Genomic DNA, 230,686 nt, shown 5'->3' with positions numbered 1-230,686 from the left:
AAGGTGCAGACGATTCTTCCAGTAAACAAGTAACAACACAGCGAAATAGTGATTACTGTACTACAGAGAGTACAAGTTTGGATAGCGAAACTGAAAATTATTTCTATGGAACTTGGAAAGTTGAAAAGCTTTTAGGATTTGCAAATTCATATAATGATGCTTCTGAATATCCAACAGGGCAGAAGTTTATCGGAGATGAACTCATCATCAAAAAAGACTTATTTTCATCAAAAGGAATTAAAGACTACAGTCAATATCAAACTGAACTAAGAAACCCATTATATGAAATTACAGCGACATGCAATAATAAAGATTCTTTTTATAGATCATTTAAAATAGATATTCCAGACTTAAATGAAAATGATGTGGTAAAAGCAATAGATGTAAGTAACCCTTCTACAAAAATGAGTATACCTGTAAGTTTAAGCTTTTTTGTTGTTAATAACGAGAGGCTTATCTTGATATCAGAGGCTACTATTTTTGAGCTTAAGAAGCTCTCGGATACAGTGGATTAAGGTTATGTATAGGTTCTGCGCTGCGCTGAGGAATCCTATAAAATTCTGAAAATGCAAGAAGGTCAGCCTAAAGGCTGACCTTCTTGTTATGTTACAACATGATTGATACTAAAGTGAGTACACTGGATATTTGTGAGTATAAGGCTGCCCGGAACAAAACAAAGTTGCTTCTTCATTTCTTCGTCTCGTTAAGCTTGTGTCATATGAAAATGCTTTGCTGACCAGTCTCGAACAATTATCTTTTTCTACCTCTGAACGAGGGCCTTGAAAGGACGAATATATCAACTTGTATGCAAGCAGATTTTTTACATCAGTGGTTTCAAGCACTTTAGGACCTCCATTAAAAGTCAGCGAAACAAGTGCATCAAACTGAGATTGTGACAAAGACATACCAGCAGGAAGTGTCAACCGATTTACTCTTCCTACAGCTTCTGCGGTATCATTGTTAAAAAATGTATTTGCCTGAGTCTGAGAAATTGGAGAAGTATAATTTAGTCCCAAAGAAGTTGATAGAGCATTAGCTTCTGCTTGGGTTAGAAGAGAATCATTTGGATTACCTGTTGTGTTTTTCTTATATGTTTTGCTCGATGTTATAAGATGTCCCCATCCAACTGTTGGATACCCCTTGGGGTCTCCATAGAATTTTAAAGAAAATCCCTCATGCGATTTAATAAGGGCTGCACCACTAGAACCTAAAGATGCCATAATGATCACTCCTTGAATTAGTTTTGGTAGAAGAACAATAGGGAGGAATCAAAGCCAGAGCACCATTCCCAAGTATTCTGCAATGCCGTATTGTCTTCACATTATATAAAGAGAAATGAGTCTCTTTATTTACAACCACGCTCCTAATTTTATTTCAATTCACTAATATCAAAAGTTTGTATAACCTCAATCATTTTGACATAGAGTTCCTGTTTTAAATCATCACGATAATCGGCGGGCACTTGCCGCAAGGAGGCTTTGATTTTTGGGGTGAAAGACTCCAGGATGTGCAATGTCGCCCCCGAATCCTTGTCTCATTGTGCTTGTACTAATAATTGAGAAAACATGCAATCACTTCTTTACATTTTTTTGTATTTCATTTTTCAGACTATTAATAGCTTCACTTAAATCAGATATTTTCTTTTCGAAACGGATTAGCAAATACAGGGTTATTCCAATAGGGAAGCCTAAATTAGCAACTAGTGTGGCAATATCAATCTCGGGCATGCTTATCATCCCTCCGTTAGTAACCGGCGCAATTTTTCTAAAGCTTTTAATCGGTGTTTGGAGATATTTTGTTGGGTGTAACCTAATTTTTTGGCTATTTCCTCGTCCTTAAGGTTGTGGACATAGGCTAGTGATAGAATCTCTTGTTGTCGGGATGAAAGGGTCTCATAAGCTTGAAAAAGTGCATAGTCTGTGATGTGATCTCTGAGATTTGCATGTATAACATCTGGATCATAAATAGTTAATAGGACAGATTCCATATTGTCATCGTTGTCTAGTGTTAGAGGAAACCGAGTGTCCTTCATTCTTCTTTTTTTGTCATAATTAATAGAGTTGTAATAAATAAGATTGGCCATGTACGAAATAAAACGGCGATTTAAACTATCATCCGGTTTCATTGTCTGCCCCTCCTTTTGAAGAGTTCCTTCCTACACTATAAAGAGAGATTAGATTCCTTTTTTACAACCATTTCCCAAATAATAAGAACAAATGTTCCTATATTTTATCACTCTAAATACTAGAGTCAATGTAAATTCCCTTTTGCGAACCACGGCAAAAAAATTTATCGTTCTGGTTGTAATCCATCTGTGTAATTTACCTTATATAGTGAGGGCATCTGTTTTGAGCCTATCTGCTAACTAGAGGAGTGAGATAGAAATGAAGAATGTACTATATGTACCGCTGGATGATCGGCCTGTGAATCTGGATGATGTGATTGTGCAGGGGAAGTCGGCGGGGATTCATGTGATCACACCGGATGTAACAGACCTTAAGAACCGCTTGGATTCGCAAAAGACAGCATCGGGCACAACCCTGCTGACCACAGGTTCACCGGCTTATGGAGACACAGCCAAGATCCGGCAATTTATTCGGGATCATGCGGCTTCAGTGGATGGCTTCATCCTGTCGGCGGACATGCTGGCCTATGGGGGGCTGATTGGCAGCCGCCGTCTGCGTACGGATGCAGGGGGTGCTTATCCCGCTTATGATGCAGCAATTACAGACTTGCTGGACGTCATCCGTGAAGTGAAGCAAGCCTGCCCGGACAAGCCGATGTATGTAATGGACACGATTATGAGGCTGGCGACCACCTCGTTTGCGGGAGGACTGGACCTCGCGGCTTATACGGAATCCCGTAATTTCATGCTTCAGCCGCGCAGAAGCTTCACGCAGTTCGACGATATTCTCAGCGGATATAACCTGTCCCCGACCGGGGACTATGGGAGTACGGCTACTTTTGATAAAGAGCAGTATTACAATACCAGAGCGCATAAGTTCAAGACGAACCGCTATATTCTGGAGGTGCTGGCGCAGGAAGGCTCTATTGATTTCCTTGCAGTCGGTGTGGATGACGCCAACACTCAGGGCGTACAGATTAACGAGATTCACTATATGGAAGCAGGCATTAATGAATGGCTGGGCGGGACCCAGGGTCAAAATCCGCACCGGGCCGTCATTCTCCCGGATGCAGACGGACTGGGGCAGTCCCTACTGGCGCGGATGGCGAATCAGCTCTACCGGAATGGGGCAACGACCAGATATACTGTTGAATATTTCGGACCGCATGGCTCTACCCTCACGAGTCCGTATGAATATATGGATGTGCACCAGAACATCCTGCGCCATCTGGATATTGTGAGGGGAGAGGCGGTAGGCGATGCCAGGGAGGTGGAGATTATCGCAATTACCGCTGCGGATCAGGCACTGGCTGCGGTTAACCGCATCGAAGATAACTATTCCCGCCTTATCCCGTCGGTAGTGATTGACTGTGTCGGCGCGGGTGCAGCAGCTGCAAGTATCACTGAGACTCTGCTGGGCAGCAGGCATACTGGCGCGCTATTAGGATATAGCGGCTGGAACACGCCGGGGAACAAAATCGGCCTCGCACTGGGCATGGCCCAGGCCCGGTATGTTTATGTCGTTACAGAGACCGATGCGGCTGCGCTGGATCTTGCGGTTAACGCTCACGGCTCACTGCTGTTCAAGCGCTTCCTGAAGGACTATTTCTACAAAAGACTGGCGATTGGTGAAATCCGGACGTACTCCAGAGCCCATTCGCTCTATGAGAATGTTGCAACATTTACAGATCAGAATATGTTGTTGTTCAACAGCCCGGAGGACTACGCTCATCTTCAGGCTCTGCTGAGAGAACGGATGCAGACACACACAGCCACGCTTGCCGGGACGGAGGCCTTCCTGATCGGGAGTGCTGAACCGGCGTGCAGTATCCGGCAGATTAACGGGGGGAACTGGGTCTTCTCGGAATATGCCAGCGCTGTCCTTCCGTACGATAACCCCGATTATCTGTGGGGCCGCGCCTTTGAAATTACTTTGAATCCTCATGTCACGTTAGAATCATAGGTGTTTCTGATCGGCAGCTCTCCGTGGATAGATTACGGGGGGCTGTTTACGCACCAATAGGAGGCCCGACACGTACAATAACCTATATTTCATGGCAAGGAGACGAAAGGGGGAAGCAGAATGGGGTATGGATACGCGGCTCCGGCAGATCCGGCATTTGAGAGCAGAATGCGGGGGGAGATTATTGCGGCAGCCCGGGCAATGAATGTTGGAGGGACAGATTTCTCGACCTTCGAGAATTCCCGTTGCAATCCGAGGTACTGGACCCGTACAGGAGGCGGTGGATTTGAGCTGAATTCAAATGTCACGCCTTCGGCGGCGATTAATGATATTTTTCTCAATGGACAGCTGTATGCCTTCGAATGTGCTATGGCGATGGTGATGATTCTCTATAAAGCGACCATCAACATGATCGGGGAGGCGGCCTTCAACCGTAATTTCACCGGCCTCTACCTGTGGGACTGGAACTATGACAGCAATCTGAAGCTGATTACCACGTTCAACAGGAATGAACTGCAGCCGGGCGATGTGGTCTATTTCAAGAATCCCGACCATGATCCGGCTAAGCCGGAATGGCAGGGGGAGAACGCGATTATGTTGTCCAGGGACAGTTACTACGGACACGGGCTCGGGATCAAGAATGCCACTCAGATGATAACCTCGCTCAACAGGGAGCGGGTGCCGGGCAGCCGGACCTCGGCTTATCTGGCGGATGAGGGGCTTCACCCGGACTTTGCCTATATTGCTTCTCTCGGCAACGCACGCCTGAGCCCGCCAGTCTCCGCCAAAGTGAATGCAAAAACCGCCATCTACTCTAGAATAGGTACGAAATCCTATATTATCCGCTAGCGCGGGGGAGGCTTAATCCTTGGCCGAACGGAATTTGAGCGGGTGCAGGCCGGTGGTTTTTTTGAAAACAGTACTGAAATAATGGGGATTCTCATAGCCGACCCGCTCCGAGATCTCCATGACCTTCAGGTCCGTGGTCAGCAGCAGCTCCTTCGCCTTGCCTATGCGGATCTGGGTGATATAGTCGGTAATGGTTCCGCCGGTCTCCTTCTTGAACAGCAGGCTGATGTAGTTAGGCGTCAGAAACACCTCCTCGGCAATCCTGGACACGGACAGCTCCGAGGCGTACCCCTCCTGAACGATGGTACGGATGCTGCTGACGATCCGGCTGTTCCTGGAGGTATTCTTGCCTGCCACATAAGCGCTTAAATCATGCAGGAGCGACAGCATATACGCCTTAAGGCCGGTGATGGTGGTCTGCTGATACAGCTTATCCATGATGCTAATCCGGTCGCTCAGCACCTGCCCGATATCCTCATCAATCTCATATAGAGCTCTGGCGGAGGTGAAAATCATCTCTGCGCAGAGGCTCTGCACATATTCAATTCTATGCTTGTGCCCGGCCAGCCCGCTAAAGAGCTGCTCCATCAGCCGGGTGACGGTGTCCGTATGTCCTGCCTTCAATTCATTCATCAGCCGGGCCTGGAGTTTATAGATAAAGGTGCTCTGCAGCTTCTCCGTGTCGGGCTGAATATCCTTGATGTAGAGGACGGAGGCAGGCCCGGTATAGAATTTGTACACCAGCGCGGCTAGCGCATCCTTATAGGAATCCTCAAGCTGGCCCGCCAGCGGACAAGCCCGCCCGATACCGACGGAGGCGTCCAGCCGCAGATACTTCTGAATGTTGGCGATAATCTGCCCGCAGGTCCCGGAGATGGAGTGGGACGGAGGCGTCTGCGGGGTGCAGAACACCAGGATGAACTCGTTCTCGCTAGCCACGAAGCTGATGGCACAGGGGTGGCTGTCCAGGCTCTCCTGAATGATATTCTGGATGGAAAAATAAAGCAGCTGCTTGTGCTCCTCCGAGTATTTATCCACCGCGCTCCGGTATTCATCCAGCTGGAGCACACATACGCTGAGAGGTGTCCCTTGCTGGAAGGGCAGGGAGAAATACTGTATCTTCTGCCAGATCTCCTTCTCCCTGCGGTAGAGGCCGGCGATCAGATTCTGGAGGAATTTCTCCCGCAGCAGCGGCATATTGTCTTGAAGCTGCTGCTTAAGCTGCTCCATATCCAGCTGCTGCCCGCGTTCCTCTGTCAGCTTCGCCACCGCCTGGCGGAAGACACTGCGGATCTCGGGCAGCTTGACAGGCTTCAGAATATATCCCTCTGCATTGACCTTTAGCGCCTCCCGGGCGTAGGAGAAGTCCTGGGCGCCGCTGATAATAATGATCCGGGCCCTGCAGCCTGCCTCCCGCAGCTTCTCCGCTACCTCCAGGCCTCCCATTAATGGCATCATAATGTCGGTGAACAGGATGTCCGGCTGGAGCCTCAGGCATAATTCGTAGGCTTCCAGCCCGTCCGAGGCTTCCCCGATAATCTCTATCCCGAACTCTTCCTGCCAATCGAACACATGGATCAGACTGCTGCGGATAAACGGCTCGTCATCCGCTACGATCATCGTTAACATCTTCATTCACCTCATTCCAAGTAGTGACCACCGGGAACCGGAGGACAGCCAGCAGACCGCAGCCGTCTTCGGTATTGTCGTAATAACGGATGCCGTAGGACTCTCCAAAAAACTGCCGGATCCGCATATGCACATTGCGGATGCCGTAAGACTGGTTGCCCGGCTGCGGGTCTGCCAGCAGCTGGTTCAGCCGTACAGGATCTGCGCCTATTCCATCGTCGAACACGGAGATGCTAAGCAGCTCCTGCGTCTGCTCCACCCGGATGCGGATCGTGCCTGTGCCCCGCCGCTGCTGAATCCCGTGAATCAGGGCATTCTCCACCAGCGGCTGGAGACTGAGCTTCACCACCAGACATTCCTCTGCCAGCGCCGGGTCCGTCTCCTCCAGCTCATAGTGGAGCCGGTCCTGGAAGCGGAACTGCTGAATCTGCAGATAGCTCTCGACCTGCCGCAGCTCATCGCGGAGCGGGATGATATTGCGGCCCTTGCTCAGGCTGTACCGGAAGAAATCCGAGAGCGAGGTGACCATGCTGCTGATCTCGGGAATATCGTGGTTAATGGCAATCCAGTTAATGGAGTCCAGGGTATTGTAGAGAAAATGCGGATTGATCTGGGCCTGGAGCATTTGCAGCTCTGCTTCCTTTTTACGCAGCTCGGTGACGTAGAGCTTGTCGATCAGCGCCTTAATCTGCTGGAGCAGCTTGTTGTAGCGGTTGAATAAATAGGAGAATTCGTCCTTGCGCCGGTAGCGGATGGGGATATTGAAGTTCCCGCTCTCGGCATGCGACATCGACTGGATGAACTTGCGGATGGGTGCGGAGATATTCTCGGACAGCAGCAGCGCCATCAGGAAGGAGACTAGCATGCAGATGACAATTACGGCGTACATCACCCGGCGGAAGGAGATCAGCTCCCCGTTAAGCTCGCGGACAGGCGAGAAGGACAGGATGGTCCAGCCGGTGTTCTCCAGGGTTTTGTATGAGACGAGCATCTCCTCACTGCCGATGGAGTGGCGGAAGGAATGCAGAGCGGACGGGTAATCTGGTGGGAGCGGGTTACCCGTGTTGTCAGTATGGTCTGTAGTCAAGCTAAGCTTGCTGTAATAATCCTGGGCAGCAATATTCTGGCCGATGAGTGACGGCTCGGGGCTGATCGCGATGGTTCCGGACTTGTCTGCGATATAGACCTTGCTGCCGGGCGTGGGCTTATAATGCTCCAGGAGCGTGCCGAATTCGGCCGCCGGGATATCCAGGGTGAGCAGTCCGACATAGGGCAGTTGTGCATGCCGGATACCGAACAGGCGCTTCGCGAATTTGAGGGTGAACCGGGAATCCAGCGAGCTAAGGCCGACCACGGCAAAATCTACTTTGGCCGGAATGCTTAAATACCAGGGCTTCAAGGTGATAAGATCAATATTGAATACACGGCGCGAGAAGTTATATTGGGTATATTCCGGCCGGTTCAGCATATAGAGCATAGGAACGAAGTTGCTGCCGGAGGTCCCGTTCGCGGGGAAATCCTCAAGGATTTTGCTAAGGGCGGCCAGTTCATTAATGATTCCGGTACTGTCTGTTGGCCGGTTGGAGGAGATGAGGTCCGCGAATTCAGAATTCAGGTACAGCGCAGTCATGGCTTGATTGGCGGCTTCGAACCGGCGGGCCAGATTATCCTGAACCAGATTGAAGTTATTCTCAATCGATGTATTCATATTCCGGGTAATGATCCCGGCGGATTTGTTATAGATGGTGACCGAGATGATCGTAGTCGGGAGAAGAACGAGGAAGAGGAAGTAGAGAATCAGGCGGCTGCGGATGCTGAAGTTATAGAGGAAGAGTGCCTTCGACAACGAATCGTAATATTTCTTCATCGGAGTTCTCCTTCCGGGGTAATAATTGGTATACATTGTAAAACGCGTGAAGTCAGGATGTCAACGCAGGAGGTGCGGTGTGAAAAGGTTACTGTTCTATTTTATTGCCGTCTTAGGCTGCGGGCTGGCTATTTACACTCTTGGTTATAACCGCCCGCTGCTGCCGGACCTCACCCCGGACGAGGATGCCGTACCAGCGGAGCAGACCACCAGGGTGAGGGTCGCCCTGTCTGACTGGACGGAGAATCTGGAAGTGAAGAATGCCATCAGCCATTACAATAAAACAAATTCCGATCAGATTGAGATTGTGCCCATGAACCTTGCAACAGACGCCTACGACGATACCTTGAATATGCTGATGACCTCCGGGCAGGGGCCGGATGTGTTCAATCTAGATAACGCCTGGCTGGCCACATATGTAAACAAGGGGTATCTCGCTAATCTGTCTGCGGAGCTGGATGCCGGATGGCTGCTCCGGTTCCCCGTATGGGCCAGAAAGTACGCGTCAGGCTCGTTGTTCAAGGGCGGAATCTACTTCATGCCCTCCAGAATTGATACCGTGCGCCTCATCTACAATAAGCAATTGTTCCGGACCGCCGGACTAGACCCGGAGCAGCCTCCCCTTACCTTCGCCGCACTGGAGCAGGCCGCCCTGCAGATCAGCCGGGCCGGAGCACCGGTGAACAAATACGGCTTCGCGTTGCCCGCCGGGGATAGCCGGGCCAGCCTCCAGGCTGGGCTGGAGCTATCGAATACCTACAGCGGTTATTATCTTTATGATTACCGGTCGGGCCGTTATGACCTGAGTGTGTATGCTCCCTGGCTGCAGATGGTGCGGGAGATGAAGCAGCAGGGCAGCCTCTATCCGGGAGAGACTCTGCTGAAGCTGAGCAGCGCGCTCCGGCAATTCGCAGACGGCAATATCGGCATGATGTATGTTACCAGCAAAGATTATGTCAAGCTACAGGAGTATATGCCTAAGGATGATTGGGGAGTAGCGCTCCCTCCGGCAGCGGACCTGTCACGGCGCGGGGCCGGGGCCCTGATGATGGTCCCCCACGCTCCGCTGGTAGTGAATAGTGCAGCGCAGAGCCGGGAGGCTGCGGTGAAGGTCTGGCGTTTTCTTCAATCGAAGGAGTTCCTGGGCATGCTGTACCAGCAGGCGCTCGCCCTCCCGGTGACAGACGGGATTATGGATCAGCCGGGCGCTTCACGCGGGCTGCGCCACTTCAGGGAATTCTATCCCACCGCAGCAGAATCGATCTACCCGCTCTCCCCCCAGATCATGGACCAATATGACCCGAATACGGTGTCGATGGAACCGCGTTATTCAGGTGACCGTCCAAGAATGCAGCTGTACCTGCGGATCATCGCGGGGGACATTCCGCTGGATCAGGCACTGGGCAGCGAGAGTGAGCGGCTGAATCAGATGCTGGATATTGCAGCTACCGGATATTCTTTTCGGCGTGAGGAGTATATCTATCCGCAGTTCGATCCCCGTTCCCCGTTATTGGGGGAGAGCCAGCAGAGCCGTTCAAGCAGCGGACGCGAATAGAATAGGCTTATATTCAGGGACCTTTCCCGGCCAGTGCGGCTCGCGGGAGGGCCCTTTTGTGTTGTCTCCTATTTATATGGGATGCCTGCCGGAATCTAGCTCTACTGCACACACCGTGCCGGAATCGCAGAATATTACTATATTGATCCATCTTTCTGCTGCTAGCTTCTATGTAGTCAAAAGATAGATTAAGCGAGGAAAGGACAATCTATCAGAACAATACAAATCTATCGTTAAAGGAGACTGGGAAATGACTCTACTATCCACAGGACCACTGGAAAACAATGCGGTTGGAGGAGTAAGACCCACTACACAGGTTACGGTCAGAATTGATAACCGCAGTAGTGTTGCAGCTTCTACAGTATCTTTACAAGGCTATTACATGCAGGGAGGCATGCGGGTACTGTATGTCAGTCAATCACTTAATGTAGCTGCCAATGGATCTATTACTAATACTTACTATGCGGATCTGGACGCTTTTGAATTTGTGTTTGACACTCCGGCTATTGTAGATGATCCGGTTCAGATTTCTGTATGGGGGAAAAGCAGCACCGGCCAGCTCGTCACCGCCCACCGGCTGGTCTCGGCTGAATTATTGGGCGATACCAGCGGAACGGGGGCGACTGGGGCTACTGGAGCGACCGGCGTGACCGGGGTGACAGGTCCGACCGGAGCCACTGGAGCAGGAGTGACCGGGGCGACGGGAGCCGGGGTGACTGGAGCGACCGGCGTGACCGGCGTGACAGGTCCGACAGGTGCGACGGGCGTAGGAGTGACTGGGGCGACGGGAGCTGGGGTGACTGGAGCGACCGGCGTGACAGGTCCGACAGGTGCGACGGGCGTAGGAGTGACTGGGGCGACGGGAGCTGGGGTGACTGGAGCGACAGGTGCGACAGGTGCGACCGGCGTGACGGGTCCGACAGGTGCGACGGGCGCAGGAGTGACCGGTGCGACCGGCGTGACAGGTGCGACAGGTGCGGGGGTGACCGGTGCGACCGGCGTGACGGGTCCGACAGGTGCGACGGGCGCAGGAGTGACCGGTGCGACCGGCGTGACAGGTCCGACCGGAGCAACGGGCGTAGGAGTGACTGGGGCGACGGGAGCTGGGGTGACTGGAGCGACAGGTGCGACAGGTGCAGGAGTGACCGGGGCGACCGGTGTGACAGGTCCGACAGGTGCGACGGGCGCAGGAGTGACCGGGGCGACCGGCGTGACAGGTCCGACAGGTGCGACAGGTGCGGGGGTGACCGGTGCGACCGGCGTGACAGGTCCGACCGGAGCAACGGGCGCGGGAGTGACCGGAGCGACCGGAGCAACGGGAGTGGGAGTGACTGGAGCGACTGGAGCAACGGGCGTAGGAGTGACCGGAGCGACAGGTGCGACGGGCGCAGGAGTGACCGGGGCAACGGGAGTGGGAGTGACTGGAGCGACTGGAGCAACGGGCGTAGGAGTGACCGGAGCGACCGGGGCGACCGGCGTGACGGGTCCGACAGGTGCGACGGGCGCAGGAGTGACCGGGGCGACTGGAGCAACAGGCGTGGGAGTGACTGGTGCGACTGGAGCGACCGGAGCAACGGGCGCGGGAGTGACCGGATCGACAGGTGCAACAGGCGTGGGAGTGACAGGAGCGACCGGAGCAACGGGAGTGACCGGTGCGACTGGTGCGACTGGTGCGACTGGTGCGACTGGTGCGACTGGTGCGACTGGAGCAACAGGGGCAACAGGTGAAACGGGAGCGACGGGGGTAACTGGTCCAACAGGAGTAGCGGTGGCAGGCGTGACCGGAGCGACCGGCCCGAACTTTGCGTCAGAAGGGTTTTCCGCCTTCCTGCCGACGTTCTCAGTCACGACCAGTACTCAGCTTACCGGCTGGACTGTGACTACGCCTTACTATGATAGTGCAACATTTAATGAGACTACGGGCAATTACACGATACCGGTATCCGGCAGATATTCGTTTGAGGCAACCATTAACTACAGCACTACGGCTGCCATCTCGGTTGCATTGGGAACGGGAATTGATCCGGCTTTTGTAGTGCGGAGAACATCCCCGACAGTAACGGATCTGGTAACCGGATTGTTCCCGCTGCTGAATGTAAATATTGCACTGGTGTTGTCCCTCCGAACTATACTGGGCAACGGCACGGTAACCTTGACGGGTGAGTTCGACTTAACAGCAGGTGATGTCATCGGCCTCTTTTATGCAGCAGATGGATTAACCGTGCCGTTAGATCTTGGAGGTGTCTCCTCGGGCATTGTGTGGTCTGTTCACAGACTGACCTAATCCCGGCAGGCAGATCCAGCGCATAAGCTTCAGTTAAAAGAGCGTTCCACAGCGGTCATCGTGGAGCGCCTTTTTGTATTTTATCGATGCCTCTGCAAAGCTTCCGGTACGGAAAATAATTGGATTTTCGCCACTAATGTACCTCATGCCAGAGCGAGGAGGGGGCGCGCCGTCCACCTTGCGCCAGAATTAGGACGAGAGCAGCGCTCTCTCCCCTCCCGTGTGACCGCCGTTTCGGCTTGGCTGGAAGCGAGGCCCTTCCAAACTCCGTAGGATTTTGAACTTTTATTATAGATGGCCTTATTTAGGATGGGGCCGCCTGCAGGTACACTTAAGTCAGGGAAGAGAGGGATCGCTGAAGGAATCAGGAGGCGGAAGGAATGATTACAGAGAAGAAGAGAAGTGTGGCGGGTACAGGCAGCAACAGCTTGCCGGCAGGCCGGAACACACAGAAGAGACACGGGCTCAAGCATCTGCTGAAGCATAAGGTGCTGCTGCTGATGCTGCTGCCGGGTGTAGTATTTTTGCTGATCAACAATTATCTGCCGATGTTCGGAATTGTAATCGCGTTCAAAAATATCAATTATGTGGATGGGATTCTAGGCAGTCCGTGGGTGGGGCTGGATAACTTCAAATTCCTGTTCGCCACCTCGGATGCCTGGATTATCACGCGCAATACGGTCCTCTACAACTTCGTGTTCATTGTGCTCAATCTGGTTTTTGCCGTATCCATTGCGGTGGCCCTGAATGAGCTGAGGAACAAGCTGGCCGCCAAATTCTATCAGAGCATCATGTTCTTCCCCTACTTTCTGTCGATGGTGGTGGTGAGTTATCTGGTGTTCGCTTTTCTGAATGTTGAATACGGTTTCATCAATAAAGGGGTCTTCGCCCTGTTCGGGCTGGATGAGCTGAACTGGTATTCGGAGCCGAAGTACTGGCCGTTCATTCTGCCGCTGATCAATCTCTGGAAAGGGGTGGGCTATGGCTGTGTCATCTACCTGGCGGCCATCATCGGCATTGACAACGAGTACTATGAAGCGGCCCTGATCGACGGTGCCAGCAAGTGGAAGCAGATTCTGCACATCACCATTCCGCTCATCCGGCCGGTCATTATTATTACAACGATTCTGGCGATCGGGGGCATCTTCCGCTCCGACTTCGGGCTGTTCTACCAGACCACACTGAACTCCGGGGCGCTGTACCCGACTACGCTGGTCATCGACACCTACGTCTATAACGCGCTGATTAACATGGGCAACCTCGGGATGTCCGCAGCGGCCGGATTATACCAATCGGTGGTCGGCTTCTTCCTGGTCCTCGGCTCGAACTGGATCGTGCGCAAGGTCGATAAGGATCAGGCGGTGTTCTAGATAAAAGTCTGGCGGCGCACGTACCCTGTAGAAGGAGTGGAAATCCGTGGCTAATAACGAAATATCCCGCTTCACTAACGTTCTCCTCCATATTATTTTTATTATCCTGTCCCTGGCCTGTCTGCTGCCGATTGTACTGGTCTTCATGATCTCTATTACCGATTACGATTATATCGTCCGCAATGGCTATCAGTTCATTCCGGAGAAGCTTAGCCTGGAGGCTTACGCCTATATATTCAAGGATTACAGTGTGGTGCTGCGGGCCTACGGCATCTCCTTCTTCGTCACGATCACCGGAACGCTGGCCAGTGTGTTCCTCTCTTCCCTGTATGCGTATCCGATCTCGCGGGCGGATTTCCGGTACCGGGGGGTGTTCGCTTTCCTGATCTTTTTCACCATGCTGTTCGGCGGCGGGCTGGTGCCTTGGTATATGGTCTACACCCAGGTGCTGGACCTCAAGAATTCGATCTGGGCGCTGGTCGTGCCGATGCTGCTATCCCCGTTCAATGTGCTGATTATGAAGACGTACTTCCAGATGAGCGTGCCGCCCGCGCTGATTGAAGCCTCTACGATTGACGGGGCGGGGGAGCTGCGGACATTCTTCAAGATTGTATTTCCGCTGTCCCTGCCGGTCTTCGCTACGATTGGGCTGTTCAATACGCTGCATTACTGGAACGACTGGTTCAACAGCATGATCTTCATCACCGATACAGACCTCTATTCCCTCCAATATCTGATGTACAAAATGATCTCCCAGGCCGATTACCTGAGCCGCAACGGGGCACTCATTCAAGGCTCGGCCACCGAGCTGGCCAAATTGCCGGGCGAGACGATCCGCATGGCGATGGCGCTGATCGGCATTGGGCCGATTGTGCTGGCCTATCCGTTTTTCCAGCGGTATTTCATCAAAGGACTGACGCTCGGCTCGATCAAAGGCTAACCTCGGAACCTACCGATTAGCATATATTCGTTCCATCAAGGGGAGGAAAAAAGTATGGCAGGTAAAAAAGTCACAGGTCTGCTGTTATCGCTTGTACTGATAGCCGGATTCACCCTGGCCGGATGTGCGGGGAACAATGGCAATACAGCTGCGCCTACAGAGAAAGCGGGAGAAAGCACCACAGCTCCGGCGGCAACGAAGGAAGCCACAGGAACGGAAGCGGGCGGAACGGAGGCGCCGGGTACGCTTGCACCGGTGGAGCTGTCCCTGTATCTGCCCGGCGGGCCGGATACGGATGTGGCATCCGTAGAGCAGGAGATCAACGCCTACTTGAAGGATAAAATCAACGCCACCCTCAAGATCAACCAGCTAAGCTGGGATAAGCCGGCCGACAAGGTTAACCTGATGATCCAGTCCGGCGAGGTGTTCGATATGGTCTATACCTGGAACTTCATGACCAATGCCGCGAAGGGGGCGTATCTGCCGCTGGAGGAGCTGCTGGACACCTATGCCAAGGAGACGAAGGCGCAGATCAATCCCGCTTACCTGCAGGCAGCTACCGTCAACGGACATTTGTATGCGGTTCCAACGGAGAAGGAGCTGGGGCAGTCGGTCGGGTTTGCTTTTGACAAGGCGATTGTGGATAAATACGGCTTCGATGTGAACAGCCTGCAGAAGCTGGAGGATATTGAACCTATGCTGAAGACGATTAAGGAGAAGGAGCCGGCCCTCTCTCCGCTGTTCATGAACCATACCGACAGTCTGCACTGGTTCACCGCGTATCCTGACAGCGAGGACTTAGACGGCAGCAATGATATCCCGACCCTGCTTGATTACAAGACCATGAAGGTGTTCAACGAATACGACACGCCGGCAATGACGGAGCGGCTGAAGCTGATCCGCAGCTGGTATGAAGCGGGCTATATTAACAAGAACGGAGCCACTGACAAGACCGAGCTGAAGGATGCGGTCAAAAGCGGCAAAGCCTGGTTCGTCTACGGCAATATGAATCCGACGTCCACCAATGACTGGACCCGGCTCGCCGAGAAGCCGATGATCATCAAGACGCTGCTGCCTGTTCAGGTCAGCACCAAGAGTCTGCAGGGCTCGATGCTCGCCATCTCCAGAACCTCGAAGAACCCCGAGCGGGCCATGATGTTCATGAACCTGCTTCACACCGATCCGGTGCTCTACAACCTGCTGACCTTCGGTATTGAAGGTAAGCACTACAAGAAGCTGGAGAACAACACCGTGGAGTTCATTGCAGACAGCGGCTATAACTCCGTATCCTCCTGGATGATCGGCAATGTGCTGCTGAACTACCTGAATAAGGATGAAGATCCGAAGCGCGTGCAGCTCTATACGGACTGGAATAAGAATTCGAATATTTCACCGGTCATCGGGTTTGTGTTCGATTCGACCAAGGTGCAGTCACAGATCGGTGCGCTGATCAACATCACGAAGCAGTATAAGAACACCCTGTTCTCCGGGGAAAAGGACCCTGAGCCGGTCCTGAAGGAGATGAACAGCAAGCTGAAGGCCGCAGGTCTGGACGCTGTGATTACGGAAATTCAAAGTCAGCTCGACGCTTTTCTGGCCGCCAAGTAAGCAGTAGAGGCCATAGCACGCCCGGTATCCGGCAGCAGCAGTCACGCGGCCGCCTGCGGCAGGTACCGGGTATTCTCTTTCGCAAATCCAGCCTTTGGGGAGCCCCTATCTGATCAAGAGAGGGTGTTACTATGCGAATTCAGAGAATCACAGGCAAATTGCTCATTGCAGCTCTGGTATGGATGTCCGCATCATTGCCCGGAGCACCGATCAGCTCCGCCGAAATGCCGCCTGCACAGGTGGTTGTAGAAGAACATGCAAATAACACTACAGTCACAGAGGATACCTACCAGCCGTCCCCGCTGCTCTGGCAGGTGGGCGAGCAGGATAACAGCTCGGCAGAATTTACAGTGTACCAGGATGTGTACAGTGAGAATATTACTCTCCCCGTCAATCCCCTGAACTGGAATACGATCTCCCGCGGCATGAAGCTGGACCGCAATGCGGCGATGGAGCTAAGCTTCAATCTTACGGACGTCCCCCCCTATGGTGTAGAGTTCAGCTTCAAGGTACTGGATGCAAGCACAGCTATTCCGCAGCTGGCCGTATTCACCAATGGCAGCTTCAGCGGGCTGATTCAGATTACCGGGCTGAATGACGGAGAGACCCCCCTTACGAACACATGGAAAGAAACCTATAGACTCTACATTCCCTCAGAACAGCTGAAGACCGGCAGCAATGAGCTGAAGCTGACTGTGGATCGCGGGCTATACGCTGATCCGCTGTCACCCGGATATGACGGTGACAAGTATCTGTGGTTTGAATGGGATTATCTCAGGCTGGATGCATTAACTGAGCCGGCCGCTGAGCCTATTCACGGACGGTATGTCCACCTGGGAAGCACGATTGCCGCCTCGACCTTCCGGTATGACGAGCATGCGATCCGCCATCTGGCCCCGATGGCCAAGTGGCTGGGCATTGCCTACAGCGGCAACTGGATGCGCACCTCCTTCTGGTCCGATACCAGTGCAGGCTGGGACCCGCAGGGCCGCAAGTACCTGGAGACGCTGAGAGACCTCAACCTTGCGCCCATGGTTAATATCATCGGCGGCAACTGGAAGACTAACAGCGAGCTGGCGGCAGGGACGATTAGCTCTGCGCTGAGGAGCTATTACAGCGGCTTTGTCAACAAATTCGGCGATCTGTATCAGTATGCCGAGACAGGCAACGAGCCGGGACTGTTCGGCTGGGCGCAGAAGGCGGTGCTGGCGCTTCATGAAATGATGGACGAGGAGAGGCAGACGAACAGCCAGCCGTACCTGAAAATTGTCGCCCCGGGCTGGGCATACTGGCCGTATAATGGAAGCCCTGACGGCTGGGAACGGGATGCTGCCCAGCGTGCGCCGATTGAAGCGCTGTCGGATGTGACCAACGGACACAGCTATGGCGGGACCGGCGTCCAGCCGTTGCCGGGCGGAAGCCTGTATGAGAATCTGCGGGTGTACAGTGATTCAGAGGAAGGCTTCGGCAAAGAGATGGCCATGAGCGAGACCGGCAGTAACGACAATCATTCCGACAATACGAAATACGGGACGTATGCTTACCGGTTCGCTTCTGCTTTTGACCGGGAACTGCGGGGGAATATCGGTTATGCCGACCATATTATGCAGCACGCTGCCTTCTTCAATGACGGGACGGAGTTTGGCCTGTTCGATTCCGCGATCAACTGGAACACACACCGCTATGAGGATACAGCAGTGGTACCGGCCAATATCAATGAATCCGGGGAGACCCGGCTGAAGACGTTCCGCAGACTGGCTGCTGCTTACGCTACACATGGAAGCCCACTGGGCTACGAGGTGCTGAATGCGGCTGAACTGACCGGAGTGAAGGCGTATTTCCGCGCAGTGGATACCTCGGCGCTGGGCACTTCAGCCATCGGGGCCGCTTCGGATAAAATTCTGCTGAACTTCGTGAACTTTGAGAAGACGCCGGTAACGATGCAGGTCCGGGTGGCCCTGCCGTCCAGCGGAGTATATACAGGGGAGCGGTTCGGACCAGGGGAGACGTACGCCGCCGCCTACTCCCGGGTGGAGCTTACGGCAGATCCCTACGTTACCCTTACAGTGACACTGGACGCGGGAGAGACGGTCCAGTATATCCTGGATGAGCAGGAGAACACGCTGCCTGCTGCTCCGGGCAATCCTGCGGCAACAGCCGTAAGCCATGAGCAGATCCGGCTGAGCTGGGCGGCTTCGACAGATAACGATGCTGTCGTCAGCTATAACGTCTACCGTGACGGCGGAGCGGCTCCGGTGATCAATATTCCAGGTAGGCTGACCTTCTGGAGTGACTATACCGTAGCGCCCCAGACCACTTACAGCTACGCAGTGCAGGCCGTAGATGACTCCGGCAATGTATCGCCTCTTAGCGCAGCCGTATCAGCGACTACACCGGTCATGCCCATTACACCGCATGCCGCAGGCGATCCGGCCAAGTTCGAGGCCGAAGCTACCGCCTTTGCCCTGCCGCTGAGAACCGGTAATAACAGCAGTGCCTCGGGCGGTAAGGTCGTGGAGCAGACGCATAGCGGAGGCTTAACGATCCAAGGCTTCCATTCCGTGAACGGAGGCAGCTATACTCTGACAATTGTATACGCTTCCAACGAGGAGTCTAAGAAAAACATCCTCGTGAACGGCGTGAAGCAGTCCACAGTAACCCTGCCTTCTACAGGAAGCTGGACCGCGAATCTGACGGCACGGCAATATGGGATTACCCTCCAGCCGGGCTATAACACGATCAGCTTCACCTCGGCCGGGAAAGGGGCAAATCTCGACTACTTCAAGCTGGAGGAAGGGCTGTATGTTCCCCTCTCCCACTGGTATCCGGCCGCACATGATCATCCTTACATTGACTATGCCGGATTCACGACTGCACCCAATGGCGTCTCCCATGTGACCTATGAAGAGGATGCCACAGCCGCCTTCAGCTTCAATGGCATCGGTGTCCGCTGGAGATCAGATATCAAGAGCGACATGGGCAGTGCGGATGTCTACGTCGATGGCGAGTATAAGGAGACTGTAGTCATTCCGCAGGCAGGGCTGGAGGGCGATCATAAAATTGTCTACGAGCTGACGGGTCTGGAATATGGGCTGCACCGGATAGAGATTGCAGGCAACGGCGGAAAGGTAATGGTCAGCGGGCTGGAGTATGAGAGCTATGAGTCTGCACTGCCTGTACCGGGACCGGATCTGACCGTGACGGATATCGGCTGGCATATTGTGAACAGCGACGGCAGCCCTTCCGCGCACAGCACACCGCAGCTGGGCGACTCCCTGATCTTCTGGGCCAAAGTGAAGAACATCGGCGTCCGCCCCACGCCGCTGAATGCTTCGACCGGACTCGGACAGATTACCGGCGGCGCCTTCTCTGTCAACGGCGGGGTGGTCTCGTGGACGGACACGAATACCAGTGTGATTCAGCCGGGCGAGGAGATTACACTGACGGCTAACGCCAGTGCACAGGGAACGCCCCGGTGGACGGTGCCGACCATCGGTGAGTTTACTGTCAGCTTTTTTGTGAATGATATCTGGCGGTATGCGGAGATGAATAAGGAGAATAACAAGCGGGCACGGGCGCTGGAGATTAGCCTGCCCTGACCGGATAACCAGCTGCCGAGAATATCCGCGCAGACAGTTTGTAGAATATTGAACTTATATTATAGCTGGCTGTATGTAGAGCAGCTTCGCGATCCGGTACACTGGACTCAGAATAGAACCTGCCGGGAGGAGCCTTAAATGATGCAGAAGCCGTTAAGCAAGGAAGAACAGGAGTGGGTAGAGGGTACGCTTGAAGCGATGAGCCTCCGTGAGCTGATCGGGCAGACGATGCAGGACCACGCGGGCAGACTGCCGTTCAAGGGAGATGATGAGGCAAGTCTCCGCAGGTATCTGGAGCAGTATCCGGTGGGCAGCTTCTTCATCGGCGGGGAGGTCATTCAGAAGGCTGCGGGCAAAGCGGAGGATTACCGGGACTGGGCGGGAATGCTGCAGGGCATCAGCAGGTTCCCGCTGCTGTTCTCCGGTGATCTGGAATTCGGGGCAGGCTCGGCCGTGAGGAGTCTCACGGCCTTCCCGCCGCTCCTCGCGCTTGCCGCCGCCGATGATGAAGCCCTGGCTTATGAATACGGCAAATATACCGCGCTGGAAGGCCGGGCGGCCGGGTTCACCTGGGCGCTGGCCCCGGGTACCGATCTGCTGCTGAACTGGATGAATCCCGTGATTACGACCCGTTGTCTCGGCGATGAGGCCGGACGGGCGGCACGCCTGGCTGCCGCTGTGATGCGTGGCATGCAGGAGCATGGCCTTGCGGCATGCGCTAAGCATTTTCCCGGTGACGGGGTCGATTACAGGGATCAGCATATCATTACTACGGTGAACAGCTTATCGGAAGAGGAGTGGTTCGCCACTTACGGGCAGGTGGCTCAGCGGATGATCGATCAGGGTGTGATGTCCTATATGACCGGACATATCGCCCTTCCCTGGATGGAAGACGGGGCAGGCGCCGGATCAAAGCCGGTTCCGGCAACCGTCTCGGAACGGATTACCACAGGATTGCTGCGGGAGCGGCTGGGTTTCGACGGAGTGGTGTTGTCAGATGCGCTCGATATGGGCGGGTTCTTATCCTGGGGAGACTACACGCAGCGTATCATAGACTGTTTCAATTGCGGTACGGATGTGCTGCTCTGGCCGGGCGTGCGGTATTTCGCGGTGATGGAGCAGGCGGTGGAGGACGGGCGCGTCAGCCGGGAACGGCTGAAGGCAAGTGTCCGGCGGATTCTGGAGCTGAAGGCACGGCTTGGCATGCATGCTGCCCGCGCCGGGGGAGAGGACGCTAGGGCGTTGCCGCTGCAGGACGACAAGCTGCTGCCCAGTCTGGACCGGCAGGTCAGACAGTTCAGCCGCGAGCTGGCCGGGCGCTGCATTACCCTGGTGCGCAACCGCACCGGCCAGCTGCCGCTGAATCCGCAGAAGGTCCGGCGGGTGCTGGTCATCATGCTGAATAAGGTGACGGAGGGACGCAGATATGAGCGGATGAATCTGTTCGTAGAGCAGCTTAAGGGCAGGGGGCTTGCGGTCGATATTCTGGATGAATTCGAGCCGCTGACGACGCTGCGGCAATGGGAGCTGTCCGGGGTACGCTGGGATGCTGCCTTCGCCCCTTACTTCCTTCCGCTGCACGGAATGATGAACACTGCCCGTCCGGTGGGCGAAGCAGCCAAAGCCATCTGGGCCATGCAGCATGCGGAGACAGTCCGGCCCATCGGTATTTCGTTCGCTACGCCGTATCTGCTGCAGGATATTCCTTTTTTAGATACTCTGGTGAATGCGTACTCTCTGCATGAAGATACGGTAGAGCTGACGGTTAAAGCGCTGTTCGGAGAGATTCCGTTCCAGGGAAGCTCTCCGGTAAAGGCAGAGATCCAAGAGGGCGATTACGGTTCAGGGAGGCTTCAGACGTTTTGACGATCAAGCGGGAGTTAGCGAACAGGCAGGCATTAGAGCAGAGGCTGGAGCGTATCTGGGAATACATGCGCTCCGAACGGCACCAGGGCAATTGGGCCATGGATATAGATCATTGGGACTGGGTGCCCGGTGTGGGTGTAATCTCATTGCTGGAATACGGTACAGTTGCTGGTAAGGGTGAGGTGATTGAATACCTGCTGCACTGGGTGGGCCAGAATAAGCAGCAGGCCGAGGGGGTTCGGGTCATTAATTCGCTGGCTCCTTATGCCGTGTTTCCTGAATTGTACCGGCTGACCGGGGACCCTTGGTATCTAAGCACGGCTCAGGAGATTGCCGGATGGATACGGGAGACTGCCCCCCGGACCCGGGAAGGGGCACTGGAGCATACGGTGACAGAGGCGGTGGAATTCCCGGAACAGGTATGGGCCGATACGGTGTATATGGCCGTGTTGTTCCTGGCCCGGCTTGCCGGGCTAACCGGAGACCGGGAGCTTGCCGCCGCCGCTGTGCAGCAGACGCTGCTGCACCTTCGGCTGCTCCAGGACCCGTCGACGGGGCTGCTGTTCCATGGCTGGAACAGCCGGGCAGGCAGCCATATGTCGGCAGCCCGCTGGGCCCGGGCCAATGCCTGGGTGGCACTTGCGGTCCCGGAGATTGTGGCCGGGACCGCAAGCCTGACTGTTATTCCGCAGGAGCTGTACAGCCGCTACCGCAGGCTTGCTTCTGCGCTGCGGCAGGCTCAGGGGGCCAGCGGCTTGTGGCATACGGTGCTCGATCAGCCGGATTATTACGAGGAGACCTCGGCCAGCGCCGGGATTGCCTGCGGCTTCCTGAAGGCGGTGAAGAGCGGACTGCTGGAGGAGGATTATCTGGAGAACGCGGAGGCGGCCCTTGCGGGGATTGTTCCACTTATCTGCGAAGACGGTGAGGTGCAGGGGGTTTCGGGTGGCACCCCGGTCATGCCGTCGATAGCTGCCTATAACGCCATCGGGAGATATCCGGCACTGTACGGGCAAGGGCTGGTGATGCAGCTGCTGACAGAGGCATTGGAGCTGGGGGGATGACCGTGAAGAGTAACGCAGAAGCTGCGGGTGGAGGGCCGGATCAGCGGCAACGCCTAATTCATAAGATGGCCGGACTGGAATCCCGCTATGATCCGGCGATCTGCATGCTGCGCTCCCCGTTCAGCAGCCCGGGTTATCATACGACGCTGAAGCAGGCGGAGTTCATCCACTCCACCAGAGACTCGCTCAGCTATGCGCTGGGACTGCTCGACACGGAGCTGACCGGTTACGAAGAGCGGGCCTTCGATATTATCCGGCAGGTAATCTCCTTGCAGGATACGGACCCGGCGCATGATACCTTCGGCATCTGGTCCTGGTTCTATGAGGAGCCGTTGGACCAGATGGCTCCGCCGGACTGGAATTGGGCGGACTTCTGCGGCAGCCGTCTGGTGCAGGCCCTTTCACGCCACGGCCACCGCTTCCCGGACGATCTGCGGGAGGCGGCCGTCTTGTCCATAGAGTGTGCCTGCGAAGCCATTATCCGGCGGAATGTCGGACCGGATTATACCAATATTGCAATTATTGGTGCGTTCGTGACCCGAATCGCCGGGGAGAAGCTGGGGCGTAAGGATTATGCCGACTATGGGCTGGAGCGGCTAAGAAGGCTATATGCTCATACACTGAAGCATGGGGCTTTTCAGGAGTACAACAGCCCGGTCTACACCTACATTGCCATTCTGGAGCTGTCGAAGCTTCAGTCCGAGACCTCGGACAGCAGGGTCAGGGCTTGGACCAGGGACCTGCTTGAGCTGACCTGGAGGACCGTGGCCAGGTATTATCATCCCGCCACGGCCCAGTGGTCCGGGCCGCATTCCCGCTGCTACGGGGTGCTGCTGGAGGACCAGAGCAAGGCGTTTCTGCAACTGGCAACAGGAGGAGCCGCGATGTTCTTCCCATGGGAGGAGTTGCCCTACGAAGAGGAATGGTATAAGAGCGGCATCCGTTGTCCCCCTGCCTATCTGGAGAGCTTCAAGGTTCCTGAGACGAAGGAGGTAAGGCAACGCTTGGAGGGGGAGGGAGAAAAAGAGGGAGAAGAAGGAAAAGAGGGAGGGGAAGGTCAGGAGCGTGAGGAAGGACGGAGGGGGGAGCAGGGTCAGGAACGGGAGCAGGTGCAGGTGCAGGGTCAGGTGCAGAAACTGGAGTCTAGTCAGGTGCAGGGGCAGGTGCAGAATCAGGGGCATGACGGCAAGTGGGCGGTCACTTATATGACTCCGCAGTGGAGCATGGGTTCCTTCACCCACAGTGACCTGTGGAACCAAAGACGGCCGCTGCTGATCTATGCAGATCATTACGGCCAACCGGCCTATATCCGGCTCCGGTGCCTGCATGACGGCTATGACTATTGCTCCGCACGCTTCCAATCGCTGCAGGAGGCAGGCCATGTGCTGTTCGGGATCGATTTCATAACGGATGGCGGGGATACCCATCCGAATCTGGACCGGACCGGCGGTGTGATTGCGTGCTCGGACCTTCGGCTGCGCCTGGAGGTTGGCGGCGCTCTGGAGGGAGTTACAGCCGGATTCACTGAGGAAGGTGCGGTAATCAGCATCGGAGGCACGGAGTTTAGCCTGACCACTTGGTTCGCAGCATTCAGCGGGCCGGCGGATGCAGGGAACCGCTTGGCATGGGAGATTCATAGGGCAGACGGCCGGATGAATATCGATATGATTCTCTACGCCGGTCCGCGCAGGATGATGGACTTCACCTCCATGCAGCAGGCCGCGCTGGTGTTCTCTCTGGCGGCTGGGGAGGAGGGGGAATTGAACTCTGCCCCGCTTCTTGAGCTGACGGATGAGGGCGGGCTGCGGGTTAGCAGCGGCGTAGAATACGAAGAGGAGGGAGCGCAGGGAACTGTAGGAAGGAAGGCAACGGGTGGTGGTGGGGCGAAAAGCGTAAAAAGCGTAAAAAGCGTAAAAAGCGTAAAAAGCATAAAAAGCGTAAAAAGCATGAAAGGCGGGTTCGTACTTAATCTGCGGCCCGCTCCGGGAGAGTAGCTGATATCACCGATCAAAGGCCAAATGTATTCAAAAAACCGATCACATTCGGCGCTGATTGGGCGCGTGGGCTGAATGTAATCGAAAAACCGACCACAATTGGATCGGGAGCGCCACGCAACATAAATGTAATCGAAAAACCGACCACAATTAGACTGGGAGCGCCACGCAACATAAATGTAATCGAAAAACCGACCACAATTAGACTGGGAGCGCCACGCAACCCAAATGTAATCGAAAAACCGACCACAATTGGATCGGGAGCGCCACGCAACATAAATGTAATCGAAAAACCGACCACAATTAGACTGGGAGCGCCACGCAACCCAAATGTAATCGAAAAACTGACCACAATTGGACTGGGAGCGCCGCGCAACACAAATGTAATCGAAAAACCGAACACAATGCGTAGGGCGGGCTGTCCATGATGAAAATGTGAGCAATAACAGTAATTCCTTGCAGAGGCGGAGCGGATAACGGACAAAGCGATGGTATTGCTGCTTTCCGCTCCGGCATCTCTACAGACTGTACGGTCGCCGCTTCGTCATAGGTCTGCGAACTTCATCTCAGGAAAGCGGGGGTCCGGCTGGTTCAACAACATCCCGCCTTCCTTTTTCAAATATTTATCAAAAAAGTCCAGTATATACGCATTCGTAATGGCCTCCGCTCTTTCAGGCGCAAGTTGTCCGGTGGCACCGAGTAATTGAAAGATCGGCGAAATAAACTGTGCATTCGTAAAGTTCAAATGCTCTGTATTGTCGATGTACAGCACTTGTCCTCCTGCTTCTAGCGCTTCGCGCATCCGTTGAAGCTCTAATTTTTTGGCTTGCGCCGTTTGATTCTCCCATTCTCTAGTAGAGCCCATCTGTTTAAGCTCTGCATCAGTATAGACCTTGTTCTCTATCACCCGCTGGAACGACTTGAAATTACTTTCCGAATTCATGAACATAAACGGCTTTTGCAGGCGGCCCCGGTCGTGCAGCCGATACAGTCCTCCATCCAGATCTATTCCAGCGGTAATGCGCGGATCATACGAAGCATCATATGCGGTAGCCCCGCCGATTGAATGGCCGAATATGCCTACATGGGCCAGATCCATTTTCCCTTTGAAACGGCTTGCGGTCTGCCCGGATTGGAGAAGCTCGAACTGATCTAATACAAATGACACATCCTCAGTGAAAACTGCGCCTAACTTGTCGCGGGTCTGGCTTTCGGTCCGGTAATCATTGTTGGACGAAAATAGCTTGTCGGTAGTGTTGGCCGCGATCCGTCCATCCGGAAATTCAGTAGCAAATGTATTATACGTATGGTCTATCGCAGCAACAATATATCCATGACTCGCAAGCTCTTCAGCCTGAGTGGTATGAAGGAAGCGGGAAGAGCCATTACCCGGATTCACAATAATTAACGGATACTGGTTACTTGCCGAAGCGATCTCTGCCCCCGGATAAGCGTGACTGGCCACAAACTTCAGATATTGAAAAGTAACCCCCGGAAGACCGTATTGCTCAGCCATGTAGCTTAAAATGCCTGGACTTGGGATCCAGGGAGCATAAGCACCGCGGGTACTGGCTTCCGCCGGATACCACACCTGAACCATCAGTTCCCTGCTCTGCCCTCCAGTACTGTCGAAAGTCTCTTTCCGGGCTGTATCTGCAAAATGAAAAGCTTGTGTACCCACCTTAAATTCCCCTGTCGGTGCAGGCAGCTTGAATACAGGGAAAATATACATAAGCCCCGCCGTTGCAACGAGCATCATCCCTATAGCGGTATTTGCTAAGCCCCGTAGAAAGCGTGGGATTCGGGGCAGTGCGTTCCTTTTAACATAACGATACACGGAAACAGCCAACGACATCATCGTTACGCAGTACAGCAGCAATAGCTGAATCCGGTAGCCTTCTGCCATCCAATGAATGAACATAAGGAGTGTAGCGATCCCGCTTGCGGTGAGTAAGGGCATGATCCGGCGGTCCTTATGCAGTAAGAATGTTAATACAAGCACAATAATATCCGCGAAAAAAAGCAACATTTCGAATGCTCTCATGTTCAATCTCCTTTTAACTAATGTTCATTTGGTTTCTTATCTGCTTACATAAAGACGGCGTTGCCCGCTAAAATATATCAATCCCCTGTATTTTGCGATAAACGACAAAGAAGCCACTGGTACGCCCAGCGGCTTGGTTGTATCGTATTCAGGTCCCCGATCAGGAACATATTTCAAGGAGCTGGCCCCGCGATACGGGGACAAGCTCCTGTGACATCCAGCGATTTTATTGCGGCAGCTCTACAAAATCATCTCTGAACCGCTCGTAATCGGCGGCCCGGCATTCCAGCTTCAGGCGTGTGCCCTGCTCCTCGTAGCTGACGGACTGCACATCGGCATGTTCGTTGAAATAGGAGACAATGCTGCCCCGGTCGAACGGGACCAGGATCTCACACTGAACATAGTCGGTGAAGATGCGGCTGCGGATCAGAGTGACCAGCTCGGCGGTCCCGCGGTTTTTCTTAGCAGACAGGGTTACAGAGTTCTCCTCCACCTGCGGGTAAGGCTCCTCCCTGAGATCAGCCTTGTTGTAGGCGTACAGGGTAGGGATTCCGTCAGCGCCCAGCGCCTTCAAGGTCTCATTCGTAACAGCCATATGCTGCTCATGCTGCGGATCAGCAATATCGACGACATGAATCAGCAGATCGGCTTCCGTTACCTCCTCCAGGGTCGAGCGGAACGCCTTCACCAGATGATGGGGCAGCTGGCTGACGAAGCCTACGGTGTCGGTTAGCAGGAAGGTTTTGTGATCGGGCAGCGCAATGCTGCGCACTGAGGTCTCAAGCGTCGCGAACAGCATATCCTTGGCGAGCACGCCTTTGCCCGAACCGGGATGATAGGTCTCGACCAGGGTGTTCATTAAGCTGGACTTGCCGGTGTTGGTGTAGCCGACCAGACAGACCACAGGCACCTCGTTCTTATGCCGCTGCTTACGCTGGATCTGGCGCCTTGCGACCTGCGTCTGCAGCTCTAACTGCAATACGGAGATCCGCTCTTCAATCCGTCTGCGGTCCAGCTCCAGCTTGGTTTCCCCGGCCCCTCTATTCTTCAGACCGGCCCCGCCGCCTTGTCTGCCAAGAGACTCACGCAGACCGCTCAGGCGGGGCAGCATATATTGCAGCTGTGCGACCTCTACCTGAAGCTGGGCTTCCTTGGTCTTCGCCCGCGAGGCGAAGATATTCAGAATCAGAATGGTCCGGTCAATGACCTGGCGGTCCAGTGATGACTCCAGATTGCGGATCTGGGAGGGAGACAGCTCATCATTGAAAATAACGACCGGTGCATCATGCTGCTCCATCAGCAGCGCCAGCTCCTGGATTTTGCCGGACCCGATGTAATGCGACGGGTTCACCCGGCTGGATTTCTGGCTAAGCTCAGCCACGACCTCAATCTCGCAGGCGGCTGCCAGATTACGCAGCTCCTCCATGGAATAAGCGAAGTTCGTGTCGTTCTGCAGCTGTACGCCGACGATAACGGCTTTCTGTTGTACGGGTTCCATATATAGATCAACCTCCATAGTGTAATTTGGGCATCAAAAAAGCACAGGCAGTCTGCCTGTGCTAACAGTAGGTGGAGGAACAACAGAATAAAGTCTGGTATAGCCCGCTGCGCGGGAGCAGCTATACGGCCATGCTTGCCATAGACACCATGAAGGTTTAAGCAACAGGGGCGAGGGCCCCGGCAACTTAAAAAGATATAAAGCTAATCCTCCCGGTAAACACAGATCCTGGCTGCCTATACAAGACAGAAGACATTCTTGCATAAAGGATACAAGGCTATCAGGCACAGTGTATCATTTACAGGTATCAGTGTACGGTTTGCGGATTAACAGGTGTATGCTATGGGTTACGTGTTATGGACAGACTTATCCTGAGTCCTCTGCACAAGGCAGAGCTTTCGCGCTATGGGAAAATAATTAGCCGCGCAAAGTGCGAATCCGGATATAGTCTATCACACGCAACCCTCCGTTCTAAAAAAGTTACATTGATTTTAGCACAGTCCTTGTCATCTGGCAACAACCCCCAGTAAGCGGGAGTGTGTGTGATTTGACATGTGCCATGGTCTGTCAACCGACCAGAAACTTCCATTTTCATCTGCATATCCTATGGAATACGGCTCTAATCGGAGGGTGATAACTATGCCTATATTAACAACCAATATGTTAACAAAGAACCCTACCCCGGGAGCAGGGCCCATCAGTCAGGCTGTGGTGAAGGTAGTGAACAATGGTGTAGCCCAGGGAACGGTCTATTTAACCGGGTTAAATAATGATGTAAGCCCCGCAACGCTGTTCGCGCAGGAGCTGTTTGAGTCGAACTATCGGGAAGTTATGACCAAAACGTATAATATTACGCAGAATTTTTTTCAATTCAACATTGCTTACTCCCAGGAGCAGATCCGGGTCCGGATCTATCTGGTGGACAGCGGCGGGCTCTGGATTCCCGTTTCCCTGCAGCCCATAGCGGTGAGCCGGATTACCTCTGAATTCCGTAACAATATTCCCGTAACCGGCAGCGACACCGCAGCCCTCAGCTTCCGCAGAAGCACCACGATCGCCGTTCCTGAGGCAGTGGCATCCGAGATCGTTCCAGACGGGCTGGAGATTCTGGCCTCCACCCCCATCCGCTATAAGGTGATAGCCGGGGGGACCGTTAACGGGGCTTTCGTGAATTACCCTACGCCGACTACAGCTATCCCTGTCACTGAAACAGCGTTGCTGGTGAACTATACCTGTACATCGGTCACAGGCGGACGGGTGCTGACTCAAGGCATCGGCTCCGGCATATCCGGGGCGTACCAGAATGTGGCGGCGAATCTGCTGAATCAGCGGCTCGCTTACGATCTTCAGCTATTGCCGGTCACGCTGGTGGTCAGCTCGCTTGCCGGTGAGGACAATGTGGCGGTTACCTTCAGAATGTCTGAGCAATGGTGAAGACCGCCGGGTGAACGCCCGTTACTTGCCACGCCGGCTGACTGGTAACAGACCAATGCCAGGCCTGTAGCAGATAAAAGATAGCCGGAACAGGGGGTATCCGCAGCAGCGGGTTATCCCACCCATTCCCGGCGCAGCGTGAACAGATCCTTCAGCGCGTCCGTGGACAGCTCGGTGATCCAGCCCTCGGAGCCGGAGATGACATCGTCGCTGAGTTGCTGCTTGCTCTCCAGCATCTCGTCAATCTTCTCCTCCAGCGTGCCGAGCGAGATGAACTTGTGCACCTGCACATCCCGGGTCTGGCCCATGCGGTAGGCACGGTCAGTGGCCTGATTCTCCACCGCCGGATTCCACCAGCGGTCGAAATGGAACACATGGTTGGCGGCCGTCAGGTTGAGGCCAACCCCGCCCGCTTTGAGCGAGAGGATGAATACATTCGGCTGATCGGACGGCTGCGCTCCGGCGGCTGCATCTGCAGCCGATTCGCCCGCAGGCAGCGCGGGAGCCTGGAACCGCTCAATCATGCGGTCGCGCATACTCTTCGGCGTGCTGCCGTTCAAGTACAGCACCGGTTCCTGAAGCTCCTGTTGAAGTACGGCCTGGAGCATCTTACCCATGCCTACATATTGGGTGAAGATCAGGCAACGCTCGTTCTCCTCGCGCAGCTCGCGGACCATGGCCAGCAGCCGTTCCAGCTTGGCGGAGCGTTCGATCAGGGAGGTGGTGTCCAGAGCACTGCCGTCTTCCGGCTCAGGCAGTGCCTCCTTGGTCAGCAGCATCGGATGGTCACAGAGCTGCTTCAGGCTGGTCAAGGCGGCGAGAATGGCCCCCTTGCGTTCGATGCCCTCCAGCTTCTGCATCCGTTCAAGCAGGCTGTTCACGTTCTGGTCGTAGAGAGCGGCCTGCTCGGCTGTCAGGTTGATATAGGTCTTCATCTCATTTTTATCCGGGAGATCAAGCTGGATCGCCGGGTCCTTCTTCTTGCGGCGCAGCATGAACGGCTTGACCAGCCGCTGCAAATCGGCGGTCCGCTCGGCATTGCGCTCTTTCTCGATGGCATTTGCGAACCGGTCCTGGAACCCCTTCGGGCTGCCCAGATAACCAGGTGTAATGAAATCGTAGATCGACCACAGCTCGGACAGCCTGTTCTCAATCGGCGTTCCGGTCAGGGCGATCCGGTGCAGGGCCGGGAAGCTGCGCACGGCGGCGGACTGCTTCGTTCCGGCATTCTTGATATTCTGTGCTTCATCCAGGCATACGGTTGCCCAGATGAACTGCTTCAGCAGCTCCTGGTCCAGTGCAGCGGTAGCGTAAGAGGTAAGCACGACATCCGCCTGCGAAGCCGCGCCGTAGAAGTATCCGGCATCCAGCCGTCTGCTTCCGTAATGCAGCATCACGTTCAGAGAAGGCGCAAAGCGCTGCAGCTCCTTCTGCCAGTTGCCCAGCACCGAGGTGGGGCAGATGATCAGCGAAGGCCAGCCGGCCGGCTCGGTCTGCCGCCGGGCTACGGGTGCGCCGGAAGCTGCGGCTTCTTCCTCCTGCTCCTTCAGATGGAGCAGGTAGGAGATCAGCTGCACCGTCTTGCCAAGCCCCATGTCATCGGCCAGGCAAGCGCCCAGCCCGAAGCGGCGGAGGAAGACCAGCCAGGCGAAGCCCTCATGCTGGTAGCTTCGCAGCTCGGCATGCAGACCGGCCGGCACCTCCGGCTTCGGCCACTGGCTGCGCTGGCCCAGCTGACCGATCAGCTTCACGAGATGCTCGTTCAGCTCGACCTCCAGCCGGACGCGGACCGCTTCCTCCTCGGCACGCTGTGCTTCCGCTTCCTCTAAATCGCCGTCTGCACCTTCGTTCAGCAGGTGCAGCTGCAGCACATCCTGGAAGGACAAGCCGCGCGACTTGTCCATCCCGGCCATGGCCCGCTGAATCTGCGCCAGCAGCGCAGGGTCCAGCGGAATCCACTTGCCGCGGAACTGGACGAGGCGTTCCCCGCGCGCTACGAGGTCGGCGAACTCCGCCTCGGACAGGTCGGCGTCGCCGATGGAGATGCGCCAGTCGAAATCGACGAGCGCATCCAGGCCGAACAGCGACTGCCCGCGGCTGCCCTCAGCCGTGCCGGAGCTGATCTTCGCGCGCAGGCGCGGCTTCCTGCGGCTGGCGGCTTCCCACCACGCCGGCAGCAGCACCTGCCAGCCGGCCTCCAGCAGGAGGCGGCTGTCGGCCGTGAGGAACCGCCACGCGACCTCGTCGCTTAGCGGCTCTGCCAGCACATCGGCGCCGCGCCCGATGTGCTCCGGAAGGCTGTCACGCAGCCGTGACAGCCACCCGCCCGCGCGCTCGTGGACATGTGCTGTCCACGCTGCGGGCCAAGTGCCATGCGGCTCGCCGTCCCCGGTGAGCCGCAGCGGCACAAGCGCGGACTCGTCGCGCTTGTCCTGGAGGAGCAGCTGGAGCCGCCAGTGCGGCAGCTCATCGTCAGGCTCAAGCAGCTGCAGCACCGGCCGGAACGGCGCGGTGTCTGCCTTCCAGCCGATGGACATCAGCCAGCTGTCCTCGTCCATACCGGCTGCGCTTCTCCCGCCTGCGCTGAACAGCAGCGGGAATTCACTGCGCAGATCACCGGCCTGCGCCTCGGTGCTGTAGTACCGCTGGAAGACCGCCGCCGAGAAGGCGGCCTGCAGCCCTTCGGCGAACCCGCTGCGCTCCTGAAGACGATGCAGCGCGGCCGCATCGTCCCAGTCTGCCTCGGCGGCTTCTGCCAGCACTTGCTCCGTCCAGGCCCAGCGGAGCTGGCCTTCACGGTAGGCTGCGAAGCTCGGGGCATATTGCCGGGCCTCCAGCATCCCGGCCAGCAGCGGGGCCAGCCGGGTCAGCAGCTGGGCATCGCCCTGCCAGCTCCAGCCGACGTGCCGGAGCAGCCGCAGGTCCGCAAAAAACGGCAAGACCTGCTCGGCAGGCAGCACCACCAGCTCGACCTCATCGGCCTTCGAGGTGCTAAGCTCCGTGCCGTAGAAGGATTCCTCATGCCAGGCGAACAGCATCTGCTTGAGCTGGACACCGGGCATATAATCATCGCGGTCATCCACGCCATAGATCAGCGCATCGCCATACTGGGTAAGGGCGAGCTGGACGGTAATATTACGCATCTTCATATTCATGGAATCAGTTTTCCTTTCCGCAGCTCCTCCTGCAGGGCGCGCAGGCGGCTGTGCCTATCCGTGAAGCCGTCCAGGAATACTTCCCAGCGTGCTTCGCGTTTCAGTTTTTTGTACAGCTTGGCGAGCCGCTTGAGCAGCTTCACGGCCGCTTTGTAGCTGTGCCGGTTCTTCTCCAGCACGAAGCGCTCCACCGCCTGATGGTAGAACGGCAGGAGCAGCTCCGGCGCATTCTTCTCGATCGGCTGCAGGTCGCTCACCCGGAAGTCGGCAGGCTGATGACCGGAGGCGATCTGCATATCCATCCATTCCTGCCATTTGCCGTAGGCGAGCAGCTGAGCTTCATAGATCTCGCGTGAGTGCGGCAGCATCCCCGACAGCGTCTCCCACATCAGCGGCTCTTCTTCGGGCAGGTGACGGACAGTCTCATCCCAGTAGCCCGCATAATCCAGCAGATTGTACATCCGGCTGTTCAGCAGCGGGCCGAGCGCAGCCAGCCACAGGGTCAGGCGTCTCCACTCGCCGACTTCGGCCAGCGGAGGCAGGAAGCTGATCAGCTCCTCCGGGTGCAGCCCGGGCCGTTCGGACGCGGCGTTCAGCTTCTCAATAGCGGCCGCATCCTCATGCAGCAGCGCATGCATCCGGCTCTCAGCCAGCAGCAGGGCATGGCGGGGAGCAGCGGCACTCAGGTTTTCTCCGGCCTTGTGCAGCTCCGCCAGCTCCTTGGTATACAGCTCCGGTCCGCTTAGATTCGGGGTAATCCAGTTGATCCACAGCAGGCTGTAACATGCTGAGAAATAAGGCTGTTCTCTGGCGCGGTCGCGCGTTTCGTTCAGCATCTCGGTCCGCAGATAGGCAATCGTATCGTAGACTCTCGGCCACTCCTCAGGGGCCTCCGCCAGCGGCAGACCTTGCTCCATCAGCTTTATGATATGTTTTTGCAGCTCGGAAATGGCAATAGAGGTATAGTAGCCCACGGAATAACCAAGGGACATGGGGTTCGCCGCGGGGGAATGCCCGCCGGGTCTGAGGATGCTCTCCAGCACACAGAGATGAGCATGGAGCTTGAACAGCTGGGCAGCAGCGGGAGGCAGCTTAGGCTGGCCCCCGGTGATGGCGGCAAGCGCCCGGTCCGCATACTGCGGGTTACGCACCGTATGAGCAAGCGGCTCCACCAGCAGCGCCATGTATTCCCGCCACTGCTGCACCGTAGCCTCAGGAATCAGGGCGGCCAGCTTCTTCAATTGTTCCCCGCGCCGTCCCGGAACAGCGGACGCCGCAGCGGAATGAATCTTGGGCTGGTTGACCAGCGCCTTGGCGTTCGCGATGGAATGCACAGGCTGCGCCTGCTCCTCAGCGTATCGCATCAGCACCGCCGCCATATGCTTGCACATCCCGGATACCGGGCAATCACAATGACTCTCCTGCAGATCGTCCAGGTCAATGGAGACCGCATAATCCTCCCGGCCTTCGACCAGCGCCATAATTCTGTGCGGCGTGATCATTCTATAGACTTGCACGCGCTGCTGCTTATAATATTGAAATCCCCGTTTCAGGGTCAGATCATCGAAAGAATGGGCAACCTCCGAGATGAGCTTATCCCACCCGGCAGCATCCATCATATAATTTGACTGCATCGCTATCGTTCTCCTGTAGCAGATTGGGTGAATCCGTCGTTCCATTATATCATTATTGTATAGCGTATCCCGCAAAAGTCTGAAATCCTGGCAGGTATGATATGCCCCATATTGAAATATTAGGAGAACATGCTAATCTGAAATCTAAACCTATGAGCAACCGCTGGAAGGATGAAACTTAAGCAATGCTGCGATTTAAATTGAAATACCTGCTGCAGAGCAGACAGAACCGTCTAATCCTGATGCTGACAGCCGGGGTATCTCTGCTGATTACTGTGATTGGTCTATTCTCCTATAAAGAGTACCGCAATGCACTGGACACCGAGCTGAATACACCGAATATTGAACTGCTGCAGATTAATGTAGATGTTACGAACCGGGCCTTCCGGGAATCCGACAACAAGGCGGTGGATCTGTCCTTCCATCCTGCTGTGCTGAGCTATATCGATGCGGCTAAGGCGGATAACCGCGGCAGAGCCGCAGCGGCGCAGGAATACCTCAAGGCGCTGGCGACAGAGCCGGATGTACACGCAATCAGTGTGGTCAAGTTCAAGGACCGGTCTGTGCTCTCCAGCCGCTACGGCTATGTTCCGTCCTGGGGGGAGGCGCCTGAGCATGAATGGGAGTCCTGGATCGGGGGAATGAAGGAGAAGCCGCTTTTGATCAAAAGAAGACTCAACACCGGAACCGGTTCCCGCCCCGGTGATACTGAGCTGTTATCACTCGCCCGGCCGGTCGTGGTGAACGGGGAAGTGGCCGGTGCCGTACTGATTGATCTGGATTACGATACACTGTTCTCCAAAATGTACACCCATCTCTCCAGCTACCAGCTCGTATATAACCTGGAGGGAGAGCTTATCTACCCCAAGCTGAATCTTCCGTTCCCGCTGGCGGAGCTGGGGAAGGTGCTGGAGGACATCGATGTCAGTCCCTTTGCCCATGTCACCATCGGAGGCCAGGCCTATATGGCGAATCAGACCTTCTCCAATGTGACCGGCTGGCGCCTGCTTTCGCTCGTACCCATGGAGCAGCTGCTCAAAAATGTGAAGATTGCCCGCAATATGATGCTGATGCTGTCACTAATCTCCATCGCCGTAGGTCTCGCTGCCATGTATTATTACAATTTTGCCGCCTTCCGGCCGCTCAAACGGATTAACAAGCTGCTGCTTCCTGAGCAGAAGGCATCCGGGCAGGGCGGGCTGTACGATCTGGAGCCGGTCATCGGCAAGCTGGTCGGTGACTTCCGCAGTAAATCGCTGGTGGCGGACTGGAGTCTCCCGGAGCTGCGCTCCAAATTCCTGCAGGACCTGATCACACGGAGTATCGGCACCCAGGAGACACATACGCGGTTTGAGCACTATTTTAACGGCTGGAAGGAAGGTCCGTTCGAGCTGCTGGTCTTATCCATAGACCGGCATACCCAGTGGTCTGCGGGCTTTAAGGAAGAGGATCAAATGCTGCTCAAATACGCGATGATTAACATGGCCTATGAAATCTGCGAAGCCTCCTGGCGGACCGTGGTCGCTGCACCGCAGCAGGACAGTCTCGTCATCCTGTTACAGGCGGCAGGCGGGGAAGAGCAGGAGCTGTACGCAGTTGCCCGGAAGCTGGCGTCTGCCATGCCCGAAGTGCTGAAGATTCCGGTGTCCGTTGGCATCGGTGAACAAGCGGGCTCCATTACCCGTATCGCCCAGTCCTACTCAGAGGCGCAGACTGCGCTCTCCTACCGGTTATATGAAGGGTATTCCCATGTACGGGTCTATTCCCGTGCAGAGAATAAATATGAAGAGAGCATCGGGGCTGCGGATGAGGTCTGGAAGCAGGAAATGCTGAACGCCCTTAGAGCATCCGATGCTGCCGCTGCACAGGATTGGGTCCGCAGAGGTATCGCCGAGACCCGCAAGCGGGGAATTCAGCCGCTTAAAGTATTCCGCTCGCTAAGTGACCTGCTGGAGGAGATTCTGCATATAGCTGCTGCCGGGGGATACCCGGTACCTGCGGAGCTGGCAGACTACACCTGGCATCAGGTGACGACAATGGAGCTTAATGAGATTGAGCAGATGCTGTGCAGCATAGCGGTTCAGCTATCGGAAGCCTTTGGGGCGCACCGGCAATCGAAGGAGTTCCTGCTGGTTCAGGATCTTATAGAGTATATGAAGGACAATCTGCAATTCAATATCGGGCTGTCTGATATCGCCTCCCATGTGAACATGGGAGTATCCTCGGTGAGCACCATCTTCAAGGAAGAGACCGGAACTACGGTATATGACTATCTGACCAATCTACGAATCGATAGAGCCTGTGAGCTGCTGCAGGACAGCAGTCTGAGAATTGCCGAAATTGCCCAGCGGGTGGGTTATCAGAATGAGAACAGCTTCATCCGGGTCTTCCGCAAGATTAAATCGACCACACCCGGCAAGTTCAGGGAGAGCAGCAAATCTTCCAAGGAGTATGCAGATCGGCCAAAACCGCACCATTCCGGCGTTTCTGAGGATTCGGAATAGGATTATACGATTGAAGAAACACCCCCGATTACGATAAAGTTCTATTTGAGAAAACTTTCACATCCTCCAAGGCAGGGTGCGGATACTCAAAGTAAACGGGGGTGAGGGGATGGGCGCAAGGCCAGGCATAGGCATTAAGCATCTGCGGGCTGCCCGATTACTTCTATATTAGAGAAGAGGGATGGATTTGAAACGATCAACTCAAATAGGGCTATGGACAGCAGCTGCAGCAGCTTTGGTCCTGTTGATTCTTAGAATCGGTAATCCTGCAGATGGCGGCTCGGGCCAGGAGACTGCCGGCACCGGTTATCCCGGACGGCCCATCACACTGCTTGTGCCATATGCCGCAGGAGGAGGAACGGACGCCACCGCGCGAGCGCTCGCCACCGCGGCAGAGAAGGTGCTGGGCCAGCCGGTAATTGTGGTTAACCGCACCGGCGGCGGGGGCTCCGTAGGACTGATGGAAGGCGCGAATGCGAAGGGAGACGGCTATACCGTTACTTTTTTGCCGGCCGAGCTGACGATTCTTCCGCATCTGGGGTTATTGCCGATTACCTATGAGAGATTCAAACCGATCGCTCAAACGAATTTTGATCCTTCCGCCATCACCGTAAGACAGGACGCGCCATGGCAGGACGTTAATGAATTTCTCGACTTTGCGAAAGCGCATCCAGAGGAACTGAAAATGGGAAACGCAGGCACGGGGAGCATTTGGCACTTGGCCGCCGTAACCCTGGAACGGGAGACCGGTGTGAAGTTCGCGCATATTCCCTTTGAAGGTGCAGGGCCGGCCGTCTCCGCCTTAATGGACGGATTCGTGGATGCGGTACCGGTCAGTCCCGCCGAGGTGAAGAAGTATGTGGATGAAGGCAAGCTGCGGATGCTGGCAGTCAATGCCGATAAGCGCTCAGAGGCGCTGCCGGATGTGCCAACCCTGGAAGAGCAGACCGGCATACACGTGAACTTCACGGGAACATGGAGAGGACTGGCTGTGCCGAAGGATACGCCGGATGCGATTGCGGAGGTATTAGCCGGGGCATTTATCAAAGGGACTGAAGACAGGGAATTCCGCGAATATATGAACTCGAACGGGCTGGGGCTGCTGGTGAAGGACGGCAAAGCCTTTGCGAAGCAGCTCAAGGAGAGCGATGATCTGTTCGCCGCCATGATTCCCGAGCTTGGACTAAGCCGCAAGTAGATAATACACACTCATCATGAGTAAGAAGGGTATGGTAATCATATGAAAATCAAAAAGACACTGGATCGGATCCCCGGCGGAATGATGCTAATTCCCCTATTTCTGGGAGCGATCATTCACACTGCTTTTCCGGATGCGGGCGAATATTTCGGAGGGTTCACCAAAGGTCTGATGACGGGCACCGTACCGATTCTGGCCGTGTGGTTCTTCTGTATGGGAGCCGCAATTGATGTCAGAGCTACCGGAACCGTACTGCGCAAATCGGGTACGCTGGTATTGACCAAGATTGCCGTAGCCTGGGTTGTTGCCATGATCGCCATCCAGTTCCTGCCCGAGGGCGGGGTGCAGACGGGCTTCTTCGCCGGACTGTCGGTCCTCGCTATCATCTCCGCTATGGATATGACCAACGGCGGCTTGTACGCCTCTATTATGCAGCAGTATGGGACCAAGGAAGAATCCGGTGCCTTCGTGCTGATGTCACTCGAATCCGGGCCGCTCGTAACCATGCTTATTCTGGGCAGCACCGGTGTGGCCGTGTTTGAACCGCATCTCTTCATCGGCGCTGTCCTGCCGTTCCTCGTCGGGTTCATTCTGGGTAACCTGGATCATGATCTGCGCGCTTACTTCGGCAAAGCTACCCAGACGCTCATTCCCTTCTTCGGCTTCGCCCTGGGCAGCTCGATCGACCTTGGCGTGATTGTGGACACCGGCCTGCTCGGCATTCTGCTTGGCGTTGTCGTTATCATTATTACCGGTATCCCGCTGATTCTGGCCGACAAGTTCATTGGCCGCGGTAACGGAACTGCCGGACTCGCTGCCTCCAGTACCGCCGGTGCTGCTGTCGCCAACCCTATGCTGGTAGCGAACATGAAGCCCGAATTCCTGCCGGCCGCCCAGTCTGCTACAGCGCTGGTAGCCGCATCTGTAATCGTTACGTCCATTCTCGTCCCGATCATCACCGCTTACTATTCCGACTACATGAAGAAAAAGAACCCTCCGGCAGCAGAGGGACCTATAGGTGCTAAAACTCAGAAGGCAGCAGGCTAAACAGCGGATAACAACGTGATTTCAACATATTAGAGTGAATTAATTCTATGTCAATTAGAACCCCCGGACAGCGTTAGGGCTGCTCCGGGGGCTTTTTTTGAATCATCTGAATGAAGAGTAGAACGAGAAATCCTGCAAGAAGTGCAGCAATACTGCCCCAAAGAAGCGCCAGATGCTGAAATCGTGTATGAAATGCAACAATGCCAGCTCTAACTTGCTCTAAACACCGAAATTCCTGCAAATGATGCAACAATGTGCCGTAGCCCATAAGATTCTTTAGAAGAATCCTGCAAAAAATGCAACAATGTGATCCATACATGCGGTCGGTGAGAGGAAATGCTCAGAATTGGCAAGTGATATGATACAGACAGCACCTTAACGGTGCGGATTGTCCAGAGAGTGACTGCGGAGGATGAATACAAGGTGAAGGTGGAGCAGTGGAACTTTGTTTTTGGGCAGGGGAAAATCAAGTCCGTGAAAAGGGTGCCGGATACGGCAAAATATCTGGACCGGTACACCCTTTTCCCGGGGGCTAACTTTGGCATATAGGTTCCTTACTCCGGGATGGCCCGGATCAGCTCCGTGTAAGAGAGGCCGGGGAATTTAAATGTAGCAACAGTGCCGTCGCTAAGCCTCTGATAACCGCTATACACCCCGTTGTCGTAGCTAAAAGAATCCTGAAACAGATCGGAAATATACGCTGGCTGCACACCGCCGAACGTAGTTGCCGGATAACCGGGGATATCTGCCTCCGAAGCCTCCCATATGGCTTTTGCCGTTGTGCCTGTAATCTCAACCACTGTGGTTATTTCTCCATTGCTGTAGGCATAGCGGGTGGCGTCCTTTGAGGCAAAGGAATAGCTATAGTATTGGGAGTGGTCACTTTGTACACTTGCACCGGGCTTGAAAGAGTAGCGAACCGGCAACGAAATGGCCGCCAGGCGGGCCTGCTTAAGATCTGCTGAATGGATGGCCTGGGTATCAGGAGTGAAATTCTTGGACTGAATGAAGATGATTTCCCTTATTTTTTCATAGTACACACTGTATCCAAATGCCTCACTGATAAACTTTGCGGGAACCATGAGTCGTCCGTTGTAATTATTGGCTTCACTATCCATTTGTAACGGTACGCCATTCTTATAGGCAATCGATTGTCTCTGAGTCATTTCAAATTGGTCATTGGAGGAATTCGTAATCGTTACTGTATGGCGGATACCATCCCAGGAATAGTGAAGCCCCAGGGAAGCAAGCGTGCGGATGGGAATCATCGTTCGGCCAGCCAGTATGAAGGGACTGCGATCAGCGGAGATAAAAGCACCATCGATGTTGACCTGTATAGGTCTTGTGGTTGACCGGGCCGGGCTGGAAGCAGGGGCTGCCAGAATAACGTTGGGAAGCATAAGCATGAACAGCATAATGCAACAGGCAGGAAGCCACCTTTTGAATGAAGACATTGACCAATCATTCCCTTCCAGTAATTAGTATATATTGATTATAACGTGAAATCCAAATTAGGATAAGTATGGGGGAAAGCATGAACAAAAAGGACTGGATTTTAGTAGCTTTAGTAGTTTCTCTATTCGGAAATGCTATGTTTTTTATGGAGTTTAAGCGTGTCAGTAGGAATGAAGAGTTGAGACATGAATTACTGAATGCTTATATTCAACGAGATCTAACTCAACTTGAGGCAACTATACAGTATCAACAAGATCATAATTGGGAAAATGAAACTCTTGTTACACAGAAACTAGATGATGCGATCGATTCGATTATCTTACACAGTGGAATGGAAAGCGATAAAGAGAAGGAAAATATTTTAATGAAATTGTACGATTATATAAATGCGTTTAAGGTGGGTGACGGTACTTTTGATGTTAGCCTAAATGATAAGCAACGTGCTGATTACATCCATTTAGCTCAAAGGCTGCGTACTAACGGATGGAATTACGGTGTTGGATATGATACAAGCTGGGATGCTTTTGCTTCAAAAGTAAACAAGCTCGTAGGAGAATCATAGAATTCATTACCCTGGCCCGAAAAAAAGCCCTCCAGATGCCGTTATGGCTGATAGAGGGCTTATCAGTAATCTTGTATTTATTTCTTCACCACAGGAATCCATACCTCGCAGATTGACTCCTCATGTGTGTCGTCCGTCCAGTAGTACTTCTCCAGACAAGGCCCTTCCACTTGCTCAAAGCCTGACGACGGGAACCATTCCGAATAGATCCGCCGCCACACATCCAGAATCGCAAGGCCTAACTCTGTGTCCCCGGAAAACGAATCACGGCTTTCGAATACAGCATACGTCTGGTCAAGCACAGTCAGGTGGTCAAGCTCCTCCGGGACGTCCTGTCCTTCCGGCAGTTCCGTTCCCATGAGATACCGTTTGGTCCCATCTTCACGGAAGTCGTAATAATAACCGAACAGCAGTGAACCTGCGGGTCTTCCGGCACATTCGTTAATCCGGTCATGCGTTCCATCGTTCCAGATTTTCTCAACGAACGCGGGTATTTCTGTGTAAGCATCCTTGTGAACGACAACCTCTTTTCCAATGACGAGGCAACCCTTCTCTTCAACCATCCGATAATTCATTTCAGTTTCCCCTTTGATCTGAATTTGAAAGGAGAGGCGGGAGAACGATTTGAGCTTCACGTTCTTTTTCTTCGCCATATTGGGGGTCACTCCATGCACCCGCTGAAACGCTCTTGTGAAGGCCTCCGGCGTCTCGTACCCATACTTCAGCGCAATGTCGATTACCTTCCCGTCCGTTCCAGCCAACTCTTCCGCCGCCAGTGTGAGCCTCCGGTTGCGAACATATTCGGTAACAGTGAATCCTGTCAAGGCATGGAACATCCGCTGAAAATGGTACTTCGAGGTCATCGCCGCTCCGGCAATATCCTCGACGCCGATGGCGTTTTGCAGATTCTGCTCTACGTAATCAATCGCCTGCTGGAGCAGCCGTATCGTCTCCATCTCCTCATCTCCCTTTCACTATTCATTGTAGAGAAGCGGGCAGGGAAGGGCCTGACCGGGAATGCTCTGAGTTGTCCGGACTTTTTATCATATACTCCATTCGATGCGATTCCTGAAATTCGAGGCTGTTATACAAATGTATGGCTTCATTCCCAACGACGCAGGATAGGGTAACGCTTGTATAGCCGCGCCGGTAGATCTCATTACATAAGTACTTCACGAAGGTTCGTCCGATTCCGCGTCCCTGAAGGTCAGAACGTACACTAACACTGCTAATTTCATTCCTGTGGATGTGGCTGTAAGCAACGACTTCCCCGTCAAGCTCATAGACCAGCCGCTCGTGCGCATTCGCTGCCCAGGCATTTCGTCTGCCTTCATTAGGCTCTGCAACCACAGAATCGGGGAAGCAGCCGACCCGCACCCGCATTTCATGAAAAGCAGTAGCATACAGCGAATGGGCGTCAACAAAATCCTCATCTCTATACAACCTTGCTGAAGCCGTCTCCTGAGGAAAAGCACTGCCGGTCCGCTCCATATAAATAAGTGAATAGTACGGAGCATAGCCAAGGCTGCGGGCAAACGCAAGGGAAGAGGACACACCGGACCGGACAGAAGTACTGACCTTTCGGGTTCCGCCTGCCTGTAATTGAGTTTCTGCCGCCTGGATCAAGGCCCTGCCAATGCCTTGCCGGCGATGCTGCGGGGCGACGAATACATTTAAATAAGACTGAGGGGCAGGCGCTTCCATTTGGACTAATGCAATAAGCGTCTCTTCCACATAAGCGGCAATAAACAGTTCCGGCTCCTCTTCCAGCACCTTCAGGAGGTCAGGACCCGTATCCGCGTCCAGGCTTAATAGTTTTGCGGCTGCGAGAGAATCCTGCTTACTTAGGCGTTCGCAGCGGATATCTGATAGCTTCATTGGGTTTTGTGTCCTCCCCTGACTTTAATTCAAGCAGTCAATAATAGCATTACTAGCTGCTATTTTTCCACTTTTTTCCGAACATTGATTGGAAACTGGCTAGGTAAGATACATTTTTCCAATTGTTTGTTGAAAAGTAGGGACTGTCGTAATCTTGCTCTCCTATTTCAATAGGCTGCATAAGCCGAAAAGAATCGTTTATACTGGCGGTAAGAGGTGATGGGGATGGACCCGCAATTGTTCGAGCATATCTATGAAACGGTGGTGCGGCGCGAGCCGACCTATGACGGGATTTACTATACGGCGGTGCTGACGACCCATATTGTCTGCCGTCCGTCCTGCCGGGCGAGAACGCCGAAGGCAGCGAATGTTGTATTCTATGGCTCCTTGCAGGAGGCTATTTCGTCAGGCTTCCGTCCCTGCAAAAGATGCCGCCCCGAGGAAGGCGGCACCCTCCGGCCGGATGCGGTCCTGGCAGCGCAGGCAGATGCCATTATGGACGGGCGGTTCGGCAGCAAGCTGACCCTGCAGTCGATGGCGGAAGAGCTGAAGGTCAGCCCGTTCCACCTGCAGCGCACCTATAAGCGGGTTACCGGCCTGTCACCTGCTGCCAGACTGGACACACTGCGCACAGAAGAAGCCTGCAGGCTGCTGACGCAGACTGCGGCGGGGATAGCTGAAGTAGGCGGGGCTGTGGGGTTCCGTACACCCTCTCATTTTGCCGCCTGGTTCGTGAAGAAGACAGGGCTGTCCCCTACAGAGTACCGCAGCAAGCATAACGAAGGAGGAAATCAACATGAATCCAAACCGGAATAACAGCCGGAGTACAGATACTATCACGATTTATTATCATACCCTGAATCCCGGAAACGGGGAGTGGACCCTGTGGGCCAGCGATAAAGGCCTGATCCGCGTATCCTTCCCGCAGGACGAAGGGCAATTACCCGCCTCCTGGTTGAAAATGTATGCGCCTGCCCATGAGCTCATAGAGGATGCCGGGAGATTTGAGCAGCTTGGGGTGATAACGCTGCTGGAGCGGTATTTTGCCGGAGAGCCGGTGGATTTCAGCAGTGTGGAGCTGGATCTGTGGGGCACTCCGTTTCAGCAGGAGGTATGGCGGGGGCTGCTGACCATCCCGCATGGCGAGACAGCCAGCTACAAGCAATTGGCTGAGCGGATCGGCAGACCGTTGGCGGTTCGCGCTGTCGGCGCGGCCAACGGGCAGAACCCGGTGCCGGTTATTGTACCCTGCCACCGGGTGATTGGCGCAAACGGTACCTTAACCGGCTTCCGGGGCGGACTCCAGATGAAGCAGGAGCTGTTACAGCTGGAGGGGATTCTGAATGTAAAGGCGGCTGGTCATGAACGATTTGCTTTTTAAGCTGCCGCTGCCGGAAGACTTCGACCTGGGGGCCTGTCTGGAGTACATGAACCGCTCGCCGCTGGAATGCTTATTCCGCACGGATGAAGCAGGCGTCAGCCGGATGTTCAGGATAGAGGGCGGCCCGCTCCTCGTGAGACTCAGTGTGTCTGAAGATCACAAGCTGAGTGTAATCCGGCTGCATGGGGCGATCCCTAGTGTGCTGGAGCAGGAAGTGCTGTCCCGCTACATTGTGGAATGGTTTGATCTGGACCGTGATCTTGCCCCGTTCTACAGTCTGGCGGCGGCGGACCCGCTGCTCGGACCCTTGGCAAGCGAGCACCGGGGGCTGCGGATCATCGGCATCCCGGATCTGTTCGAGGCGTTATGCTGGGCGATTCTGGGGCAGCAGGTGAATCTGGCTTTTGCCTACAGGCTGAAGCAGCGGCTGACCGCTGAATATGGGGAAGCGCTGGAATGGGAGGGGCAGACCTACTACCGTTTCCCTGGCCCGGAGGTGTTCACAGAGGTGCAGATCGAGGAGTTATGCGCCTTGCAGCTAACCCGCAGCAAAGCACAGACAGTGCTTACCGTAGCCTCGCTGATCACGAGCGGGGAGCTAAGCCGGGAGGAGCTGCTGGCGCTACCGTCCCCGGCCGCCGCCGAGCAGCGGCTGCTGCAGATCCGCGGGATCGGCCCGTGGACCTCGCAATATGTCCGCATGCGCTGCCTGCGCGATGCTTCCTCTTATCCGGTCGGCGATGTCGGCCTGCAGAACGTGATCAAGCATCTGACCGGCATGGACCGCAAGCCGACACCGGCGGAGCTGCTGGAGCTGGCCCGGCCGTGGCAAGGCTGGGAAGCATACGCCACCTTTTACTTGTGGCGGGCGTTATATTAGAACAAAGCACGGTCCCCTTAAGTATGGCGGGACCGTGCTTTGTTTGCGTTGTTGCGGCTGAGCTGCCCAATGCGGATGTGGTGGGAAAACCGACCACAATTGGACGGCGCGATGGCTACCGGGGCGAATGTAATCGAAAAACCGATTACATTCGGCCAGCGCACAGGCACATCGGCTTTGAGCATAGTATTTCCCCCAATGTGTGTTGCCCGCAATGCCCATCGGCCCAATGTTACCTCAGCCTCCCCAGCCTCACCGCCCCTTCATCATGAAGATCTGGAAGCAGACGCCGAACTTATCGGTCACCATGCCGTAAGCGGGACTGTAATAGGCCGGGGCCAGCTCGATATCGACGGTGCCACCTGCCTTCAGTGAGTTGAATAGCTGCTGTGCTTCAGCCTCGGTCTCCACCGTGAGACAGATGTTGATGCTGTTGCCCCGGCTGCGCGGCATACCCGGCTCATAATCGGCCACAAAAAACTTCGTCTCTCCCGCCAGCAGCACCGCATGGGCGATCTGCGCCTTTTCCTCCTCCGTCATCGGGGCGTCCGGGTTCTGTGGGCCTTCGCCCATCGTCTGCTTGAAGAGGACCACTGCGCCCAGCGCCTCCTGATAAAAGGCTATCGCCTCAGCGGCAGATCCGTCCACCAGAATATAAGGATTCATTTGCAGTTTCATGTCTTGTTCGCTCCTTGGAATATTTATTTGCCTGTACTAACCGGCTATGGTTATAGTGTAGACTATAATAGTGACAGGTCTTGTCATAGTTAAAATAATAGATGGAGTGAAACCTGTGTCGAAATCCAAAAGGCTGCTGGACCTGATGATGACCGTCAACCGCAAGCGCAAATTCACTGTCAGGGAGCTGGCTGACGAATTCCAAGTCTCTTCACGCACAATCCTTAGGGATTTGCAGGAGCTGGGGGAGCTGGGCGTACCGCTCTATTCCGAAGTGGGACCGCATGGTGGGTATCAGGTACTAAGCGAGAGAATCCTGCCGCCGATTGCGTTCACGGAGGAAGAGGCGGTGGCGATTTTTTTTGCCAGCCATGCCCTGCGCCATTATAAATATCTTCCCTTCAAGGAAGAATCCTTATCCGCCCTGCACAAGTTCTATAACTACATGTCTGGGGATGTCCGTGACCGGATTGATGAGATGAAGAACAGGATTGATTTTCTGACCCCGGCGCGGCAGGCGGAATTCCCTTATCTGTCTCAACTGCTGGAAGCGGCCACCGGGCAAAAAGTGCTGCTGATCGATTACCAGTCGAAGGGCCGCCGGCAGCAAAGGTGGATTCAGCCCGTCGGGATCTACGCCAGTAACGGCCTGTGGTATTGTCCGGCGCATTGCTTCCTGCGGGGCGGCATCCGGATCTTCCGCTGTGACCGGATCCAGTCTGCCGGGTATGATGAAGCGGGACCGGCCGCGCTTGATCTGCGTCATATCCACTTGGACAATACGGAGGAATACAGCAGCCCGCCGCAGCAGCAGGTGGAACCAAGCCTTATCCGGCTGTACATAGAGCTGGGCAGTGAGGGGGTTCAGGCCTGCGAAGGGGAGGTATGGTCCCCGGTGCTGCTGCATATGCGTGAAGATGGCACAGGCTGGCTGGGGGGCGAGATTCCGGGAAGCGATCTGGGCTTCTTCGCGCGGTTTGTGATTGGCCTGTGCAGCGAGGCAACGGTGCTGGAGCCGCCGGAGCTGGTGGCCGAGGTGAAGCGGACGCTTGCGGATATGCTGGAGAAGTATAGTTGATTTAAAAGCCCTGAAGATATTAGGCAGCTCCTGCACCCGCCACCAACCTCTCGTGAGAGATAAAAGTAGCTCATTGTATTTCCTGCAATAGAAAGCTTATATTTGGCCGTGAAATGATATTCTATTGTATTTCGTACATTGGAATATGGCATTGTGGGCGAAAAACAGCCTCTGTTCAACAATCAATTGTACCGAATACAATAGAATCTATTTCAAAGCTGTTTTGACAACAATCCGTTGTACAGAATGCAGTTACTGCTGTCCCATCGCCTAGAATAGTATCCGAATGACTGCGCAGGAATGAGGTTTAATCTGATGCTCTGCTAACCCAGCCACGCCCCCGCCAATCTGCGGATGCCCTCATCGATCAGGTCCTCAGCGATCCCGCCGAAGCCCAGGATGAATTCAGGCTGATCGTAGTCCGGCTTGCCCCACCAGGTGTAGGACATGGGGGTAACGCGAATGCCTTCAGCTTCCGCTATTGCGGCAAGCTCCTTGGCGCTGATGCTATTGCTGACTCTGTTGCTGACTCTGGAGCCAACTTCTGCTGCGGGCGGCTTAAAGGTCATCAGCAGATGGAATCCGGCATCCGTTCCGCTGAGCACTGCGGCATCGCCGAAATGCTGCCTGACTGATCGCAGCAGCAGGTCATGCTTGCGCTGATAGAGCAGGCGCATCCGGCGCAGGTGCTTTTCGAAATGCCCCCGCTCCATGAAATAGTGCAGCGCGATCTGATGAAGCCGGGAGGCCGAATGCTCCAGGTACAGCTCACTTCTCAGGCTGTGGTAGTCCGGCAGCAGCTCCTCCGGCAGAACCATGTAGTGAATACATAAGGCAGGAGTCACCGACTGGGCGAAGCTGCACATATAGATCACCGGGCTGCCCTCGGCCAGCCCTTGAAGCGCCGGAATCGGCCGCCCGTGATAGCGGAACTCCCCGTCATAATCATCCTCGATGATATAGCCGCCTGTGGACCGGGCCCACTCCAGCAATGCGAGGCGTTTGGTAATCGGCATGGTCATCCCCCGGGGAAACTGGTGGGACGGCGAGATGTACACAGCATCTGCCCCGCTGCTGTAGAGCTTGTCTGGCTGTAATCCATCCTCCTCCAGCGGAATCGGCAGGATACTGTATCCGCTGCGCCGGAATGCCGCCGGCAGCAGGTGGTACCCCGGATCTTCGATACCCAGTCCGTTAACCCTTCCCTTCAGCAGCAGACACAGCAAAGAACACAGCGTATATTGGTCGCCGCCGACTACAATCTGCTTCTCCGTGCAGCGCAGCCCGCGGAATTGCCGCAGATGGGCGGCGATGCTTGCGCGGAGGGCAGGCTCTCCTTGGGGGTCGCCGTACTGGAGCAGATCTGGATTCGCCAGCTGCTCCTGGTAGAGGCTGCGCCATATTTTGTGCGGGAACAGGGAGAAATCATTGCGCGACATATGGAAATCATACGTATAGTGCCGTGAATCACGGGGCGTGATTGGGCGGGGTGCCGGACGGAGCCGTTCCCCGGCAGGAGCAGGGCTGCCTTCCTGGTGAACGGGCAGGATGTAATAGCCGCTGCGCGGCTTGCTGGCGATGAAGCCCTCTGCCAGAAGCTGCTGGTAGGCCAGCTCCACCGGAGTGGCGCTGATTCCGCATAACCCCGCCAGGCGGCGGATAGAAGGCAGGCGCGTGCCGCTCTGGAGGGCGCCGCTCAGGATTGCTTTTGCCAGATAATCATAGAGCTGTATGTAGTAAGGGGTCTCGCTGTGTTCATTCAGATCCGGGACAAGCAGCATGCTTCACCTTCCATCTGTCCTTTGAAACCGGACGTTTCTGTATATTTTATAGTATACAGATTTATATTACGATAAGGGCAATTACGACAGTGGGAGTGGACAGAGATGAACAGTAATTCAAGGCTTTTAACAGGGGATAAGGTATATTTGCGCTCCCTGAACGGGGAAGACGCCGGGCTGTATTATGAGATGTTCCACGGCGCGGAAGTCCGCAGGCTGACCGGTACCAAGAATCATGTCACCAAAGAGCAGATTGAGCAGTATATCGCCCGTAAATCCGGGGATGACAGTACGGTGCTGCTGCTGATCGCGCTGAAGGAGAACGACGAGGTTATCGGCGACATCGCCATTCAGGATATCGATGGGGATAACCGGAATGCCAATCTGCGGATCGCCATCGGGGACGAGCGGCATCAGGGACAAGGATACGGGCGCGAAGCGCTGCTGCTTATGCTGGATTACGGCTTCGGCATTCTGAATCTGCACAGGATTGAGCTGGAGGTCTACAGTTATAATGCCCGTGCTGCACATGTCTATGAGTCCATCGGTTTTGTGCAGGAGGGGGTGCGGCGCCAGACGCTGTTCTATAACCATGAGTATCATGATGTGATTATGATGGGTATGCTGGAGAGTGAATACCGGGAGCGTTATTTGAAGTAGAACAGAAAGGTCAAATAAGGTCAAATCTTTAATAATGTTAAAATTTATTATAAAAAACGAGCCGAAACGCCGGATTTTCCCGGATTTTCGGCTTATACCGGTTTTGTTTTCTCCGGGGGTGCAGGCTATAATAAAGCCATAGGTCAGACAAAGTCAAAGACTGAGTAAGACCAAATTCAAAAAACAAAAGTCAAATGAGAGGAGAATGAAGGATGTTTGATTTGGTTCCTTTTGGTAAACGCAGAGATGATGCTTTTGGTGTGCTGGCGAAGTCGCTGAACGAAATGTTTAATGATGATTTCTTCGCACCGTTGACCAGTAACGCGCTGTCTTTCCGGACGGACATCTGTGAGCGTGAAGGAGCATATCTGATCGAGGCCGAGCTTCCGGGCTTCCGCAAAGAAGAAATCGACATTGATTATTCCAGCCCTTACTTGACGATCAAGGCCGTCCGCAAAGAAGAGAACAGCGAAGAGAATAAGGAGCATCAGATGGTACGCCGCGAACGGCGGTATGGGGAATATGTACGCCGGTTCTACGTCCAGGATATTGCAGAGGAAGACATCCGTGCTTCTCTGAAGGATGGTGTACTGAGCCTGGAGGTGCCGAAACGGCAGAAGTCGCAGGGCAAGCGGATTGAAATTCAAGATGGCGGAAACGATACTCCAGACCGGAAAGAGCTTCAGTAAGCGGAAGGGGAGCCTTAAGAAGCAGATGGACATTCAAGTCCGGCTGAAGCTGCCGCTTCCGCAGTAGCTCAGGGCTTAGCGGCTGTAGCCGCTGGCCAATCCGGTTCACTGGGCGGCAGCAGGATTCCACCGGACTTTTCATATAGCACTTCATAATTAGACGCATTGTAGTGGGGGTTCCGGCTATAATGCGTCTTTTCCCGGAGGAAGGCAGAAGGTTCCCATTACACGAAAGGAGGAGGTCCCGGTGGCGGCAAATTATTATGAGCGTCTTGGGGTAGATCAGAAGGCGTCGAAGCAGGAGATCAAGAAGGCCTATCAGAAGCTGGCCAAAAAATGGCATCCCGATGTCAACAAGGCCCCGGAGGCAGAGGCGAAATTCAAGGAAGCAGCCGAGGCATATGAGGTGCTGGGCGACGAAGAGAAGCGCAAAATCTATGATGAGGAGCTCCGCTATGGAGCCGCAGCAGGCTCGCGGGGTCAGCGCAGCTACGGATCAGCCTCCTCTGCGTCATGGGAATCGCCATTTGGCGCGGGCTGGAGCAGCGGAGCCGGCTCTGCCGGTGGTATACCCGAAGAGGATCTGTTCGGGATGTTCTTCGGCAGCCGGGGCGCGGCTGACCGCGCCGGCTTCTTCTCGGGCAGCAGTGGTGCCCGTCCAGGCGGAAGCCCGTGGGGGGATGAGTTCAGTACGATGCAGGCCCAGCTTGAGATTACGCTGGAGCAGGCCTGCAAAGGCGGTAATATCAGCGTTCAGGCGGCAGGCAAGGACCTGAATGTACAGATTCCCCCACGCTCGGCGGAAGGGACCATCATTCGGGTACCGGGCGGCGGAAGCGGAGCGGGCCAGGGCGGCGATCTGCTGATCTCGCTGCATCTCCTGCCGCATGAGATCTATGAGCCGGACGGCGGCGATCTGCTCGGCACGGTTGAGATCGCCCCTTGGCAGGCTGTGCTTGGCGGGGAAGCCAAGGTGGCGCTGCCGGACGGCAGCAGCGTGAAGCTGAAGATCCCTGCCGGGATAGCCAGCGGCGGAACGCTGCGCCTCTCCGGCAAGGGGCTGAGACGTCCGGACGGAACGAATGGTGACATCCTGTTCCGGATGGAGATGGTCATTCCGGCCGGAACGACCGAGGCAGAGAAGAAGCTGTACCGCCAGCTGGCGGAGTCCGGCAGCTTCCAGGCCGGGGCGAAACGGCGTACCACAGGCGGAGCGCAGCGGCGCAGCGCCGCAACGCGGTAAGGCAGATTCTGATTCAGTAAATAACAGCCGGGCATCCGGCTGATTAACATATACATTGTAGAAAGGCGATGATCCTAATGGATTTCAATAAACTTACCCAGAAGCTGCAAGAGGCCGTGGCGGAGGCACAGTCGCTGGCGGGTTCCAGCGGGCATCAGGAGATTGACAATCTTCATCTGCTGAAGGCACTGCTCCAGCAGCATGAGGGCCTGCTGCCCCGGCTGCTGCAGAAGATGAATGTTCCCGCAGCAGAGCTGCTTCAGGGAACAGAAGCGCTGCTCCAGCGCAAACCCACTGTAAGCGGGAGCGGAGCAGGCACCATGCGGCGCTATGCCTCGCCTGCGCTGATTGCTATGCTGGAGCAGGCGGAGCAGGAAGCGGCCAAGATGCAGGACGAATTCGTTGCGGTAGAGCATGCTGTTCTGGCTATGGTCTCGGATGCAAGCAGCGGGAACCGCGAGCTGCGCGGATTATTCACCAGCCGGGGCGTTACCCGGGAGAAGCTGCTCGGTGTGCTTGCGGAGATCCGCGGACACCAGCGGGTGACCAGCCGGGAGCCGGAGGCCACCTATGAGGTGCTGGAGAAGTACGGCCGCGATCTCGTAGCCGAGGTGCGGGCAGGTAAGATCGATCCGGTCATCGGGCGCGATGCCGAGATTCGCCGGGTGATCCGCATCCTCTCCCGCAAGACCAAGAATAACCCTGTTCTGATCGGGGAGCCGGGGGTCGGCAAGACAGCGATTGTGGAAGGGCTGGCCCACCGGATTGTCCGACGGGATGTGCCGGAGGGACTGAAGGACAAGACGATTTTCTCGCTGGATATGAGCGCGCTGATTGCCGGTGCGAAATACCGCGGGGAGTTCGAGGAGCGGCTGCAGGCGGTGCTGAAGGAGATCCGCGAGAGTGACGGGCGGATTATTCTGTTCATTGACGAGCTGCATACGATTGTAGGTGCCGGTAAGACGGAGGGGGCCATGGATGCGGGCAACATGCTGAAGCCGATGCTGGCCCGGGGCGAGCTGCACTGTATCGGGGCGACCACGCTGGATGAGTACCGCAAATATATCGAGAAGGACCCGGCGCTCGAACGCCGCTTCCAGCAGGTGCTGGTCAGTGAGCCGGATGTCGAGGATACCATTTCGATTCTGCGGGGATTGAAGGAACGCTTCGAGGTGCATCACGGGGTCAAAATCTACGACAGCGCCCTGGTCGCAGCCGGTGTGCTGTCCAACCGTTACATCACCGACCGCTTCCTGCCGGATAAGGCAATTGACCTGGTCGATGAAGCCTGCGCGATGATCCGCACGGAGATTGACTCTATGCCCGGCGAGATGGATGAGGTGACCCGCCGACTGATGCAGATGGAGATAGAGGAAGCGGCGCTCAAAAAAGAGACCGACGACGCCAGTGCGCGCCGGCTGGAGAACCTCCAACGGGAGCTGGCAGACCTCAAGGAGAAGCATCTGGGGATGACGGCCCGCTGGGAGAAGGAGAAATCGGCCATTCAGGGCATCCGTGACCTGAAGAAGCGGCTGGAGCAGGCCCGCAAGGATCTGGTCGATGCGCAGGAGATTTATGATCTCAACAAGTCGGCTGAATTAAGCTATGGCATTATTCCTGATCTGGAGCGGCAGCTTAAGGCCGCGGAGGAAGCGGCCCAGCAGGATCAGGAGACCCGGCTGCTGCGTGAAGCCGTGACGGAGGAGGAGATCGCCGATATTGTCTCACGCTGGACGGGTGTTCCCGTAAGCAGACTGGTGGAAGGCGAGCGGGATAAGCTGCTGCGGCTGGAGGATACGCTGCATGAGCGGGTACTCGGGCAGGATGAGGCGGTCCGGCTGGTATCGGACGCTGTTCTTCGGGCAAGGGCCGGCATCAAGGACCCGAACCGTCCGATCGGCTCGTTTCTGTTCCTCGGGCCGACCGGGGTCGGGAAGACGGAGCTGGCCAAAGCACTGGCGGTATCGCTATTCGACCGCGAGGACGGCATGATCCGTATCGATATGTCAGAGTATATGGAGAAGCATAGTGTCTCCCGTCTCGTGGGCGCTCCTCCCGGATATGTCGGCTATGAAGAAGGCGGCCAACTGACTGAAGCGGTGCGCCGCCAGCCGTATACAGTAGTCCTGCTGGATGAGGTGGAAAAGGCTCATCCGGATGTGTTTAACATTCTGCTGCAGCTGCTGGATGACGGGCGGCTGACCGATTCCCAGGGCCGGATGGTCGACTTCAAGAACACTATTGTCATCATGACCTCCAATATCGGCTCACCGCATCTGATTCAGGGCACCGATGACAACGGCGAGCTGACTGAAGCCGTGAAGGACAGGGTCATGAAGGAGCTGAGCGGACATTTCCGTCCAGAGTTCCTCAACCGGGTGGATGATATTGTAATGTTCAAGCCGCTGACACTGGGCGAGACCCAGAGAATTGTAGTTAAGCTGGTAGATGGACTGCGTCTGCGTCTCGCAGAGCGGAATATCGGTCTCATGCTGAGCGACCGGGCAGTGCGCTTCATTGCGGAGGAAGGCTTCGACTCGGTGTATGGCGCCCGGCCGCTGAAGCGGTTCATCCAGCGCAGCCTGGAGACCCGGGTAGCGCGTGCGCTGATCGCCGGAGAAGCGGAGGAAGGCTCAGTGATGACTGTCGATGAAGCGGACGGAGAGCTGACCGTTGCAATAGCGAAATCAGAGTCTGCGAAGACAGTAGGATCGATGTGAAATGTAATGGGCCCCGGCGTCACCTCCTAGTATAGTGTCAACGGACCGAAGAGACCTTATCCCCACGAGAACGCCACCTTTTGCAGCGTAACGGACTCAGTGGACCTTATCGTCTTTCTGCGAGACGTTTTGGAGCTGAATGGCAGGGGATAAGGTCTTTGCGGTCCGCTAATCGCCCAAGTGAGGACTTTCTTCCCGGATAAGAGCACCTCAGTCCGTTACGCTAAGCCAAATGCCCCCAAATAACAAAATAAGGTTCGTTAGAAAGCGAAAAAAGCATATCTTTGTAGATGATATAAATATGGACTGGAACTGCCGTTGGAAGCGGTGCGGGGCAACGCTAGTACGGGCCTTTGGCGCTTTTACAGGCCTCCCGGCTAGGTCTTTGGTATAGTCCAATCAGCATCTTACTGAGACTATGTGACGATTTTTTGTAAATATGTGGTTGAAATGTTGTCATGGCGGAGGGTGCCGGGTAATAGAAATGATTAGAACTTTCGAATATGGCGGGATTTGAAGCAGAAGCCAAGGAAACGGAGGGAAAGATCATGGCGGCACAGACGGTATCCGGTATCAGCCCGGTACAGGCCACTACAGCTTACGGCAGCACACAGAGTGATGTCAGTTCTCTGGAGAAGCAGCGCAACCGGCTGCTGATGGAGCTGGACAAGGTGAATGCGGCGCAGGGCGGAGAGATGCAGACTCCTTATCGCCGGGAGCAGCTACAGCGGCAAATACGGCAGCTGGAGGCCCATCTGGTGCAGAAAAGCGGGAGTACCGCTTCGGCTTCATTTGTACCGGCTCCCCCGCTTCAGGATCATACTCCGCCCTTGGGGATTGAGGGAAAGGGAGGCTTTAAGGGCATCGGTCTGACCGATCCCCGGACAGCGACGGTAGACGCAGAAGGTCATTTTGATGCGTTGATTTAGATAAGGGAGTAGTGAACCCAATCCTTCCCTTTGACCGCGTTCATGTTTTCAAAGAAGCTTTGAGCGCGTTTGTTATTAGTAGAAGTAATCCAAGTCATGTTGGCATAGCCATGATTCTGTGAGTACTGTTGACATGCCAGGAATAGTTGTGATTCCACTTCGGTATCTCTAAAGGCTTCTCTTACGAAGAGGTCGTTCATAACAATGATTTTATCTGCTTTCATAGTGCTGAATGTAAAGAATAGGGTAGCAAAGCCGACCAACTCTCCATTCTGCTCTGCCACGAACTGCACCCCCTGCTGCTGGTCAAAAAGGGTCTGGATTAAAGAGTTGATTTTATCGGCAGAAGGTTTAGGGTTCTGATAAAAACCAACGATGTATTCATACATCAGCTCGGTCAGACTGCTTACATCATTAGGCTCAGCGTTTCTGATTATCAATGGCATAGGTGTGCTCCTTTTTCGTGAATAATGAATAATAATACAACTATCAGTATAATAACTCAATATGTGATAGACATATCCGTACAAAAAAGGCCATCCATAAAGGATGACCTTATCCAAAATCTAAAGGATTCTCACTATATTGTTAGAAACTGCCGGATAGTGTTCGAATATTTGCAGATCATGAATGCCGGTCTTGCCTGATAGATTAGCTATTCCTAATAGATAACAAGCGGGCAGCGCCACGGTTAGGGTGGCGTTTGCCCGCTTGTTCATGTGCTATCCCCGGCCTGTATGAAGTTAAGAATCTCCGTCACAATATGAGAAATGGCATCCTCCCGCGGGAGAAGAATGCATTGACTGACTATTTCAATGTCCTCCTGAAATAGCTCAATGATCTGGAGCATGGCCTCGGGCTGTTTTTGACGGACACCGGTCAGAAGGTCTGCGAATTCGCTGTCTGTGATAGCTGCTGGAGCATTTTTTGCTTCCATTTATTAACCCCCTGTTGACTCATGTGCAGCTGTGCCGCGACCTCAGCCTCTGTCATTTCCTGCAGATAAATCTTCTGCAGAATCACCTTTCCTTTGGTTGGAAGTGTATTTAATAGCTGCTCTACGGACAACCGGTTAATCATCTCCTCCGTTTCATCCCGCTGAGCCGGGCGGATATCCATGAAGGTACATTCATGCCGGCGGGTTCGCTTGCTGCGGTATTGTAAGCGCCAGCCGATTCGATAGATTTCCTGCCGGTAACGCTGTATCATTTGCTGTTCCATGGCCGTTACGCCTCCTCTTCTATATATCTTTCTAATAATAGGGAAATATTAGGTTATATTTTACAACCAAAATACGAACTTATGTTCTGTTATTTTAGCATATTTATCTGCGCACCTATAGTGATTTATTTCCTGTGGCTTATCCGCAAAAAAAGAAGAAGCCCCGACAGGGAGCCTCTTTCTCTCTTCATATGACTAATTTTCCGCATTATTCGCTCCAAGGCACCAGCCGGGGATGCGGGTCAAGGATGGATTGATATTGCTCCTTCCAGCCGTACCGGGCGTCCGGGTCCAGCAGCATATAACGCAGATACTTCTCCAGCCGGAATTCCGGCTTCGACCAGCCGAGATGCTTCAGACGCAGGTTGCTTAACTGATGGGGCAGCTCGAAGATATTCTCCGGCAGCCGTCCGCAGTGCTGCGGCAGATCATTCCAGGCATAGGTGAAGTCTTCCCGGTAACGGAGCAGGAACGGGCGGTAGCTCTGGTGAGCCTGCCAGTACCTGTCCTCGCGGTAGCTGGCCTCATCCCAGAAGTCGTAGAGCCGGAAGCAGAATAAGTCGCAATCTGCTGTACGCAGCAGGGAATCAACCTCCTCTGGAAAACAGGACTCGAACAGCTCATCTCCGTCCAGATTAAGAATCCACTCGGGCCGGGTCCTAACCACCGCCTCCCACTGCTGCCTGCGCAGCTCTGATTCATTATGGAAGCGGGAGACAGGGTTCTGTATCAGGTGGAGCGGAATCCCCTCCAGAGCCTCGCGGCAGATATCGGCTGTATCATCTGTGCTTGCATCGTCGATTATGACGGCCTCATCGATATACTTGCGATGCTCCTGCAGCACCTGACGCAGGAACCTGGTGCCTTCATTCTTGACGATCATGGTGAGAGTCAGCTTGGGCCGGCGGGAAGCAGGAGCTGCCGGATAAATCTTTTCCGCTCCGGTTGCGTCAACAGGCGGAGGCTCTTTGGACAAGTGCTGCCGGGCTTCGGCTTCGGTCCACAGCACCTCCCACTGCGCTGCTGCCTCCGGCACTCTTTTGTCAGCGGGGGGCTGATCCGTCTCTGCGCAATCTGGCAGATCTTCAGCAGAGGTTACATTGCTGTCTTCAATGCTCGCTGCTTCGTGTGAGGCATCCGGCTCTGCTTCCGTGCCCGAGGTGTGCCGGATGAACTCCGCTACCAGATCCAGATCGCTGTCTCTGTAGAGGTGCAGCGCCGGGAAGTGGGTATCCACGAAGAGCGGAAGGCCGAGCGCCGCTGCACGGATGCAGAAATGACGGTCCTCTCCCCAGTAGGAGATGTTGTGCACCCGGTCGTAGCTGATTCCGGAGCTGAGGGCTGAGCTGCTGATCAGCGTGCAGGCGCCAAGTCCGCCAACCTCATAGATTCCGGGCTGCTGCATCTTCTGCAAAAAAGCAAAAAAGCGGTGCTGAATCTCCTCCGGCGTGAGCTGCTCTCCCGGATGAATCTCCCACTGGTTGTATTCGTCATGCATCCATACCTGCGGCTGCAGCATTGTATTCGGCTGCCACTGTGTCCAGAAAATCTCGGAGATAATATCCTTGCCTGTACCGATCAGGTGCAGCAGCGTCTCCGGGTGGAGAATGAGATCGGAATCAATCAGGAACAGGTAGTCATAGCCGAAGGCCTCGGCCCGCCGGATCATCAGATTCTTAAATCCGGCTACCTTCCAGATCAGATTGGAATGCCAGACATGCGTATGCTCATCACGGATATAGTCATCATGATAGCCGGAGGATTGCAGGAAGACAGATCTGCCGTTCCGGGCGAACTGCTGCAGCAGCTGGCTTGCGGCTGCATCCGGGTTATCATCAATCAGATAGAAATCAAGATCGATATCCTTCAGGTTCAGACGCAGCAGAGCGTTCAGGAATTGCTCCAGGATCGCCGGTTTTTGATGGATCGGGCTGCCTAGCAGCACCCGGGTTCTATTCGAGTTCATAGCAGGCCACTCCAGAATAAGGTCAACATGATAGAACATCCCCTTGGATTCGCAAATAGTTGATATAAATTATATGTATTCGATATTTTTAGAGAAGTACCGGACTTTCCCCATTTCCCTGAAATAATAACCTGCATGTATAGAGGAGAGCCGTATTGCCGTCTGCCCTGAGCTGTTGTACAATACCGCTAATATATATAATCCCCGGAAGAGGGCAGGCAGGAGTGAGAGGATGGACAAGCCAACGTTAAAAGTACAGCAATTGATCAATGTCCTCCTGGCGATGAATCCGCGTGCCGAGGTGTTCCTGCATACGGAGGGCGGAGAGCTTAGGCCGCTCGTGGACGAGGATATTGAGGAGATTTATGCGCCGCTGCATGCTGCCAAGACGGCAGTTTATATCGGTGCACCGGCAGACATTGCAACCCATGTAGAGGAGGAGGCGCCATGAAGCAGGCTCTAATCCGTCTGGAGCAGGGACCGGAGATTCAGCTGGAGCTGTTCGAACAGGAGGCGCCGGGAACCGTAGCCAATTTTGAAAAGCTTGCGAACAGCGGCTTTTACAACGGTCTGGCCTTTCAGCGTGTGGTTCGCGGCTTCGTCGCCCAAGGAGGCTGCCCGGAGCGCAACGGCAGAGGCGGCACAGATCCCATTCCCTGTGAGACGCAGGGGAATCCCCATAAGCATGTGCGCGGGGCGCTGTCTATGGCGCATTTTGGACCGGGTACGGGGTCCTGCCAATTTTTTATCTGTTATGATACGTTCGATTATCTGGATGGCTGGCATACGGTATTCGGCAGGGTCACAGAAGGCATGGAGCATGTCGATGCCCTGCGGCGCGGAGCGGTGATGCAGGAGGTCCGCGTCTGGTAGAGATCATGGTAAATTCATACATTGTAATTCCGAGTATTCCGATATATAATTGCTCAACAACGAGTAAGAATGCTCATAGACATGGAGGAAGAGACAATGCGTAAAGGGATAACTGGGGTTGCTATTCTACTATTATTAACACTGGTGATCAGTGCATGTTCCAATGGGAATAACGCTTCATCTACTAATGCCGCACAGACACCGGTTGCATCACAAGAGCCAGCCGCCGGCGAACCGAAGGATGGAGGCAGTCTGATTATAGGGGTCGCTTCCGATCCGGTAGTACTGAACCCGAACTATGCGGGCGACCGTGTCAGCCTAACCATTGACCAGGCGCTATATGCTCCGCTGTTCCAGGTGAACAACGGCAAGAAGACCTTCTACCTGGCAGACAGCCTGACACCTTCAAGCGATAATCTGACGTATACATTGAAGCTTAAGGATGGATTGACTTGGCATGATGGAGAGAAGCTGACGGCAGATGACGTTGTGTTCACCATCGACAGCATTCTTGATGAGAATCAGAACAGCTTCCTGCGTGCCAACTTCCTGATTGGCGACAAAGCGATTAAGGCTGTCAAGGTCGATGACCTGACTGTGGAGTTCAAGCTGCCGCAGGTCAGCCCGGCTTTTGAAGCCACGCTGGTACAGGTAACCCCGATTCCTAAGCATATTTTTGAGAATGAGACCAACATCGAGAAGAGCACCAAGAACGCTTCTCCGGTAGGCTCCGGTGCCTTCAAGTTCAAGGAATACAAGGCCGGCGAGTACCTGACGCTGGAGCGCTTCGACAACTACTTCGGCGGCAAGCCGCATCTGGATTCGGTCACTTACCGGATTGCCAAGGATACCAATGCTGCGAATCTGGCTCTGCAGAACGGCGAGATTAATGTGCAGTATCTGGACCCGAAGGATGTTCCTACGATTCAAGCGACGAATAATTTTGAGATTCTCCCGTATAGCGAAGGCCGCCTCGCTTATCTCATGTTCAATGCGAACAGCGATACCGGCGCCCTCGCCAAAAAAGAAGTCCGCCAAGCCCTGTCCCTGGCCCTTAGCCGCGACGAGCTGATCCAGACGGCGTACACATCCAGCGAATATGCTGATCCGGCAAAGTCCTTCCTGACACCGGATGCGCTGTACTTCACGAACGAGGTCCCTACCTTTGACAATGATGCTGCCAAGGCGAAGGAACTGCTGGCTTCTGCCGGTGAGAGCAACCTGAAGCTCCGGTATATCGTACAGAGCGGGAACAAGGCGCAGGAAGCCATCTCGCTGTATGTGCAGCAGAAGCTGAAGGCAATCGGCGTAGAGGTTGAATTGCAGAACATGGATTCCTCGGCCTGGGTGCAGAAATTCATTGATCTGAAGGCGACCGATTATGAGCTGGCGTTGACCGGCTATATCATGGGCTATGATCCGGATGCGTACCGTATCCTGTTCACTACGGGCAGCTCATCTAATTACTCGCATTATTCCAACAGTGAAGTTGACAAGCTGATGAATGACGGTGCAGGCGAAGCAGATCCGGCCAAGCGTGCAGAGATCTACAAGAAAGCACAGGAACTGGTAGCCGAAGATGCACCGATCTATCCGATCGCCTATACTAAGACTGTGGTAGCGGTATCGAAGAACTACGGCGGTATTGATGAAGCGGTACTGAAGCCTGTCGTCATCTTCGAAGACCTGTCCAAGATTTACAAGAAATAATCTGCCTCACAAAATAAGCAAGGCAAAAAAATAAGCTGGTTTTCCCAGCTTATTTTTGCCTGTTAAGAGCTGGGAGAAGCTGCGTATGAGACAACTCATCGTCCGAAGGTTGCTGCAAACATTGCCGATGCTGTTTTTCGTATCGGTGGTCTGTTTTACTATGATTAAGCTGGCTCCGGGAGATCCGGTGCTGTCATTTGTGACGCCCAATATGCATGCCGATGATATTGAGCGTATCCGCCATAATCTGGGGCTGGATAAGCCTGCTTATATCCAATATTTCATCTGGGTCAAAGAGATGGTCCAGGGTAATTTCGGCTATTCCCTGGTCAATCACCAGCCCGTGCTGGGCCAGATCCTGGAACGTCTGCCTGCGACAGCGGGACTAATGGGCAGCGCCATCGCGCTGGCGGTAATCCTGGCAATTCCGCTAGGCCTCGTGGCCGGTGCGAACCGCAACCGCTGGGTAGACAAGCTGATCAATTTTATCGCTTATATCGGCATCTCCATCCCCTTATTCTGGCTGGCGATCCTGCTGATGTATCTGTTCGCGATCAAGCTGCATCTGCTTCCAAGCATGGGGATGCGCACCATTGGTGTGGAATCGCCGCTTGATGTGCTGAAGCACGGGATATTACCTTGTACGGTGCTGGCCTTCAGTTTCCTGTCCGGGTATGTGCGCTATATCCGCTCCAGTACCATCGGACAGCTTAAGGAGGAGTATGTGCAGATCCAGTACGCTTTTGGCTCGAAGAAATCCACGATTCTGTTCCGCCATGTGCTGAAGCATGTCCTGCTGCCGGTCATCACTCTAATCGGTATGTCGATGGGAGATCTGGTGGCCGGGGCGATTGTTACGGAGACGGTGTTCTCCTGGCCGGGGATCGGCTCCCTGGGAATGACGGCGGTGAAGGGGATGGATTATCCTGTCATTATGGGGATTACTTTGTTCTCTTCCTTAATGCTGATCTTCGGTAATCTGGTGGCAGATATTCTCTACAGCTTTGTTGATCCAAGAATCAAACTGAAGGGGTGACCTCATGAATCGCAGTAAATGGAAAAACCTGCAGTCCGAGCTGTTTACGAACGGTCTGGGTGTCGCTGCTCTTGTCATATTGATGGTGTTTACACTGGGGGCGGTCTTTGCCTTCCTGTCCGGTCATGATCCGAATGCCATGGACGCCATGGCCCGCCTCACGAAGCCCGGCGCCGCGCATCTGTTCGGTACCGATGATTATGGCCGCGACTATTTGTCCAGAGCCTTATACGGGGGCCGGGTTTCACTGCTGGTCGGATTCGCCTCCATGATCGTAGCAACCTTTGTAGGCGTGCTGGTTGGGGTGATTAGCGGATATTTTGGCGGCTGGATCGATAATCTGCTAATGCGGATGCTGGATATTATCATGTCGATCCCGTCCTTCCTGATCCTGCTGCTGCTCAGCGTCTACCTGAAGCCGAGCATCGGCAATCTGATTATTATTATTGCTCTCTTGATGTGGATGAATGTGGCCCGTGTCGTCCGTGCGGAGACCCTGACAATCAAGGAACGGGAGTACGTGTTATATGCCAAGGCCTCGGGACAGAGTGCCTTCGGCATGATCTGGCGGCATATCCTCCCGGGACTGGTCCCGGTAATTATCGTAGGGGCGACGAATAATATTGCCTCGGCTATTATGATGGAATCGTCGCTGAGCTTCCTCGGCTTCGGGGTGCAGCCGCCGAATGCCACGTGGGGGAGTATGCTGAACAGCGCACAGGGGTATATTGCCCAGGCGCCTTATCTGGCGCTGTTCCCCGGGCTGATGATCCTGTTTACTGTGCTGAGCTTCAATGTGCTGGGAGATATTTTGCGGGTCGGCTTTGAACCCAAGCTGATCCGGAGATAGGAGAGTGGAACATCATGACTGAACGGCTGCTGACTGTTGAGGATTTACAGGTTTCTTTCGCTACCCGGGACGGAGAGAATCAGGCCGTCCGCGGCGTTAGCTTCCATATTGATGCGGGTGAGACCGTAGGCATTGTCGGGGAATCCGGCAGTGGTAAAAGTGTTACAGCCAAGGCGGTCATGTCCCTGATCACACCGCCGGGGCATATGACTGCCGGGAAGCTGGAATTCCGCGGCAAGAGCCTGAAGGGGCTTACGGAGAAGCAGTGGCGGTCCTTACGCGGTAACCGGATTGCAATGGTCTTCCAGGACCCGATGACCTCGCTGAATCCGGTCAAGCGCATCGGCCAGCAATTAACAGAGGTTATCCGCAGACACCGGGGACTGGATAAAGCGGCGGCCTATACCGAAGCGGCGGAGCTTCTCCGCCAGGTCGGCATCCGTGATCCGGAGCAGCGGCTGAAGCAATATCCGCATGAATTCAGCGGAGGGATGCGCCAGCGGGTGATGATCGCGATGGCGCTCTCCTGCCGCCCGGAGCTGCTGATTGCCGATGAGCCTACCACCGCACTGGATGCGACCATCCAGGCGCAGATCCTTGATCTCTTCAAAGAGCTGAAAGAACGGGGAGATACAGCAATTGCGCTTATAACCCATGATCTGGGAGTGGTAGCCCAGGTCTGCACGCGTGTCATTGTCATGTATGGCGGACTGGTTATGGAGGAGGGGACGGTGCAGGATATCTTCTACCGGCCTCAGCATCCGTATACACAGGGCTTGCTGCGTTCCATACCGAAGCGCGGGGGCGGTGAGCGTGAGCGGCTGATTCCGATCGAGGGCACACCGCCCGATCTGCTGAATCCCCCGCCCGGCTGCCCGTTCATGGACCGTTGTCCGCATGCCTTCGCCCGTTGCAGTGAACGTCCTCCGGTAGTCGAGTTTGCACCGGGGCACCGCTCGATGTGCTGGCTGACCGAAGGTACAGAAGAGAAGACGGCAGTTACAGCGGGGAGGGATTTCACTTGAGTGAGCGCAAGGTGCTTGTAGAGGTTAACAATCTGAAGAAGCATTTCCCGAAGGGCAAGGATCTGCGCGGACGGGATAAGGGTGTACTTAAGGCTGTGGACGGGGTCAGCTTCCAGATCCGCCAGGGCGAGACCTTCGGCCTGGTCGGTGAATCCGGAAGCGGCAAGTCCACGGTCGGGCGCTGTCTGCTCCGTCTGTACGATTATACGGACGGCGAGGTGTTCTACGACGGGCGTCCGCTAGGGAAGCTGGGCGAGAAAGGGCTGAAGCCCTTCCGCAGGCGGATTCAGTCCATCTTTCAGGACCCGTATTCCTCGCTTAATCCGAGCCTGAACGTACTGGAGCTGATCAGTGAGCCGATGCGGATTCACGGTCTCTATCCGGGCGAAGAGCGCAAGGAAGCGGTGGCAGAGCTGCTGGAGAAGGTGGGGCTGAAGCGGGAGCATCTGTACCGCTTCCCTCATGAATTCAGCGGCGGGCAACGCCAGCGGATCTCCATCGCCCGGGCGCTGTCAGTCCGGCCTGAGTTCGTCGTCTGCGATGAGCCCATCTCTGCGCTGGATGTCTCTGTTCAGGCCCAGGTCGTTAATGTGCTGGAGGATCTGCAAGCCGAGTTCGGGCTGACCTATTTGTTCATTGCCCATGATCTGTCGATGGTCCGCCATATTGCTGACCGGATCGGCGTGATGTATGGCGGCAGGCTGGTGGAGGTGGCTCCAAGCGATGAGCTGTATGATAATCCGCTCCACCCCTACACCAGAGCGCTGCTCTCCTCCATTCTGGAGACAGACCCGATGAAGGCCAGCCAGCGGATTCAGCTGGAGGCTTATCCGGCTACGCGCGGGACAGAGGAAGCCGCTGCACTGCGGGAAGTGAGTCCTGGACATTATGTGGCCGGAGAATATGCAGACTAATATTGTGAACGAATCTTAGGAGATATACATCTGCGAATCAAGGAGGAGATACAATGACAATGCCGACTAGCAAGGTCAAATTATCACAATGGGATGCGCTTCTGCTGGAATCGCTGCGCGCGCTGTCCGGATCTGACGAAGAGCTGCTGCGCAGAGTCAGTGAAGGGGATCTGCCAGCCGATGAGAGTAAATACGAGTTCGATTACGGGCAGTTGTCTGTCCTTGCAGAGGAACAGCCGGAGGGATTCCGGCAGGCCGTTCTGGAAGGCTACCAGATCAAATACAATACCATCCGCGGAATCCGCAGCTGGATAGAGGTTGCGCTGGGTATTGAAGCGAGGCTGGAGCTGGAAGAGGGGCAGGAAGCGGTGGAAGTGGAATTAACGGAGGCTGAGCGCGGCCGGCTGGAGGATGTATTGTCTTACGGCTGGGCGGTCACCGGCGTGCCTGCCGGAGACGGCAATACCGGAACGTACCGGATTGAGCCGATTCAGCGCTAGAATCAGATAAGGGATAGCCAAAGGCAGCCGCTCCAGGAATGGAGCGGCTGCTTACATTTTACATATTTAATTGGATTCTGCGCGTGCTTAGTACGCCTTCCAGTCCAGTAGGGTCGGTGCTGACCTTGCGGGCCACGAAGGCTTCGGCCCGCTCCGAGGTGCGCAGGCGCAGCGGCTTTGTCTCAAGCTGTACCAGCTCCCACATCACATCCGCAACAGAGTCTGCCGTCTGCGGCTCCACATTACGCTCCAGGAACGCTGCTCTGTAAGCATCCAGAATGGGCTTGTACTCGTCCTCCAGAACGCCGCCGGTGCTGGCGACATGCCCCATTACGGTTGAATTGAATTCCGTGGCGATTGCCCCTGGCTCAAGCAGGGTGATGTCGATGTTGAACTGCGGCTTGTAGTAGGTGGCCAGACTCTCCAGCAGCCCTTCCACTGCGAATTTGCTGGCGCAGTACACCTCGTTCATCGGTTGCCCGACCAGTCCGCCGACACTGGAGGTCGCTACAATATGGGCGTAGCCAGTCTTTTGCAGCAGCGGCAGTGCAGCCCGGATCGTATGCATGACCCCGTACACGTTGGTATTGAAGACCTCCTCAATCTCAGGGAACGGTGCCTGCCCAAGCGCTCTCAGGTAGCCGAAGCCGGCATTGCAGAATAATAGATCCAGCTTGCCTTGCTCCGCTTCTATCCGTTCTATAACCTGCCGAATACTCTCCGGCTGTGTTACCTCCAGCTCTACGAACTGCAGACCCTCTACATTCTGGTACAGCTCCTGTTCACGCTTCAGATGGCGTGTTCCGGCGTAGACCGTCCAGCCCTCATGGGCGAACTTCAGTGCAGTGGCAAGGCCAATGCCGGAGGATGCTCCGGTGATGCAGATTACTTTTGACATACTAGCTTTCGCCTCCATTAGTTTGAACTTCATTGATTTGGACCTATTGAAAAAGGTATAAATGTTCCAGTTTTGCCCACATTATAGCATATAGAAATAGAGCTACCTGAAAATCGACATAAAGTTCGCTGTTTCGCGGGAATTGGGCTGTGCAAAGTTGCTATAATTGTTTTCAGTACGGTACACTATAACTAAAATCTTAATCGCCTGCGAATGGAGAGGAACAAGGGAACAATGGAAGTATTCAAGCGTTATATCGCCAATTTAACAGTCCGGCGCTTCTTGATTCTGGGATTGATTGGACTGCTGCTGTACAGTATCAGGGATATGCTGAATCTGGTGCTGTTGACGTTCCTGATCGCTTACGTGATGAACAGCTTTCAGTTGCTGCTGAGCAAGCGGATCGGCAAGTTTGTGAAGGTGAACAGCAAGGTTATCATCATCATACTGTATGTGGCGCTGATCAGCATGATCGTCATGGCACTCGTCAAATATATGCCCAAGGTATTCTCGCAGATCAAGCAGTTAACCACCTTTCTCGGCACGCTGACCTCCGATGATATTCCGCAGAATGAAATTATGCAGTACTTGTTCCGAAAGGTCAAGGAGCTCAATTATCAGAGCTATTTGAATCAGGGGATCGAATATGTCTTCAAAATCAGCAACTGGGGAACCACCTTCGTCCTGTCCACGATTCTAAGCCTTGTGTTCATTCTGGAAAAGAACCGGATCGTCAACTTTACCTCCCGTTTGAGAGACAGCAAAATCTCCTGGTTCTATGTGGAGCTTGAGTATTTCGGCAGAAAGTTCATCTCCTCCTTCGGCAAGGTCATTGAAGCGCAGATTCTGATTGCGCTGTTCAATACTTTGTTTACCGTGGTCGGGCTGTGGGTGCTTGGTTTCTTTTTCGAGCCGTTCCCGTATCTGTTTGCCCTCTCTATTATGATCTTCATGCTCAGCCTGATTCCGGTCGTTGGCTTTGTCATTTCACTGATTCCGCTGTGCATTATCGGCTATAACACGGGCGGACTGGTGCTGACAATTAACATTCTGGTGATGATTGCCATTCTCCATGTCATTGAAGGCTACTTCCTGAACCCTAAGCTGATGTCCTCCAAAATGAACCTGCCGATGTTCTACACGCTCGTAGTGCTGTTGTTCTCCGAGCATTATATCGGGGTATGGGGACTGATTCTCGGGATTCCGATCTTCGTCTTTTTCCTGGATATCCTGGATATCAGCCGGGACAATAAGCCTTCACTGGAATGACGCAGCTAATTATATAATCCGTAGTACGCATAGGGCGATATTCAACCTGCACAAGGTTCGGGTATCGCCTATTTTCATAGTAAGCATTGGAGGAGACATAAGATGATCAGATATCCGGTATTAGAAGCAGAAGCCGTTATTGGTGTAACTGCACCCTCATCTGGAGTGGGGGAGGCGCTTCGTGAACTGCTTGAGCTGGCTGTAGAACGGCTGCAAAAAAGCGGGTACAGCGTAGTTTGCGGACCCACAGCGTGGACACAGGAGAAGGCCAAATCAGCCCCGGCTGCTGTACGTGCCGCTGAATTCAACAAGATGATGGCCGATGAGTCCATCGGACTCGTTGTGCCTCCCTGGGGCGGGGAGCTGCTGATCGAGATGCTGGAGCAGGTGGACTTCGGCAAGATGAAGTGTAAATGGATCCTCGGGTATTCCGATATCAGTGTGCTGCTGCTGGCTGTCACTCTGAAGACGGGGATGGCTACAGCCCATGGTACGAACTTCATCGACCTCCGTGGGGAACAGACGGACCCGGTAACTGCCATGTGGGAGAAGGTATTGTCTACGCCAAGCGGCGGTGCTGTAGTTCAGCAATCCTCACAGCAATATCAGCTGGAATGGGGAGGCGAGCCGTCGCCCTATGTGTTCAACCTTACAGAAGCGACTAGCTGGAAGACGGTGGGCAATCAAAAAGTGACGATGCAGGGCCGCCTGCTGGGTGGCTGCATTGACGTTATCCGGCATCTGATCGGCACCCCTTACGGAGATGTCCGGCACTTCCAGCAGCACTATATCAACAACGAACCGATTCTGTGGTACTTAGAGAACTGTGAGCTGTCCGTGACCGACCTGCGCCGCTCCCTGGTGCAGATGAAGCTGGCGGGCTGGTTCGAGCATTGCAGCGGCCTCCTGTTCGGCCGCAGCGCGGCTAACCGCCCTATGGACAACTATACCGTAGAGGATGTCTACCAGGAGCTGGCCGATGAGCTGGGCCTGCCGGTCGCATACGATATCGACTGCGGACATCTGCCGCCGCAGGTTACTTTGATCAATGGGGCCTATGCAGAGGTAGTGGTTGGGGCAGGTAAGGGAACGGTGACGCAGCACTTCCGGGAGTAGAGGAACTTAGTAATATGCTCCTACGAACTCTAATTTCCGCCTGTTCCCATACCATAATCAAACCTCTCATAAACAGGTATATTCGTCATATATAATGTGAATTTATGTCGAATTTAGTTGAAAAAAAGTGATGGGATTATTCAAGGAATGCTCTACGCATAGCTGGCATCCTGTATAATTTATGAATATACAGACAGCCATAGCTGCCGATTCCTGAGCAGTGAATCCCTCACGAAAGAGAGTAGTGACTATGAAATCCATCGCCTGGGTGACTGACAGCACCAGCACCATTGATTCTGAATTCGCTATGAATAACCATGTGTATATCGTTCCCCTCCGTCTAATCGTCAATAATGAATGTTATAGAGAAAATATAGATATTAACGCCGATCAGTTCTATGACAAAATGCGGCAGCAAGACAAGGTGGGCAGCTCCCAGCCGCCGATTGGCGAGTTCGTGGAATTATACGAGCGTCTGAAGGAAGAGTATGACGAGATTATTGCGATCCACTGTTCCTCCGAGCTTAGCGGGACCTTCAACACCTCGATGCAGGCGGCGGATATTGCTGGAGTGAACGTAATGGGTATCGATTCCAAAGTAGGTGCATACCCCATCCGTGAGATGCTGCTGCGCGGTATTCACTGGCAGCAGGCAGGCTGCTCTGCACAGGAGATCAAGTACAGAATTGATAATATAATTGAGGAAATGTCCTTCTATATCATCCCGGCCAGTCTGAGCCAGCTGCACCGCAGCGGACGGCTCTCCGGCTCTCAGTTCCTGCTGGGCCAGCTGATGCGGATTCATCTGCTTCTGCGGTTCGATGAGGGCAAAATTGTCGTCGTTGATAAAATCCGCACCTTCAAGAAGACGAAGCAAAAGCTGCTGGAGACCATCCAGGAGGAAATCGGCCGCTTCCAGGATGTATGTATTATGCACGCGAACAATAAAGAAGAGGCGCTGAGCCTGGAGTGGGCTATTAAGGCCATGTCCCCTTCGGTGCGTACAGAGATTATGCCCTTTATCCCGGTGGTAGGTGCTCATATGGGCGAGGGAACACTGGCGCTGTCTTGGATTAACCGTACGGCTCTGAATAGTATTGATGCTGAGGATGAAGTGCTGGAGTCTGTGCTCTAGAAAAGGAGCGGAACGATGTTCTTATATCATTATTATGATGCATCTGTAGGCCCGTTTGTCAGTCTATCCGATTTGCCGGGTGATCAGGCGAGGGCAGTGCTGGAGACGATTAAGCAGACCAAACCCAAGGCACAGAGCGCCCAAAGACACGATAAGTATGTGGAATATCGGCGGAACTGCGAGAGCATCATCCGGTCGGAATTTATACGTAAGGGCGGTCTGGTCCAGCGGTCCTCCCCGCATTATATGGTAGTTGAACACAGTCCGTGGCTAAGCACGTGGTTCGAGAATGGCGCATCGCTCAAGATTCCGATAGAGGATTTTGATGTGAACACGATTTCTTTTACCTATGGGGACTCCATGCCGACCTTCAGCCCGCTGATTAACGATGGCAAAGAGTACAGGCACACCCTGTATACCTATTCCGAGATCGTGAGCATCATTGACAGGTACGGATTACCGCAGAATTGGAACAATGACGGAAAATACGGTCCCGAGCGGTACGTCGAAGCGCATGTCTGGAGTGACGGGGCGGTTAGGCGGTACCTGAGCGAGCGGAGCTGGGCCCGATAATGTAGTATCGAAGTAACCAGAAAACGGCTGGATCAGGGAAACCTGACCAGCCGTTTTGTTATGGAATAGTATTATTATCAAGACTTCAATCTAAATGATAACAGAACTCAAATGAATAGTCTAGTAATTTATGGGCGAAATGCTAACATAAGGTTACCGGTAAAATAAAATGTGAGTGCGCACTGATACATGAAATGGAGTCTGCATATGAAGGGTTTAGACTTGAGCGAGGAGTTCTATTGGGAGATTGTGAGGCCGCTGATCGCCAGACGTTTCCCGCAGCTAATGGAGAAGCATGCTGCCGGATTGATAGGATATGGTTCGGATGTTCTGGGTTATGATGACGTTCTTTCCAGAGATCATGAATGGGGGGCGAGGTGCTACATTTGGCTGCTGGACCCGGATTACGATAAATATGCAGTAGGCCTTGACCAAGCATTCGATGAAGAGGTGCCAGCCTTGTTCAAAGGATATCCCTCCCGGTTTTCGGTAGATGAATCTCATGAGGTGCTTGTACCCTACAATGGGCGCAACAACCTTCATCATATTGCAATTACCAGCGTCTCCCGGCACATGCACATCCAGTTGGGACTGCTAACCCCATATCCATCCTTATACGAATGGTTAGTCATTCCCGAGCAGAAATTGCTGGAGTGGACAAGGGGACGAATGTTTACAGATCCCATTGGGGAAATGACAGAAGTGCGAAGAGGACTGGCTTATCTGCCCGATGAGATATGGCGGTACAAATTGAAATATGCCTGGAGTTCATTCCGGCAGCTGTATGTGGCAGGACTTGCTGACTTCCGGCGCGAACCGTTGTCGGCCAGGTTGCTTATCAACCGCATGGTGGAGCAGGCAGTTCAATTGATTTTTCTCTATAACAAAAGACTCCGGCCTGGAACCTACAAATGGATATCCAGGGAACTGGCGCAGATCAGCCCGGAGGTTAGCCGGCAGGCCAAGCAGCTTGAAGCCATCTTGCTGGAACCTTCGGTTACTAGGGCGGTTGGACAAATTGAAGAGATATTAACGGAATTAGTGAATCAACATAACGCGATGAAGCTGACGGATCATATTGAGCTTCAACCCTCCATTTTCTACGCAAGAGGCTTGCAATCCTATTCTTATATCAATTTGGAGGATGCTCTATTCGCTGCGCTGCCCAGAGAACTCCAGCAGCTTGAAATCCCGGGTGCGCTGGATCAGTTTATTACAAGTGATCACGTGTTGATCTGGGCGGATCATTATTCCAAATTCGGGCCAGTATACAGTGCCAAGTCTGAGATTGAGAGAACTGGGGTGGGGGATATGATTGTATAGTGAAGAATGCGCTTCGTGCAGGCAGCCTTTAGGCTATCAAGCTTATGCTTGATGGTCTTTTTTTAATCTTTCTCCTCCAATATTCCAATTTATACAATTTACTAGTATCAATATACATAGTAAATTTTCATAGTCCTATTGTAGAATCAAGAAGTTGTCGAATTATGGAGCGATATTCCATCCTTGGAACTCTGTAGGGCGATGGTTATTTATGAATTTTTTAGAGAAAGAAGGGGGAAGAAATTTTGTTATTCCAAGCAGCACGCCGTAAACTCAGTCTGGTGATGGTAATTGCCCTGCTAATAAGCAGCCTTACGCCACATCTGGTGTTCGGGGAATCCGCGCAATTGAAAGATATCGCAGGCTCTTATGCTCAGAAGGAGATTCAATCCTTAACAGAAGCAGGAATAATCTCAGGGTATGAAGATAATACCTTCAAACCGAATAAGGCTATGTCGCGCGCCGAACTGGCGAAAATTATAGTCCTGTCGTTAGGCTTGGAAGTAAGTGGTGATCAGGCCGCACCATTCAAAGACGTTGCCGCCACCAGCTGGTATCGCGGTTATGTGGGAGCGTTGGTGAAGGCAGGCATCACAGAGGGGACATCGGCGAGCACATTCAGTCCTAATTCGAGTGTAACCCGGGAAGAGCTGGTTGTATTTTTCATCCGGGCCTTTGAATTAGATGAAACAGCGAAGAAGCTTCCGCTTGGCAGCAAGCTGTCCGATATGTCAGAGGTGTCTGAATGGGCAAAAGCTCAAGTATCGCTGGCCTTCAACAATGGGTTCATCAACGGGGTTCAGGGCATTGACGGCACGCTGAAATTCAAACCTAAAGAGCGTGCAGAGCGCCAGGCTCTGGCCCGTCTCGCATATGAGTTCAAGACGAATAAGGCAGTATATGTTGAGAAGTCCAAGCAGCTTCTTGCTGAAGAGACTGATAAGGGTAAGACTCCAGTGGTAACTCCGGCTCCCACAGCGACACAAGCTATCCGTGATACGTCTGTGAGTGCTCCGGCAGCCCCGGGTCCAGGAACGCCAGCATCGGCAACACCTGTACCAGCAACACCGGCACCAGCGGAGCCGACTCCAGTACCCGCTACTCCGGAACCGGTAACCCCGGCACCGGCCAATGCTCTCCAGGTTGTAGTGAACGGCGAGAGTACAGATGCTATTTATGCTGAAGAGTCCACAGAAGTTATTTTCCGCTCGTCGATTCATGCGGCAGAGACCGTAGCTGCAAGTGTCTATCAGGTAGATGACAGCGGCAAAGTGATGTCACAGATTACCCTGCTGCACGATGATGGTCAAGAAGTTCATGGAGACAGCCTTGCGGCAGACGGACTCTATAGCGGCAAAGCAGTATTATCTGAAAGCACGGAGGGTTACATAAATCTCCAGGCCTTTGCTGGAGATGTGCCTAGCAGTGCAGTCCTTAAACTGTCTGTACTGAAGCATCTTACAGATGAACAGCTTGCACAAACAGAAATGATTGAAAATAATACACAGAGTAAGCTTGATCAACTGGCTGCTTCTACTGGTAATTTGCAAAAGGCCAAGGAAGAAACAGTGGCTTGGCTTCAAACCCAGGACGAAGTAGAGCATGCAGGAATATCGGGTGAAGGAGGAAGCATCTGGTATTTGCTGGACAACGGGATTCTGGGCGGAATCTCCTCGGCCCCTGAGAATACAAAAGGGTTAAGCAACACTGCAGAAGAGGCCGCTTCCAATAATACATTGACGGCGCTCACGCAGGATGTGGAACAAACCGTAGCTACCATAGGAAGCCAGCAGGTTGCTGTGGTCTCCCCGTTCTACGGCACACTTCCATCTTCGACGGTGTATGACGCCGTATATCAAAGCTTCGAGCAGTCGAATTACCCCTTCCTAGTGGAGAGGGTAAAGGACAGCGCAGCGGGCGTTAACTTCTTCAAAGGTCTTAATCAGTATGGTGTGGTGGTCTTAGATTCCCATGGGGATACGTACTATGATGAGATTGTGCTCCAGAAATTTCATGATAAATACGGTGTTGATTTCAAATATGCGGGACCGCAGGCCATATTCCTGACCGGAGAGAAGGCAACGGCAGAGAACAACAAGACCTATGAACTGGATCTGAAAAAGGGCAGACTGGCTATCATATCGGGCTATTATGCGATTACACCTTCCTTCATTACACGGTACAATGATATGCTTCCCGGCACCATCGTATATAACGGCAGCTGCCGCAGCGCATACAACGATTCCATGGCGGATGCGTTCATCAACAATGGGGCCAGCACTTATTATGGTTACACCGATTATGTAAAGCTTGCTTATGATCAGGTCATTGCTCCATCCGTATTCAACGCCTTGAACAATGAGAATATGACAACCGGACAAGCTTTTGAGGCAGCAGTAACTGCTCACGGAGCCAATGACGGGTTGGCAGCATTCGTCATGAAAGGCAGCAGCATTGGTACGAAGACCGAAGGGATCATCAACGGAACCTTTGAGAACGGAAAGTGGACCGGCTGGAATGGAAACGGAGATGTCCGGGTCATCTCAAAGCTGGGGCCGCTTAAGCCTACAGAGGGTAAATACATGGCGATTATCAGTACTGGCCTTGGGTTTGAAAACAATGACAAGGGAGGATATGACTACAATTCGAATAGTTATATCGAGCAGAGCTTCATGGTCCCGGCGGGAGCCACAACCTTGTCGTTCGATTACAATTTCATTTCTGAGGAGCCGAAGGAATATGTTGGAACCAAATATAACGATACATTCAGAGCAACAGTAACTTCCAGTGTATACATCAATCCGGCTTCCCTCGTGACCTCACACTTGAATGGCGGACCTACGGTGACATCCAGTGTCTACGGACAGGAATCTGTGATTGTCGGTAAGGAATCGATTAATGAATCCACAGAGTATTGGATTGATGCGAATAAAGTAGACGTTAATTTCTACGGCGGGGATGATACGGCCTACATGACGAATTGGAAGCATGTCCAGTTTGATGTGAGCCAATTCGCCGGCAAGGGCTCCATTGTCCTCAGGTTCCATGTATGGGATCAAGGTGACAGCATCTATGACACGGCAGTATTGATCGATAATGTAATGTTGAAATAACCGTAAACGGCTGGATCAGGGGAACCTGACCAGCCGTTTTTTAATGGAATGAGCATTCAGGATCACTACATAGCCTTGTGCAACCAAGAGTTGCAAAAGATATTTAGAATACTCAACTTACACTCGATTTCGATATCAGCTCCACTATGCTACTATCGGCTGTGTTAAGAGTGATAGTGGAGTGGAGGTGTCGTCACGTTGATAGATAATAATATAGCCGGGCAGAATATATTGAACTCAAAGGGAAGCACCTGGGGAAGACTTACTGTGTCTACAGTCCGAGCCGTTTTGCAGCAGAATGGTTATATCACCGCTATTCTAATTTGATTGTACCGATTCTTGAAGATATCACAGGCACATCCAGCCTTAAGGTCGAGTTCTGCTCTATGGGAGCGTGGGACATCGACCTAAGGACTAGGTTTCGGACCGGTAGGTTTTGCCGAGCTGGTGACCCAGACCAAAATAATGGCGGAAATTGTAGATGAGCGGACTCCATTTCAGAGGGTCGATATGATTGTCATTCAAGATAATATCCTGATGGGCATGTACATGAACAGCTTGTGCCTCAATAATTGCAAAACCAGGCGAATGATCAGGTATCCGAATATGTTGGATGCTTGCTTCAATTTGTAACGGACACTCCATAATTCGTGAAGGCTTAACTGTTTTGGACGCCACGGGTGTGAGTCCGCTGGCAGCATATTTATCCTTTTGATAGGAGTAGCCATGTTGTTGCTTGTAATCAGGGACTGGATTCTTGCCCGTATAGGGAGCAAGCTGCTCCACATTCTCCCACAGAGATGGGCCGGGGATGTTAATGACGCATTCGGGGAGCCGTTCCAGGTTCTCGATGGCTTTTCCCCCAAGACCAACCCCTAGTACTATACAGTCTCCCAAGGCCCAGGAGGATGAAATAGGACTGATATTTACAGTTTCATCCTCATTCAAGGTGTTCAGTAAGATGACAGGAGTTCCATAATATAAAATCTTGGGTTGTATCGTTTCAGTGTTCAGCATTTGCTTCATAGGGTCCATTGTATTTCTCCTCCACTTTTGTAGATCCTACTTCAGTGTATAATATAAATAATTCAATACTCATCGAAGTATGGAATGCAAAAAGGAGGGTTAGGATGCAGGCAAATCCGAATGTTGCTATAATCGCAGCTCTAGTGAGTGAAGCTTCCCGGGCGGCAATCTTAACCGTTTTACTGGATGGAAGATTCCATTCGGCGAGCGAGTTAGCCTATATGGCCAGAATCAAGCCTCAAACGGCAAGCTTTCATTTGGCAAAATTGATCGATGCTAACGTAGTCGCCGTTGAGAAACAAGGGAGGCATCGTTACTTTGCGATTCGGAACCTGGAGGTGGCGCGGGTGATGGAATCCTTATTGTCTATTGCTCCGCCTGTTACAGTTAAATCTTTACGGCAATCCTCACAGGACAAGGCGTTGCGTTATGCCAGAACATGTTATGATCATCTCGCCGGGAATGTGGGGGTGCAACTAACTCATGCATTGCTAAGCGGCGGTATTTTACTTGAAGAAGAGGACAGGTATACGGTGACGGAGCATGGTGAGAAGTTTTTTGCCGACTTTGGCGTTGATTTGAATGAAGCTGCAACGAAACGCCGTCTATTCTCCCATCAATGCCTGGATTGGAGCGAACGCCGCCATCACCTGGCCGGAGCCCTGGGAAATGCCCTTTTGGAGAGAGTCTTGGAGCTGGACTGGGTGCGGCGGCTGCCGGATACACGTGCGGTACAAGTCACCGATGAGGGGAAAGCGGGTTTTGAAAAGGTATTCTCGTTGGATTTGAATTAGCTGCAAGGAATGAAGCTACCACTCCATGAAATTCTCTTCAATCAGCGCAGCGAACGATTCGGCAATCACCTCATAATCTCCATTATCGTGGTCGATGAGCAGCACCCGGCCTTCAGGGTCAAGCAGGATCGGATTGCCAGAGCCGTCCATGGAGAAGACTGCACTTCGCGCGAGCAGCCCGCTCATAAGGGTATCCCTGTAATCCTCGCGGAAGGACAACGTTAACTCGGTCACACTCTCCCGCCCGATGGAGGAACCGTTGCTGAAGGCGTGTACGGATAGTCCGGCATAGGCGCCCCCAAAGCTTCGGATGAATTGAACATAATCCTGATCCAGCGACAGACCCAGTTGCTTCTCTGCCTCAGCAATCTGCTCCTCGGTTGCCGGTATGCCGAGCAGACTCTGATTCCCCTCTTTTGTCAAAAAAAGCTGCAACCGTTCCATTAGCGCATTATGCATTGTCATTCCCCCGCTTCTAAGAGTATCTATTAATCATAACAAGAGCGGGGCTTAGGTCAATAGCGCGCTTTGAATGATCTGAATATTTAGCTGTGAAGGCGTATGAGCCGCATATAAAAAAGCTGTCCCACGCGCAGTATGCCTGCTCGTAGGACAGCTTATTTAAATACGTTCAGCCACATTTAATTGTCGCTGTGCCCATTCACTCACCCAAACGAAGTTTCGACACTCTGCGCGACAATCTCCCTAAGCTCAGCCTTCTGTGCGTTGAACTGCTGCGGGGTGATGCTGCCGCTGGCGAGTCTGGCTTCGAGCTGCTGGGTCAGCTGCTTGACCTGCAGGTTAATGACCTGGGTCACGTTGCCGCCATTCTCTTCTGCGATGTTACGCAGGGACTTGCCGTCATACAAGGCGTCGTATAGCTCTTCGTCAGAGGTCGGGTTCAGGTTCAGGGCATCCAGCAGCTCATCGGTATCGGCCACATCAGAGGTGGACCATTTGGCTACAGGAAGGGTATGTAAAGCCGGCTTGCCCCAGGCCGTTCCTCCGAACGACATGGCTACGATCATTGTTCCTACAATCATTACACGCTTAATATTCATATGTTTTATATTCATGTGTATAATCCTCTTTTCGTGGTTGGTTATATCGTTCAAGGTTCATCATTTAAGGCAGCTAGTGAACTTCATCTAAATACAGTTTACCCAACAATACTGAAATGAAGCTTAAGTCTTCTTAAAGATAACCTAAACTTTGCTTGTCTCTGCCGGTTCCTTGCTCCGGCTTCTTCATCTGCGTTATTCTTGAAGGACATTACCCGAACTGAACAAGCGAGAGCGGAAGGATGGGCCGTCTATGAAAAAAATACTGGTAGTCGATGACGAACCGGCCATTGTGAGTGCGATAGCCTACGCGCTACGGCGTGAAGGCTATGAGGTCGATACTGCCGGTGACGGGGAGGAAGCGCTAAGCAAGGCGAATACCTTCCGTCCAAATGTGCTGGTGCTGGATGTAATGATGCCGAAGCTGAGCGGTTATGATGTCTGCCGCAAGCTGGAAGACCGGGATGATATTGGAATTATCCTGCTGACTGTCAAGAATGATATTGTCGATAAAATTGTCGGTCTGGAGCTGGGTGCAGACGATTATATGACCAAGCCCTTCGAGATCCGCGAGCTGCTGGCCCGGGTGAAGGCACTGCTGCGCCGGCTGGAGAAGAATACGGCTGAGGTCCGAAGTGAGCTGATCGAATACGGCCTCTTGCAGGTTCACCCGGACCGGCGTAGCGCCGAGCTTGGCGGGGAGCCGCTGGAGCTGACCCCGAAGGAATTCGATCTGCTGCATCTGCTGCTCTCGCACCCGCAGCGGGTGTATATGCGCGAGGAGCTGCTGGAGCAGGTCTGGGATATGGACTATGCCGGGGGAACGCGCACCGTAGATATTCATATCCAGCGGCTGCGCAAAAAGCTGGGCGAGCCCTACCAGAATATCCTGCAAACCGTCTACGGTGTAGGCTATAAGGCAGTGCCTGCGGGGAGCTACTCATGAGAATCAGCATTAAGCTGAAGTTCAGCCTGTTCCTGGCGGCGCTGCTGATTCTGGCCGTCGGCGTGCTGAGCTACTTCGTCCTGCGCGGCGTGGAGCGCAATGAGCAGGGCCAGACGGAGCGCAGTCTGGCCCAGCATGTCAACACGGTCAATCTGCGCGTGAAGCAGACGTATTATACAGGCGCGCGCCTTACGCCGCAGGTCTTCATGCACCAGCGCGGCAAGGCGCTGGCTGCCGAGCTGGCCGGATTCACCGGCCTGGAGGTGACCCTGTACGACAGCCAGGGACAGCAGGCGGGCACCTCGGCGCAAGGCGAGTCTGGGACGGGTCCGGGCAAGCCGGATCTCAGCACAGCGCTGGACTACGCGCTGAATAACAAGGTCGCCTACCAGAGTGAAGGCGACAAGCTGTTCTACCTGGCCCCGCTGCAGGGACCGGAGGGACAGATGGGCGTGGTGCAGCTGCAGTATTCCCTGGAGGGCGCCCGCAGCTTCCAGCAGACACTGCTCAATCTGTTCCTGACGACAGGCGGCGCCGTGCTGGTGTTCAGCTTCATCCTCGGGTATCTGTATTTCAACCGTGCGGCTGCCTCCATCGGGCGGCTGAAGAAGGCAGCGGAGGATATCCGCGGGGCCAACTATATCACGGCTCCGCCGGTGAGGCGCAAGGATGAGCTGGGGGAGCTGGCCGAGGGCATTTATTTCATGAGCCGGGAGATTGAGCGCAGCATTGCCGCCAAGGATGAAGAACGGCACAAGCTGCAGCTGGCTGTGGAGAAGCTTCAGGCGCTGGAGCAGCAGCAGAAGCAGTACATCGGGAACATCAGCCATGAATTCAAGACGCCGCTGACCTCGATTAAGGCGTATGTCGACCTGCTGAATATGTATGACGATGACCCCAAGCTGCTGCATGATGCCAAGCTGAGTATTGCCAAGGAAACGGAGCGGTTGTACGAGATGGTGGAGAAGGTGCTGCAATTGACGGCGCTGGAGAGGTATGATTTTGAATCCCAGGCAGAGCTGCTGGAGGTTGAGAGTACGCTGCGCGATATCTGCGGACGGATGAAAGGCAAAGCGGAGCGCTACGGCCTCACAGTCACGCTTGACGCCCAGCCTGCGCATATCTGGATTGACCGGGAGAGCTTCATGCATATCTTCATCAATCTGCTGGACAATGCAATCAAATATAATGTCCCTCAGGGGAGTATCCATCTGCACAGCGAGGTCAGGGATCAGCGGGTGTGGATTACTGTACGGGATTCCGGCATCGGCATTCCGGAGGCGTCGCGGGAGAAGATCTTCGAAGCGTTCTATACGGTCAATCGTGACCGTTCCAGAGCCTCGGGCGGCACAGGGCTTGGCCTCTCGCTGGTCCGTAATCTGGTGGAGAAGCAGGGCGGAACCATTATCTTGCTGGAAGGCTCAGGCGAAGGGGCGGCGTTTGAGTTGTCTTTTCCGCTGGTGACCTGAAGGGTTAATGTTTACAAGTTGGATATAGTTGAGATGCGGTTTGGAAATAAGCGTCCGGTATGCTGAAGAGGCAACATGAGCGATGAGCTGGAGGGAAGCCTGAATGAATCATATGAGCCATAGAGCCTGGGGCAAAATCTGGAGCATTCTGCTCTGCGGAGCTGTTCTGCTGTCGGTTACTGCCTGTAGTACTGAGAACACAGATACACGTGAGGTTGTAGAGAAGGCGGGCCGCAAAATTACAGTCCTCGACAATATCAGCGAACCGGTCTATACAAAGCTGAAGCTTGAGGGCATACAGAAGGTGGAGGGGGTGCGGGGGACGGATTTTGCCGGTGAGGATGTAATGGTAGTGACCAAGGAGAACCGCAGTCTCCCCTCGCAGGTGATTGAAGGACAGGAACGGTATCCGCTGAATCTCTATCTGCATACCCTGTCCACAGGTGAGGAAGCTCCGCTGCAGGTTGGAGAGCTGAATTATGGCGCGCCGCAAATCTCCCCGGACAAGACGCATGTCTTCTTCAAGGAGCTGTCCGAGATGACTGGGATCGGATACATTATGGACCTGGCTGGCGGCGCTCCGGTGAAGGTTAGCGAGACGGAGTTTCAGATCGAGGAAGGGAAATGGACGGATGACGCGCATGTGATTTTTCCCGATATGGAAGGCAATATTCTACGCTCAGATCTAACCGGCAAGCAGGAGACGATCTTGAAGACGGGCATTCCTTATGTGCATGAGGTAGTTCAGACCGGCAGCCGGATTCTCTATGTTACAGGTGAAGACAGCCAGCTAAGCGCCTATGACATAGTGACGAAGCAGACTAAGGTGCTGCTAAAGAATGTGATCTGGGCCGTTCCCTCTCCTGACGGAAGTATGCTGGCGATTGTTGAGCGTACCGGACGCGGAGAGATGACGTTGAAGCTCTGTGACAGCGAGGGCAATGAGCAGTCTAAGCTAGTTTCGGGGCAGCAGATCTTCGGCACCAGCTGGTCGCCGGACGGCAAGCTGCTGGCTTATGCAGTCACGGCGTCTGGTTCAACGGATGACCAGCAGGACCTGTTCATTACCGAGGTGGAGACCGGAGAGCAGACGCCTGTGCTGAATGATTTTCATCTGTCTGATCCTCTCCACTGGAGTCCATCCGGTAAGAAGCTGCTGGCCACAGCCACAGTGTTGAAGGATAATATCTATCAGTTTCTGACCTATGTGGTCAGCCTGTCGTAACGCTTTTATACGCCAAAAGCAAAAGGCTGCCCGGGATCAGCCGCATGACGGCTACCCGGACAGCCTTGCTTTTTAGATGATGAACAGCATGAAGCCGGAGAACTAATACACTAAGGCTGGAGGGTGATCGTGGTCTCCAGATTCTTCAGATAAGTCCGTTTGCCCAGATTCCCGCGTCCCGGCAGAATGTTGCCGTTACTGTCTTTCTTCTGCCCCGCAATGGTGAAGTCATCGCTCTTAACGGTCAGCGTATACGGCTTGATGGTAATGGTCTTAGGTGTGTTAGCAAAAGGAGGATACAGCTCATTCAGATAGTATTCTGTCTCCGGTTTGCTGTCGTAAAATCCGTATCTATTCGGGTCAATAGAATTGCCCTGGTCGTCTACAAGCTCATAGTACATCATGCTGGCATGAAATTCGCCGGACTGCTCTGCGGATTGCGGCACCTCACCCTGACTGTTCAGAACCAGACGGGTGGATACCGGAGTGACCTTTAATTGCTGGACAGTATAGCTGAAGGCACCCTCTGTTTTGGTGATGTTCGGGGTAACCGTGAGGGCGGTATCCATGATTTTTACAGGTGCAGTGAATGTGAAGGTCTCATTCATTTGCTTGACCTTAGCCTCCACCGTCAGGGTAAATTCATTCGGCAGATTCAAATCGCCCGACAGCTCGGCAAGATAAGCATGATCCTGATAAGGAATATCGCCGAAGGCTCCTGAAGTGAACTTAATCTGCTGCCCGTCAGCCAAGACGGCCGGTGGCTCAATCAACTGCCCTATAGTTCCGCCCGAGAAATCTAATCCGCCCTCATGCTCAAGCTGGAAGCTGAGCCGTGTGCCGTCATAGAGCAGATCGGTCAGCTTGAGTGTAACTCCGTTATGGGTTACGCTGAGACCCGGCTGTGACAACATCCCCTGACTTCTTGCAAGCTCAAGCGACTGCGGAGTGGTTCCCTGATAGAGAATGCCGATCCCCGGAATTTTCTTAAGCGTATCTGCCATTGCCGGTGACACGAAGCCTGCGCCCAGAATGCCTGCCCCTAGAACCCCGGCGATGGTGGCGGCGATAGCTGTTTTTTTGAAAATCCCCGGTCTGGCCTTCGATCCTCTTGATCTTGTTATGCTGCTCATTTCTTCCTCTCCAATCTTATTCATAATGATCGTGCTTAACTCCGCTCTTGGCTTAACGGATTCCCGAATATGTTGTTCAATAGCCTTCATCTCACGATGTCTTGTTCGCTCCCGATATTGATCCATGCTTCCTCGCTCCTTTTTGGGCGGCACGCTCCAGCAGTTTTTTGCGCAGCCGTTCGTATTTTTTGCGGATGGTTGTCGCCTTGATTCCCATAATTTCGCTGATCTCCTCGAAGGTGTACTGCTCTACGGCCTTCAGCAGCAGGATGTGGCGCTCCTCTGTGGTCAGACAGGCCATTAGCTCGGAGGTTACCGATTCACTTGACGGGATTTGCTCCTGCCGCTGCTGCTCCTTGTAATGCTCTACTAATCTAAGCCAACGGCTTTGTTTTTTCTTCAAATTGATTAAATGGTGGTAAGCCATTTTGTACAGCCAGGCTGAGAAGGAAGTGCTGCTGCCATAGCGGTGGAGGTTCGCATAGGCGCGGATGAAGATTTCCTGAACGGCATCTTCTGTTTCGGTATGGTCTTTGAGAATATAGAAGCAATAGGTATAAATCTGGCGTTGAAACCGTTTAATGATGATCTCATATGACTGCTTATCTCCAGCCTTCACAGCCTCTACAGCCTGCTCGATCATTAAGCTTCGTTCGTCCGCTTCCCCGGGGACGGTTAATTGCACTTACCTCACCTCCTTTGGTTGGATACCTATATAACAATCGGAATGCCGCGGATTGTGACACAATTTTATACATAAGGCAATTGCGGTTATTAGCCGGTTAGCCGGTCCACACTTGTTTTTATAATTCATACTTGACAGGTGTGTTTAAGGGGGTATATGATAACAGCAATCATTCACCGCTAATTAAATGAACAGTGAAAGAATCGTTGTCAACATCATACCTGAGATTTGAGCTGATTGGACCACCAAAGGCTCCCGCTACAGTTCCCGAACAGGGAATGGACCGGGGGCCTGTTTGCGTCCCGTGGATGAATAGCAGAGGAGAGAGGGCATGGAGGATAGACAGTGGGAGCAGCTGGAGCAGGCGGATCATCTGTTCCGTAAGCTGGTACGCAGGTTCGTTAAGGAGCGTGACCGCGTATACGTGGAGGGAGTAGCCTTGCCGGGAATGCTGATTCTGCACAAAATCATCCGTGACGGAGAGCAGCGTCTGGGCGATCTGGCGGAGCAGCTTGATTTCACCTCAGGCGCCATAACGGCGCTGAGTGACAAGCTGGAGGCGGGCGGATATACGGTACGCAGGCGTAAGGAGGATGACCGCCGGACTGTGCTGCTGGATATTACCGCCCGCGGCCGGGAGATGGCGGAGCGGAACGGAAACATCGGTGCCAGGTGTATTATGCTTCTGTTCGAGGGCTTTACGGAGGAAGAGCTGGAGCAGCAGAGCCGGTTCTATCAGCGGATGATCGGGAATCTGGAAGGGTTCTCGGAGACGCTGCTGGAGCTGGCCCGGCAGAATGCAGCCATACCCGTTCCCGCAGAGCCTGAACAGAAGCTGCGCGGAGGCACGAAGAGTAATTATCTCAGCTATTGAGAAATGAAGAGAATACCAACCCAATGATGAGGAGAGATAAGTATGGGACATTCCACAATATATCCGACAGGGGCAACCGTATATAACCCGGCTAAGGCATGGAGCGGCTACACGGTATTTCAGGCAGGCGATGAGGGCGTAGTGCTGATCGACATGAGCGGCAAGGAGGTACATCTATGGCAAGGACTGATCGGTTTCCCGGCCAAAATCCTTCCCGGCGGCTATGTCCTGGGCAGCACCGGCAGAAGAGATCCCAAATTCGGCATTCAGGATAATGTCGATCTGGTGCAGGTGGACTGGGACGGCAATGTGGTCTGGAGATACAACAGCTATGAGCAGATCGCGGACCCGGGGGCTGAGCCGCTGTGGTATGCCCGCCAGCACCATGATTACCAGCGGGAAGGCAATCCTGCCGGATACTATGCTCCCGGGCTTGAACCTTCGGTTAACAGCGGGAAAACGCTAATTCTGGCGCATAAAAATCTGCATAACCCTGAGATTTCCGACAAAGAGCTGCTGGATGACACGATTATTGAAGTGGACTGGGAAGGCAACATCCTCTGGGAATGGGCAGCCAGCGATCATTTCGCGGAGCTGGGATTCGATCAGGCGGCGCGCAATGTCCTGTTCCGCGACCCCAATACCCGCTCCTTCGGCGATCTGGGCGGCGGCGTAGGCGACTGGCTGCATATTAATTCTGCGTCTTATGTGGGGCCGAACCGGTTCTATGATCAAGGCGATGAGCGCTTCCACCCGGAGAACATTATCTGGGATGCCCGTGAGGCTAATATTATTGCGATCACCGACAAGCGCAGCGGGGCTATCGTCTGGCGTCTGGGCCCGGACTATTCCCTGCCCGAAGTGAAGCATATCGGCTGGATTATTGGCCAGCATCACGCCCACATCATTCCGAAGGGACTGCCGGGGGAAGGCAATCTGCTTGTATTCGATAACGGCGGCTGGGGCGGCTACGGTCTGCCGAATCCGGCATCGCCGTTCGGGCAGAAGAACGCGCTGCGTGATCACTCACGCGTACTGGAGATTAACCCGGTGACGCTGGAGATTGAGTGGCAGTATACTTCGGCGGAGGCCGGATTCTCCATTCCGACGGATTCCTATAAGTTCTACAGCCCGTATATCAGCTCGGCGCAGCGGCTTGCGAACGGCAATACGCTGATTACCGAAGGCTCCAATGGACGGCTGTTCGAGGTCACGGCAGCGCATGAGCTGGTCTGGGAGTATATCTCCCCGTACACAGACCGCCGCAATACGAATATGGTCTACCGTTCTTACCGGGTACCCTATGCCTGGGTGCCGCAGCTTACGAAGCCGCAGGAGAATGCGATTGAGCCGCTAGATGTGTCCAGCTTCAGGGTACCAGGGGCCGCTCCGAAGGGATCGGATTCGGTCGTGCAGGTAGCGACGACGTTGCCTTTTACAGAGGGGGCAGCCTGTGTAGCCACTACGGATGAAGGCGTCCGGCGGGCCAGGTAGAGACTCAGGCAGGCTTCAGAAATTCATAGACGAAGAGGTGTGTTCTTGTGACAAAATCATGGTACAGCTCAAGCCTTCTGCTCTTATCCTTATCGCTGGTACTGGTGCTCTCCGGCTGCAGCTCCAAGGGAGATGCGGCGGCCTCTGCGGGAGGGGTCAGCGGTACACCGGAGGCCCTGAAGATCAGGATTGCCGATATCAACACGAATCCGACCTTCCGGGTAGCCCTTAAGCAAGGCATCTTCGCAAGCCATGGTATTGATGCGGAGATTATCAACTTCGGGACACCGGCCGAGGGAGTGAATGCGCTGTTCATCAAGCAGGTGGATGTGGCCTTCGGTGCGGACTTCCCGGTGCTGAACGCCGTTGCCAAGGGCGAATATTCAATCATTGCTTCCGCTGGTCAGGCCACGGATCAGGCAGCGGCAGTATGGAAGCTGTACGTCAGAGACGATATTCAGTCTGCCGCGGACTTGAAGGGTAAGAATCTGAGCTTCCTGCGCGGGACGTTCCTGCCGTATCTGTGGGACGAATATCTGAAGGAGCGGGGCATCGCACTCAGCGGTGTGAAGCTTACAGGACAGGGTGCTTTCGACGAAGCCTTCATCGCCCTGAAGCAGGGGGATGTCGATGCCGCCTGGTTCAGCGGTTCAGCGCTGACCGATAAGCTGGCTGCGCTTAAGGGCGTGCATGAGCTGACCGATATGTCGAAGACTCCGGTGCGGCTGGGGATGGGAATCGTAGCCGCGGATGCTTTTGTAGAGGAGCATGGTGAAGGCATTGGAGCCTTCCTGGCAGCGGTGGATGAAGCCTCGGCGTACGTACAGGAGCATCCCGAGGAAGTAGCGGAGCTGATGTACAAGGAAGTGAAGCAGCCGAAGGAAGCAACGCTGAAGGATCTGCCGGCGAATCCGTGGAAGGTGGGCTTCACCCAGGCTGCATACGACAGCCTCGCCGGACAGAAGAAGTATATGGTGGATACAGGGATTATCACGCAGGATTTTGACCTTGGCAGCAAGCTGAAGCTGGAGCCGCTGAAGCAGGTGCTGCCGGATAAAGTGACCTACCCGGAATAAATGAAACCACATAAAGTGAACTATCCGAAATAAATGAAACCACAGGAGGTGCCCTATGTCATTATCTGCTAAACCAGCGGCAAGGCAGCATGCTATTCATATCGAGCAGCTGCGCAAGAGCTACAGTGAACCGGCAGCCGGAGATGTCCACTACATTATTAAGGATGTAGATCTGGTGATCAAGGGCGGAGAATTCTTCGTGCTGCTTGGCCCAAGCGGCTGCGGCAAATCCACGCTGCTGAATATGATCGCCGGGTTCGTCTCCAAGTCTGGCGGACATTTGCGGGTAGACAACATCGAGGTGGATAAGCCGGGCCGGGACCGGGCGGTGGTGTTCCAGCAGGCCGATTCGTCCCTGTTCCCCTGGCTGACGGTGCGGGAGAATGTAGAGTTCGGACTGCGGATGAAGAAGACGGCGAAGGCCGAACGCAGGCTTCTGTCTGACCGCTACATCGGGCTTGTCGGGCTGAACGGCCATGAGGACAAATTCCCGAAGGCGCTGTCGGGAGGAATGAAGCAGCGGGTACAGCTGGCCCGGGTGCTGGCGAATGATCCGGCGATCCTGCTGATGGATGAGCCGTTCGGCGCGCTGGATGCCATGACCCGGCGGACGATGCAGAAGGAGCTGGTGCAGATCTGGCGGGAGACGCATAAGACGGTGATCTTCGTGACCCATGATATTCAGGAAGCACTGCTGCTGGGGGAGCGCATCGGCATTATGTCGGTAGGGCCCTCCTCCAATATTACAGACATCTACGACAATACGCTGCCCTTCCCCCGGGATGTGGCTTCACCTGAATTCTATTCGCTGTATAGCCGGATTCAGAGCCATTTTGAAGAATAGGGAGGGAGGTGATACCTGATGGGATGGTTGGAAAAGAAATGGGTATCCGTATCCCTGCTGTGGCTTGCCGTACTGCTCCTCTGGCAGCTTGGCGCCTGGGTGTACGGTCCGGATATCATTCCCGGGCCCTGGGCCACGGTCCGGGGCGGGCGTGAGCTGGTGGAGGACGGGACGCTGGTGCAATATATCGGGGTCAGCTTGTACCGCGTGCTGATCGGCTGGGTGCTCGGCAGTCTGCTGGCTATTCCGGCAGGACTGATCACCGGCAAGGTGAATGTAGTCCGCCTGTTCGCTGAGCCGTTCCTGAACTTCATCCGCTTCATTCCGCCGATTGCCTTCATTACACTCTTCCTGGTCTGGTTCGGCATCGGGGAGCAGTCGAAGATCGCGCTGATTATGTACGCCACCTTCTTCATTGTGGTGCTGAATACCCTGACCGGGGTCATGTCGGTAGAAGAGGACAAGATCCGTTCCGCACGCAGCATGGGGGCCAGTGAGTGGCAGATTCTGCTGCATGTCATTGTGCCTTCGACGATTCCGTATATTTTCACCGGTGTGCGGCTGGCGATGGGCACCTCCTATATGGCGATTATCGGCGCGGAGATGATTGCCTCGAACGAAGGGGTGGGGTACCTAATCTGGAATTCACGGCTGTTCTTCCGTACCGACTGGATCTTCGTAGGGCTGATTAGCCTCGGATTCATGGGCTTCTTCACAGACCGGGCCTTCGGCTGGTTCGGCCGGAAGGTGCTCTACCGCTACGGTGTGGTCAGCGTGGGTGCGCACAGAAGATAAAGGAGCGGATCGGACGGTTAGAAGCAGCGGGATTCGTGGTATAATGGGGGAATCTGCAAGCAAGCAGGATGAACAGGAAGGAGCAGTGCCCCAAGTGGAAGTAACCGCACAGGAAGTAGCGGAGTGGATGGTGAAGGAAATCCAATTTACAGGAACCCTGTACCAGACCGCTGCGATTGAATATGTGAAGGCAAACTTCGGTGAACAGTTTGTATTCGTGAATGAGAACGGCAATGCTTCGTTATCCAAGGAAGTGAAAAAGGCGTTCCGCAAGCTGCATGGCGGCAGAATCGCCTGGGACCGCGACGGATTCTTGTGGGCCTGGACCTGAGGCTAAGCTCACAATAAGACCTGAACATAACAAAGGGAGCGTTGCTGATAACAGCGGCGCTCCCTTTTGTATGCAAGTAAGACGTACAATATTTATATCTGCAGCACTTAATAAGAGTTCTTCATTGTAGAGGCAACAAATCTTATACATACTCCAACATTCCCTTTTCCTTCAGAAGATCGACAATATCCTTCACCGACTGCGCTTTATCCTTGGGGCAGATCATAACGGCGTCCCCGGTATCGGCGATAATGAAGCTGTCAACGCCGATGGTGGTGATCAGCCGCCCGTTGCCATAAATGATGGAGTTGCGGGTGTCGATGCCGACATGGTTCGCTTTGATGATATTGCCTTCATCGTCAGGCGGGAAAATCGCACCGAGTGCGTCCCAGCTGCCGATGTCATTCCAGCCGAACTGCCCGGACAGGACCACTACCTCGTCGGAACGCTCGAGAATGCCGTAGTCAATGGAGATGTTCTGCAGCAGCGGATAGATCCGGTTAAGGGTCTCCTGCTCCTGATCTGTACCGAGTGCATCGCGGAGCGGCAGCATGGTATTGTACAGACGCGGCAGGTAGCGCTTGAAGTTATCGATAATGACTGAAGTTTTCCAGATGAAGATCCCGCTGTTCCACAGATAATTGCCGGAGGCCAGATACCCCTGTGCCTTCTTGAAATCCGGTTTCTCCACGAATTCGGCTACATCATATACATCAACCGGCTTGATTGCGATCGGCTCTTTGTCATAAGCGATGTAGCCGTAGCCGGTGGACGGGAAGGTCGGTTTGATCCCGATGGTGACGATGGCATTACTCTCCATCGCGACAGTACAGGCTTCATCCAGCGTAAGCCGGAACTGAGGCTCATCGGTAATATAGTGATCGGAAGGCAGTACAACCATCAAGGAATCCCCTTCACTCATCTGCTCAATGGAGAAAGCGGCGAACAGGATACTTGCTGAAGTATTCCGGGCCACCGGCTCGATCAGAATATTGCTTTTCTGCACACTGCTGTGCATAATGCTCTCCAGCAGCACCGCCTGAGTGCGGTTCGTTACAATAACGGTATTCTCCTGAGGGATGATGCCCTTGAAGCGTTCGATGGTATCGTTCAGCATAATGTCGTTGCCGCTGATGTTCAGCAGCTGCTTGGGGATTTCCTGTCTGGAGAGCGGCCAGAAGCGGGTGCCTCCCCCGCCTGCAAGTATGGTTGCGTATTTATCCATGATGAGTCACCAGATGGGCAATCGAGAAGGATATAATGCTCTCCGACCCCTGATTGAGGTTCAGCCCCGAGCTGTGAATCCCGTCGTAGCAAGCCCCGGTCTGGGGATCAATCAGGGAGAGCTGCAAGGAATTATTCCCTGTATACCAGGCGTAGCACAGGTCAGCCTGCTGCAGATAAGCAGGGTCTTTCAGCACAACGGCAGCTTCGTCGCAGGCCAGCAGCATTTCGCAGGCTTCAATCGGCTGCTCGTCATATAGAGCGGGAGTCCCGCCGCGCAGCAGCCAGCCGTGGCTGCCGATGGGCTTGTAATAGCCTTCCGGCGCGAAGGTCCGCGAGATCAGGAAATCGAGACTTTCCTTAGCCGTGATTCTCAGCGCCGGATTGCCGGATATCTTGTAGGCTTTGAGCAGCGCCCAGGGCAGCATGGAGTTGCCATACGTAAGGCTGTCTTCATACCAGTTCCAGCCTTCGCCCTTGGTGAGATTGTATTGGTCATTTAGCCGGACGGCAACAGATTCTATAAGTTCTGTGATGAAGGCTTCGGGCAGGAAAGCCCGTTCTTCTTCTGTGCTTGGTGTATGAGGATAAGGGAAGGAGTAGGTAAGCGCTCCGGGAGTCCCGGGCAAATAGCTGAGTCCGATCACGGCATACGCCAGAGCCCGGGGAGACCGCAGGCCTCCGATATGCGGCAGCGCCTGGTTGATCAGATAACGGCAGGTGTTCAGCAGATTGTCCGGTAGAATGGAGGAATAGGAGAGTACGAAGCCCAGCGCCCAGAGGGTGCGCCCCTGACAATCCTCAGAGCCGCGCTCCTCCAGGAAGGAACGGTTATAGTCCATGAAGTTCCTGAAGTTACCTTCTTCAGTCTGTGCATGGTGGACAAAAGAAAGGTACGTATGAATCAGGTCAAGGGAGGCGCTGTCCTGATTTTTTTTGTACATCAGAACGGCTGCAATTAGAGCCCGCGCATTGTCATCGGTAGTGTAGCCCTTGGTACGGTCGGGAATCCCGAATTTGGTATGCTGGAAAATCCCCGTATCATCGGTAATCCGGCGCATATAGTCCGGTTTGAACTGAAGCGCTGCGGATGTCTGCATCAAATCACACTCCGGCCAGCCGGGATGGAGAGGGCTATTTTATCCTGAAAGATGGCTGCATAGGTCTTCGCAACCTCACTCCACATCATCGTACTGCCAAGCTCCTGTGTACGTTGCTCCATATCCTTGACCTTGGCCGGATCATCCAGCAGCTCCAGAATACAGGCTTCCAGAGAAGCTGAGTTGCGGAATTCCGCCAGCAGCCCGCGGCCTTCAGCAAGCATCTCTTCGGCATAGCGGTAGGGGGTAGAGATTATTACTCGGCCGTAGCCGACACCGTAAGCAAGAGTGCCGCTGACTGCCTGATCCTTGCCCAGATAAGGAGTCATATAGATATCCGACATCACCAGCGACTGGATAACCTCTTCCTGGGTCAGCAGTTTGTCGACGAACAGTACATTATTGACCAGGCCCAGCTCGTGCACCAGTTCGGTCAGCTTTTGCCGGTAGACTTCACCTGTCTCCTGCTTAACGACCGGATGGGTCTTGCCCCAGATAATATAGAGCGCATCCGGATGCTGCTTCACTACTCCGCTCATCGCCTCAATTGCATATTCGATACCCTTGCCCGGACTGAGGAAACCGAAGGTAGAGAGGATTTTGCGGTCTCCGAATTTATATTGGATCTTCAGCTCTGCACGGGTAGCAGTCTGGACAAAAGGCACCCCGTGGTGAATGAAGGCGATGTTGGCGGCGTTGATATGATAGACAGAAATGAGATCATCTACAGTGGACTGGGCCATGGTGACCACCTTGACACTTCCCGCGGCGAGCCGGGTAATGATCTGATGCTGCTTGGGTGTAGGCTTGGTTAATACAGTATGGAAGATGACCACATAAGGGACTTGAAGCTCCTCCGTGAACTGCAGCAGATATTCGCCGCTCTCCCCGCCGTAGATGCCGAATTCATGCTGAATGACGAGCAGGTCGGTACCCGACTGATTGATTTCCCGGGCTGAATCTATATAATCAGATAGCTGATGCTGGTTGATTTCCCTCATGACCTGATCCGTATAACGGTAATTTCCGTTGTTGTTCATCGCTATGATCCGCGGTTTGTTGAAGCCCTCAAGCTTCGTGAACTCATCCAGCAGATCCTGGGTGAAGGTTGCAATTCCGCATTCTCTCGGCAGGCTGGTGGACAGGAATACGATGTTTTTATTACGGTTGCTGTGGTTCATGATAGAGCCTCCCTATTGATAATCGTAATTTGGGGACAAAAAAAGAAAATAAAGAGGACTTTATTTTCCGGAGATGAGTGGTATGAAATTTCGTTTCTGCAATTTATTTCCTGAACCGACTATAACATGACCATTTTATCTTGTCAATTTATTGACTCTCCTAAAATCTCCAGATATAGTAATGTAGGAGGTGTATGGATGCCAGTCATTCGCAGTAAATTAAGTGAGGTTATGGAAGAGCATGACCCCAAATTATCGATCCGCAAGCTTGCCAAAGACATTAACTACCATTTTGATTCCGTCCGGCGGATGTACAAGGATGAGATGGTGCAGTATCCCCGGGATCTGCTGTTAAAGCTCTGTACCTACTTCAATATTCAGCCTGGGGAATTGATCCGGATGGAATCAGATGAGAACGATTGGGCAATAGATAAGGCAAATGAATATGAGGAGGAAGGCAATGACAAGGAGCCCGGCAATGGCAGCAGCCTGTAGCGAACTGCTGGATACCTTTTACGCCAATCTCCGTACCGTACACGTGGAGAAGCTGGTCTTCTCCGGTGTAGGCGGGCGTGATGTATACAATATAACGGCCCCTTTCCCGCATGACGGGGAGGAGGTCATACTGGGAAGAGTTGAGGAGCGCGACAGTGAGTTCTCTCAAGTCTTCTTTTTTACATCCCGAGGGGACGGGGTGTGGGTTCCCAGGGCACATACGCATACCTATAACCTGCAGGACCCCTGTGTCACCCGGATTAAGGGCGAGCTGATTGTCGGCGGAGTTGAAGTCATTACGGCCGGGGATCATCCGCCGCAAATCGTCTCCTGGGTCACGCAGTTCTACCGGGGGTACCGGATCGATTCGATGCACCACTTCGCCTCCGGTCCGGAGATGATGAAGGATATCCGGCTGATAGAACTGCAGGATGGGAGAATCGGTGTGCTTACGAGGCCGCAGGGAGAGCGTGGCGGCAGAGGGCAGATCGGCTTCACGGTTATTGATTCACTGGAAGAGCTGAATGAACAGACGCTGGACGAGGCAGACATTCTGCAGCATCAGTTCGTGCCGGAAGAGTGGGGCGGAGCCAATGAAGCCCATCTGCTTAAGAATGGCCATGTGGGGGTACTTGGGCATATTGCCTGCTTTGACCCTCTAGGGAAAAAGCATTATTACGCTATGGTCTTCTCGCTCGATCCGGACACCTTCGAGACAACTCCGGTCAAAATCATTGCAGCCCGCAGCGATTTCCCGGTTGGTCCAGGCAAACGGCCTGATCTGCAGGATGTCATCTTCAGCGGCGGACTGCTACGCGGAGCGGCCGGGCGGGCGGTGTTGTCTGTAGGCGTCAGCGATGCGGAAGCTTACAGAATTGAGCTTCCTGATCCTTTTGCCGAATACGAAATGTGATCCTCACTGGTTTGACTAGATTCTATGGTCATGGTACACTTTGTTTGACAAGAATTTATGGTCAAAGAGAGCGGGAACCAAGCAATGAGTACATTTATTCAATTAATCAATCGTACATCGGGAACAAAGTCCAACCTGAATGCAGCAAGAAAGCAAGGCCGCATACCGGCTGTACTGTACGGCATTGGTAAAGATACTCTCAGTCTTGAAGTGAACGAGAAGGAACTGCTGGAGATGCTGAGAACGAATCCGCGGGCGATTCTGCAGGCGAAGCTGTCGGATGGAACGACCCTTCCGGTAGTGGTTCAGAACATTCAGAAGCAGTCGATGTCCGGTAAAGTGCTGCATGTCGATTTCCAGCATGTGAATATGAGCATCAGTATGGACAGCAAGGTTACGATTCATTTTGCAGGCGAAGCTGCGGGTGTCAAAGAAGGCGGCGTACTGCAGGTGGAAATATATGAAGTAGAAGTCCGCTGCATGCCGGGAGTTCTGCCGAAATCGATGGAAGTGGATATCAGCGGCCTGGCCATCGGCGACCAATTGCTGGTGTCTGATCTGATCTTCAAGGATGGAATTGAAGTGCTGACTGATCCGGGCACAGTCATGATTCAGATCAAGACGGTCCATGAAGAAGCACCAGAACCGGAAGTCACTCCGGCTTAAATACAGATTGACGAATAATAGCCCCTTCGGGCAGAACTACTCGGAATTCATGATGATATCATGACTCCGGTTACGTCTGCTGGAAGGGGCTTTTTGTTATTGTTTGGGTTGAAGCTTACATGTGGTAGGTAGCCGAAAAGGCAGCTTAACGTTCGCTTACACCGGCACTTCCCGGGTGCTTGATTCCATCGGGGAGCTGCACAGCGGACACGGCTTCGAGGTTAGGTGCTCCTCAGCTCCGCCCGCCTTCTTCCGGGTCCAGCCCGGGCAGGCTTTGCCGGTGCACTTCCAGACCGGGACAGTATGTGTTCGCACTGCGGCTGAACCCGGGGCGCTGCTGCGGGTTACAGGCATTCTGCCCGGGCTGCTGGCTCCGGCAACTGGAGCCGTTGCCTGCGGGCGTGCCGCCGAGCGGAAGGCCGCGAGCATGAAGCGCGAGACCTCTGCCTTCTTGCCCCGATGCCTGGCGGGTGAGCTGATGAACAGCTCCTCCTTGGCCCGGGTAACGGCCACATAAGCGAGCCGGCGCTCTTCTTCCAATGCGGCAATGCCCGCTTCGGCTGCGGCCCTTGCTGCGGCCGGGCTGATCACCTTGACCGAGGCCTTCACTGGCTTGCGGTCCTTCACGCGGTTCTCCTCCAGAGCGGAGCTATGCGGCAGAATGCCTTCGGAGGCTCCGATCAGGAAGACTACGGGGAACTCCAGCCCCTTGGATTTGTGGATGGTCATCAGCGCCACCCGGTTGCCTTGCTCCTTCAGCCCCGGCTGCCGGTTCTGCATATTGCGCTCTGTTACATTGTCGATGAATTCGAGGAACAGCGGAATCGTAGCGAACCGCTCCGCCGAGGCCTCCAGCTCATCGAGCATTTCCTTCAGCGTCTCCCGGTGCAGCGTTGCCTGATGGCGCTCACTGCCTTCGATGAAATAATCGTAGAATACTGTGCGGATCTGGCGGATCGCTTGTAGCGGTGTCAGCTCCCGCAGGCCGCGGATCAGGTCCAGCCGCTCGCGCAGCTTGACGCCCTTGAAATCCTCCATACCCGGCATGGACAGCAGATGAATCAGCGGGCCCTGCTTCGCCTGCACCGCCTCCATGCGCCGGATATGCTCCATTCCCTTGTCCCGGTTCAAGTAGAGTGTCGGCAGAATATTCTCCATGGCGGCGAAGTCGCGGCGGTTCACCGACAGGCGCAGGTGATCCAGCACCGGAGAGATCAGCCAATGCTCATAGAGCAGTTGGCCTTCTCCATAATCTATATAAGGAATATCGTGCAGCAGCAGCAGCTCCAGGACCGCCCGGTTGCTGCTTGTCGCGCGGTATAACAGGGCGAAATCACGGTATTCCCGGGTTCCGCTCTGAGTCTCACGCTCAATATGCTCTACAATCTGCGCAGCCTCGTCATCTGCCGTCAGCGGACGCAGATAACGGGGCGGAAGACCGTTACTGCGGGCGGCCTGCAGCGTCTTGGCGCGGCGCCGTGAATTATGGCGGATGATGCCGTTGCCCAGGCCGATGATCGCCGGACCGGACCGGTAGTTGATATCCAGCGTAATCACCTTGGCCTGCGGATAGAGCTTCTCGAACTCCAGGATGAATTCGCTGCGGGCCCCGTTGAAGGAATAGATCGTCTGGTCATCGTCGCCGACCACCATCAGATTATCCTGCGGAGCAGCAACCATCTTCACCAGCTCATACTGCAGCGCATTCGTATCCTGGAACTCATCGACCATCACATATTGATACTGCTGCTGCAGCTCACGCAGCAGCGCAGGCTGTTCACGGAGCATCTGGTAGGCGAGCAGCAGCACATCGTCGAAATCGATTTTGAAATGATCGGTCTTCCACTGCTCGTACAGAGCAAGGATAGCCTTCATCTCCTTCTCTGCTTCTGTAGTCTCCGGCAGCTGTGCAGGCAAGCCCATGTTCATCTTCCAGGCGGAGAGCAGACTGAGCAGATTCTCCGGCGGATAGGCATCCTTCGGCAGTCCCAGCTCACGCATAATCTGCTTCAGCAGAATATGCTGGCGGCGGGTCTCGCTGAAAATATCCTGCCGCAGCCCCTGCCGCCGCAGGAAATAAAGAAAGAACGAGTGGAACGTACGCGCCGTAAGGCGCGCGGCATCCCCCTCGTTCACCCCGGGCAGCAGGGCGATCCGCTCGCGCATCTCTGCAGCTGCCTTGCTGGAGAAGGTCAACAGCAGCAGACGTCCGGGAGCGATGCCGCGCACAGACAGCAAATACCCGGTTCTGCAAATCAGCACCGAGGTTTTGCCGGAGCCGGCTCCAGCCAGTGTCAGCAGCGGCCCGAGATGATGGCGCACCGCCGAGATCTGCGGCGGATTGAGCAGAATGCCGCCTGCCTCCAGCCGCCTGAAATAAGCCGCATCGCTGTCCCCCGGCTGAACCGTCTCCCGGCTCGTCCGGGCCGAGGCTACCTTCGCCTGGGGGATATTCTCACCGCTGGCTCCCAGCGGAATATTATGAAATAAGAGCTTGTTCATTATGTTCACCTTCGTTTGCTTCTGAATGCGTAATCAGTCATGCGGTTTTGGCCAGTATACACTATACCATTCTGCACTCTTTTCTGCACGAAGCTATCTCCCGGATGTATTCAGCTTGGCCAGAAAGGAATTCACCTTGCGCTCATACAGCCGCGGCTGATCCTCCTTGATCTCCTCCAGCAGGAAGGCCAGGCACTGCCGGATTCTTGGGGGCATGCGCACAGCGATCTCCGCGTAATCCCTGCGGAAAGTGTCGTCCTGGAGAATTCTTTGGTTCAGCACAATCGCCCAGTTACGGGCATGCTCCAGCATTTCCGGCAGCGATTCCAGCAGCTGGGTCAGATACATCTCCATCTGGACACTCTCTACAAAATGAACAAGGCTGAACATGACCTCTTCCTGCTCCGTATCATCGTCGAATACTTTGAAGATCTGGTGAATCACGGCATCCTCCGTATCACCGGCCAGACCCTCCAGTGCCTGATCGAACTGCTCGCATTCCAGCTCGGTGCGCAGCAGCCGGTTCTCATATAGCCGGGCAATCCCGGGGTATAGGTGGTTCATAGAGTAATTCCTCCCAGCAGAAAATAACGCCATTTATCATAAAGTCCACTTTTTGGCAGATAATACTAATATATTGGACAAAGGACTAGCTGATTGTAACAGATAGATGAATAAAAGTGAGGTATGGAGGGATATCATGTTTATTCCGGTGCTTATGGAATTAACCAATGCCGAACGGTTGATGCTCATTCTATATTTGGCCCTCAACCTGGGAGCCATCTCATTATGCTTCTTCCGGCGCTCGGGAACCGACCGCCGCTAGCGAGACAGCCTTCATTTGAAGGCTGTTTTGCTGTCCAGAAGATGCCGAAGTCCCGCCGCTACACCATTCTCCGTATTACTTGTAGTAATGAAGTCGGCGGTCTGCTTCAGCACGGGGGCGGCATTCTCCATGGCAATCTTGTACCCCGCCATCTCGAACATAGGCAGATCATTGTAGCTGTCGCCCATCACCGCTACTTGCTCCGCTGGAATCCCGTAATGAGCCGCTAGCATGCGTACACCGGCGCCTTTATTCGCTTCCTTATGATTGATCTCGATATTGTTGACATGCGATGCGGTAATAATGAGTCCGGGAATGGCGGCGAACCGCACAGAGGCTTCCTTCAGCAGCTCACGGTTCAGCGAGAAGACCAGGGTCTTATAGATCAGATTCTCTTCCTTGCTCCAGACGTCCTCCATCTTCTCCACGTAGGTCACCGCTGCCTGCTGGAACTGCTGGTCGACCATCGCCTGGAGCAGCCAGGCCAATTCCTCGGGAACCTCAGTATCCTTATGAGTAGCCAGCTTTTCCAGCTGTACCCGCTTGTCGAGCTCTACATATACGTTATCCTCAGTGTATACCTCGTAATACAATTCAGGGATTTCATTCATCCAGCGCAGTGCGGGGATAATATCCTCTTTATTCAGCGGAGTGCTTGCTGCTACGCTACGGTCAGCCAGCGTGATTACAGCGCCGTTAAGGCTCACCACAGGACACTCCAGATCAGCCAGCCGCAGCTGCCGCTCAGCGTCCATATAGGACCGGCCTGTAGCAATAATCACGATATGCCCCAGGCGCTGTGCTTGAAGAATAGCCTCTTTGTTCTCGTTGCTGATTTCACCCTCCGCATTGAGCAGTGTTCCGTCCATATCGAGTGCAATAAGCATGTGATTGTTCTCCTGTTCTAACTATATATTTTAATTTCCCCTTCAAGGGCGGGCGCGTAGGCTTTGCCTGTATTTTATCATGATTGACCGGAAGATTTGAAATGAAAGTCTTCATCAAGAGGATTTTCAGAAAAGAGTACTCACGTGGTACAATGTAAGGCAGACCTGTAACCTGACAGCCTGGTTCGTCTTCTGCATGTGCAAGGGACGATGGCCGGGATGCAAGCGGCATAGGGTCGCTATGTAAGGGGGAAAAGATACTGATGAAATCCAGAAATTTAGCTACGATCTCTCTGGCTATTATGGCCTGCGGCTTTCTATTCACGTTGTTTCTGCCGGAGAATTTGGCAGTTATTCTGCTGAGAGGCGGCTTCGAGGCAGGTCTGGTCGGAGGCATCGCCGACTGGTTTGCCGTGACGGCGCTGTTCCGCCATCCGCTGGGCCTGAGAATTCCGCATACCTCGCTGCTGCTGAAGAATCGGGATAAGCTGATCCAGTCCCTGATCTCTGCGATGGAGAATGAGCTGCTGAACAAGGAGAGCATTGAGAATAAGCTGCGCACATTCAATATAGTCTCGCTCGGAGCTACCGTGCTGACCCGGTTCTTCTCCAGAAAGAAAGCCCGGCAGGAAGTACTGGAGCAGCTCAAAGGCTTCGTGCTGCGGCTTCCGGTAGAGCAGGCCGTTCCGTATATTCAATCGGCAGCGGCAAGCTATCTGCGTGAAGCTAAGCTCGGAGCCGCAGCAGACACTATTGCCACCAGCCTGATGAATGAGGGTAAGGACATTGCAGCCCTTGATTTTGCGCTGGAGGGGATCTCTGCCTGGAGCGGACGCCCTGAGACGCGGGCCATGCTGGGTAAGATCGCCAGTGAGAAGCTGGCCGAGGTTAAGCTTGGCGGACTGAAGGGGATGGCTTTCCAGGCATTCGTCGGTTTCGTGGATGCCGATATGCTGGGGGAAATGCTCCAAGGTATGGTGCAGTCTACGATCCGTGACTTTAAGGAAGAGGATAGCCCCTACCGGGAGGAGGTCATCCGGGAGATCCGGGTGGCTCTGTTCCAGCTGCTGAGCGATGAAGAACGGATTGCCTCACTGAAGAATTGGGCGCTGAATGAGCTTCAAGGAGAAGCGGCCGCCACATTTGTGCTGCAGCAGCTGCAAGGGCTGCGCGGCAAGGCGGTTACCCTGCTGGAAGAGGACCGGAGCCGGGGCGGGCGCAGGCTGTTCTCGCTGTATGCCGCGCTGGTCCGGCGGGTAAGCCAGGAGAAGGAATGGATTCAGACATCGGAGGACCGGATTCGCGGTACGCTGATCTCCTTCGTGGAAGCTAATCATTACCGGATCGGGCAACTGGTCAAGGAGAACCTCGATCAGATGGACGATGCCGCGCTGGTGAATATGCTGGAGGAGAAGGTCGGCAAGGATCTGCAGTGGATTCGTGTCAATGGGGCCGTCTGCGGCTTTGTAGTCGGGCTGGTGCTTACCGTCATCCAACTGATCTGAGATTGTTATATCAGGAATTCATAAAGGCAGCAAGGCAGTCCCCGGACGTCCGTGATGACGGAGAGCGGGGGGATGCCTTGCTGCCTCTTTCATAGGCGGTCTATAGCTGGTTCTTGCCGTTGCTGATGGTGAAGACCTCCTGTACCGGCAGGACAAAGATTTTGCCGTCGCCGAAGGAGCCATGCTCACCAGTTCTAGCTGTACGCATAATAATGCTGATCACGTCATCCTTGTCTTCGTCCTGAATGACGATCATCAGCAGCTTCTTGGAGATTTGATTATAATGGTTGGTTCCAACCTGAATGCCCTTTTGCTTGCCGCGCCCGAGCAGATCCATTTTGCTGATGGAGGGGAAGCCGGCCAGCAGCAATTCGGCCATCACGTCATCCGCTTTCTCAGGTCTTACTATAGCTTTGATCATTAACATAACGATGCACCCTTTCTACAGCGAATAATAGGTTGTAGGGGGTTGCCAATATCTCGGTGGCTTAATGTACAGTGCAATTGTTTAATGGCAACGCTTACATGTGTAGTATATTATTAACTCTCAGCTGCATCCTGCGAGAAGGATCACAAAATCCGTATGACACATTGTCGCATCCTGACTGAGCTTACATGCTGGCAACGTCCGCCCTCCAGAAGAGCATTGCAAGGTAAAGTGTTATGCCTCTTCGTTAACCAAAGGAGCCCTGAAGAAGAAAGCCTCCTCTGGTTAACGTGATCCCGCCAGCTTCAGATAAATATTCTCCAGCAGCTCTGCGGTGTGCTGCCACTCATACATCTGCAGCGCATCGCTTCTTCCCTGCAGTCCGATCCTTGCGGCAAGGTCCGGATTGCGGCCGATCTGCAGCATGCGGCTGGCAAAAGCAGCAGGGTTCCTGTACTGCTTCACCAGATAGCCGTTACGGCCCGAAACAATAATCTCCCGGATTCCGCCGTTGCTGGAGGCAATCACCGGCAGCCCCGAGGCCATCGCCTCTACATTCACCAGCCCGAAGGCTTCATGCTGCTGGGAGGGGCAGATGAAGCAGTCGGCAGCCTGATACATACTGTGGATATCCTCATGGGGAATATTTCCGAGAAAAGACACTTGTACCCCCAGCCGCCGGGCAAGGGCTCTCAGCTGCCGGAGATACGGCGGCTTCCCTTTGCCAGCGATCAGCAGCCGGGCGGGCATATGCCGGTTCAGGCGGTGCATGGCCCGGAGCAGCACAGGCACTCCCTTGCGCGGAATGACCCGGCCAACGAACAGGACCGTGAAGCCGGGGCCAGGACCATGCAGCATGCGCAGACGCGCCTTCTCCTGCGCAGACGCAGGGGTGAAGCGTGACAGGTCTGCCCCCAGAGGAACCACGCGAAGCTTGCTGCGGATACCGGGGAATCTTCGGATAAGCCGCTGCTCCAGGGAACTGCTGTTGGCCGTTACGGCATCGGCCAGGGCGAGGCTGCGGGCAATGCCGCGCTCCTGCGGCACAAATGTGAGAGAGTGAAGGAATATCATCAGCGGAGTGCCGGGGTACTGCCGCTTCACAGCCGCCGCCAGCCGCGGCCGGTTATCGATCTGAATAAGGTCGAACGGTTCGACGGTTTCCAGGAACATGAGAACGGAGCTGCGGTACCTGGAAGGGGTGCCTGAGGGCAGCCGGATGAACTGGACCTGCTCGAGCTCATCCGTGTCAGGAAGACCGGCGGCTCTGCGGCTTAGGACGGTTACCTTATGTCTCTTGGCCAGCCTCCGCGCGATATTCCAGATGCAAATCTCTACAGAGCCGTCCCCGGGAACCGTGAACTGCTCCGGTGCAATCATGCAGATGTGCATTGTAGCTGCTCCTCCCGCTGCATAGTAGATAGGGTTCTTAACCTAACATATGCGTTCAGGTGTGCAGAAGACACAGAAGCAAGCAGGGAAAGACCGTCTGCGGCCTAGCCGCCCGTCTGTTTAAGAGTAACGGCAATGACTCCGGCAATCGTCTGCTCATACTCCAGGATCTTCAGCTTTCCCGCCGCGATCTGCTTGTACCCGGCGACCATAGAAGATAAGGATTGTCCGGCCAGAGCCGGATTCTGCTTGCGGATAGCCGCTTTGAAGTCGCTCCAGTCTGCTGTTAGCCGCTTGTTCAGGGCAGAGACTGCGCTTTTCTGCGATTTGATTAAGCCTTGTGGCCTGTCAATGCCGGACAGAGTCTTGCGGGCAGCAGCCATCCGGCGGGTACGGGTATCCTTGGCGGCCTTGAGCAGCGCTTCCTTGTCGCGGATCTCCTGGCGGGCTATCTGGACCAGCAGCTTCATGGCTTCTGACTGGGCCTTCAGGACGGAATTCAGCGTCTTGTCCTTCAACCCCTTGAGCAGGGAGATCCGCTTGTTCAGCGCACTGTATTGATCGAACAGCGGCTGATATCGCTGCTTGGCAGTGCTGACGGAGGCGCTCAGCTTGGTGATGGTAGATTGGTCCATATTCTTGATTGATTCCCGGACTGTAATCAGCGCCTCTGTATTCTGATCATGAAGCGTCCTGATCTGCACCTCCCGGCTGTCATATCCGGCAGACAGGACGGTTAACTCGGTGAACTGGCTCTTCATCCGGGCGCGTGCAGTGCTGTCCGCCTTAGCGGCAGTCAGGTCAAAGGAAGCCTGAACCGAAGAGGTAATCACTGTCGTTGCTGCCAAAGCCAGATCTGCCGGGAAGCTTAGGGCAATGGCAATCAAGAGAGACAGCAGCAGACAACTTGGCTTATACAGATTGTTCATTATACATTCCTCCGCTTGTCTTCATGTCCCGGAACACAAAGAAAGCACCCGCAGTAAAGGCCAACAGGCCTCTATTACGGGTGCTTCCGGCGTAATGAGTCACGAAGATAGTTTTGCTTTTAAATATAGGGATAACCGTATATTTTGTCAATGATTTCAATTTTAACTTTTAGAACTCAAGGGCTGGGCCTCCATTTCATTCTGTGACAGTCATAGCGTATACTGTGAAGGTAGAAATGGCAGATGAAGAACAGCAGAGGTTCTGCGGAAGCGAACGCCAGCCCGGGATGAAGGAGGTCTTATGTAATGGATAACTTGGCTAGTAATAACAGCATTCCCGATCAAGCCTTCGACTTATCTCCGGTGGGGATGGCAGTATTGTCTCCGGCAGGAGGCAGATGGATGAAGATTAACCCTGCTTTTTGCAATATGCTGGGCTGCACTGAGGCTGAGTTTCTCTCAGGGACTCTATTGGGGGCCGGCCGGGAATTGCACGAGCAGTTCTCCATTCAGCGAATCGTGACAGAGCTTGCACAGCAGCAAGGACAGCCTCTCCAGGTGGAGCAGCGGTTCTCCGGCCGTGACGGGCATCCGTTCTGGCTCTCCCTGACCTTCATTCCGGCGCAAGAGGAGCCGTCCGGCCAGACTGTTATTGTATATGCACAGGATGTAACAGACCGCAAAATTGCAGATCAGCTAACCGTAGACAGCCGTGATCTGTACAATTTATTCATAAAAGACGATCAGAGCATGATCTCCTTCTCCCTGCCGGACGGGACGATAACGTTCATATCGCCGTCCTCCTACTCCCAGATCGGGTATCATTCGGAGGAGATTATCGGCAGGAACCGCGCAGAATTCTATCACCTGGACGATGTTGAGGCTATTAACAGCTCCGGCGGTCTGTTGAAGAACGATATCTCCATCCGCCGCCTGCGCCATAAGGAGGGTCACTATCTGTGGTTCGAGACCTCTTTCCATGTGATTCGCAATGAGAAGGATGAAATCACACGGATTATGGGAATTGGCCGTAACGTCACCCGGCGCAAGCACAGCGAGGAGGCCCTTGCGTCCGCTCAGCGGGTAGCCAGAATAGGCTCATGGGGCTGGGACCTGCTAAAGGGTAGAGTCACGTTCTCCGATGAGCTGCGGCGTATTCTGCAATACAGTGTGGAGACAGGCCATGTGAATCAGAATGCCTTTCTGGCACTGGTCCATCCGGAAGATGTTCCGATTCTGAAGGAGGCTGTCGAACGGGCTAGGGGACTGGGTGAGCCGGGGAATACGGCTTTCCGGATGGTTCTGCCGGATGGGGAGGTCCTGATGGTGCATGTCCAGTGGGACGTTATCCCGGGACCGGAAGGCCGGCCGGCCCAGCTGTTCGGCATGATGCAGGATATTACCGAGCGTATGCATATGGAGGAGCAGCTGCGGGAGAGTGAACGGAACTTCCGGCTGATGTCAGAGAATTCCCTTGACCTGATCTCCCGCCATGCGATAGAGGACAGCATCTTCCTGTACTGCTCGCCGGCCAGCCGGTCGCTGCTCGGCTATGAGCCTGAAGAGATGATCGGCACCAGTGCCTACGATTATTTGCATCCCGATGATCTGGAAATGATTCTGAATCAGATGGCGGAGAGCGAAGATTCTGGATTGATTCCCCCGGCGTCCTACCGCTATCGCCACAAGAACGGTACCTATGTCTGGTTTGAGACGAACAGCCGTTATATTTTTGATGCGCAGGGCCGGAAGACAGAGATTATTGCGGTAGGACGTGACATTACTGAACGCAAGCAATTCGAATCGAAGCTGCAGGAGAGTGAGCAACGCTACAAATCCCTGTTTGAGTATAATCCTGCGGCGGTATATTCCATGAATCTGCAGGGGGATTATCTGACGGCGAATGCCCATCTGGAGCAGCTGAGCGGCTACTCGCTGGAGGAGCTGCTGGGGAATTATTTTGGACCGCTGGTCGCTGACAAAGATATTCAGAAGACGCTGCATCATTTCACCCTTGCCAGCCAGGGGGAGCCGCAGAGCTATGATCTGACGCTGATTCACAAAGACGGGCACCCGGTGGAGATCAATACGATTAATATTCCAATTGTTGTAGATCATCAGGTGGTAGGGGTGTATGGAATTTCCCGCGATATCACAGATCATATCAGGTACACGGAGCAGATCGAGAAGCTGAGCAATGATTACACTCTGATCCTCAATGCCGTGTCCGAAGGGATATTCGGTCTGGACAACGAGGGGAAGGTCACCTTTATTAATCCTGCGGGGGCGCATATGCTGGGCTTCGAATGTGATGAGATTACCGGGCAACCTTACCTGGACCCTATCCAGCAGACCGCGCTTGACGGCAACCATTACCGGCCGGAGGAGTCTCCGCTGATGCGGGCAGTCCGGGCAGGAGAAGCCCATCAGAGTCTGGATGCGGTGCTGTGGCGCAAGGATGGCTCCAGCTTCCTGGCCGAGTACCAGGTTACCCCTCTGTTCGACAAGGGTGAGCGCAAGGGTGCGGTCGTTGTCTTCCGTGATACTACCGGGGAGAAGGAGATTATCCGGGCCAAGGAGCTGGCGGAGAAAGCCGACCAGGCCAAATCGGAATTCCTTGCCATCATGAGCCATGAGCTGCGTACACCGATGAACGGAATTATGGGTATGACCGATCTGCTGGCTGAGACGGAATTGACGGAAGAACAGCGGGGATATGCGCAGATTATCAGCGATAGCAGTGCATCCTTGTTATATATTCTTAATGAAATTCTGGATTTCAGCAAAATCGAAGCCGGTAAAATGACGCTTACCCACGAACCGGTAAGTCTGGCGGAATTGCTCGACAATATTACGGAGCTGTTCATGCCGAAGGCCCGTGAAAAGAATATAGAGCTGTCCTGCCGCATGGCTGCGGATGTGCCGGAGCTGATTATGGGAGATGCGGCCCGGCTGCGCCAGGTGCTGGTGAATCTCGTCAGCAATGCCGTGAAATTCACCGAGACGGGACAGGTCTCCATTCTGCTGAGCAGAGAATATAGCAGGGGCCGCAGGAAGCTGACGCTCAAATTCAGCGTGGCCGATACAGGCATTGGCATCCCTCCTGAGAAGCAGCCGCTGCTGTTCCAGTCCTTCTCGCAGCTGCACCCGTCTATTAACCGCAAGTATGGGGGAACCGGACTGGGCCTGGCGATCTGCAAAAAGCTGGTGGAGCTGATGGGCGGTGCCATCACAGTAGAGAGTGCCGTCGGGCAAGGATCTAATTTCTATTTCATCCTGCCAGTAGATATGGAGCTGGAACCGGAGGGCGGCTGGGAAGATACGGTGACCGTCTCTGATCCGGTGTCGGCCTCTGAACGGATTAGCATCCCGGAAGAAGGAGAATCTGCTGAATTCGGGCCTCTGCGTATATTGGTGGCGGAGGACCATCCGGTGAATCAGAAGCTGCTGTTGACCATGCTGGACAAAAGAGGCTATGCCGCCGATCTGGCCGATCATGGCGAAGCGGCGGTGCAGGCAGTGCTCCGTGAGCGGTATGATCTGGTTTTCATGGATGTTCAGATGCCAGGGATGAGCGGGCTTACGGCAACGGCCAGAATCCGCGAACAGGCCCCTGCTCCGCACCAGCCGTATATTGTAGCCGTGACAGCCTATGCCAGAAAAGAGGACCGGGAGCGCTGCTACGCGGCGGGCATGGATGACTTTGTCAGCAAGCCGTTCCTGGCTGCCGATATTGACCGGGTGCTGGAGCATTGCAGCCATAGGGTATCCCTATGAGCCGGAAGCCTTCCGGGGAGCGCCTGAAGGCAAAGGCGTATACACAGTGGGAGACAGGCGTAGCCTCGCCTTCCTCAGCCTGCGGGCCGGCAACCATGGCCGCCCTCGTGGAATATTGGCATTCGCATAAGGGCCGGACGGTTATTCCGGGTATCCGTCATTTTGATTCCATGGCCGCGCATATCAACTACATCTACGCCCATCATGGCGGGACGCCCTGGGGCATGAGCACACGCAGCTTTGTCAGAGGCCTCCGGGCGTACATCGGCGCAGCCCTGCCGCTTTTAAACAACCGCTCCGGCCTGATTGAGGTATCCGTGTTCAATGATATCGGGCGCTACCGGGCCGAGATTGATGCCGGGCGTCCGGTCGCGCTCAAATTCGACAAATGGTTCAGCCTCCGCTGGCGCGGAAGATATGCGTATGACTATCATTGGGTGCTGGGAATCGGCTATGAGGATGAGGAGGACGGCTCCTGCAAGCTGGTTGTCCATGACAACGGGGTGCAGCATCCGGGCGGCGGTTATACTCCGGGCAGAGAACGGCAGATCTCCTATTCAGCGAATAAAAGAATACTTACGATGGTGTCGCTCAACCTGCCGGGAATTCCAGATGTGCCGTAACAGATTACATCTTTTTTCCAAGCGGGCGTTGTTCTTCAGGGGCGTTTGGCTTAGCGTAACGGACTGAGGTGCTCCTATTTGGAAAGAAAGTCGCCAACTGGGCGATTAACGGACTCCACAAGCCTTATCCTTTGCACTTCGGCTCCGAAACGTCTCATAAGAGACTGTAAGGTCCCCTGAGTCCGTTACGCTGCAAAAAGTGGCGTTTTCACGGGGATAAGCTCTCTCCGGTCCGTTAGATTTTGGATGGATAGATAGTGGCCGGGCCGGGGCAGGATATCTGCTGTGTCCCGGCCTTTTTGAAAGATAAGAATGTATATGCTTCGCGCTATCATTATCCTTCTATTTCTCGCCGAAACGGTACCGTCCTTACAAAGGACGGTACCGTTTCCACTTGCAGAGTGTGATTCAAACGTTTGCACAAACATGGCGGTTAGGATAAAATTTCATATAGAGAAGAACAGAGTTGAATAAATCCTTGAAATTGTGCCGTATATTTAGTTAAGGGTAAAGGAGGCGGTATGCCTTGTCAGTACAGAAGGAAATGAAGGAACCAATTCATTACGGGGACCCGGCGGCTACCAGCGGAATCTCCGTCTTCGACCGGAGTTTCGATGAGCTGTTCAGCTATGACGGAGAGGATCTTGGCCTAACCTATTCGGCGTCCGGCTCAGCGTTCTGTCTGTGGGCCCCGACGGCCCAGGAAGCGGAGCTGGTGCTCTATCCATCCTGGAAGGATGCTGCGCAGCGGCAGATTCCCATGGTGCGTGACGTCCGGGGAACCTGGAGACTCAGCGTCCCGGGCGATCTGGACGGAATGTTCTACACCTATAAGGTGCGCATTGGTGATCTATGGAATGAAGCGGTGGACCCGTACGCCCGCGCGGTCGGTGTGAACGGGGACAGAGGGGCTATACTGGATCTGCGCAAGACCGATCCCGCGCGCTGGACGCAGGATAAGCCGCCGCTTGCGGACCCGGTGGATGCGGTGATCTATGAGCTTCACCTGCGCGACTTATCGGTTCATCCTGCCAGCGGGATTACGCATACAGGGCAATACCTGGGTCTTGCCGAAGCCGGTACCCGGGGTCCTGAGGGCATTGCCACCGGTCTTGATCATATTGCCAGTCTCGGTGTTACCCATGTGCAGCTGCTGCCTATCTATGATTATGCGACAGAGAGCGTGGATGAGACCCTTCTTACGGAGCCTCATTATAATTGGGGATATGATCCCAAGAATTACAATGCTCCTGAAGGCTCTTATGCGTCAGATCCGTATGTTCCGGGCCTGCGCATCCGGGAGCTGAAGACGATGATTCAGGCACTTCATGACAGCGGCCTGCGTGTCATCATGGATGTGGTCTACAATCATGTCTATGACGGCTTCCGGGTGAACTTCACCAAGCTGGTTCCCGGTTATTATTTGCGCTACACCGCAGATGGCCGGTTATCCAACGGCTCCGGCTGCGGGAACGACACTGCTTCTGAGCGCAAGATGATGTCCCGTTTCATCGTGGAATCCGTGTTGTACTGGGCTAAGGAGTACCATATTGACGGCTTCCGCTTCGATTTGATGGGACTGCATGATGTAGGGACCATGAATGAGATCCGCCGCCGTCTGGATGAGCTGGACCCCTCGATTATGACCATTGGCGAAGGCTGGGTGATGGATACGGAACTGGCAGAAGAACTGCGGGCGAACCAGCGTCAGGCCAATCAGATGCCGGGCATCGGACACTTTAATGACGGCTTCCGCGATGCGGTGAAAGGAAATATATTTCTCCATGACCAAAAGGGCTTCATCAGCGGCGGGTTTGGCTTCGAGCGCAATGTGAAGGCAGGCATTGCCGGAGCGATCTACTACGGGCCCGGCCTCGGGCAATTCGCCCAGGAGCCGCAGCAGAGTGTGAACTTCGTAGAGTGTCATGACAATCATACACTGTGGGATAAGCTGGTATTGTCAACGGCAGGAACGGAAGACAATCAGCGCCGCGCTATGCACCATCTGGCCTCGGCTATCGTGCTGACGAGTCAGGGGATACCGTTCATTCATGCCGGGCAGGAGTTCCTGCGGACCAAGGACGGTGTGGAGAACAGCTATAAATCACCAGTGGAAGTGAACTGGCTGGACTGGGAACGCTGCGCGGAGCATGCTGAATCAGTAGCGTACATGAAGCAGCTGATTGCGCTGCGAGCGGCTCATCCCGCCTTCCGTCTGCGTACCGCTGAGGAGATCCGTGACCATCTGGTGTTCGAGGACGCACCGGCGAAGGCGGTGGCCTTCACACTCCGCGATCATGCCGGAGGAGATTCTGCGGAGCATCTGTACGTTCTGTACAATGCCAACCCGGAGGGTGCAGCCCTGAAGCTGCCCGAACTGGGCACATGGGACATTGTATTCGGCGAGGAGCAGATCAGCGGGCTGGAGGGCGGTATTTTAACCGCTGCAGGAATAGGAATGATTGTACTTGCTGTGAATTGACTGATGGGTATCACGATGATAGGTTCGCGCTCAAGCAGGCTGTCGGGGCAGTCTGCTTTTTGCTGAGCCATTATGATCTGAATCGGATATTATAGGTAGATATCAGAGCTGAAATGACAGTAAGCAGCCAAACCAGCAAACAGAGGACGGTAAGTATCGGGAACAAGCTAACTTCAAACATAGAATGGCCAAGACTGGTCTGAATGGCTAAAAACATTATGCCAATCAACCAAGCTATGCAGCCTGTGTGTAGGAGCAGACGCTGTTTGCCGGGCAGTAGATTCGAATGTTCCAGCAGCCAGGCGGGTAACAGCAGGGTTTGGAGCGAATGGAGGCCAATTCCATGTAGTACAATATAATTGCCCCCAGCTCCGAAAAAACGGCCTTGTAAACTCATCATGATCAGTCCTGCCAGATTAGCTATGAATACCGACAGCAAGGCATAACGGATACCGGTGATAAGTACAGGGCGCGATAATGGAGCCTTCATTTTCAGAAATTGGACAGCAAGCAGGATGCCCGAGATGACAAAAGAAAGAGATACGACGCCAAATAAAGCTCCCGCAAGGATATCCACCGGTCCTCCGGCTTTAGAGAAACGAGGATTGAAGCCCCGGAAATTTTGCAGGGTTTCGATTACATAGCTGTAGGAAGCAGCGGCGATAAAAAGCCGGCGAACCACTTTTCTCATGCGAATGGTAAAGCCTGCAAAGGGCAAGATGGCAGCAATGGATGACAGGAAAATTCCTAAGGCTGCTGCAAACGAGAATACATTTTTAATATTACCCTCCGGCAGAACAACTGCTCCTTGAAAGAACATATAGACAGCAGCACATCCCGCAATAACAAACCCAAGCAGTCCAAGCATAACGAGCGCTTGTTCACGCTTGAAAATAGATACGGCAGATGTCATCAATTCGTTGAACATAGTAGGCACGGTTCGATCACACTCTCAAATTTATTTATCGATTAATAAATAGTTATCAAAATAATTGCAAGCAGTACCAGATAAGATTTATCCGTTTGCTGCTTGCCCTGATTCAATTCTTAGTCGTTTGTATGGATTGTTTTATTTCTGGTAAATTTAGCACCTCGGATAACGTGGCCAGCAGCCCCATGCTCATAAAACGGATTGCATTTTCTTCAGCATCGGGTAACCCGGCTTTCTGAAATTTGGCAGTCACTTCATCAAAAATAGTCTTATAGAGCTTAGCAGAATGTTCTTTGATCCCCGCTTCCGATATGGTATAAGCCTGCATGACCATCAATACTTCGGAACGGTGTGTCTGCATTAAGTTGAAAAAACTGCTGCCCATCGCGCCAACCAACTGATCAGCAGGTGCCTCGACTTCCATAAAAGTGTCATGAATCCGATTGTATGCACGTTTTAACACTGCTATATATAAGTCTTCTTTGTTGTCAAAAAAATGAAAGATGTAGGGCTGTGTAACTCCCGCGGCTTTAGCTACCATAGCAGTGGTTGTCCTGTAGTAGTCATTTTCTGCAAAAAGGGTTAATGCACTTTCCATAATTTTTTGCTTTTTATCTTCCTTTGCTGCCATTGTGATCAGTTCCAATCGTTTATTTATCGTGCGATAAATAAATCATATAAAAGTATGATTTATCTGTCAATGCTATACTGTACCCCCATGGGCGATTATTATTGCAACAGAGAACAGATAACGGCATGTGGGGATTGCCTGGAGGTTCTATGGAGCCGGGGGAAGAGATGATAGAGGTTGCGAAGCGGGAGCTTTTGGAGGAGGTAGGATTAGAGGCGTTAGGCTTAGAGCTACTGGATTTATTTTCTGGGCCGGAATTGTATTACCGGTATCCCAATGGAGACGAAGTACATAACGTTGTTGCAGCATATCTGTGCAAGGGTTACCGGGGAACCATTAGAGGAGACGGAGATGAGGTGCAGGATATTCAGTTTTTTGAGCTAGATCAACTGCCAAGTCACATAAGCCCTCCAGACCGGCCCATCATATCAAGGTTTCTAAGAGATCAGGTGTAGCACCCTGAAGCAAGCAAGTTGATGTAAAAACGGGACAGTAAAGTCCAGGAATAAGATTCAGTTTAAGCGTCCTTTGGAGGAAACTCTCCAAGGGGCGCTTTTATGTCAAGGGTTTATCCGAGCCTGCTTTAGCACGGAAACCGCCCATAAGCCCGCTTTTAAAAATAAATAGTATTTCCACGTAAAAACTACTTCATCTGTCGTAGTAATTGTGCTAAACTGAACTTAATTACTACGACAGATGAAGTAATAGGAGGCAGGCAATTGATCAGCAGTGATGTGATTAGGGGATACAACGACACGATGATCCTCTACATGCTTCTGGACGGGGAGTCTTACGGCTATGAGATTTCCAAGAATATACGGAAGCTATCGGATGAGAAATACATTATGAAGGAGACCACACTCTATTCGGCATTCACCCGGCTGGAGAAGAACGGTTATATCGATTCCTTCTATCTGGATGAGACATTTGGCAAAAGACGCACCTACTACCGCATCACTCCCCTGGGCCTGGCCTACTACCGGGCAAAATGCGAAGAATGGCAGGTAACGCAGGAAGTTATCAACAAATTCATAAAGGAGCTGTGAGGAACTTGGATACCATCATTGGATACTTGAACAATATGTTCGCATCTCTGCCCAGAACAGAACAGATGGCGATGCTGAAGCAGGAGCTGCTTGGCAACATGGAGGAGAAATACTATGAACTGAAGCATGACGGGAAGTCGGAGAACGAAGCGGTGGGCATCGTTATTTCTGAATTCGGCAACATTGATGAGCTGGTCAGCGAGCTGGGGCTTGGAGAGGTTCGTAAGGAGGAAGAACCAGGGCTGCCCATGCTGGATGAGCTTGCTGTAGAGGGATTTATCGCTGCCAAAAAAAGATCAGGCCTGCTCGTAGGCTGGGGTGTAGGGCTGATTTTGCTGGGTGCTGCGCTGCTTATCCTTTTCTCGGGTCTTGGGGAGAACGGGGTCATGGGAAATGTATTCTCTGAAGATGCGATGAGCATGATCGGGCTGGTCTCTCTGTTACTGCTCCTCGTTCCTGCTATCGCCTTATTCATCTACAGTGGCACGAAAATGGAGAAATACAAATACATGGAGTCCGGGTTCAGTCTGCCGTATCCGCTGGAGGCATATATTGAGCAGAGACAGTCGGATTTTGCCGCCACCTATACATTGTCGCTTATTATGGGTGTCGGTTTATGCGTATTATCGCCGATTGCCATCTTTGTAACTTCTGCATTCGGAGATGAATTTAGCTCATACGGGGTGGCCGTACTGCCAATAATAGTGGCTGTCGCCGTGTTCCTCTTCGTGTATTACGGGAATATTCGGGGAGCTTATCAAAAACTGCTAAAGACCGGTGATTTCAGTGAAGCGAAGAAGGAGGAGGACCGGTTTGTCGGTGCGGTTGCCGCTGTGATCTGGCCGTTGGTTACTTGTGTTTTTCTGGTGAGCGGTTTTGTGTTCGACCAGTGGGAGATCAACTGGATCGTCTTCCCGTTAACTGGCATTCTGTTTGGGGTGTTCAGCTCGGTCTACAATATGTTCAAGAAAAAAGATGCTGCCTGAGTCTGCTGTACACGATTTGCCACATAACGTTAACACAAAAGGTGATATTGCTCATGTTCCCTCTCTGCGGATAGGTGGTAATATGAAGGCATTTATTCCCCTTATTATAACCGTGCAAGAGCCTGTACCGGGGTGATATGAAGCCCCGTTATAGCCTCTTGCTTCGCTGCTTTACAGTGACAGAATAACGGACGGTGACAGAAGAGTGTGTTTCTTTTTGGAGCCGGGTGTGGGCATGAATGCCGTCTATTACCTTTCGGCGGCCAATCAGAGAGACTCGGAGGATGACAGGGATGGGTAAAACAACCGGATTTATAGAATATCAGCGGCGCACGCCTGCTGAATGCGAGCCGCTGGAGCGGATTAAGAACTGGAATGAATTCTCGGTTCCGATGGAGGAAGAACAGCTGCGTGAGCAGGGTGCCCGCTGTATGGATTGCGGAACACCGTTCTGCCATGTCGGGCGTATGTTGTCAGGGATGGCCAGCGGCTGTCCGCTGCATAATCTGATTCCAGAGTGGAATGACATGGTATACCGCGGCAACTGGCAGGTTGCGCTGAAGCGCCTGCATAAGACGAATAACTTCCCGGAATTTACAGGACGCGTCTGCCCAGCGCCTTGTGAAGGCTCTTGCACAGTAGGGAAGAACGGTGATTCGGTAACGATTAAATCGATCGAAAAAGCGATTGTAGATAGAGGGTTCGCGGAAGGCTGGATCGTGCCTGAGCCGCCGCTTACCCGGACAGGCAAGAAGGTTGCCGTCGTCGGCTCCGGCCCTGCCGGGCTGGCCTGTGCTGCCCAACTGAACAAAGCGGGACACAGTGTAACGGTCTATGAGCGGGCTGACCGGATTGGCGGACTGCTGACCTACGGCATTCCGAACATGAAGCTGGATAAGAAGAAGGTGCAGCGCCGGGTAGATCTGCTGGCTGCGGAAGGCGTGACCTTCGTCACCCGGACTGAGATCGGCAGAGATATTACTGCCGCTCAGCTGCAGGAGGAGCATGATGCCGTTGTCCTCTGCGGCGGATCGACCAAAGCACGCGATCTGCCGCTCGAAGGCCGCGAGCTGCGCGGCATTCATCAGGCGATGGAGTTCCTGACGCTGAACACCAAGAGCCTGCTGGATTCCGAACTCGCGGATGGAGAGTATCTGTCGGCGGCGGGCAAGGATGTGGTCGTCATCGGCGGCGGAGATACGGGGACGGACTGTGTAGCGACCTCCATCCGCCATGGCTGCCGCAGTGTGATCCAACTGGAGATTATGCCGCAGTCACCGTTGACCCGCCAGCCGGGTAACCCGTGGCCGGAATGGCCGAAGGTGCTGAAGGTGGACTACGGACAGCAGGAGGCGGCTTCGTTATATGAAGAAGATCCGCGCCGCTATTTGGTCAATACCAAGCGCTTCGTGGGCGATGCAGGCGGACATGTGCAGGAGCTGCATACAGTGCGTATTGAATGGAAGCGTACGGAAGACGGGCGGATGGCCCCGGTAGAAGTACCGGGCAGCGAAGAGGTTGTTCAGGCGCAGCTCGTGCTGCTGGCGCTGGGCTTCACCGGACCGGAGGAGACGGTGCTGGAACAGCTCGGCGTGGAGCGCGATGAGCGCTCCAACGTGAAGGCAGAGTTCGGCGCGCAGGCAACGAATGTGGAGGGCGTTTTCACAGCCGGCGACATGCGGCGCGGCCAGAGCCTTGTGGTCTGGGCGATTAACGAGGGCCGCCAGGCTGCCCGCGAGGTAGACCGCTTCCTGATGGGCTCGTCCAATCTGCCTTGAGGCTTGCTGACTAAGGTAGTTGCGGGTAGACGCCAAGGCAAGAGGTACGCTTCAAGAAATGTCTCATCGAGAGATGCTCTGTGAAGGGGGCGGCCTGGCAAGAACCGTCCTGTTAGGAGACGGACCGCTAAGAGACGCCCTGTTATGAAACATCCTGTTATGAAACGCCCTGTTAAGAAACGCCCTGTTAAGAAACATCCTGCATAGAGACGCCCGCCAGGGCGTCTTGCTTTGCGTTCAACCGGCTGAGGCGTTTACAATGGATGCAGAGGTGTGACGAACCTCTTTCACTAATTTTCTGTTAATACATTCTGCAAACCGTGATGCACCCGATTGTTGCATATATTGCAGTTTTGGTGCATTGAGACATGGGAGTTTAGGCGAAATGTTGCACAAATAGCAGGAAATCATCCCGCAATTCAGCTTGAAGGAGAAGGAATCCTGCCTTTTATGCAACAATAGCTGATTTGTGCCGGAATGGTGCGCGGAATGTTGCATTTAGGGCAGGATTTTATAGAGAGTCACAGCAGTTGTTCAACCTATATGGATAGAGAGGAAGCGTAAGAATGAAGCTGATGTTCATTTCCGATATTCACGGATCACTGTACTGGCTGGAACAGGCGCTGGCGAAGGCGGACGAGGAGCAGCCGCACACGCTGGTTATTCTGGGGGATTTCCTGTATCACGGACCGAGGAATCCGCTACCGGAGGGATATAATCCGCAGGGGGTCGCCGACAGGCTGAATGCTTATAGCGAATCGGGCAAATCGTTGGCGGCGGTAAGAGGTAACTGTGATGCCGAGGTGGATCAGATGCTGCTGCACTTCCCGATGATGGGCGACTATGTGCTTATTCTGCATGAAGGCCGCAAAATCTACGCCACCCATGGGCATGGCTTCAGCATCGATCACTTACCTGCGCTCGCCCCGCAGGATGTGTTCATTCAGGGGCATACGCATCTGCCGGTGGCAGAGGTGAAGGACGGCATTAATGTGCTCAACCCCGGATCGATTGCGCTGCCCAAGGAGAACAACCCGAACTCCTATGGCGTTCTGGAGAACGGTGAGTTCAGCATTAAGGATTTTGAGGGCAACATCATCAAGCATATCACTCTGTAAAATCGATTCATCCCTGAGGTCCTCTGATTGTAGTCTCGCAATCTATCTGATTAGAGTCTCACAGTTTTTCTGATTACAGTCTACAGATTATTATGCTTCTATGGCAGTCCCTCTGGATATTTCCAGAGGGATTATTGCTGCGCAGCAATTGAGCCCACCGGCATATTAATGTATGATGGGTGAGGAGCTTGCGGGTAGATTCCCCGGCTTCAAAAACTAAACAGCAGAGGTAACTAAATGATGCATCCACGTGATTTACACTATACAATGCCAGCCGAATGGGCCAAGCATGAACGGACCTTCATTTCCTGGCCGGTGAAGGACTCGATGGTACACCCTGATAATCATGAAGCGGTTAGCGGGGGCTATGCCGAGATTATCCGCGCGATTGCCGAATTCGAGCCGGTGACCGTTATCGTCAATCCGGATGAGCTGGAAACTGTTGAGGAATTAGCACTTGGCGCTAACGTGACGCTACTCCCAATTAAGCACAATGATGCCTGGCTGCGGGACAACGGACCGACCTTCCTGGCAGGTCCCGATGGGAAGCTGGCCGGGGTCAACTGGAAGTTCAATGCCTGGGGCGGCAAATATTCGCCTTGGGATCTCGATGATGAGGTGGCTCCGCAGATTCTGAAGCACCTGGAGGTCAATGCGTTCGATGCTCCGCTGGTGATGGAGGGCGGCTCCATTCATACAGACGGTGAAGGCACGATACTGACCACCGAGGAATGCCTGCTGAACCGCAACCGCAATCCGGAACTCAGCCGCGAGGAGATTGCCGCGTACGTCAAGCAGTATACCGGAAGCGAGTCGATCATCTGGCTGAAGCAGGGCCTCAGCGGGGATGAGACGGACGGGCATGTCGATAACATCGCCTGCTTCGCGGCACCGGGCAAGGTGATTATCCAGGTCTGCGAGGACCCGCAGGATGAGAACTATGCGATTACGCAGGAGAATCTGCGCATCCTGGAGCAGACAGTTGATGCCAAAGGCCGGAAGCTGGAGATTATCCGCATTCAGCAGCCGCCCCGCGTGGACTTCGAGGGCAGCCGCCTGACGCTGAGCTATCTGAACTTTTATTTTGTGAACGGCGGAATTATCCTGCCGGTCTTCGGCGGTACAGCGGCTGAGACGGACAAGCTGGCTGAAGAGACGCTGGCCGGCCTGTTCCCGGACCGCCGCATCCGTACAGTGAACGGCATGGCCGTCATCGGCGAAGGCGGCAACGTGCACTGCACCACCCAGCAGATGCCTGCGGTGAATGGAGCTTAACGAAAAGCGAAAAGAAGCGGAGGGGAAATTTGGAACTGTAGGAGCGTTAGCGACCGCCTGAAAGCTTTCCATAGGAAAGCTCGCTATCTCCAGCATCAGCTGTCACCGGCCGGAAGTCCAAATGTTCACCGCAGCGACGACCAAGCTTTGAGTTCTAAGTGTAATAAGTTCATATAAGGAGGAACAACCATGAGACAAGTAAAAGTAGCCGCGACGCAAATGAGCTGTTCCGGCGACATTGATGAGAATATCCGCAAGGCGGAGACACTGGTTAGAGAGGCAGCAGCCCAAGGCGCGCAGATTATTTTGCTGCAGGAACTGTTCGAGACGCCGTATTTCTGCCAGAAGGAGAAGTCCGATTACTATGCCTATGCTACGGAGCTTGAGCAGAACAAGGCGGTGAACCACTTCAAGGCTATCGCCAAGGAGCTTGAGGTGGTGCTGCCGATCAGCTTTTATGAGAAGAAGAATTATGCGCGGTACAACTCGCTGGCGGTAATTGATGCGGACGGAACCGTGATGGGCAAATACCGCAAGAGCCATATTCCTGACGGTCCAGGCTATGAAGAGAAATTCTACTTCAACCCGGGCGATACCGGCTTCAAGGTGTGGAATACCCGTTATGCCAAAATCGGAGTCGGCGTATGCTGGGACCAATGGTACCCGGAAGCTGCCCGGGTGATGAGCCTGATGGGTGCGGAGATTCTGTTCTACCCTACAGCTATCGGCTCGGAGCCGCAGGATGGGTCGATTGATTCCAAGGATCACTGGCAGACCTGCATGCTGGGTCATGCGGCCGCTAACCTGATTCCTGTCGTAGCCTCCAACCGGATCGGGAAGGAGACTGACGAGGATTCCAGCATTGATTTCTACGGCTCGTCGTTCATCGCTGGTCCGCAGGGCAACAAGATTGTCGAAGCCGGACGGGATGAGCAGACGGTGCTGGTCAGCGAATTCGACCTGGATGCCCTTGAGGTAGGCCGGATTGAATGGGGGATCTTCCGTGACCGCCGTCCAGAGCTGTACCGGATGATTGCTTCCTATGACGGCGATTTGACCTTCTAAACGATTTGCTAATATGTATTGACCATTCAGTAAGCAGCCAGAATGCTGCCGGAGCTCTCTCCGGGACGTTTTGGCTGCTTTTTTGCATAATATGTTACAATATATCGATAATAGTGTCATATTATATTACACAAAAGGATAAAGTTAATTGTCATCATCACTTTAATCTGATAAAATCTCCTTAAGTTATTTGACAAATAAGTAGGGGGATTGGAGAATGGGAATCCGGAAAACATGGGCGATGTCAGGTATGGTAGCACTCCTGGTCTTGGCGATAGCGGGTTGTGGCTCTGATAATGATGCAAAAGGCGGCAGTGCGGACGGGCAAAGCCTCAAAATCGCTACCGATGCCAGCTATGCACCAATGGAGTATATGGATACCGATACGATCAAGGGCTTTGACATTGATTTCATCAAGGCGGTAATGGAGGAAGCCGGCATCGATTACACGGTCACCAACACAGGCTGGGATACTATGCTGACCAGTGTGAAGCAGGGCACTGAATATCAGGCGGGTGTATCCTCGGTATCGATTACAGATGAGCGTAAGGAAACCTATGACTACTCCATCCCTTATTTCGAATCTACGAACATGATCATGGTGAAGGAAGGCAGCGATATCAAATCCGCCCTGGACCTGAAGGGGAAGAAGGTTGCCGTTCAGGCAGCCACGACAGCAGATGAGCTGATGAGCGGCATTATGGGTGTCGACAACGGCAACCTGAAGCGGTTCGACAGCAATGCGGTAGCGCTGATGGAGCTGAACGGCGGCGGCGCGGATGCGGTGGTTGCCGATATCGCCATCGTGAACGAATACATCAAGAACAATCCGAAGGAGAAGCTGACAGGCATTATCGACAAGGAGAATTTCGGCTCCGAGTACTACGGTATCCTGTATCCGAAGGGCAGCGAATGGAAGGCTAAGCTGGACCCGGCGATCAAGAAGGTGATCGAGAACGGCAAATATGCGGAGATCTACAAGGAATGGTTCGGCGAAGAGCCGGACACGGCGGCGCTTATGAACGCGAAGTAGCCTAAGAACCGGCAACAATTAAGCATGCGTAATGATTGCTATTGCGCATGCTTCTTTTTTTGAGCAAGCCACAAGCAGAAGAGAAGGGAAGAATTCTATGGATTTCAGATTCGACATCATCATTCATTATTTACCGGTTTTGCTAAAAGGGACCTTGTTCACCATCGGCGTATCGCTGGTCTCCATTCTGTGCGGCTCTCTGCTGGGTCTGATTATCGGCTTCGGTAAAATGGCGCCCAAGTGGTATTTCCGCTGGCCGTTCCATGCCTATATCAACATCTTCCGGGGTACGCCGCTCTATGTGCAGATTCTGATCGTCCACTTCGGGCTGATCCCGTTGTTCTACGGCAAAACCTATGCGCTGATGAGCGCATTCGTGGCGTTGTCCCTCAATTCCGCCGCCTATTCCGCGGAGATCTTCCGCGCCGGTATCCAGTCCATCGACCCCGGACAGCGGGAAGCGGCCTTATCCCTCGGAATGACCCGGCGGCAGGCGATGCGCTTCATTATTCTGCCCCAGGCCATCAAACGGATGGTTCCCGCCTTCGGGAATGAATTCATCGTGCTGGTGAAGGACTCCTCGCTGCTGGCACTGATTGCCGCCCCTGAAATTATGTACTGGAGCAATACCATGAAAGGCCAATACCTGCGGATCTGGGAGCCGTATCTGACCGCTGCACTGATCTATTTCATTCTTACTTATTCGCTAAGCAAGCTGCTTAATTATATCGAACGGAAGGTGTAACCCCTATGGAACCGGTTATTTCAGTCAAGCATTTGCATAAATCATTCGGTGCCCATCAGGTACTGACGGATATCAGCGTCGACATTCACAGCCGGGAGGTTGTGGTAGTCATCGGGCCTTCAGGCTCGGGCAAATCGACCTTTCTGCGCTGCCTGAATCTGCTGGAGCAGCCGCAAGCAGGCGATATTATCATTGAAGGCACTTCCTTGATGGCCAAGAGCACAAGGATTAACAATATCCGTACCGAGGTGGGGATGGTCTTTCAGCAGTTCAATCTGTTCCCGCACCGTAAAGTGATCGAGAACATCATGCTGGCCCCAATGAAGGTGCGGAAATGGACGGCGGATCAAGCGAGGCAGAAGGCTTTGGAGCTGCTGCAAAAGGTAGGTCTCAGCGAGAAGGCTGAGATGTATCCTGCCTCGCTCTCCGGCGGTCAGGCACAGCGGGTGGCGATTGCCCGGGCGCTGGCGATGGAGCCGAAGATCATGCTGTTCGACGAGCCGACCTCGGCCCTGGACCCCGAGATGGTGGGCGAGGTGCTGGCGGTTATGAAGGAGCTGGCAAGTGAGGGGATGACCATGGTTGTGGTGACTCATGAGATGGGCTTCGCCCGTGAAGTGGGGGACCGGGTGCTTTTTATGGAGCAAGGGGCCATTGTCGAACAGGGTGCGCCCGGGCAGCTGTTCGGCAGCCCGTCGCATGAGCGTACACGGGAGTTTCTGTCCAAGGTGCTGTGAGAACCGCCCAAAGTAGAATATTGTTATTTAATCGGTTATATTAGAAGAGTAAGAAATAGGCAATAAGACCATGAATGATTAGCTGCCCAGGGTGGCGGGGAGGAGGCTCGGGGATATCTTTTTTTAAAGTATAAGGATGACAGCGGCTCTGCATAATGATTTATCCTTATATTTCCGGCAGAAAAGGATAGGGTGCTTAATAAGCAGGCATAGTCTTCTGCTGGTCATAATTCCATAATGATAGAAGGAGAATACGATGAGCACATTCAAAAATTGGCTGAATACCACCAAAAACGGACTGACGGATCAAGTGAAAAAATTTAAAAATAAAGACTTTATGAACGCGGTAGTAGCGGGCTGTGCGCTGGTCGCTGCGGCTGACGGCAAGATTGAGGAAGCTGAGAAGAACAAGATGGCGGGATACATGAATCTCAGCAATGAACTCAAGGTATTTGACATGAGAGATGTTATCACGCAGTTCAATTACTATGTGAGCAACTTCGAATTCTCGCCGGAAATCGGCAAGCAGGAAGCGCTTAAGGCCATCGGAAAGTTTAACGGCAAACCGGAGGTTGGACGCTTGATCGTAGGCGTATGCTCGGCGATTGGTGCAGCGGACGGCGACTTCGATGAGCATGAGAAAGCGGTTGTGCGGAATATCTGCAGCGTATTGGGACTCAGCCCAAGTGAATTCAGCCTGTAATTACAGGCTGAATTTCATTTGCTAATTACTGAAACTTTAGGCGATGGACCGCCGTATCACTGATGTAACACCCGCAAGCACACTTCTATCTGGAAACGGAGGTACTTCAAGTTGGCTGGAATTAATCTGGTAAAAGGTCAGAAGATCGATTTAACCAAAGGCAATGCCGGACTGTCTAACGTAATCGTAGGACTGGGCTGGGACCCTGCCGAACCGGCAAGAGGATTCTTTGGGGTTAAAAAACAGGCGAATGTTGATTGCGATGCTTCAGCGCTGCTGCTGAATGAGAACGGCAAGCTGACGAACAAGCTGAACCTCGTCTGCTTTCACAACAAACAGAATGCGAATAACTCTGTAGTTCACTCGGGAGATAATCTGACGGGTGAGGGAGACGGGGACGACGAACAGATCATGGTGAATCTGAAGTCGATTCCTGCCGATGTTCATAAAGTCCTTGTTGTGGTTAACATCTACGATGCGGTGAACCGCAAGCAGGATTTCGGCATGATCAAATCTGCGTATATCCGTATTATTAATGCGGCAGGCAATGCAGAATTGGTTAAGTTTAATCTGACAGACAATTATACAGGCTTCACGGCACTGATCTGCGGCGAGCTGTACCGTCATGGCGATGAGTGGAAATTCGCAGCCATCGGTGAAGCGGCCCACGCCGCGCATATCAACCAGCTGGCAGAACGTTACATCTAAATCTAAATCCAATTTGAGAAAAGAGGGCTCTATTCATGGCTATTAACTTATCCAAGGGACAAAAAATTGATTTAACCAAAACGAATCCAGGCTTGTCCAAAATTACAGTCGGCCTCGGATGGGATACGAATAAATATGATGGCGGCAAGGACTTTGACCTTGATGTGTCGGTGTTCCTGACCAATGCCAGCGGTAAAGTGGACAAGGAGTCCAACTTCATCTTCTTCAACAACAAGCAGAACGAGAACGCTTCTGTCGTGCACACCGGCGATAACCGCACAGGGGAAGGCGACGGAGACGATGAGCAGGTTCAAGTCGATTTGCTTAATGTTCCTGCAGATGTGGACAAAATTGCCTTCACCATTACCATCTATGAAGCAGAATCCAGAAGCCAGAACTTCGGACAAGTATCCCGTTCTTATGTGCGTATCGTTAACGATGCGAATAGTGAGGAACTGATCCGCTTTGACCTGGGTGAAGATTTCTCCGTTGAAACAGGTGTAGTTGTCGGTGAATTGTACCGTAACGGCGCAGAATGGAAATTCAACGCGATCGGCAGCGGCTATAAGGACGGTCTGGCCGGCTTGACCCGTGATTACGGTCTGCAATAAGGCTCTGACATTACGGGAATTAAATCTGTAAGGAAAGAGGGTTTTTGACAGTGACGATCAGTCTTTCCAAAGGACAGCGGATTGATCTTACCAAGACGAATCCGGGTCTGACCAAAGTTGTAGTAGGACTGGGCTGGGATACAAACAAGTACAGCGGCGGCAAGGATTTCGACCTTGATGCATCCGCATTCCTGCTGCATGAGGACGGCAAAGCCAAAAGCGAAAATGACTTTGTATTCTATAACAACCCGACTGGCGGTACAGGCTCTGTAACCCATACAGGCGACAACCGTACAGGTGAAGGTGACGGGGATGATGAACAGATCATCGTAGACTTCAGTCTGGTGCCGGCAAATATTCAGCGGATCGGGATCACGGTCACGATCTATGATTATGAGGCCCGGGCGCAGAACTTCGGACAAGTCTCCAACGCTTTTGTCCGCGTTGTAGATGCATCCAGCGACCGTGAGGTGCTGCGGTTCGATCTGGGCGAGGATTTCTCCACCGAGACGGCTGTAGTCTTCTGTGAATTCTACCGCCAGGGGGCGGATTGGAAATTCCAGGCGATCGGCAGCGGCTTCGCCGGCGGACTAAGCGCATTATGCAAAAACTACGGGCTGGACGCGCAATAAGAGCTTCAAAGGCGGGATCATCATCGATCCTGCCCTTTTTATACACAAAATCTGATAAGTTGCGCTCTTATCCATGTATAAAGGTGGCGTAAGAATGAATACAGAAGTAGTCAAAGGACAGAAAGCAGATCTGACCAAAGGAAACCCGGGGCTCCGCAGCATTACGGTTGAGATCGGGTGGAAAGCTCCGTCTTCCATGGATATTGATGCTTCCGCATTCCTGCTTGGAGCTGGCGGTAAAGTGGGCAGTGACGACGATCTGATCTTTTACAATAACCCGTCTACTCCCTTTATCACCTATAAAGATGTGCCGGGTACGGCTGCGGGCGGGACGAAGCAGTTTGAGGTCTCGCTGGACAGAATTCCGGCAAACATAGTGAAGATTGCCTTCACGCTTACTCTGTATGACGGAGAAAACCGCAAGCAGATGTTCGGACAAATGAGTGAAGCGGAGTGCCGGATCGTGAATCAGGCGACAGGGGCACAGCTTCTGCGGTGTAACCTCGGAAATCAGTTCTCTGTGGAAACGGCTGTTGTAGTTGGAGAATTATATAGACATGGTGAAGAATGGAAATACAGTGCAATTGTTGCGGGCTTCTCGGGCGGGCTTAAGGCGCTCTGCGGCAACTATGGCATAGAAGTTGAGGACGAGCCTGCACCGGCAGCGAAGCCGCCGGAACAGACACCGCCGGCACGCCCGCCGCTTCAGGTGCCGCCGCCCCGCGCAGAGTCATCCAGACCGAATATTGTGATTCCGCCACCGCCCGCACCGGCACCGCCTAAGCAGGAGGCTGCCCCCGCACCGGCGCTGAATCTCAATCTGAAGAAGATTGAACTGAAGAAGAAGGGCGACTCGATTAACCTGAAGAAATCGGCCTCCGGACTGGGTGAGCTGCTGATTAACCTGAACTGGAACCAGAAGCAGGGCGGAGGACTGTTCAGCCGTAACAAGGGCGGGGTGGACCTCGATCTGGCTTGTCTGTATGAGCTGAAGAACGGCAGCAAAGGCGTGGTGCAGGCTCTGGGCAATGCGTTCGGCAATCTCCAGCAGCCGCCTTACATCATGCTTGATGGAGATGACCGGACCGGCTCCGTAACATCCGGCGAGAATCTGCGTATAAACGGAAGTAAGGTAGCCCAGATCGAACGGATTCTGGTGTTTGCCTTTATTTACAAAGGAGTTACCAATTGGTCTGAGGCGGATGGAGTGGTTACCCTGAAGCAGGATGGAGGACCGGATATTATCGTGAATCTGGACGAGCATAACAACCGTAAAGGCATGTGCGCCATCGCGCTGATCCGCAATGTGGAGGGCGAGACCTTCAGTATTGAACGGCTCGTGCAATATTTCAGCGGTCACAAAGAGATGGATGAGGCTTATGGCTGGGGGCTTCGCTGGGTAGCGGGAAGCAAATAATTTGATATTACCGGAGGCGCAAGTGGAATGGACTGGTTCAGTGATTTTTTTAGGAGTATCGGTGAGAATTACGGGCATTTCTTCTCATGGAGTGATATTGCAGGGACGCTATCCGACCCTGTCAGCTGGGGGATTATCGGAAGTCTGATTCTGCTGGAGGGTCTGTTGTCCGCAGATAACGCGCTTGTACTGGCGGTTATGGTTAAGCACCTGCCGAAGGAGCAGCAGCGTAAGGCTTTGTTCTACGGGATACTCGGCGCTTATTTATTCAGATTCCTGGCCATTGGTCTGGGGACCTATCTCGTCAAATTTACGCTGGTTAAGGTACTCGGGGCCTTGTATCTCTTCTATATTGCCTACAAAGGGTTGTTCAAGGGCAGCGGTGAAGATGGCGAGATTAAGAATAAAGGTGCCTCTTTCTGGAAGACGGTCCTCCTGGTTGAATTAATGGATATTGCCTTCAGTATTGACAGCGTGGTAGCAGCATTCGGTCTTAGTTCTGAAGTCTGGGTACTCTTCCTTGGCGGTATTCTCGGCGTACTGATGATGCGCGGTGTGGCACAGGTGTTCCTCAAGCTGATCGCAAGATATCCTGAACTGGAACAAACGGCATTCCTGCTTATTGCACTGATTGCCGGTAAAATGCTTGCCGGAGCCTTCGGCTATGAATTGCCGCATGTAATTTTCTTCGGTATTCTAATTGCGGTGTTTGCAGGTACTATCGTGTATAGCGCAAGCAAACGCAAGAAGGCTGAGAACCACAAGGCCTGATGCCTGATTGAGTTGCAGGCTTCATCTCTTTATCCTTTATAGCTGTGCAGGAAGGCGCGGGGTTCACGGGAAGGGTGGACTCCGGCACGCCTTTCGGGTAATCGTAATAGGTTTATAGCATGGCCTTTGCTTGGGTTCAAAGAAAGCCGGATACCGTCCCCGAGAGGACGGCATAGCTGGTTCTGCTCGCAGCCAAAGGCCATTTGTATTGTGCTGGCACAACATTAAGGGGGAAGGGCCTTGAGATATTTCGATTACCTCACACAAGAACAGGAAGCCTCATTATTCCATGTTCCGCCGGTTTCATTTGATCATACTACCCGCAAGGATTTACTGGCTTATGCCGTCGGAGCAGCCCTTTATATGCCGGCCACCCGTGCCAGTGTTGCCGAAGATATTATTAAGCTGAGAGCCTCGGGGCTTATCACGGTAATCATAGATTTGGAGGATGCCATCGGGGACGGTGAAGTGGATTATGCCGAAGAGTCCATCGTCAGGCATCTGGCGTTTCTGTCCGCTTATGCAGAGAATGAGCCGGACCAGCGCGGCAGTCTTCCGCTGCTGTTCATCCGCGTACGTAACCCTGCACAGCTGAGAGATCTGATTTTCAGGCTCGGATCATTAATCACCATGCTGACCGGCTTCGTCTTCCCCAAATTCTCCGTAGAGAACGGTACGGATTATTTCGAGGCTATTGCCGATTACAATGACACACGCAGCTATTCCGCCCCGGTGCTGTACGGGATGCCGATTCTGGAGAATGCGCCGATCATCTACCGGGAGAGCCGGATGGACACGCTGCTTGGGGTCCGGGATCTGCTCGGACAATACCGCGAGTATGTGCTGAATGTCCGGATTGGAGCAACGGACTTCTCCAGCCTGTTCGGACTGCGGCGCAGCCCGGATATCAGCATCTATGATCTGACACCGATCCGCGACTGCATGTCGGATATTATTAACGTATTTGGCCGTGTGGAGGAAGGATACGTGATCTCGGGTCCTGTGTGGGAGTATTTTGCCAGCAAGGGGCACCGGGTCCTCCGCCCGCAGCTGCGGGAGACGCCCTTCGAGGATACCTACGGCAAGCATGGCCGCGAGATGCGCAACAGCTTCATCTCAAGCTCCATGGACGGGCTGATCCGGGAAGTGATTCTGGACAAGGAGAACGGCATTGTGGGCAAAACCATTATCCACCCTTCCCACCTCAGACCGGTGCAGGCAATGTATACTGTAATGCATGAAGAGTATGTGGATGCCTTAAGTATTGTAGACAGCAACGATGGCAGCCGCGGCGTGTTCAAGAGTGAATACTATAACAAAATGAATGAAATCAAGCCTCATTTGAACTGGGCCAGACGAATTTTATTACGATCTCAAATATACGGGGTGTTACATGAACAACAGCATTTTGTCGGATTACTACCCGAGAACGAATACACACACGTTTAATATCGTCGAGAATTTGCAGGTTACGGTAACAGAAACCTCGAATCCTTTTCATATGCCTGTGGAGTCCTTGTTCTCCATGGCTGCACGAATCAATAAGAAGCGCTCCTTCCTGTTTGTCAGCAAAGTCCTTGGCAAGCATATTCCCGTAGGTCCGTATACCCCGCTGCTCAGCGGAGCGGCACTCGCCTTGCTGCTGTATCTGGAGATGAGCGCGGATACCGCTGACCGGGAGGTTATGGACCCGCTGATGAACCAGGCCGTTCATGGTCTGATCCATCCTGAAGTTGCGGAAGAAGCTTATCATGCGCTGCTAGCTGCGCGACTGGTTCTGCCGCAGCCGGTTCTGTTTATCGGGTTCGCCGAAACCGCTACCGCCTTGGGCCATAGCATGTATAATGCGTTCGCTGGCGGTGCGTCTTATATTCATACCACGCGTGAGCTGATCCCTGAGCTGGAATCGGTGGTCACTTTTGAAGAGGAGCATTCCCACGCCGTAGATCATCTCTGCTATGCCCTGAATGCTGAACTGTTATCGGGGACAGAGCCGATTGTGCTGGTGGATGACGAGATTACGACCGGTAATACGGCGATTAATACGATCCGGGACATCCAGTCCAAATTTCCGCGCAGGGACTATGTAGTGGCCTCTCTCTTGGACTGGCGGAGTGAAGCTAATATCCAGGCTTACCGTGATCTGGAGCAGGAGCTGGGAATACGTATAACCGCTTTATCCCTGCTTCAGGGAAGTATCAAGGTGGAGGGAATACCGCAGCTGCAAGCCGCAGCTGATAGCGGAGCCGCTGCTTCCACAGACGCAGAGCTTGTAACCACTTATGCATTCGACGGCTTAGAACGGCTTCTTGTAACCTCGGTGGATGGGCAGGGGGTTATCAATCCATCGCCATATCTGAAGCACAGCGGCCGCTTCGGTCTGGAGTCTGCGGATAATGCGCAGATGGATGCAGCTGTAAGCCGCGTGGCCAGGCAGCTCCGGGGACTGCGTGAAGGTGCCCGTACGCTGGTGATGGGCGTAGGCGAGTTCATGTATCTGCCGATGCGGATCGCCGCAGAGATGGGAGAGGGCGTGTTGTACCAGTCCTCAACCCGCAGTCCGATCCATCCCGAGCGGCGTGCGGATTACGGTGTGCACAGCGCCGCTGCCTATCCGTCCGCAGGCGATACGGAGATCACGAATTTCATCTATAATGTGGACCCCGGCCAGTATGACGATATCTTCGTCCTGCTGGAGCGCGAGGTGCCCCGGCAGCGGATTGCGCCGATGACGGATATTTTACAGAGGCTGGCGGGCAATAAGGTACATCTTGTTGTGCTCAGCCCAGAACCAGTTACGGGAGGCTCAGGGCTATGAAGGGAATAGATATCGAAGCCATTCACAATAGAAGAATATCTCCTCCGGTGGCACTGGGCAGTTATCCTGCTTCCGACGTTACCTTTCTGCTCAAGGATCTAAGCAATGTATCCCTGGAGCGGGGGACGGCGGAGCGGGAGGAAGCGATCCAGTCCGGCGTGCATTATTCGGAGATGCTTCCGGTGGAATACCAGCCGACAGAACAGTATATCGAATTGTTTCATGAGACGCTGCGGCAGACTGCGAGAAAGGTGGCGCTGGCCGTAGCTGTGGTGTCCGAGATGATTGTTGCCCGGCGGGGAACGGCGAATACCGTGCTGGTCTCCCTGGCGAGAGCGGGCACTCCTATCGGGGTACTGATCAAACGTTATATTCTTGAGAAATATGGAGCGGACCTTCCGCATTATAGCATCTCGATTATCCGCGGTAAGGGAATTGATGAGAATGCGTTGCTCTACATGCTAAAGCAGCATGGAAGGGATGCCGAACTGCAATTCATCGATGGCTGGACCGGCAAGGGGGCCATCCGGCAGGTGCTGATAGAGGCCTGTGAGAGTATGTATAAGAAATATGGCATTACGCTAAATGACGATCTGGCGGTACTTGCTGATCCCGGTCACTGCTCGGGAACCTACGGTACCCGGGAGGATTATCTGATTCCAAGCGCCTGCCTTAACTCTACGGTATCCGGCTTGATGAGCCGTACGGTACTCCGCGATGATCTGATCGGGCCTGAGGAATTCCACGGGGCCAAATTCTACAAGGAATGGCTGGACAGTGATCTGTCCAACGTATTCGTTGATGCAATTACCCCGTATTTCGCTGAAGTAGCGGCAGAGGCGTTAGCGCAGGCTGCGGAGATGCTTGAGCATCCGCCGGAGCTTACCTGGCAGGGGCTGGCCGATATCCGCAGTATTCAGGATACCTTCGGCATAGATAATATCAATCTGGTGAAGCCCGGAGTGGGGGAAACGACGCGTGTACTGCTGCGCAGAGTGCCCTGGAGAATCCTTGTCGACAGGCTGGACAATCCCAACCTGCGGCATATTCTGCTGCTGGCTGAGGACCGGGGCGTGCCGGTAGAGGTCTATCCCGGGCTGACCTACTCCTGCTGCGGAATCATCAAGCCGCTGAAAGGGGAGAGTGAATGATCTACGCCAGCGATCTGGACCGCACGCTGATTTACTCTCTTAGCGCAATAGGCGTTCCTGAGGATACCCCCGGTCTGGTTCCGGCAGAGGTCGTTGACGGCAGGACGGTATCGTATATCTCACAGCAGGCTCTGGCTACACTGATAGAACTGGCGGCGAAGATTGTCTTCATGCCGGTGACTACACGTACGATTGCCCAGTACCGGCGGATTAACCTGTTCCAGGAGACGGTCATTCCGGATTATGCCATCACCAGCAATGGAGGCAATATTCTTGTGAACGGGGTAGTGGATCAGGAATGGCGGACGGCTGTAGGCAGAGCGGTGGAACGCGGCTCTGCTGCGGCTGAAGAAGCCGAGGGCATCGTGCGCGCGGTCGTCCGGGAAGAATGGATCCTTAGCCGGCGTTATTGCGATGAGCTGTTCTATACCTTCGTGGTTCACCGGGATCTGCTGCCGCTGGAGGAGATTGCCCGGATGGCGCAGCGGCTGGGTGAGCTTGGCTGGAAGGTATCCCTACAGGGGCGCAAGCTCTATATCGTGCCGGAGGCGGTGAACAAAAGCGATGCTATTCTCCATGTCCGCCGCACCGTGCACTCAGAGCCGATGGTCGCCTCCGGGGACTCCCTTCTGGACAAGAGCCTGCTCGCCGCTGCCGACTATGCGATAGCCCCCTGCCACGGAGAAATATTTGCCGAGCAGCAGGCGGGTTTAGTACACTTAGAGTATCCGTTTACTGAGCGGCCGGGAGTATTTGCCGCGGATGAGATTATGCAGTATGTTCACAGGATTTATACACATTTGACAGCATTGGGAGTTGGACCGTCACCATGAAAAAGGTAAATATATATTTCAACCGCTGGTTCTCTGTTGCCTATCACTACATGAATCTCATCCGGGGCAATGAAGACGGGATTCCGGTGCAAATCTTCGCGACCCACCCGGATATCCACCATATGTCGCTGCAAGGCGCGGATGTGGCCGGGACCGAGCCGGCGCTCGAAGGCATTGAATATGTGCAGTTCTGTGTTGACTTCTGCCGCCGGAACGAGATTGATATCTTCATCCCCCGGCTGCATATGCTGGATATCGCGCTGCATGCTTCGCTGTTTGATGAGATCGGGACGAAGGTGCTGGTCTGCCGTGATCTGGATCTGCTGGAGATGATCATGGACAAAGGCAAGTTCTACGAGAGTGTGAAAACCACCGGGATTATGACAATCCCTGATTATCACGTAGTTAGTAATGCAGAGGAGTTCAGGGAAGCTTATGAAGACCTCGCAGCTAAAGGACACAAGGTCTGCTTCAAGCCTACCGAGACGGAAGGCGGACTCGGATTCCGGATCATAGATAATGACCGCAGTCCCGTGGAGGAGCTGTTCGGTCATGTGACTCCGCTGATCTCCTTCGAGGAAGCTTACCGCATCCTTGCAGAAGCCGGGAGTTTTCCTAACCTGATGGTGATGGAGCTGCTGGAGGGATATGAATATAGTATTGATTGCCTGTCGGATGAGACGGGCAGGCTGCTGGCTGCAGTCCCCCGCCGGAAGGCAGGCGGCCGTCTGCGGTTGATGGAGTATATCCCGGAGCTTGCGGAGGTGGCCCGCAGGGTGGCTGAGACCTACCGGATTCCGTTCAATTTCAATATCCAGATGAAATACAGCGGCGGCGTCCCCAAGCTGCTGGAGATTAACCCGCGGATGTCCGGCGGCCTGCATATCTCCTGTCTGTCCGGAATTAACTTCCCCTATCTGGCTGTCAAAAGCGCGCTCGGCGGCGAGGTTCTGCCTGCATCGTTCGAGCATAACGTCCTGGCCAGCCATGTCGAGCAGCCGCTGATCATGAGAATAAACGGAGAATCCGTCATTACGGATTCCGTGAATTGAGCGTGTAGCATTCACGCTCATAAGAGGTGAGAAGGAATGCAAGCTAAATTCAAAGTACTGGCGTATGCCGGTGCCGGTTATGTCGTAGCCGTACTGACCAGCGGCTTCCTGCCTGAGCTGGTCTCGCTGCTGCTTCCGGTAATTGGGGCAGCACTTGCAGTGCCGGAGCTCAGGCGCACAAGAGTGAATCTCCCGGTGGAGGTGATTCCTGCCGGGCAGGAGCCGCAGGCGATTCCGGCGGCGTCCGCCGCCGCGCTGCAGGCTTCGTCTGCTGCCGCTGCTGCTCCTGCAGCTGCGGCGGGACAGGCTTCTACGGCCCATCCGGGAGCCGGGCACAGGGAGGAAATACAGATCGGGGCAGAGTTCGCCCCGGTGGTGGAGTATCTCGGAATCCTGGAGGATATGATTATCTCCGAAGGGCAGAAGGATACGCTGGACAATGAGATTGTCGAGAAGTCGCTGGCACTGTTCGCCAGACTGCAGCGTGTTATTCCGCTGCTGCAGGAGCTGGGCAACGGCGAGATCAACCATACCGTCCGCAGGCTGGTGCTGAAGGACCTTAATGGAGTAATCAACCCGTTCCTGCGCCTGGGCGGCGAGGCCAAGACAAGAAACCGGAGAATGCTGCTGAACGGTCTGCGTGATGTCGATGCCAAAATTTCCGATATTGCGTCCACGATCGAGCACAAAGACCTGATGGAACTTCAGACCAAGGCGGAACTGATACATCAGCGATATAGCAGTTCCGAATTATAGGAGGAGGAGAACCATGTCTACGCAGTTAATTGAGCTTAGAAAAGAAGATGAGCAGAAGGTAGTTCAGGAGGCTTCCCAGCTAATTGAACAGGTAGCCAAGACAGACACGGTGGCACTGGATTCCCTGATGGATGATATCGGGAAGCTTGGGGTGAAGACGCAGGAGAAGGCAGGCCAAACGCTGAAGCTGCTGGACCGCCCCGTCAATGATCTGATGAGCGGCAAGCGGGTGGAAGTGCCCAATATGATTATGAAGCTGCGTAATGAGTGCGAGACCCTTCAGCAGAGCAAGAATGTCAGCTTCTTCGGTAAAATGCTGCGCAAAAGCCCGCTCAAGAATTATGTCTACAAATATCAGTCGGTCCGCACCAACATTGATGCCATTATCACCGGTCTGCGTGACGGCCGGGATACGCTGGAGGAGAGCATCGTTAACATGCGCCAGCTGAAGCGTACCTCCATGGAGGAGATCTATAACCTTCAGACCAAGATCGCCTTCGGCAACAAGCTGAAGGAGCTGTTCGAGGTTGAGATCGCCAAGCCTGAGAATGAATTCCGCAAAGCGTATCTGGAGCGGGGGCTGCGCAAGGTTATGGTGCGGATTCAGTCCATGACCGAGATGATTCTGCTCTACAATCAGGCGATTGCGGCAACAGATATCATCAATGACAATAATGACAAGCTGATTGATTCCGTAAACAACGCGATTGATAAGACCTCTAACCTGATCACCGTCTCGGCGATGATTGCCATGTCCCTGGCCGATCAGGAGAATGTCATCAATGCGGTGGAAGCCACCAACAAGACCATCGAGGACCAGTTCAAGGAGAATGCGCGGCTGCTGCGCACGACGACCGAGAAGACCACGGAGCTGCTCTCCAAGCCGTCCATGTCCCTGGAAGCCGTGAATCAGGCCATTGGCGACCTGCTCAGCGCCCTGGATACCTCGGAGCAGTCCAACCGGCGGATCATCGAGAGCTGTCAGGACTATACGTCCAAAATGACCACCATCAACACCCAGCTGAACAACCGGCTCGGGCTTAACGAAGGCTCACAGCCGCAGGCTTTGAAGCAGGCGGAGAGCGGGCTGAGCAGCTTTTTGAACTGATGATTTGAATGTGGCTGGTACAATTTTTATAGAATGATGGATAAGCCTGCTGATAGGTATTCAGCAGGCTTTTTTACTGTTAAATTTCTAATTTACTAATATATTCCGGTGAGCTATTATGAGAAGGTTCTAGTCGTACATACAAGGAGAGAATATTGATGGTCAGGAAGCTAACAGGAATATTGGCAGGTATAGTTGGAGCGGGGATACTGTTTGGTTCTATGGGGATAGCGGCAGCCGAGTCTGCAGTGACAAAGGATTATGAGGGGCATTGGGCTCAGCAAACGATTCAGAGCTGGCTGGATAACGGCTTGCTTAAAGGCTTCGGGGATGGATCGGTTAAACCGAACCAGACCATAACCAGAGCGGAGTTCATGACACTCATCAACCGTTCTTATCATTTTACGGAACAGAGTAAGGTGAAATTCACCGATGTGCAGCCTGCCAGTTGGGCGTATAGTGAGGTTGCGAAGGCTGTAGCGGCTGGATATATCCAGGGCTTCAACAATGAGATGCGCCCGAATGCCCCGATTAACCGCCAGGAAGCGGCAGTTATAGTCACTAAGCTGCTGAAGCTCAGCGCGGGTGATACAGAGGTCTTGAAGGGTTTCAGTGATGCGGGTCAGATGGCATTCTGGAGCAAGGGGAGTATTGCAGCAGCAGTCACGGCGGGAGTCCTTAAAGGATACCCGGATGGAACCTTCGGGCCCGTCAAAGCCTTGACCCGTGCAGAATCCTTGGCGCTGATTGATGCGGCAGTCTCTCGAACGGGTCAATCTGCACAGGGAGCGGTGACGCCTGCTCCAGCCGTAACACCATCGGCTCCTCCCGCAGCTACAGCTGCACCAACTGCAACTGCTGCTGTAGCTGCGGGAGGAAGTGGCGGTGGTAGTGGCGGCGGCGGTGGTGGTGGTCCTCAGGTGACACCAACCCCGGCTCTGGCTACAACACCAACCCCGGCTCTGGCTACAACACCAACGCCGGTTCCAACACCAACACCAAGCCCGGAACCTGTTAATGAATTACCGGTTAAGGAGCTCCCGGCCCTTGATATCAGCATTACCTCTCGTCCTGACAACACAGTGACGAATACTGTTTATCTGGAAATTGATTATAGCAGAGTGCTTGGGAGTGCGGTGGGCCTAAATGACCGTATTACTTATTATGTAACCGCGAAGCCGATCAGCTCTAGAGATCTCCACTGGGAGCTTACCAATCTCCAGTACGCTTCTATTAGTACGGGCTACTCATTGAGCAAGCAGACGGGCATCTGGATTCCTGCCAGTAAGATTGGCGCAGCAGGCGATAAATATGTCTCGGTTGTAGTACGGAATTCATCTAATGAAGTGACCGGATTCTATACTCAACAGGTGAATTTGCAGCCTACAGTTACTGAGGCCTCTAACAGTATGATGTTACTGCACAGTGGTGTGACTATTACCCAGGAGAAATTCAGCACCGTGTCTTCCCAAGTATATTATCGGGATACTATTGATGTGGAAGATGCTGCTCTGCAATTTGGCGGAAGAGCAGTGGGATATACAATTACACCGAAGTACTATATGGACAGTAAACTGAATTTGGAATTGAATGATATGATTCATGCTTCGCGTAAAGTGTACAGAGACGGCTGGGTCAGTGCAGTTGATGCCACAGTATCCTCTAATGCAGCAGTAGGTGCTTCATCACCGGGCTATATCCCTTTTTCCTATGACACATTATATAATTTCAAAACATATAACGAAGACGAATACACCATTATTTTCCTCGATTCCGAGATGAAGGCGTTGGGATATTACACCGGCAAGGTGATGCTTAGCACAGACCTGAAATTAGAAGCAGCCATGAAAAGAATTGACGAGCTTCCTTCGAATGTAACTTTAATGGATGAAGATGCAGTGAACAGGGCTTATAGAGCCTACTTACCTTTTGATGATTCTTTCAATTGGGGAGAACGCAAGACTAAGCTTAAGAATGCTGTATCAGCTCTTATGGACGCCAAGAGATCGGGACCACTTCAAAATATGGATCTGGTTCAATCCGCAATTATTGACGGGTATAATCAATTCAACGGCAAGACAATAAGTATGAATTTAATGGGTTTCCCGGATGAATTGAAGGGAAGCATAGGCAGCTTCTCGTATTATATTACAGCCAATCCTGTTCATGCAGAAGATTTAGAGCAACCAAGCCCCTATGGGAAAATTAATATTGCTGATGTTCAGACTTCCGTTCTTGCGGTAACAGATAAGAGCGGACAGAATTATGTGACTGTGGTCTACTATAACAAAGAAGGACAAGCCATACGTTACGCCACAAAGCTGGTTGATTTCACGCCTAAGCAGCCTGTATGGGATGGTACAGCGACCCAAATTCACGACGGCATTAAGTTAGTCCGGGATTATAACAACGGTACCCGTATAGATTATGTATCTGTAAAAGATTATCAGAAAACGCATCCCGAGGCGGTCTATTTCACAGCGACCTATAAATCAGCGTTAGTTGCAGCTAAGCAAGAATTCACTGCAGAATCCGCAGTGAAGTATTTAAATGATTACCGGAATATTAACAGTATCTATCCTTATGAGCGAATTCAGTTATCTGATGATGCGGTGCAGAACGGACAACCGGAAGACTACATTATCCTGTTCTATGATGCTAATTATAAGGCGCTTAATTATTATATTGGCGGTTTGACTGACTGATTCTCCGCTAATCCTACTCATATTATCCCGCTCCTCCACATACGTTGTCACTAAGGCGACCTGTGGAGAAAGAGGGGATAAGCGGGATGATTCTGGGATGCTTGATCGTGGTGCTTATCGTCGTAGCCAGCAGTGAGAAGGCGGAGGCGATTGCCAGCCTGAATGATCGGGAGGATAACGGCCTGTGAAAAGGGTGCGGACAGTGTGCAGAATCCATAAATTATTGATGCTCTGTGATTCAAGCAATTTCCAGTGGTTTATTGGGTATAATAGCCTGGAGGCTGTACATCAGTCTTCCGGCACCGCTGAAAATATAAAGTGAATACGGAGGTCAAATGGAGAACGAGGCACTGCTGCAGGTAGAGAAGCTTGCACTTAAGAAACAGAAGATTTTCCGGCAAAGCGTATGGCGTTACATTGCCAGGGCCATGCTCGCCAGCATGTTTATCGGATTCGGCGTAATCGTAGCCTTTAAGACCGGCAACTTCTTCTATATGGAACAATCGCCGATGACCTATCCGATGGCTGCGATCACGTTTGGCGCAGCCATTATCCTGATTTCCTACGGCGGGGGTGATTTGTTCACCGGGGATACTTTTTATTACACCTATGCGGCACTGAGGCGCAAGCTGGCATGGACCGAGGTTGTGCGGATGTGGGTCGTTAGCTATCTGGGCAACATTCTTGGAGCTACGGCGTTTGCGCTGCTTATTTTTCTGACCGGATTGTTCTATGATTCCTCTGTCAACGGGTTCCTGCTGAATGTGGTGGCCCATAAGATGGAAGCTCCGGCGATGCAGCTGTTCTTCCGGGCGATTCTCTGTAACTGGCTCGTCTGTCTGGCCTTCTTCGTCCCGATGTCAATGAAGAACGACGGTGCCAAAATGTTCGCTATGGTGCTGTTCGTGTTCTGCTTCTTCATCTCGGGGTACGAGCATAGTATTGCCAACATGTGTACCTTCGCCATTGCCCTGGTCCTGGACCATCCCGGAACGATCTCCTGGGGAGGCGTCGTGCACAATCTGGTTCCAGTCACACTGGGCAATCTCATCGGCGGTGGTGTGCTGATGGGGGTTATGTATTATTATGTGAACAAGCCGTTTCTGGAGGATGAGCCTCACTGAACGGCAATATAATCGACACACAGCAGCGATTCTCCGGTGAATGGGGAATCGCTGCTGTGCTGTTGTGTATCTGTTGAGCGGAATTAGGGAGCTTGGAGATATTATAGTGAGTTGTCAGATACATTCCAGTATAGAGGTGCATTCTCCTTAAGAGTCCCCTCCAGAACTCCTCCTTCCTTACGCCAATACTCTATGCCTCCGAGCATTTCCTTCACCAAATACCCCTGTGCGGCGAGCTGTGCAGCGGCTCTGCTGGCTCCATTGCAGGCAGGTCCCCAGCAATATACCACCAGAACCTCCTCCTTGGACCACTCCGGGGAAGTGCTGTGTATGTGGCCTCCCGGCAGAGAGAGGGCCCCCGGCAGATGTGCTTCCGCATAAGAACGGGGATCACGCACATCGATAAGCTGGAAACCTGTAATTCCTTCGCTCAGATCATAGGCAACATCGGCGACATCCGTTTCGAATGCTGCTTTTGCTGTGAAATGCCTTACTGCATCCGCCGGGTCTGCGGCCTGTGTAGCCAGTACTTGAGATTTTGCCTGTCTTTTCATACGCATTTCCTCCTTAAATTAAGTTGGTTTAAGTATACAGGGAACTTATAATTGGAGTTATTTATAGTCTGTAATATCAAATATCGAAAAGTTTGATCATTCAGGAGGCCTGCATATGGAATTAACGTATTTACGGACCTTTTGTGCTGTGGTGGATCACGGGAGCTATACGCGGGCGGCCGAGGTCCTGGGGTATGCCCAGCCGAGTGTAACGGCACAGATTGCCAAGCTTGAGGAGATGTATGGAGCCACTTTGCTGGAACGCTCGGGCAGAGGGATGATTCCAACCTTCGCCGGCCATAATCTGCTCCCGTATGCCCGGCAGATGCTGGTTCTGAGTGAAGAGGCTAAAGCGGTAATTACCGGCGGTGACCAGGGTACGCTGAACATTGGTGCTATTGAGACACTGGCCGCCTACTTTCTGCCTCACCGGCTTCATCAGTACCGGCTGAGTTATCCGGGCATGCAGCTGCGGGTACAGCCTGGCTCTGAAGAGGATATTATTGCGGCAGTCCTAGCGAAATCCGTTCAATTCGGTCTGATCTTCGACGTTCCTTTTCATACGGGCGAGCTGATCACTCTGCCGTTGCGTGAAGAAGCGCTATATGTCGTTACCCATCCGGGGCACCCCTTGGCGGCCGAAACGGCAGTCACTCCAGAGCAGTTGAAGGGAGAGCCGCTGGTGTTGACAGAGCACACCTGCACTTACCGGAAGCAGCTGCTCCAGGTATTCAGAGAATCCGGCGCTGCTGCCCATGTAGGCATGGAGTTCGGGAATCTGGAGGGCATTAAGCAGGCGGTGAAGCATAACTGGGGGACGGGCTTTCTGCCGCGCTATGCGGTGGAGGAGGAACTACATACGGGGGCATTGACGGGTATTCCCTTGGCGGGGCAAAAGGAACGTTTCTATATTCAGCTAATCTACCGCAAGGAGCTGCAGCTCTCCCCAGCCTTCACGGATTTCATTGCCATGATGCAGGAGGGATATAATTAGCTGGAGCGAGGATGCGCGGGACGGTTGAAGTTCGAATACAGCAAAAATCAGGGACACGAATGCTCCTGATTTCGCTTAATGCCGCAGAATAAGTTGTTACATCACCAACCTGTTAGGGTGAGTATGAGCTGTGGCGGCAAGCGGCTGCTACCACTTAGAGCCGCCGGAGCTCCGGCCGGATTTGCCGCCGCCAAATGAAGAGCCGCCGGAGGAACGTCCGCCGCCACCGCCGCCGCCCCAAGAAGAGCCGCCGGAGGAGCGTCCGCCGCCGCCGAATCCTCCGCCCGGCGGGCCGGAATTGCGTCTGCGGGCTTGCTCCCGGCGCTGCTGCTCCCGCAGCATGGCCATTCTGGCTGCGCGTTCGGCTTCTTCCTTCTGGCGGACCAGCCGGTTCGCTTCTTCTACGAAGGAAGCGATTTGCGAAGCATAGGAGCGTCCTGTCTCCTCCAATTGATCCAGATCGTAGGGACCTGAGGCCAGACGCTGCTCCAGCTCGGTATACTCTGGCAGCAGGGACAGCTGGAAGCGGTTCTGCGAGGCAATTCCTCTGCTGTGCAGCAGATTGTAGGCGGCATCCACCCGGCTCTGCCCTTCCGTGAACAGTCTGTTCAAGCTGTCCAGGCGCTCCTCCAGAGAGTCTAGACTGCTGTTAATGCTATTCATGCTGTTTGCCGTCTCATCCTGCAAGGCAAGCAGCCGGTCCAGCCCGCTGCGGGCATTGTCATACTCTCCGCGTGCATCGCTGGTCCAGGTCTCAAGCTGCGGCACTTCCGCCGCGCCTTGCCGCAGTGCCCCGCCAGCCTCCTCCAGCAGCTTCTCCAGAGCGTCCAGGTGCTGCCGCGCGAACCTGTTCTTCGCCCCGGCAAGCCGGCTCTGCAATTCGTTCCGCCGCTGGCTTAGTGTTGCCCATGTGCTGCGTACAGTCTCCAGATCCCTGAGGTTACTCTGCCGGATCATAGCCTGGCGTTCCGTCATAGCCACGGCTTCAGTCAGAAGGGCATCCATATCAGCGCCAATCCGGCGCACTTCGTCCATATCTCCGCTGTGCAGCGGCGCTTCCATGGAACTTGCGGCAGCCGAAGCCTGCTCCAGGCTGTCGTAAGGCTTAACCTTCATATTGTGCAGGGAGTTCTGGTCAATCAGCCCGGCAATCCGGCTGCGGGCAGCCGCCAGGACACCGGGGAAGCCCTTCAGCTTATCGTCAAAGGCCCCCGCATCCTGCACATCCTGTTCAATTTGCTTTTGCAGCTTCTGAGCTTGTTCTGTGATCTCCTGCGCGGCGATCGGGTCGAACAGCTCGAGCTGATCTGCCTTGGCTGTCTCTTCGGCCAGCTCCTGAAGATCTTGGGCAATCTCCTCCAGCGTATAGCCGGTCTCCCGGACCGCTTGCTGCCGCTGTTCCTCGAGCTCAGGGGCAGCCTGCTTCAGCTCGGTAATCTGCTGCTTGACGTTCCGGTCGGCATCGCTGATGACCGCGACCTTCTTCTCCTCTTCCTCCAGGGAGGCGCGGAATTCCCCCTCTGTCTGCTGAAGCTGCTCTGCCGCTGCCTTGAGTGCAGACAAGCGGTAGAACGGCGGCATTGGTGCTTGCCCGGCGGCCTGCAATGCAGAGATTTCAACCAGCCGGGAGGTCAATCGCTTCGAGATGCCTTCGACCATCTCCCCGGTCTTGCCCTGCACAATCCCCTGGAAAGGCTGAAGGGATTCCAGAGCGTGGTTCGCCCGTACCAGCAGGTCGGCGAGCTGCTCACGCTGTACGGATAGTTCCTTGCGGCGGCGCAGTCCGGTAATTAGCACATACAGCAGCAGTATCAGCAGCGCGGCCAAGACAAGGCCGCCTGCGACTGGCAGGAGAGGGAATCCGCTACCGCTGCTGTTAGCGCCTGAGGCAGCTCCTGCCGTCCCTGCGGCAGCACCTGATGTACCGCTGCCGGTACTGCCGCTCTGTCCGCTGCTGCCAATGGCTTGCATCTGCTGAATCACAGAACGTATGCCTTCAGGGATATCTCCGTTTCTGGCATAAGGATTGAAATATTTCTCCAGCAGCTTGTTAATTGCTGCGCTGCCCGCAGCTCCGCCCTGTTGTCTGGACCAGGCATCGAGCGCATCCTGCAGCCCGGGGTTAATGAAGGTGATCTCGGTCAGATGATCTTCGTAAGCAATCAGGAGCAGGATGTCCCGGGACTTCAGCCCCCAGGTATCATATACATCCGCAGCATAACTGGAAATGTCGCTCTCGGCCAGCGAATCAACGGTTAAGACATGGAAGGTGTACCGGTCTGTAGTGGCAATCCGGGTGAGGCTCTCTGCTTCTTGGGCAGACAGCAGCAGGGCTTCATCCGTAATTACTCCCTGCTGTGCAGGAACATTCGCAGCATAGACCCCCGGAATCCACAGCAGCGATAATATCAAGACCAAGACGAGGGTGAGGTTTTTTCTCAATCTGACACACTCCGATCTATAGGCTATTGTTCGTTATAGTATGCTAATCATTATACTATATCATTAAACAATCTAAGCTCCGCAGATGCAGGTGCCGCCGAAATGCGGAAGATTGCGTCCACCCGAGTGCCCACGTTAATCCGTATTCCAATTCAAAAGCTCCAAATCAAAAGGCGGTTCCCACCAGCCATTGCATGGCTTTTGGAACCGCCTCTTCTGTAAGAAGTAAGCTATATTCATCTATTTCTGTATGAAATGGACTATCGGGTCTGCAGGCACAGGATATACTGCAACCGGGACTTGATTTCTTTCTGCCATTTCATATCTCCGACTTTCACAGCAAGATTGAGCAGGTCCAGGTAATCGTCAACCTGCAGGGCGGTCCGGGTAGTGGCTGCGTTCATGGGTGTTCAGTCTCCTTTTAGCTCAAATATAGAAAATAATGAATGTTACACATCCAATAATGATAATCATTATCAACCATTACTGTTATTATCCACATTTTAACCGCAAAAAGCAATACAAATCTAAAGTTTTTGATTAAATCTAAGATGATGCACTAAAGATTCAAGGTTATAAACCCGCAGGATGTGCACAAATTATCGGAAATGAGAAAAAAGGAGCAGGAACCCTACCATATTTTGTCGAATAAGCTTGTATACATAGTTAGGCCGATCTTACTTGGGATAAAGGAGAATTGCGATGAAGCGGTGTAAATTGTTGCTTCTAATTAGCATTGTGCTCATGCTTGCACACCCCGCTGCCGCTTATGCCGAAAGACAGGAAATTAAGTATCAGGCAGAACTGGAGTATCCGCCTTATAAGTACATACAGAATGGTTATCTGACGGGCTTCGATATTGATCTGACAAGCATGGTCTTTGAGAAGAATGAGTATCTCGTCCACTACAGCACCGGGAATTGGGAGCAGACGTACCGGAGGCTGACTGAGGGCGGGATTGATACCACCGGGCTGATGGCTGTCAGCGAGGAGAGGAAGCAGGACATTCTTTTCTCAAAGCCCGTGCTAAAAAGCTATATTTCCGTCTATTCGCGTCAAGGACTCCAGGGTGAGGTGACGCTGGGTACACTCCGTAAGTACAAGATCGGTGTTGGTAAAGGACAATATGCAGAGTCTGTCCTGCAGAATGAGGCGGGTATCCCGCCATCAGAATACATAGAATATGCAACCGTACCGGAAGCGCTAGACGCTCTGCGTCAGGGTGAGATCGACCTGCTGTTCGAGAATCAGGGGGTTGTCGATTATCTGATTGTAGAACAGGGCTTAACCGGTAATATTATCCGCAGAATGAGCAATTTATATCCGCAGGATGTGGCCTACGGCATCACCAAATCCAAGCCGGAGCTGGTGTCCTACGTCAATGCAAGGCTAGAGCGTCTGGTAAGCTCCGGTGCCTTCGAAGAGCTGTACCAGCAGTATTTCTTCGTGCATTCCGACCATTATAATGAAAAGATGCGTAACCGGATTTTTACCGTGTTCTCCATTGGAACCATTCTGCTGGTGTTCGGTGCCGTCCTGCTCCGGATGTATATCCGGCGGCTGCGCCGTACGATTCACTCTGAACAGGAATTCTTCAAGGATGTGATCGAGAATACCGGGGTGATTGTGTGGGCTGTTCACGGGGACAAACGGAGCGTGCGCTTCAATAAATATGCCGAGCTGATGACCGGGCTGAAGGAGAAGGAGGTGCTTGGTGTAAGCATAGATGAGCTGACCGGCCTGGAAGCTGGAGCAGCTGTGCTTAGGGATCTCCTTGCCAAAGCGGCAGCTCAGGATTATGTGACCAATGTCGAGCTGAGACTGCCCGACCATTCTCCGGGTGCGCATTATTTCTCCGTACGCACGGCCCTCATTAAGGGGATGGACGAACAGGCGGAGAATATCTTCGTGCTGGTCGGCATCGATATTGATGAACGCAAGCAGAATGAGCTTAAGCTGCAGCTTAGCTATGAGGAGCTGGAATCCACTTATGAGGAGCTGGCGGCCACAGAGGTGGAGCTGCAGGATCAGTTCAATAAGCTGGGGGTCAGCGAACGGCGGTTCCGCCTGGCCTCGGAAGGCTCGGGTGCTTACATGTGGGAGCTGGACTGGGACAGCGGCTTCTACAAGCTCTCGGACCGGTGGTACGAGGTGATGGGATATACCGAGGCAGAGATCAACTCCTTTGAGGGAGGCGTCCTCAGCATTATTCACCCGGATGACCAGGAATCCGCGCGCAAGGCCAGACAGGAGCATCTTACCGGACTGGCCCCGATCTATGAAACCGAATACCGGATGAGAACGGGACAAGGCGAGTACATCTGGTTCGAGGTGCGGGGTAAGGCGATTGTTGATCCGAAGGATCAGATTGTCCTGTTCCTCGGCTCCCTGATCGACATCAGTAAGCGCAAGCAGGCTGAATTCAAGCTGAATAACAGCTACCAGGAGCTGGAGGCTACCTATGAGCAGCTTACAGCGACCCAGCAGGAGATTGTAGGGCAATATGATATGCTGCTGGAGAATCAGAAGAATATGCACCGCCTGGCGTATATGGATTCGCTCAGCAATCTTCCGAACCGGCTCAGTCTGCTGGAGACGATGGAGAGTTATTTCCGCCGGACGGGCGGCAGTGCGGCGCTGCTTTTTGTAGATATGGATAATTTCAAATACATCAATGACACGCTTGGACACAAGTCCGGCGATATTCTGATCCGCAAGGCCAGTGAGCGTCTCCAGTCTGTTGTGCGCAGGGCGGATATGCTGTCGCGGCTGGGCGGAGATGAATTTGTGATTTTCCTCAAGGATATTGAGAGCCGGGTGGATGTGCTTAATCTGGCTGAGGATATTATGCGTGCGTTCCGCAAGTCTTTTCTTATCGGTGAGAGCAATCTGTATGTGTCCTCCAGTATCGGGATCTCCTTCTACCCGGAAGACGGCGAGACGACGGAAGAGATTCTGAAGAACGCCGATGTAGCGATGTACCGGGCTAAGGAAGAGGGGAAAAGCACCTACGTCGTATATGATAAATCGATGCATACCGCCTTCAATGACCGGATGAATATTGAGAAGCATCTGCGCAGTGCGATGAATAATAACGAATTCGAGCTGCATTATCAGCCGCAGGTACAGATGGAGACCGGGCTAATCTCAGGCTTCGAGGCTCTGATCCGCTGGAACAGTCCGGTCCTCGGCTTCGTCTCCCCGCTCACCTTCATTAAGATCGCCGAGGATTCCCGGCTGATTATCTATATCGGCGAATGGGTGCTGCGGGAAGCCTGCAAGTTCATGAACAGCATCCATCAGCGGACCGGCATTCCCTACAAAATATCGGTGAATATCTCCATTATTCAGCTTCTGCAGGATGATTTCGTAGAGATTGTGCTGGACAGTCTGGAGGAGAGCGGCCTTGCGGCATCCAGTCTGGAGCTGGAGATTACAGAGTCCGTCTTCATGGAGTCGTTCGGGAGTACGGTCAGCAAGCTGGAGTTCCTGAAGTCCCGGGGGATACGGATTGCCCTGGATGATTTCGGAACGGGGTATTCCTCCCTTAGCTATCTGCAGCAGCTGCCGATCTCTACCCTTAAGATGGATAAAATCTTCATCGATTCCCTGGCCGATAAGGCCTTTAGCGAATCTTTTGTGCAGACGATTATTATTCTGGGCCATAAGATGGGCCTGGATGTAGTAGCCGAGGGCGTTGAGGATGCCAGCCAATGGGCTTTCCTCCAGGAGGCACACTGCGATAAGGTGCAGGGATATCTGATCAGCCGGCCGGTGCCGCAGCGCCAGGTGATGGAGTTGCTCGTTCCGCAGCGAAGGTATGGAGCGGACGAGCTGGAATAGAGCAGAGAATGGGCTTAGATGACAAGCGGGTCCCCAGCATAGGCAGCTATGCACGGGGGACCCGCTTTTTTGAAATATAGAATATATATGTGACCTTACTACAGAGTGATGATTTTGTTCTTGCCGGTCTTCTTGGCCTCGTACAGGGCGTCGTCCGCCTGCTGAAAGATAGAGCTTTTGGAATCCCCGCCGTTATATTCATGCATTCCGATGCTCACGGTAACCGATTCATTGTCCATTTCGCTGATTGGAAGGCTCGCAATTCCTGCGAGGATATTCTCCATAATGCGGCTCGAATCCTCCAGCGTCTTGGATGTCAGAATAATCACGAATTCTTCCCCGCCGTACCGGGCTGCGAAATCATCCGAGTCGATATGCTGGAGCATGACAGCGGCGACCTGCCGGAGAACGATGTCTCCGACCCAGTGTCCGTACTGGTCATTGACCTTTTTGAAATTGTCGATATCAATAACAGCCAGCTGCATCGGAAAAGGATTGCTCTCTTGATGGTCAATCAGCCAGCCCAGATATTCATGAAAGGTCTTATGGTTGTACAGGTCGGTCAGCGGGTCAATCTTGGACAGACGGTCCATAATGATGTTCTGAATGCGCAGCTCCTGCTCTGACTTCACTGAACTCTCAAGCGAGCGCATCAGCTCCTTGCCCCGCGCAATCACGGCGAAGCCGGTCAGAGAGACAGCCGCGAAGATCAGGGTAATGATGATGTTCTGGATGCGCAGAGTGAAATCGTAAATAGATGTGTTCAGGAACAGGATGATAATGTAGAACAGACAGATCACTGAAGAGGCCTTAAGGTAGTTCTCTTTGAGATAGACCATAGATACCAGCAGCGGAAACAGCATAATCAGCGGCTTCACATGGTAGTCCGAACTCAGATTCAGAATGATCAGGATGCCGTACAGATGGCTTGTAAGAAGGATTAAGAATTCGGATAACACCGGCTTATATCTATGAATACTCTCCAGAATGACCAGCAGGATGAACAGGATAGAATCCGGTATCAGGATATGCATGATGAGATGCTGCTTGCCGGAGAACTCGGGCTGGTGGCTCCACATCGATAAGGTTACATAGAACTGGCTGGCGAGATATACAAATAGCACCAACCAGAACGTGTTGAGGAGGGCGCGGTTCCAGTACATTTGGCGAGGAGTTGGCGGTGGGATTTGCATAAGATGTTCCTCTTTTCCAGTGGCAATGTACTTATATATTCGACAATGTTCACGTTTCTCCTTCTAGGTCTTATGTCTGGGAATAGGTCTGTAATAACGTTCGTGTTTGTAAGGAGTTTGTGAGGTTATCAATATGTGTGATTCCGGGTATTGCTATAAACACGAACTATTAATGCTATTCGTCATTGACACATTCGGATTTATTCGGTAAAATTCCAATTGGCCCGTAATAACGGGTAAAGCTGTTCGTATATCCTCAATGATAAGGTTTGAGGGTTTCTACAGGGGACCGTAAATTCCTGGCTACGAATAGGGTGCATTTTGCATACCTATGAAGAGGCCGGGATTTTTTTGTGTGCTGTTGGGTGCTGCTTGGATAAGTGGACGAATATACCGCAGAGACGCTTCGCAGCCCCTGTCAACTGCAGGCCGAAGCCGTTTCACCTGGGAGGAACAGAGAAGATATGAGTAAATATGATGTGATTGTTGTTGGAGCCGGTCCGGCTGGAATATTCGCCTGTTATGAATTAACGCTGAAGGCCCCTGAGCTGAAGGTGCTGCTGGTGGACAAGGGACATGATATCTACCGCCGCAACTGCCCGATTCTGGAGGAGAAAATCAAGCTCTGTCCGCCCGCCTCCGGCCGCAAGGAATTCGCCGGTTGTCTGCCGGCCTGCTCCATTACTGCGGGCTTCGGCGGTGCTGGGGCGTACAGTGACGGCAAATTCAACATTACGACCGAATTCGGCGGCTGGATGACGGATTATCTGCCTCCTTCCAAGGTGATGGAGCTGATTGAATATGTAGATGGAATCAACCTGGAGCACGGGGCAACCCCGGTCATTACCGATCCGACCACGGAGAGCATTCGCGGTATTGAGCAGCGGGGATATGCCGCCGGGTTGAAGCTGTTGCGGGCGCAGGTCCGCCACCTCGGAACCGAGCAGAACCTGGAGATTCTGAAATCGATCTATGAATATCTGCGGACACGCATTGATATGTTATACAAGACAGAAGTAGAAGATATCGTTACCGTCAAAGAGAACGGAACGCACCGCATTACAGGCATTACACTGAAGAATGGGGAGAGTCATGAAGCGGGTCTGGTGATGATTGCTCCGGGACGGGACGGCTCGGCCTGGCTGACAGAGGTACTGAAGAAACGCAGGCTCAAAATGTACAATAACCAGGTCGATGTCGGGGTGCGTGTAGAGACCTCGGATGTGGTGATGAGGGAGATCAATGAGCATCTGTACGAGGGCAAATTCATCTTCAATACCTCCGTGGGTACACGCGTCCGCACCTTCTGCAGCAATCCCTCGGGGCATGTGGTGGTAGAGAATCACAGCGGGGCGATGGCTGCAAACGGGCACTCCTATAAGGACCCTGCATTAGGCTCGAAGAATACCAACTTTGCGCTGCTAGTCTCCCATACCTTCACTGAGCCGTTCGATAAGCCGAACGAATATGCCCGGGAGATCTGCAAGCGGGCGAATGATCTGTCCGGCGGCGGGGTCATCGTGCAGAAATACGGGGATATCCTGCGGGGCCGCCGGTCTACAGAGACCCGGATCAAGGAAGGGTTCCTGGAGCCGACGCTGAAGGAAGCGGTGCCCGGCGATCTGGGTCTGGTGCTGCCGTACATCACAATGAAGAGTCTGATCGAAATGGTGGAAGCCCTGGAAAAGGTAACTCCTGGTATCGCCTCCGAGCATACGCTGTTCTATGGCGTGGAAGCGAAATTCTATTCTGCCCGTCCGAAGCTGACGGATGAGTTCGAGACCGAAATCTCCGGCCTCTACTGCGGCGGCGACGGGGCAGGCATTACCCGCGGACTGGCCCAGGCCGGAGCAGCTGGCGTCTGGATTGCCCGCGGCATGATGGCGAAGAATGCCCAAGAGGTTAGCGTACAACCGGCAGGAGTATAATCCTGGGCGGGAAGACGCCGGAAGGACAGCCGTACCCTCAGATGCTGGGGGCGGCTGTTTTTTAAGTATGCTTAAAACCCAATGGCAATTGGCTGGTAGAGCGGAGCACGGACCGAATGTATGTGGAAAACAGCATACATTGTGCTCGCAGGCAGGCACACGGACCAAAGGTATGTGCGGCCGGAAGTCCATAACTTCTCTGGAGTCGCGGCAAACCCCTAACAGAAAAAATATAAGTCCAATCTATAGAGTAGTGGTTTCCTTAATTTAACTCTGCTGATATAATGTTAGAATACATAACATGATAGAGTGGAGTGAACGTGCAGAATGGGAATTCGCCGGAGCAAGGCCGCTATCGTTATTATTTTGCTGCTGGGTGTGGGGATGTATGGGTTATGGATAGAGATGTACTGGGTACATAAGGTTGTCTATCTGCTGCTGATGGCAGCACTTGCCGGGCTTGCGCTGGATATCCGCCGGGGCGGAGTGGCCGGAGCCGGGCAACTGGCAGAAGCCCGGAGCAAGGTGGAGCTGCTGGGCAATGAAATTGTCGTCACCACGGACCGGCTGCATGGTGCTCTGGAGGAGATTACCCGTCATACCGAAGGACTTCAGCAGACAGCGGACTATTCACATGCCTATGAGGTGGAGCTGCAGACCCGGAGCAATGAGGCGAAGGCCAATATTGAGGGTGCTTTTGCCAGAATGGGCGGAGTTGCAGCGGTTACCGGACAGATTGGAGAGCTGACTGGGCGGCTGAGTGCGGCGATGCAGGCAGCACGTACAGGGATGGCGGGGATGGTGGATTCCCTGAAGAATACTGATGAGGTCATGGAGGAATTGCAGGAGCAGAGCGGAGACATGCTGAGCAAATTCACCATGTTAAGCGGACATATTGCGCTGGTGGAGGAGATGAACGCCCTGATCGTAGGCATCGGCAATGAGACCTCGCTGCTGGCGCTGAATGCCTCGATTGAAGCTGCGCGGGCCGGAGAAGCGGGCCGGGGGTTCGCTGTGGTCGCAGGCCGGATCAGGCAGCTGGCCGATCAGAGCCGGGATTCCGTGGAGCGCTCTACGGCGGTGCTGCTGGATCTCAATCATGGAGTACGGCAGGTGCTGGAGTCAGTCACGAAGGAGCAGACAGCGGTTGCGCATGGCGTGAATGAAGTGGCGAAGGTGAAGCAGCGCCTGGGGGATATCTCGGCCCGGGTGGAGGAAGTTGGGATCATCGTTACGGAGTCAGCGGCTGCGGCCGAGCGGCAGAGCAGGCTGATCGAAGAGGTGACCGGCGAGCTGAGCGGTGCAGTGGGGATTGTTAATGAGACCATTGCAGGCGTAGACCTGACCCTGGAGCAGGTAACCCGACAGCGGACTCAGATCGGGCAACTTAATGGGATTAGCGCAAGTCTACTGCTGGAATCTCAGACCCTGCAGCAGTCGGTGAACGGCATTGCCGGACGCGAAGTCATTGAGCTGGGCCAATATTCGGCGCGGCTTGAGGAAATGCAGGCGGTGCTGCAGGAGATAGCAGCCAAGCAGGAGATGTGTGCAGCGGATGCGGACATCCATGGCAGAGTGCTCACGGCCTGCAAGCATAAGGTGCCGGATGTGCAGGCCATCTGGTCCAATCGGACAGATGGCACATTCATCTACTCCGAGCCTGCGGCCGGGCTGCTGAATGCGAAACGCCGTGACTGGTGGAACGGAGCGATGGCGGAAGGGCAGTACGTCTCGCAGCCGTATGTCTCGGCCATTACGAAGCGTTCCTGCATCACGCTCTCCAGAGCAATTACGAACAGCGACGGGGAAATTGTGGGTGTGGTGGGGATTGATCTGGCAGTCTAGAGCAGTGAATAGTGGGCGCAAACGGCGCAGGCGCAGTAAGGGAAGATAGCACGGTGAGAAAACTCAGCCTATCGCGGCAGCTCTGAATGAATTACAACATCATAGACTGCCGCTATGATGTTGAACTAACGTTCCCTGTTAGTTCAATAAACAGTTCATCAAAATTATCACTTCACTCGTTCGGAAATATTTTTACTTATTTCTTCAGGATTTTCAACACCGATGATCAATGAAGAGTATCATGCTCATTTTCAAAAAAGTGTAGTTGATAACCACCGTTTGATCTAAATAACCCGTTTCGCATTCCTCCTAATAAAGCACCATATAGTTTAAAAGCATTTGGTATCGGTCTACCAGTTGTTATTCCTGTGATTGAAGAGTATGGAATTTGCAACCCTTTATCTAATTTTAAAAAGGGAGAGTTTCCAAAGTCGATATTTACGTAGGTTTCCATTAGTTGAATTTTACGTTCCATATTTTGATTCCCCCATTTTCAATTAATCCATTTATTTCATAACTCATAATTACATATAATACCACGAACACCTCTTTTCTTCATAAAGGTCTTAACTACTCTTTAGTTGAATGGCGACGGATTCTAAAGCTGATCCGTCGCCATATCTAGTTTCCTTCTAGAGAGAGGTTTTAGTCTGACTGCTGTATTAAACTAGCGTTTCCCGTTAGCTTCACCAATTTTAGTTTTGAACAAATTCAGCAGATACAATGGTTTTGTTCCAATCCACATGTATTGTGTATGAGCCAGGCTCCAATTTCGAAAACGTCTTTATATCTGTATAGTCCTGACCGGGTTCCAAATCCAGGTAGTCTTTTATTGGAACCCCACCTTCGTCAACTATTTTATTGTCTTTTAACAACTTATATCTTGCTCCGCCAATAACAGTCACTTTTTTTTCACTTTGATTTTTGTAAGTATAAGTTATTTTAGTATCGGTACCTAAGTTTTCTACCTTAACGGAACCGACTAAATCAGATTGATTTGTATTATTGTTTGAATCTGATGGTTTATTTGTAGAGGTATTGGTGGCTGATGGTTCTGTGTGTAATGGTTCTGAATCAATATTTGAATTTGTACAGCCAGCAAAAATCATGCACACAACTAAAACTAACATTATGATGAAGCTATTCACTTTCGTCATTAAGGTCACCTCGTTATAATCAGACGAACACTTTCTTGAATAGGTTGCTAATATCCAAGGAATAGTCAACATTAATCTAAACTGCCCGCCCGAAGAAAAGGTGCACCAGTTCTTTTGAGGGGCTGTTATAGCCCCTATAGATTACTTTCGTTTGGTACGGCCAATTAAGCCGCCGACTATCCAAAAGATCAAAATGCCAACAAAGGCAAATACAATCCAAAAAGCTATACGCACAAGCTATCACTCCTTTAAAGAAACCATACGATAATAGTTAATTTTCCGCAATAGAAGGGCTTTTATACCCAGGGAACAGACGTGCCTGGTTTGAAAATCCAATAGGAATATCTCAACCATTAGAGGCGGCTGCGCGGATTGCTATAACCATTATCCCATCTTATAATGGACCGATAGCTTGTCCTATGGAGGCGTGAGTGTGCAATATAATTTGAGTATTCTGCTGCAATTATTTGAGCGGGCAGCGTTGCTGCTGATGTGTCTGTTCGTGCTGAGCCGGGTGCCGCGGTTCAAGGAGATTTTTGCCAAAGGGGTTCATGCCCCTCAGGAGCTGGCGATTGTCACGGTCATCTTCAGCCTGTTCGCCATCTTCGGAACCTACAGCGGGATTAATGTGGAAGGGTCTCTGGTCAATGTGCGGATTATCGCCATCATCGCTGGCGGAATCCTGTTCGGCCCTTGGGTCGGGCTGATTACCGGGATCCTCTCGGGCGTACACCGCTTCCTGATCGATATCGGCGGGGTTACCTCGCTCCCATGTCTGATTACCAGCATTACAGCGGGTGTGGTATCCGGGATCATCTACCGGCGCACTTCGCCTGAACGGCGCTGGATCGCTGCCATTGCTGCCGGAATGGCCTGCGAGGCATTGACGATGCTGCTGATTCTGGTGATGGCTGATCCCCATTCGCTGGGGGTGGATATCGTGTCCAAGATTGCTTTTCCGATGATAATGGGGCAGATCTGTGCCGGGCTGATCGTTACGCTTGTGCAGAGTGTAGAAGGGGAGAAAGAACGGATTGCCGCGAAGCAGTCCAAGCTGGCGCTGGATATTGCCAATAAGACGCTTCCGTATTTCCGCAGTATTAATCCCGAATCGCTGCGTACCATCTGCGGAATCATCCAGAAGGATATCGGGGCGGATGCGGTGGCCATTACCGATACCAGAGTCATTCTGGCCTACGTGGGTGTCGGGGAAGAATATTATGCCGAAGCTAATGAGATTATCAGTGAGGAGACGAAGCAGACCCTGAGCAGCGGGGAGATTACCATCCGTGACGACGATACCGAGTACATGAACCGGGACATCCGATCGCTGATCATTATTCCGCTGAAAGAGAAGGGGGAGGTGACGGGATCACTCAAGATCTACTATACCCACGCGCATAAAATCACCTATTCCCTCCAGGCTATGGCTGTTGGGCTATCCCAGATCATCTCCACACTGATGGAGGTGTCACGGGTTGAGGGGATCAAGGAGATGGCTAACAAGGCCGAGCTGAAGGCACTGCAGACCAGCATCAACCCCCATTTTCTGTTCAATGCACTGAATGCGATTATCTCCTCGATCCGGATCGACCCGGACAAGGCGCGTGAGCTGATCGTCAATCTGTCGGGGTATATGCGGTATAATCTGGAGCTGACCGATGAGTCCATAGATATCCGGCGTGAGCTGCAGCAGGTACAGCATTATGTGGAGATTGAGAAGGCCCGCTTCGGCAGCCGCCTGAGCGTACTGTACGATATAGATGAGGTGGCGGTACGCATTCCGAGTCTGGTCATTCAGCCGCTGGTGGAGAATGCGATTATCCACGGGATTTTGAAGGGGAAAGGGAACGGAACTGTAGAGATCTCGGTCAAGGACCACGGAGACAGCGTAAGGGTGCGAATTGCCGATACCGGAGCGGGGATCAGTGAAGAGACGATTGCGAAGGTCTATAGCGGAAGCATGGAAGGCAACAAAATCGGCCTCAACAACGTACACCAGCGCATCAAGCTGATCTATGGCACGGGTCTGACCATCCGGCGGCTGGCTAAGGGGACGGAAATCTATTTTGATGTGATAAAGGAGCAGCGATGAGAGCGATCATTGTCGAGGATGAAGTGCTGGCAAGACAGGAGCTTACGTATCTGATTCAGACCCACAGCCGGATCAGGATTGCGGCGGAATTCGAGGACGGACTGGATGCGCTGAAGTACCTGCAGACGGATACGGTGGATGTGATTTTCCTGGATATCAATATCCCTTCGATTGACGGGGTGCTGCTGGCCCATAATATCAGCCGGTTCGCGGTCAAGCCGTATATTGTGTTCATTACAGCCTATAAGGAGCATGCCGCCGAGGCGTTCGAGATTGAAGCGTTCGACTATATTCTGAAGCCTTACAGCGAGACGCGGATCAGAGCGATGCTGCAGAAGCTGGAGGGTGCCATCGCGGCCGGGAGCCGCCAGGGGGAAGAGGGACCGGTGAAGCTGGGCAGCGATAAGGTCAATCTGTGGAAAAATGAAAAGATTATCGTCATCGATGCAGACGAGATCTATTATGCTTCGGCGCAGGAGAAAACAACGAGTGTGATAACCAAAGGGGAGGAATACAGCATGGCCCTAAGTATCAGTGAATTCCATACCCGTCTGCCGCAGGAGCAGTTCTTCCGCTGCCACCGCTCCTATCTGGTCAATCTGTCCAAAATCAAGGAAATCATCCCCTGGTTCAACAATACCTATCTGCTCCGGCTGCGTGATTTGAACGCCGAGGTGCCAGTCAGCCGCAGTAAGGTGAAGGAATTCAGGCAGATTATGCGTCTCTAACGGCAGTTCATTCCCCGTAAGTGTCATCTCATTCCGGATTTCTCTCAGGAGGAGCTCCTTTCGCTACAATGAAGAGGCCAAGTAAGCCTTGAAGCGACTTCAGCGACTTCAGAGAGAAAGAGGGAATTCTGATGATAACGGATACAGCCAGTAAACGGTGGCTCATCGTACTAGGTACAGTAATTATGCAAATGGGACTCGGTACCATCTACACCTGGAGCCTGTTCAATGCACATCTTGTCAGTACATTTGGTTTTGAGCTTAGCTCAGTTTCGATAACGTTTTCTATTACCAGCTTTGCCTTGGCCTTCGCCACACTGTTCGCAGGCAAGCTGCAGGACCGGTTCGGTCTCCGCAGACTGACCGCAGCTTCCGGTATCCTGCTGGGGCTTGGGCTGATTCTAAGCTCGCAGGCCAGTTCCCTGCCGATGTTCTACCTGCTGGCTGGCGTAGTAGTCGGGTATGCGGACGGAACGGCGTATATTACTTCGCTGTCCAATCTGATGAAGTGGTTCCCGAAGAATAAGGGGCTGATCTCCGGGGTGTCCGTGGGTGCTTACGGAACGGGCAGTCTGATCTTCAAATATATCAACGGCGGCCTGATTGAATCGGCGGGGGTGTCGAATGCTTTTCTATACTGGGGCCTTATAGTCATGATGATGATCCTCATCGGCTCGCTGCTGATCCGGGAGGCTCCGGTGGCTGCGCCTGCTGTAGCTGCTGCGGGAAACCGGACATCGTCCGCTTCCGGGGCGGCTCTGCTGCCCAAGGATTATACTGTGAAAGAAATGCTCCGCACGAAGGAAGCATACCTGCTGTTCGTAATCTTCTTCACCGCCTGCATGAGCGGCCTCTACCTGATCGGTATCGTGAAGGATATCGGTGTGCAGCTGGCGGGTATGGATGTGGCGACGGCAGCGAATGCTGTGGCGATGATCGCTATTTTCAATACGGCCGGACGCCTGATTCTCGGCGCATTATCCGACCGGGTAAGCCGGACCAAGCTGATTAGTATCACGCTGGCGGTAACGGCTGTGGCGATGTTTACCCTCAGCTATGCCGCGCTGAGCTATGGCCTGTACTTCGCCTGTGTGGCGGCCATCGCCTTCTGCTTCGGCGGCAACATTACCGTCTTCCCGGCGATTGTCAGTGACTTCTTCGGCCTGAGGAATCACAGCAAGAACTACGGCATTATCTATCAGGGCTTCGGGATCGGCGCGCTGTCCGGTTCGTTCATCGCCGCCTTCCTCGGCGGGTTCAAGCCCACTTTTAACATCATCGGTCTGCTGTGCATTGTGGCTTGCATCCTGGCGGTTTCGCTGAAGCCTCCGGTAGCCAGAGCAGCCTCAGCCAAGGGGATGAGCCTGAAGCCTTCACGGCATACGGCTTAACCATATATCGGCTTACGTCGGCTTAGAGTAGTATAGACAGATAAGAGTACCATAGAAAAATTAGAGTACCATAGACAAACAAGAGTACTACAGACAAAGAGAATAGTTCGGAGAAGAAGAGATGTCCTCCGCCCGCGTGAGCGGGTGGGGGGATGTCTTTTTTTGTGGATGGGGGGGATGTGGGAAAGAGAATAGGATGTGTTGGAGGTGAGTGATGGGGATGTGAAAAAGCGAATAGGGTGGAGTGGCGTGGGGTGAGTGTGGTAGGTGGATGCGAAATACTGAATGGGGTGTGTTGGAATGAGGGGGGCGGAAGTGTCGAGTAATATTGGTATTGTTCGGTAATGTTGTAGTTATTACAACTTAGGTCCGCGCATCTCTGGTTATTTCGTGAGATTGTTGCAGAGAATGCAGGAATTAGCGTGCTTAATCGCTTGGATGAGAGGGAATCTTGCATTTCGTACAACAATTGATAAGTTTGAACCCTTTTATCGGTGCGACCCCCTTATCCCGGAGTCCTCCGTATCAAATCGGTACTTGTCGTAGAAATGCTCTTTATTTCGCTTTTTCTCTCGGCCAGAAGAAGCGGGAGCGGTCTTCTTGGGTCAGGACCCACTCCGCAAACGTAGCTGGCGGCATGTTCCGAAGGCTCGTATGCATTCTGCGGTTGTTGTAAAAGTCCATGTACCGGTCCACCGCTTCATAGGCCTCTTCGAACGTGTCGAATGCCTCTTTGCGGAACAAATCCCGGTCAATATTACTGTGGAACGATTCAATAAAAGCGTTTAAATCCGGCGTTCGAGGCGGAATGCGTTCATGGGTCATTTCCCAGCTTTCACACATGTCGCCAAACAGGTGGCTGACGAACTGTGGGCCGTTGTCGGTGCGGATCACCGGGCGTACGCTGCCAGGGGCGCAGTGTTGCTCCATGGCGCGTCCCAGCGTCTGGCAGGCGTGCTTGGCCTCACACGACGATCCGCGGTGGTAGCCGACGATGACACGGGTAAACACATCGATAATGCTCAGGACAAAGAAATGCCGGTCCCGGCCCGCCACGTACCCGTACTTAATGTCCATCTGCCAGAGCTGGCCTGCTCCGGTAATGACCCGGTTCTCCGGCAGCTTCCGGGGATGCTTAAAACGCTTGTGACGCTGCGGCTGCAGGATATCCAGCGCCTGACACAGCCGGTAACTTTTCTTGTGATTGAGCTTTAAACGGTGCTGGTTCCACAAGCACTTGGCCAGCAGTTTGTATCCGTACACGTGCTCTTCTCCAGCGATTAATTCCAGCAGCCATTCCTGGATTTCCTCGTCGCTAATTTTCGCTCCAGACTCGGTCAGAGAGTAGCCGGGTACGGGTCTTCCGCGCCCCTGGAGTACGGCCTGTGCATCCTGTGACTTGCGTTTCTTACGGTCGTAGTACGTGGACTCTGCGAGCCCGATGAGACGTAGTACCAACGCTGCGGAATATCCCTGCTTAATGAACATCTCGGCTACCTCGATTTTTTCGGATAAGCAGGGGTTGGCTTTTTTAGCAGTTCACGCAGAATCTCAATCTCTAACTCCTTTTCACCGAGCATCTTGACCGCCTTCTCATATTTCTGCTCGACCTCTACCAGGCGCTTCAGTTCCTCTACCTGCTCCTGGGGGTACGGATGATCTTGTTCTCCATGGGCTTCCCGGTAATCCCTCACCCACTGATTCACCGTGGACGGAGTCACCCCATACTTTCGGGCAACCACCGCCGCCTTAATGCCAGATAACACCTCTTGCGCTGCCTTCTCTCTTGTTCCTGTTAAGTGTCCCATACCGTTCATCCTCCTCCTATCTCTAGTCTACATTTTTGTGGGGGAGGACTCCAACTTCATTAGGGGGCTGTGGAGTTATAAGGGGAATGTTGTATTCTGTGCAGTAGTTTCACTAATTAAAAACAGAAAACAGGCATCCGGCAGGGCGGGTAAGCTCTGCGGATGCCTGTTTGCCTATGAATATGTGTATAGGAAGGAGGGGAAGGCTGCGAGCGGAAGGGTTAGCCTTCCAGCAGCAGGGATTCCGGGTCCTCCAGCAATTCCTTGACTCTGACCAGGAAGCTGACCGCTTCTGATCCATCCACGATCCGGTGATCGTAGGACAATGCGATGTACATCATCGGACGGTTGACCGTGCGCTCCTCATCCAGCGCGATGGGGCGCAACTGAATCTTGTGCATGCCGAGAATGCCGACCTGCGGGGTGTTGAGGATCGGTGTGGACAGCAGGGAGCCGAACACTCCGCCGTTCGTGATCGTGAAGGTTCCGCCCTGGAGCTCCGGCAGACTGAGCGTATTGGCGCGCGCCTTGGAGGCCAGCTCGCCGATCCGCCGCTCGATCTCTGGGAAGCTAAGCCGGTCGGCATCGCGGACGACCGGTACAACCAGGCCTTCCTTGGCAGCTACGGCAATACCGATGTCATAATATTTCTTCAGCAGGAGATCTTCCCCGTCGATCTCGGCATTCAGCATCGGGTAAGCCTTGAGCGCGCCGATGACGGCCTTGGTGAAGAAGGACATGAAGCCGAGTCCGACCTCGTGCTTCTCCTTGAAGGCATCCTTGCGGCGCTTGCGGATGTCGAGAATGGCGGTCATGTCCACCTCGTTGAAGGTGGTCAGCATCGCAGCCGTCTGCTGCGCTTCGACCAGGCGGCTGGCAATCGTCAGCCGCCGCCGCGACATGCGCTTGCGCTCGGTGGCTTTGCCGTCCTCGGCGTGCGGCGCCTTGCCCGCAGCCGGCGGCGCGGGCTTCGCCGGCTCCGGCCGTGCAGCCGCCGCCGGAGCCGCCGGCGCAGCGGCCTGCGGCCCGGCTGCGCCATGACCATCTACATCGGCCTGACCGATCCGGCCGATAGGGTCGCGGGCACTGACCTCGCCGAGGTCGATGCCCCGCTCCCGTGCCAGCTTGCGCGCCCCCGGCGAAGCCAGGGCCGCAGTGCCTGCCGCCGCACCTTCGGCGGCGGCTGGAGCCGTTACCGCAGCGGCCGGTTCAGCCGCTGCGGCACTTGCGGCAGCAGCAGGCGCGCTGCCGCCCTGCGGTGCGCTGTCTGCTGCCGGCTTGCTGGCAGCACCAGCCCCGGCGGCGCTGCCGATGATGCCGATGGCTTCGCCAACGGCAACGTTCTCGCCCGCCTGGCGCAGGATGGAGGAGATGACGCCGTCCTCCTCCGCACTGATCTCGAGATTGACCTTGTCAGTCTCAAGCTCGGCAAGCACATCCCCCTGGCCGACAGTGTCGCCCTCTTTAACCAGCCATTTGTAGATCGTTCCTTCGGAAATCGATTCGCCCAAATCGGGTACTTTTATCTCGGACACAGGCCGTACCTCCCCAAATATAGTGGTGTGCGTGATATTGGATGACCGCCTTGCTGTGCTCAGGAAGACGGTACAGGTGCTTGCACTGCTGCATTCAATTTCAGGGCTTCCCGGACAATGCGCCGCTGCTCGAAGCTGTGGACATCGGCGTAGCCGCTGGCTGGGCTGGAACGGTCCGGACGGCCGATGTACTGGACAGTGACCTTCTGCGGTGCGATGGCGCGCAGCCGGGATTCGGCATACGTCCACCCGCCCATATTCTTCGGTTCTTCCTGCACCCAGACGATCTCCTCCAGCGAACTGAAGCCGCTAAGGTGGGCGCCAAGCTCGCGTTCCGGGAACGGATAGAGCTGTTCCATGCGCAAAATGTGCAGCCAGGAGAAGTCCTGTCCGCGCGTTGCTTCCAGCTCCGTCTGCAGGTCGATGGCCACCTTGCCGCTGCATACCACGAGGCGCTTTACGGCTTCCGGCTTACTGCCGAGCAGCGGCTCGGGAAGAACCGGCTGGAAGGTGCCCGAAGCGAGGTCCGCTCCGGCTGAGGTGCTGCGCGTGTTACGGATCAGGCTCTTCGGCGCCATGATGACCAGCGGCCGGGCATCCGGTTGTCCGCAGAGCGCGGCCTGACGGCGGAGCAGATGGAAATATTGCGCAGCGCTGGTCAGGTTGGCTACAGTCCAGTTCTCCTCGGCGGAGAGCTGCAGGAACCGTTCCATTCTGGCGCTGGAGTGCTCCGGTCCTTGACCTTCATAGCCGTGAGGCAACAGGATTGTCAGATTGCTGCGCTGCGTCCACTTGGCGCGGCCGGCAGAAATGAACTGGTCGATAATGACCTGAGCCGCATTGGCGAAGTCGCCGTATTGAGCCTCCCAGATAACGAAGGTCTCCGGTGCGAACACATTATAACCATATTCGAAGCCGAGGACAGAGGCCTCGGACAGCGGACTGTTGTAGACGCCGAATGAAGCGCCGGCATCACTCAGCTGATGCAGCGGAGAATAGAGTTCACCGTTCTCGCTGTCATGCAGCACCAGATGACGGTGGGCGAAGGTACCGCGCTGTGAATCCTGCCCGCTGAGGCGGATCGGCGTGCCATCCTTCAGGATGGTGGCGAAGGCAAGCGTCTCTGCCAGAGCCCAGTCCACCCGCTCGCCGTCATTCAGTGCATCCTTGCGGCGCTGCAGAATCCGTTCCAGCTTCGGATAGACCTTGAAGCCGGCCGGTACGCGCAGCAGCTCGCGGTTAATCTCCTGCAGCCCGGCCAGCGGGAAGGCAGTCGGACGCTGCTGGGGACTGTCGTTATCCAGCGCGACGGCGGTTTTGGACTCCGCATTCTTCTGTTTGCCTTCCTTCATCTGGTCAAAGGCCTGCTGAAGGACGCTCTCCGCCTCCGCAATCATGTTCTTGACATCATCCGCTGTGATTACCTTCTCACGCTCCAGGCGTTCAGCATAAGCGCGGTACACAGTAGGGTGGTTCCGCACTTTGCCGTACACAATCGGCTGGGTTGTCTCGGGATCATCCATTTCATTATGCCCGTGGCGGCGGTAGCCGATCAGATCAATCAGGAAGTCCTTCTTGAACATATGGCGGTAAGCACTGGCCAGACGGACTGCGGCAATACAGGCTTCCGGGTCATCGGCATTGACATGCACGATTGGAATTTCATACCCTTTGGCCAGGTCGCTGGCATAATGGGTGGAGCGGGAATCCTCGCTCTCTGTGGTGAAGCCGATCCGGTTATTGACGATAATATGCACAGTACCGCCATTCTGATAACCCTGCAATTTGCCGATATTAAGCGTCTCTGCGACAATGCCCTCTCCAGGGAAGGCGGCATCGCCGTGCATCAGCACAGCCATAGCCTTGCTTGTGTTCAGCTTAGGCAGTCCCGGAGCGTTGCGCTCTTCCTGTGCGGCGCGGGTGAAGCCCTCGACGACAGGATTGACGAATTCAAGATGGCTCGGGTTATTGGCCAGCGTGATCCGGGTGCGAACGGTCTCACCTTCGCGGACGGCACGGTCAGCCCCGAGATGGTACTTCACATCACCGCTCCAGCCGTAGGTCACGCCCATGGAGCCTTCCGAAGGGAACAGCTCCTTGTTCGGCGAGTGATGGAATTCCGAGAAAATAATATCATAAGGCTTGCCCAGAATATGAGCCAGCACATTAAGTCTTCCGCGGTGGGCCATGCCCATCAGGATATGCTCTGCGCCGTCATGCGCGGCGGCCCGCACAATCTCATCCAGCATCGGCACGAGGGCATCATTGCCCTCCAGGCTGAAGCGCTTTTGGCCGACAAAGGTCTTGTGCAGGAAGGTCTCGAAGTGCTCCACCTGAACCAGCCGCTTCAGCAGGTCTTTGCGCTCTGTATTATTCAGCGGGGCAGGGGAGGTCATCGATTCCGCCTGGCTGTTGAGCCAGCGCAGCTCGCGTTCATCATGTACATGCCCGAATTCGTAGGCAATGGTCTGGGTATAGGCCTGGCGCATTCTGTGGACGGCATCCATCGCGGTATGCACATCCGCAGGGGCATTATCCCAGATCAGCGAAGCAGGCAGAGCATTAAGATCCTCGCGGGTAAGCTCGTAGGTCTCCAGCTCCAGCCATTTGGCCATCGGGTTCGTGCTGCGCTCCAGCGGGTCAATGTCTGCGGCCATATGGCCGTATATCCGAATATTGGCGATCAGCTTCGAGGCCTTAACAGCCTTCTTGAGCCACTGCGCATCTGCTGATACGGCAGGGCTCGGAGCCCTCTCGGCATCGGGTGCCAGCGGAGGGGGGCCGGATACGGTGAAGAGATCACGGTAATGTTGTTCAACAGAAGAGGGGTCCTTGACAAATTGCTCATATCTTTCTTGGATGTAGCCCAGGTTGGGGCCGTAATATTTGCTCCATACTGTGTCGTTATAGGGCTCTTTGACTGCCATGAATAGGTCCTCCTAACGGATAAACTCCACGCGAGGCATCCAGTGTGCCACTTGGCGGAGCTGCAAATGTTTGCGGTTTCATTCTCACCTTATTGTGCTACTTTCCGGCGGGGTAATCAATTCATACTTTCGGTCAATCCGTTCGCAATTTGGCATGATTCATTACAGTATTCATACGGAACTATCATAAATAAGCAAAATTCCCCTCCGCTTCTTTTGCTTTTGTTAATTCTTAAGTGCTATCTAACTATAAATTCCTATCACAGTCCGTCATCTATACAAATGGGTAATTGTCTCTATACGAGGTTGCGCGCAGCGGTAAGACGGAGCAGTTAGAGTTCCCTTTAGTATATTTAAACTATTAGCTAGGGTTTGAACTTGGGACTGGAAATATTTATACAAGACGCTGGCAATTTCAGCTAAGTTTCCTCACATTTTATCATAAAAAAATTCCAGAAAACGACACACTAATCGCGCATGATCTTGTATAATGTTATTGCGGAGAACGGTTTCATCGATTCTTGCCAGATCCTTTCATGATGGAGAGGGTCCAGTTAAAGGTAAACCTGCCGAAAGACAGGGGCACAAAGTCTCGGATCTAAAGTAGAGATACTACAAAGTAGCAATACTACTATGATGGCCGGACTGCCTGGGGACGCGAAAATTCTAGGAGGAGATTTCTTGGATATGTCCAACCAGGGGAATGACGAGCTGCAGGCAGTAGATCTGGATTTAGAATGGGTGCACTTGCTGATGTCTGCCAAGCAGGCGGGGATCGCGGCGGAGGAGATCCGCCGGTTTCTAAGTGAGAAGGCGCTCCAGGCGATGTAAGGCGGTCATCATTGTTCGGATACATACAGAAAAGGCACAGCGTCCGGTACGCTGTGCCTTTTCTGTATGCCGCTTGAAAGCATGCCTTCGCCGAAGGCGGCCTCCCTGCCGTGCGGAGTCTTCCCTGTGACATACAATGCTGTGTTTAGTTGTCCTTTTGTTCCATGCGCCATTTCTGGTAATCGAGGAATTCCTTGAATTCACGTTTGCTTATACCGGAGGCCATAGCCTCCTGAACCAGCCGGAACCATTCCCCGTCCAGGGCCTGTTCTTCCGTCTCTGCCAGTCCGCCATACAGCAGTGCATGAATGGATACCTGAAGCGCGTCAGCGATTTTTTCGATGAATTGAATGGAGGGGTTGGATTGAATATTCCGTTCCACATTACTGAGGTATGATTTCGCCACATCAGCCTTATCCGCAAGCTCGGATAGCGAATAGCCCTTCTCCAGCCGGAGTTTGTGGATGCGGCTTCCCATAGTATCTGACACGATTACAACGCCCTCCGTACTTTTTTGGTAAAAGATAAGAAGTGATATGCTTCGCGCTATACCGTATCCCTATCTCTCTCGCGGAAACGGCACCGCCCGTTCATAGGAGGGACGGCAAAGCCGTTTTCACTTGTCAGTATAACAAAAAACCGCAAATCGGACAAAATCATTGAGCCGGCAGCCTGTAGAAAAGAAAATAGCACACCCGGCCCGGTTGGGGAAGGATGTGCTGTCTTGATGGATTCCTGATCTACTTGGCTTCTCCCACTCCTTGAAGAGCATCGAAGGTCCAGTTCAGAGCTAAGCCGTCACCCTGAAAAATGTTCTGATCGAGCGTATTGTCCACGAACTCGAAGGCGATCTTAAAGGTCTTGGAACCGGCTGCGGCAATCCCTCCCGGCAGGATACCTGCTGCTACGAGATCGTAGCTTGGGGTGTTCTTCAGATCCTTCAGGGAGATCTCGGACAGCACATGACCGCTTAGTGAACCGCCGGTGTACGAATTATCCAGGAGCTTGACCTTGAAGTGGTCTCCGAGATCCTGGCCCGCATTGTCGCCCTTGGCATCGGTTACGGTGTATGTGGTAGCGAGCTTGAGGAATTTGATATCCAGTGTGCCGTCATTGGACAAGGTAAAGGTGCGGACGGTGTAGTCTCCCGGCTTCAGATTCGTCAGCGCTACCGGAGTATTGAAGGAGGAGCCGAGCTTCAGCGTACCTGCGGCGAAGGTTGCGGTGCTTGTGGCTGTGGAGCTGAAGTAAGCGAAGGTGCCCCCGCCGATTAAAGACAAGCCCAGTGCTGCCGATGCTACGCCAAGACCCAATGTTTTTTTGATACCCATGATTGATTTCCTCCTCGAATGGTTTGTTTTGTTGGTAAATTATTTGAGACTGCCTTTTTCCTGGTTGGCTTCAAAATTCAGCGTCAGCGCAAGCGTATCGCCCTGATAATAGTTCTGCGGCTGGAGGGTTTCCTTGAAGGCAAACTGGATAGTCAGGTTATCCGAGGTACCGGCTTTAATGCCGGATTTCTCTCCGCCTAAGATCGCTCCGACAATTCCCCGGGCCACGAGATCGGGACTCTCTTTCTCCAGATCGGCCAGCGAGATGACCAGGAGCGGCAATTCTTGCTTATCCTTGTTCGCGAGGAAGGTCACAATAATATCATCCTTGAAATTATGGGAGCCGTTGTCTCCCAGAGCGTCTGTAATAGCCGATGAGGTGTGCAGTACCACTTTGGGAATGTTAAGCGTCCCGTCATTTATAAGCTTGAAATCTCTTAAGATGCTGTCTCCCGGCTTGAGGTTGCTGAGATTAACAATGACAGAGGGATCAGATTTAAGTGATAAAGTTCCGTTGTTAAAAGAAGATGAAGAAGTAGAAGTACTGCTGAAGTAAGCGAAGGTGCCTCCGCCGACCAGGGTCAAGCCTAATGCTGCCGATACAACTCCGAGACCTAATGTTTTTTTGACGTTCATTTGTTCATCCCTCTCTTAATGAGTCTATTGGGTGCATAGCCGGTGCTTCCGGCAAGCTGTATTGTGGCTCCGCGTTTCGTAAACGGGAGAGGACAATCGGTCATTGTACAAGGTCAGTCAAAGTATCAGGGGTGCCGGCGCTGGCTGCGGATGAGGAGACATTTTTCTTTTCCAGTGCCGCAACGGCCTTCCAGGAAGAATACAGCGCGTAGAGGAGCAGCAGCAGTCCGGGAATAATCATCAGCACTACGCTTCCGGCTTTGGAGACTGCGAAGCTCATGGCATAGCCCACATAGGGTACGGTTACACCGGTGTACTCACCTACTACATTCGTGGAGCTGACGGCTGCTGTGTCGGCGGCATCATTATTGTCGCCCTTGGTGGTGTAGCTGGCTTCCCCCAGTGCATTGTTCAGCTCGGCATCGACCACGCGGTGGGTGATCAGAATATTATCGGGATTCAGAAAAGTGATCACATCGCCTTTCTGAAAACGGGTCATGTCCCCGCCCGGCTTAATGGCTACAATGGAACCGGTCTGGATGCCGGGCTCCATGGAGCCGGACAATACCGTTTTGATCTGATAGCCGAAGAAGGAGGGCTCGCCGCCGGAGGCTTTGGAGATCACAACGGCTGTGATCAGCACCAGGAACACTAGCAGAATCAGTGTGGAGATGATCGTATTGGCTATTTTTCGGATGCGCATCTTATTCGCCGCCTTTGCTGGTGTCGGATTGTGGAGACGGTGTAGCTGTAGGAGAAGGCTGCCCGCCGTCCACGACAGTACCTGGAATTACGCTGCCTGGTTCATGATCTGGAGTTGCCACCGGTAAAAGAATCTCAGGCGCAGGCGTGGCCGCTGGAGCAATAACCTCTGCTGCTGCTGAAGCTGTGGGGACTGGATTGTCCTGTACAGGAGCTGTTGGAGCGGGCTCCTCTGCCGGCTGGCTTTTGTCGGGAGGACTGGTTGCGGGCGGCTGGTTCTGGGCTTGTTCATGCTCCAGCTTCAGCGCTTCGTCAGCAGCCTTCTGCTTCTCTAGGGCGAGCCGTTCGGCTTCCTCCGCTCTGGCTTTCTCGGTCTTTTCAAGTGCCAGGCGTTCCTCTTCCTCTTGCTGTGCCTTCGCCTTGTCCTCAAGGGCCGTCTTGGCGTCAGCGATTTCTGCCAGCCGTTCCTGCAAGGTGTGGATTGTGGAGGACAGGGTATCCTTGGACGCCGTTAATTCGGTGTTCAACTGCTCGTACGCGGCCAGCAGCGCGGGGGAGACCTGCGAATCTGCCTGATAGGCGCTGGTTACGAACGAGAGGATAGGCTCCTCGGCTGGGAAGCTGTAGTCATCCTGCCGGAGTAAGATGCGGTCGGGATTGCCGGTAGGCAAGGATCCGCCGATATCATGAATCGAGCCGAGGTATTGCACAATTCCGCTTAACGTCTCCGCCAGCGTCTCCGACAGAATCCCGCTTTGATGAAGACTCTCTTGAATCTGGTCGAAGAACTGTGCATCACGGATTTCCAGACAGTTAGGATCGAGATTCACCATATAACCTCCGAGCTTGTGCAGGATGGCCGCTGCGTAGCCAATTTCCTGCAGGATTTGTTGCCAGACCGTCCCGTTGAAGCTTAGTTGCTTATCCAGCAGATCGATCTCGCTGCCAGCTTGAGTGAGCTCAGACGAGAGTTCGTCCGCAGCCTGACCCAGCTCTGCAAGCGATAGCTCTCCGGTAGCGGCTGAGGAGGTGTTATACACTCCACTGATGCTATGGCTGCCAAGGGAAGATTTCAGCTCTATGAGGGTGCTTAGGTGCCCGCTGAATTCGGACAACAGCTGTTCAATCTGACCCGGGAATACCGAGCACAGCCCGATGGAGCTGATCTGCTCCTGTGAGGTGTTGAACTCTCCATAGGTGCTGCCGATCTGGCCCGAGGTGTAGATCAGAAGCACAGAGACAGCCATACCCGATTGCAGAATCCGCAGGCCGAGCCTCCTGGTTTTTCGTTTGCGCCGCTTGGCAGATCTGGGGTACATAGCTAAGCCCCCTCTCAACTTGCTAATGAGTTATTCGTTATATTCGTTCTTAATAAAGAACGATATCGTAAACAAATCATACACTGCGCCGCTTGAAAAAGAAAAATCTTAATTTCAGCGGAATGTTCGCAATAAAGTACGAATTGGGTGCGATATCTCGCTGTATCTGCGGTTATCGCTGTTTTTCACAAATGTTCTTTATAAAGAACGAACGGGACGGGTGGGAGGAGCGGAGAAAGGTGAGAGAAAGATGAGGGGGAGATGAAGTGAATAGGCGTTGTTCGCAGATAGTGGGCGGTTAGCGGAAATGAGGGGCACAAGTGCACCTTAATGGGGCGAAAGTGGGGGAGAGCGGAAATGAGGAAGGTAATCGGGCTCAATGTATGCGAAAAAGCGAATACAATCAGTCAGCTGCATCAGTTGGCTAAACGAAGGGGCTGTCCCAAAAGCAGCGATTCTTCCGTTAATGGAGAATCGCTGCTTTCTTTTTTGGGAAGAGAATTCAAATGATATTCTCTTATGATTTGGGTGTTTCGTATACCGCTTAAACAGCGATTGGAACAACGTTCTATTTGCGGAGCGTCCACCTAAGTGCTTACGTTGATCCTACTCCACAATAAAGAGCTGTCCCAAGCAACCAATTCATCGCTTTTGGGACAGCCCTCTCCGCTAGTTTTATGAAAATGTCCGGTTTCGCCGAATCTGAACCTGTTCAATCAGGTGATTTCTGGTGAAATCCAAGTTCAGGGTAGCTTCTCCCCGCGCGAGGTGACGTACAGCTCATACCATTCCTTGCGGGATAGCTCTAGCTGGTCCGCGCCTGCACAGGCAGCGATCCGCTGCGGATTCACTGTGCCGATAACAGGCTGAATGGCTGCGGGATGCGTCATCAGCCAAGCCAGCACGATAGCCTCGGGTGTCGCGTCCTTCTCGTCAGCAAGTCTCCGTACCATGGCCGCTGTATTCACGACATTCTCCGGCTGGCCTTCAAGCGGCCGTCCGCTGAAGAGTCCCTGGGCCAGCGGGCCCCAGGCCTGTAGCTGGATATTCCCGGCACGGCAATACTCCATGGTGCCCTCCGGGAACGTAATGTCCTTCCACGGGTCGCGGTTCACGCTGAGTACGGCGTCGACCCAGCTGATCCGGGACAAGCTCATATGCAGCTGGTTGACAATGAACGGCTCGTCGCAATAGGTCTGTAACAGCTGGATCTGGGCGGCGCTCATGTTGGAGACGCCGAAGTGGCGCACCTTGCCGGAGGCCTTGAGCTGATGCAACGCTTCCGCCACCTCTTCGGGGTCCATTAACGGATCGGGCCGGTGCAGCAGCAGAATATCAATATACTCTGTGCCCAGCCGTGCGAGAGTTCCATCAACGCTGGACAGAATGTGCTCCCTGGAGAGGTCGAAGCTATTGGAGAGGTCTCCCGGCTCCATCAGCTTGATGCCGCATTTAGACTGGAGGAGAATGTCCTCGCGCAGCCCCGGACGTTCCTTGAAGATTTGCCCGAACACCTTCTCCGCCTTGCCCCGGGTATAAATATCCGCATGATCAAAAAAATTAATACCTATAGACAGCGCCGCATCCAGTGCCTCATGTCCCTGCTTCATATTCGCAGCTGTGACCGGTTCGCGGTCCCAGCCTCCTCCCAGTCCCATGCAGCCCAGCGCGATACGGCTGGCAGGTATGCCGCGCCGGTTAAGGGGTAACGCCTTCAGCAAAGTGATCCCTCCATAGTATTCAGCTTGAGAATGCTCCGGTTATGCTACCGGACAAGCCTACACCTTTAGAACCCGGTGTGGTATCGCTTGTCGCTGGAGGAACGGTGCTTCGTGGTCTCTTTATCCTTCTCTTCCTCTTTCTCGAGTGTCAGGTCCTCTACGGGTATCGGGTCCACATGCTGCTGGCTCTCATCTACATCGAACAGGCTGGGCTTGTCTGTAGGGTATTGCTCCGGGTGGTCACGCTCGTCTCTGATCGGCTTTTTGTCATCGCTCATAGCGGCTTCACTTCCCTTTCCAGAGTATCCGTCAGGCGGGGGTTGGCATTCAGTCCAGTTGCCTAAGCCGCTCGCCGGCGGTTTGCTCCCTACATAAACACATATTGTCTTCGCTAAACAGTTACAGCGGCTGAAATCCGCGATACGAGGACGTACTCCAGACACCAAAGGGACTGCCTGCTGCCGGTAACGGCAGAATAGACAATCCCCCTGGTTCATAGGTGTTTTATTAGTCTCCGATAATCGGTCTGCCGATATCATCCAGTCTGCGGACGGCTACATCCTCATACAGGCGCTTCAGCCATTTCAGCTCGGTCTGGCTATGTTCATATCTGCCGTACATCATATGCAGCACCGAGCGGGGCACGATGGAGATATGCTCCTCGTATACTTGATAGGCATAATTCACCTGATGCTCCGCCTCCCGGATGCGTTCCTCCAGCAGCTTCGCCACCTTGCCCTGGTCGATATGACGCGCGAGGGCAAGGGCCATGTACAGCGGATGATACGGCGGATCACTTTTCTTAATCTGCTGGAGAATGAGCTGCTCCATCAATTCTTTGCCTTTATCCGTAATGCGGTAGATGGTCTTATCCGGCCGGTCCGGGCTGTGAATGATCTCCACCGCCTCGATGTGGCCGCCTGCGGCCAGTTTGTCCACGGCGTAATATAAGGAACCGGTCTGAAGCTTGATGACTTGATCCATAGAGCGTTCCTTCATGACCAGGGTAATCTCGTAGGGATGCATATTCCGCTCCAGCAAAAGTCCCAGAATCAGCAGCTTCATCGGCATGGGCTTACCGCTGACCTTGATTTGCACCATGCTGGCTGCCCTGCGGCAGCAGACGGTCCTTCGGCATCAGAAGGACGAACACCACCGTAAGCACCGCCGGAACGATGGCCCACAAGAAGGTATGTGAGATCGACGAAGACAGTGAGTTCGTGATTTTCTCCAGTACAGGCGCCGGAATCTGTGCTCTGGCCTCGGGTGTTAACGCGGAACGCGGGTCGCCGAAGGAAGCGGCCTGCCCGCTGTCTCCGAAGGCTGTGCTCAGCTCGGAGGCGAAGTGGTTACGCTGGATAATGCCGAAGATTGTAATCCCCAGCGTCATCCCGAGCGAGCGCATGAAGGTACTGGTGGACGTTGCCGAACCGCGCTGGCGCATGTCGAAATGCTGGATCGAAGACAGGCTGAGCACGGAGAAGGAGAAGCCCACACCGAAGCCGGTCAATGCCATGAAGGCATTAAGCGCCATCCGGGGGGTCTCCGGGGTCAAGGTGCTGAGGGAATAGATCCCGCCCACGAAGCAGACTGCTGACAGCAGCATGATGTTGCGGAAGCTCGTTTTGGTGGTAAGCAGGCCGCCGGACTGGCTGCCGATTACGGTGCCAATCATCATCGGCATCAGAATCAGGCCTGAGTTGGTGGCGGAGCCGCCGTATACCCCCTGGACGTATATTGGGATATATACCGTGGCTACGATGAATGCTGAACCATAGAACAAGCCAAGTATACTGCTGGTTGCGAACAGGCGCCCCCGGAACATGGCGAAGGAGATGACCGGCTCTGCCGCGAATTTTTCAATGATAATGAAGGCGATCAGAAGCACGGCGAACGCAGCGAACAGTCCGAGAATGGCCGCAGAATCCCAGGCATACTGATTACCGCCAAGCTCCAGGGCGAACATCAGGCAGATAATCCCTGCCACCAGGGTGAACGCGCCGCCCCAGTCAATCCGTTGCTTGGAATGCGTGATGGATTCCTTGTAGGAGGTCATAATAAGGAAGAACGAGACAATCCCGATGGGCAGGTTAATATAGAAAATCCAGTTCCAGCTCACATACTCGGTGATATACGCACCAAGCAGAGGCCCGATCACACTGGAGATTCCGAAGACAGCACCGAAGAGTCCGGTGAGCTTACCTCTTTTCTCAGGCGGGAAGATGTCAAAGACAATCGTGAAGGCAATCGGCATGAGTGCTCCGCCGCCAATCCCTTGTATCGCACGGTAAATACTGAGCTGGGTAATGCTCGCCGACGTTCCGCACAGGGCGGAGCCGATCAGGAACACGATAAGCCCGAAGATGAAAAACCGTTTGCGTCCGTACATATCGGACAATTTGCCGAAGATTGGGGTTCCGGCCATAACCATGACCATGTAGGCGGAGGTGACCCAGACGATTTTATCCAGTCCCCCGAGGTCGGAGACAATCGTGCCCATAGCTGCGGCAACAATGGTGTTATCCATGGCTGACATCAGAATACCGAGCAGCAGTCCGACAATGACGAGCTTGAGATTACTTTCTTTGCTGTGCATGTTAAGCTCCTTTATGTTTAAAATTCAATGGAATTTCATTATAGTCAAATTTGAATAGGGTGGCAATTGTTTTTTTTCAAGAGAACCTACAGGTTGGGAGCTGCTGGGAACTTGCATGCGTGTACTTGGTATTCCTTATCTGCCGGTCCTTTATTCCTGCTGAAATAGGGCAAAGTATCTGGAGGAGGGAAAAAAGGATGCTTGTCACCTGAGGTCTTGACATACCCGTGGGGGGTATATTATATTGGTACATAAGGAGGCTGATTCCTGTGTCTACAAATGAGAAGGACCCTGCCGGACAGGATTGTGCAGAAGCCTGCCATTCTACTGCTTCCGGTGTGCGTAAGAGTCATCATTCCCCGGAATTCAAGAATGGGCTGACGACCCGGCTGAACCGGATTGAAGGGCAGATCCGCGGAGTCAAAGGCATGATTGAACGGGATACCTATTGTGATGATGTGCTGAATCAGCTGGCGGCGGTGCAGGCGGCCCTGAACAGTGTGGGCAAGCTGCTGCTTGAAGGCCATATGAAGAGCTGCATTATCGAACGGATCGAAGCCGGTGAGCATGAGGTGATTGACGAACTGCTGGTTACGGTGAACAAGCTGATGAAATAAAGGTTGTGCTTTGTATGGGATTTAATAGTTCGAATTCTCCAGGCTGTGGTGAGGAAGAAAAAAGAATAACGACCAAGGGTCTGATTGTACTTTGTGCAATAGAATTCCTGCTTAACGATTAAAATATCCATTCTATTGTATTCCGTACAATTGAAGTCAGGGAAATAAGCTGAAAGAGCCTAAAAGCAGAAAATCTACTGTACAAAATACAATAGATTCCATTCAAAGGCTGATTTATCCGGCATCTGTTGTACAAAGTACAATCAAGCACAGCTATCCTTTCCTCACGCAACAAATTATATATCCGGTTGTAGAATATGAACACAAATTAAGCCTGTACCAACAATAATTAGGAGGTTATTCAAATGTCGAATGTAACACTGAATGTTGAAGGAATGTCCTGCGGTCATTGTGTAAGTGCTGTAGAGAAGGCTGTGAGCGGTGTAGGCGCTGCGGCGAAGGTGGATCTGCCGGCGAAGACGGTGGCTGTTGAATTCGATGAGAATAAGGTAAGCCTGGATAAGATCAAGGCCGCTATTGAAGATCAGGGCTACGACGTAGTGTGAGCTAATTGTTGTAATATAAGGGCTTGGAGCAGGGAACCCTGGGGAACAGGGCCGGGCGCCAATGCCTTTTCTTTTCAAGATAAATATACCCCTTGGGGGTATACGGAGGTGCGTGAGAATGGAAAAGAGTACAGAATCGGCCCCGCAGCAGCAGGCCACGCTGCAAATTACCGGAATGACCTGCTCCGCCTGTGCGACGCGGATTGAGAAGGGCTTGTCCCGCATGGAGGGGGTATCCCGGGCGAATGTCAATCTGGCGCTGGAGCAGGCTACGGTAGGCTTCGATCCAGCCGCTATGGATGTGCCGCAGATTGAGGAGAAAATCCGCTCCCTTGGCTACGATACGCTGAAGGAGTCGGCGGATTTCGATATAACAGGAATGACCTGTGCGGCCTGCTCGTCGCGCATTGAGAAGGTGCTGGGACGGATGCCGGGGATCGCGGCTGTGAATGTCAACCTGGCGCTGGAGACTGCCCACGTGGAATATTCGCCGGGCAATGTCAGTACAGCCGAGATTATGGATAAGGTGAGCAGCATCGGCTATAAGGCGTCACTTAAGCAGGACCGGAAGGATATCGCGGAGCAGCGCAGTGAAGAGATTACACGCAAGCGGAATAAGTGGATGATCTCCGCGTTGTTGTCTCTCCCGCTGCTCTGGGCCATGGCGGGCCACTTCTCGTTCACAACCTGGATCTGGACGCCTGAGCTATTCATGAATCCCTGGTTCCAGCTTGTGCTGGCGACCCCGGTTCAGTTCGTGATTGGCTGGCAGTTCTATGTCAGCGCCTATAAGGCGCTCAAGAATGGTAGTGCCAACATGGATGTGCTGGTGGTGCTGGGCACCTCTGCGGCGTATTTTTACAGCTTATACCTGACGATTGATTCGCTGAAAATGAGCGGGATGCACCACACCGTGGAGCTGTACTTCGAGACCAGTGCGGTTCTGATCACGTTAATTCTCGTAGGCAAGTGGTTAGAAGCGCTGGCGAAGGGGCGTTCATCGGATGCGATCCGCAGCCTGATGGGGCTTCAGGCCAAGACAGCGCTGGTGCTGCGTGACGGCGCAGAGCTGAGTATTCCTGTGGAAGATGTAGTGATCGGCGATATTGTGCTGGTGAAGCCCGGCACGAAGGTGCCTGTAGACGGTGAAGTCGTTGAGGGATTGTCCTCCGTCGATGAATCCATGCTCACAGGCGAGAGTATCCCGGTGGAGAAGAAGCCGGGGGATTCCGTAATCGGAGCTACGATGAACAAGAACGGAATGCTGCGGGTGAAAGCCCGCAAGGTCGGCCGTGATACGGCGCTGGCACATATCATTAGAGTCGTGGAGGAAGCGCAGGGCTCGAAGGCACCGATCCAGCGGATTGCTGATGTCATCTCCGGGATCTTCGTGCCGATTGTGATTGGTATTGCTGCTGTAACCTTCGGGGTCTGGTATATCTGGGGAGCGCCGGGGCAGTTTGCAGAGGCCCTGGAAAAAGCCATTGCGGTGCTTGTCATCGCCTGTCCTTGCGCACTGGGACTGGCGACGCCAACCTCCATTATGGCCGGGTCCGGCCGGGCCGCCGAGTTCGGCATCCTGTTCAAGGGCGGGGAGCATCTGGAAGCTGCGAAGGGCGTGAAGGTGGTGGTCGTGGATAAGACCGGGACCGTGACCAACGGCAAGCCTGTGTTGACCGATATTGTAGCAACTACCGCAATTGCTGCGCAAGGCCGGGTGCTTGGCGAGAACCGGCTGCTGGCCATAACAGCGGCTGCGGAGAAGCTCTCGGAGCATCCGCTGGCGGAGGCCATTGTGGCTGGAGCACAGGGCAGAGGAATCGACCTGCCGCCTGCGGGCCAATTCGAGGCGGTACCGGGCCGCGGGGTATCGGCGGTTGTAGACGGCCAGCAGGTAAGTGTAGGCACACGGCGGATGATGGTGGAGAACGGGCTGGATATCGAGCCGTGGACAGGGATCATGACCAAGCTGGAGCAGGAAGGCAAAACAGCGATGCTGGTAGCTGTCGATGATGCGGTAGCGGGAGTGATTGCCGTGGCTGACACGATTAAGGATACCTCACGCGAGGCGGTAGCCCGGCTGCATGCTATGGGTATTGAGGTTATCATGATTACCGGAGACAACAAGATTACGGCCCAGGCGATTGCGGATCAGGCGGGCATCCGCACGGTTCTGGCGGAGGTGCTGCCTGAGGGCAAGGCGGAAGAGATCCGCAGGCTCCAGAGCGGCGGAGTCAAGGTAGCCATGGTCGGTGACGGCATCAACGATGCTCCGGCGCTGGCAACCGCGGATACGGGCATGGCGATCGGCACCGGCACGGATGTGGCGATGGAGGCGGCGGACATCACGCTGATGCGCGGCGATCTGATGAGCATCCCGGATGCGATCCTGATGAGCCGCAAGACCATGCGCAATATCAGGCAGAATCTGTTCTGGGCGCTGGCCTACAATACGCTCGGCATCCCGATTGCGGCGCTCGGCTTCCTGGCCCCTTGGCTGGCCGGAGCCGCGATGGCGTTCAGCTCTGTATCCGTTGTACTGAACGCGCTGCGTTTACAGCGCGTCAAGCTGTAAGAATGATGCGGCCAGCCGCAGCCGGATTCATCCGGACGGACAGAAGGCCGCAACGCAAAGAATCGCCGGCGTGTATCTGCCGGCGATTCTTTTTTAAAAAATATAAGAAGTTATATGTTTCACACGATAACTTATCCTTCTAGGCGAATTCAATCTATGCTGCTTTATTCGCTGGCTGCTGCGGAAGCCGCAGCGTGCTTTTTCCGGCCCAGCAAGTTCGTGCCAATGACCCCGGCGATGATCAGGAAGGAACCGATCCAGTGATAAACCGTGATCTGCTCTCCCAGGAAAATTGCTCCGGCTGCAATGGATACGATGGTGGAGAGGTTGGTGAACACGCTCATGAGTGAGGCCTCGATTTTGGATAAAATATAGGTGGAAGTCAGTGTTGTGACCAGCGAAGCTACCACCCCCAGATATACGGCGGACAGGACAAACGTTGCGCTTCCCAGCGGATTCAGGAACTCCCCAAGCGTCCCGCTGACGGTATGTCCGGTAAGCGAAATGATCAGGAAGGTGGCGAAGCCGACCCCCATCATCAGGTAGCTGAGCTCAGCGGGGCTGAAGTGGCTGGAGAGGGAGCGGGCCAGCACACTGTACCCGGCAAAAGCGAGACAAGTCATGAACAGCAGCACAATTCCGGTCATATTAGACAGCTGGATGCCGCTTCCCTTCATGACGAAGATGAACACTACGCCGAATACCGAGAGGAAGATGCACAGCTTTTGCAGCAGAGTGGTCTTCTCTTTCAGGAATATCCCGGCGATGATCATAGTCACCACCGGAGTGAACGAATAGAGGATGCCTCCCTCGGCTGAGGTGGCGCGCTGAAGTCCGAAGACTTGCAGGGTGAAGAAGCCGAGCGGATACATCGCGGCGAGCAGCAGGGCCCGGCCAATCGGCTTGCCCCGGTAGGATACCTTAACCCAGCCGAGGGCGACCGGAACTGACATCACGGCAAAGGAGGCAGCGAACCGGAAGGTCAGCGTGTCGAGCGGCCCGGCATGAACCAGAGCTACTTTGGTGAACAGGAAGGAGAAGCCGATAATGACCGCATTGAGTACGGCGAAGCTGTAGGCCAGCTTGAGTCCTTGTTTGTGCATGGGTACATCTCCTTGTAGGTTAGTGAAGATTGGATGCTGTAAACATTCGATCTATTACTTTAAAATTAAAGGAAAAAGCGTACACCAACAATACAAGGTTTCCCCAACTGTACCGGTACAGTCTGCCGTGATCCCTATATAATAAGGGAAGAATAATAGGATAAAATACACGGCATAGCATGGTAATGACGGCGAACGGAGGCGGGCGATGAACAAGTATCATCAGGTGATCACAGAGCTGGAGCGGCAGATGAAGGAAGGGCAGTACCGCCCGGGAGATAAGCTGCCGTCTGTGCGCAGGGCTTCAGAAATCTACGGCTGTAGCGTCAGTACCATACTGAAGGCTTACGGGGAGCTGGAGCGGATGCATACGATCTACTCTATTCCGCAGAGCGGATATTACATGGTGGACAAGAGTGATGATTCGGCAGCGGCTAGAAGCGAAGGGACAGTTGATTTTGCTTCGGCATCGCCGGATCTGAACGTTTTTCCTTACCTGGACTTCCAGCATTGCCTCAATAAGGCGATTGACCAGTACAAATACCATCTGTTCACCTATGGGGATGCCCTGGGGCTTGCGACGCTGCGCCGCACCCTGGTATCGCATCTGGCCGAGTATCAGGTGTTCGCGAAGGCGGAGTCGATCCTGATTACCTCGGGGATTCAGCAGGCGCTGGAGATACTGGCGAGAATGCCTTTTCCCAGCGGCAGGACGGAGATTCTGGTGGAACAGCCGGGGTATGATATTTTTTTGAGGTATTTGGAGGCTGAGGGGCTGCCGGTGAGCGGAATCGGGCGTTCGGCGGCGGGCATTGACCTGCAGGAGCTGGAGGAACGGTTCGCCAGCGGGAGATTTAAATTTTTTTACACGATGCCCAGATATCACAACCCCCTTGGGACAACCTACAGCACAGAAGAGCGCAAGGCCATTGCCGGACTGGCAGCCAAATACGATGTCTATATCGCCGAGGATGATTATATGGCGGATCTGGGGATCGGACGGCGCTATGACCCCATTTATGCGTATGACCAGACTTCCCATGTCATTTATCTCAAAAGCTTCTCCAAAATCATCTTCCCGGGCCTTAGGCTCGGTGCGGTGGTGGTACCGGAGCTGCTGCTGGAGAGCTTCCGCTCCTATAAAGGCTATACAGATACCTCGCTGCTGTCGCAGGCTGCGCTTGAGGTATACATCAAGAACGGAATGTACGGGCATCACAGGCACAAGATCAAAGCCATGTACGCCAAAAAAATCCGCGCGGTATACGAAGCGCTCGGGCAGCATAATACAGACGGCTTAATCGAAGCTTCTGCGGACAGCTCCGGCATCTATATCCAGTTCAAGCTGCCGCTTACCGTTAATCTGGAGCGTCTGGTTAAGCGTCTGGGGGAACGCAAAATTCAGGTGGTACCCGGTAACGGCTTCTATCTGCCGGGCTACCAGGCCCGGGACAAATTCCTGCGCATCAGTATTTCCCGTGCGGGGCTTACGCAGATTGATGAGGGAATCCTGGCGATTGTCCAGGAGGTGAAACGCGGGAGCGGGTGGTAGAGGCGGAAGAGGCGAAAGGGGAGGAAGAGGAGGAAGAGGCGAAAGAGGGCGGAAGAGAAGGAAGAGGCGAATGAGGGACGAAGAGGCTGGAAGGAAGCCCCCCCCTTGTTGTCTGAGCTGCGAAATGGGATCATAATAGGCTTATTATAGGAGTGAAGAAAGGCGGAACGATAATGAAACCTACGAATGAAACCCTTGAGCTGTTGAACCGTCATACCTCTGTCCGCCAGTATCAGGACAAGCCGGTCAGCGACGAACTGCTGGCAGCAGTCATTGGAGCGGGGCAGATGGCTTCGACCTCCAGCAATGTCCAGGCGTACACGGTTATTGCTGTAACCGAGCCTGCGCTTAAAGAGCAGCTATCCGTTTTGTCCGGTAATCAGGGCTACATCAAGCAGTGCCCGGTCTTTCTGGTCTGGTGTGCGGACCTGTACCGGCTGCGGGAAGCGTCGGCTCCGCATTTGCAGGGGAAGCCTTCCTATGAGGACACGGCCGAGAATCTCATTGTAGCGACTGTCGATGTGGCGCTGGCTGCGCAGAATGCTGCCGTTGCGGCAGAGTCGCTCGGCCTTGGCATTGTCTACATTGGCGGCATCCGCAATGAGATCGCTGCGGTATCTGAGCTGCTCGGCCTGCCGGAGCTGGTCTATCCGGTCTTCGGCATGTGCCTCGGGTATCCGGCCGCCGCGAACGGCATCCGCCCGCGCCTGCCGCAGGCGGCGGTGCTGCATCATAACGGCTATAATGCCGAAGCCGCAGTGGAACAGGCCCGGGTGTACGACGCGATCTCCAGCGACTACATGCGCGAGCGTACCGGCGGCCAGAGCGCAGCCTCCTGGTCGGAGATGATGGCGGGCCGGCTGGCTCAGCCTGCCCGGCTGCACATGAAGGAATTCCTGCTTAGCAAGGGATTCATTCAGAGGTAGTGAACAGAAAGGCCTTCTCCAGAGTCTGTGGGGGAGGCCTTTTTTTGATTGGAGGAGGATAGACCGAACGTATGCGTAAAGCCCAATATTGTAGGCTGGCGCGAAGGTACATAGGCTCAATACGCCACAGCCAGTAACAAATATTGAAATTTCCTGCACGAATTGCAACAATGCTGCCCAATATAAGCGGCCTATGAAGAAATGCTGCACAAAATGCAACAAAGCCAGCACACACGTGCTCAAAACACCGAAATTCCTGCAAATGATGCAACAATGCACCGCAGCCAGTGACATGTCTATAGAAATCCTGCAATAAGTACAACAATGCTGCCACATACAAGCGGTTACTGGGATTGCAAACCATCAAAATTGGCCATAGATAGGCAGAACATTGCTATGATGTGCTACTGCGGGGATATCTTAGGTAAATGTATGCCGAAAACAACATACAATGTGCTACTGCTGAGGTGAGCGGGGTGAATGTATACCGAAAACAACATACAATATGCAACTGCAAGGGTGAGCGGGGCGAATGTATGTGGAAAACAACATACAATGTGCTACTGCGGGGTGACCGAGGCGAATGTATGTGGAAAACAACATACAATGTGCTACTGCGGGGTGACCGAGGTGAATGTATACCGAAAACAACATACAATGTGCTACTGCAAGGGTGAGTGAGCCGAAGCGAGCGGAAGGGTATACTCCTGTTTGATTATTTTGCGTGCGTAGAAAAATTGCATTTAAAGAAATATTGCGTGTTGCGAAAAAATATGGAAAGTGCTAAAATCTGGTTAGAGGTTGGATTTCGCTGGACGCCAACACCCGGGCCCGGAATCGCGCCGTAGCCTAATTCCCTCTCCGCTTCGCGGCTGTGTCTGCTGTGGATGATCTTGAAACGATAGATTCGAGAAGGAGGAGAATGGTATGGTACAGGTAGACGGGCAAGAGACAAAGGTGGCTGCACGATTAACGCATAAGGTATTCTTCGAGCGGGATGACATTGAGTTCACGTTCCAGTGGCTGCTGTCGTTCGTACACTGCGGCGGTGTGTCGCAGGGTGAAGTATTTAAGCTTGCACGGAACATCGATCCGAACTCTTTGGCCAGCTGGAAGACTGAATTCGAGAACGAAGCCGTTAAAATCGAGGCAACGGCAGAGAACTGCCTGAAGAAGGGACATCTGATCAGTGCCAGCGAGGCATTTATCCGTGCCCACTCGTATTACCGGGCAGCCTTCTATGGAGCTTTTCCCGGTGAACCGGATTTCGCGCGGTATCACGGCAAAAGTGTGGAATGCTTCCGCAAGGCGCTTGATGCGAAGTCTGAGCAGATTCCCCATGAGTGGGTCGAGGTGGAGTACAAGGGGTATAAGTTCCCGGGGTGCTTCCTGAAGGCGGCGCACGGTAATGCGCCTAAGCCAACGATTATCTTTCATAACGGCGGGGAGACACACAAGGAAGATACCTATTTTCTCGGCGGGCAAGCGGCCATTGACCGCGGATATAACGCGCTGATCGTAGACCTTCCTTATGATGTATGTGTCCGGTTCTACGAGCCTGAGGCAACGGCCAAGAACTTCCCGCGCGAAGAGCTGTATAATGTCTACAGAGCCACCACGGATTTCGTTCTGGCCCGTCCGGATGTGGACCCTGAGCGGCTGGTCGTCAGCGGCATGAGCTATGGCGGGGCCAAGACAATGGTTCATGCAAGCTGTGATGACCGCTTCGCAGCGGCAGTTCCCAACTCGCCTGTATATTCTATGGCCACCTTCATTGAACGCGGGATGCCTTCGTTCCTGAGGGGAACCTCAGAAGAAGCTGCTGAGCAGAGCAAGAAGATGCCGTACACCGGCCAGGTCCTGTTCGCCGGATTAGCCTGGTCCCATGGCTTGGACAGCATTGCCGGGTGGCATGGTTCAGCCGGAGAAGTGATGGAGGTTGATCCTAAAGACGTCAAGTGTCCCCTGCTCTCCATGTATTCGGAAGCGGAGCATCCCGAGATGCAGCGGCAAGCGATCGACACTTACGAGAAGGCTCCGAACAAGAAGAATGCGATCTTCAAGGGGACGGAGGAGGATGGTGCCGACCTGCATTGCCAGCTGAACAATCTGCCGCTCAGCTACCAGGTAATGTTTGACTGGCTGGATGAGGTACTGGATTATAACATTCAGCTACAACCGGCGCAGTAAGCCATTCCGCAGGATTAGGGCCGGATCTGCGGTGCTGCCCTTTCAGCACCGCAGATCTTTGACTACATATAAGGATTGGAGCAATTGAGTGACATGACGAATGAAAAACAGGGCTTGAGAGAACGCAAAAAAGAAGAGACCAGGCGGACGCTGAGCGATGTAGCCTGCAGACTTGCCATGGAGAAAGGGGCCAGCCAGGTCCGGGTGGAGGATATTGCCGCAGCTGCGAATGTCTCCATGCGGACGTTCAATAACTATTTTGCGTCCAAAGAGGCTGCGATTGTCGGCAATGCGTACCAGCGTTCCGAGCGGATAGCGGCTACCCTTGCCAGCCGTCCGTCCGGGGAACCGCTGCAAGACTCGATCCGGGCTGCTGTGCTTGACGGATTCGCCGAGACAACGGACCGGCAGTGGTATGCCCGCGTCGTCCTCCTTCGTGATGATCCGGCATTGTTCGGCGCCACACGCAAGGTGGAGATCGAGATTGAGCGGGAGCTGGCCAAGGTGATTGCGGAACGTACACATAAGGATGTGAAGCTCGACCTGTATCCGGACTTATTGGCCGCGCTGCTTATGGCAGCGATACGCACAGCGGTTTTCCATTGGGTAAGTACACCTCCCGGAGGACAGACGCTGAACGACATGCTGGAACAGGCGATTGGGCAATTGAGGTTTGAGTAATATGCACACGGAGGCGCTCCTGCTACGATATCGAAATCGTGGACAGGAGCGCCTTATTTAAATATAAACTTATATGTTTCACATGATAAATTATCCTTCTATTTCTCGCTGAAACGGTACTGTCCTTAAAAGGACGATAAAGCCGTTTCCACTTGTTGCCGGGTGACAGTTGTCACTTTGAATCGGTGACAGTCCATACTGATGCTTCTCTCCGGTCTCCGGTACTATAGCAATATAGCCAACAGGGCAGAAGGACACGGAGGGATACACGATGGAACATGTCATTGAAATGAACAATGTCAGCCGCAGCTTCCAGGAGAAGCAAGCGGTGAAGCAGGTAAGCTTCACGATTAGCCGCGGCTCGATCACAGCGGTGCTTGGCCCTAATGGAGCCGGCAAAACCACTACACTGGCGATGCTTCTGGGCCTGCTTGAGCCTTCGGAGGGCAGCGTGAAGGTGTTCGGTCTTAAGCCGGCAGATGTCAGAGTGAAGCAGCGGACCGGAGCCATGCTCCAGGAGGTCAGCGTCATGGACCGGCTGAAGGTCCGGGAGATTCTGGCCCTGATCCGCAGCTATTATCCGCAGCCTATGGAGATGGAGGTGCTGCTTCAGGCGACGGGGCTGGGGCCGGCGGATCTGAACCGCTATGCGGAGAAGCTTTCCGGCGGACAGAAGCGCAGTCTCAGCTTCGCGCTGGCGCTGGCGGGCAACCCGGATCTGCTGTTTTTTGACGAGCCGACGGTGGGGCTGGATACGACAGCCCGGCGGCATTTCTGGGAGAGGGTGCGGGGACTGGCCGACCAGGGCAAGACGATCCTGTTCACCACCCATTATTTGCAGGAGGCGGAGGATATCGCGGACCGGATTCTGCTGTTCAACCGGGGAATGCTGGCGGCGGACGGAAGCCCGGACGAGATTAAGGCGAGACTGGTTAAGAAGTCGCTGTCCTTCCTGGCGTCCGGCGACCCGGCGCTGCTGCGCAGTCAATTGCTGGAGCTGCCAGCCGTGGAAGGCTGCTACGAGAAGGATGGACGCCTGCATGTGACGACAGAGAATACGGATGAGGCGCTGCGCGCTATTTTCGTGAACGGACTGGCTGTGCAGGATGTACGGATCGACCAGGGGAAGCTGGATGAAGCGTTCGAGCAATTGACCCTGAATCAAGAGGAGGCGGCAGTATGATGAAACCAATGATGGCCCAGTGCAAGGCAGAGCTGCTGCGGATTATCCGCAATCCCTATTATGTATTCTGGTCGCTGCTCATGCCGATTATGTTCTACTTCATTTTCACCCGGGTGGTGAATACGGGGACGGACGATACGAAGCAGTGGCAGGCGCATTATCTGATGTCGATGGCGGCCTTCAGCGTGATGGGCTCGGCGATTATGACCCTCGGCATCCGGCTGGTGCAGGAGCAGACGCAGGGCTGGAATACGTTTATCCGCATTACTCCGCTGCCGTCCTCGGTATATTTTTTCGGCAAAATGTTCGGTCAGAGCGTCATGCATCTGTTCTCGATCCTGTGTATTTTCGCAGCCGGGTATCTGATCAACGGGGTGTCGCTGACAGCAGCGCAGTGGCTGCTTAGTGGCCTGTGGCTGCTTGCGGGCTCGCTGCCTTTTCTCGCGCTGGGTACGATTATCGGGTCCATGAAGCGGGTGGATACGGCGAGCGGGGTGAGCAATGTGCTCTATATGGGGCTGGCGGTGGCCGGGGGCATGTGGATGCCTCTCGACATTATGCCTAAGCTGATGCAGAAGATCGGGCACTGGCTGCCGTCCTACAATTATGGAGGTGGAGCCTGGGCGATTGTAGCGGGAGGTTCCCCGTCGTGGAAGGCTGTGCTGCTGCTGCTCGGTTACCTGGCCGTATTTATGTTATTATCGGTCTATATAAGGCGAAAACAGGAAGCGGTGTAATGTACAATGGCTAGTAAGCAGTTCCGGTTCTTTCCGCAAAAATTCGGCTTCTTCCCCTATATCTGGCTGATCTATCTGGTGTTCCCGATTCTTAACCTTCAGGGGTATAGCGGGGTCAAGCTGATGGCGGGTTATGGGCTGGTCCTGCTGTTCCTGGTGACGTACCGTCAGCTCTACTGGACGGAGGGTAGAACGTACACGGCCTGGATGGGAGTGCAGCTGCTGATTATTGTCGTGCTAACCGTAGTCTATAGCCCCTACAACATGTATATGGGCTTCTTCTCCAGTAACTTTATTGGCTGGTATACTGATACGAGCCAATTCAGACGGGCTCTTGCAGTGTTCACCGCTGTGCTGGCCGGACTGGGCCTGTTCTACCTGCCGCAGGTGTATGGCCCGGATATCCTTTTCATGCTGCCATTTGCGATAATGATGCTGATCACGCCCTTCGGCATCCGCTCCATTAACCGGCGGCGGGTGCTGGAGAAGGAGCTGGACCAGGCTAACGAGCAGATCAAGGAAATGATCAAGCGCGAGGAACGGATGCGCATCGCCCGTGATCTGCATGACACGATGGGGCATACCCTGTCGCTTATTACCTTGAAGAGCCAGCTTGTTGAGAAAATGGTGGTGAAGAATCCCGAGCGGGCGCAGGCGGAAGCCCGTGAGATCCAGCGGACCTCGCGGGCCGCGCTGCGCCAGGTGCGGGAGCTGGTCTCTGAGATGCGTGCAGTCTCAGTTGCCGAAGAGCTGGCTGAGGCGGCGGAGATGCTGCGCAGCGCGGAGATCGCGCTTGAGGTAGAGGGAGATGCAGCGCTGCCGGGTGTATCCGATCTGACGCAGAGTATTCTCAGCCTCTGTATCAAGGAGGGGATTACCAACATCGTTAAGCATAGCCGTGCGGACCAATGCCGGATTAGCATCGTAATGACACCCGGCGAGGTACAGATTACGCTGGAGGATAACGGCATAGGGGTAGAAGCGAGCGGTTCAGGGGGGGCGGAGCGCCGGGACGGCAACGGCATGAAGGGGATGGGCGAGCGGCTGGCCCTGATTGACGGCTCGCTGACGCTGGCTCCGGGACCCGGCGGGGGAAGCCGGCTAACGGTGGTTACACCAAGAGTAGTGAAGGATGGAAAGGATGGGGAAACAGCATGATCAGGATCATAATTGCCGAGGATCAGCGGCTGCTGCGCGGCGCGATGGCATCGCTGCTCGATCTGGAGGATGATATTGAGGTGGCGGGCGAAGCCGGGGACGGGGCGGAGGCGCTGGCCCTGATCGAACGTGTCCAGCCGGATGTATGCCTGATGGATATTGAAATGCCGCTGATGAGCGGCCTGGAGGTGGCAGAGATACTGAAATCGCGGGGCTGCCGTACCAAAATCATTATCCTGACCACCTTCGCCCGCCCTGGTTATTTCGAGCGCGGAGTAAAGGCCGGAATTCAGGGGTATTTGCTGAAGGATGAGCCGGTGGATAAGCTGGCCGATGCCATCCGCCGTGTGATGGCCGGGGGGCGCGAGGTCTCGCCTGAGCTGGTGTTCGGCAGCCTGCGCGAAGAGAATCCGCTCTCGGACCGGGAGCGTGAGATTCTGAAGCTTGCCGCCGCGGGCCGCAGCGCCGGTGAGATCGCCGCGGCGCTCCACCTCTCCTACGGCACCGTCCGCAACTACATCTCGGAGATCCTCAGCAAGCTTGCGGTCAAGACCCGGATTGAAGCCGTGCGGCTGGCGGAGGAGAAGGGCTGGATGTAAGACAGCCTGGGGTACTCTGTACAACTAAATCATCTGATGTACCGCCGAATCTCTATATAGCTGTATTTGGTGCAATTAAACTAACTGTTTATCCTGGATTTCATCCATTTGGGGCTAACTTAGTTGTACCAATTGCAGCTATAGAAGACAAACTATGTTTTTGGCTGCTTTTAATCGCACGTAATACAGCTATGGATGGAATGGTTAGCTCAATTGTAATTTATACAACAGATGTCCCCCGAATCCGCAGCAAAACCGATTCTGTTGTACTCTGTACAGCAGAAATCTGCGAAAGTGGTGCTTTGCGGCAAATAAACAAAAATCTGCTGTACGAAATACAGCAGAAGTGAATTTTGAATGGAATATAGCAGATTCTATTGCAGTAAATACAATCAGGATGAGTTATACCGCTACTGACAAGGCAGTGCCGAGTCACGAAGGTTGTTGTTAGGCACAGCGAGGAGCCCGATCGTTCCTGCAATTTCACCTTAGCAGCAGCTTGCTCCTTATGTCTGGCTCTTCGCCTGCTCCTCGCGCATCCACTGGGAGAGCTGGCGCCGCATCCGCAGGAACTCCGGCGAATCGGCGATCTCTTCGCGGCGCGGACGCGGGAAGGGGACCTCCACGGTATGGAGGACGGAGCCGGGCCGTCCGGAGAAAACGTAGATGCGGGTGGAGAGCAGCAGCGCCTCCTCGATGTTATGGGTAATGAACAGCACGGAGCGGCGGTTCTCCTCCCACAGCTCCAGCAGCCAGCGCTGCATCTGCTCGCGGGTCAGCGCGTCGAGTGCGCTGAACGGCTCATCGAGCAGCATCAGCTCCTGCGGCGCGAGCATGGCCCGCAGGAAGGCGGCCCGCTGCTGCATGCCGCCGGACAGCATGTGCGGGTAGGCCCGCTCGAAGCCGCCGAGGCCGATCTTCGCCAGCCAGTGGCGCGCTGCCTCGCGGGCCTCCCGCGGCGGGGCGCCTTGCAGCTCGGCGCCAAGCAGGACGTTGTCGAGCGTGCTGCGCCACGGGAACAGCGCGGGCTGCTGCGGCATATAGCTGATCTTGCCGCGCTGCCCGGTCACCGGGATGCCGTTCATGCGGACGGTTCCGGTATCGGGCAGCGTAAGGCCGCCGATAATATGGAACAGCGTGCTTTTGCCGCAGCCGGACGGGCCGACAATGGAGACAAATTCCTGCGGCTCCACAGTCAGGGACACCTGATTCAGCACCTGCGTCTCCCGGCGGCGGTGCGTGAACGATTTGGAGATGCCGCTGACTTCCAGCGCAGGCGGCACACTCTGAGTGCGCAGGCGTCCGTCTCCGTCCGCCTTCTCCAGTTCAATCCTCGTAAGCTCAGACACTTCGCCCAGCCTCCTTCAGTTCATTATGGTTACTTCTGTTGTGGATGATCCTTCTGTACACATTAGGCATCCTTACGCGGCTTCCAGCGCACCAGCCATCTCTCCAGCAGGGCAATGAGCGCGAATAATACGAGACTCAGCAGCACGATGATGGCGATGGCCACGAACATCCGGTCCGCACGGTAAGAGGACTTTTGCAGCAGCATATAGTAGCCGATTCCTTTGTCGGCGCCGATCCATTCGGCCACCACTGCACCCATCACCGCATAGGTGGCGGATATTTTGAGCCCGGAGAACAGGGAGGGCAGGGAGCCGGGAAGCTCCAGCCGGGTGAAGATCTGCCACTTGCCCGCACCGGCCATCTTCATATAATTCATCATCACCCGGTCGCTTTGGGCCAGCCCGCCCATGGCTGCAACAGCTACAGGGAAGAAGCAGACGAGGGTGATCAGGATGATTTTGGGCAGCAGGCCGAACCCGAACCAGATAATCAGCAGCGGGGCCAGCGCAATGGAGGGCACATTTTGGCTGAGGATCAGCAGCGGATAGATCGCCCGCTTGACCCAGGGCAGCAGATGCAGCAGCAAGGCGGTGAGCAGGCCGATGCCTGTGCCGACCGGGAAGCCGATCAGGGTCAGCCGCAGCGTGGCGGCGGTGTGCTCCCAGATCCCGGAGGCATTGTTCTTCGACTCACGCGCGATATCTGCGGGGCTGGGCAGCTGGTAGGCTGGGATGTCGAACAGCATAACCGATAACTGCCATATCCCGACAAAAAAGAGGACCGCCACAAAGGGCGGCCACACTAGCTTCCAGGTGCTTCTCACGGCCGGTATTTCTCGGTCAGCTTATCCATGCTGATGCCGCCCGGATTATGGGCGATCTTGATCTGTGAGATGACACTCGGGCTGCCGGAGGCGATCAGCGCCTCATGCATGTCACGCACAATATCCAGCAGCTCGGACAGCTCGCCTTCCATCGTGGTCTCCAGCGGATTCACCTGATGCTTCACGCCTGATTTCTGAATGACCTCAATGGCCTTGTCCACATAAGGGATAGAATCCTCGTTGTTCGGTGTCTTGGGAATGACCTGAATGCTGAGCAATGTATTAGCCATGATGAATCCTTCCTCTCAAGTTAAGTATAAGATTCCCGCTATGCGGGTTGATTATGATTCCGGCAAAAATTCATTCGTAAACGTGCTCTCCGCATCCAGCGGCTTATCCAGCAGCTTCAGGCCGTACATCCAGTCGGCGTAATTCTTCCAGATTTCAAGCTTCTGCTCGCCCCAGCGCGGGGCGTCGTCCTTGTATTTCGGGCTAAGCCATTTCTGGCTGGCCAGCACCAGCTTGGGGTCCAGATCAGGTACAGCATCGGACAAGACCGTCGCGGCTTCTTCCGGGTTATCGATCGCGTACTGATATCCCTTGGACGTAGCCTTAAGGAAGGCCTTCACCACTTCAGGGTGCTGGGCGATTTCCTTCTCGCTAGTGGTTAGCACCGGGGTGTAGTAATCCAGCTGCGGAGCGTAATCCTTCAGATACAGCATATCCAGCGGCTCGCCGCGCAGCTCGGCCTCTACCCCGGTCCACGCATAGAAGATCCAGGCAAAGTCAATATCCCGCTTCACGGCTGTGAAAAAGTCCGCTTCGCCGATATTCACCAGCTTCACCTTGGAGACATCCCCGCCTTCGGGGTCCATGATGGCTTTCATGGCAGCCTGCTCCGCAGGGGAGCCCCAGCCTCCGTAGGTTTTGCCTTCGAAATCCTTCGGCGTCTTAATATTGCGGTCCTTCGGAGCCGCGAAACCGGAGGTATTATGCTGAATGATTGCAGCAATCGACACCAGCGGCACATCCTGCAGCCGGGCCAGGGTTAGGGCTTCCTGGGCACTTATGCCGAACTGAGCTTCGCCGGAAGTGACCATCGTATCGGACCCGGCAGCGCCAGGCTGTACAATCTGCACATCAAGACCTTCCTCCGCGTAATAGCCCAACTCCTTGGCAGCATACAGGCCGGTATGATTCGTGTTCGGTGTCCAGTCCAGGGCAATCTTGACCGGGGTCAGAGCCTTAGGTGCATCCGTGGGTGCGGCTGCGGTTGCATCAGGTGCAGCCGTGCTGTTCCCGGCAGCAGGTGCGCTGGCCCCCGCATTGCCGCTGTTGTTCCCTCCGCCACAGCCCGCTACGGTGAGCAGCAGCATGGAGCTGAGCAGTAGTGTGACTGTTTTTTTGACTCCCATTTCTCTTTCTCTCTCCTTCCAGCAACCCCTGGTCTTCAGAGCTTACAGAAACCTTATTCCTGTACATCCTTAGAATCAAAAAAGCGTCCCGATGATCGGGACGCCAGTGACTTGCGTGAGGGGACTTCAGCTGCAGTACCGCTTAAGGCACTGTGCCGAATGAAGATTCCTACGCTGGCATTATCCAGATCAGGTATAAGGGTCAGTATCTTGTGGGATACAATCTCAGCCGGCCAATTCCAGCACCCCTGGTTCTATAAAGTTCACAGGTATTGCTATGTTCTTACGGTGTATTATAGACGGCAGCCCCGCCGTTGTCCACCCTCTCTGTCTTAATCCTCCAGTTTGAGCGGCAGAGTCCAGGGACCTTTCCATATAAAAATGGGCTTCGAAAGTATAAAACGCAGCTTATCCGCGCCCGGCTCTGTAATCAGGTTAAGAGTCTTCATGACACGCGGTGTGCCTTCACTCTCCTCCCACCCAAAGGAATAAGGCTCCTTAGAGCCCGGATAGCTGACAGAGAAATGGGTAAGTGACTTTGCCCCCGCCGGGTTAAATTTCAAGTCTATATCTACATTGACCTCTGTCTCACTGCTGCGGGTGATGCGGGTGAAGTCTACCGGATATCCGGCGATCTCAGCAGTAATATCCAGCGTTCTGCTCTCTCCGATAGCGGGCAGCGGCAGGGTAACTTTCTGGGAGACGGCTTCCTGATCGGATACCTCGATGTAAGGGATGACGACTGTATAAGGATGTCCTCCGGCTTCCTTCTGTTCACGGAACAAGAGCTCAGAATAGTAGCCTATAGAGGATGGAGAGTGCTCGGTAGAGACTTTTACTCCTGCTGCATTCTCGACATAGGTGCCATTCCAGGGCATTAGCGGCTCTAGTGTATAAGAAGATGCAGCGGATGCGGTTTTCTGAAGAGCCGGGACCAGTTCAACACGGACAAGCCCATCACCCAGCCGTACCGGAAAAGCGGAAATCCGCACATCCTGCTGGACATCGCTGACCCCGAGCTGCTGCAGGTCATCGGCGGTCTGCGGCGGCCCCAGGACAAGCGGTCCAATGACCGTGCTATTAATGTATAAGGTTACCGCTTCTTCAGCCTGTAAAGTGAGATCATGGGGAAGAAGAGCGCTGTAGCTTGCATCCCAGTCGAGACCTCCAGAGGAAGTTCGCGAATTGAACATGAAGGTATAGCGGGTTCCTCCGATGTCTGCCTGAAATTCATTAATAATGCGAGTCTTCTGCCCCCGAAGATTAATGGTTGCGCGGTTCTCTTGCACAAGGATAGCGTTGACAGTCAGTTCACCCCGACCTACAGCAGCGGTGAAAGGCTTCTTCAGCACATATAACGGGCTGTCGGGACTATTCTCCACTACGGTGTGAAGGCCGGGCAAGAAGCTGAACACTTGCTTCAGGCCCGCCTGGACGCTGGGCGAAGTGAACACCAGCCCTGCGCCAAGCAGAAGGGCTGCGGCAACTCCGGTATAAGCCTGCCGGCGGCTTCTGCGGACGGAAGGCAAGCGGCGCTGTACGTCAGGAGCGGTCCCGGTCCGGGACAAGGTGCGCACTTTGATTCTGCTTATGGCTTCAAGCTCCTCTTCCGATGGAGCGGCTGATTGAGGCTCGGCGGTCAGCGTGTTCAAGGCCAGCTCCGCTTCACTGAACTCCAGCGCATCGAGCTGATCGAACAGCTCCTGCTCACCGGTGGTCAACTCTTTCTTCATGGCCTAAGTCCTCCTCTCTGTTTGGTTTAGTCTGCTGCAGAGTTTGCTTCAGAATGGTTCGGCACCGGTACAGCCGGTTCTCTACAGCTTTTTTCGTTAAGTCAAAAGCCTCAGCCAGTTCATCCAGACTCTCATAGAGATAATACCGGCGCAGAAACAGGCTGCGGTCCGGCTCCTGAAGCTGCTTGATATGGTGCAGCAGTTCTTCCGCTGCCTCACGCCGCAGAATTTCCTGCTCGGTGTTGCTGCTGCTCCGGACGGGGATGGCTGCCTCGCCCATCGTCTGATCAAGCCCGGGCTGTAATTTACGCCGCAGATTCAGCGCCTTATATTTGGCAAGGATTAGAATCCATGTGCGGAATGAGGCCCGATCAGGATCGTACTGTCCGATGTTGTTCCAGGCAGCTAAGAATACATCACTGACACATTCCTCAGCATCCTCTGCCCGCCCGCAGCCGCCCAGAATGCGCTTGACCAGCCTAAGCACATCCGTTCCATAGTAATCCATAGCATCGGCAAGTGCCTGCTTATCTCCTCTGCTGAACCTGCCGGGCCAGGAGAGGCTGTCATAGTCTTTAGGTGTCATATGAACCTCCGGTAATTCTTCCCATCCCTCAGGTGGAAGCTAGTGCTGATTATGTCTAACTACTGGTTACTACGCTTGATGGCAGACAAATCACTCACAAGATCTCTGAATGCGTACCAAAAAACAGCGATACTCCCCTGGCGGAAGCATCGCTGTTTTTTTGTTTATCTATTCGGATGTGTCTTAATCCCTCGTATAATGCCGCTTCTTGCGGCGGCTGCGGATGCCGTTCCAGATCTCTCTCAGCGTTAAGCCGACACTGACGGTGATCCCGGAGAAGGTCAGGAACAGAGCCAGATACTCGAACGCGGAGTACTCCAGCATTTTGCTCCAGTCGATCTGTCCCTTCAGATCCTCGATCACCTGATTCATCCCGTAAATCCCGCTGATGACCGTAAACACGGTGAGCACCATCAGGAGCGTATCCCGCCGTTTGGCCTGGAATTTGTCCTGATACTGGAACAGGTCATTCAGGGTCATTTTCACCTCATCGAACAGGGCATCATTGCCATACACCTTACGCAGCTGAAAAAAAATCTCCCGCCCCTGCGACTGCGAAATCAGCTCCAGGAAGTAGAATTTGGCCGAGAATTTGTTGATCAGAAAGATCAGATTCTCGATCTCGTCGTAATCGTGGTTGATGCGCAGCCGGGAATGCAGATTGGCGAGCTTCAGCAGTACGATTTTATGAAATATACTCAGCAGCAGCCCATAATAATACTCTCCGTACATCTGGTTGGCCAGCTCCGTGGCAATATCGGGCTTCGCCCGGCTCAGGCAGCAGAAGGTCTGCTCGTTCGTCATATAATAGGTGTCCGGCCCCCAGCGGTTATAGCAATGCTCACGGGTGTACTGCTCGATATACTCAGGATCACTCGCGCTGGTAAAAGGCCTGCCCTCCAGATTCAGCCCATCCAGCTGGGAGGCACGGTAGCGCAGCCTGACACTGATCTCATCCAGGTTTTCCTCACGGTTGAAGCCATAGAAGGCCTGCACCAGCATCCGTTCATCTACGAAAAAGGGCAGGGTCTCGAAATACGCGCCATCAATTTCGGCCGGGTCGAGAAACGGCTCTAGGCCGGAGACGAGATTCTTGAACACGAAATCCTCCACCCGGCCGAAGGACTTCTCCTGACAATGGATAAAGGTATGTTTATCCTGATGACACACATCCTCCAATGTACGGAACCGGTCGGCGAATTCCAGCACGGTGCTGAAGGGAAGGTTCTCCTCCTCGATAGCCACTCTTATAGTCAGAAAGCCCAGCTCAAACGGACAGAGGAACACATCGGTGGACAGAATCCGGAAATCAACAGACTGGAAGAGCATTTCCAGCCGGCACTGCAGATCGTTTACCCGGGAAAAGCGGCGGAAGGAATCGCTGTCCTTCTCACGCGGAAACAGCACATGAGCGGCAAACGGCAGATAGCTGCGCTCCATTTTCTCATGGGACACGCAGTAGCCTTCTCCGTAATAGGCATTCTCCAGTTCCTTGTTGTCGAGAAAAAAACGCGTAAACCCGTCCTTCTGCAGACTTGCTATCAGCTCTTTATCCTGCCCAGGCTTGATCGAGAAGGGGAAAATGAATTGCAGCAAGGCGGTATGCAGAGTGGGCTCGGATTGCAGTTCAGCCAGCAGTTCAGCCATATATGAATTCCATCCTTATTCGCAGAATATGAACCTTGTCAGTTCCAATTACCCGATTCTCCAGGCGGTCACACTTAACAGAAATAATAAGGCGGCAAAAGCGGCCAAAAGTCCCGAGGTCTGGGCGATCTGCAGATGATCCATGGACCAGCCGGTCAGCAGCGGCAGCACCGCGCCGCCAATTCCGCCGGAGGCGATCATAATGCTGGGCGTCGATTCTTCTGCGCCGGGCAGGAGCTTGCTGGAGAAGACCAGTGCGATCGAGAAGATGCCGGACATGAACAGGCCAAGCAGCAGAATGATCGCAAAGGCGGCAAGCCGGTGACCGGCGTACGGGAAAATGATAAGCAGCAGCAAAGCGGCAAAGCAGCTGACGAGCACATAGATGCGGTAGGAAATCCGCTCGGCGATAACACCGGCGAACAGTCTGCCCGCTGACATGGCGAGCCAGAAGAAGGTGACTGTGAGCGCTGCCGAAGCTTCGCTCATGCCCAGCTTGGCAATGAAGATCGCCGGCATGAAGTTCACCAGACTCATCTCAGTGCCTACATAGAGAAAGAAGAACAGAATGAACAAGCCAAGCACGACCCACTGCTTGCCCTTGTAGGGCAAGGACAATCTTCTGGCGGTTCCTGTTGCCGCAGCGCGGTTAGGGCGGGGGGGCCGCTCATCCAGCGCGCTGTCCAGCGGGCCGAATCTGCTCTTCGCCCAGAAGAGCAGCGAGAGGAGGGAGAAGGCGGCAACGATCAGGAAGGCCAGCCTCCACTGCCCTGCGGCAATCAGCGGACTGGCCGCCAGCGGCATGAGCAGCGCCCCGACACCGAACAGCACCTCCAGCCGGCTCATGGCAACCGCTGTTCCTTCGGTGACTGCGGCTATAATAATCGTGCCGATGACGGCTTCGATCATCCCGAAGCCGAACCCTGCGGCTACGGCAATGACGTACATCCAGCCCCAGGGCGGGAGGAAGGCATAAGCAATCTCGGCGCACAGCAGCAGGCCGGTGGCAATCATAATGCCGCCGCGCTTGCCGAACCGCCGGTTCAGCAGCGGCGAGACCAGTACGCCGGCCAGGAAGCCCGCGAATTGGCTGAAGATCAGCTCGCCCCCTGCACTGTAGCTGCGGTCATAATGCTGGAGCAGCACTGGCAGAATGGAGCCCAGGACGACATGGGCGAGGCCGATTACGAAATAGGAGAGACAGCCGATCCAGATTAGTTTTTTCAAGGATAAGACTCCTTATGAATCAATTTATGAGCAGATGGCAGGATTCAGAATGAACGGGAAGGGTACACTATATTAGGCACAGGTTAATCATAAATCCAAACCGCGGACGTGAATATATAAACTTATATTCACATGAATTTGAAGGGAGCTGTGACGTTAATGGACAACAAAGAGCTGGAGAAAACAATCATACAGGTGCTGGACGACAACAGGTTCGGTTCCTTCGGCACGATTGAAGCCGGTAACAAGCCTAAGGTGCGTTACATGGCAGTATTTCATGACGGGCTGTCCATCTATCTGGCAACTAACCGCAAGACTCATAAGGTAGAAGAGCTTCAGGATAATCCGAATGCTGCTCTGCTGCTCGGCTATGAACAGGGCGGCGGCAAGGATGTACTGGAGATTGAAGCCACGGTTGCTGTAACGAAGGACGACAGCTTGCGCTCTAAGGTATGGAATGAGTCCCTGGAGAAATGGTTTAAGGGGCCGGATGATCCTGATTATGTCATTCTTGAGCTGTCACCTTCACGGATTGAATATATGGGCAAGAACGGCGAGCATGGGGTATGGCAATCTTAAGTAGCTGTCTCCGGCAAAAGGTGGCGTTACCGGTAGCGGATGAGTTCCGCCTAAGCCTACGTACAATATAGTCCGGCGACCCGGGCCTCTTAGGGACTTCATGGTCCATAGGAGGCCCTTTCTGCTGCTTCTCTCCTGATTGTGGCAGAGGAATCATGCTATAATGACCTCAGGTTATCGACATCATGAGGCGGAGGGGATTGCCATAAACTGTGTTGACTGTGCTGACATCGACCCGATAGAGGATCAAGGGGAGCTGAAGCTCCGCCCTTGCTCAGATCCGCTGGCTGCTGCCATCCGAAATGCCGGTTATGAAATATATCAGACAAGCAAGACCTGTATCATTCCATATCATCGTAAGGAAGAGCTGTTGAAGCTTATAGAACTGCTGGTGGCGGCTAAGGACATAGCGGATTCCTTAGCGGTATGCGTTAAGAGCAAAGGTTCCCCTGCGGCCCCGGAGCGGTGGCTGACCTTCGAGCAGCTGAAGGTCCGCTTTGCTAATGAGAATCTGGTGTCCATCATTATGAGTCATGATTTTTGCAGCCACATGCAGCCGATTGTGAATTTCAGCGAGGAGATTGTCGGCTTTGAATTTCTGCTGCGCCCGCTGCCCCAGGGCAGTTATTTTCAGCCCTATGAGCTGTTTGAGATTGCCCGGCGGACAGGGTTTCACTCCTTCCTGGACCGGGCAGCCCGGATCTCGGCGATAGAGACCGGCAGTAAGCTGCTGCCCAAGGGCATCAAGCGGTTCATTAACTTCCTGCCCTCTTCTATTTATAATCCCAAGTATTGTCTGACTCATACCTTCGAGGCGATCCGGAGGCTGGACCAGAACCCGGAGGATTATGTATTTGAAGTTGTGGAGACAGAGCAGATCAGCGATATTCCGCATCTGCGCGCCATCTTCGCCGAATACCGCCAGCAGGGGATGCGGGTTGCGCTGGATGATGTGGGCGCGGGCTATTCGACCATTGAACTGATGTCCAGCCTCCAGCCGGATTATGTCAAGGTGGACCGCAGTCTGATCAGCTTCTGTGACCGGGATGAAGGGAAGCAGCGGATGCTTAGGGAGATTATCTCCAGGGCCGGAGAATTCGGTGCAAGCCTGCTGGCCGAAGGCATTGAACGCCGGGAGGAATTCCTGGTCTGCCGTGATCTGGGTATGGATCTGGGACAAGGCTATCTGTTCGGGCTGCCGGAGGATAAGCCGCCGGGACGGTTCGGAATTACGGCCTGAACAGCAAGGATCATTCTCCCCGGATACCGGCAGATCTCAAGACTGCCGGTATCCGGGGATTTGTTGTGCTATTTGAAGAAAGAAAGGACGGTTAACAACGTGAGTGTGACCCTATTGTACGTAGAAGACGACCGGGAGATCGGCAGTGCCTTGGCGGCTGATCTGAGGGAACGGGAATATGCAGTGCGCTGGCTGGAGAGCGGAGACGGGGCGCTTGAAGCTGCAGAGGGCTGCCAGCTTGCGATTCTGGATGTGATGCTGCCGGGGCTGGACGGCTTCACCGTCGGCCAGCGGCTGAAGCGGGCCTATCCGGAGCTGCCGGTTCTGATGCTCTCGGCGCGCACCTCCATTGACGATAAGCTTCAGGGGCTGGACTTCGCGGATGACTATATGACCAAGCCGTTTCATCCCGATGAGCTGGCGGCGAGAATCGAGGTTCTGCTGAGAAGAAGCGGCGCTGCCTCGCCCGCTCAGCTCACGCTTAAGCATCTGGTTGTCAGACCGGGAAGCAGTGTGGTCACGGAAGCTGCGACCGGACGGGAGATTATGCTTACCGGCAAGCAGTTCCAGATCTTCTCTTATCTGCTGCGGCATCTGGGCCAGATTCTAACCAAGGAGCAGATCTATGAGGCGGTCTGGGGGGAGAGCTATATCGAAGGCGACAAGACGCTGATGGTACATATCCGTTATCTGCGCGAGAAGCTGGAGCTTGATCCGGCCGCGCCGGAGATTATTGAGACGGTCCGGGGGATCGGCTACCGGGTGAGAGGGTGAAAGGGGCAGGGCGTTTCCAGCTGCTGCACCGTTCGCTGCTTTTTCGTTATCTGCTGATTATTGTAGCTGCACTGCTGTTCGTGCCCGTTGTTATTCCGCTGACGATTGCTGTGTACAGTATCTTCGGGGGGATCACTCATACAAGTCCACCCAAGGAATATGAGCAGTATTCCAGTATAAAAAAGCTGGAGATGATGTGGCATGAGGAAGCCCGCAAGCTCCTTGGCCAGTCTCCTGCGGATATTACCCGGCGGCTGTCGGCCTTAAGTGAAGCCTATCCGTTGTCCAGAATATTCTGGGTCGATCCTGCGGGCACAACACAGCTGGTGACCGAACCTTCAGGACCGCCGCTGCTCTTGACGGGAGAGGCTCCGGCTGTTCCCTCTGAGTGGAGCGCCGCTGAAGCGGTATCCTTCATGAAGGACAGTGCGGCGCTGAAGCCGCTGGCGATTGTCGCCTTCATAGGAGACCGGGCAGAGGCCGCCGGGGGCTTCATGGTTATGCAGATTCCTGAGGACATTACGAAGACCAAATCTGCTGCAGGACTGGATAAATGGTATACGATTGCCATGCTAGTGTTCTTCCTTCTGTTCATCACAAGCTCCTGGTTCTTCTTCATCATGATCCGCAGAAGGCTGCTGCGCCTGCAGACCGCTATGGTGTTCACCGGTGAGGAGGGCTTGCCGCAGATTGTTCCGCCGGGGAAACCGGATGAGATCGGGCATCTGGAGGAAGCCTTCAATACCATGGTGACGGAACTTAAGGCAGGCCGTGCCAGAGAGGCGGAAGAAGAGGCGCTGCGTAAACGGCTGGTGGCCGATCTGTCGCATGATCTGCGGACTCCGCTTACCGTCATTCGCAGCCACCTCCATGTATTGGGCAAGGAGCCGTTGTCACCGCGCGGCCAATCCTCCCTTGAGCTGATGGATCAGCGGATTGAGAGCCTTGGCATCCTGATTGAGAACCTGCTGTCCTACAATCTGCTGAACAGCGGACGCATTGCGCTGCACCCGGAACGCCGGGATGTGCTTAGACTGGTGCGGGAGAGCGCCGCCGCCTGGTATCCGGTGTGGGAGAAGGAGGGGTACCGGATTGATATTGATCTGGAGGCTGCGCCGCTGTATTGGGAGATCGATGACAGCTGGTTCCGCAGAGTGCTGGATAATCTGTTCCAGAACATTTTGCGTCATGCACGCAGCGGGTTATATGTAGGAATACTTACAGAGATCCGTGAAGGCAACCGGGTGATTATCATCTCCGATCACGGCGGTGGCCTTGCGCAGAGCACTGACTCCGCAGGAGCAGGCCTGGGCCTGTCGATTGTCGATCTGCTGCTGAAGCGGATGGACCTGGAATGGAGCATGGAGAGCACGGCGAAGGGAACCGAGGTTGTGATCTGGAAGCGGGGCGCCTGAACAATTTAAACGAAATTTAAACTTGCTGCTTCCGTGCTTTTAACCTTGGGGCGTTATGCTGTTACCGAGGTGAAGAGAAGAATGAAGGATACAGTGATAGAGACAAGAAATCTGCTTAAGGAATACCGCGGCCGTGCAGCTGTGAAGAACCTGAATCTCAATATAACAAAAGGGGAAATCTACGGGTTCCTCGGACCGAACGGTGCCGGCAAAACAACAACCATCCGCATGCTGCTCGGTCTGATCAAGCCGACCTCCGGCAGCATTGAAATCTTCGGCAAGGAGCTGCGTGCGAACCGGATGCAGATTCTGCGTAAGGTAGGCTCGCTGGTGGAATCACCGTCCTACTACGGTCATCTGAGTGCCTGGGACAACCTGGAAGCGATCCGCCGCATTCTGGGTGTGCCCAAGGTGCGCATTGCCGATGTGCTGGAGATCGTATCGCTTACCGGGGAGGAGAAGCGGCCGGTCAAGGGCTTCTCACTCGGTATGAAGCAGCGGCTGGGGATAGCGGCAGCTCTGCTGGGCAGCCCGGAGCTGCTGATTCTCGATGAGCCGACCAACGGGCTGGACCCGTCAGGCATACAGGAGATCCGCTCCCTGATTAAGCGGCTGCCCGCAGAGCAGGGGATTACGGTATTGGTATCCAGCCATCTGCTGAGCGAGATCGAGCAGATGGCCGGTACGGTCGGCATTATCCGCGAGGGGCAGATGGTCTATCAGGATACCATTGCCCATCTCCAGCAGCAGGCGGCCGGCCATCTGCGCCTGGCGTTATCCGAGCCGGAGACCGCGCTGATGACGGCAGTGCGGCGAGGCTGCGGCGGCGAGCTGCAGGAGGGCCGGCTGGTCCTGCCCCGGATGAGCGATGCGAGAGTATCGCTGCTGGTCAAGGAGCTGGTCGAGGAGGGCCATGCGATCTACAGGGTAGAGGAGCACAGGCAATCTCTGGAGGAATTCTTCCTGCAGGTGGTTGGGGGAGGGGAGCTATGATGTGGCGTGCGCTGTCGGCGGATTGGCTTAAGATCCGCGGCAAAGGCATATGGTTCCTCGCCTTTCTCGGTCCGCTGGGCCTCATCGCCATGCAGGGACTGAATTTCGGCCTCCGCTATGACTATCTTCGCGGGCAGTACCGGGAGGACCTGTGGGGTGGCCTGCTTAGTGAGGTTATACCCTTCGTACCGATTGCCCTCTATCTTGGAGGCACACTGATTCTCTCTCTGATTGCGAATGTCGAGCATCAGACCAGCGCCTGGAAGCAGCTTCTGGCGCTGCCTGTCTCCAGAACGGCTGTGTTCATGGCGAAGCTGCTGCTCTGCCTGCTGCTGCTTATCGTGTCTTGTCTGCTGCTGTCGGCGGGAACAGTCATTCTCGGGCTGCTGCTCGGCTTCGGTATTCAGCCGATACCGCTAACGGATGTCCTGCGGATGGGCTTCGCCGCTTATGCTGCGGCCATGCCTGTCATTGCACTCCAGCTGTGGCTGTCTCTAACCAGCCGGAACCAGACCCTTCCGGTATCGGTGGGGTTGACCTTGTCGCTGGTCAGCCCGTTCGGCTCGTACTTCACGCAGTGGTTCCCGCTCTCCTGGCCGGAATTAGCCTGGAGTGATCCGCGTCCTTGGCTGTTCAGCGGAGCCGGCCTGGTGCTTGGACTCCTGGTAATCCTGCCTGGAGCCATACATTTCGCGCGAAAGGATGTGGACTGAACATGCGGACTTTTCTGCGAATGATCTCGGCGGAATGCCTGAAGATAGCCGGATTCCGTACTTGGCTGTTGATTCTGCTCAGTCCGCTGGTCTCCCTCCCGATTGGTGCGCTTTCGGACATGCGGGAAAATCAGACAATTACCTGGCAGGTTCTACTGAGTACGATGTCAACGATACATGCGCTGCTGTTTCTTCCGGTGCTCTCAGGACTTTTCGCTGCCTTAATCTGCCGCAATGAGCATAGTGACGGCGGCTGGAAGCAGCTCCTGGCACTCCCGGTGACGCGGACTTCTGTATACTTTGCCAAATATGTATTGATTATAGCGCTGCTTGGTGCGGTGCAGCTGCTGTTTGTTGGAGGGGTTCTGGGGGTCGGATGGTATCGGGGCGCAGAAGGTGGAGTACCCTGGGAACTGCTGCTGAGCAGTCTGTTCGGTGGCTGGTTTGCCTGCCTGCCGCTGGCTGCCCTGCAACTGGCGATATCCCAGGGCTGGAGCAGCTTCGGCGCTCCGCTGGCGCTTAATGTTTGCTTCACCATTCCCAATATACTGATTGCCAATTCCTCCACCTACGGCCCATATTATCCATGGGTACAACCGATGCTGGCCATGTCCCCCTTCGGCGAAGAGCGGTTCGGCGCTTTTAACCTGCCGCTGGAGAGCCTGATGATTGTCGTGGCGGGGAGCCTGCTTCTGTTCCTGGGTGCTGGCTTGATAGCCTTTTGGCGTAAGGCGGTATAAGGTTAGCAGGTATCGGAATGCGGCTGGCGTGAAATGAATGCTCGAAGCGAACCCGAACGCAAGGCTATACACCGCCGTATGTTTGAATGAATTCCTTTGCACATTTCCCTTCTCCATGGACATTGGACGCCATTTTTTCTATAATTAATCGTAGAAGATACTATTAAGCGCCGGTGATGCCGGATGAGCATATGGAGGAGGGCGGGAGCATGGAACCAGCGGCACTTGAAGAATGTGACAACACCTGTAATGGTTCCGAACTGGAACCGGAATCTATGGCCTTGATTCTGCCGGACCGTGAGATTACAGATAAGATGGCAGAAATGTTCAAGGCACTGGGTGATCCGACAAGAGTTCGGCTGATCTACGCGTTATCCCAGCAGGAGCTATGTGTGCATGACTTGTCCTCCATACTGGATATGGGACAGTCGGCAGTCTCCCATCAGCTCCGCTATCTGCGGAACCTGCGGATTGTGAAGCGCCGCAAGGAAGGCAAGACCGTATATTATTCGCTGAATGATGCACATGTGGAGCAGATCTTCCTGCAGACCCATGAGCATATCCGGCATGAATAGATTGTTATGGCAGGAAAAGGGGCTGTCCCTAAGCCAGGTAGTGGCTTGGGGCAGCCCTTTTATATTATGATGTGCGATAAACCAAATGTAGGTGGAAAACAGCATACATTTGGTGGTCGTGAGGGCAAGTGGTTCGAATATATGTGGAAAACAGCATACAAGTGGTGGTCGTGAGGACAAGTGGCCCGAATGTATGTGGAAAACAGCATACAATCGGTCGTTGTGAGGGCAAGTGGCCGAATGTATGTGGAAAACAGCATACAATCGGCAGGCCTACAGAATCGTTCCTCGGACTCCCACAAAATTCCTCGGACTCTATCAGAACCCCTCGGACTCCCTCATTCTCCCTTACCTGCGTACCACCTCTTCCTCAAACCGGAAGGTGACCATGCTTCACAGCAGAATTCTCAATCTGCAATGTGGAGTGCTGGATGCCGAAATTCTCTTCCACTAATTGAAGTGCCTGCTGCAGCACCTGCTCCGTATTCACCCCGTCTCTGATCAGCAGATGACCGCTGAGAGCATCCAGGCCGGAGGTGATGGTCCAGATATGCAGGTCATGCACATCCTGAACCCCTTCAATTTGTAGTAGCGCCTTCTTGACCTCTTCGGCATTCACGCTAAGCGGAGTTCCTTCCATAAGGATATGGAAGGCCTGCTTGATGACGCCCCAGGCGCTGCGCAGAATCAGCAGGGCGACCAGCACACTGATGATAGGATCTGCGACATACCAGGAGAACAGGTTCATGATCAGGCCAGCCGCCAGCGCGCCGACGGAGCCGAGAGCATCACTGATGACATGCAGGTAAGCGCTGCGGATATTGATATTGTCTTTAGCCCCGCTTTTGCGCATCAGTGACCACGCGCTGACGAGATTGGCCAGCAATCCGACACTGGCAATCAGCATCATCGTTCCGCTGGCTACCGCCGGAGGGGCGGAGAAGCGCTGGAAAGCTTCATACATAATGAATCCGGCAATGACGAACAGGGTTACCCCGTTGAACAAGGCTGCCATAATCTCGAACCGGTGGAAGCCGTAGGAGTTCTTGGCGGATGCCGGCTTCACCGCGATAATCATTGCCACAAGACTAAGGGCAAGGGACGCGGTGTCGCTGAGCATATGCCCCGAGTCAGACAAGAGAGCCAGGCTCCCGGTGAACAGGCCGCCGAAGAATTCAAGGAACATAATGCCGCCGGTGATGATTAAGGCGATCAGCAGGCCCTTTTTATTATCCGGTGCGTGGGAATGTGAATGGGAGTGGGAATGTGAATGCCCTTCAGAGTGCGAATGAGCGTGTGAATCGCTGTGCGTATGCTCTGCATTCTCATGACCGGCGTGCTCCGATCCACTGCTGTTCGAAGCTGTTACATTCTGATGCTGTCCAGAAGGTATAACGTTGTTCATTTTGGAATTGTTCATTAGATAGGACCTCTTTTCAGTTAACATATGAATGATTGCTCATATGTTAATATTATGTCGTCTGCAATTAAATTACAAGCTTTTCTTATTTTTATTTTGCCACAATCTGTGGGCTGAATGCATTGACACTGTATGTTTCAGGAGAATATAATAGGTGTAAGTTAACATATGAACAAATACTCATATATAGGGACGATCAAGGGAGATGAGTCATTTGAGTACGGTAGAAGACAATGTGAAGCGGAAATGGGTACTGGATGGGCTGGACTGCGCGAACTGCGCAATGAAAATCGAGAATAAGGTCAAGAAGATTGAAGGTGTGTCCTCCTGCACCGTCAACTTCGCCACCAAGACCATGACACTGGAGACAACGGCTGCTGCTGCGGATGAGATCGCCGGGCAGGCTGAGCAGACGGTAACCAAACTGGAGCCGCATGTGAAGCCGCGGGCGGTTCAAGCTTCGCGGGCTGTTAAGAAGCCCTTGTCTGCGGAGGGTGCAGCTCAGGTGCGCGGCGTAGCGGTTCAAGGACAGGGCCATGTTCACAACCACGGCGAACCGCACGGTCATGAGCATACCCACGGGGAAGGGCATTCCCATGAAGACGGGCACAAGCATTCACATGCTGCTGAGCACAGCCACAGTCATGAGGATTCCCATGGCCACGGACACAGCCACGAGCATGGGGAGGGCGATACGCGCCGCATCCTGATGCGGCTGGGCGGCGGTGCCATTCTGGCTGCTGCCGGGATGTTCCTGCCGGTCAGCGGGATCACCGAGCTGCTGATTTTCCTGGCAGCCTATCTGATTGTCGGCGGTGAGGTTGTCTTCTCCGCTGCCCGGAATATTGTAAGAGGCCAGGTGTTCGATGAGAACTTCCTGATGGCCCTTGCGACCATCGGTGCCTTCGCTATCGGCGAATATCCTGAAGGCGTTGCGGTTATGCTCTTCTATCAGGTAGGAGAGCTGTTCCAGGGTATGGCTGTGAACCGTTCACGCCGTTCGATTACAGCGCTCATGGATATCCGGCCGGAGTTCGCCTATCTGAAGGAAGGCAATAATCTGCGCAAGGTGTCCCCCGAAGAGGTTAGAGTAGGAGACAGCATCGTGGTTAAGCCCGGCGAGAAGGTTCCGCTGGACGGGATTATTCTTGAGGGCAGCGCGATGATGGATACCTCGGCGCTGACCGGAGAATCGGTTCCCCGCTCGACACAGCCGGGAAGCCAGGTGCTGAGCGGATTCATTAACCGCAATGGCGTGATTACCATTGAAGTGACTAAGGACTTCGGCGAATCCGCCGTCTCGCAGATTCTGGAGCTGGTGCAGAATGCTACGAATAACAAAGCGAAGACAGAGAACTTCATCACCAAATTCGCCCGTGCCTATACGCCGGTTGTAGTGATAACAGCGCTGCTGCTGGCAGTGGTTCCGCCGCTGGTGCTGAGCGGAGCCACCTTCTCGGACTGGATCTACCGTGCACTGGTCTTCCTTGTTATCTCTTGCCCTTGTGCGCTGGTCGTGTCGATTCCCCTCGGGTTCTTCGGCGGTATTGGGGCCGCGTCCAGAAACGGGATTCTGGTGAAGGGCAGCAACTATCTGGAAGCCTTGAATGATGTGAAGATCGTTGTGTTCGATAAGACAGGAACCTTGACCAAAGGCCAGTTCACGGTAACCGGCAATGTTCCGGCGGAAGGCTTCACAAGGCAGGAGCTGCTGCGGGTAGCGGCTTATGCAGAGAGCCATTCCAGCCATCCGATTGCGGAATCTATCCGTGCAGCCTATGGCGAAGCTATTCCTGGCGAAGCCATTACCGACTATAACGAAATCTCCGGCCACGGCATCGCCGTTACCGTGGAGGGGAAGGCAGTGCTGGCCGGGAATGCGCGGCTGATGGAGCGTGAAGGGATTGCCAGTGTAACCCCGCAGGAGTACGGGACGATCGTTCATATTGCGGTAGATAAGCGCTACGCAGGCTATCTCGTCATTGCAGATGAAGTGAAGGACGATTCCCTTAAGGCCATTCAGGCTCTGAATGCACTGGGAATCCGCAAGACGGTTATGCTGACTGGTGACGCTGCTCCGGTAGCCGAGTCTGTCGGCAGACAGCTGGGCATTCAGGAGATCCATGCAGAGCTGCTGCCGGGAGATAAGGTCGCGGCGATTGAACAGCTAGAGCGGGAAAAGGGGCCGAAGGAGAAGATCATTTTTGTCGGGGACGGGATTAATGATACTCCGGTGCTGGCCAGAGCGGATGTCGGAATCGCCATGGGCGGACTTGGCTCGGATGCGGCCATCGAGGCTGCGGATATTGTAATTATGACGGATGAGCCTTCCAAAATCGCCTCAGCCATCGGCATCGCCAAGCGGACGCGGACCATTGTCTGGCAGAACATTGCTTTTGCGCTGGGAGTCAAAGCGGTCTTCCTGCTGCTGGGAGCATTCGGGATTGCCACCATGTGGGAGGCCGTATTCTCAGATGTCGGAGTCACTGTACTCGCTGTACTGAACAGTATGCGCGCCTTACAGCCGCCGAAGCCGGTATAATCTTGTGATAGGAATCGATAATGAAATAATTATGAAAAGTATAAGCCTTAATGATCCTAATTTTTGGGTCTTAAGGCTTATTTTTATTGCATGTATTATGCTTTTTGTCTATTTATGCCGATATATCAATATATATTTACAGCATATGGAAGACCACAATGGGTTTCTAGGGGGATTTTGCGGTGAATGAGGCAAGTGTACGGTCAAAATTGAAAATGAATGCAAAGAATGGAAAATCATTATCTCTGCAAAGCAAGTATTCGCTTGTTATTTTGGCAATTGCTATTGTACCTCTGCTTGGTGTCACGATTTTTTTCATGCAGTACTTCGGGGGTGTAACCAGAGACGACAGTGAAGAGCTCGCCCAGAATATTCTGGAGATGAATACAACACGGATCGTAGAGTGGCTGGATACGCGGACGTCTGCGGTTCAGGAGCTGATTGCGCAGCATCCTGAATTCGATACCGCAAGACCGGATACTATTTTTCCTGTGGTCAAGGTACTCGAAGAGAGCGATACTCAGTCTGAAGGCTACAGCGTCATTAACAAGCAAGGCATTCTGGCCAATTCCCTTAAGCTTACGGCGGATGTAGGGCAATCGGCATATTTCCTGCAGGCGAAGGAGAGTCTTGCTCCGGCGGTAGCGGAGATGTCTTATCTGGAACAGCTCAGCAAATATATTATCCCGGTATTCGTTCCGGTTGTGGACAAGGACAAGCAGTTTGGCGGCGGTATCGCCTTCTCGGTGACACCGGACATTCTGATGGAAATGGGCAAAAATATCCACGTGGGCGATACCGGCTACGGATACGTAATCTCGGGCAAGGGGGATTATTACGCCTACTCCGAGACCGAGCGGATCGGCAAGAATATCGCAGATTACGCGAAGACAACAGAGATGAAGCAGGCTGTAGAGCATATTCTCGGCAAGGAAGCAGGCTCGGAGGCCTATAAGGGAGAGGACGGCAAACAGGTGATTACCTATTTCCGTACCGTCCCGGGCACAGACTGGAAGCTGCTGATTACGGTTCCCAAAAGCGAGATTACCGCCAAAGTCACCTCAGCCCAGCGGATATCCATATTGTTCATTGTAATCATCATACTGGCGGTCATTGCCTTGGCCTTGTATCTGACCCGTCTGATTGTGAAGCCGATTGTGGCGATCTCCGGGGTGATGAAGAAAGTAGCGGACGGCCATCTCAGCGAGCGGGTGACCGTGCGCTCGGGTGATGAGATCGGCCAGATGAGCCAGAGCATTAATGATATGATCGGATCATTGTCCGGCATTGTCGGCAAAATCGATGCCACTGTAGCGCAGGTTGCTGTCTCGGCAGAAAGCGTACTGAATTACGCCAGTCAGACCTCGAATACGTCAGCGGAGATTGAGACGGTCGTCCAGGAAGTCGCTCAGGGAATGAGAGAGCAGTTCAAGGGCTCGGAGCAGGCGGCCAGAGCTACGGAGGAGATGGCGATCGGGCTGCAGCGGATTGCGGAATCCTCCGTCAATGTGTCCGACCAGGCAGAGACGGTCAGCACCGAGGTCGAGAATGGCTATGTGGAGATTCAATCCACGCTTAAGCAGATGACTGTCATTAGCGGCGCTGCGGAGGAGACTTCGGCTCTGATCAGCAATCTGAGCGGACAATCCGAACAGATTGGGCAGATTGTTGATGTAATCTCGGAAATCTCCAATCAGACGGGGCTGTTATCCCTCAATGCGTCGATTGAAGCGGCGAGAGCAGGCGAGCACGGGCGCGGGTTCGGCGTGGTGGCGAATGAAGTGAAGAAGCTGGCGGAGCGCACGAACAGTGCCATTGTGAACATTGTGGAGCTGATCCGTCAGATTCAGGAATCGACCAGAGCGGCCGAGGTCTCTATGGAGAAGAGCATTGCTGAGATCGGAGACGGGATGGGGAAAATGCAGAACGTAGGCACCTCCTTCGACCATATCCGTTCGTCCATCCGTGAGGTATCGGTTCAGATCCAGGACGTTTCTGCCGTTAATGAGCAGATGTCCGCCGGGACAGAGGAGATTACAGCCTCTATCTCCGATATGCTGATTATTGCCAGAGATTCTGCCGAGAGCGCCGAGATGGTGGCGGAGGCTTCTACCGAGCAGCGGAATCTGATGGGCCAGGTCGTCACCTCAGCCGAATCCCTCAACCAGTTAATGAGCGAATTGCGGAGCGAGATCGAGAAGTTTCAATAATATCAGTTAAAATTATCGCAAACACCCCTCAGCCGCACAGGTTACTGTGTGAAGCAGAGGGGTGTTTGCTGTATAGGCTGTGCTGTTAAGCTTAGTGCTGCTCCTCCAGCGTGAGGCTATCAATTCCCGCGCGGATGATGCTGCAGGAGGCGGTGAATTTGGCCATCTCCGTATCGCTGAGATTCAGCTCCAATAGTTCCTGAATGCCGTTGCTGCTAATAATGGCCGGCACTCCGGCACATACGCCGCTTTGTCCGTATTCCCCGTCCAGGATGGCGGAGACGGCGATGATTTTGTGCTCGTCATTCAGAATGGAGCGGGTGATATAGGCGAGCGCGCTGCCGATTCCGAAGTGAGTTGAGCCCTTGCGTGTAAAAATCTCCCAGCCGGCATCCTTCGTCTTGCGGGCGATATCCTCCAGGTCCAGGCTGCTGAAGCGCTCGCGGTGCTGCTCCATAATCTGCAGAATCGGCTTGCCGCCGATGGTTACATGGGACCAGGCCACAAACTGCGACTCTCCGTGCTCGCCAAGGGCGTAACCGTTGACGCTGCGCGGATCGATCGTGAACACCTCCGACAGCAGTGTCTTCAGCCGGGAAGAGTCAATGGAGGTGCCTGTGCCGATCACCCGGTGCCGCGGCAGGCCGGAGACCTGCCAGACCATATAAGTCACAATATCTACAGGGTTCGCAGCGACGACGAAGATACCATCGAAGCCGCCTGCCATAATCTCGGTGATGATCTCCCGGGTAATTGCAGCAGCGGCATCCAGTACATCCAGCCGGGTCTGCCCCGGCTTGGGATTGGCGCCTGCCGTCAGAATGACGACATCCATCCCCGCACAGTCGCTTGCGGTGCCGGCATAGACCTTGGTGCGTGTTCCGGTGAAGTCCATGCAGTGCGAGAGATCAAGCGCTTGTGCCATGGCGCGGTCGTAGGTGCGGTCGATCATCATGATCTCATCGCATACGGCTTGATTCACCATGGAATAGGCAACGCTTGAGCCGACCATGCCGGAGCCGACGATTGCTACTTTTCTCGATTTACTTTTCAATTGCCCCGTCCCCACTCTCTACAAGTATGGTACTATTCTAACCGATCTCATCGCAAGTTACCTGACATAGCACCGAAAATGCCCGCTGCCCCCGTCCGTTATTTAGCCACAATTCACATGGAAGGTAAGAGTATCAGGGTTCTTATGAACTATAATATGCAGCTGATGGGCATTTGGGAAGGCAGAAGGAAAGGGTGTCCCCGGCAGTCATCCCTAAGGCTGCCGGGGACACCCCCCTTTTTTTTACATGAAATCAATGTCTTAACCCTCTTCGCGCCTAGACCCGGGGCTGCGGAATCTGCGGCTCGGCAGGCAACATTCCGGTATAGTGCTTATACATGAACAGTCTCCAGTGGAGGATCATGCCGAAGGCCAGAATGAAGAATAATCCGCCGGACTGCGGAACGGATACATACCGGTTGATGAACTCATGGAGCAGGGTGCGGACCAGCAGCAGTCCAAGCAGAATGAACGCGAAGCTCTTGGAGCGCTGGGCATAGATCAGCCCTTCACGTTCTTCGAACCGCGTACTGCGGATTAGCGGATAGGCAAAAATAAACCAGCCGACCAGGAAAGCCGCGGCCGCCCACCACCAGGGGAAGCGCACTTCCGGTACTACGAACATGGCGAAGCCGGTGGACATGCCAAGCGGCGGAATCCATATTTTGCGGATGGTTACCGGGCGGGCACTGGCCTTCATGCGGATGAAAATCACCATCAGCGCCATGAATACGGCCCCCAGCGTGGAGCCCACATGCAGAAGTGAGGGGTTGATGTTACCCATAATTCACTGTCCTCTCTGTGATTTCGGTCACTATTGTCTTCATTATAGCAGATAATGAACGGATTTCAGAATGAGATACACACAGCAAACCCGCCTGGGATCTAACCCCCGGCGGGTCTGCTTGCTAAGTATAGTTCAGCAGCTTCATCAAAGAATGCTGCCATAGAGCTTAAGAACGGCTACGTCCGCCAACCGAACGCAGAATCAGGCTTACGATAAAGATCAGAACCACGGCACCGATCAATGAAGGGAAGACATAGTAGTCGCTGACCTTAGGTCCCCAGCTTCCCAGCAGCATGCCGCCCAGCCATGAACCGAGAATACCAGCGATAATGTTGCCAATAACTCCGCCCGGAATGTCCCGACCCATAATCAACCCGGCCAGCCAACCAATTACGCCACCAACAATCAACATCCATAGTAAACTCATTTACTTTCAGCTCCTTTTGTGTTTGTTGTCTTCGATGGTTACTATTAACCTCATGCTCAGCGTTTAAACCAGTGTTAAATTTTGCCGGCACACATTTATTTAGTATTCCAGTCTGTCCAATTTTATGCTGTTTAACCCTGATAAGGTTGCGGGTACATAAAGATGTTATAGTGAATTAATGGATGGCCCGCTGAGTAAGAATAGGGCTGTACAGGTTATATAAGATTATATACTTTATAATAAAAAGGAGCCGCAGCCATGCACCAGCCAAATGAAGTATTATTCTATATTGGAACGTACAACAGTAAGGAGAAAGAGGCCATCCTGCTCGGTGCGCTGGATAAGGAGACCGGAGAAATGAGGCTTATGGGCGGTACCCGGGGGACCCGGAATCCTTCCTATCTGGCGGTCAATGCGGCACAGACTGCATTATATGCAGTGAGCGAGCAGGATGAGGGTGAGGTTCATGCCTATGCGATTGATCCCGGCAGCAAAGCTCTGCATCCGCTAGGCAGCAGAGCGACCGGAGGCGGCGCACCTTGTTATGTCTCGGTGGCTCCGCAGGGAGATTACATAGCCGTGTCTAACTATACGGGAGGCAATGTCAATGTGTTCCCGCTGAACCCGGACGGGTCCTTGCAGGAGATGTCTTCCCAGGTGAAGCATGAGGGCTCGGGAATCCGCAGCGACCGCCAAGAGGCGCCCCATCCTCATTCGGTGATCCCGGACAAGACGGGTGAACATGTGCTGGTCTGTGATCTTGGTCTTGACCAGATCGTGATCTACCGGGTGGAGGACGGAAAACTGGTCACTCACCGGGAGGTGGACCTTCCTCCAGGCTCAGGACCGCGCCATCTGGCGGTGCATCCTTCGCGGCAATGGATCTATCTGGTCAATGAACTAAATAACTCGGTCACCGTGTTCGCTAATGACGAGCTTCAAGGTAATCTGAAGCTCCTGCAGAGTATCAGCAGCCTTCCAGAGCACTATACGGCGGGAAGTGATGATACGGCTGCCGATATCCATGTATCGCCGTGCGGACGCTACCTCTACGTATCCAACCGGGGACATGACAGCATCGCACTATTCTATATCGATAAGGCTACAGGTCTGCTGGAAGCGGAGGACTGGGTGATCTCCGGAGGACGGACACCGCGCAACTTCGCTCTGATCGGCGGCATGCTGCTCGCCGCTAACCAGAACAGCGGCAATATTGCCTCCTTCCGCATAGACAGCGAGACCGGGCGGCTGATCCCTACCGGCAATGAGCTGGAAGTGCCGGCACCTGTCTGCCTTGTAGCCCTGGATTAACCAGCATAAGGACCGCTGTGCAGGAGCAGCAAAGCCCCCTGTCCGCAGTATGGCGGACAGGGGGCAATTTAGGCTGTTGTTATTTATTTTATAGATAGAATGATGTCCGGTTAATACACTCCTGTCAGCGGGTCCTCCCGCTCGTAGAAGCCGATGTCGTCCAGCATGATCTTGTCTTCTGAGCCTTGCAGATAAAAAGTGATATCAGTCAGACTATCCGGATCAAGCTCCGGTTCTTCCTCAAGGAACAGCTCGAAGGGCAGCTTGTACGTCTGGTAGACTGCTTCCGAAAGGTTGCTGAATTTGCCGTCACTGATCCGCTCCTCCAGCCACGGACTAAGCGTGAATTCAGTCTGCGGGAGCGGCAGAATATCCATCACCTCGTCCAGGGGGATTCTTGCGGCGGTGTCGTTGCTGTCAGTCAGCTCCACCTCCACATCCGGGGAGAGCCCAGCTTCCGGCAGCGGCCCGGCATCGCCGTCCTGGTTAGGATCGGAGTTATGGTTCGCCAGGGAGAAGGTGAGCCCCTCTACAGCTGGGGATTCCGCAAGCGTCCGGGTCAGCGTATCGCTGAGCCTAATGCTGTAAGCAGCCTCGGCGTCCGCAGACTCCTGCTCCGGGCTTGCGCTGCGCTCCAGCAGGATACCGTAAGAGGGCTTATTGTTCCGTTCACGGTCCTTCGCGGCCTCTTCGCTCCATTGAAGCCCCGTAGTCGCAGAGACGGTCCCGCCCTGAACGATGCCTCTGTTGCGGTCTTCATCATAGTCCGCTACCGTGATATAGGACCCGCTCTGGAAGCGGTTATAATAGGCGGTATCCGGCAGCCACCGGGCGCCGCTGCGGTAATCGCGGAACAATTGCCGGTACTCGGTTCTCCCGTGCAGCGTGTTCTCCAGGAAGGCAGAGACATAGACCTTGGCGATTCTCCGCTGCTCCTCCCCGTCCATGATCCGGGAACGCTTCAGGAACAGGCCGGTCGGCAGCGTCTGGTCATATAGCCCCCAGTCCGTATTGAACTGGCTATGGTTGGCATCGGCGATGTAGAGCGAGCTTTTGAAGCCGGGGGTATTGCCGGTGTAGGAAGAACGCATATATTGCCGGTCCCCGTAGAAATCATGCACATCGCCGTCACGGGCGCCCTGCAGTGTCAGATAGCTCACATCGGTTAGACGGGCCTGCTTGCTGTCGATCATTTTATCCGTAGGGGCCAGGGCAATGACCGAAGAGATATGGAACTGCTGAATAGCATCCAGAACCGGATCACTGCTGAACCAGCGTGATGCATCCGCAGCCATGGCTACAGCCTGGCCGCCCCGACTGTGGCCGAGCAGCGCAACAGAGTCATAATCTACCTTCTGATAGAAGGGAGTGCCGGGCTGCTCCGCGAAGCTGCCGATCTGCTGCAGATGCTTCAGAATCATCCAGGTCCGCGCTTTGAAGTCATTGTCCGGAATACCTGACCAGGCTGAATAATTCAGGAAATTCTCATCCAGGGTGACCGCGATGAAGCCCCGGCTGGCCAGTAATTCACCAAGATAGGCGTAGCCGCCCTCGGAGAAGTCCTCCATCATATGGTTGCCATGCACCATGAGCACCAGCGGATACGGCCCGTCCCCGTCCGGCATCCATACTCTGGCATTCAGCGGGAGGGAAGCGGGATCGAATCCCCAGAACAGAGTCCGCAGCACAGGCCAGGAAGAGATATACCGGGTAGCATCCACGGAAGCAGAGGTTAGCAGAACATCCTTGCTGTACTCCTTGCGTTGCAGATCCTTGCCGCTTCCATAGGTGAAGCTGTGGAATGTATAGCCGCCCGGCTGTGCGGGATCATCTGCAAGTAAGGGAAGCACCTGTCCGTCCGCCGCCAGACTCTGAAGCGAGGGTACCGGTACCGGACTGCTCCCCGTCCCAGAGCCATAGGCCAGTGCGAAGGGGGAGAGGAGGAGTGCCGCTGCCAGCAGACTGCCGCTGAGCATTCTGCGGGTCCGCAGCAGGCCGGCCGCAAGTCCCCCTAACCCGAAGGCCAAGGCTGCGATACAGGCGATAACGGCTGCAGCTTCAAGCTCCAGATCGGAAAAATATAAGATTAGCAATACAGTCCCATAGGTGCTGAGCAAAGAGCCTGCGAACAGATGCGGAAACCGCAGTCCGGTTAGAGAGAGCAGCACAGCCAGCAGATTGCTGGCCAGCGCCATAACAAGCGTTCCTGCGCCAACTGCCAGCATAATATCTGCTGCGCTTCCGAGTCCGGTAGGAATACCCATAATAACTATAGAAAAAGCCAGAATGCATAGCGTCCAAGGGCCGCTGAGCGCAGTCCTCCATAAATTAGTATCATACCTGTACGTTTCCAGAATGCGTCTGCCCAGTTCTTTGAGTACGCGCCTGTGCAGCCGCGGTCCCTGCGGCGCGGGGCCATACTCCAAATCCATTCCCATGATTATTTCCCCCGGTGCTTTTTTCACTCTATTTTTTCACTCTATTAGATGTAAGCAATGATATTACTTTGGGGCAGCAATAACAAGTGGAGCTTACAGGAACGGGCGCCACTTCCTGCCCGGGGCCCGTCGATCGACGTCTTTCATTCAAAGTGAAAAAAAGGTTTGACAGCGCGGAAGGTGTTCAGTATTATATCTGTATAACCTACTAAATGGGTAGGAATAATCAAATAAGTTCTTACCGTACAGACGGAGGAACGCCTGCTTCAGGCTCGCAGATACGTGTCTACAAGACCGGTTTGACTTGCCGCAAGCGGGCTTTCCTGCGTCTGTTGCTTGTTACAAGACTATTATGGGGGAGTGGGCTAAGATGACAAAAGGGATCAAGAAGGGGCTTCTAGCCGGGTTTGCATTGATATTGACGGCAGGGCTTACAGCTTGCGGGAACAGTAATGCAGGGAATAGTGCGGGTGCAGGAACGGCGGCCCCGGCCGCGGCAGAAGCGGCTGCGAATGCATCTTCCGCACCGGAAGCCACCCAGACACAGGCCAAAGATCCGGTCGAGCTGCTGAATGTATCCTACGATCCAACGCGTGAGCTGTATGAGAACTACAACAAGGCCTTCGCCGCCTATTGGGAGCAGGAGACCGGCCAGAAGGTAACCGTCAAGCAATCGCATGGCGGATCGGGCAAGCAGAGCCGGGCTGTGCTGGATGGCCTGGAGGCAGATGTCGTTACGCTGGCGCTTGGATATGACATTGATGCGCTTCAGGAGGCTGGGCTGATCGGCGCGGACTGGCAGAGTAAATATGAGCATAACAGCTCCCCGTATACCTCCACCATCGTCTTCCTGGTCCGCAAAGGCAACCCGAAAGGCATCAAGGACTGGCCCGATCTGCTGAAGGAGGGCGTAGAGGTCATCACTCCTAACCCCAAGACCTCCGGCGGTGCCCGCTGGAACTACCTGGCTGCCTGGGGCTATGCGCTGGACCACAATAATAATGATGAAGCCAAGGCCCAGGAATTCGTGCAAAAGCTGTTCAAGAATGTACCTGTCCTGGATACCGGAGCGCGCGGCTCGACCACTACCTTCGTGGAACGCGGCATCGGAGATGTGCTGATTGCCTGGGAGAATGAGGCGTATCTGTCCATCAAGGAGCTGGGTCCGGACAAATTCGAGATTGTGAATCCGTCAGAGAGTATTCTGGCTGAGCCGCCGGTTGCAGTGGTGGATAAGGTGGTCGATAAAAGAGGAACGCGCGAGGTAGCAGATGCCTACCTGAAATATCTCTACACCGAGGAAGGCCAGAAGATTGCTGCCGAGAACTATTACCGTCCGACCCTGGATAGCGTGAAGGCCGAGTTCAAGGATCAATTCCCGGAGATCAAGCTGTTCACCCTGGCGGATAAATTCGGAACCTGGAAGGAGACCCAGGCGAAGCACTTCAATGACGGCGGGATTTTCGACAAAATCTACGTGCCGGGCAGCTGATAGCGGAGTTTTGAAAGGATGAATGGGCACATGAATGTCACGACCAAAGCTGCTGCAAGGACGGTACGGCGCAGGCTGCTGCCGGGGTTCGGGATTACAATGGGGTTCAGCGTACTCTATCTGAGTCTTGTGGTCCTGCTGCCGCTGTCCGCACTGCTCTTCAATTCAACGGGGCTGAGCTGGGCCAAGTTCTGGGATGTGGCTACGGATGCCCGCGTCCTGGCCTCCTACCGTGTCAGTCTGAGTACGGCGGGCGCTGCGGCCCTGATCAATGTATTTCTGGGACTGCTGCTGGCCTGGGTGCTGGTGCGGTATGAATTCCCCGGTAAAAGAATCTTCGACGCCCTGATCGACCTGCCGTTCGCGCTCCCTACAGCCGTAGCGGGCGTATCGCTGACCGCCCTCTATTCCCAGAACGGCTGGATCGGCTCCCTGCTAACCCCGCTGGGGTTCAAGGTAGCCTTCACCCCGCTAGGCATCACGCTGGCGCTGATGTTCATCGGCATTCCCTTTGTCGTCCGCACAGTGCAGCCGGTGCTGGAGGATCTGGAGCGGGACATGGAGGAAGCCGCTGCTACGCTGGGGGCAGGACGCGGGCGCACCTTCCTGCGGATTGTCCTGCCGGAGCTGCTCCCCCCGCTGCTTACGGGCTTCGCCCTGGCGTTCGCCCGGGGCATCGGCGAGTACGGCTCTGTCGTGTTCATCTCCGGCAATATGCCGATGCGCACCGAGATTGCCCCGCTGCTGATCATGTCCAAGCTGGAGCAGTTCGATTACGCCGGAGCGACCGCTGTAGCCCTGATTCTGCTGCTGCTCTCCTTCCTGATGCTGCTGGTCATCAACAGCCTTCAGCACTGGGCGCGGAGGAGCTCCCGATGAGGGAGGGCGAGTTTTATTGCGAAGTTAATCAATGAAGTAGGGCTTCATAAAACTTTAGGAGGAATAAATATGGCCGGTACGGTTCCCTTGCATGTCCCCGGGCCGCGAACGGGCGTATCATCGCCCGCGGCAACAGAGTCACCGGCGGTTAAATGGGTGCTCATCTCCCTGGCCGGGCTGGTTCTGCTCTGGCTGATTGCGCTGCCGCTGATCATTGTGCTGGTGGAGTCGCTGAAGCGGGGGCTGGATGTCTACTGGGCTGCATTGACCGACCCGGACGCCGCCTCGGCGCTGAAGCTGACGCTGCTGGTCGCTGCGATTACAGTTCCGCTGAATACGGTCTTTGGGGTAACGGCGGCGTGGGCGGTGACCAAGTTCCGTTTTCGCGGCAAGGGATTTCTGATTACGCTAATCGATCTGCCTTTTGCCGTATCCCCGGTAATTGGCGGGCTGATCTTCATTCTGGTGTTCGGCTCACACGGCTGGTTCGGCCCCTGGCTCAGCGACCATGATATCAAAATCGTCTTCGCCCTGCCGGGCATCGTGCTGGCTACGCTGTTTATCACGTTCCCGTTCGTAGCCCGCGAGCTGATTCCGCTGATGGAGGAGCAGGGCACACAGGAGGAGGAGGCTGCGATTACGCTCGGTGCGCACGGGTGGCAGATCTTCTGGCGCGTAACGCTGCCGAATATTAAGTGGGGCCTGCTCTACGGCATTATTCTCTGTAATGCACGGGCCATGGGCGAGTTCGGAGCCGTATCCGTAGTGTCCGGGCATATCCGCGGGGAGACGAATACGTTGCCGCTGCATGTCGAAATTTTGTACAACGAATATCAGTTTTCGGCATCCTTCGCGGTGGCTTCTCTGCTGCTCCTGCTGGCACTGGTGACGATGATTGTAAAAAGCGTACTTGTACGCAAAAATGCTCATTGACAGCTATTGGGAGCCGTGCTAAGTTAATTCATAGTATACAAGGTGGTAATAACGGAAATTAGGCAGAGTTACTTCCCTAACCGGGAAAGGGAGGCTTGCGAATGGCGAAACCACTGAAGGTGGATGAGGTATGGCTTGCGCGGATAACGGAACTTCTCGACGATATGGAATTCGGCTCCTTGCACATCGTAGTGCATGAAGGTCAAATCGTACAGATGGAGCGCACGGAGCGCAAACGTTTCGAGAACAGCACAGCAAATTCACGTGGTAGTGGAGAGACCGGAAGCCGGCGGACCGATACCCGTACTGGAGGACGAGGATAATACAGAAAGACCTTCCATTGGGCAACCAATCGAAGGTCTTTTAGGTTTAACTGTCAGTAACGCGGATTGCGCCGTGCTCCGCTCAGCCCTTCTACGAGCAGAATGATAGCGGTAATGGCATGCATCACCCAGCCGACGAAAGGAATCAAGGCCACCACCGAAGTAACTACGCCCACTGCATTTCCGATAATCGGACCGCGCTCTCTCAGCAGAATGATTATGGCTACGGCATGCAGCAGAAAAGCGATTCCGAGCGGCGCCCAGGCATTTGCTACCACAAAGCTTCCCCCGATAATCGGCAGCGCCAGAAAAGCCTCATAAGCGAAAGTTCCCCATTTAAACAGTTTCCCTGTAGGAGACATAATTACTTCACCAACCTTCCAAAATAGTAGTGTTGCTTGTCTATCCACAGTTTACCCAAGGATACGGGGTAAGAATAACCTGCCCGTCCGCAGAGAGCAAGTTCTGTGTTTTGAATTATTGTACGCTGGAGGAGGCGGGGCGTTTCAATTTTGAACAAATACATATATATTGGTATCAGTATGGCAGCGGGGCTGTGTGTAGATTGCAGGGTACAGGAGGAGTAATATGACAAATTCAGTACAGGCGGAGATCCGGCAGGAGCTGCCCTCAGTTGAGGATTATCTGGCGCTGCGGCAGGAAGCCGGGCTTAGTCCGATGAGCATAGAGGGGGCGTCTGCCGGGCTGCCTAACTCCGCTTTTGCGGTGACCGTATATGCAGGAGAGCTGCTGGTGGGCATGGGCAGGGTTATTGGGGACGGGGGATGTTTTTTTCAAGTGACGGATATTGCGGTGAAGCCTTCCTTCCAGGGACAAGGTCTCGGAAAAAGCATCATGCGGGAAATCCGCGCGTTCCTGGACAGCGTTCCGGAGAAGGCGTATATCAGTCTCATCGCTGACGGGGAAGCGGCAAAGTTGTATGCCAAATACGGGTTCACGCCGGTGATGCCTGCTTCACAGGGAATGTTCCTGCGGCGATAAATAGGGTGAATTCGTGTAAAGATAAAGGATAGCAAATTAGGAAAGTGAGGCAGCGGGAGAATGGATATTGTAGTGTTTGGAGCATCGGGCAGAGTTGGAAGTGCCATCGTACAGGAAGCGTTAAAAAGAAAACACGAGGTCACGGCTGCGGTACGCAGACCGGAAGCCTTCGGCCTTCAGCATGAGCGGCTGCAGGTAGTGGCTGCTGATCTGCTGGACCCGGCCTCGGTAACGGCAGCGGTGCGCGGGCATGAAGAGGTAATCAGTGCGTTCGGCCCGGCGGCGGGGCATGAGAATGATCTGCTGCGGGCAGCGGATTCATTGCTGGAAGGGATGCGGGCGGCTGGGCTTGAGCGTCTGATCATTGTCGGCGGAGCGGGCAGTCTGAAGACGGAATCGGGAGAATGGCTGATGGACACCGCCGGATTCCCGGAGGACTACCGCGCGCTGGCTTCGGCTCATGCCAATGCCTATGAGATCTATAGAGGATCAGAGCTGGATTACACGTATCTTAGTCCGCCTGCCGCTCTGATAGACGGGAGCCGCACCGGCCAGTTCCGTATCGGCCTCGACCGGCTGATTGTAGATGAAGACGGCCGGAGCGGCATCAGCATCCAGGATTTCGCTGTGGCGGTCATCGATGAGCTGGAGGAAGGCAATTTCAGCAGAGCCAGGTTTACTGTAGGGTATTGATAGGGAGATTGTACTGATCGTAGGGTGAGGATTTGCGCGCAGTGCTTGGGGGGCGCGTGTGCGTGTGGACGGAGGAGGACGCGGGAGAGGAAGAGGAGAGGGCAAAGGTAGTGGCAGAGGCAACTGCAGAGGCAACTGCAGAGGCAACTGCAGAGGTGAAAAGGGCAAGGGTAGTGGCTGAGGCGGAAACTGCAAAAGTAGCGGCAGGTTTAATCGCACTCTGTACAACTAAAACAGCTGATTTTACAAGGATTCTGCATTTAGTTGTAGTCTGTACATTTAAAACTCCCTCTGTGCGGAGATTCTCTCCAATCGGGCATATTAGTTGTACAAACTACAACTGGAAGAGGAGGCTGTGCTTTTGAGTGTTTTTAGGTGTATGGAATGCAACTATGGATGCAAGTATGCTTAAGGTCCTCTTCGTAGCGGGAGGACTTTTTGCTGTTTAAGCATAGCGTTACTCGTTACTCGTTGGCCGCTATGAGCTACCTGGGTTATTTGCTTGCTGAAACGGGACTTAGTACAATCGAAGCAACTATGAAGGAGGTCTGACCCATGGATGTAGTGACAGCGGAGGAGATGCGGGAACTTGACCGCGACACGATTGAGCGGCTGGGCATTCCGGCCATCGCCCTGATGGAAAATGCCGGACGGGCCATTGCCGAGGAGGTCATCGCCCTGTGCCGCCGCCGGGCAAGCGTAGCTAGTGTGGCTGGTGGCGGGGCGTGGTGGGATGGAGCGGTTGGTGGTGGAGTACGGAGTAATGAAGCGGGAGTTACAGGTGGTGAAGTACCCGGAGATGGAATGAGGGCTGATGGTGCGCGGAGAAACGGAGCGGTAATACCAGATGGCGGAATGCGGTGGGACGGAACGGGAGCTATTGTTGATGGTGCGCGGAGTGATGGGTTAGACACGGCTGGAGATGGTGCGCGGAGAAACGGAGCGGTAATGCCAGGTGGTGGAATGCGGTGGGACGGAACGGCATCAACTGATGGCGTAGCATATGCGTCAAGCGGGTGCGGTGCCCCAGGCTTCGGCGCTGGCGCTGCGGGCTTCTCCGTCAGCGGCGATGCAGCGCTGACGCTTGCCGGTGCCGGCGGAGAGCATTGGCTCGTCCTCGCCGGCAAGGGCAACAATGGCGGCGATGGCCTCGCCGCCGCCCGGCACCTGCGTGAGGCCGGCATCGCCGTCACGCTGGTGTACGCGGCCGCGCCGGAGTCGCTGGCCGGCGAAGCCGCGCTGCAGCGTGATGCCGCTGCAGCCATGGGCATTCCTGCCGTAGTCTGCGGCAGGGACGCCCTGGACCTTGCCGCATGCAGCGGCATCATAGATGCGCTGCTCGGCACAGGCAGCGCGGGAGCCCCGCGCGGTGCCTATGCGGAGCTGATTGCCGCTGCGAACGCCAGCGGCAGAGTCATTGTGTCCGCGGACATCCCCAGCGGGCTGGATGCGGACACGGGGGAGACGCATGAGCCCTGCATTCATGCGTCAGTGACCGTCTGCCTCGCGTTCCTGAAGCGGGGGCTGCTGCAATATCCCGGCGCGGAGGCTGCCGGGCGGGTCGTGGTCCGCTCCATCGGCATACCCGCTGCACTTGCCCGGGAGGGCGGCGTCAAGGTCAGCCTCCTGACGCCGGAAGTACTGACGGCGCGCCTGAAGGTTGACCTGGCGCGCCGCCGTTCGCCCGAGGGCCACAAGGGCACCTACGGGCATGTCCTGCTTGCAGCAGGAAGCCTGCGCATGAGCGGCGCAGGCCTGTTGTCTGCCCGCGCTGCGCTGCGTGCAGGCTGCGGGCTGGTAACCTGGGCGCTGCCGGAGAAGCTGCTGCCCTATGTGATCGGTTCTGTACCGGAGCTGATGCTGGCCCCGGTCACCGGTGGTGACGGGGAGTGGAACGCAGGTACGGCCGCTGAAGTGCTGCGGCTGAGTACCAGCCGCGATTGTACAGCCATCGGCCCCGGCCTGGGCCGCTTCGAAGGAGATACGGAGTGGCTCCGCAGACTGTGGGAGGAGACGGATGGTCCTATGGTTATCGATGCGGATGCGCTGAATATACTGGCAGATGCCGATTACCGGAGCTGGAGGCGCCGCCATCCGGTTATTCTGACCCCTCATCCGGGGGAGATGGCCCGTCTGGCGGGGATATCTACAGCAGAGGTGCAGCGGGACCGGATCGGGCTGGCATTGTCTTACGCAGTTCAGTATGGGGTAATCCTTGTACTCAAAGGAGCCCATACCGTAATAGCAACGCCTGAAGGGCAGGCCTATATTAACATCACCGGGCATCCCGGTATGGGCACCGGCGGTGCGGGGGATGTGTTGACGGGCATCATCTCCGGTCTGCTGGCCCAGGGTCTGGAGGCGGATCAGGCTGCTGCGTTTGGAGTCTATCTGCACGGGCTGGCCGGAGAACGCGCCGCCCGGAAGCGGGACCATCCTGCCGCCCTGATCGCCGGGGATATTATCGAAGCGCTGTAAGTGTAAGCAACGGCTTGAAGTCTCCAACCAACATCCCTTTAACAAATTCAAGCTCTTGCTCGCTTTGGCGCACGGCCCTGCTTCGAGGTCAAAGTCTATATTAGTTTGCTGTCTGCTTTAGCGGATAAGAGGTGGATTTTGTCCACCTGCTGTTGAGCGGATGAGCGCTGGCGGGACGTTAGTTGAATAAAAGGCACTTAATTTGGCACATTTCACCCCAGGCGGAGAAACTAACTCTATTAGTTGTAGTTTTTCCACCTGCTTGCCTGTAATCGGCAGAAACGGATGAATTAAGACACATTTCTCCAATTGTTTGCTGCGGGCATACAATAGCGCGCGATGCGCCGGAGGATGGGAGTTAACACGCTGTGCTTGAGGAAGGTCACCGGGCCCAACGTATGCGAAAACCGAACACAATAGTCTGTGGTCTCCTCTTACTGAGCCAATCTATAAATTTAGAGGTTACTTTACTCCGCTAGCCGGGATACCAGCCTACTCAATGTTACAGCCCTAGCTGGTATACCAGCCCTCCGGCTATCCGAGCCTTACCCGCTCTCCAGCCTTACCCGCTCTCCAGCCTTACCCGCTATTCCAGCCCTGCCCAGTACCCGGCCTCCCCTGAAACCGTCCAGGTCAGAATAGAACCAGACAGACCAGCGGAATGAACAGAGCGAAGAAGGGAAGCAGGATCGGGAAGCGTTCGCCCGCGATCTGGGCGATGCGGAACAGCAGCAGGATTGCGAGTCCGGTAAGGCCGGAGACGAGGGCGTCGCCGCCCTGCTCCGCAGCGAGCCACAGCCCGGCGCCATAGCCGGCAATGGCGTACAGGGCCAGTGAAGGGCTGAGTGAGGTGGAGCGGAACATGCGCAGCAGCGCATCGGCCAGGATGGCAGCCGGCAGGCCGTAGGCGTAGATGGCATAAGGCACCGATACCGGCCAGCCGGACGGAATTCCGTTCTCATAGCCATGGATCAGCATGAACAGGGAGAGCAGAATGAAGGTCAATCCGGCGGCCGACAGCTTGGTTAGAGCGTACATGCCCGCATTCAGGCGGACAGAAGGCAGGTTGAAATCCTTGTGTTGATTCATCGCTATACATCCTTTCAGGGTGGGGGATGAACACGGCCGGAATGACCGGCTGAAGCCTGGACATGGATTAACTGGTAACCATGTCCCCGCCGTTAACATGAATGCAGGTGCCGGTTACATAAGAAGCATCATCGCTGGCCAGGTAGACATAGGCTCCTGCCAGTTCGTAAGGCTGTGCCGCACGCTTGAACGGAGTCTCTGTGCCGAAGACACTGACCTGACCTTCTCCGCAGAGAAGCTGGCAGGAATCAGCGGCGTCCAGACCGGACCGGGAGCTACGCTGTTGATGCGGATGCCGCTGGCGGCGAGAGACAAGGCGAGAGGACAGGTGAAGGAGACGATAGCGCCTTGGTGGACGAATAGGCAATCAGCTGCTTGTGTCCCCGGTAAGCCGTTATGGAGGCAATGTTAATGATGCAGCTCTCTGAATGCAGATGCGGAAGTGCCGCCTGAGTCAGGAAAAGCACTGCCTAGCAGCTGCCCGCTGATTGGAGGCGGCTGCATCACGCTCTCCAGTCCGGGCTGGCGGTCCTGGTGCTGAGTGGGAAGAGCGACAGGCTGCACATGGCCTACCGTCTTTTCAAAATATAAGAAACTTATAGGTTTCACACGATAACTTATCCTTCTATTTCTCGCTGAAACGGTACCGTCCTTTCAAAGGACGGCAAAGCTGTTTCCACTTGCCATAATAAGGGTACACGGGGTTCATCGGCGGTTGCTCCTCCTTGCCTGCTCAGCTCTTCCGTATATGGGTATGCATGCGCCCAGAAAAGCGTGCGGCGTGAAGCGGAGTCATAAACATAGAAATGGGGAGAATACATGATATATAGAGCAATGACAGGGGAAGATTACGAGGCGGCTTACCGGTTATGGGAGAATACGGACGGAATGGGTCTCAGTGAAGCCGACTCGCGTGAGCATATTATCCGTTATCTGGAGCGGAATCCGGGGATCAGCCAAGTGTGCGTGAAGGAGGGCGGCACCCTTATAGGCACAGCGATGTGCGGGCATGACGGACGCCGGGGTTATATGTATCATGTGGCGGTTGACAGCGCCAGCCGGGGAAGCGGTGCAGGCCGTGAGCTGGTGAGGCGTTGCCTCGCGGAACTGCGGGAAGCGGGCATAACGAAATGCCATCTCATGGTGATCGGAGATAATGCCCCGGGCCGCAGCTTCTGGACCCGTATCGGCTGGCAGGAGCGGGACGGGCTGGTACTGTTCTCAAAATAAGAATTTATAGGTTTCACGCTATACATTATCCTTCTATTTCCCTCACAATTCATGTAATAGTGTAGCTTTGGTGCGGACGCAGTATAATATATAAGTGCTGTACAATTAACGGATGGACATCATTACATCATTCGCTGTACAGGGCCGAATTTAGATAGCGGGAGACCAGAACTATGAGATTTAAAGATGTATTCTCAATTATAGGTCCGGCCATGGTCGGGCCTTCCAGTTCTCATACAGCGGGAGCCGCACGGATCGGACGGGCGGCAAGACAGGTGCTTGGCGAGCTGCCGCGAGAGGCCGAGGTTACGTTCTTCGGTTCTTTTGCCGCGACTTATCAGGGACATGGGACAGACCGGGCGATCGCCGGGGGGCTGCTTGACTTCGCCACGGACGATCACCGGCTGCCGGATTCCATTGAGCTTGCGGCCGAAGCCGGGATGAGCATCTCCTTCGGTCAGGGAACGGGGCTGTTTCCCCATCCCAATACGGTTCGTCTGCGACTTACAGGCAGGGAGAGCGGGACGGAGATGACCCTTACCGGTACATCCATCGGCGGCGGCAATATTGAGATTGTGGATATTGACGGCTTCAGTGTGAAGCTGACCGGCATGTACCCGACCGTACTGATTCAGCATATGGATTATCTGGGTGTGCTGGCGAGTGTTACGGATGTCATGCGGGAGGGACAGTTCAATATCGGACATATGTCACTGGACCGGAAGAACCGCAGCGGGGCGGCCTTGACGGTGCTGGAGCTGGATGAGTCAGCCACGGCGGAGCTGCTGGAGAAGCTGCGGGCGCTTCCGGCAGTGAAGAGCGTCAAGGTAGTCGATTTGAACGGCAATACACAAGAACAGACACAGAAGGGGAAGGACATCACAACATGAATTTTCAAACACTCAGCCAGCTGGCTGTACTATGCGGGGAGCGGGAGCTTGGGATCGGCGCACTGATGCTTGAGGAGCAGAGCGCAGAATCGGGCCGTTCCAAGGAGCAGGAATTCGCCACCATGCGCGAGTATTACGGGGTGATGAAGGAAGCGGTGCAGCGCGGCATGACCGAAGACACCACCTCACGCAGCGGACTGACAGGCCTGGATGCCCAGCGTGTGGCCGCCTATAATGCAGCGGATGAGCCTTGTCTCGGGGGACCGGCAGGCCAGGCGATGGCGTATGCCCTTGCCGTATCTGAAGTGAACGCCTCTATGGGCCGGATTATTGCCACACCGACTGCCGGTTCATGCGGAATTATCCCCGGTGTGTTCCTGAGCTGTCAGGAGCGCTTCGGCTGGGACGATGACTATATGGTTTCCGGTTTGTTCGCGGCAGGAGCGATAGGGTATGTTATTGCTAATAATTCTTTTGTATCGGGCGCGGAAGGCGGCTGTCAGGCCGAGGTGGGGTCAGCGATCGGCATGGCGGCCGGAGCGTTGACCGAGCTGCGCGGCGGGACTCCGGCACAGGCGGTACATGCGGTAGGTCTCGCGCTCAAAAATACACTCGGGCTGATCTGTGATCCGGTAGGCGGACTCGTGGAGATTCCATGCATTGTCCGCAACGGCTTCGGTGCCGTTACGGCACTTGCCGCGGCGGATATGGCCCTGGCTGGCGTCCGCAGCGTGATTCCGTCCGATGAAGTGATTAAGGTCATGCTGGAGGTCGGTTCTGCGATGCCCGAGAAGCACCGGGAGACGGCAGGGGGCGGGCTGGCCCAGACCCCGACCGGCCGCCGGATTATGAAGGATCTGCGGAACCCGAAATAACTGCCCGGTCACAGGCGCTCCGCCGTCTGCGGTTGATCAGAGCATACGGAAGCGTTCCAGCTGCTCCCATAAGCCCTCCTGGCGGAGAATCTCCGCCTGCTTCGGGCCCATAAGGTCGAAGTGGGGGAACGGTTGGCGGTTATGAATATACCGCGCCGGGAGACCGTGCTTCCTGCACCACTCCCGCAGGCGGGGCAGATCACTGCACCCTACCTTGGTGACAGTCGTGATCTCAGGGTAGCGTGCATCGATCCAGTAATGGGTCAGGAAGGCAATCTCCCCTGCGGAGACGGCCTGCTTCCAGCGGGTTAATTCTGCCCGGTTGATTCCAAAAGCCATGGCTGTTCATCCTTATCTGTAAGAGTAAGTAGACTATATATAACGTAAATATTACCGGAAAGGAGAGTGTATTATGAACGGACAAGTTAGAGCGGATATCCGCCCCGGCATTCAGGTAGACATCGTGCTGAAGCAGGACCAGGCCAGCGGCAAGCTCACGCACGGCACAGTGAAAGACATCCTGACCAACTCGCCCCGCCATCCGCACGGGATCAAGGTGCGGCTCTCGGACGGCCAGGTTGGACGGGTCAAGAACATTACCGGCTCATGAATTGCTCCACCGACTGGTCGGCCTTCGTTTGATTGCACAAGTTGCAAGCGCAGACGCAGTTATCCGGCGTAGTATGCCCTCCCTTGGCGCGGGGGAGCAGATGATCGATGGTATCCCCGTATTGCCCGCAGAAATAACAGGTATAGCGGTCCCTCGTCAAAATATAGACGCGGAAGTCCTTGTTGCTGTATAAGCGGCGGATCGTACGCCGGTTCACAACGATGGCCGCATGCTCCTTGACCAGCGTCACGGCAAGCTCAAGGTCGATCTCCTGATGCCAGCGGCGGCCCTTATCGCTATGCCCGCGCATGAGAATCATGCCCTTGGCCGAAGGGATCAGGGCAGAGGCATCCTGCGGATCGGGCTTCGGCCCGCGCTGCTGCGGAAGGCTGCGCCCGGTCTCGGCGGCATGCCGGGGCCGGGCCTTGCCCTTAAGGCCGGCCGCTCCCGCGCTGCCTCTTGCGTCCCGGGCACGTTCCGGCCGGGCGGCTTGCCGGGGCTGGGCCATGGGCGGCTGTGCCTTCCCGGGCGCAGCTGCCCCGGAGACAGAGGCCGGCCCCTTGTCCCGCTTGAGGGGACCGGCCGGTCCGGCCTGGCGCTCCGGCAGGGCAGGCGCTAAGCTTGCCCGCACCGGCGGCAAGGAAGCCTCGGCCTCGCGGAGCTTGCGGCATTCCCGGCAGGCTCCGCGCCGGGACAAGCCCTTGGCGCGCTTGCCTGTGCGTCTGCGGAATTCAGCGAGCGGCTTAAGCTGATGGCAGTACGCGCATTTTTTGGTTGGAGGTAGAGTTGTCGTCTCAGTCATAAGTGTACTTGGCAGAAGCAGCCTTAAGCCGCAACCGTCCAATCCCTTCTGTATTGTGAATGATAAGTGCATCTGCTTGCATGCGTCTGCTTGAATGTTAGTAGTTGTCCTAATTGATACTAGTATAGCGTAAACTGCAGACATTCACACAGGCAGGCACATCATGCGAATTTCCCGGAGGGTGAACTGGGCTGCTGATTCAGATCGTGACGCTGCTGCCTGAGGTCCAAGGATATTTTATGCTGGACGGCTGTGCCGAAAGAAGTTAGAATGTCAGTGAACATAAAAGGGCTTTCATTGAGCTGCGGGAGTGAACCGGAAATGACCACAATATACGATATTGCCAAAAGGACCGGCTACTCGCCAACCACAGTGTCCAAGGCGTTCAATAACTATTCCGATGTGCGGGAGAAGACGCGTGACGAGATTCTGCGTACCGCCCGGGAGATGGGGTATCTGCCCAATGCGCATGCACGTACACTGACGACCAAGAAATCCTGGACCATCGGTGTGCTGTTTGTGGAGAATACGGGGGCGGGCATCCGCCATCCTTTTTTCAGCGCAGTGATTGAGAGCTTCAAGCAGGTTGCCGTAGCCAAGGGCTATGCCCTCATGTTCATCTCGAAGGATGTCGGCGGCAAGAGAAGCGGATATCTGGAGAACTGCCGGATTCGCGGCGTCGACGGGGTAGTAGTATTCCTCTCTGATTATGATGACCCGTATTTCCGGGAGCTGCTGGAGAGTGATATTCCGACCGTGGTGCTCGATTTCGAGACGGAGCTGTCGCATACCGTCTGCTCGGATAACATGACCGGTGCCCTGCAGGCCGTGGAGTATCTGGTCAGTCTTGGACACCGCCGGATTGCCCACATCTCGGGAGGCGGGAACACCTATCCGGGACAGCAGCGGGAGCTGGGGTACAGAACGGCGATGGAGCAGCAGGGACTTGAGGTGCCGGATGAGTATGTGGCAGAGGGAGCCTTCTACGCGATGGAGAACGGTTATGGTGCAATGAAGCGTCTGCTGGCGCTGCCGGAGCGGCCGACGGCTGTTTTTGCTTCGGGTGACTTGCTGGCCTTGGGTGCGGTGATGGCGGCTAAGGATCAGGGGCTTGCGGTACCGGAGGATGTCTCGGTGATGGGCTATGACGACATTGAGCTTGCCGGATACGTCACGCCTGCGCTGACCACTGTACGCCAGAATACCGAACTGCTGGGGACCCGGGCGGCGGAGCTGCTGCTGGCATCTATGAACGGTCCAGGTACGGCTCAGGAAGCACTTGTGCTGCCTGTAGAGATTATTGTGAGGAATTCCTGCGCCGCGCCGCGCATGTGATGAAGATGCGTTCATTCAGGAATACCTTTTTTTTCGGCAAAATCGAAACCGGTTTCGATTTCTTTCGTCCCTGATGTCGTTTGGCAAAAATAATAAAGGAGCGATGAACATGACAACAGTACAAACCGTAGTGACCGCCAAAGATACAGGGGATCGCCTGACTCCCAAGGAAGGCATTCAGTTTAGTGCAGAGGGCGCCGCGGCAAAAGCAGATATCAGGTTGCGGCCGGAGCAGGCTTTCCAGACCATTATTGGTTTTGGCGGCGCATTCACAGAAGCAGCGGCGTATACCCTGTCCCGGATGAGTCCGGCGAAGCGTACAGAGGTCATCCGGCGGTATTTCGACCCGGTAGACGGGCTGAATTACAGCATGGGCCGTGTGCATATCCATAGCTGTGACTTCGCACTCGGTAATTATACGTATGTGGAGGATGGGGATACGGAGCTTAAGACCTTCGATATCTCGCGTGACCATAAGTGGGTTCTGCCGCTGATTAAGGATGCTATGGAGGTCCGGGGCGGACCGTTCACCATGCTGGCCTCCCCGTGGAGCCCGCCCGCATGGATGAAGACCAACGGGGAGATGAACAACGGCGGCTCGCTGAAGCCGGAGTATGCGCCGGTCTGGGCGCGGTATTATACCAAATTCATCGAAGCTTACCGCAAGGAAGGCGTTCCGGTCTGGGCGGTCTCTGTACAGAATGAGCCGGCAGCGGTGCAGACCTGGGATTCCTGTGTGTATAGTGCTGAGGAAGAGCGTGATTTTGTCAAAAACCATCTCGGCCCCGTGATGCACGAAGCCGGAATGGGTGATGTGAACATCGTGATCTGGGATCATAACCGCGATATTATGGTCGAGCGCGTGACCCCGATTTTGTCGGACCTGGAAGCTGCACAGTATGTCTGGGGGACCGGAATTCACTGGTACGGCGGCGAGGAGTTCGGCAATGTGGAGCAGGTGCATGAGCTTTTCCCGGATAAGCATGTGCTGTTCACTGAAGGCTGCCAGGAGGGCGGCGTGCGTCTGGGCGAATGGTTCACGGGCGAGCGCTACGGCCGCAATATGATCGGCGATCTTAATGCCTGGACCGAAGGCTACCTGGACTGGAATCTGGTGCTGGACGAGACGGGCGGACCGAACCATGTGGGCAATCTCTGCGACGCTCCGGTGATTGCGGATACGGCTACAGACAAGGTCCACTACAACAGCTCGTATTATTACATCGGGCATTTCAGCAAATTCATCGCTCCGGGTGCAGTGCGGATCGGCCTGGATTCGGCGGCAGAGGGTGTACTGTCAGCCGCATTCCGTAATCCGGACGGCAGCCTCGCTGTGGTGCTGATGAACGAAGGCGGGGAAGCCCGTACGCTGACGCTGGAACTGGGCGGCGAGACTGCTGAGTGCACGCTGCCTGCGCACTCTATTGCGACACATGTGATTACACAGGCTTAGGCCTGCGGGCTTGTAAAAAGGAGGAGTGGATGGTGGTAGCGGTTGCTGCATCAATGCTAAGCACCAGTACTACCGCACCTGTGTCACTTACCTGTGCACTTCTTACCTGCGCCGCTCACCACACTCGCATCTTTGAATCTATCAGCTCTCCCTTCCTGCGGCTTTATGAAACTGTTGTACTTTGTTTGTATGAAATGCAATTGCCCTGCAAGTTAAATCCCATAAGCAAGCTCCGCACTTAAGCACTGGTTGCTATAGCAGATCGGCTGAAGCGGGGCACATAAGTATTGATAGATACTTTAGGAGGAGTAATTAATGAGCCATTATACTTTTGATTCAGGAAAATTTATCATCGAGCAGTTCCACGAAGGCAAGCCGTTTGCCAGCTTCCTGCCCGGCCTGGCCGGACTGAAGGGGATTCCGATGTGGACATTCTATGTGAACCGCGGCCAAGGGATCAGCAGCTTCGGCGTGCGGGACAAAAACTCGCCGATCATGGAGTTCTCGCCGGCCAACATCTCCTACAAGAATGTAACATCGACCGGCTTCCGCACCTTCATCAAGCTGAAGGGGAGCAGGGAGATCTATGAACCGTTCCAGTCGGCCCGTCCGGACCCTGAAGCCAAGCGGATCATGACCATTCTGCCGAACGGTCTAACTATTGAGGAGACGCATGAAGGACATGGACTGAAGAACACGGTCCACTACTTCAACCTTCCCGGGGATGATTATGCTGCGCTGGTCCGTCAGGTGGAGATTCAGAACATCGGCGGGGCTGAGCTTGAGCTTGAATTGCTGGACGGTCTGCCGGAGGTACTTCCGTTCGGGGTAGAGAACAGCAACTATAAGGAGATGGGGAACCTGCTCCGCAGCTGGATGGATGTGTTCAACCTGGAGAACGGAATCCCGTTCTACAAGCTGCGCTCGGGCACGAATGACGATGCCGAAATCGGTAAGATCGAGAGCGGGCATTTCTATCTCTCCTCCACAGCGGAAGGGGAGCTGCTCCGCCCGCTGGTAGACTATGAAGTGATCTTTGGCGGGAATACTTCACTGACCTATCCCGACCGCTTCGCGGCGCTTCCGCTGGCAGAGCTGCTGGCACAGCCGCAGTATCCGGTCAACAAGGTGCCGTGCGGCTTCAGCGGCACAGCCCGGACACTGGCCCCGGGGGCTTCGCTGAAGCTGAACACGATCATCGGGCATGTGAATGATATTGCCCGGATCAATGAACGGACGGCGGAGCTGTGCCGTGAGGAATATTTTGCTGCCAAATCCCTTGAAGCTGCTGCGCTGACCGAGGAGTTAACTGCGGATATCGCCACCCGGACGTCCTCGCCGGTCTTCGACGCATATTGCCGCCAGTCCTATCTCGATAATTTCCTGCGCGGGGGTTATCCGTTTATCTTTGACAATGGGGAAGAGGGCTTCGTCGTCCATCTCTATTCCCGCAAGCATGGTGATATGGAACGGGATTATAATTTCTTCTCGCTGGCTCCTGAATATTATTCGCAGGGGAACGGGAATTTCCGCGATATGAACCAGAACCGCCGCAACGACGTCTTCTTCCATCCCAAGGTGGGCAGCTTCAATATCAAAATGTTCTATAGCCTGATTCAGGCAGACGGCTACAATCCGCTCAGTGTGCAGGGCACCAGCTTCGAGATTCTACCGGGTGCGGAGGAGCAGCTTAAGACCTGGCTGGCCGGGGCGCTTGCGGAGCAGCATGCGGGACTCAACAAGCTTTTGGCCGGACGCTTCACCGCAGGCAGTCTGATTAACTATATTGCCGATCAGCAGATTGCGTTAGCCCTAAGCGAGCAGGAATTCCTCAGCGGGGTGCTTGCGCTGTCGCAACAGAACATTGAAGCCGCCTTCGGCGAGGGATTCTGGTCGGATCACTGGACGTATAACCTGGATCTGGTGGAAGGCTATCTGGATATTTATCCTGAGCGCCTTGGGGAGCTGCTGTTCGGAGATGAGACGTATGCGTTCTACGACTCTCCGGCCTATGTCCTGCCGCGCAGCGAGAAGTATGTAA

At 54.1% G+C, this 230,686-nt stretch carries 201 protein-coding genes, 3 pseudogenes and 3 riboswitches (2 of these 207 running past the window's edge); of the genes and pseudogenes, 129 read left to right on the top strand and 75 right to left on the bottom strand.

Annotation, left to right across the window (positions count from 1 at the left end; all coding sequences use genetic code 11):
- Positions 1 to 515 carry the 3' portion of a hypothetical protein gene (locus NST04_RS02250; RefSeq protein WP_341183005.1) on the top strand. The gene continues 85 nt to the left of window position 1, outside the view, so 515 of the gene's 600 nt are visible here — the last part of the coding sequence; the start codon falls outside the window, past its left edge; its stop codon occupies positions 513 to 515.
- Between the two features lie 108 nt (positions 516 to 623).
- On the opposite strand, the gene NST04_RS02245 is transcribed toward NST04_RS02250, so the two are convergent.
- From NST04_RS02245 to NST04_RS02235, 4 genes and pseudogenes are all read right to left on the bottom strand, one after another.
- Complete coding sequence (locus tag NST04_RS02245) at positions 624 to 1,220, bottom strand: lysozyme (RefSeq protein ID WP_341183004.1); 597 nt, start codon at positions 1,218 to 1,220, stop codon at positions 624 to 626.
- 149 nt (positions 1,221 to 1,369) lie between these two features.
- Positions 1,370 to 1,516, bottom strand: a pseudogene (locus NST04_RS33985) (helix-turn-helix domain-containing protein); the annotation flags it as partial.
- A gap of 55 nt (positions 1,517 to 1,571) precedes the next feature.
- Positions 1,572 to 1,727: a YvrJ family protein gene (locus tag NST04_RS02240; protein ID WP_076155695.1), complete on the bottom strand. Its 156-nt coding sequence runs from the start codon at positions 1,725 to 1,727 to the stop codon at positions 1,572 to 1,574.
- Between the two features lie 5 nt (positions 1,728 to 1,732).
- Positions 1,733 to 2,125 (bottom strand): sigma-70 family RNA polymerase sigma factor, encoded by a 393-nt coding sequence (locus NST04_RS02235; RefSeq protein ID WP_341183003.1) that lies wholly within the window; start codon positions 2,123 to 2,125, stop codon positions 1,733 to 1,735.
- A gap of 259 nt (positions 2,126 to 2,384) precedes the next feature.
- On the opposite strand from NST04_RS02235, the gene NST04_RS02230 reads away from it, so the two are divergent.
- Positions 2,385 to 4,088 carry a DUF4127 family protein gene (locus NST04_RS02230; protein ID WP_341183002.1) on the top strand — a complete coding sequence of 568 codons (1,704 nt, stop codon included), beginning with the start codon at positions 2,385 to 2,387 and terminating at the stop codon, positions 4,086 to 4,088.
- Between the two features lie 120 nt (positions 4,089 to 4,208).
- Complete coding sequence (locus tag NST04_RS02225) at positions 4,209 to 4,937, top strand: protein-glutamine gamma-glutamyltransferase (RefSeq protein WP_341183001.1); 729 nt, start codon at positions 4,209 to 4,211, stop codon at positions 4,935 to 4,937.
- Between the two features lie 12 nt (positions 4,938 to 4,949).
- Here the strand turns inward: NST04_RS02225 and NST04_RS02220 are convergent, their stop codons facing one another.
- Together NST04_RS02220 and NST04_RS02215 are read right to left on the bottom strand one after the other, a co-directional pair.
- Positions 4,950 to 6,566: a response regulator gene (locus tag NST04_RS02220; RefSeq protein ID WP_341183000.1), complete on the bottom strand. Its 1,617-nt coding sequence runs from the start codon at positions 6,564 to 6,566 to the stop codon at positions 4,950 to 4,952.
- On the bottom strand, positions 6,541 to 8,433 hold the full coding sequence (locus NST04_RS02215) for a cache domain-containing sensor histidine kinase (protein ID WP_341182999.1): 1,893 nt from the start codon (positions 8,431 to 8,433) through the stop codon (positions 6,541 to 6,543). Before NST04_RS02215 ends, NST04_RS02220 begins: the two co-directional genes overlap by 26 nt.
- A 79-nt stretch (positions 8,434 to 8,512) precedes the next feature.
- On the opposite strand from NST04_RS02215, the gene NST04_RS02210 reads away from it, so the two are divergent.
- From NST04_RS02210 to NST04_RS02170, 9 genes are all read left to right on the top strand, one after another.
- Positions 8,513 to 9,988, top strand: coding sequence for an ABC transporter substrate-binding protein (locus NST04_RS02210; RefSeq protein WP_341182998.1), 1,476 nt, complete (start codon positions 8,513 to 8,515; stop codon positions 9,986 to 9,988).
- A 250-nt stretch (positions 9,989 to 10,238) separates the two neighbouring features.
- Positions 10,239 to 12,272, top strand: coding sequence for a collagen-like protein (locus tag NST04_RS02205; protein WP_341182997.1), 2,034 nt, complete (start codon positions 10,239 to 10,241; stop codon positions 12,270 to 12,272).
- A gap of 380 nt (positions 12,273 to 12,652) precedes the next feature.
- Entirely contained in the window at positions 12,653 to 13,642 is a 990-nt protein-coding gene (locus tag NST04_RS02200) for an ABC transporter permease (protein WP_341182996.1), read from the top strand.
- Positions 13,643 to 13,688: 46 nt separating this feature from the next.
- Positions 13,689 to 14,582 carry a carbohydrate ABC transporter permease gene (locus NST04_RS02195; RefSeq protein ID WP_341182995.1) on the top strand — a complete coding sequence of 298 codons (894 nt, stop codon included), beginning with the start codon at positions 13,689 to 13,691 and terminating at the stop codon, positions 14,580 to 14,582.
- Positions 14,583 to 14,636: 54 nt separating this feature from the next.
- Positions 14,637 to 16,190, top strand: coding sequence for an ABC transporter substrate-binding protein (locus tag NST04_RS02190; RefSeq protein ID WP_341182994.1), 1,554 nt, complete (start codon positions 14,637 to 14,639; stop codon positions 16,188 to 16,190).
- Between the two features lie 131 nt (positions 16,191 to 16,321).
- Positions 16,322 to 19,789, top strand: a complete 3,468-nt coding sequence (locus tag NST04_RS02185; RefSeq protein WP_341182993.1) for a carbohydrate-binding domain-containing protein — start codon at positions 16,322 to 16,324, stop codon at positions 19,787 to 19,789.
- Positions 19,790 to 19,927: 138 nt separating this feature from the next.
- Positions 19,928 to 21,655, top strand: coding sequence for a glycoside hydrolase family 3 protein (locus tag NST04_RS02180; protein WP_341182992.1), 1,728 nt, complete (start codon positions 19,928 to 19,930; stop codon positions 21,653 to 21,655).
- Positions 21,652 to 22,719, top strand: coding sequence for a glycoside hydrolase family 88/105 protein (locus NST04_RS02175; RefSeq protein ID WP_341182991.1), 1,068 nt, complete (start codon positions 21,652 to 21,654; stop codon positions 22,717 to 22,719). The genes NST04_RS02180 and NST04_RS02175 overlap by 4 nt, the downstream gene beginning before the upstream one ends.
- 2 nt (positions 22,720 to 22,721) lie before the next feature.
- Entirely contained in the window at positions 22,722 to 24,713 is a 1,992-nt protein-coding gene (locus NST04_RS02170) for a hypothetical protein (RefSeq protein WP_341182990.1), read from the top strand.
- A 13-nt stretch (positions 24,714 to 24,726) separates the two neighbouring features.
- On the opposite strand, the gene NST04_RS02165 is transcribed toward NST04_RS02170, so the two are convergent.
- The 3 genes from NST04_RS02165 to hflX form a co-directional block, all read right to left on the bottom strand.
- Positions 24,727 to 25,197: a hypothetical protein gene (locus NST04_RS02165; protein ID WP_341182989.1), complete on the bottom strand. Its 471-nt coding sequence runs from the start codon at positions 25,195 to 25,197 to the stop codon at positions 24,727 to 24,729.
- A gap of 60 nt (positions 25,198 to 25,257) precedes the next feature.
- Positions 25,258 to 26,757: an alpha/beta hydrolase family protein gene (locus NST04_RS02160; protein ID WP_341182988.1), complete on the bottom strand. Its 1,500-nt coding sequence runs from the start codon at positions 26,755 to 26,757 to the stop codon at positions 25,258 to 25,260.
- A gap of 226 nt (positions 26,758 to 26,983) precedes the next feature.
- Positions 26,984 to 28,255: a GTPase HflX gene (gene hflX / locus NST04_RS02155; protein ID WP_341182987.1), complete on the bottom strand. Its 1,272-nt coding sequence runs from the start codon at positions 28,253 to 28,255 to the stop codon at positions 26,984 to 26,986.
- Positions 28,256 to 28,894: 639 nt separating this feature from the next.
- Here hflX and NST04_RS02150 point away from each other — a divergent pair.
- Positions 28,895 to 29,689: a hypothetical protein gene (locus NST04_RS02150; protein WP_341182986.1), complete on the top strand. Its 795-nt coding sequence runs from the start codon at positions 28,895 to 28,897 to the stop codon at positions 29,687 to 29,689.
- A gap of 113 nt (positions 29,690 to 29,802) precedes the next feature.
- Here NST04_RS02150 and NST04_RS02145 read toward each other — a convergent pair whose 3' ends face one another.
- Together NST04_RS02145 and NST04_RS02140 are read right to left on the bottom strand one after the other, a co-directional pair.
- A complete protein-coding gene (locus NST04_RS02145) occupies positions 29,803 to 32,844 on the bottom strand; it encodes a DEAD/DEAH box helicase (RefSeq protein WP_341182985.1) in 3,042 nt (1,013 codons plus the stop codon).
- The gene (locus NST04_RS02140; protein ID WP_341182984.1) at positions 32,841 to 34,478 is read right to left on the bottom strand and encodes an SWIM zinc finger family protein; all 1,638 of its coding nucleotides are present in this window, start codon (positions 34,476 to 34,478) and stop codon (positions 32,841 to 32,843) included. Before NST04_RS02140 ends, NST04_RS02145 begins: the two co-directional genes overlap by 4 nt.
- A 185-nt stretch (positions 34,479 to 34,663) precedes the next feature.
- On the opposite strand from NST04_RS02140, the gene NST04_RS02135 reads away from it, so the two are divergent.
- The 4 genes from NST04_RS02135 (at position 34,664) to NST04_RS02120 (ending at position 39,776) form a co-directional block, all read left to right on the top strand.
- A complete protein-coding gene (locus NST04_RS02135) occupies positions 34,664 to 36,982 on the top strand; it encodes a helix-turn-helix domain-containing protein (protein ID WP_341182983.1) in 2,319 nt (772 codons plus the stop codon).
- A 181-nt stretch (positions 36,983 to 37,163) separates the two neighbouring features.
- Entirely contained in the window at positions 37,164 to 38,180 is a 1,017-nt protein-coding gene (locus NST04_RS02130) for a tripartite tricarboxylate transporter substrate binding protein (protein WP_341182982.1), read from the top strand.
- A gap of 42 nt (positions 38,181 to 38,222) precedes the next feature.
- On the top strand, positions 38,223 to 39,227 hold the full coding sequence (kdgT, locus tag NST04_RS02125) for a 2-keto-3-deoxygluconate transporter (RefSeq protein WP_341182981.1): 1,005 nt from the start codon (positions 38,223 to 38,225) through the stop codon (positions 39,225 to 39,227).
- A 381-nt stretch (positions 39,228 to 39,608) separates the two neighbouring features.
- Complete coding sequence (locus NST04_RS02120) at positions 39,609 to 39,776, top strand: hypothetical protein (protein WP_341182980.1); 168 nt, start codon at positions 39,609 to 39,611, stop codon at positions 39,774 to 39,776.
- Positions 39,777 to 39,781: 5 nt separating this feature from the next.
- Here the strand turns inward: NST04_RS02120 and NST04_RS02115 are convergent, their stop codons facing one another.
- A complete protein-coding gene (locus NST04_RS02115) occupies positions 39,782 to 40,627 on the bottom strand; it encodes a copper amine oxidase N-terminal domain-containing protein (protein WP_341182979.1) in 846 nt (281 codons plus the stop codon).
- Between the two features lie 134 nt (positions 40,628 to 40,761).
- On the opposite strand from NST04_RS02115, the gene NST04_RS02110 reads away from it, so the two are divergent.
- Entirely contained in the window at positions 40,762 to 41,244 is a 483-nt protein-coding gene (locus NST04_RS02110) for a hypothetical protein (protein WP_341182978.1), read from the top strand.
- Positions 41,245 to 41,321: 77 nt separating this feature from the next.
- On the opposite strand, the gene NST04_RS02105 is transcribed toward NST04_RS02110, so the two are convergent.
- Both NST04_RS02105 and NST04_RS02100 read right to left on the bottom strand, forming a co-directional pair.
- A complete protein-coding gene (locus tag NST04_RS02105; protein WP_341182977.1) occupies positions 41,322 to 42,200 on the bottom strand; it encodes an AraC family transcriptional regulator in 879 nt (292 codons plus the stop codon).
- 22 nt (positions 42,201 to 42,222) lie between these two features.
- Positions 42,223 to 43,122: a GNAT family N-acetyltransferase gene (locus NST04_RS02100; protein ID WP_341182976.1), complete on the bottom strand. Its 900-nt coding sequence runs from the start codon at positions 43,120 to 43,122 to the stop codon at positions 42,223 to 42,225.
- Positions 43,123 to 43,347: 225 nt separating this feature from the next.
- On the opposite strand from NST04_RS02100, the gene NST04_RS02095 reads away from it, so the two are divergent.
- The 3 genes from NST04_RS02095 to NST04_RS02085 are packed head-to-tail and all read left to right on the top strand — an operon-like array spanning position 43,348 to position 45,383.
- A complete protein-coding gene (locus NST04_RS02095) occupies positions 43,348 to 43,938 on the top strand; it encodes a bifunctional transcriptional activator/DNA repair enzyme AdaA (RefSeq protein ID WP_341182975.1) in 591 nt (196 codons plus the stop codon).
- Positions 43,919 to 44,503 carry a methylated-DNA--[protein]-cysteine S-methyltransferase gene (locus NST04_RS02090; RefSeq protein WP_341182974.1) on the top strand — a complete coding sequence of 195 codons (585 nt, stop codon included), beginning with the start codon at positions 43,919 to 43,921 and terminating at the stop codon, positions 44,501 to 44,503. The genes NST04_RS02095 and NST04_RS02090 overlap by 20 nt, the downstream gene beginning before the upstream one ends.
- A complete protein-coding gene (locus tag NST04_RS02085; protein WP_341182973.1) occupies positions 44,484 to 45,383 on the top strand; it encodes a DNA-3-methyladenine glycosylase family protein in 900 nt (299 codons plus the stop codon). Before NST04_RS02090 ends, NST04_RS02085 begins: the two co-directional genes overlap by 20 nt.
- 252 nt (positions 45,384 to 45,635) lie before the next feature.
- On the opposite strand, the gene NST04_RS02080 is transcribed toward NST04_RS02085, so the two are convergent.
- Positions 45,636 to 46,061 (bottom strand): VOC family protein, encoded by a 426-nt coding sequence (locus tag NST04_RS02080; RefSeq protein WP_341182972.1) that lies wholly within the window; start codon positions 46,059 to 46,061, stop codon positions 45,636 to 45,638.
- A gap of 115 nt (positions 46,062 to 46,176) precedes the next feature.
- Here NST04_RS02080 and NST04_RS02075 point away from each other — a divergent pair, with 115 nt between their 5' ends.
- Positions 46,177 to 47,139, top strand: a complete 963-nt coding sequence (locus tag NST04_RS02075; RefSeq protein ID WP_341182971.1) for a helix-turn-helix transcriptional regulator — start codon at positions 46,177 to 46,179, stop codon at positions 47,137 to 47,139.
- Positions 47,140 to 47,462: 323 nt separating this feature from the next.
- On the opposite strand, the gene pdxR is transcribed toward NST04_RS02075, so the two are convergent.
- Positions 47,463 to 48,920: a MocR-like pyridoxine biosynthesis transcription factor PdxR gene (gene pdxR, locus NST04_RS02070; RefSeq protein WP_341182970.1), complete on the bottom strand. Its 1,458-nt coding sequence runs from the start codon at positions 48,918 to 48,920 to the stop codon at positions 47,463 to 47,465.
- A gap of 105 nt (positions 48,921 to 49,025) precedes the next feature.
- On the opposite strand from pdxR, the gene NST04_RS02065 reads away from it, so the two are divergent.
- The 5 genes from NST04_RS02065 to NST04_RS02045 all read left to right on the top strand — a co-directional run bounded on the left by NST04_RS02065 (position 49,026) and on the right by NST04_RS02045 (position 55,161).
- A complete protein-coding gene (locus NST04_RS02065; protein ID WP_341149691.1) occupies positions 49,026 to 49,580 on the top strand; it encodes a GNAT family N-acetyltransferase in 555 nt (184 codons plus the stop codon).
- Between the two features lie 212 nt (positions 49,581 to 49,792).
- On the top strand, positions 49,793 to 50,269 hold the full coding sequence (locus NST04_RS02060; RefSeq protein WP_341182969.1) for an Hsp20/alpha crystallin family protein: 477 nt from the start codon (positions 49,793 to 49,795) through the stop codon (positions 50,267 to 50,269).
- Between the two features lie 247 nt (positions 50,270 to 50,516).
- Entirely contained in the window at positions 50,517 to 51,512 is a 996-nt protein-coding gene (locus NST04_RS02055) for a DnaJ C-terminal domain-containing protein (protein ID WP_341182968.1), read from the top strand.
- Between the two features lie 77 nt (positions 51,513 to 51,589).
- On the top strand, positions 51,590 to 54,232 hold the full coding sequence (gene clpB, locus NST04_RS02050) for an ATP-dependent chaperone ClpB (RefSeq protein ID WP_341182967.1): 2,643 nt from the start codon (positions 51,590 to 51,592) through the stop codon (positions 54,230 to 54,232).
- Positions 54,233 to 54,735: 503 nt separating this feature from the next.
- Positions 54,736 to 55,161, top strand: a complete 426-nt coding sequence (locus tag NST04_RS02045) for a hypothetical protein (RefSeq protein WP_341182966.1) — start codon at positions 54,736 to 54,738, stop codon at positions 55,159 to 55,161.
- Here the strand turns inward: NST04_RS02045 and NST04_RS02040 are convergent.
- From NST04_RS02040 to NST04_RS02030, 3 genes are all read right to left on the bottom strand, one after another.
- On the bottom strand, positions 55,158 to 55,607 hold the full coding sequence (locus tag NST04_RS02040) for a GNAT family N-acetyltransferase (RefSeq protein ID WP_341182965.1): 450 nt from the start codon (positions 55,605 to 55,607) through the stop codon (positions 55,158 to 55,160). The genes NST04_RS02045 and NST04_RS02040 overlap by 4 nt on opposite strands.
- A gap of 433 nt (positions 55,608 to 56,040) precedes the next feature.
- Positions 56,041 to 56,382, bottom strand: coding sequence for a sigma factor-like helix-turn-helix DNA-binding protein (locus NST04_RS02035; RefSeq protein ID WP_341182964.1), 342 nt, complete (start codon positions 56,380 to 56,382; stop codon positions 56,041 to 56,043).
- Between the two features lie 208 nt (positions 56,383 to 56,590).
- Positions 56,591 to 58,348 carry a glycosyltransferase family 2 protein gene (locus NST04_RS02030; protein WP_341182963.1) on the bottom strand — a complete coding sequence of 586 codons (1,758 nt, stop codon included), beginning with the start codon at positions 58,346 to 58,348 and terminating at the stop codon, positions 56,591 to 56,593.
- 232 nt (positions 58,349 to 58,580) lie between these two features.
- Between NST04_RS02030 and NST04_RS02025 the strand changes: the two genes are divergently transcribed.
- The 8 genes from NST04_RS02025 (at position 58,581) to NST04_RS01990 (ending at position 65,256) form a co-directional block, all read left to right on the top strand.
- Positions 58,581 to 58,799: a hypothetical protein gene (locus tag NST04_RS02025; RefSeq protein ID WP_341182962.1), complete on the top strand. Its 219-nt coding sequence runs from the start codon at positions 58,581 to 58,583 to the stop codon at positions 58,797 to 58,799.
- On the top strand, positions 58,796 to 59,221 hold the full coding sequence (locus NST04_RS02020; RefSeq protein WP_341182961.1) for a peptidylprolyl isomerase: 426 nt from the start codon (positions 58,796 to 58,798) through the stop codon (positions 59,219 to 59,221). Before NST04_RS02025 ends, NST04_RS02020 begins: the two co-directional genes overlap by 4 nt.
- Before the next feature lie 96 nt (positions 59,222 to 59,317).
- Positions 59,318 to 60,931, top strand: a complete 1,614-nt coding sequence (locus NST04_RS02015; RefSeq protein ID WP_341182960.1) for an ABC transporter substrate-binding protein — start codon at positions 59,318 to 59,320, stop codon at positions 60,929 to 60,931.
- Positions 60,932 to 61,016: 85 nt separating this feature from the next.
- Positions 61,017 to 61,967, top strand: a complete 951-nt coding sequence (locus NST04_RS02010) for an ABC transporter permease (protein ID WP_341182959.1) — start codon at positions 61,017 to 61,019, stop codon at positions 61,965 to 61,967.
- A 4-nt stretch (positions 61,968 to 61,971) separates the two neighbouring features.
- Positions 61,972 to 62,817, top strand: coding sequence for an ABC transporter permease (locus NST04_RS02005; protein ID WP_341182958.1), 846 nt, complete (start codon positions 61,972 to 61,974; stop codon positions 62,815 to 62,817).
- Positions 62,818 to 62,831: 14 nt separating this feature from the next.
- Positions 62,832 to 63,842, top strand: a complete 1,011-nt coding sequence (locus tag NST04_RS02000) for an ABC transporter ATP-binding protein (RefSeq protein WP_341182957.1) — start codon at positions 62,832 to 62,834, stop codon at positions 63,840 to 63,842.
- Positions 63,839 to 64,756 (top strand): ABC transporter ATP-binding protein, encoded by a 918-nt coding sequence (locus NST04_RS01995; RefSeq protein ID WP_341182956.1) that lies wholly within the window; start codon positions 63,839 to 63,841, stop codon positions 64,754 to 64,756. The genes NST04_RS02000 and NST04_RS01995 overlap by 4 nt, the downstream gene beginning before the upstream one ends.
- Positions 64,757 to 64,809: 53 nt before the next feature.
- Positions 64,810 to 65,256 (top strand): hypothetical protein, encoded by a 447-nt coding sequence (locus NST04_RS01990; RefSeq protein ID WP_341182955.1) that lies wholly within the window; start codon positions 64,810 to 64,812, stop codon positions 65,254 to 65,256.
- A 58-nt stretch (positions 65,257 to 65,314) separates the two neighbouring features.
- On the opposite strand, the gene NST04_RS01985 is transcribed toward NST04_RS01990, so the two are convergent.
- Positions 65,315 to 66,154, bottom strand: coding sequence for an SDR family oxidoreductase (locus NST04_RS01985; protein ID WP_341182954.1), 840 nt, complete (start codon positions 66,152 to 66,154; stop codon positions 65,315 to 65,317).
- A 234-nt stretch (positions 66,155 to 66,388) separates the two neighbouring features.
- On the opposite strand from NST04_RS01985, the gene NST04_RS01980 reads away from it, so the two are divergent.
- The 6 genes from NST04_RS01980 to NST04_RS01955 all read left to right on the top strand — a co-directional run bounded on the left by NST04_RS01980 (position 66,389) and on the right by NST04_RS01955 (position 74,683).
- Complete coding sequence (locus NST04_RS01980) at positions 66,389 to 67,423, top strand: AI-2E family transporter (protein ID WP_341182953.1); 1,035 nt, start codon at positions 66,389 to 66,391, stop codon at positions 67,421 to 67,423.
- 102 nt (positions 67,424 to 67,525) lie between these two features.
- Complete coding sequence (locus tag NST04_RS01975) at positions 67,526 to 68,539, top strand: S66 family peptidase (protein WP_341182952.1); 1,014 nt, start codon at positions 67,526 to 67,528, stop codon at positions 68,537 to 68,539.
- A 250-nt stretch (positions 68,540 to 68,789) separates the two neighbouring features.
- Positions 68,790 to 69,674 carry a DegV family protein gene (locus tag NST04_RS01970; protein WP_341182951.1) on the top strand — a complete coding sequence of 295 codons (885 nt, stop codon included), beginning with the start codon at positions 68,790 to 68,792 and terminating at the stop codon, positions 69,672 to 69,674.
- Between the two features lie 15 nt (positions 69,675 to 69,689).
- On the top strand, positions 69,690 to 70,247 hold the full coding sequence (locus tag NST04_RS01965; protein WP_341182950.1) for a hypothetical protein: 558 nt from the start codon (positions 69,690 to 69,692) through the stop codon (positions 70,245 to 70,247).
- A gap of 207 nt (positions 70,248 to 70,454) precedes the next feature.
- Positions 70,455 to 71,570, top strand: a complete 1,116-nt coding sequence (locus tag NST04_RS01960) for a DUF4037 domain-containing protein (protein WP_341182949.1) — start codon at positions 70,455 to 70,457, stop codon at positions 71,568 to 71,570.
- A gap of 245 nt (positions 71,571 to 71,815) precedes the next feature.
- A complete protein-coding gene (locus NST04_RS01955; protein ID WP_341182948.1) occupies positions 71,816 to 74,683 on the top strand; it encodes an S-layer homology domain-containing protein in 2,868 nt (955 codons plus the stop codon).
- Between the two features lie 414 nt (positions 74,684 to 75,097).
- Here NST04_RS01955 and NST04_RS01950 read toward each other — a convergent pair whose 3' ends face one another.
- Positions 75,098 to 75,718, bottom strand: coding sequence for a flavin reductase family protein (locus NST04_RS01950; protein ID WP_341182947.1), 621 nt, complete (start codon positions 75,716 to 75,718; stop codon positions 75,098 to 75,100).
- Between the two features lie 95 nt (positions 75,719 to 75,813).
- On the opposite strand from NST04_RS01950, the gene NST04_RS01945 reads away from it, so the two are divergent.
- Positions 75,814 to 76,503, top strand: coding sequence for an ArsR/SmtB family transcription factor (locus tag NST04_RS01945; RefSeq protein ID WP_341182946.1), 690 nt, complete (start codon positions 75,814 to 75,816; stop codon positions 76,501 to 76,503).
- Positions 76,504 to 76,518: 15 nt separating this feature from the next.
- On the opposite strand, the gene NST04_RS01940 is transcribed toward NST04_RS01945, so the two are convergent.
- Together NST04_RS01940 and NST04_RS01935 are read right to left on the bottom strand one after the other, a co-directional pair.
- Positions 76,519 to 76,962 (bottom strand): SMI1/KNR4 family protein, encoded by a 444-nt coding sequence (locus NST04_RS01940; RefSeq protein ID WP_341182945.1) that lies wholly within the window; start codon positions 76,960 to 76,962, stop codon positions 76,519 to 76,521.
- 206 nt (positions 76,963 to 77,168) lie between these two features.
- A complete protein-coding gene (locus tag NST04_RS01935; protein WP_339312388.1) occupies positions 77,169 to 77,579 on the bottom strand; it encodes a hypothetical protein in 411 nt (136 codons plus the stop codon).
- Between the two features lie 238 nt (positions 77,580 to 77,817).
- Between NST04_RS01935 and NST04_RS01930 the strand changes: the two genes are divergently transcribed.
- The 3 genes from NST04_RS01930 to NST04_RS01920 all read left to right on the top strand — a co-directional run bounded on the left by NST04_RS01930 (position 77,818) and on the right by NST04_RS01920 (position 81,204).
- Positions 77,818 to 78,510: a response regulator transcription factor gene (locus NST04_RS01930; protein ID WP_036723597.1), complete on the top strand. Its 693-nt coding sequence runs from the start codon at positions 77,818 to 77,820 to the stop codon at positions 78,508 to 78,510.
- Positions 78,507 to 79,979 (top strand): sensor histidine kinase, encoded by a 1,473-nt coding sequence (locus NST04_RS01925; protein ID WP_341182944.1) that lies wholly within the window; start codon positions 78,507 to 78,509, stop codon positions 79,977 to 79,979. Before NST04_RS01930 ends, NST04_RS01925 begins: the two co-directional genes overlap by 4 nt.
- Positions 79,980 to 80,082: 103 nt before the next feature.
- Complete coding sequence (locus NST04_RS01920) at positions 80,083 to 81,204, top strand: TolB family protein (protein ID WP_341182943.1); 1,122 nt, start codon at positions 80,083 to 80,085, stop codon at positions 81,202 to 81,204.
- 110 nt (positions 81,205 to 81,314) lie between these two features.
- On the opposite strand, the gene NST04_RS01915 is transcribed toward NST04_RS01920, so the two are convergent.
- Both NST04_RS01915 and NST04_RS01910 read right to left on the bottom strand, forming a co-directional pair.
- Positions 81,315 to 82,463 (bottom strand): DUF4179 domain-containing protein, encoded by a 1,149-nt coding sequence (locus NST04_RS01915; protein ID WP_341182942.1) that lies wholly within the window; start codon positions 82,461 to 82,463, stop codon positions 81,315 to 81,317.
- Complete coding sequence (locus tag NST04_RS01910; RefSeq protein WP_341182941.1) at positions 82,429 to 83,022, bottom strand: RNA polymerase sigma factor; 594 nt, start codon at positions 83,020 to 83,022, stop codon at positions 82,429 to 82,431. Before NST04_RS01910 ends, NST04_RS01915 begins: the two co-directional genes overlap by 35 nt.
- 331 nt (positions 83,023 to 83,353) lie before the next feature.
- Between NST04_RS01910 and NST04_RS01905 the strand changes: the two genes are divergently transcribed.
- The 6 genes from NST04_RS01905 (at position 83,354) to NST04_RS01880 (ending at position 88,436) form a co-directional block, all read left to right on the top strand.
- Positions 83,354 to 83,896 carry a MarR family winged helix-turn-helix transcriptional regulator gene (locus NST04_RS01905; protein WP_341182940.1) on the top strand — a complete coding sequence of 181 codons (543 nt, stop codon included), beginning with the start codon at positions 83,354 to 83,356 and terminating at the stop codon, positions 83,894 to 83,896.
- A 42-nt stretch (positions 83,897 to 83,938) separates the two neighbouring features.
- Positions 83,939 to 85,390 (top strand): aryl-sulfate sulfotransferase, encoded by a 1,452-nt coding sequence (locus NST04_RS01900; protein ID WP_341182939.1) that lies wholly within the window; start codon positions 83,939 to 83,941, stop codon positions 85,388 to 85,390.
- A 47-nt stretch (positions 85,391 to 85,437) separates the two neighbouring features.
- Positions 85,438 to 86,466 (top strand): ABC transporter substrate-binding protein, encoded by a 1,029-nt coding sequence (locus tag NST04_RS01895; protein ID WP_341182938.1) that lies wholly within the window; start codon positions 85,438 to 85,440, stop codon positions 86,464 to 86,466.
- Between the two features lie 55 nt (positions 86,467 to 86,521).
- Entirely contained in the window at positions 86,522 to 87,310 is a 789-nt protein-coding gene (locus NST04_RS01890) for an ABC transporter ATP-binding protein (protein ID WP_341182937.1), read from the top strand.
- Between the two features lie 18 nt (positions 87,311 to 87,328).
- Positions 87,329 to 88,105 (top strand): ABC transporter permease, encoded by a 777-nt coding sequence (locus NST04_RS01885; RefSeq protein WP_341182936.1) that lies wholly within the window; start codon positions 87,329 to 87,331, stop codon positions 88,103 to 88,105.
- Positions 88,106 to 88,199: 94 nt separating this feature from the next.
- Positions 88,200 to 88,436, top strand: coding sequence for a DUF6953 family protein (locus NST04_RS01880; RefSeq protein WP_341185160.1), 237 nt, complete (start codon positions 88,200 to 88,202; stop codon positions 88,434 to 88,436).
- Positions 88,437 to 88,578: 142 nt separating this feature from the next.
- Here NST04_RS01880 and NST04_RS01875 read toward each other — a convergent pair whose 3' ends face one another.
- Genes NST04_RS01875 through NST04_RS01865 form a run of 3 tightly spaced genes read right to left on the bottom strand, consistent with a single transcriptional unit; the run spans position 88,579 to position 91,941 of the window.
- Complete coding sequence (locus NST04_RS01875; RefSeq protein ID WP_341182935.1) at positions 88,579 to 89,661, bottom strand: mannose-1-phosphate guanylyltransferase; 1,083 nt, start codon at positions 89,659 to 89,661, stop codon at positions 88,579 to 88,581.
- A complete protein-coding gene (locus NST04_RS01870) occupies positions 89,654 to 90,760 on the bottom strand; it encodes a glycosyltransferase (protein WP_341182934.1) in 1,107 nt (368 codons plus the stop codon). Before NST04_RS01870 ends, NST04_RS01875 begins: the two co-directional genes overlap by 8 nt.
- Positions 90,760 to 91,941 carry a glycosyltransferase family 4 protein gene (locus NST04_RS01865; RefSeq protein WP_341182933.1) on the bottom strand — a complete coding sequence of 394 codons (1,182 nt, stop codon included), beginning with the start codon at positions 91,939 to 91,941 and terminating at the stop codon, positions 90,760 to 90,762. Before NST04_RS01865 ends, NST04_RS01870 begins: the two co-directional genes overlap by 1 nt.
- Positions 91,942 to 92,139: 198 nt before the next feature.
- On the opposite strand from NST04_RS01865, the gene NST04_RS01860 reads away from it, so the two are divergent.
- The 3 genes from NST04_RS01860 to NST04_RS01850 all read left to right on the top strand — a co-directional run bounded on the left by NST04_RS01860 (position 92,140) and on the right by NST04_RS01850 (position 94,015).
- The gene (locus tag NST04_RS01860; RefSeq protein ID WP_063829030.1) at positions 92,140 to 92,436 is read left to right on the top strand and encodes a helix-turn-helix domain-containing protein; all 297 of its coding nucleotides are present in this window, start codon (positions 92,140 to 92,142) and stop codon (positions 92,434 to 92,436) included.
- Positions 92,420 to 93,349 carry a DUF1861 family protein gene (locus NST04_RS01855; protein ID WP_341182932.1) on the top strand — a complete coding sequence of 310 codons (930 nt, stop codon included), beginning with the start codon at positions 92,420 to 92,422 and terminating at the stop codon, positions 93,347 to 93,349. Before NST04_RS01860 ends, NST04_RS01855 begins: the two co-directional genes overlap by 17 nt.
- A gap of 84 nt (positions 93,350 to 93,433) precedes the next feature.
- Entirely contained in the window at positions 93,434 to 94,015 is a 582-nt protein-coding gene (locus NST04_RS01850; RefSeq protein WP_341182931.1) for a 50S ribosomal protein L25, read from the top strand.
- Between the two features lie 156 nt (positions 94,016 to 94,171).
- On the opposite strand, the gene NST04_RS01845 is transcribed toward NST04_RS01850, so the two are convergent.
- Both NST04_RS01845 and NST04_RS01840 read right to left on the bottom strand, forming a co-directional pair.
- Entirely contained in the window at positions 94,172 to 96,517 is a 2,346-nt protein-coding gene (locus NST04_RS01845) for a UvrD-helicase domain-containing protein (protein ID WP_341182930.1), read from the bottom strand.
- Positions 96,518 to 96,610: 93 nt separating this feature from the next.
- Entirely contained in the window at positions 96,611 to 97,081 is a 471-nt protein-coding gene (locus tag NST04_RS01840; protein ID WP_341182929.1) for an Imm30 family immunity protein, read from the bottom strand.
- Between the two features lie 106 nt (positions 97,082 to 97,187).
- Between NST04_RS01840 and NST04_RS01835 the strand changes: the two genes are divergently transcribed.
- Complete coding sequence (locus NST04_RS01835; protein WP_341182928.1) at positions 97,188 to 97,343, top strand: hypothetical protein; 156 nt, start codon at positions 97,188 to 97,190, stop codon at positions 97,341 to 97,343.
- Between the two features lie 11 nt (positions 97,344 to 97,354).
- Here the strand turns inward: NST04_RS01835 and NST04_RS01830 are convergent, their stop codons facing one another.
- Positions 97,355 to 98,230, bottom strand: a complete 876-nt coding sequence (locus NST04_RS01830) for a Cof-type HAD-IIB family hydrolase (protein ID WP_341182927.1) — start codon at positions 98,228 to 98,230, stop codon at positions 97,355 to 97,357.
- Between the two features lie 263 nt (positions 98,231 to 98,493).
- Here NST04_RS01830 and NST04_RS01825 point away from each other — a divergent pair, with 263 nt between their 5' ends.
- On the top strand, positions 98,494 to 99,735 hold the full coding sequence (locus NST04_RS01825) for a DUF445 domain-containing protein (protein ID WP_341182926.1): 1,242 nt from the start codon (positions 98,494 to 98,496) through the stop codon (positions 99,733 to 99,735).
- 100 nt (positions 99,736 to 99,835) lie between these two features.
- Here NST04_RS01825 and NST04_RS01820 read toward each other — a convergent pair whose 3' ends face one another.
- The 3 genes from NST04_RS01820 to NST04_RS01810 all read right to left on the bottom strand — a co-directional run bounded on the left by NST04_RS01820 (position 99,836) and on the right by NST04_RS01810 (position 102,483).
- Positions 99,836 to 100,162 carry a P-II family nitrogen regulator gene (locus NST04_RS01820; RefSeq protein WP_076161725.1) on the bottom strand — a complete coding sequence of 109 codons (327 nt, stop codon included), beginning with the start codon at positions 100,160 to 100,162 and terminating at the stop codon, positions 99,836 to 99,838.
- A gap of 285 nt (positions 100,163 to 100,447) precedes the next feature.
- The gene (locus tag NST04_RS01815) at positions 100,448 to 101,554 is read right to left on the bottom strand and encodes a glycosyltransferase family 4 protein (RefSeq protein ID WP_341182925.1); all 1,107 of its coding nucleotides are present in this window, start codon (positions 101,552 to 101,554) and stop codon (positions 100,448 to 100,450) included.
- Between the two features lie 104 nt (positions 101,555 to 101,658).
- Positions 101,659 to 102,483 (bottom strand): hypothetical protein, encoded by an 825-nt coding sequence (locus tag NST04_RS01810; RefSeq protein ID WP_341182924.1) that lies wholly within the window; start codon positions 102,481 to 102,483, stop codon positions 101,659 to 101,661.
- A gap of 306 nt (positions 102,484 to 102,789) precedes the next feature.
- Here NST04_RS01810 and NST04_RS01805 point away from each other — a divergent pair, with 306 nt between their 5' ends.
- The 3 genes from NST04_RS01805 (at position 102,790) to pulA (ending at position 109,365) form a co-directional block, all read left to right on the top strand.
- Positions 102,790 to 106,260, top strand: coding sequence for a PAS domain S-box protein (locus tag NST04_RS01805; protein ID WP_341182923.1), 3,471 nt, complete (start codon positions 102,790 to 102,792; stop codon positions 106,258 to 106,260).
- Complete coding sequence (locus tag NST04_RS01800) at positions 106,257 to 106,883, top strand: C39 family peptidase (protein WP_341182922.1); 627 nt, start codon at positions 106,257 to 106,259, stop codon at positions 106,881 to 106,883. Before NST04_RS01805 ends, NST04_RS01800 begins: the two co-directional genes overlap by 4 nt.
- 526 nt (positions 106,884 to 107,409) lie before the next feature.
- A complete protein-coding gene (gene pulA / locus NST04_RS01795; protein WP_341182921.1) occupies positions 107,410 to 109,365 on the top strand; it encodes a type I pullulanase in 1,956 nt (651 codons plus the stop codon).
- Between the two features lie 70 nt (positions 109,366 to 109,435).
- Here pulA and NST04_RS01790 read toward each other — a convergent pair whose 3' ends face one another.
- Both NST04_RS01790 and NST04_RS01785 read right to left on the bottom strand, forming a co-directional pair.
- Positions 109,436 to 110,293 carry a hypothetical protein gene (locus NST04_RS01790; protein WP_341182920.1) on the bottom strand — a complete coding sequence of 286 codons (858 nt, stop codon included), beginning with the start codon at positions 110,291 to 110,293 and terminating at the stop codon, positions 109,436 to 109,438.
- Between the two features lie 112 nt (positions 110,294 to 110,405).
- Positions 110,406 to 110,927, bottom strand: coding sequence for a TetR/AcrR family transcriptional regulator (locus NST04_RS01785; RefSeq protein ID WP_341182919.1), 522 nt, complete (start codon positions 110,925 to 110,927; stop codon positions 110,406 to 110,408).
- A 68-nt stretch (positions 110,928 to 110,995) separates the two neighbouring features.
- Here NST04_RS01785 and NST04_RS01780 point away from each other — a divergent pair.
- The 25 genes and pseudogenes from NST04_RS01780 to NST04_RS01660 form a co-directional block, all read left to right on the top strand.
- A pseudogene (locus NST04_RS01780) lies at positions 110,996 to 111,382 on the top strand (NUDIX domain-containing protein); the annotation flags it as partial.
- Positions 111,383 to 111,646: 264 nt separating this feature from the next.
- A complete protein-coding gene (locus NST04_RS01775) occupies positions 111,647 to 111,973 on the top strand; it encodes a PadR family transcriptional regulator (RefSeq protein WP_076161743.1) in 327 nt (108 codons plus the stop codon).
- Positions 111,974 to 111,978: 5 nt separating this feature from the next.
- The gene (locus tag NST04_RS01770) at positions 111,979 to 112,959 is read left to right on the top strand and encodes a permease prefix domain 1-containing protein (protein ID WP_341182918.1); all 981 of its coding nucleotides are present in this window, start codon (positions 111,979 to 111,981) and stop codon (positions 112,957 to 112,959) included.
- Positions 112,960 to 113,252: 293 nt separating this feature from the next.
- Positions 113,253 to 114,737 (top strand): glutamate synthase subunit beta, encoded by a 1,485-nt coding sequence (locus NST04_RS01765; RefSeq protein ID WP_341182917.1) that lies wholly within the window; start codon positions 113,253 to 113,255, stop codon positions 114,735 to 114,737.
- 566 nt (positions 114,738 to 115,303) lie between these two features.
- Positions 115,304 to 115,855 carry a phosphodiesterase gene (gene yfcE, locus NST04_RS01760; protein ID WP_341182916.1) on the top strand — a complete coding sequence of 184 codons (552 nt, stop codon included), beginning with the start codon at positions 115,304 to 115,306 and terminating at the stop codon, positions 115,853 to 115,855.
- 240 nt (positions 115,856 to 116,095) lie between these two features.
- Positions 116,096 to 117,130, top strand: coding sequence for an agmatine deiminase family protein (locus NST04_RS01755; protein ID WP_341185159.1), 1,035 nt, complete (start codon positions 116,096 to 116,098; stop codon positions 117,128 to 117,130).
- A 189-nt stretch (positions 117,131 to 117,319) separates the two neighbouring features.
- Entirely contained in the window at positions 117,320 to 118,195 is an 876-nt protein-coding gene (gene aguB, locus NST04_RS01750; RefSeq protein ID WP_036695594.1) for an N-carbamoylputrescine amidase, read from the top strand.
- Between the two features lie 217 nt (positions 118,196 to 118,412).
- Positions 118,413 to 119,228 carry a basic amino acid ABC transporter substrate-binding protein gene (locus NST04_RS01745; protein ID WP_341182915.1) on the top strand — a complete coding sequence of 272 codons (816 nt, stop codon included), beginning with the start codon at positions 118,413 to 118,415 and terminating at the stop codon, positions 119,226 to 119,228.
- Between the two features lie 97 nt (positions 119,229 to 119,325).
- On the top strand, positions 119,326 to 119,973 hold the full coding sequence (locus NST04_RS01740) for an amino acid ABC transporter permease (RefSeq protein ID WP_341182914.1): 648 nt from the start codon (positions 119,326 to 119,328) through the stop codon (positions 119,971 to 119,973).
- Positions 119,974 to 119,978: 5 nt separating this feature from the next.
- Positions 119,979 to 120,710 (top strand): amino acid ABC transporter ATP-binding protein, encoded by a 732-nt coding sequence (locus tag NST04_RS01735; RefSeq protein WP_341182913.1) that lies wholly within the window; start codon positions 119,979 to 119,981, stop codon positions 120,708 to 120,710.
- Positions 120,711 to 120,966: 256 nt separating this feature from the next.
- Entirely contained in the window at positions 120,967 to 121,413 is a 447-nt protein-coding gene (locus tag NST04_RS01730) for a tellurite resistance TerB family protein (protein ID WP_076161751.1), read from the top strand.
- Positions 121,414 to 121,524: 111 nt separating this feature from the next.
- Positions 121,525 to 122,121 carry a TerD family protein gene (locus NST04_RS01725; protein WP_341182912.1) on the top strand — a complete coding sequence of 199 codons (597 nt, stop codon included), beginning with the start codon at positions 121,525 to 121,527 and terminating at the stop codon, positions 122,119 to 122,121.
- A gap of 35 nt (positions 122,122 to 122,156) precedes the next feature.
- On the top strand, positions 122,157 to 122,732 hold the full coding sequence (locus NST04_RS01720; protein ID WP_076161755.1) for a TerD family protein: 576 nt from the start codon (positions 122,157 to 122,159) through the stop codon (positions 122,730 to 122,732).
- Between the two features lie 50 nt (positions 122,733 to 122,782).
- Positions 122,783 to 123,364: a TerD family protein gene (locus NST04_RS01715; protein WP_341182911.1), complete on the top strand. Its 582-nt coding sequence runs from the start codon at positions 122,783 to 122,785 to the stop codon at positions 123,362 to 123,364.
- Between the two features lie 94 nt (positions 123,365 to 123,458).
- Entirely contained in the window at positions 123,459 to 124,781 is a 1,323-nt protein-coding gene (locus NST04_RS01710; RefSeq protein ID WP_341182910.1) for a TerD family protein, read from the top strand.
- 27 nt (positions 124,782 to 124,808) lie between these two features.
- Positions 124,809 to 125,552, top strand: coding sequence for a TerC family protein (locus NST04_RS01705; protein ID WP_036695602.1), 744 nt, complete (start codon positions 124,809 to 124,811; stop codon positions 125,550 to 125,552).
- Between the two features lie 240 nt (positions 125,553 to 125,792).
- The gene (locus tag NST04_RS01700) at positions 125,793 to 127,001 is read left to right on the top strand and encodes an HpcH/HpaI aldolase/citrate lyase family protein (RefSeq protein WP_051477877.1); all 1,209 of its coding nucleotides are present in this window, start codon (positions 125,793 to 125,795) and stop codon (positions 126,999 to 127,001) included.
- 76 nt (positions 127,002 to 127,077) lie between these two features.
- Positions 127,078 to 128,370, top strand: a complete 1,293-nt coding sequence (locus NST04_RS01695) for a phosphoribosyltransferase family protein (protein WP_341185158.1) — start codon at positions 127,078 to 127,080, stop codon at positions 128,368 to 128,370.
- A complete protein-coding gene (locus NST04_RS01690; RefSeq protein ID WP_341182909.1) occupies positions 128,367 to 129,521 on the top strand; it encodes a cysteine protease StiP family protein in 1,155 nt (384 codons plus the stop codon). Before NST04_RS01695 ends, NST04_RS01690 begins: the two co-directional genes overlap by 4 nt.
- Positions 129,518 to 130,354 (top strand): HAD family hydrolase, encoded by an 837-nt coding sequence (locus NST04_RS01685; RefSeq protein ID WP_341182908.1) that lies wholly within the window; start codon positions 129,518 to 129,520, stop codon positions 130,352 to 130,354. Before NST04_RS01690 ends, NST04_RS01685 begins: the two co-directional genes overlap by 4 nt.
- Complete coding sequence (locus NST04_RS01680) at positions 130,351 to 131,406, top strand: ATP-grasp domain-containing protein (protein ID WP_341182907.1); 1,056 nt, start codon at positions 130,351 to 130,353, stop codon at positions 131,404 to 131,406. The genes NST04_RS01685 and NST04_RS01680 overlap by 4 nt, the downstream gene beginning before the upstream one ends.
- 36 nt (positions 131,407 to 131,442) lie before the next feature.
- A complete protein-coding gene (locus tag NST04_RS01675; RefSeq protein ID WP_341182906.1) occupies positions 131,443 to 132,162 on the top strand; it encodes a hypothetical protein in 720 nt (239 codons plus the stop codon).
- Positions 132,163 to 132,175: 13 nt separating this feature from the next.
- Positions 132,176 to 133,270, top strand: a complete 1,095-nt coding sequence (locus NST04_RS01670; protein WP_036723538.1) for a toxic anion resistance protein — start codon at positions 132,176 to 132,178, stop codon at positions 133,268 to 133,270.
- 158 nt (positions 133,271 to 133,428) lie between these two features.
- The gene (locus tag NST04_RS01665) at positions 133,429 to 135,975 is read left to right on the top strand and encodes an S-layer homology domain-containing protein (RefSeq protein WP_341182905.1); all 2,547 of its coding nucleotides are present in this window, start codon (positions 133,429 to 133,431) and stop codon (positions 135,973 to 135,975) included.
- A gap of 335 nt (positions 135,976 to 136,310) precedes the next feature.
- A complete protein-coding gene (locus NST04_RS01660; RefSeq protein WP_341182904.1) occupies positions 136,311 to 137,099 on the top strand; it encodes a formate/nitrite transporter family protein in 789 nt (262 codons plus the stop codon).
- A gap of 101 nt (positions 137,100 to 137,200) precedes the next feature.
- Here the strand turns inward: NST04_RS01660 and NST04_RS01655 are convergent, their stop codons facing one another.
- Positions 137,201 to 137,653, bottom strand: coding sequence for a rhodanese-like domain-containing protein (locus NST04_RS01655; RefSeq protein WP_341182903.1), 453 nt, complete (start codon positions 137,651 to 137,653; stop codon positions 137,201 to 137,203).
- A gap of 115 nt (positions 137,654 to 137,768) precedes the next feature.
- Between NST04_RS01655 and NST04_RS01650 the strand changes: the two genes are divergently transcribed.
- Positions 137,769 to 138,647 (top strand): LysR family transcriptional regulator, encoded by an 879-nt coding sequence (locus NST04_RS01650; RefSeq protein WP_341182902.1) that lies wholly within the window; start codon positions 137,769 to 137,771, stop codon positions 138,645 to 138,647.
- Between the two features lie 147 nt (positions 138,648 to 138,794).
- Here NST04_RS01650 and NST04_RS01645 read toward each other — a convergent pair whose 3' ends face one another.
- Positions 138,795 to 141,089: a TPM domain-containing protein gene (locus tag NST04_RS01645; protein WP_341182901.1), complete on the bottom strand. Its 2,295-nt coding sequence runs from the start codon at positions 141,087 to 141,089 to the stop codon at positions 138,795 to 138,797.
- A 260-nt stretch (positions 141,090 to 141,349) separates the two neighbouring features.
- Complete coding sequence (locus NST04_RS01640; RefSeq protein ID WP_171720322.1) at positions 141,350 to 141,493, bottom strand: hypothetical protein; 144 nt, start codon at positions 141,491 to 141,493, stop codon at positions 141,350 to 141,352.
- 298 nt (positions 141,494 to 141,791) lie between these two features.
- Here NST04_RS01640 and NST04_RS01635 point away from each other — a divergent pair, with 298 nt between their 5' ends.
- Positions 141,792 to 144,932, top strand: coding sequence for an EAL domain-containing protein (locus NST04_RS01635; protein WP_341182900.1), 3,141 nt, complete (start codon positions 141,792 to 141,794; stop codon positions 144,930 to 144,932).
- 98 nt (positions 144,933 to 145,030) lie between these two features.
- Here NST04_RS01635 and NST04_RS01630 read toward each other — a convergent pair whose 3' ends face one another.
- Positions 145,031 to 146,056: a GGDEF domain-containing protein gene (locus NST04_RS01630; RefSeq protein WP_341182899.1), complete on the bottom strand. Its 1,026-nt coding sequence runs from the start codon at positions 146,054 to 146,056 to the stop codon at positions 145,031 to 145,033.
- 295 nt (positions 146,057 to 146,351) lie between these two features.
- A riboswitch (purine riboswitch) is annotated at positions 146,352 to 146,451 on the top strand.
- A 138-nt stretch (positions 146,452 to 146,589) separates the two neighbouring features.
- On the opposite strand from NST04_RS01630, the gene NST04_RS01625 reads away from it, so the two are divergent.
- Positions 146,590 to 148,053: an NAD(P)/FAD-dependent oxidoreductase gene (locus NST04_RS01625; RefSeq protein WP_036695613.1), complete on the top strand. Its 1,464-nt coding sequence runs from the start codon at positions 146,590 to 146,592 to the stop codon at positions 148,051 to 148,053.
- Positions 148,054 to 148,380: 327 nt separating this feature from the next.
- Entirely contained in the window at positions 148,381 to 149,898 is a 1,518-nt protein-coding gene (locus NST04_RS01620) for a methyl-accepting chemotaxis protein (protein WP_341182898.1), read from the top strand.
- Positions 149,899 to 150,124: 226 nt separating this feature from the next.
- Here NST04_RS01620 and NST04_RS01615 read toward each other — a convergent pair whose 3' ends face one another.
- Positions 150,125 to 150,373 (bottom strand): hypothetical protein, encoded by a 249-nt coding sequence (locus NST04_RS01615; RefSeq protein WP_341182897.1) that lies wholly within the window; start codon positions 150,371 to 150,373, stop codon positions 150,125 to 150,127.
- 220 nt (positions 150,374 to 150,593) lie between these two features.
- Entirely contained in the window at positions 150,594 to 151,055 is a 462-nt protein-coding gene (locus NST04_RS01610; protein WP_341182896.1) for a hypothetical protein, read from the bottom strand.
- A gap of 490 nt (positions 151,056 to 151,545) precedes the next feature.
- On the opposite strand from NST04_RS01610, the gene NST04_RS01605 reads away from it, so the two are divergent.
- The 3 genes from NST04_RS01605 to NST04_RS01595 all read left to right on the top strand — a co-directional run bounded on the left by NST04_RS01605 (position 151,546) and on the right by NST04_RS01595 (position 155,269).
- On the top strand, positions 151,546 to 153,150 hold the full coding sequence (locus NST04_RS01605; protein ID WP_445667901.1) for a LytS/YhcK type 5TM receptor domain-containing protein: 1,605 nt from the start codon (positions 151,546 to 151,548) through the stop codon (positions 153,148 to 153,150).
- Positions 153,147 to 153,878 (top strand): LytR/AlgR family response regulator transcription factor, encoded by a 732-nt coding sequence (locus tag NST04_RS01600; RefSeq protein ID WP_341182894.1) that lies wholly within the window; start codon positions 153,147 to 153,149, stop codon positions 153,876 to 153,878. Before NST04_RS01605 ends, NST04_RS01600 begins: the two co-directional genes overlap by 4 nt.
- Before the next feature lie 134 nt (positions 153,879 to 154,012).
- Positions 154,013 to 155,269, top strand: a complete 1,257-nt coding sequence (locus NST04_RS01595; RefSeq protein WP_445667900.1) for an L-lactate MFS transporter — start codon at positions 154,013 to 154,015, stop codon at positions 155,267 to 155,269.
- A gap of 555 nt (positions 155,270 to 155,824) precedes the next feature.
- On the opposite strand, the gene NST04_RS01590 is transcribed toward NST04_RS01595, so the two are convergent.
- From NST04_RS01590 to NST04_RS01575, 4 genes are all read right to left on the bottom strand, one after another.
- Complete coding sequence (locus tag NST04_RS01590) at positions 155,825 to 156,757, bottom strand: IS3 family transposase (protein WP_341182892.1); 933 nt, start codon at positions 156,755 to 156,757, stop codon at positions 155,825 to 155,827.
- Positions 156,758 to 156,762: 5 nt separating this feature from the next.
- Entirely contained in the window at positions 156,763 to 157,077 is a 315-nt protein-coding gene (locus NST04_RS01585; RefSeq protein ID WP_340750738.1) for a helix-turn-helix domain-containing protein, read from the bottom strand.
- Positions 157,078 to 157,298: 221 nt separating this feature from the next.
- A complete protein-coding gene (odhB, locus tag NST04_RS01580; RefSeq protein ID WP_341182891.1) occupies positions 157,299 to 158,612 on the bottom strand; it encodes a 2-oxoglutarate dehydrogenase complex dihydrolipoyllysine-residue succinyltransferase in 1,314 nt (437 codons plus the stop codon).
- Positions 158,613 to 158,671: 59 nt separating this feature from the next.
- The gene (locus NST04_RS01575) at positions 158,672 to 161,539 is read right to left on the bottom strand and encodes a 2-oxoglutarate dehydrogenase E1 component (protein WP_341182890.1); all 2,868 of its coding nucleotides are present in this window, start codon (positions 161,537 to 161,539) and stop codon (positions 158,672 to 158,674) included.
- A gap of 549 nt (positions 161,540 to 162,088) precedes the next feature.
- Positions 162,089 to 162,192, top strand: a riboswitch (cyclic di-GMP riboswitch).
- 34 nt (positions 162,193 to 162,226) lie between these two features.
- Here NST04_RS01575 and NST04_RS01570 point away from each other — a divergent pair.
- A complete protein-coding gene (locus NST04_RS01570) occupies positions 162,227 to 162,370 on the top strand; it encodes an anti-repressor SinI family protein (RefSeq protein ID WP_341018495.1) in 144 nt (47 codons plus the stop codon).
- Positions 162,371 to 162,515: 145 nt separating this feature from the next.
- Here NST04_RS01570 and NST04_RS01565 read toward each other — a convergent pair whose 3' ends face one another.
- From NST04_RS01565 to NST04_RS01525, 9 genes are all read right to left on the bottom strand, one after another.
- The gene (locus tag NST04_RS01565; protein ID WP_036732876.1) at positions 162,516 to 162,848 is read right to left on the bottom strand and encodes a helix-turn-helix domain-containing protein; all 333 of its coding nucleotides are present in this window, start codon (positions 162,846 to 162,848) and stop codon (positions 162,516 to 162,518) included.
- 262 nt (positions 162,849 to 163,110) lie between these two features.
- A complete protein-coding gene (locus NST04_RS01560) occupies positions 163,111 to 163,701 on the bottom strand; it encodes a TasA family protein (RefSeq protein ID WP_036695621.1) in 591 nt (196 codons plus the stop codon).
- Between the two features lie 39 nt (positions 163,702 to 163,740).
- Complete coding sequence (locus NST04_RS01555) at positions 163,741 to 164,337, bottom strand: TasA family protein (protein WP_341182889.1); 597 nt, start codon at positions 164,335 to 164,337, stop codon at positions 163,741 to 163,743.
- Positions 164,338 to 164,437: 100 nt separating this feature from the next.
- Positions 164,438 to 165,040: a signal peptidase I SipW gene (sipW, locus tag NST04_RS01550; protein WP_341182888.1), complete on the bottom strand. Its 603-nt coding sequence runs from the start codon at positions 165,038 to 165,040 to the stop codon at positions 164,438 to 164,440.
- Between the two features lies 1 nt (position 165,041).
- The gene (locus NST04_RS01545; protein WP_341182887.1) at positions 165,042 to 166,358 is read right to left on the bottom strand and encodes a hypothetical protein; all 1,317 of its coding nucleotides are present in this window, start codon (positions 166,356 to 166,358) and stop codon (positions 165,042 to 165,044) included.
- A 743-nt stretch (positions 166,359 to 167,101) separates the two neighbouring features.
- Positions 167,102 to 168,079, bottom strand: coding sequence for an aldo/keto reductase (locus NST04_RS01540; RefSeq protein WP_341182886.1), 978 nt, complete (start codon positions 168,077 to 168,079; stop codon positions 167,102 to 167,104).
- 65 nt (positions 168,080 to 168,144) lie between these two features.
- The gene (locus tag NST04_RS01535; RefSeq protein ID WP_036699028.1) at positions 168,145 to 168,357 is read right to left on the bottom strand and encodes a hypothetical protein; all 213 of its coding nucleotides are present in this window, start codon (positions 168,355 to 168,357) and stop codon (positions 168,145 to 168,147) included.
- A gap of 229 nt (positions 168,358 to 168,586) precedes the next feature.
- Positions 168,587 to 169,180, bottom strand: coding sequence for a PadR family transcriptional regulator (locus NST04_RS01530; RefSeq protein WP_305954397.1), 594 nt, complete (start codon positions 169,178 to 169,180; stop codon positions 168,587 to 168,589).
- Positions 169,155 to 170,675, bottom strand: coding sequence for an MDR family MFS transporter (locus NST04_RS01525; protein ID WP_341182885.1), 1,521 nt, complete (start codon positions 170,673 to 170,675; stop codon positions 169,155 to 169,157). The genes NST04_RS01530 and NST04_RS01525 overlap by 26 nt, the downstream gene beginning before the upstream one ends.
- Before the next feature lie 338 nt (positions 170,676 to 171,013).
- On the opposite strand from NST04_RS01525, the gene NST04_RS01520 reads away from it, so the two are divergent.
- From NST04_RS01520 to NST04_RS01510, 3 genes are all read left to right on the top strand, one after another.
- The gene (locus NST04_RS01520) at positions 171,014 to 171,292 is read left to right on the top strand and encodes a metal-sensitive transcriptional regulator (protein WP_235218520.1); all 279 of its coding nucleotides are present in this window, start codon (positions 171,014 to 171,016) and stop codon (positions 171,290 to 171,292) included.
- Between the two features lie 365 nt (positions 171,293 to 171,657).
- Complete coding sequence (gene copZ, locus NST04_RS01515) at positions 171,658 to 171,858, top strand: copper chaperone CopZ (protein WP_341182884.1); 201 nt, start codon at positions 171,658 to 171,660, stop codon at positions 171,856 to 171,858.
- Positions 171,859 to 171,976: 118 nt separating this feature from the next.
- Entirely contained in the window at positions 171,977 to 174,433 is a 2,457-nt protein-coding gene (locus NST04_RS01510; RefSeq protein WP_341182883.1) for a heavy metal translocating P-type ATPase, read from the top strand.
- A 164-nt stretch (positions 174,434 to 174,597) separates the two neighbouring features.
- Here NST04_RS01510 and NST04_RS01505 read toward each other — a convergent pair whose 3' ends face one another.
- Positions 174,598 to 175,536, bottom strand: coding sequence for a DMT family transporter (locus NST04_RS01505; protein ID WP_341182882.1), 939 nt, complete (start codon positions 175,534 to 175,536; stop codon positions 174,598 to 174,600).
- 208 nt (positions 175,537 to 175,744) lie between these two features.
- Here NST04_RS01505 and NST04_RS01500 point away from each other — a divergent pair, with 208 nt between their 5' ends.
- From NST04_RS01500 to NST04_RS01465, 8 genes are all read left to right on the top strand, one after another.
- Entirely contained in the window at positions 175,745 to 177,088 is a 1,344-nt protein-coding gene (locus NST04_RS01500; RefSeq protein WP_341182881.1) for an aminotransferase-like domain-containing protein, read from the top strand.
- Positions 177,089 to 177,261: 173 nt separating this feature from the next.
- Complete coding sequence (nfsA, locus tag NST04_RS01495; RefSeq protein ID WP_341182880.1) at positions 177,262 to 178,014, top strand: oxygen-insensitive NADPH nitroreductase; 753 nt, start codon at positions 177,262 to 177,264, stop codon at positions 178,012 to 178,014.
- A gap of 927 nt (positions 178,015 to 178,941) precedes the next feature.
- Positions 178,942 to 180,204, top strand: a complete 1,263-nt coding sequence (locus NST04_RS01490) for an alpha/beta hydrolase family protein (RefSeq protein WP_341182879.1) — start codon at positions 178,942 to 178,944, stop codon at positions 180,202 to 180,204.
- A 93-nt stretch (positions 180,205 to 180,297) separates the two neighbouring features.
- Entirely contained in the window at positions 180,298 to 180,885 is a 588-nt protein-coding gene (locus NST04_RS01485) for a TetR/AcrR family transcriptional regulator (RefSeq protein WP_341182878.1), read from the top strand.
- Positions 180,886 to 181,156: 271 nt separating this feature from the next.
- Positions 181,157 to 182,068 (top strand): ABC transporter ATP-binding protein, encoded by a 912-nt coding sequence (locus NST04_RS01480; RefSeq protein ID WP_341182877.1) that lies wholly within the window; start codon positions 181,157 to 181,159, stop codon positions 182,066 to 182,068.
- A complete protein-coding gene (locus NST04_RS01475) occupies positions 182,068 to 182,805 on the top strand; it encodes an ABC transporter permease (RefSeq protein ID WP_341185157.1) in 738 nt (245 codons plus the stop codon). The genes NST04_RS01480 and NST04_RS01475 overlap by 1 nt, the downstream gene beginning before the upstream one ends.
- 6 nt (positions 182,806 to 182,811) lie before the next feature.
- On the top strand, positions 182,812 to 183,963 hold the full coding sequence (locus NST04_RS01470) for a sensor histidine kinase (RefSeq protein WP_341182876.1): 1,152 nt from the start codon (positions 182,812 to 182,814) through the stop codon (positions 183,961 to 183,963).
- Positions 183,960 to 184,562, top strand: coding sequence for a response regulator transcription factor (locus NST04_RS01465; protein WP_076160169.1), 603 nt, complete (start codon positions 183,960 to 183,962; stop codon positions 184,560 to 184,562). The genes NST04_RS01470 and NST04_RS01465 overlap by 4 nt, the downstream gene beginning before the upstream one ends.
- Positions 184,563 to 185,068: 506 nt before the next feature.
- On the opposite strand, the gene NST04_RS01460 is transcribed toward NST04_RS01465, so the two are convergent.
- The 8 genes from NST04_RS01460 to NST04_RS01425 form a co-directional block, all read right to left on the bottom strand.
- A complete protein-coding gene (locus NST04_RS01460) occupies positions 185,069 to 185,893 on the bottom strand; it encodes an ABC transporter ATP-binding protein (protein WP_341185156.1) in 825 nt (274 codons plus the stop codon).
- Positions 185,894 to 185,973: 80 nt separating this feature from the next.
- Complete coding sequence (locus tag NST04_RS01455) at positions 185,974 to 186,735, bottom strand: ABC transporter permease (RefSeq protein WP_340757471.1); 762 nt, start codon at positions 186,733 to 186,735, stop codon at positions 185,974 to 185,976.
- Entirely contained in the window at positions 186,732 to 187,025 is a 294-nt protein-coding gene (locus tag NST04_RS01450; RefSeq protein WP_209994420.1) for a thiamine-binding protein, read from the bottom strand. The genes NST04_RS01455 and NST04_RS01450 overlap by 4 nt, the downstream gene beginning before the upstream one ends.
- A gap of 51 nt (positions 187,026 to 187,076) precedes the next feature.
- The gene (locus tag NST04_RS01445) at positions 187,077 to 188,150 is read right to left on the bottom strand and encodes an ABC transporter substrate-binding protein (protein ID WP_341182875.1); all 1,074 of its coding nucleotides are present in this window, start codon (positions 188,148 to 188,150) and stop codon (positions 187,077 to 187,079) included.
- A 149-nt stretch (positions 188,151 to 188,299) separates the two neighbouring features.
- A riboswitch (TPP riboswitch) is annotated at positions 188,300 to 188,410 on the bottom strand.
- Between the two features lie 72 nt (positions 188,411 to 188,482).
- Positions 188,483 to 189,883, bottom strand: coding sequence for a hypothetical protein (locus NST04_RS01440; RefSeq protein WP_341182874.1), 1,401 nt, complete (start codon positions 189,881 to 189,883; stop codon positions 188,483 to 188,485).
- Positions 189,858 to 190,469 (bottom strand): sigma-70 family RNA polymerase sigma factor, encoded by a 612-nt coding sequence (locus tag NST04_RS01435; RefSeq protein ID WP_341182873.1) that lies wholly within the window; start codon positions 190,467 to 190,469, stop codon positions 189,858 to 189,860. The genes NST04_RS01440 and NST04_RS01435 overlap by 26 nt, the downstream gene beginning before the upstream one ends.
- Positions 190,470 to 190,652: 183 nt before the next feature.
- The gene (locus NST04_RS01430; protein WP_341182872.1) at positions 190,653 to 192,116 is read right to left on the bottom strand and encodes a hypothetical protein; all 1,464 of its coding nucleotides are present in this window, start codon (positions 192,114 to 192,116) and stop codon (positions 190,653 to 190,655) included.
- Between the two features lie 48 nt (positions 192,117 to 192,164).
- Complete coding sequence (locus NST04_RS01425; RefSeq protein WP_341182871.1) at positions 192,165 to 193,343, bottom strand: MFS transporter; 1,179 nt, start codon at positions 193,341 to 193,343, stop codon at positions 192,165 to 192,167.
- Positions 193,344 to 193,502: 159 nt separating this feature from the next.
- Here NST04_RS01425 and NST04_RS01420 point away from each other — a divergent pair, with 159 nt between their 5' ends.
- The 8 genes from NST04_RS01420 (at position 193,503) to NST04_RS01385 (ending at position 200,372) form a co-directional block, all read left to right on the top strand.
- Complete coding sequence (locus NST04_RS01420) at positions 193,503 to 193,922, top strand: pyridoxamine 5'-phosphate oxidase family protein (RefSeq protein ID WP_341182870.1); 420 nt, start codon at positions 193,503 to 193,505, stop codon at positions 193,920 to 193,922.
- 163 nt (positions 193,923 to 194,085) lie between these two features.
- Positions 194,086 to 195,162, top strand: a complete 1,077-nt coding sequence (locus tag NST04_RS01415) for an EAL domain-containing protein (RefSeq protein ID WP_341182869.1) — start codon at positions 194,086 to 194,088, stop codon at positions 195,160 to 195,162.
- A 99-nt stretch (positions 195,163 to 195,261) separates the two neighbouring features.
- A complete protein-coding gene (locus tag NST04_RS01410) occupies positions 195,262 to 195,936 on the top strand; it encodes a response regulator transcription factor (protein ID WP_341185155.1) in 675 nt (224 codons plus the stop codon).
- Positions 195,933 to 197,351: a sensor histidine kinase gene (locus NST04_RS01405; RefSeq protein ID WP_341182868.1), complete on the top strand. Its 1,419-nt coding sequence runs from the start codon at positions 195,933 to 195,935 to the stop codon at positions 197,349 to 197,351. The genes NST04_RS01410 and NST04_RS01405 overlap by 4 nt, the downstream gene beginning before the upstream one ends.
- Before the next feature lie 81 nt (positions 197,352 to 197,432).
- A complete protein-coding gene (locus NST04_RS01400) occupies positions 197,433 to 198,344 on the top strand; it encodes an ABC transporter ATP-binding protein (protein ID WP_341182867.1) in 912 nt (303 codons plus the stop codon).
- Entirely contained in the window at positions 198,341 to 199,057 is a 717-nt protein-coding gene (locus tag NST04_RS01395; RefSeq protein ID WP_341182866.1) for an ABC transporter permease, read from the top strand. The genes NST04_RS01400 and NST04_RS01395 overlap by 4 nt, the downstream gene beginning before the upstream one ends.
- 2 nt (positions 199,058 to 199,059) lie before the next feature.
- Positions 199,060 to 199,797 carry an ABC transporter permease gene (locus NST04_RS01390; RefSeq protein ID WP_341182865.1) on the top strand — a complete coding sequence of 246 codons (738 nt, stop codon included), beginning with the start codon at positions 199,060 to 199,062 and terminating at the stop codon, positions 199,795 to 199,797.
- 209 nt (positions 199,798 to 200,006) lie between these two features.
- On the top strand, positions 200,007 to 200,372 hold the full coding sequence (locus NST04_RS01385; protein WP_036732785.1) for an ArsR/SmtB family transcription factor: 366 nt from the start codon (positions 200,007 to 200,009) through the stop codon (positions 200,370 to 200,372).
- Positions 200,373 to 200,742: 370 nt separating this feature from the next.
- On the opposite strand, the gene NST04_RS01380 is transcribed toward NST04_RS01385, so the two are convergent.
- Positions 200,743 to 201,792: a cation diffusion facilitator family transporter gene (locus NST04_RS01380; protein WP_341182864.1), complete on the bottom strand. Its 1,050-nt coding sequence runs from the start codon at positions 201,790 to 201,792 to the stop codon at positions 200,743 to 200,745.
- 214 nt (positions 201,793 to 202,006) lie between these two features.
- On the opposite strand from NST04_RS01380, the gene NST04_RS01375 reads away from it, so the two are divergent.
- Together NST04_RS01375 and NST04_RS01370 are read left to right on the top strand one after the other, a co-directional pair.
- Entirely contained in the window at positions 202,007 to 204,334 is a 2,328-nt protein-coding gene (locus NST04_RS01375; RefSeq protein ID WP_341182863.1) for a heavy metal translocating P-type ATPase, read from the top strand.
- Between the two features lie 215 nt (positions 204,335 to 204,549).
- Positions 204,550 to 206,544, top strand: a complete 1,995-nt coding sequence (locus tag NST04_RS01370) for a methyl-accepting chemotaxis protein (RefSeq protein WP_341185154.1) — start codon at positions 204,550 to 204,552, stop codon at positions 206,542 to 206,544.
- A gap of 91 nt (positions 206,545 to 206,635) precedes the next feature.
- Here NST04_RS01370 and NST04_RS01365 read toward each other — a convergent pair whose 3' ends face one another.
- The 3 genes from NST04_RS01365 to NST04_RS01355 all read right to left on the bottom strand — a co-directional run bounded on the left by NST04_RS01365 (position 206,636) and on the right by NST04_RS01355 (position 208,812).
- A complete protein-coding gene (locus NST04_RS01365) occupies positions 206,636 to 207,598 on the bottom strand; it encodes an L-lactate dehydrogenase (RefSeq protein WP_341182862.1) in 963 nt (320 codons plus the stop codon).
- A 277-nt stretch (positions 207,599 to 207,875) separates the two neighbouring features.
- Positions 207,876 to 208,382, bottom strand: coding sequence for a CcdC family protein (locus tag NST04_RS01360; protein ID WP_036702077.1), 507 nt, complete (start codon positions 208,380 to 208,382; stop codon positions 207,876 to 207,878).
- 169 nt (positions 208,383 to 208,551) lie between these two features.
- Positions 208,552 to 208,812 carry a GlsB/YeaQ/YmgE family stress response membrane protein gene (locus NST04_RS01355; protein ID WP_341182861.1) on the bottom strand — a complete coding sequence of 87 codons (261 nt, stop codon included), beginning with the start codon at positions 208,810 to 208,812 and terminating at the stop codon, positions 208,552 to 208,554.
- A 258-nt stretch (positions 208,813 to 209,070) separates the two neighbouring features.
- On the opposite strand from NST04_RS01355, the gene NST04_RS01350 reads away from it, so the two are divergent.
- Entirely contained in the window at positions 209,071 to 210,123 is a 1,053-nt protein-coding gene (locus NST04_RS01350; RefSeq protein WP_341182860.1) for a lactonase family protein, read from the top strand.
- 110 nt (positions 210,124 to 210,233) lie between these two features.
- On the opposite strand, the gene NST04_RS01345 is transcribed toward NST04_RS01350, so the two are convergent.
- Positions 210,234 to 212,561, bottom strand: a complete 2,328-nt coding sequence (locus NST04_RS01345) for a poly(ethylene terephthalate) hydrolase family protein (RefSeq protein WP_341182859.1) — start codon at positions 212,559 to 212,561, stop codon at positions 210,234 to 210,236.
- A 370-nt stretch (positions 212,562 to 212,931) separates the two neighbouring features.
- On the opposite strand from NST04_RS01345, the gene NST04_RS01340 reads away from it, so the two are divergent.
- The 4 genes from NST04_RS01340 (at position 212,932) to NST04_RS01325 (ending at position 216,188) form a co-directional block, all read left to right on the top strand.
- Positions 212,932 to 214,053: a sulfate ABC transporter substrate-binding protein gene (locus tag NST04_RS01340; protein WP_341182858.1), complete on the top strand. Its 1,122-nt coding sequence runs from the start codon at positions 212,932 to 212,934 to the stop codon at positions 214,051 to 214,053.
- Between the two features lie 30 nt (positions 214,054 to 214,083).
- Positions 214,084 to 214,932 (top strand): sulfate ABC transporter permease subunit CysT, encoded by an 849-nt coding sequence (cysT, locus tag NST04_RS01335; RefSeq protein WP_341182857.1) that lies wholly within the window; start codon positions 214,084 to 214,086, stop codon positions 214,930 to 214,932.
- Between the two features lie 69 nt (positions 214,933 to 215,001).
- Positions 215,002 to 215,865, top strand: a complete 864-nt coding sequence (cysW, locus tag NST04_RS01330) for a sulfate ABC transporter permease subunit CysW (protein WP_341182856.1) — start codon at positions 215,002 to 215,004, stop codon at positions 215,863 to 215,865.
- Between the two features lie 101 nt (positions 215,866 to 215,966).
- Complete coding sequence (locus NST04_RS01325; protein WP_036702087.1) at positions 215,967 to 216,188, top strand: YezD family protein; 222 nt, start codon at positions 215,967 to 215,969, stop codon at positions 216,186 to 216,188.
- Positions 216,189 to 216,241: 53 nt separating this feature from the next.
- Here the strand turns inward: NST04_RS01325 and NST04_RS01320 are convergent, their stop codons facing one another.
- The gene (locus NST04_RS01320; protein ID WP_341182855.1) at positions 216,242 to 216,598 is read right to left on the bottom strand and encodes a hypothetical protein; all 357 of its coding nucleotides are present in this window, start codon (positions 216,596 to 216,598) and stop codon (positions 216,242 to 216,244) included.
- A 178-nt stretch (positions 216,599 to 216,776) separates the two neighbouring features.
- Between NST04_RS01320 and NST04_RS01315 the strand changes: the two genes are divergently transcribed.
- The 4 genes from NST04_RS01315 to NST04_RS01300 all read left to right on the top strand — a co-directional run bounded on the left by NST04_RS01315 (position 216,777) and on the right by NST04_RS01300 (position 220,361).
- Entirely contained in the window at positions 216,777 to 217,190 is a 414-nt protein-coding gene (locus NST04_RS01315; RefSeq protein WP_341182854.1) for a GNAT family N-acetyltransferase, read from the top strand.
- A 60-nt stretch (positions 217,191 to 217,250) separates the two neighbouring features.
- Positions 217,251 to 217,883, top strand: a complete 633-nt coding sequence (locus tag NST04_RS01310) for an NAD(P)-dependent oxidoreductase (RefSeq protein ID WP_341182853.1) — start codon at positions 217,251 to 217,253, stop codon at positions 217,881 to 217,883.
- A gap of 62 nt (positions 217,884 to 217,945) precedes the next feature.
- Positions 217,946 to 218,248: a hypothetical protein gene (locus NST04_RS01305; protein WP_341182852.1), complete on the top strand. Its 303-nt coding sequence runs from the start codon at positions 217,946 to 217,948 to the stop codon at positions 218,246 to 218,248.
- Between the two features lie 190 nt (positions 218,249 to 218,438).
- Positions 218,439 to 220,361, top strand: coding sequence for an NAD(P)H-hydrate dehydratase (locus NST04_RS01300; protein WP_341182851.1), 1,923 nt, complete (start codon positions 218,439 to 218,441; stop codon positions 220,359 to 220,361).
- A gap of 633 nt (positions 220,362 to 220,994) precedes the next feature.
- Here NST04_RS01300 and NST04_RS01295 read toward each other — a convergent pair.
- From NST04_RS01295 to NST04_RS01285, 3 genes and pseudogenes are all read right to left on the bottom strand, one after another.
- Positions 220,995 to 221,450 carry a hypothetical protein gene (locus NST04_RS01295; protein ID WP_341182850.1) on the bottom strand — a complete coding sequence of 152 codons (456 nt, stop codon included), beginning with the start codon at positions 221,448 to 221,450 and terminating at the stop codon, positions 220,995 to 220,997.
- A gap of 67 nt (positions 221,451 to 221,517) precedes the next feature.
- A pseudogene (locus NST04_RS01290) lies at positions 221,518 to 221,911 on the bottom strand (SDR family oxidoreductase); the annotation flags it as partial.
- Positions 221,859 to 222,059, bottom strand: a complete 201-nt coding sequence (locus NST04_RS01285; RefSeq protein ID WP_341185266.1) for a hypothetical protein — start codon at positions 222,057 to 222,059, stop codon at positions 221,859 to 221,861. The gene NST04_RS01285 and the pseudogene NST04_RS01290, both read right to left, overlap by 53 nt.
- A gap of 210 nt (positions 222,060 to 222,269) precedes the next feature.
- Here NST04_RS01285 and NST04_RS01280 point away from each other — a divergent pair, with 210 nt between their 5' ends.
- The 3 genes from NST04_RS01280 (at position 222,270) to sdaAA (ending at position 224,445) form a co-directional block, all read left to right on the top strand.
- Entirely contained in the window at positions 222,270 to 222,680 is a 411-nt protein-coding gene (locus NST04_RS01280; RefSeq protein WP_341182849.1) for a GNAT family N-acetyltransferase, read from the top strand.
- A 173-nt stretch (positions 222,681 to 222,853) separates the two neighbouring features.
- The gene (gene sdaAB / locus NST04_RS01275; protein ID WP_341182848.1) at positions 222,854 to 223,570 is read left to right on the top strand and encodes an L-serine ammonia-lyase, iron-sulfur-dependent subunit beta; all 717 of its coding nucleotides are present in this window, start codon (positions 222,854 to 222,856) and stop codon (positions 223,568 to 223,570) included.
- Positions 223,567 to 224,445, top strand: coding sequence for an L-serine ammonia-lyase, iron-sulfur-dependent, subunit alpha (sdaAA, locus tag NST04_RS01270; RefSeq protein WP_341182847.1), 879 nt, complete (start codon positions 223,567 to 223,569; stop codon positions 224,443 to 224,445). Before sdaAB ends, sdaAA begins: the two co-directional genes overlap by 4 nt.
- Positions 224,446 to 224,481: 36 nt before the next feature.
- Here sdaAA and NST04_RS01265 read toward each other — a convergent pair whose 3' ends face one another.
- Complete coding sequence (locus NST04_RS01265) at positions 224,482 to 224,784, bottom strand: hypothetical protein (RefSeq protein WP_341182846.1); 303 nt, start codon at positions 224,782 to 224,784, stop codon at positions 224,482 to 224,484.
- A gap of 73 nt (positions 224,785 to 224,857) precedes the next feature.
- Here NST04_RS01265 and NST04_RS01260 point away from each other — a divergent pair, with 73 nt between their 5' ends.
- A complete protein-coding gene (locus NST04_RS01260; RefSeq protein WP_341182845.1) occupies positions 224,858 to 225,055 on the top strand; it encodes a YwbE family protein in 198 nt (65 codons plus the stop codon).
- On the opposite strand, the gene NST04_RS01255 is transcribed toward NST04_RS01260, so the two are convergent.
- Complete coding sequence (locus tag NST04_RS01255; RefSeq protein WP_341182844.1) at positions 225,042 to 225,857, bottom strand: HNH endonuclease; 816 nt, start codon at positions 225,855 to 225,857, stop codon at positions 225,042 to 225,044. The two genes, NST04_RS01260 and NST04_RS01255, sit on opposite strands and share 14 nt — an antisense overlap.
- Before the next feature lie 321 nt (positions 225,858 to 226,178).
- On the opposite strand from NST04_RS01255, the gene NST04_RS01250 reads away from it, so the two are divergent.
- The 3 genes from NST04_RS01250 to NST04_RS01240 all read left to right on the top strand — a co-directional run.
- Positions 226,179 to 227,192 (top strand): LacI family DNA-binding transcriptional regulator, encoded by a 1,014-nt coding sequence (locus tag NST04_RS01250; RefSeq protein ID WP_341182843.1) that lies wholly within the window; start codon positions 226,179 to 226,181, stop codon positions 227,190 to 227,192.
- A gap of 109 nt (positions 227,193 to 227,301) precedes the next feature.
- A complete protein-coding gene (locus NST04_RS01245) occupies positions 227,302 to 228,645 on the top strand; it encodes a glycoside hydrolase family 30 protein (protein WP_341182842.1) in 1,344 nt (447 codons plus the stop codon).
- Positions 228,646 to 228,960: 315 nt separating this feature from the next.
- Positions 228,961 to 230,686: the 5' portion of a cellobiose phosphorylase gene (locus tag NST04_RS01240; RefSeq protein WP_341182841.1), read on the top strand. Its footprint extends 1,502 nt past the window's final position; 1,726 of the gene's 3,228 nt are visible here — the first part of the coding sequence; it begins with the start codon at positions 228,961 to 228,963; its stop codon lies beyond the right edge, outside the window.

The organism is Paenibacillus sp. FSL H7-0756 (assembly GCF_038006765.1).
Lineage (GTDB): Bacteria > Bacillota > Bacilli > Paenibacillales > Paenibacillaceae > Paenibacillus_AQ.
Note: the sequence above shows the minus strand (reverse complement) of the source record. Positions and strands in the feature narration are given on the sequence as shown.

What these genes read in the sequence shown, in the direction of transcription:
- kdgT (WP_341182981.1), top strand. Translation starts at nt 38,223, where the DNA reads ATGAAAATCAAAAAGACACTGGATCGGATCCCCGGCGGAATGATGCTA.
- NST04_RS01565 (WP_036732876.1), bottom strand. Translation starts at nt 162,848, where the DNA reads ATGGGAAGCCGCATCCACAAACTCCGGCTGGAGAAGGGCTATTCGCTA.
- NST04_RS01830 (WP_341182927.1), bottom strand. Translation starts at nt 98,230, where the DNA reads ATGCTTATTGCACTCGATATGGACGGAACACTGCTCAATGCGGAGGGT.
- NST04_RS01660 (WP_341182904.1), top strand. Translation starts at nt 136,311, where the DNA reads ATGGAGAACGAGGCACTGCTGCAGGTAGAGAAGCTTGCACTTAAGAAA.
- NST04_RS01400 (WP_341182867.1), top strand. Translation starts at nt 197,433, where the DNA reads ATGAAGGATACAGTGATAGAGACAAGAAATCTGCTTAAGGAATACCGC.
- NST04_RS01450 (WP_209994420.1), bottom strand. Translation starts at nt 187,025, where the DNA reads ATGGCTAATACATTGCTCAGCATTCAGGTCATTCCCAAGACACCGAAC.
- NST04_RS02010 (WP_341182959.1), top strand. Translation starts at nt 61,017, where the DNA reads ATGAGACAACTCATCGTCCGAAGGTTGCTGCAAACATTGCCGATGCTG.
- NST04_RS01875 (WP_341182935.1), bottom strand. Translation starts at nt 89,661, where the DNA reads ATGGATAAATACGCAACCATACTTGCAGGCGGGGGAGGCACCCGCTTC.
- NST04_RS01825 (WP_341182926.1), top strand. Translation starts at nt 98,494, where the DNA reads ATGAAATCCAGAAATTTAGCTACGATCTCTCTGGCTATTATGGCCTGC.
- NST04_RS01465 (WP_076160169.1), top strand. Translation starts at nt 183,960, where the DNA reads ATGATCAGGATCATAATTGCCGAGGATCAGCGGCTGCTGCGCGGCGCG.
- NST04_RS01890 (WP_341182937.1), top strand. Translation starts at nt 86,522, where the DNA reads ATGTCATTATCTGCTAAACCAGCGGCAAGGCAGCATGCTATTCATATC.
- NST04_RS01735 (WP_341182913.1), top strand. Translation starts at nt 119,979, where the DNA reads ATGGAACCGGTTATTTCAGTCAAGCATTTGCATAAATCATTCGGTGCC.
- NST04_RS01710 (WP_341182910.1), top strand. Translation starts at nt 123,459, where the DNA reads ATGAATACAGAAGTAGTCAAAGGACAGAAAGCAGATCTGACCAAAGGA.
- NST04_RS01255 (WP_341182844.1), bottom strand. Translation starts at nt 225,857, where the DNA reads ATGACTGAGACGACAACTCTACCTCCAACCAAAAAATGCGCGTACTGC.
- NST04_RS01970 (WP_341182951.1), top strand. Translation starts at nt 68,790, where the DNA reads ATGAAATCCATCGCCTGGGTGACTGACAGCACCAGCACCATTGATTCT.
- NST04_RS01690 (WP_341182909.1), top strand. Translation starts at nt 128,367, where the DNA reads ATGAAGGGAATAGATATCGAAGCCATTCACAATAGAAGAATATCTCCT.
- NST04_RS01925 (WP_341182944.1), top strand. Translation starts at nt 78,507, where the DNA reads ATGAGAATCAGCATTAAGCTGAAGTTCAGCCTGTTCCTGGCGGCGCTG.
- NST04_RS01935 (WP_339312388.1), bottom strand. Translation starts at nt 77,579, where the DNA reads ATGAATATAAAACATATGAATATTAAGCGTGTAATGATTGTAGGAACA.
- NST04_RS01785 (WP_341182919.1), bottom strand. Translation starts at nt 110,927, where the DNA reads ATGGCAGCAAAGGAAGATAAAAAGCAAAAAATTATGGAAAGTGCATTA.
- NST04_RS01730 (WP_076161751.1), top strand. Translation starts at nt 120,967, where the DNA reads ATGAGCACATTCAAAAATTGGCTGAATACCACCAAAAACGGACTGACG.
- NST04_RS01300 (WP_341182851.1), top strand. Translation starts at nt 218,439, where the DNA reads ATGGATGTAGTGACAGCGGAGGAGATGCGGGAACTTGACCGCGACACG.
- NST04_RS01475 (WP_341185157.1), top strand. Translation starts at nt 182,068, where the DNA reads ATGAAACCAATGATGGCCCAGTGCAAGGCAGAGCTGCTGCGGATTATC.
- NST04_RS02145 (WP_341182985.1), bottom strand. Translation starts at nt 32,844, where the DNA reads ATGAATATGAAGATGCGTAATATTACCGTCCAGCTCGCCCTTACCCAG.
- NST04_RS01865 (WP_341182933.1), bottom strand. Translation starts at nt 91,941, where the DNA reads ATGAACCACAGCAACCGTAATAAAAACATCGTATTCCTGTCCACCAGC.
- NST04_RS02045 (WP_341182966.1), top strand. Translation starts at nt 54,736, where the DNA reads ATGGCGGGATTTGAAGCAGAAGCCAAGGAAACGGAGGGAAAGATCATG.
- NST04_RS01980 (WP_341182953.1), top strand. Translation starts at nt 66,389, where the DNA reads ATGGAAGTATTCAAGCGTTATATCGCCAATTTAACAGTCCGGCGCTTC.
- NST04_RS01445 (WP_341182875.1), bottom strand. Translation starts at nt 188,150, where the DNA reads ATGGGAGTCAAAAAAACAGTCACACTACTGCTCAGCTCCATGCTGCTG.
- NST04_RS01395 (WP_341182866.1), top strand. Translation starts at nt 198,341, where the DNA reads ATGATGTGGCGTGCGCTGTCGGCGGATTGGCTTAAGATCCGCGGCAAA.
- NST04_RS02230 (WP_341183002.1), top strand. Translation starts at nt 2,385, where the DNA reads ATGAAGAATGTACTATATGTACCGCTGGATGATCGGCCTGTGAATCTG.
- NST04_RS02130 (WP_341182982.1), top strand. Translation starts at nt 37,164, where the DNA reads ATGGATTTGAAACGATCAACTCAAATAGGGCTATGGACAGCAGCTGCA.
- NST04_RS01635 (WP_341182900.1), top strand. Translation starts at nt 141,792, where the DNA reads ATGAAGCGGTGTAAATTGTTGCTTCTAATTAGCATTGTGCTCATGCTT.
- NST04_RS01590 (WP_341182892.1), bottom strand. Translation starts at nt 156,757, where the DNA reads ATGTTCATTAAGCAGGGATATTCCGCAGCGTTGGTACTACGTCTCATC.
- NST04_RS01800 (WP_341182922.1), top strand. Translation starts at nt 106,257, where the DNA reads ATGAGCCGGAAGCCTTCCGGGGAGCGCCTGAAGGCAAAGGCGTATACA.
- NST04_RS01555 (WP_341182889.1), bottom strand. Translation starts at nt 164,337, where the DNA reads ATGAACGTCAAAAAAACATTAGGTCTCGGAGTTGTATCGGCAGCATTA.
- NST04_RS01665 (WP_341182905.1), top strand. Translation starts at nt 133,429, where the DNA reads ATGGTCAGGAAGCTAACAGGAATATTGGCAGGTATAGTTGGAGCGGGG.
- NST04_RS02090 (WP_341182974.1), top strand. Translation starts at nt 43,919, where the DNA reads ATGAATCCAAACCGGAATAACAGCCGGAGTACAGATACTATCACGATT.
- NST04_RS02240 (WP_076155695.1), bottom strand. Translation starts at nt 1,727, where the DNA reads ATGCCCGAGATTGATATTGCCACACTAGTTGCTAATTTAGGCTTCCCT.
- NST04_RS01245 (WP_341182842.1), top strand. Translation starts at nt 227,302, where the DNA reads ATGACAACAGTACAAACCGTAGTGACCGCCAAAGATACAGGGGATCGC.
- NST04_RS01820 (WP_076161725.1), bottom strand. Translation starts at nt 100,162, where the DNA reads ATGTTAATGATCAAAGCTATAGTAAGACCTGAGAAAGCGGATGACGTG.
- NST04_RS01755 (WP_341185159.1), top strand. Translation starts at nt 116,096, where the DNA reads ATGCATCCACGTGATTTACACTATACAATGCCAGCCGAATGGGCCAAG.
- NST04_RS01485 (WP_341182878.1), top strand. Translation starts at nt 180,298, where the DNA reads ATGACGAATGAAAAACAGGGCTTGAGAGAACGCAAAAAAGAAGAGACC.
- NST04_RS01505 (WP_341182882.1), bottom strand. Translation starts at nt 175,536, where the DNA reads ATGCACAAACAAGGACTCAAGCTGGCCTACAGCTTCGCCGTACTCAAT.
- NST04_RS01855 (WP_341182932.1), top strand. Translation starts at nt 92,420, where the DNA reads ATGGCAGCAGCCTGTAGCGAACTGCTGGATACCTTTTACGCCAATCTC.
- NST04_RS01985 (WP_341182954.1), bottom strand. Translation starts at nt 66,154, where the DNA reads ATGTCAAAAGTAATCTGCATCACCGGAGCATCCTCCGGCATTGGCCTT.
- NST04_RS01740 (WP_341182914.1), top strand. Translation starts at nt 119,326, where the DNA reads ATGGATTTCAGATTCGACATCATCATTCATTATTTACCGGTTTTGCTA.
- NST04_RS01420 (WP_341182870.1), top strand. Translation starts at nt 193,503, where the DNA reads ATGGACAACAAAGAGCTGGAGAAAACAATCATACAGGTGCTGGACGAC.
- NST04_RS02065 (WP_341149691.1), top strand. Translation starts at nt 49,026, where the DNA reads ATGAACAGTAATTCAAGGCTTTTAACAGGGGATAAGGTATATTTGCGC.
- sipW (WP_341182888.1), bottom strand. Translation starts at nt 165,040, where the DNA reads ATGCGCATCCGAAAAATAGCCAATACGATCATCTCCACACTGATTCTG.
- NST04_RS01620 (WP_341182898.1), top strand. Translation starts at nt 148,381, where the DNA reads ATGGGAATTCGCCGGAGCAAGGCCGCTATCGTTATTATTTTGCTGCTG.
- NST04_RS01360 (WP_036702077.1), bottom strand. Translation starts at nt 208,382, where the DNA reads ATGGGTAACATCAACCCCTCACTTCTGCATGTGGGCTCCACGCTGGGG.
- NST04_RS01585 (WP_340750738.1), bottom strand. Translation starts at nt 157,077, where the DNA reads ATGGGACACTTAACAGGAACAAGAGAGAAGGCAGCGCAAGAGGTGTTA.
- NST04_RS01345 (WP_341182859.1), bottom strand. Translation starts at nt 212,561, where the DNA reads ATGGGAATGGATTTGGAGTATGGCCCCGCGCCGCAGGGACCGCGGCTG.
- NST04_RS02115 (WP_341182979.1), bottom strand. Translation starts at nt 40,627, where the DNA reads ATGCTTCCCAACGTTATTCTGGCAGCCCCTGCTTCCAGCCCGGCCCGG.
- NST04_RS01415 (WP_341182869.1), top strand. Translation starts at nt 194,086, where the DNA reads ATGACCTCAGGTTATCGACATCATGAGGCGGAGGGGATTGCCATAAAC.
- NST04_RS01315 (WP_341182854.1), top strand. Translation starts at nt 216,777, where the DNA reads ATGACAAATTCAGTACAGGCGGAGATCCGGCAGGAGCTGCCCTCAGTT.
- NST04_RS02200 (WP_341182996.1), top strand. Translation starts at nt 12,653, where the DNA reads ATGATTACAGAGAAGAAGAGAAGTGTGGCGGGTACAGGCAGCAACAGC.
- NST04_RS01900 (WP_341182939.1), top strand. Translation starts at nt 83,939, where the DNA reads ATGGGACATTCCACAATATATCCGACAGGGGCAACCGTATATAACCCG.
- NST04_RS01845 (WP_341182930.1), bottom strand. Translation starts at nt 96,517, where the DNA reads ATGAACAAGCTCTTATTTCATAATATTCCGCTGGGAGCCAGCGGTGAG.
- NST04_RS01815 (WP_341182925.1), bottom strand. Translation starts at nt 101,554, where the DNA reads ATGCACATCTGCATGATTGCACCGGAGCAGTTCACGGTTCCCGGGGAC.
- NST04_RS02245 (WP_341183004.1), bottom strand. Translation starts at nt 1,220, where the DNA reads ATGGCATCTTTAGGTTCTAGTGGTGCAGCCCTTATTAAATCGCATGAG.
- NST04_RS02040 (WP_341182965.1), bottom strand. Translation starts at nt 55,607, where the DNA reads ATGCCATTGATAATCAGAAACGCTGAGCCTAATGATGTAAGCAGTCTG.
- NST04_RS02160 (WP_341182988.1), bottom strand. Translation starts at nt 26,757, where the DNA reads ATGAGAGCATTCGAAATGTTGCTTTTTTTCGCGGATATTATTGTGCTT.
- nfsA (WP_341182880.1), top strand. Translation starts at nt 177,262, where the DNA reads ATGAAACCTACGAATGAAACCCTTGAGCTGTTGAACCGTCATACCTCT.
- NST04_RS01340 (WP_341182858.1), top strand. Translation starts at nt 212,932, where the DNA reads ATGACAAAAGGGATCAAGAAGGGGCTTCTAGCCGGGTTTGCATTGATA.
- NST04_RS02100 (WP_341182976.1), bottom strand. Translation starts at nt 43,122, where the DNA reads ATGAAGCTATCAGATATCCGCTGCGAACGCCTAAGTAAGCAGGATTCT.
- NST04_RS01535 (WP_036699028.1), bottom strand. Translation starts at nt 168,357, where the DNA reads ATGAGCGATGACAAAAAGCCGATCAGAGACGAGCGTGACCACCCGGAG.
- NST04_RS01860 (WP_063829030.1), top strand. Translation starts at nt 92,140, where the DNA reads ATGCCAGTCATTCGCAGTAAATTAAGTGAGGTTATGGAAGAGCATGAC.
- NST04_RS01500 (WP_341182881.1), top strand. Translation starts at nt 175,745, where the DNA reads ATGAACAAGTATCATCAGGTGATCACAGAGCTGGAGCGGCAGATGAAG.
- NST04_RS02215 (WP_341182999.1), bottom strand. Translation starts at nt 8,433, where the DNA reads ATGAAGAAATATTACGATTCGTTGTCGAAGGCACTCTTCCTCTATAAC.
- NST04_RS01280 (WP_341182849.1), top strand. Translation starts at nt 222,270, where the DNA reads ATGATATATAGAGCAATGACAGGGGAAGATTACGAGGCGGCTTACCGG.
- NST04_RS01600 (WP_341182894.1), top strand. Translation starts at nt 153,147, where the DNA reads ATGAGAGCGATCATTGTCGAGGATGAAGTGCTGGCAAGACAGGAGCTT.
- NST04_RS01640 (WP_171720322.1), bottom strand. Translation starts at nt 141,493, where the DNA reads ATGAACGCAGCCACTACCCGGACCGCCCTGCAGGTTGACGATTACCTG.
- NST04_RS01355 (WP_341182861.1), bottom strand. Translation starts at nt 208,812, where the DNA reads ATGAGTTTACTATGGATGTTGATTGTTGGTGGCGTAATTGGTTGGCTG.
- NST04_RS01720 (WP_076161755.1), top strand. Translation starts at nt 122,157, where the DNA reads ATGGCTATTAACTTATCCAAGGGACAAAAAATTGATTTAACCAAAACG.
- NST04_RS02190 (WP_341182994.1), top strand. Translation starts at nt 14,637, where the DNA reads ATGGCAGGTAAAAAAGTCACAGGTCTGCTGTTATCGCTTGTACTGATA.
- NST04_RS02095 (WP_341182975.1), top strand. Translation starts at nt 43,348, where the DNA reads ATGGACCCGCAATTGTTCGAGCATATCTATGAAACGGTGGTGCGGCGC.
- NST04_RS01680 (WP_341182907.1), top strand. Translation starts at nt 130,351, where the DNA reads ATGAAAAAGGTAAATATATATTTCAACCGCTGGTTCTCTGTTGCCTAT.
- NST04_RS02030 (WP_341182963.1), bottom strand. Translation starts at nt 58,348, where the DNA reads ATGAACTCGAATAGAACCCGGGTGCTGCTAGGCAGCCCGATCCATCAA.
- NST04_RS01560 (WP_036695621.1), bottom strand. Translation starts at nt 163,701, where the DNA reads ATGGGTATCAAAAAAACATTGGGTCTTGGCGTAGCATCGGCAGCACTG.
- NST04_RS01650 (WP_341182902.1), top strand. Translation starts at nt 137,769, where the DNA reads ATGGAATTAACGTATTTACGGACCTTTTGTGCTGTGGTGGATCACGGG.
- NST04_RS01850 (WP_341182931.1), top strand. Translation starts at nt 93,434, where the DNA reads ATGAGTACATTTATTCAATTAATCAATCGTACATCGGGAACAAAGTCC.
- NST04_RS02020 (WP_341182961.1), top strand. Translation starts at nt 58,796, where the DNA reads ATGAAGCAGGCTCTAATCCGTCTGGAGCAGGGACCGGAGATTCAGCTG.
- NST04_RS01960 (WP_341182949.1), top strand. Translation starts at nt 70,455, where the DNA reads ATGAAGGGTTTAGACTTGAGCGAGGAGTTCTATTGGGAGATTGTGAGG.
- sdaAA (WP_341182847.1), top strand. Translation starts at nt 223,567, where the DNA reads ATGAATTTTCAAACACTCAGCCAGCTGGCTGTACTATGCGGGGAGCGG.
- NST04_RS01510 (WP_341182883.1), top strand. Translation starts at nt 171,977, where the DNA reads ATGGAAAAGAGTACAGAATCGGCCCCGCAGCAGCAGGCCACGCTGCAA.
- NST04_RS01930 (WP_036723597.1), top strand. Translation starts at nt 77,818, where the DNA reads ATGAAAAAAATACTGGTAGTCGATGACGAACCGGCCATTGTGAGTGCG.
- NST04_RS02110 (WP_341182978.1), top strand. Translation starts at nt 40,762, where the DNA reads ATGAACAAAAAGGACTGGATTTTAGTAGCTTTAGTAGTTTCTCTATTC.
- NST04_RS01470 (WP_341182876.1), top strand. Translation starts at nt 182,812, where the DNA reads ATGGCTAGTAAGCAGTTCCGGTTCTTTCCGCAAAAATTCGGCTTCTTC.
- NST04_RS01530 (WP_305954397.1), bottom strand. Translation starts at nt 169,180, where the DNA reads ATGGTGCAAATCAAGGTCAGCGGTAAGCCCATGCCGATGAAGCTGCTG.
- NST04_RS01370 (WP_341185154.1), top strand. Translation starts at nt 204,550, where the DNA reads ATGAATGCAAAGAATGGAAAATCATTATCTCTGCAAAGCAAGTATTCG.
- NST04_RS01945 (WP_341182946.1), top strand. Translation starts at nt 75,814, where the DNA reads ATGCAGGCAAATCCGAATGTTGCTATAATCGCAGCTCTAGTGAGTGAA.
- NST04_RS01575 (WP_341182890.1), bottom strand. Translation starts at nt 161,539, where the DNA reads ATGGCAGTCAAAGAGCCCTATAACGACACAGTATGGAGCAAATATTAC.
- NST04_RS02235 (WP_341183003.1), bottom strand. Translation starts at nt 2,125, where the DNA reads ATGAAACCGGATGATAGTTTAAATCGCCGTTTTATTTCGTACATGGCC.
- NST04_RS02060 (WP_341182969.1), top strand. Translation starts at nt 49,793, where the DNA reads ATGTTTGATTTGGTTCCTTTTGGTAAACGCAGAGATGATGCTTTTGGT.
- NST04_RS01940 (WP_341182945.1), bottom strand. Translation starts at nt 76,962, where the DNA reads ATGCATAATGCGCTAATGGAACGGTTGCAGCTTTTTTTGACAAAAGAG.
- NST04_RS01990 (WP_341182955.1), top strand. Translation starts at nt 64,810, where the DNA reads ATGACAATGCCGACTAGCAAGGTCAAATTATCACAATGGGATGCGCTT.
- NST04_RS02220 (WP_341183000.1), bottom strand. Translation starts at nt 6,566, where the DNA reads ATGTTAACGATGATCGTAGCGGATGACGAGCCGTTTATCCGCAGCAGT.
- NST04_RS01975 (WP_341182952.1), top strand. Translation starts at nt 67,526, where the DNA reads ATGATCAGATATCCGGTATTAGAAGCAGAAGCCGTTATTGGTGTAACT.
- NST04_RS01350 (WP_341182860.1), top strand. Translation starts at nt 209,071, where the DNA reads ATGCACCAGCCAAATGAAGTATTATTCTATATTGGAACGTACAACAGT.
- NST04_RS01765 (WP_341182917.1), top strand. Translation starts at nt 113,253, where the DNA reads ATGGGTAAAACAACCGGATTTATAGAATATCAGCGGCGCACGCCTGCT.
- clpB (WP_341182967.1), top strand. Translation starts at nt 51,590, where the DNA reads ATGGATTTCAATAAACTTACCCAGAAGCTGCAAGAGGCCGTGGCGGAG.
- NST04_RS01790 (WP_341182920.1), bottom strand. Translation starts at nt 110,293, where the DNA reads ATGTTCAACGAATTGATGACATCTGCCGTATCTATTTTCAAGCGTGAA.
- NST04_RS01605 (WP_445667901.1), top strand. Translation starts at nt 151,546, where the DNA reads ATGTGTCTGTTCGTGCTGAGCCGGGTGCCGCGGTTCAAGGAGATTTTT.
- NST04_RS01920 (WP_341182943.1), top strand. Translation starts at nt 80,083, where the DNA reads ATGAATCATATGAGCCATAGAGCCTGGGGCAAAATCTGGAGCATTCTG.
- NST04_RS01390 (WP_341182865.1), top strand. Translation starts at nt 199,060, where the DNA reads ATGCGGACTTTTCTGCGAATGATCTCGGCGGAATGCCTGAAGATAGCC.
- NST04_RS01670 (WP_036723538.1), top strand. Translation starts at nt 132,176, where the DNA reads ATGTCTACGCAGTTAATTGAGCTTAGAAAAGAAGATGAGCAGAAGGTA.
- NST04_RS02180 (WP_341182992.1), top strand. Translation starts at nt 19,928, where the DNA reads ATGATGCAGAAGCCGTTAAGCAAGGAAGAACAGGAGTGGGTAGAGGGT.
- NST04_RS02005 (WP_341182958.1), top strand. Translation starts at nt 61,972, where the DNA reads ATGAATCGCAGTAAATGGAAAAACCTGCAGTCCGAGCTGTTTACGAAC.
- NST04_RS02225 (WP_341183001.1), top strand. Translation starts at nt 4,209, where the DNA reads ATGGGGTATGGATACGCGGCTCCGGCAGATCCGGCATTTGAGAGCAGA.
- NST04_RS01435 (WP_341182873.1), bottom strand. Translation starts at nt 190,469, where the DNA reads ATGACACCTAAAGACTATGACAGCCTCTCCTGGCCCGGCAGGTTCAGC.
- aguB (WP_036695594.1), top strand. Translation starts at nt 117,320, where the DNA reads ATGAGACAAGTAAAAGTAGCCGCGACGCAAATGAGCTGTTCCGGCGAC.
- NST04_RS01840 (WP_341182929.1), bottom strand. Translation starts at nt 97,081, where the DNA reads ATGAACCACCTATACCCCGGGATTGCCCGGCTATATGAGAACCGGCTG.
- NST04_RS02105 (WP_341182977.1), bottom strand. Translation starts at nt 42,200, where the DNA reads ATGGAGACGATACGGCTGCTCCAGCAGGCGATTGATTACGTAGAGCAG.
- NST04_RS01480 (WP_341182877.1), top strand. Translation starts at nt 181,157, where the DNA reads ATGGAACATGTCATTGAAATGAACAATGTCAGCCGCAGCTTCCAGGAG.
- NST04_RS01810 (WP_341182924.1), bottom strand. Translation starts at nt 102,483, where the DNA reads ATGAACAATCTGTATAAGCCAAGTTGTCTGCTGCTGTCTCTCTTGATT.
- NST04_RS01615 (WP_341182897.1), bottom strand. Translation starts at nt 150,373, where the DNA reads ATGGAACGTAAAATTCAACTAATGGAAACCTACGTAAATATCGACTTT.
- NST04_RS01380 (WP_341182864.1), bottom strand. Translation starts at nt 201,792, where the DNA reads ATGAACAATTCCAAAATGAACAACGTTATACCTTCTGGACAGCATCAG.
- NST04_RS01885 (WP_341182936.1), top strand. Translation starts at nt 87,329, where the DNA reads ATGGGATGGTTGGAAAAGAAATGGGTATCCGTATCCCTGCTGTGGCTT.
- NST04_RS01950 (WP_341182947.1), bottom strand. Translation starts at nt 75,718, where the DNA reads ATGGACCCTATGAAGCAAATGCTGAACACTGAAACGATACAACCCAAG.
- NST04_RS02185 (WP_341182993.1), top strand. Translation starts at nt 16,322, where the DNA reads ATGCGAATTCAGAGAATCACAGGCAAATTGCTCATTGCAGCTCTGGTA.
- cysT (WP_341182857.1), top strand. Translation starts at nt 214,084, where the DNA reads ATGAATGTCACGACCAAAGCTGCTGCAAGGACGGTACGGCGCAGGCTG.
- NST04_RS01835 (WP_341182928.1), top strand. Translation starts at nt 97,188, where the DNA reads ATGAATAAAAGTGAGGTATGGAGGGATATCATGTTTATTCCGGTGCTT.
- NST04_RS01745 (WP_341182915.1), top strand. Translation starts at nt 118,413, where the DNA reads ATGGGAATCCGGAAAACATGGGCGATGTCAGGTATGGTAGCACTCCTG.
- NST04_RS01260 (WP_341182845.1), top strand. Translation starts at nt 224,858, where the DNA reads ATGAACGGACAAGTTAGAGCGGATATCCGCCCCGGCATTCAGGTAGAC.
- sdaAB (WP_341182848.1), top strand. Translation starts at nt 222,854, where the DNA reads ATGAGATTTAAAGATGTATTCTCAATTATAGGTCCGGCCATGGTCGGG.
- NST04_RS01805 (WP_341182923.1), top strand. Translation starts at nt 102,790, where the DNA reads ATGGATAACTTGGCTAGTAATAACAGCATTCCCGATCAAGCCTTCGAC.
- NST04_RS02035 (WP_341182964.1), bottom strand. Translation starts at nt 56,382, where the DNA reads ATGGAACAGCAAATGATACAGCGTTACCGGCAGGAAATCTATCGAATC.
- hflX (WP_341182987.1), bottom strand. Translation starts at nt 28,255, where the DNA reads ATGGAACCCGTACAACAGAAAGCCGTTATCGTCGGCGTACAGCTGCAG.
- yfcE (WP_341182916.1), top strand. Translation starts at nt 115,304, where the DNA reads ATGAAGCTGATGTTCATTTCCGATATTCACGGATCACTGTACTGGCTG.
- NST04_RS01695 (WP_341185158.1), top strand. Translation starts at nt 127,078, where the DNA reads ATGGCTGCACGAATCAATAAGAAGCGCTCCTTCCTGTTTGTCAGCAAA.
- NST04_RS01250 (WP_341182843.1), top strand. Translation starts at nt 226,179, where the DNA reads ATGACCACAATATACGATATTGCCAAAAGGACCGGCTACTCGCCAACC.
- NST04_RS01295 (WP_341182850.1), bottom strand. Translation starts at nt 221,450, where the DNA reads ATGAATCAACACAAGGATTTCAACCTGCCTTCTGTCCGCCTGAATGCG.
- NST04_RS02025 (WP_341182962.1), top strand. Translation starts at nt 58,581, where the DNA reads ATGGACAAGCCAACGTTAAAAGTACAGCAATTGATCAATGTCCTCCTG.
- NST04_RS01385 (WP_036732785.1), top strand. Translation starts at nt 200,007, where the DNA reads ATGGAACCAGCGGCACTTGAAGAATGTGACAACACCTGTAATGGTTCC.
- NST04_RS01570 (WP_341018495.1), top strand. Translation starts at nt 162,227, where the DNA reads ATGTCCAACCAGGGGAATGACGAGCTGCAGGCAGTAGATCTGGATTTA.
- NST04_RS01905 (WP_341182940.1), top strand. Translation starts at nt 83,354, where the DNA reads ATGGAGGATAGACAGTGGGAGCAGCTGGAGCAGGCGGATCATCTGTTC.
- cysW (WP_341182856.1), top strand. Translation starts at nt 215,002, where the DNA reads ATGGCCGGTACGGTTCCCTTGCATGTCCCCGGGCCGCGAACGGGCGTA.
- NST04_RS02000 (WP_341182957.1), top strand. Translation starts at nt 62,832, where the DNA reads ATGACTGAACGGCTGCTGACTGTTGAGGATTTACAGGTTTCTTTCGCT.
- NST04_RS01685 (WP_341182908.1), top strand. Translation starts at nt 129,518, where the DNA reads ATGATCTACGCCAGCGATCTGGACCGCACGCTGATTTACTCTCTTAGC.
- NST04_RS01915 (WP_341182942.1), bottom strand. Translation starts at nt 82,463, where the DNA reads ATGGATCAATATCGGGAGCGAACAAGACATCGTGAGATGAAGGCTATT.
- NST04_RS01675 (WP_341182906.1), top strand. Translation starts at nt 131,443, where the DNA reads ATGCAAGCTAAATTCAAAGTACTGGCGTATGCCGGTGCCGGTTATGTC.
- NST04_RS01965 (WP_341182950.1), top strand. Translation starts at nt 69,690, where the DNA reads ATGTTCTTATATCATTATTATGATGCATCTGTAGGCCCGTTTGTCAGT.
- NST04_RS02150 (WP_341182986.1), top strand. Translation starts at nt 28,895, where the DNA reads ATGCCTATATTAACAACCAATATGTTAACAAAGAACCCTACCCCGGGA.
- NST04_RS01610 (WP_341182896.1), bottom strand. Translation starts at nt 151,055, where the DNA reads ATGACGAAAGTGAATAGCTTCATCATAATGTTAGTTTTAGTTGTGTGC.
- pdxR (WP_341182970.1), bottom strand. Translation starts at nt 48,920, where the DNA reads ATGCTGCTTGTCCCGGATCTGAATGAACACAGCGAGACCCCTTACTAC.
- NST04_RS01625 (WP_036695613.1), top strand. Translation starts at nt 146,590, where the DNA reads ATGAGTAAATATGATGTGATTGTTGTTGGAGCCGGTCCGGCTGGAATA.
- NST04_RS01490 (WP_341182879.1), top strand. Translation starts at nt 178,942, where the DNA reads ATGGTACAGGTAGACGGGCAAGAGACAAAGGTGGCTGCACGATTAACG.
- copZ (WP_341182884.1), top strand. Translation starts at nt 171,658, where the DNA reads ATGTCGAATGTAACACTGAATGTTGAAGGAATGTCCTGCGGTCATTGT.
- NST04_RS01870 (WP_341182934.1), bottom strand. Translation starts at nt 90,760, where the DNA reads ATGCAGACATCCGCAGCGCTTCAGTTCAAACCGGACTATATGCGCCGG.
- NST04_RS01265 (WP_341182846.1), bottom strand. Translation starts at nt 224,784, where the DNA reads ATGGCTTTTGGAATCAACCGGGCAGAATTAACCCGCTGGAAGCAGGCC.
- NST04_RS02205 (WP_341182997.1), top strand. Translation starts at nt 10,239, where the DNA reads ATGACTCTACTATCCACAGGACCACTGGAAAACAATGCGGTTGGAGGA.
- NST04_RS02135 (WP_341182983.1), top strand. Translation starts at nt 34,664, where the DNA reads ATGCTGCGATTTAAATTGAAATACCTGCTGCAGAGCAGACAGAACCGT.
- NST04_RS01705 (WP_036695602.1), top strand. Translation starts at nt 124,809, where the DNA reads ATGGACTGGTTCAGTGATTTTTTTAGGAGTATCGGTGAGAATTACGGG.
- NST04_RS01310 (WP_341182853.1), top strand. Translation starts at nt 217,251, where the DNA reads ATGGATATTGTAGTGTTTGGAGCATCGGGCAGAGTTGGAAGTGCCATC.
- NST04_RS02080 (WP_341182972.1), bottom strand. Translation starts at nt 46,061, where the DNA reads ATGAAACTGCAAATGAATCCTTATATTCTGGTGGACGGATCTGCCGCT.
- NST04_RS01430 (WP_341182872.1), bottom strand. Translation starts at nt 192,116, where the DNA reads ATGGCTGAACTGCTGGCTGAACTGCAATCCGAGCCCACTCTGCATACC.
- NST04_RS02015 (WP_341182960.1), top strand. Translation starts at nt 59,318, where the DNA reads ATGCGTAAAGGGATAACTGGGGTTGCTATTCTACTATTATTAACACTG.
- NST04_RS02140 (WP_341182984.1), bottom strand. Translation starts at nt 34,478, where the DNA reads ATGCAGTCAAATTATATGATGGATGCTGCCGGGTGGGATAAGCTCATC.
- NST04_RS02085 (WP_341182973.1), top strand. Translation starts at nt 44,484, where the DNA reads ATGAACGATTTGCTTTTTAAGCTGCCGCTGCCGGAAGACTTCGACCTG.
- NST04_RS01325 (WP_036702087.1), top strand. Translation starts at nt 215,967, where the DNA reads ATGGCGAAACCACTGAAGGTGGATGAGGTATGGCTTGCGCGGATAACG.
- NST04_RS01525 (WP_341182885.1), bottom strand. Translation starts at nt 170,675, where the DNA reads ATGCACAGCAAAGAAAGTAATCTCAAGCTCGTCATTGTCGGACTGCTG.
- NST04_RS01545 (WP_341182887.1), bottom strand. Translation starts at nt 166,358, where the DNA reads ATGTACCCCAGATCTGCCAAGCGGCGCAAACGAAAAACCAGGAGGCTC.
- NST04_RS01440 (WP_341182874.1), bottom strand. Translation starts at nt 189,883, where the DNA reads ATGAAGAAAGAGTTGACCACCGGTGAGCAGGAGCTGTTCGATCAGCTC.
- NST04_RS01655 (WP_341182903.1), bottom strand. Translation starts at nt 137,653, where the DNA reads ATGAAAAGACAGGCAAAATCTCAAGTACTGGCTACACAGGCCGCAGAC.